The organism is Methyloversatilis sp., assembly GCF_030698125.1.
Classification (GTDB): domain Bacteria; phylum Pseudomonadota; class Gammaproteobacteria; order Burkholderiales; family Rhodocyclaceae; genus Methyloversatilis.
Window position 1 is genome coordinate 57460 of record NZ_JAUYNV010000025.1, and the last position, 230056, is coordinate 287515.

Genomic DNA, 230056 nt, shown 5'->3' on the forward strand with positions numbered 1-230056 from the left:
ACGCCGTGCACCGCGAGCGTCCGTTCTTCAAGGATCTGGTCGATTTCATGATTTCCGGCCCGGTGATGATCCAGGTGCTGGAAGGCGAAGGCGCCATCCTGAAGAACCGCGACCTGATGGGTGCCACTGATCCGAAAAAGGCTGCGCCGGGCACCATCCGCGCCGATTTCGCCGATTCGATCGATGCCAATGCGGTGCATGGCTCGGACGCGCCGGAAACGGCCGCCGTCGAAATCGCCTATTTCTTCCCCGCGCTGAACGTCTACTCGCGCTGAGAGCCGACGCGTGACCCGCACCAACCTGCTGCAGTTCGACGCCGAAGGGTTCGCTGACTTTTTCGCCGGTCTTGGCGAAAAGCCCTTCCGCGCGCGGCAGGTCATGCGCTGGATTCACCGCAATGGCGAGGGGGAGTTCGCTCAGATGAGCGACGTCGCCAAGTCGTTGCGCACGAAACTCGAACAGATCGCTTGCGTGGAGGCACCGGTGCCGGTGCGCGACAGCACCAGCACCGATGGCACCCGCAAGTGGTTGATCGATGTCGGCGCGGGTAATGCGATCGAAACCGTCTTCATTCCGGAAGAGCGTCGCGGCACGCTGTGCATTTCGACCCAGGCCGGCTGTGCGCTGGACTGCGCGTTCTGCTCGACCGGCAAGCAGGGCTTCAACCGCAATCTCGAGGTATCGGAAATCATCGGCCAGCTGTGGCTGGCCAATCGTGCGCTGGGTGCGATACGCGGTGGTGAGAATGATGGCGAACGTGTGATCTCGAACGTCGTGATGATGGGAATGGGCGAACCGCTGGCCAATTTCGATGCCACGGTGAAGGCGCTGCGCCTGATGCTGGATGACAACGCCTACGGCTTGTCGCGTCGTCGGGTGACGGTGTCGACCTCCGGCATCGTGCCGGCCATGGACCGCCTGGGCGAAGCCTGCCCGGTCGCGCTGGCTGTTTCGCTGCATGCGCCGAATGACGCGCTGCGCGACGAACTGGTGCCGATCAACAAGAAGTATCCCTTGCGCGAACTGCTGGCCGCGTGCGTGCGCTACCTCGATCACGCGCCGCGCGATTTCATCACCTTCGAGTACGTAATGCTCGACGGCGTGAATGACAGCGATGCCCATGCGCGCGAGCTGATCGCGATCGCGCGTCAGGTGCCGTGCAAGTACAACCTGATTCCGTTCAACCCGTTTCCTGCGGCACCCTTCGGGCGGTCGTCGAAAGAGCGCATCCGTGCGTTTTCGGACATCCTGATGGCAGAGGGTATCGTCACGACCACACGCAAGACACGCGGCGACGACGTAGACGCCGCTTGCGGGCAACTTGCCGGCCAGGTGCTCGACCGCACCCGACGTACGCAGAAAACCATTCCACTCGTGGAGGTTCCAGCACGGTGACCAGATTTTCAGCAGGTGTTGCAACTGTCCTGTCGCTCGCCGTTTTGCTCGCCGGATGTGCGGGCGGTCAGGGCGGGAATACAGCCGGTCCCACGGGCGGCAATCCGAATACGACGACCACGGTGCAGAGTCGCACCGGTGCGCAGTCGTCGGAGTACAAGCCGATCGAACCCATCGTGACCGGCGCCGCGCGCACCCGTGCAAAGTCGCATACCGAACTCGGCATGGCCTATCTCGAAGCGGGCAATGTGGCGGTGGCGCTTGAAGAAGGGCGCACGGCGCTGCGCGATGACTCGTCCTACGGCCCGGCCTACAACCTGATGGGTCTGGCGCATATGTATCTTGGCGAGAAGCAGCAGGCGCGCGACAACTTCGAACGAGCCTTGCGTCTGGCATCGAGCGATCCGGACATCAACAACAACTACGGCTGGTTCCTGTGCCAGGACGGCGACACCGCACGTGCGATGCAACTGTTCAACGAGGCGGTCAGGAATCCGCTGTACGCCACACCGACCCGTCCGTACACGAATGCGGGGTTGTGCGCGCTGCAGGCGAATGACCTGCAGACGGCGGAGGTGAATTTCCTGCTGGCGATCAATGCTGATCCGGGCAATACGCAGGCGATCTATAACCTGTCGGCGCTGCTGTATCGCAAGGGCAGCTATCTCGAGGCGCGCAAGCAGTTGAGCAATTTCCACGCGCAGCGCGATTCGGTGGCGGAAAGTCTCTGGCTTGCGGTGCGTATCGAACGCAAACTGGGCGACAAGGTGTCAGAGGCCGGTTTTGCCAGCCAGTTGCGCCGCCGGTTTGCCGGTACGCCTGAACACCAGCAACTGATGCAGGGGAACTACGACTGATGTCTGAGCAGGACGAAGTGGTCGATCTGCCGCGCGATGCGCCAACAGGTTCGGTCGGCACCCGACTGAAGCAGGCGCGCGAAGCGCGTGGCATGTCGATCGACAGTGTCGGACGTGCGATCAAGCTGGCACCGCGTCAGGTGGAAGCCATTGAAGCGGATGATTTCGACAGCCTGATGAGCCCCACTTACGTTCGGGGTTTCATCCGGAACTACGCAGCGCTGATCGGTCTGGACGCGCAGACTCTGCTGGGCAGTCTCGACCAGCAGCATGTACGAGCCACGCCGCAGCTGATTGAACAGGCCAATGTCGGCGTCGCCATGCCGGTGCAGTCGGCCCGGCGCAAGTGGCTGTTGCCGCTGCTGGCGATGAGCGTTCCGGTGCTGGCAGGCCTTGCCTTGTATGTATGGTTCGAGTTCTGGCCGGCCGATGTGCCGGTCGCCGGTCAGCCAGACATTTCGCTGCTTGATCCGTCGCCGCTTGACGGCTCGGCATCCCCGGAAGTACCGGGCGGAGTCCAGTTCGATCCGGCCGATGCATCTGCCAGCGACGTATTGCCGTTGCCTGCTGAATTATCGAGTGAAGCGGCCCCCGCCACTGTCGTCCAGGCCATGTCATCGGAGGCAGTTGCCGCGGTGGCCCCTGGACAGCACCGACTCGAATTCACTTTCAGTACGGACTCGTGGGTGGAAATCCGCGACGCCAACGACGCCATCCTGCTTTCGGACCTGAACCGGAGCGGCAGCACGCGGACGGTCAATGCCACCTTCCCGGTCTCTCTGGTCATCGGAAACGCGCGTTCCGTGACCTTGAAGGTCGATGGACAGCCGCATGACCTGGCGCCGTCGATCAAGGTTGATGTCGCGCGACTGAGGCTCGAGTAATGGGTGATCAAGCAATGAGCTCGCTGGTCCGCCGCGCGACGCGTTCAGTCCGGGTAGCGGGCGTCACGATCGGTTCGGTAGCGCCGGTCGTCGTACAGTCGATGACCAATACCGACACCGAAGACCACATTTCCACCGCCATCCAGGTGGCCCAGCTGGCACGCGCCGGTTCGGAGATCGTGCGCATTACGGTGAATACGATGGAGGCCGCGGCCGCCGTACCGCGGGTGCGCGAGCAGCTGTTGAAAATGAATGTGGATGTGCCGCTGGTCGGTGATTTCCACTTCAACGGCCACAAGTTGCTGCGCGAGCATCCGGCCTGCGCCGAGGCGCTTGACAAGCTGCGCATCAATCCGGGCAATGTGGGCAAGGGCAGCAAGCGCGACGAACAATACGCAGCGCTGATCGACATCGCCTGCCGTTACGACAAGCCGGTGCGTATCGGCGTGAACTGGGGCAGCCTCGACCAGACCTTGCTGGCGCGCGTGATGGACGAAAACGCCCGCCGGCCGCAGCCCAAGGACGCCATCGAAGTGATGCGCGAAGCCATGGTCACGTCGGCGCTTGAAAGTGCGGCCCAGGCAGTCGAATGGGGCCTGTCGCCGGATCGCATCATCCTGTCGTGCAAGGTGAGCGGCGTGCAGGACCTGATCGCCATTTACAGCGAGCTGGCAAAGCGCTGCGACTACCCGCTGCATCTTGGTCTGACCGAAGCCGGCATGGGGTCCAAGGGCATCGTCGCGTCGACCGCGGCGATGGCCGTACTTTTGCAACAGGGCATCGGCGACACGATCCGCGTATCGCTGACGCCCGAACCGAACGGCGACCGCACGAAGGAAGTGATCGTGGCGCAGGAAATGCTGCAGACCATGGGTCTGCGCGCCTTCACGCCAATGGTCGCAGCCTGCCCGGGTTGCGGACGCACCACGTCAACCTTCTTCCAGGAACTGGCGTCCGACATCCAGCACTACGTGCGCGACCGGATGCCCGACTGGAAAACGCAGTACGACGGCGTCGAACGGATGACGCTGGCCGTGATGGGCTGCGTCGTCAACGGCCCGGGCGAAAGCAAGCACGCCAACATCGGCATTTCGCTGCCTGGCACAGGCGAAACGCCCGTTGCACCGGTATTCGAGGATGGCGAAAAGACCGTCACGCTGAAGGGCGACAACATCGCCGCCGAGTTCCGCGGCATCGTCGACGCCTACGTCGCCCGTACCTACACCAGGAAGATCGCCGGCACGACCGGCGCCTGAACAAAGAACAATGAGCAAACTGCAAGCCGTTCGCGGCATGAACGACATCCTGCCGGACGAGGCAGAACGCTGGGAAGCCTTCGAAACCATCGTGCGCGACTGGCTGCGCGCCTACGGATACCGGCCGATCCGCATGCCGCTGCTCGAGCACACGCCGTTGTTCAAGCGCGCGATCGGCGAAGTGACCGACATCGTCGAGAAGGAAATGTATTCATTCGAAGACGCGCTCAATGGCGAAAACCTGACGCTGCGCCCGGAAGGTACGGCGTCCTGCGTGCGCGCCGTGACCGAACACAACCTGCTGTACGACAGCCCGCGCAAGCTCTGGTACATGGGCCCGATGTTCCGCCACGAACGGCCACAGAAGGGGCGCTACCGCCAGTTCCATCAAGTCGGCGTGGAAGCGCTCGGCTATGCCGGACCCGATGTCGACGCCGAACTGATCATGATGTGCCAGCGCCTGTGGGACGACCTTGACCTGATGGGTATCCGGCTGGAAATCAATTCGCTCGGCTCACCCGAGGAGCGCCTGCTGCATCGCGCCGAACTCATCGCCTACTTCGAGGCGCACCAGGAACAACTGGACGAGGACGCGAAGCGCCGCCTGCACAGCAATCCGCTGCGCATCCTCGACACCAAGAACCCGGCCATGCAGGCGCTGGTCGAGGCGGCGCCGAAGCTTTCCGACTATCTGGGCAAGGAATCGCTGGCGCATTTCACCGCCATCCAGGACACGCTGCGCGCCGCCAATATCCCGTTCCGCATCAATCCGAGGCTGGTGCGCGGCCTGGATTACTACAACCTCACGGTATTCGAGTGGGTGACCGACCAGCTTGGCGCCCAGGGAACGGTGTGTGCCGGCGGCCGCTACGACGGACTGGTTTCGCAGCTCGGCGGCAAGCCTGCCCCGGCAGCCGGCTTTGCAATGGGCATCGAACGTCTGCTGTCGCTGTGGAATCCGGTACAGGCCGACGCGCTGATCGAACGTCCGGAAGCGTATGTCGTCCACTCGGGAGAAGGCGTCCAGGCGGAGGCATTCGCGCTGTCGGAGCAGCTGCGCGACGCGGGCTTCGCCACGCTGATGCATTGCGGCGGTGGCAGCTTCAAGTCGCAGATGAAGCGCGCGGATGCATCCGGCGCTGCGGTCGCGCTGATACTCGGCGAAGACGAAGTGGCATCGGGCGATGTCACCTTCAAGCCCCTGCGCGGGGGTGACCAGATGCGCATCAGCCGTGACGACGTGGCCGAACATCTGGCCATGCTGCTGCTCGGTGGCGACGACACCGACGACGAAGAACCGTTGTTGCACTGAAAATCAATCTACAACCGGAATAACCGGACAGGAGTCCAGGACATGGCAGCACTCGATCTTGAAGAACAGGAACAGCTTTCGACCATCAAGGCCTGGTGGGCGGCGTGGGGCAACCTGATCACCTGGACGGTGATCGCGGTTTCAGCGTCGCTGATCGGCTATCAGGCGTGGAACTGGTACAGCCGTGACCAGTCGGTGAAGGCCAGTGTCGTGTTCGACGCGCTGCAGGATGCCGCACTTGCCGGTGACCTGAAGAAAACCCGCGAAGCCTCCGGGCAGCTGACCGAAAATTTCGGCGGCAGCGCATACGCGAGTCTGGGCGCGCTGCTGTCGGCCAAGCTGCATGTCGACAACGGTGACACCAAGACCGCCCGCGCACAGCTGGAATGGGTGAAGGCGAATGCGCCGGAAAACATGCTGCGCGACCTCGGCCGCCTGCGTCTGGCGTATGTGCTGATCGAGGAACAGGCGTTTGACGACGCAAACAAACAGCTCGACGGCAAGGTCGATCCCACGCTTGAAGCGCGCTTTCTCGAAGCGCGCGGCGATGTGCTGCTGATGCAGGACAAACGGGACGAAGCCCGCACCGCCTATCAGTCCGCACTGACGAAGATCGACGAAAACGCCAAGGCAGGCGGCGCGCTGTCCGGCGCTGCACCGCAAGGCTATCGCAATGTGGTCGAGATCAAGCTCGATGCGGTCGGTGGCGCCCGGTGACGCGACTGACCGTTTTACTGGTGGCCAGCGCCCTGCTTGCGGGGTGCGGCTCAACGCTCGACAGCCTCGACAGCCTCAATCCGTTCAGCGGCCCGCCCAAGCCCAAGATGCCGGTACTCGAGCCGCTTGAAGCCAGTGTTCCGGTGACCGAACTGTGGCGCTATGACGTCGGTCAGTCCGGCAATTCGGTTTTCGAACCTGCGGTGATCGGCAAAAGTATTTTTGTCGCTGCGCGTGATGGCACGATCGCCCGACTGGACGACGGCAGGCAGGTCTGGAAGATCAACGCCGGCAAGCCCTTGTCGGGTGGCATCGGCGCCAATGAGCGGCAACTGGTCGTGGGCACTGAAAAGGGCGATGTGCTGGTGTTCGACCTTGATGGCAAGCCGCTTTGGGAAGGCCTCGTGAGCTCCGAAGTACTCAGTGCGCCGCTGGTGACCGATGACATGGTGTTCGTGCGCAGCGCCGACAGCCGCGTTCAGGCGTTCACGGCGATCGATGGCACGCGCCAGTGGAATTACCAGCGACCGAATCCGTCGCTTACGCTGCGCACCCACGCCGGTGTGATCAGCACGCCGTCGCTGTTGATTGCAGGGTTCCCGGGCGGCAAGCTCGTTGCCATCAACCGAAGCACAGGTGTAGCGGTGTGGGAATCCAATGTGGCACTGTCGCGCGGCGCGACGGAACTGGAACGCATCGCGGACGTATCCAGCCTGCCGGTCATCGTCGGCCGCGATGTGTGCGCCTCGGCCTTTCAGGGGCGTGTGGCATGCTTCGAACTGAGCACCGGCAAATCGATCTGGACACGCGACATATCGAGTGCCGCCGGCATCGATATCGACGCCCAGAACCTGTACGTCAGTGACGACAATGGCGCCATTCACGCGCTGGATCGCTCGACCGGCGCCAGCGTGTGGAAGCAGGACAAGCTCAAGCGCCGCTATCCAGGACGACCGTTGGCGCTCGAAGGCGCTGTAGCCGTCGCCGATGGCGAGGGGCTGCTGCATCTGCTGAGCACCGAGAATGGCGCCTTCATCGCCCGGGCCAAGGGTGACGGCAGCACGGTCAATGCGTCGCTGCGCCCCTACGGCACCGCTTTCGTGGCGCAGAGCCGCGCCGGCATCGTGCGGGCCCTGTCGGCCCGCTGAGGATCTAGCTTGAAACCCGTACTGGTACTCGTAGGTCGCCCCAACGTCGGTAAATCGACGCTGTTCAACCGGCTGACCAAAACCCGAGACGCCCTCGTCGCCGATTTCCCCGGTCTGACGCGCGACCGTCATTACGGCACCGGCCGCCTCGGCGACCGGCCGTTTCTCGTGGTGGACACCGGTGGTTTCGAGCCGACCGCCCGCGACGGCATCATGGTCGAAATGGCGGCACAGGCTGAACAGGCCATTGCCGAAGCGGATGTACTCATATTCCTCGTCGATGGCCGGGCCGGCCTGACTGCGCACGACCGGGAGATTGCGGCCCGGCTGCGCCGTGTCGGCAAGCCGCTTGTGGTTGCGGTGAACAAGGCGGAAGGCATGCGGCAGGAAATCGTCGCCGCCGAGTTTCACGAGCTCGGCCTGGGTGAGCTGCACGTGATTTCCTCGGCCCACGGCGAAGGTGTGCGCAGCCTGCTGGACCACTGCCTGAGCGGGTTTGCCGACGACGACGAGGTGGAACCGGATGACCGGGTACCGAAGATTGCCGTGGCCGGTCGCCCGAACGTCGGAAAATCGACGTTGATCAATGCGTTGCTGGGGGAAGAGCGTGTCATCGCGTTCGACCAGGCCGGTACGACGCGCGACGCGATCAGCATCCCGTTCGAACGCAACGGCAAGCGCTACACGCTGATCGATACGGCCGGTCTGCGCCGCAAGGGACGGGTATTCGAAACGATCGAGAAGTTTTCGGTCATCAAGACGGTGCAGGCGATCGAACAGGCCAATGTTTGTGTGCTGGTGCTCGATGCAACGCAGGAAGTGTCCGATCAGGACGCCCATATCGGCGGTTTCATCGTCGAAAGTGGCCGTGCGCTGGTGCTTGCCGTCAACAAGTGGGACGCCGTAGACAGCTACCGGCGCGAAATCTTCAAGCGTGAAATTGCACGCAAGCTGGGCTTTCTGGGCTTTGCGCGCCATCTGTACATTTCTGCGCTCGAAGGCCTCGGGGTCAGTGGCCTGTTCGGCGCTGTGGACGCCGCTTACGCAGCTGCGATGACCAAACTTCCCACGCCGAGGCTGACGCGCGCGCTGCAGGCGGCGGTCGAGAAACAGTCGCCCCCGAAGCACGGCCTGTTCCGGCCCAAGATGCGCTATGCCCACCAGGGCGGAATGAATCCGCCGGTCATCGTCATCCACGGCGCCGCACTCGAACATATTGCTGAAAGTTACCGGCGCTATCTCGAACACTATTTTCTGGAAATATTCCGGCTTCAGGGCACGCCGCTGAGGGTCGAATTCCGCACCGCGCACAATCCGTTCGTCGCATCGAAGAAATGATGACGAGATCGGGAATCAAAATGCGCAGCGCGGGGTCTGAAGCTGCGGTGCATCAAAAAATCCAGTAGAGTCCTATTTCAAATAAACAAGAGGTGTCCACATGAGCAACAAAGGGCAAATGCTACAAGACCCCTTCCTCAACACCCTGCGCCGCGAGCACGTGCCGGTCGCGATCTACCTTGTGAATGGCATCAAGCTCCAGGGTCAGATCGAGTCGTTCGACCAGTACGTTGTACTGCTCAAGAACACGGTGACGCAGATGGTCTACAAGCACGCAATTTCGACTGTCGTGCCCGCGCGCCCGGTCAATATCCAGCACGATCAGGGCGACAGCGCTTGACCGGCGAAAACGGTCACCTGCAGGCACTTCGTTCGCATGATTGAGCGGCCGGAGACCGGCGAGCGCGCGGTCATTGTCCAGCTCGATCTCGGCAAAGGCGACTACGAAGACCGGCTGGACGAATTCACGCTGCTCGCACTGAGTGCTGGTGCGGTGCCGGTGGCTCGCGCCGGTGGCAAGCGGCAGGCTCCCGATCCGGCGACCTTTGCCGGCAAGGGCAAGGTGGCCGAGATTCTCGACCTCGCCAATGCCAACGAAGCAGATATCGTCCTGTTCAACCACGAGTTGTCGGCCAGCCAGCAGCGCAATCTCGAGCGCGCGCTTTCGCGACGCGTCATTGATCGCAATGCGCTCATCCTCGACATCTTTGCGCTGCGCGCACGCAGTCATGAGGGCAAGCTGCAGGTCGAACTTGCCCAGCTCGAACACTTGTCGACCCGCCTGGTTCGCGGCTGGACCCATCTGGAGCGGCAGAAGGGCGGCATCGGCTTGCGTGGTCCGGGTGAAACGCAGCTTGAAACCGATCGCCGTCTGCTCGGCCACCGGGTGAAGGCGCTGAAAGAGCGGCTTGAAAAGGTCGAGCGCCAACGCGGCGTGCGCCGAAAGTCGCGCGAGCGGCATTCCACGCCCGTGGTTGCGCTGGTCGGCTATACGAACGCCGGCAAGTCCACGCTGTTCAATGCGCTGACGAAAGCGGGCAGTTACGCCGCCGATCAGTTGTTTGCCACACTGGACACGACTTCGCGTCAGCTCTATCTCGGTGAGTTCGGACAGGTGGTGTTGTCAGACACGGTCGGCTTCATACGCGACCTGCCGCATACGCTGGTTGCCGCTTTTCACGCGACGCTTGAAGAAACGGCCGGCGCCGACCTGTTGCTGCATGTCATCGACTCGTCGGCGCCGGATCGCGATGCGCAGATCGAGGCGGTCGATCGTGTGCTGGCCGAAATTGGCGCCGATGCGGTGCCGCAGATACGGGTGCTCAACAAGGTGGACCTGATGCCCGCGCTGCAGCCGGGAGCCGACCCGGCTGGCTGTGATAACATTTGCAAAGTGCGCGTGAGTGCCCGCACCGGTGCGGGTCTGGCTGATTTGCGGTCAGTCATCGCGGCGCGATTGCAGGCTGAAAAGATTGCCGCCGCGCAGCGTGTGCAACCAAATGACGATCCCCGGGGCCTGAACCTGGAACCGCGGACGAATTCCGCACTCCGAGTGATCAGCTCAGCAGAGAGCGGTGATACGTCTTCCACGGAAGACGACAAACGCTCCCCTCAACTTTCATCCTTACCTGTCCAATCCGAACGTGCTGAATGCGATCTTGATGTCGCTGAATGACCCCCGCTGGGGCAATCAGGGCGGCAATGGCAACAAAGGCGGCAACCAGGGTCCCCCCGATCTGGAGGACCTGTGGCGCGATTTCAACAAGCGCCTGGCCGGGCTTTTCGGCGGCAAGTCGAACAACGGCGGTGGCGAAAGCCGTCCGCCGGTGACGCCGCGTCAGTTTGGCAGTGGCATCGGCGTGGTGCTCGGCCTGATCGTCATCGTCTGGCTGGCGAGCGGGCTTTACATCGTCGACGCAAGCCAGCGCGGCGTCGTGCTGCGTTTCGGCAAACTTGTCGAAACGACCGATCCGGGGCTGCAGTGGCGCTTGCCGTATCCGATCGATTCGCACGAACTGGTCAATCTGACAGGCGTGCGCACGGTCGAGGTTGGTTACCGCGGCGCCGAACGCAACAAGGTGCTCAAGGAAGCACTGATGCTCACCGACGACGAGAACATCATCAACATCCAGTTCGCGGTGCAGTACATCCTGAAGGATCCGGTGGCCTATCTGTTCCAGAACCGCCTGCCCGAGGAATCGGTTGTACATGCAGCGGAAACCGCGATGCGTGAGGTGGTCGGCAAAAGCAAGATGGACTTCGTACTTTACGAAGGACGTGAACAGATCGCCGTAGACGCGCAGCGCATCATGCAGCAGATACTCGACCGTTATCAGACCGGCATCCAGATCAGTCGCCTGACGCTGCAGAACGCCCAGCCGCCCGAGCAGGTGCAGGCCGCCTTTGACGACGCCGTCAAGGCCGGGCAGGATCTGGAGCGGCAGAAGAACGAAGGTCAGGCCTACGCCAATGACGTCATTCCGAAGGCACGCGGTACCGCATCGCGACTGCTCGAAGAGGCCAACGGCTACAAGGAACGGATCATCGCGACTTCGCAGGGTGACGCAAGCCGCTTCAAGCAGATTCTTGCCGAATACGTGAAAGCGCCTGAAGTGACGCGCCAGCGTATGTATATCGATACGGTGCAACAGGTCATGATGAATACGAGCAAGGTACTGCTCGACGCGAAGGGCGGCAATAACCTGCTGTATCTCCCGCTCGACAAGCTGATGCAGCAGGCGGGCGCAGCGGCCGTTGATGTCGCTGCGGGTAGTCGCAGCAACGATTCGCTTCCATCAATGTCCGGTGACGCCGCGGCGGCTGACATGCGATCGCGCGATGCCCTGCGTGCCCGTGAGCGAGGAGAGCGTTGATGCGCGAAAAGCTCCCCCTTTTCTTCGGCGGAATCATCGTCGCCCTGATCGTGCTGTCCAGCTCACTGTTCACGGTCGATCAGCGCCAGTACGCCATCGTGTTCCAGCTCGGTGAAGTGCGCACCGTGATCGAGCAGCCCGGCCTGCATTTCAAATGGCCGCTGGTGCAGAACGTGCGCCTTTTTGATCGCCGCATCCTGACGCTCGACAGCGCCGATCCCGAGCGCTACATCACGTCGGAAAAGAAGAATGTGCTGGTTGATCTGTTCATCAAGTGGCGCATCACCGACGTCAAGCAGTACTACATCTCGGTCGGCGGCAACGAGCGACTGGCTGAAACACGTCTGCTGCAGACGGTGAACGCCGGCCTGCGCGAGGAATTCGGGCGTCGAACGGTCAATGAGGTCGTGTCGGGCGAGCGCGACAGAATCATGGAAGACATGCGCAGCAAGGCCAACGTCGACGCGGTCAAGATCGGCGTGGAAATCGTCGATGTGCGGCTCAAGCGCGTCGATCTGCCGACCGAGGTGTCGGAATCGGTGTATCGACGGATGGAAGCGGAGCGCAAGCGGGTTGCCAACGAGCTGCGCTCACTGGGTTCTGCCGAAGCCGAGAAAATTCGTGCCGACGCCGACCGTCAGCGTGAAATCATCGTTGCCGAAGCGTACCGCGAGTCGCAGAAGATCAAGGGTGACGGTGACGCCCAGGCGGCGGCCATCTACGCTGACGCGTTTGGCTCCAATCCGGAGTTCTATGCGTTCTACCGCAGCATGGATGCCTATCAGAAGAGCTTCCGGAACAAGAGCGACCTGATGGTCATCGAGCCGACGTCCGACTTCTTCCGCTATCTCAACAATAGCGGCAGGCAGTCCGTGAAATAGGCGCCGGAACCCCAGGCGTCCGAGCTGCTGTATAGTCCACCGGTTATTTATTCGCCGTACGGAATGAAAAGTCACCAGCCCGCAATGCGGGCTGTGCTTTTTTCGTGATGGATTCAATTCTTCTCATCGCCTTGGGTTTGATGCTCGTCATTGAAGGCGTTCTGCCTTTCGTGGCGCCGCGCCTTTGGCGTGAAACCTTTCGCAGAGCGACCGAACTGGCCGACGGCCAGCTTCGTTTCGTCGGTCTGACCTCAATGATTATCGGTATTGCGCTGATTGCGCTATTCAAGTGATGCGTCGCTGGTTATTGCCCGAATCGATCGAAGACCTGCTGCCCGACGAGGCACGCCAGGTGGAGAATCTGCGTCGGCGCCTGCTCGATGAGTGCCTGGCCCAGGGCTACGAGCTGGTCGTCCCGCCCCTGGTCGAATACATCGAATCGTTGTTGACCGGCAGCGGTCGCGACATGGACCTGCGCACCTTCAAACTGGTGGATCAGCTGTCGGGCCGGACGATGGGGCTGCGTGCCGACATCACGCCCCAGGTTGCGCGCATCGATTCCCACCTCCTCAATCGCAACGGCGTTGTCCGCCTGTGTTATTGCGGCCCGGTCGTGCATGCACTGCCGTCCGGATTCAATGCGACGCGGGAGCCCATACAGCTCGGTGCTGAGCTCTACGGCCACGCGGGAATCGAAGCCGATGTCGAGGTGGTGAACTTGCTGCTGAGGGCGCTCGATGTTGCGCAGGTTGCGCTGGCACGCATTGATTTCGGCCATGTCGGCATCTTTCGGGCGCTGGCCGACCGCCTGGAGTCGCCTCGGCTGCGCAGCGATGACGGATTGCAGGACTTGTTCGCTGCGCTTCAGGCCAAGGACATGCCCTCGCTTCGACAGCTGCTGGTGGATGAACCCGCCACGCTCAAGGCTGCTTTCCTTGCGCTGCCCGATCTATACGGAAAGGCCGACACGCTCGCGCGGGCACGCGCTGCGCTGCCAGATTGTCCGGAAATCGCGACTGCGCTGGCCGAACTTGAGCGCGTCGGTGCATCGGTCGACACTGATGTGCTGGGTTTCGACCTGGCGGACCTGCGCGGCTATCACTACCACAGTGGAATCACGTTCGCCGCATACTGTGCCGGGCAGGCGCAGGCGATCGCGCTCGGCGGGCGCTACGATGAAGTTGGCAGGAGTTTCGGCCGTGCGCGTCCTGCAACCGGATTCAGCCTGGATTTGCGCCAGCTGGCGCGGCAGGCGCCGCAACTTGAACGGCAGCCCGGCATCCGTGCGCCGCATGGCCATGATGCCGCGCTCATACAGCGAGTTCGCGCACTGCGTGACGCCGGCGAAATCGTGGTGGTCGACCTGCCGGGTCATTCGGCCGATGTCACCGAACTCGCGTGTGACCGCCAACTTGAATTCGTTGAAGGTGAGTGGCAAATCGTGTCGCTCGATAGAAAGGTTTAAAGCATGGCAAAGAATGTAGTGGTCGTCGGCAGTCAGTGGGGTGACGAGGGCAAGGGCAAGGTCGTCGACTGGCTGACCGATTCGGTACAGGGTGTGGTGCGCTTCCAGGGCGGTCACAACGCCGGCCACACACTGGTGATCGGCGGCAAGAAGACCGTGTTGCACCTGATTCCGAGCGGCGTGCTGCGCGAAGGCGTGGCCTGCTACATCGGCAATGGTGTCGTGCTGTCACCGGAGGCACTGTTGTCCGAGATGGACGAACTTGAGGCTGCCGGAGTCGATGTTGCGGCGCGCCTGCGCATTTCGGAGGCCTGTCCGCTGATCCTGCCCTATCACCAGGCGCTCGATCGCGCCCGCGAAACGGCCAAGGGCGAGAACAAGATCGGTACCACCGGTCGCGGTATCGGTCCGGCTTACGAGGACAAGGTGGCGCGCCGTGCGCTGCGCCTGCAGGACCTGCTGCGTCCGACGCGTTTCGCAGCCAAGCTGGCGGAGATACTCGACTATCACAACTTCGTACTGACGCAGTACTTCGGCGCGCCCAAGGTCGACTTTCAGGAAACGCTCGACGGCGCGCTGGCGCTGGCCCCGCGTATCGAAAAGCTGGTGGCTGACGTGCCGCGTGCGTTGTACGAAGCGAACAAGGCGGGCTGCAACCTGCTGTTCGAGGGGGCTCAAGGCACATTGCTCGACATTGACCACGGCACCTATCCCTTTGTCACGTCGAGCAATTGCGTCGCAGGTGCGGCGGCGGCGGGTGCCGGCGTCGGCCCTACCATGCTGCATTACGTGCTCGGCATTACCAAGGCCTACACGACGCGCGTCGGCGGCGGGCCGTTCCCGACCGAACTGTTCGATGACACCGGACGCCATCTGGCCACCAAGGGCAACGAATTCGGCGCCACCACGGGTCGCCCGCGTCGCTGCGGCTGGTTCGATGCCGCCGCGCTGAAGCGTTCGATCCAGATCAACGGCATATCCGGCCTGTGCGTGACCAAGCTTGACGTGCTGGATGGCGTCGAGGAACTGAAGGTGTGTACGGGTTACCGCATCGACGGAGAACTGTCGGACATCCTGCCCGTCGGCGCCGAAGAGCTGTCGCGCTGCGAGCCGGTGTATGAAACCTTGCCGGGCTGGAAGGACACGACCTTCGGCATCAAGGCGCTCGATGAACTGCCGGCGAATGCCCGCAGTTACCTCAAGCGCATCGAGGAGATCTGCGGCGTACCGGTCGATATGATTTCCACCGGGCCTGACCGTACCGAAACCATTCTGCTGCGCCATCCGTTCGAGTGAGTGATGGCGGGGCCGGGGGCCGCATGTCCGTGAAGGCCATGCGGTTCATAATGGGTACAGTGACCGATGCAGTCAGGAACGTCGGCGGGAAGAAAACGGACAGGAAAAGAAAAAAGCCGACATCGCTGTCGGCTTTCGTCCTTGCTTCTTGGTGCCCAGGAGAGGACTCGAACCTCCACACCTTGCGGCACTAGTACCTGAAACTAGCGCGTCTACCAATTTCGCCACCTGGGCAAGAGGCTGCGCATTCTAAAGAAAGCATTTACGTTGTCAAGAGAAACAGAGAAGAAGAATTCACCGAGCAAGATCCGACGCGCCGACCCGTTCTTCGAACGCGAGTCGACCCGTTACGACAACCCGCTGCCGAGCCGCGAGTACATCGTGCAGATGCTCGAAGAAGCCGGCATGCCGATGAGCGCCGACGAGCTTGTGCAGACGCTCGACATCCAGCCGGAGGAGCGCGAACACTTCGTGCGCCGCCTGAGCGCGATGGAGCGCGAGGCGCAACTGATGCGCAACCGGCGCGATGCCTACATCATTCCCGACAAGGCTGATCTCGTGGCAGGTCGGGTCGAAGGACACCCGGACGGGTTCGGCTTCGTCATCACCGGTGACGGCAAGGACAAGAAGGGCGAAAAAGGCGACAAGGGCGACATCTTTCTGAGCGCGCAGGAAATGCGCAGCGTGCTGCATGGCGACCGTGTGCTGGTGCGCGTCACCGGCCTTGATCGCCGTGGCCGCCGTGAGGGCAGGGTGGTTGAGGTCACCGAGCGCGGCAATACGCGTCTGGTCGCCCGCGTCGTCGAAGAGCACGGCGTGCAGTTCTGCATTGCCGAGAACCGCCGCATCCGCCAGCAGATCGTGCTGGCCGCGCCCGAGAAGGGCAAGCGGGCACTGAAGGCCGCCGCTGGCAGCGTGGTCGAAGTCGAACTGATCGAACAGCCGACCCGCTACACGCCGCCGATCGGCCGTGTCGTCGAGGTCCTGGGCAATTTCGGCGATTCCGGCATGGAAATCGAAATCGCGCTGCGCAAGCACGACATGCCGCACGAATTTTCCGCCAAGGCACTGGCTGCGGCAAAACGCCTGCCCGACGAAGTTCGACCGGAAGACATCGGCAAGCGAGAAGATCTGCGCGCGCTGCCGCTGGTCACCATCGACGGTGAAACCGCGCGCGACTTCGACGATGCGGTCTACGCCGAACGGCAGGGCAAGGGCTTCCGCCTGATCGTCGCCATCGCCGACGTGAGTCACTACGTAAAGCCGGATGCTCCACTCGACATCGATGCCTTCGAACGCGGCAACTCGGTGTATTTCCCGCGCCGCGTCATTCCGATGCTGCCGGAAAAACTGTCGAACGGCCTGTGCTCCCTGAACCCCGAGGTCGATCGCCTGTGCATGGTGTGCGACATGGACGTGTCGGCCACCGGCGTCATCCAGCACTACAGCTTTTACGCCGCCGTGATGAATTCCAGGGCACGGCTGACCTACACCGAAGTGGCAGCGGCGATCTACGACAAGGACCCTGCGACGCGCGAACGCCTGAAGCCGTTGCTGCCACGCCTCGAAGCGCTCGATGCGGTGTTCCGCGTGTTCGAGAAGGCGCGTGCCAAGCGCGGCGCGATCGACTTTGAAACCGTCGAAACGCTGATGCTGTTCAACGACGAGGGCAAGATCGACCGCATCGTGCCGTACGCCCGCAATGATGCGCACCGGCTGATCGAGGAATGCATGCTCGCCGCCAATGTGTGCGCATCGCGCTTTCTCGAAGACAGCAAGCAGCCGACGCTGTATCGCGTGCACGAAGGACCGAGCGAGGACCGGTTGCAGAAGCTGCGCGCCTTCCTCGGCGAATTCGGCTTCCAGCTGGGTGGCGGCGACAAGCCGCACGCGAAGGACTACGCCGCACTGCTGACGCAGATCGGCGACCGCCCGGACCGCCAGCTGCTGCAGACCGTGATGCTGCGTTCGCTGCGCCAGGCGGTGTACAGCCCCGACAACGTCGGCCACTTCGGTCTTGCCTACGAGGCCTATACCCACTTCACGTCGCCGATCCGTCGTTATCCCGACCTGCTGGTGCATCGCGCGATCAAGGCAGCGCTCGCGAAGAAGCGTTACGAGCCGGGTGACTGGTCGGACATCGGCCTGCACTGCTCGACCACCGAGCGGCGTGCCGACGAAGCCAGCCGCGACGTCCAGAACTGGCTCAAGTGCTATTTCATGCAGGATCGCGTCGGCGAGGAGTTCGAAGGCAGCGTATCGGCTGTCGTGCCGTTCGGTCTGTTCGTCGCGCTCGACAATGTCTTCATCGAAGGGCTGGTGCACATTTCCGAACTGGGCGCTGACTACTTCCACTACGAAGAGGGCAAGCATCGTCTGGTTGGCGAGCGCAGCGGACGCATGTATCGCCTCGCCGACCGGGTGCGCATTCAGGTGGTGCGGGTCGATCTGGACAACACCCGCATCGAATTCAGGCTGGCGGATGGCGGCGAGGATTTCGGCCGCGTGCCACGCGCATCGCTGACGCCCAAAGCCGTGCCGACCGGCCCTTCGTCGCGCAAGCGGGTCGCTGTTGAAGCGGTCGAGCCCAGTACGCCACCGAAAGCGGTAAAAACGGGGCGGGGTCGGGCAGCCAGAAAGGCGGCCCAGGCGTCTGCTGCCGCCGCATCCCCGTACGCTATTCCGGACAAGCCGTCCGTTGGCAAAAAATCGAAAGCAGCATCGAAGGCAGCGCCTGACGCACCAGCCAAGCCAACCAAGCCAGCCAAAAGCGGCGCGAAAAAGGCTGCGAAGCCCAAGGCTGCAAAGCCGGAGCCCGCGAAGCGCGAAGCTGCAAAATCGCAGGCCACGAAGCCGGCCGCGAAAGCTGCCGGCAAACCCGCGGCCCTGCTGCTGTCGAAGTCGCCCGCCAGATCATCGAAGCCGGCCGCAGCAAACGGCGACGGGACGAAAGAGACCCCGCCTGAGCCGGCCGCACCGAAGCGTGGTGGCCGGAAATGAGTGGCGATACGCGTTACATCTTCGGCTTCCACGCGGTGACGGCAAAAATCCGTCACGCCGCGGACAGTGTGAAGGAGGTGTTCGTCTCCACGGCTCGGACCGATGGCCGCATGCGCGACCTCGTCCGCGCGGCCGAGGCGGCTGGTGTGAAGCTGGTGCAGACCGATCCGGCGCGGCTTGACGGGCTGGCAGGTGGGGCGGCCCGCCATCAGGGTGTGGTGGCGCGCGTGCTGGCGCAGATTCCTTACCGCTCGCTGGATGACGTACTCGATGCGCTGTCCGAACCGCCGCTGCTGCTGGTGCTCGACGGCATCCAGGATCCGCACAATCTCGGCGCCTGCCTGCGAGTCGCCGATGCGGCCGGCGCCCACGCCGTGGTCGCGCCGCGCGACCGTGCGGTCGGCCTGAACGCCACCGCGATCAAGGTGGCCAGCGGTGCGGCAGATACCGTGCCGTATGTGACGGTGACGAACCTCGCGCGCAGCCTGCGCGAAATGAAGGAGCGCGACATCCTGACCATTGGCGCGGCCGGCGAGGCAACGCAGTCGATGTATGCGGTTGACCAGTCGGGCGCGGTGGCCTGGGTGCTCGGCGCGGAGGGCGATGGTCTGCGCCGGCTGACGCGCGAAACCGCCGACGTGCTGGCGATGATCCCGATGCATGGCACGGTCGAAAGCCTGAATGTATCGGTGGCCAGCGGCATCTGCCTGTTCGAGGCCAGACGCCAGCGCAGCGCCCGGTCCGGCTTGTGAGGCCTTGATTTTCCGGGCTATAATGTTTGGCTTACCTTGCCTCACCGGATTCGCATGCCGGGAGGCTTAACCGCCAGGTCTGCCGCAGGGCAGGCGGGCAAAAACCGCAAGGAGATTACATGCGACATTACGAAGTGGTTTTTATCGTCCATCCGGACCAGAGCGAGCAGGTGCCCGCGATGGTCGAGCGCTACCGCACGCTGGTCACCGGCCGCAGCGGCAGCATTCACCGTCTGGAAGACTGGGGTCGCCGCCAGCTGGCCTACCCGATCCAGAAGGTGCACAAGGCTCACTACGTGCTGATGAACATCGAGTGCGACAACGAAACGCTGGCCGAACTCGAGCACGCCTTCAAATTCAACGACGCTGTGTTGCGCCATCTGACGATCAAGATGCGCAAGGCCGTTGTGACGGCCTCGCCGATGATGAAGGAAGAAAAGTCGCGTTCGCTGCTGGCACCGTCCGCTGACTCGGCACCGTCCGCTGACTCGGCACCGGCTGCGGAAGTCGAGCCGGTCGCCGAACAGCCGGCCGCTTGATCGAAGGCGGAACGGATACGGAGCGCAAGGCAAATCCGTCCGGTCAGGCGATCAACAGTTTCACGTTGCACGCCACCCTGATCGAACGTGACGCGCTGAGGCACACACCGGCTGGCGTGCCGATCCTGCGGGGATGTCTCGAACACCACTCGCAGCAGATCGAAAACGGCGTGCCGCGCGAAGTCAGGCTTGAAACAGACTTCGTGCTGCTCGGAGACCAGGCCGGATTGCTCGCCGCCGCACCGCTCGGAACCGCGTTGATCGCACAAGGATTCATGGCTGCCCGCAGCGCACGAAGCAGGCAGGCAGTCATGCACATGAACAGCATCGAATTCGTGACGGAACGCTGACCTGCGAACCGTCGCAAAAATGGAAGGAACCACCATGGCATTCAGACCGAAGACCGCAAAGAAGAAGGACGATCGCGGATCACGCAGCATGTTCAAGCGCCGCAAGTTCTGCCGCTTCAGCGCCGAGAAGATCGAAGAAATCGACTACAAGGACGTCGAAATCCTGAAGGATTTCATCTCCGAGAACGGCAAGATCATGCCGGCCCGACTGACCGGCACCCGTGCCGGCTATCAGCGGCAGCTGTCCACGGCCATCAAGCGCGCCCGCTTCCTTGCGCTGATGCCTTTCACTGACCTGCACCAGTAAGCGAGGAGACGACCATGCAAGTCATCCTGATGGATAAAGTGGCCAAGCTCGGCGATCTGGGCGATGTGGTAAAGGTGCGTGACGGTTACGCCCGCAATTTCCTGATTCCGACCGGGCGCGCCAAGCGCGTCACGCCGGAAAACCTGGCGGTGTTCGAGACGCGGCGCGCCGAACTGGAAAAGGCGGCTGCCGAACGCCTGGCGACAGCGAAGTCCGTCGCCGAAAAGATGGAAGGCGTAACCGTCAAGGTCATGCGCAAGGCCGGTGTCGATGGTCGCCTGTTCGGCTCGGTGTCGACATCCGACATCGCCGAAGCACTCGTCGCCCAGTCCTTCCCGGTCGACAAGTCGATGGTGCGCATGCCCGACGGTCCGCTGAAGACAACCGGCGAAAACCAGTTCGAAATCGCGCTGCACTCGGATGTGCTGGTCAATGTGACGGTGGCAGTGGTCGGCGAAAGCTGATCGTCACGCCCGGCCGGCTGGCCGGATCGCAGCGGGAAAGCCACCTCAGGGTGGCTTTTTTGTTTTGCGATGCGGCTTCCAGATGTCCTTCCAGAATGTCCACAACACTGCCCACAGCTTATCCACAGCTTGTGCCGTTGTGCCGTACGCCCGGCGGGACTAGATTGCCGGATTGACGGCGCAGCTTCCAGGAAATGAAAACAACACAATGAGCATCGTGCGCAACGCAGGCAACCCCGACGCGCAGGCGGCGCAGGCTTCGCAGGACAGACAGATCGCTGCCCTCAAGCTGCCGCCGCATTCGATCGAGGCCGAACAATCGCTGATCGGCGGGCTGCTGCTCGACAACAGTACCTGGGACCGTGTCGGTGATCAGGTCAGCGAATCCGATTTCTACCGCGACGACCATCGTCGCATCTTCCGCCACATCGCGAAGCTGATCGAACAGGGCAAGCCGGCCGACGTCGTCACGGTGTACGAGTCGATCGAAAAGTCGGACGAGGGGCAACAGACCGGAGGATTGGCGTATCTGGGCGAGATCGCCAACAACACGCCGTCGGCAGCGAACATCCGCCGTTACGCGGAAATCGTCCGCGAGCGCGCCATCCTGCGCAAACTGGTCAGCGTGGGCGATGAAATCGCAGCGAGCGCGCTGTCGCCCCGCGGGCGCGACGCCAAAACCTTGCTCGACGAAGCGGAATCGAAGATCTTCGAGATTGCGGAAGCCGGTGCCAGCAGCGGCTCGGGCTTCGTCGCCATCCAGCCCTTGCTGGTCCAGGTGGTGAACCGTATCCAGGAACTGTACGACCGCGATGACCCTTCCGACGTCACCGGTGTTCCGACCGGCTACATCGATCTCGATGCGAAGACGGCAGGCCTGCAACCGGGCGACATGATCATCGTCGCCGGCCGTCCGGCCATGGGCAAAACCTCGTTCGCGCTGAATATCGCCGAGCACATCGCCGTCGACATGGGACTGCCGGTCGCCATCTTCTCGCTCGAAATGCCGGGCACCCAGCTGGCCATGCGTTTCGTGTCATCGGTCGCCAAGATCGATCAGGGCCGTCTGCGCACCGGACGGCTGACCGACGATGACTGGGGCCGGCTGACGATGGCACTGGGCAAGCTGCATGAAGCGCCCATCCACATCGACGAGACGGGCGGCATCAATCCGACCGACCTGCGCGCCCGTGCGCGGCGGCTGTACCGGCAATGCGGCAAGCTCGGCCTGATCGTGGTCGATTACCTGCAGCTGATGTCAGGCACGCGCGATGGCGAAAACCGGACAGCGGAAATTTCCGAAATTTCCCGTTCCATCAAGTCGCTGGCCAAGGAACTGCACGTACCCATCATCGCGCTGTCGCAGCTGAACCGCGCACTGGAACAGCGACCCAACAAGCGGCCGGTCATGAGCGACTTGCGCGAATCCGGCGCGATCGAACAGGACGCGGACATCATCATGTTCATCTACCGGGACGAGGTCTACAACCCGGACACGCAGGACAAGGGGCTGGCCGAAATCATCATCGGCAAGCACCGCAACGGCCCGACCGGAACGGTCACGCTCGGCTTCCAGGGGGAACACACCCGCTTCGTCAACGCGGCGCGGCCGGGTTCCTACTGACGCGCCCATGAGTTCCGGCGTTCGAATTCTACGTTGCCAGTGTGTGCCGGACACCGCATCGGCTGACGCTGCAAGCCTTGAACACAGAGATCGGGCCGGTGGATCTTCCTGCACTGGATACCGGCAGCACGCGCAAGCTGTTCCGCGACTGAATGGCGGCCCTGATCGCGGTTTCAGCCGGCGCCGTGTGCCGCCTGGTCTTGCCGCTTCAGGTGCGCGCTCAGCATATGCAGCTCCGTGCGCATCCGGGCAAACACGTCCGGCGGCAGGCCGGACTGTTCGGCCACCCCGGCATGGACTGGCCGCGCCTGTTCGCGCAGGGCACGTCCGGTATCGGTGAGCCGGATTTCCAGCGCCCGCTCGTCGATCCGGCTGCGCGCCCGCGTGATGTAGCCGGCGCCTTCAAGCCGCTTGAGCAGCGGCGTCAGCGTGGGCGAATCGAGATCCAGACGTTCGGCAAGCGCCTTCAGCGTCAGCGCGTCTTCCTGCCACAACACCAGCATCACCAGATATTGCGGATACGTCAGGCCGAGCGCCTTGAGGCCTGGCGAGTAACAACGGGTGATGGCATGCGTGGCGGCATAGAGCGCGAAACACAGCTGCTGGTCAAGAAGCATCGGATCGATCATGGTTGCGGCTCCTTCATCATTTCACTCACAGCACTTCGGCTGCATGATCGGCAAGGCGCGAGCGCTCGCCACGCTGCAAGGTCACATGACCACTGTGCGGCCAGCCCTTGAAACGGTCAACGACATAGGTCAGGCCCGAGCTGCCTTCGGTCAGATAGGGCGTATCGATCTGCGCAATATTGCCCAGGCAAATCACCTTGGTGCCGGGGCCGGCGCGGGTGATCAGCGTTTTCATCTGCTTGGGCGTCAGGTTCTGCGCCTCGTCGATGATCAGGAACTTGTTCAGGAAGGTGCGCCCGCGCATGAAATTGAGCGACTTGACCTTGATCCTGCTGCGGATCAGGTCGAGCGTGGCGGCGCGGCCCCACTCGCCGGAGGCATTCGGATCGTCGGTCTTGTTCAGCACGTCGAGGTTGTCTTCGAGCGCACCCATCCATGGCGTCATCTTTTCTTCTTCGGTGCCCGGCAGGAAGCCGATGTCTTCGCCGACCGGCACGGTCACGCGCGTCATGATGATTTCGCTGTAGAGCTTGCTTTCCAGTACCTGGGTGAGCCCGGCAGCCAGTGTCAGCAGCGTTTTGCCGGTACCGGCCTGGCCGAGCAGCGTGACGAAATCGATGTCCGGATTCATCAGCAGGTTCAGCGCGAAGTTCTGTTCGCGGTTGCGCGCCAGAATGCCCCAGACCGAATTCTTGTGGTGCCCGTAATCGACCAGCGTTTCCAGCACCGCGGTCTTGCCGCTGCGTTCGCGCACTGCGGCATGGAAGGGCTTGTCCTGCTTCGCACCCGCTTCCCGGTAAACGAATTCATTGATCAGCAGGTCGGGGCACAGCGGGCCCTTGACCCGGTACAGCGTGCGGCCGTTTTCCTTCCATGACTCAAGGTTGCCGCCGTGCTCGTCCCAGAACTTCTCCGGCAACTCGCGCGTGCCGGTGTAGAGCATGTCGGTGTCTTCGAGCACCTTGTCGTTGAAGTAATCCTGCGCATGCAGCCCGAGCGCACGGGCCTTGATGCGCATGTTGATGTCCTTCGACACCAGGATGACCTGCCGCGCCGGGTGGCGTTGAGCCAGATGCATCACGACCGCGATGATCTGGTTGTCTGCCTTGGCGGTGGGCAGACCGGCCGGCAGCACGCCGTCGATCGCTTCGGTCTGCAGCAGCAGGTGGCCGCTCGCCAGGTCGCTCGACGCCGCCGCCAGCGGAATCCCGAGCGCGATACGGTCTTCCGCACCGCTGACGATCTCGTCCAGCAGCCGGCTGGCCTGGCGGGCGTTTCGCGCGACCTCGGTCATGCCCTTCTTGTTGTTGTCCAGCTCTTCCAGCGTCATGATCGGCACGAAGATGTCGTGCTCCTCGAAGCGGAACAGGCTGGTCGGGTCGTGCATCAGCACGTTGGTGTCGAGGATGAAGAGCTTGGTGGCCGGGTCGGATTTGCGTGTGCGCGATGCGGGTGCTGCAGCGGGGCGTCGGGTGGCCATTGGATTTTTTCTGCGTCAGTTGCGCCGGGTTTCAGAGTGTCTTGACGAAGTCGAGCACCTCGTCTGCGTGGCCCGGCACTTTCACACCACGCCACTCGCGCAGGATAAGGTCGCCGGTGCCGATTACGAAAGTGCTGCGCTCAACGCCGCGAAGCTGTTTGCCGTACATGTTCTTCATCTTCATGACGTCGAACAGGGCACAGGCGGTTTCATCCGGGTCGGAAATCAATTCGAACGGGAGCTCAAGCCTGGCCTTGAAATTCTGGTGCGACTTGATGCTGTCGCGCGAAATGCCGATCACGCCGCAGCCGGCTGCAACGAACTGCGGATACAGGTCACGGAAAGCTGCGCTTTCTGTGGTGCAACCGGGTGTGCTGTCTTTCGGATAGAAGTAGATGACCAGCGGCTTGGCGGCAGCGGACAGGTTGAAATCCTGTCCCGAGGTGGAAGCGAGTGTGAAGTCGTCGATCGGGGTGGTGCTCATCTGAGCCGTCTCTCCTTGAGTGGTTTCGGGGTCATGGTGACGGCACTCCCTCCGGCAGGATGAGTGCTGCGGCCACGGCACGACCTTCCGCGACCAGTATGTTGTAGGTGCGCGCAGCGGCCAGCGTGTCCATGACTTCAACGCCGATGCCCGCTTCGATCAGCGGACGCAGCAGGGAAGGGTGCGGGAACTGCTGTTTCGGGCCGGTGCCGAGCAGAAGAATCTGTGCGTCGAGCGTGGTCAGTTGCGCAAAGTCGGCGGCATCGAGCTGGTCGATACTGCCGGCGCCCCAGTCCTCGCGCAGCAGTCCGGGGCCAAGCACCACGGTACGCGTCAGCTTGCGCTCGCCGATCTGCAGATAGCCATCCCCGAATCCGGTGACAAGGTAGGTGGTCGGGCGCGGGTTCTGGTGCAGCTTCACGGTAGTTCGGTCGGGGAATATCCAGTGGTCACTGTGCGCAGCCGGCAACCGGCTTTTGCCCTGCCTTGCGGGCTCGCATACAATCATATCTTTTTTCGTCGGCGGACAATGAAGTCCGCGCGATGGCGGTCATCCCGGTGACTGCCGCAACCTGCCCCATGCCCAGTCATCCAATCATCGCCTCTCCAGATCGCCCCATCGTGCATCCTCCGGTTTCGAAGTCTTCAAAGCTCGCCAACGTCTGTTACGACATCCGCGGCCCCGTGCTCGCCCGGGCCCGCCAGATGGAGGAAGAGGGCCAGCGCGTCATCAAGCTCAATATCGGCAACCTCGCGCCCTTCGGTTTCGAAGCGCCCGAGGAAATCGTGCAGGACGTGATCCGCAACCTGCCCGACGCATCCGGCTACACCGATTCGCGCGGCCTGTTCGCGCCGCGCAAGGCCATCATGCAGTACAGCCAGGAAAAGCGGATTCCGGGCGTTGGCGTGGACGACATCTTCATCGGAAACGGCGCGTCCGAGCTCATCGTGATGGCCATGCAGGGCCTGCTCAACAGCGGCGACGAAGTGTTGGTGCCGGCGCCCGACTACCCGCTGTGGACCGCAGCGGTGACGCTGGCCGGCGGCACGGCGCGCCACTACATCTGCGATGAAGGCGCCGACTGGATGCCCGATCTGGCCGACATCCGCGCCAAGATCACGGCCAATACGCGCGCCATCGTCATCATCAACCCGAACAATCCGACCGGCGCGCTGTACTCCGACGCGCTGCTTCAGGATCTGGTGGAGATCGCGCGCCAGAACAATCTGATCGTGTTTGCCGACGAAATCTACGACAAGACGCTGTACGACGGCGCCACCCACACCTCGATCGCCTCGCTGGCCGACGACCTGCTGTTCGTCACCTTCAACGGCCTTTCGAAGAACTACCGCGCCTGCGGCTACCGCGCCGGCTGGATGGTCGTGTCGGGCGACAAGCGTCATGCGCGCGACTACATCGACGGCCTGAACATGCTGGCGTCGATGCGCCTGTGCTCGAACGTACCGGGGCAGTTCGCGATCCAGACTGCACTCGGCGGCTATCAGACGATCAACGATCTGGTCGCACCGGGCGGGCGGCTGGCGCGGCAGCGCGACACCGCGTGGGAACTGCTGACGCAGATCCCGGGCGTCAGTTGCGTCAAACCGCGCGCTTCGCTCTACCTGTTCCCGCGGCTTGACCCCAAGCTCTACCCGATCGAGGACGATCAGCGCTTCATTCTCGAACTGCTGGAAGAGCAGCGCGTGCTGCTGGTGCAGGGTACCGGCTTCAACTGGCCGCGGCCTGACCACTTCCGCGTCGTCTTCCTGCCGCACGAGGACGATCTGCGCGAAGCCATCGGACGCATCGCCCGCTTCCTCGACGGCTTCCGAAAGCGTCATGGCCGCTGAGGTCACCGTCGTGCGGGTGGCCGGCAAGCGGGCCGTGCTGGAACCTTCGTGGCTGGCACGCGCCGAATCGGTACATCGAGCACTCCGGCCCGATCTGCCGGCGGATTACGCCGGCACCTTGCAGGGCATTTTCGGCGACGGCGGCGAAATGGCGGTCGCCGTCCGCGACGACCAGGTTGTCGGCGTGGCGGTCTTCCGCTGCCACCGCAACACGTCGAGCGGTGTGCACTTCTATATAGATGACCTGGTCACCGCACCGGTCGCTCGCTCGCAGGGGGTCGGCAAGACGCTTCTCGACTGGCTGGCGAACGAGGCGACAGCACGCGGGGCCACGCGACTCAGGCTTGATTCCGGCACCCAGCGCGTCGATGCGCACCGCTTCTACCATCGCGAAGGCATGCACATCGCCTGTTTCCTATTTTCGCGGGATCTGGACACCGTCCCGCAACGACATTCCACACGAGGCAAGGCATGAAACCCATCAATGTAGGTCTGCTCGGCATCGGCACCGTCGGCGGCGGAACCTGGACGGTCCTGACCCGCAACCAGGAAGAAATCACCCGCCGCGCCGGCCGGCCGATCCAGATCACCGCAGTCGCCGATCGCGACACCGCCCGCGCGCAGCAACTGACCGACGGCAAGGTGAAGGTGACCGGCGATGCCTTCGAAGTCGTGCGCGACCCCGACATCGACATCGTGGTCGAACTGATCGGCGGCTACACCATCGCAAAGGAACTGGTGCTCGAAGCGATCGCCCATGGCAAGCACGTGGTGACCGCCAACAAGGCGCTGCTGGCTACGCATGGGCAGGAGATCTTCGCCGCGGCGCAGGCCAAGGGCGTCATGGTGGCGTTCGAGGCGGCGGTGGCCGGCGGCATTCCCATCATCAAGGCGGTGCGCGAAGGGCTCACCGCCAACCGCATCGAGTGGGTGGCCGGCATCATCAACGGAACCACCAACTACATCCTGTCGGAAATGCGCGACAAGGGTCTGACCTTCGCCGACGCGCTGGCCGATGCGCAACGGCTGGGCTATGCCGAAGCCGATCCGACGTTCGACATCGAGGGCGTCGATGCCGCGCACAAGATCACCTTGCTGTCGTCGATCGCGTTCGGCATCCCGGTCCAGTTCGAGCGCGCGCACATCGAAGGCATCACGAAACTGACCGCCGACGACATCCGCTACGCCGAAGAGCTGGGCTATCGCATCAAGCTGCTGGGCATCACCAAGCGCAAGGCCGACGGTTTCGAACTGCGCGTGCACCCGACGCTGATCCCGTCGAAGCGCCTGATCGCCAATGTCGAGGGCGTGATGAATGCGGTGCTGGTGAAAGGCGACGCGGTCGGCGCCACGCTGTATTACGGCCGCGGTGCCGGCGCCGAGCCGACGGCCAGCTCCGTCATTGCCGACCTGGTCGACGTGACCCGCCTGCACACGGCCGACCCGGAACATCGCGTGCCGCATCTGGCATTCCGCGCCGATCAGCTGTCCGACATCCCCATCCTGCCGATCAGCGAAGTCGAAAGCGCCTACTACCTGCGCCTGCGCGTGCAGGACAGGCCGGGGGTGCTGGCCGACATCACGCGCATCCTGGCCGACCAGGAAATCAGCATCGACGCCATGCTGCAGAAAGAGCCGTCGGAAGGCGAACAGCAGGCGAACATCATCATGCTGACACATGTGACGCGCGAGAAAAAGGTCGATGCCGCCATCGCGCGCATCGAAGCACTCGACAGCACGGTGGGCAGCGTGACGCGTCTGCGTCTCGAAGAGCTGAACGGCTGAACCGGCGCAGGCCGGTGTTCAGCCGGCCTGCGCCGGCGCGGCATCCGGTTCGACGTTCGACACTTCGCTTTTTGCGTCGATCAGCGCCATCCGGTGATACAGCGCCGCGACCAGATCGGTGCGGTCCAGCAGCCCGACCAGGCGGTCGGCACCGTTGATCACCGGCACCGCAGTCTGGCGGCCGGCAGCAATCGCCTCGGCAGCCGCGGCCACACTGTCGTGCTGGCGCAACACCAGCACGCCATCGCGCACGTCGCGCATCATCTGTCCGGCGACCTCCGCCTTGTCGGAATGCATCTGCGGCGAACGCGCGAGCAGGTGGCGTACCGCGTCGCCCATCGTGCGATTCCCCTCAGGCGACACTTCGCGCAGGAAGTCTTCAAACGCCAGCAGACCGATCACGCGCCGGCTGCGGTCGACCACCGGCAGGGTGTCGACGCGCAGCGTACGCATCAATTGCCAGGCGTCGGCGAGCGGGGTGGCGAACTCCAGCGCCGGCGCGGCCCTGTCCGAACGCTCGATCAGGTCGCTGCAGCGCATTTGATGGACGCGCATGAAGGCGTGTCTGAGCGTGCGCTCGTACAGGTCGACGAGGTCGTCGTCACGCACGTCGAGGAAACCGTCGATTTCGCCCAGCGCCGCCTCGAGATCGCGGTGCGCGATGACCGGCGGCGCCCGGTGCATCCGCTGCTGCGCGGCGGGTGGCGTACCCTGCGGATAGTGGCGGCCGGGAATCAGGTTATTCACCACCATGACCGCCACCATGATGGCAATCGTGTTCGCGGCGGTCGCCATCAGCGCCGGCTCGATCGCAGCGCCCTGGGCGGCGGCCATCGCCATGGTCAGCGCCATCGCGCCGGCCGGCGGATGGATGCAGCGCGCCCATGCGGTCAGCCAGATCGATGCGGCCAGTGCCACCGCCATCACCCACGGCCCGCCCGGCAGCCAGTAACCGCAGGCGTAACCGAGCGGCGCGGATATCAGCAGACCGCCGATGACCGACCATGGCTGCGCCAGCGGACTGTGCGGCAGCGCGAACAGGATGACGGACGTCGCGCCCAGCGGCGCCAGAACGCGCTTCTCGTCCGCGCCGAGCGGCAGCACATGGAGCACGCCCTCGAACAGCAGCAGGCCGACAAGACCGGCCAGCGTGCTGCGCCACCGTTCGGCGGGCGACAGCGGCGGGGCGTCGGATACCAGATATCGGCGCAGCAGTTCGGACAGGCCGATCATGGCAAGCTTCCAGTCGAAACGCTGCAGTGTAGCCGCACGCCCCAACTTGGTGCATTCATGTCGCCATAACCCGCGGGGTGTCGGCGCGGGAGGGGAGGGCGTGCTGTGCTAGATTAATGCGCCTTGTATTGACGCTGTCGAGCGCGCTGCGCTTGAACGCCTCCCGACCACGACTCCGATGCACGACGCGATGTATTACGTATCCACCCGCGGCCTCGCGCCGCAGAAGCACTTCACCGACATCCTGCTGGGCGGCCTGATGGAGGATGGCGGCCTCGCCATGCCTGTGCAGTACCCGAAATTCACGCCGGTCGAACTCGGTTCGATGCGCGGCATGGATTACCGTCAGCTTGCCTATGCCGTGCTGTCGCGCTTCGCCGACGACCTGCCGTCAGACGACCTGCATGCGCTGATCGACCGCACCTATCGGCCCGAGGTTTACTGCAACACGGTGTCCGGCTCAGACGCGCACGACATCACGCCGCTCTACACGCTGGAGCCCGACCTGCACCTGCTCGAACTGTCGAACGGACCGACGCTGGCGTTCAAGGACATGGCGATGCAGCTGCTCGGCAACCTGTTCGAGTACGCGCTGGCGAAGAGCGGGGCGCATCTGAACATTTTCGGCGCCACCTCCGGCGACACCGGTTCGAGCGCCGAATACGCGATGCGCGGCAAGCGCGGCATCCGCGTGTTCATGCTCAGTCCGCACGGCAAGATGAGCCGCTTCCAGAGCGCCCAGATGTTCAGCCTGCAGGACCCGAACATTTTCAACATTGCGGTGCGCGGCGTGTTCGACGACTGCCAGGACATGGTGAAGGCGGTGTCCAACGACCTCGAATTCAAGATGAAGTACCGCATCGGCACCGTCAATTCGATCAACTGGGCGCGCGTGTCGGCCCAGATCGTCTATTACTTCAAGGGTTACTTCGCCGCGACGACGCGCGATGACCAGCAGGTGAGCTTTACCGTACCGTCGGGCAACTTCGGCAATGTGTGCGCCGGTCACATCGCCCGCATGATGGGCCTGCCGATCCGTCATCTGGTGGTGGCCACCAACGAAAACGATGTGCTCGACGAATTTTTCCGCACCGGCGTCTATCGGCCGCGCGGCAATGCGGAAACGCTGCACACCACCAGCCCGTCGATGGATATTTCCAAGGCGAGCAATTTCGAACGCTTCATCTTCGACCTGACCGGTCGCGACACGGAGCGGGTGAGGGCGCTGTGGAGCGAAGTCGATCGCGGCCGCCCGTTCGATCTGTCGGGTACCGGGCTGTTCGGCAAGGTCGCATCCGAGTACGGCTTCCAGTCCGGCGCCAGCAACCATGCCCATCGTCTGGCCACGATGCGGCTGGCCCATGCGCGCTGGGGGCGCGCCATCGACACCCATACCGCCGACGGCCTCAAGGTGGCGCTGGAGCGACGCGAAGCCGGTGTGCCGATGGTGGTGCTCGAAACCGCACTGCCGGCCAAGTTTTCGGAAACCGTGGTCGAGGCGCTGGGCTGCGAGCCCGTTCGCCCGCACGGCATGGAGCACCTCGAATCGCTGCCGCAGCGTTACGAGGTGATGGGTACCGACGTGGCCGCCATGAAGGCCTTCATAGCCCGCAACGCCGGTTGATCTGCAGGAAGGCGGCCTGGGCGCGCGCTGAATCGGGGATCAAGTCCGGTCCGCACGCTGCCGTATACACTGACATCGAATCACATGCGCACCGCGGTGCGTCACGGAGAACATGTCATGGGTGAGCCGGTGAATTCATCGCTTGAGGCACTGCAGCGGCTGTCAGCGGAACTTGAATCGGGCGACATCGTCTTCCCGACCAGCATTGACGTGTCGCTGCGCATCCGGCAGGCGCTCGAGAACCCCGATATCAATGTCAATGAGGTCTGCCGGCTGGTTGGCGCCGAGCCGGTGCTCAGCGCGAAAGCCCTGCGCCTGGCGAACTCGGTGGCCTACAACCGCAGCGGCAACGAAATCACCGACGTCCGCACCGCGGTGACGCGCGTCGGAACCGAGCCGATCCGCATGCTCACGATGTCGCTCATCGTCCGCCAGATGGTGGACGCGCGCGCCGACGAACGTCTGCGCGTCCTGACGCATGACCTGTGGCGGCACACCATTCACGTTTCGGCACTGAGCTACGTCATCGCACGTCGCCTTTCGCGGCTCAACGCCGACACGGCCATGTTCGCCGGTCTGGTCCATGAGATCGGCCAGTTCTACCTGCTGGCCCGCGCATCGGCCTTTCCTGCGCTGCTGCAGCGCGAAGCCGAACTGGGCGGGCTGATGTTCAGTTTCAGCCAGAGCGTCGGCCGCGCCGTGCTCGAATCGCTCAAGGTACCGGAACAGGTCATCGCTGCCGTCGATGCACCGATGTTCGAGGGCGCGGTCGTGCCGCCCCGATCGCTGGGCGATGTACTGTTCCTCGCCGAAAGCATGGCGGCATTCCCGAATCCGTTCACCACGCTGTCGCCGGAAGAGGATGGTCTGCTTGCCGACGCGGCGACCTCGGACATCGACAATGAAACGCTGGAAGCGGTGGTCGCTGAATCGAAGGAAGAAATCGATTCCATCATCGCCACACTGCAGATATAAGGGCTTGGGGTCTGTTCGCACTTGATTCGTGCGTCACACGTTGCCCTTGGGCAACCCGCAGGGCCTGACGGCCAGGCAGGCGGCGTCGGTGCGCCTCGCCCGGCGACGCGCTGGCCGCACGCATGATGTACGATTCAAATGCGAACAGACCCTAAAGTCTTGGGCCGCGCAGTCGTTAAATGATGTGACGACATATTGAAGCTGAACCAGGGCAAACCCATCGAAAGGTGGCGACGCAAAGTTTCCGGTCTACCGGGTGCCCAGCGCCCCACGACAGCGGGGCCGCCGTGATGCTGTACCAGGCCTCGCGTCCGGTCCTGACTTTGCGCCCCGTTTCAGCCTTTACCGACCGCCGTGCGCGGCCGCAAAGGTGAATCATGAGCGCTGTACCCCTGCCGAAAAAGCCTGCCGTACCGCCTGAACGAGGGCGGGTGATCAGCGACTGCCGGGATTTCACGATCCGGCGCCTGCGTGATTCGCTGCGCGGCATGCTGGAAAAAATCGAAGAAGATCTGGTTGCCCGGGCCGAGGCAGAGCTCGACCGTGACCAGCGCAACCTCTACATGTTCACCTGCGGCAAGGCCCGCCAGCAGTGGGCCGGCATCGAACAAACCTTCATCGACCACCTGACCCGCTATTTCGACGCGCGTGTACGCGGCGAGCCGGTCGAATCATCGCGATCAGCAGTACCGACGTCGCTCGACGAACTCAGCCTGGTGGGCGAAGACGACCTGACGCAGGATCTGGCCGTTCATGAACTGACCCGCAAGCTGAAGGAACACTGCGACGAGGAGCTGTTCGGCGTCGAACAGCGTCTGGGCTCGCTGCTCGGCAAGTCGGATCCGACCGATCAGGACAATCCGCTCGGCACCGAGGGGGTCGCCAAGGCGCTGCGCGCCGCGTGCGAAGAAGTCGATGCCAGCGTGCAGATGCGATTGGTGCTGCTGCAGTCGCTTGAAACGCAGATTTCAAGCGAACTTTCAAAGCTTTACCAGGACCTGAACATACGGTTGCAGCGGCAGAACGTACTGCCGGGCCTGCGTCGCGGCTTCCGCCGCAACGTCGGTGCACGTGCCGGCGTTGCGGGCGCAGCGCAGGGACAGGGCGCCGGCGGCGATCAGACGGGCATGACCAGCGGTTTTGCGTCTTCAGCCGGTGCGCAGGGCGGCTTTCCTGCGATAGGCGGTGCCCGGGACACGGGTTTCTCCGCATCGATGCCCGGCTTCGGCATGTCGTCGGTGAATGGCGGCTTCGCAGAACAGGCTGCGTTCAGCGCTGCTGCCGAGGCAGACGGCGACATCTACGCCATGCTGTCGCAACTGGTCCAGGGGCAGATGGCGGCGCAGGGCATTGCGCTGCCGCCGATCGGCGCTGCCGAAGCGAATCCGGCCGCGCTGGCGTCACCCTTCGTGTTCGAGGCACTCAGCGCGCTGCAGTCCGACCCCGACCTTTCGATGCCGGCCGCTGCGTCCTGCAACCTCGGCATACCGCCCAATCTGCTGCGCAATTTCCGCACCTCCGAGCTGGGCCGCCATCTCGGACAATTCGATGCGATCACGGTCGACATCGTCGCCATGCTGTTCGACCTCATCTTCGACGACGCGGATATCGCCGATCCGATCAAGGCGCTGGTCGGCCGGCTGCAGATTCCGCTGGTCAAGGTGGCCATGCTGGACCGCAGCTTCTTCTCCAGCAAGGCGCATCCGGCGCGCCGACTGCTCGACCTGATTTCCAGTTCGATGATGCGCTGGGGTCGCGACGTCGGACACGAAGACCCGCTGTACATCAAGCTGGCTGAGATCGTCGACCGCATCCTGCGCGATTTCGACCGCGATCTGAGCCTGTTCGAGGCCTGCAGCGACGACCTGCGCGCCTTCGTCACCGAACTGGAAGCCGACGAGACGCAGCGTGCCGAAGCGGCGGCGCTGATCGCCAGCGCGCGCGAGCAGGAACGGCTGCGCCGCGAAGATGCGCGGCGCGCCGCCGACGACGAAATTGATGACCGGCTGCGCAAACCGCTGCCCGGCGTGGTGCAAAGTCTGCTCGATGGCGTATGGCGCCGGCTGCTGCGCAAGCATGTCGACACCGGTCCGGATGCGGCCGTCGATTACCAGCAGGCGCTCGCCACCATCGACGAACTGATCTGGAGTGTGCAGGCCAAGGCCGATGCGGACGAACGCCGCGCGCTCGTGGTCGCGCTGCCCGGTCTGCTGCGCCGCCTCAACCAGGGCTTCGATCTGGCGGGCGCCCATCCGGCCGACAAGCTGATGCTGCTCAACGGCCTGTTCGATCTGCACGCGCAGTGGATCAAGCCCGGTGCGGCGACGGCGGCACCGGCCGTCGAACAGTGGGTGCCGGACGCGTACTCCGCGAATGACGATGTGCCGGCGCCCGAAGTGGTCAGCGAGCATGTCGAACAGGACGGGCTGGAACTCAATGACATTTCGTTGAACCTGCCGTCACCGCTCGACATCCAGGAGCAGGACCGCGTATTCGAACTCAAGCGCGGCGACTGGATCGAGTTCAGGCAGACCGACGGCAATTTCGCGCGCATGCGCCTGAACTGGGTCAGCCCGCAACGCGGCATCTATCTGTTTACGAATCCCGGTTCGACCCGGGCCACCTCGATCGCGCCCGACGCGCTGGCGCTGCAACTGGCCAACGGCGAGGCGCGCGTGGTCAACAACGAGCCGATGTTCGACCGGGCGGTCAGTCAGGCGCTTGGCCAGCAACGCGTGCGCTGAGCCGCCGGTCAGATCGGCAACGTCGAACGCCGGCGGCGCAGGCAGCCATCAAGGACTGGTAAGCTCTCGGCCAGTCTGGACCGACGGAGTGTTCGATGCTTATTGACCGCCACGGATCATCGCTGCTGCTGATCGACATGCAGGAGCGACTGTTGCCCGCAATGGATGACGCCGGGCGTCTGCTCGACAATGTTGTGTGGATGGTGCGCATCGCCCAGCGCCTGTCGGTGCCGGTTTCGATCTGCGAGCAGAATCCGAAAGGTCTGGGCGCGACGGTGCAGGCACTGCGCGACCTCGTGCCGGCGCACGCCATTGTGCCCAAGATGAATTTTTCCTGCGTGACCGATGGCTGCCTGAACACGGCGGCCGAGCTGCAGCGGCCCCAGGTCGTGATCTGCGGCACCGAAGCGCATATCTGCGTACTGCAGAGCGCACTGGACCTGCAGTCCAGCGGCAAGCAGGTGTTTGTTGTCGCCGACTGCGTCGCGTCACGCGACCCGTCCAACCGCCTGGTCGCGCTCGATCGCATGCGTCAGCACGGCGTGATCGTGGTGTCGCGCGAGATGGTGGCGTTCGAATGGCTGGGCGCGGCAGGGTCGGACGAATTCCGCGAAATCAGCCGGACATTCCTGCGCTAGCCGCCACGGTGGCATGGCCGCAGAGCGCCATGCTTTGTTCCAGCTCGTCGCGCAACAGCCGCATGACGTGCGCGACGCCGAGCGCACCGTTGCCGGCCAGCCCCCAGATGCAAGGGCGCCCGATCAGCACTGCTCGTGCACCCGCCACCAGTGCGCGATGTACGTCACTGCCGCTGTCGATGCCGCTGTCCAGCAACACCGGCACACCCGGCCCCACGGCCGACACGATGGCCGGCAGCATCGACAGACTGGCCGGTGCGCCGGCCAGCACGCGCCCGCCGTGGTTGGACACGACAAGCCCGTCGCAGCCCCGTTGCACCGCACGTACCGCGTCGTCCGGATGCAGCACCCCCTTGAGCAGCAAAGGCAGCGACGTCCGGTCGCGCAGCCAGGCCAGGTCGTCCCAGGTCGGTGCCTGCGCCATCCATCCGTCGAACACCTGACTCTGGCCGTTGCCGATGGCGACCGGACGCACCGGTGCATCGAGATTGACCGCGCCCACCTGTGCCGGCAGCGCCAGCGCCGTCGGCTTGACCGGCGCATCGACCGTGAACACCAGCGCGCGGACGCCGGCAGCGATCGCGCGATCGAGCAGGCGGTGCGTCGCCTCGCGGCTGCCTTGCCAGTAAAGCTGGAACCAGGGCGCGCGCTCGGCGGCGCGGACAATGGCGTCGAACGGCTGGCTGGCCAGCGAGCTCATGACCATCTGTCCGTCCTGCGCATTCGCCGCCATCGCGCTCGCCTGTTCGCCGTCCGGGTGATACAGGCGCTGATAGGCGAGCGGGGCGAGCAGCATCGGATGGCCGAGCACCTCGCCGAACAGTTCGATGCGGGTATGGCCGCCGCGCACGTCGGTCAGCGGGCGCGGCGTCAGCGGCGCGGCATCGAACGCTGCGCGGTTGGCGCGCCCGCACGGCGTGTCGCGGCCGTCGTCGAGGTAGTGCCAGAGCTCGGGGTGCAGGCGCGTGCGCGCCAGTTCGCGATAGTCGGCGATGGAACGCGGCGCGGGCAGGGTCACGTTCAGGTGTCGCCCCATCGGCGCAGCAGGTTGTGATACACGCCGGTCAGCCTGACCATGGACGGCGTTTCACCGAGCTGCTGACGCAGCGTCAGCAATTCCATGTCGAGATCGAACAGCAGGCGCCGCTGTTCGGCGTCGCGCACCAGGCTCTGGATGAACATGAAGCAGCCGATGCGCTCGCCGCGCGTCACCGGCTGCACCTGATGCACCGACGATGACGGATAGATGACCAGACTGCCGGCCGGCAGCTTCACTTCATGACGCCCGTAGGTGTCTTCGATCACCAGCTCGCCGCCGTCGTAATCGGCCGGGTCGGACAGGAACAATGTGGCCGACACGTCGGCACGCACATAGCCACTCCCATCGGGCAGCGCGCGCATCGAATTGTCGATGTGCGCGCCGTAGCGGTCGGCGCCGTCGGCGTAGCGGTTGAAGCAGGGCGGCACGATGCGGTGCGGCAGCACCGCCGTGAAAAACAGCGGCGAGCGGTTCAGTGCCGTCAGTACGATGCGCCGCAACTCCGGCAGCAGCGGCGCATCTTCGGCGATCTGCTGGTTGTTCTTGACGGTGACGGCCTGCGTACCGGCGGTGGCTGCGCCGCTCGACCACCCGGCGCGCGCGAGCAGGGCGCGCAAGCGGGCGATTTCATCGTCAGGCAGCAGGTTTTCGATGGTCAGCAACATGAATGGGCAAGGGCGGAACGCGTGAGGGCGGATCCAGTAGGAATGGAACGACGCCCCAGCTTGCAGCCAGCCTGGGACGTCGTGATCTCAGAAAGAGTAGCGAATGCCTGCGAACACCAGCCTGGGCATGCCAACCTGGATGCCGCGGGTACGGTCGACGATATAAGTCTTGTCGCCGAGGTTTTTCGCCGTCAGGAAAACGCTGAAGGCCCGATCGAAGCGGTAGTTGAGGCTGGCATTCCAGATGGTGTAGGACGAGATTTCGCCACGCTGACCGTCAGCCGTAGGATTGGTCACGTTCGCAAAGTCTGAAAACTGGCTGCCGACGTACTGCGCTTCGAGCTCTCCGCGGAAAGGCCCCATTTCATAGCCGGCCGCAGCCGTCAGCGTGTTCCGCGGGGTGTAGGGCTGGCGCAGACCGGACTGGCTGCCTGCGATGACTGCCTGCGTTGCGACGTTTCTGAAAGGCGTGCTTTGCTCGGCGACCGGCAGCCAGGTATAGGCGACGCGTGTGAATGCACCGCCTGCCAACGCGGCCTGACCGGAGAATTCGACACCTTCGAACAACGCCTTTCCCTGGGACAGCGGCGTGTTGCCGCCAGCGATCGAACCCACTGCAATCAGATTGTCGAAATCAGACCTGAAATAGGCAGCCTGCAGCGAAATCTTGTCGGTCGGGCGCACGCGTGCTCCCAATTCGAAGTTGGTCGACTCTTCCGGATCTACCTCGGTCACTGTACCCGTGCCACCAATCAGATCTTCCACGCGCGGGGGGGCAAAGCCCTTGTGTGCGCCGGCGAAAACCGTAACTGCATCGGAGGGGTTCCAGGTGATGCCGATGCCCGGTGTCGTTTTGCTGACCCGCGTATCACCCGTGTCACCTGTCAGGCGGTTCCTGCGTTCAGCATCGATGTCCTCATGGCGAATGATGGGCGTGATGCTGAATTTGCCGATGTCGAAACGGTTCGAGACATAGGCGCTGAACGCTTTGGTTTCGCGCAGATTGTTTTCCGCCACCGTGCCGGTGCGTCCGGTCGGTGACGTTGCATTGATCTGGACCCTGCGCTGTTCTTCGTAATGCACGCGGACGCCGGCCTGGAATTCACCGAACTGATGCTCTACCGTCAGCCTGGGCTCGATGCCCCAGGTGTCGTATTCGCGCAGACGTCCCTGGATGGAGTTGCAGTTGTCCGGATTGACTGCGATACCCGCCAGGCGGCTATCGCGGAAACCTGTCCCACACTGCGCATCGGTGCTGTTGCTCGACTGTCTCCACCAGTCGCGATCGAAATGCGAATAGTACAAATTGGTGGTCAGCACGGCTTTCTCGGTGACGGCAATGGCATGCGTGGCGGAGAACCCATGCCGCCTGATGTCGAACCTGTCGTTCTTGAACGGGTTGTAGCGCGCGCCGAAGCGATCAAATTCAGCCTGGGTCAGACCGCTATAGGTCAACGTCGAGTTCTCGGTGTAATAGTTGCCGCGCAGCGTGAGCACCTGATCGCGGGTGAGGCTGATCATGTACTTGACGCTGAGGTCGTCGAGTTCGTGATCCAGGTTGTCGCGAGCGCCATTGCCCTGCTTGCGCGTGTAGTCAAGCAACAGTCCATGACCACCTATGTTGAACTTCGCATTGGCGTAGTCCCGATTGCCGATGGCGCCCTGGATGTAACCACGCACCTCTTGCGGCGGGGTGGGAGTGATGTAGTTCACCGTGCCGCCCACCGTCTGCGGACCGAACAACAGTGATCCCGGACCTTTCAGCACTTCGATGCGCTCGTAGCGGTCCACCATCGGGTGGTAGTAACTCGCGTTGTCACCGTAAGGCGCATAGGCCAGCGGCACGCCGTCCTCAAGCAAGGTGACCTTGGTAGAACGGGTCGGGTTGAGGCCCCGGATACCGATGTTCGGGCGCAGTCCGAAACCTTCCTCGTCCCTCACGTTTATCCCGGTGACGCGCCGCAGCGCTTCGTTCACCGTGAATACGCGGCTGCCTTCAAGTTCCTTGCTGTCGATGATCTGCCCGGTCCCGGCAAGGTCCGGCAGCCGATTGGCCGCTCCGATCACATCAACGCGAGGCATGAGTATCGTCGGGTTCTCGTTCGCGAAGGCGCAGGACGACAGGGCGGCAACGAGGGAGGCTGCGAGCGGAATCGGGCGGGGCAGATGCATCACGGGTTTGGCTCCATTAGGCAAGTGATGTGGGTCGCTGAACGAACAGCGTCAGGTGCGTAATGTAAACGTGTTGTAAATGGTTCTCAAGTAGATTTAAGGAAGTATTTTCATTTATCCAATGAGTTGAACCGTGTCCTGCACCAGCAGAAAACGCGGATTCAAGGCACGCGACGGGTGGGAACTGCCGGCCGGATGGCGGGCAATCAGGATTCGCTGCGTAGCGGGTGTCAGGGCCGAGGGAGGCCTGTGCGCTGCACCTGTATGGCGCGCAGGCTTACAGGTAGAGCACCGCGGGAAACACGGTCACGGCCAGCACGAACACCAGCCATTCGATGTTGTTGCGGGCCAGAAAACCGGTGAAGTGCAGGATGAGCACAGTGATTGCAACGATGTAATACAGGATGAACCACATCAGCCCGGGTCTCCGCAGGTGTCTGTCGTGTGGGTCGGACGCTCAGCGCTCGACATGACGAAGGGAAAGGTCGATCGCGCGTACGTTCTTGGTCAGCACGCCGATCGAAATGCGGTCCACACCGGTTTCCGCGATGGCACGCACCCGGTCCAGATCCACACCGCCGGATGCTTCGAGTTCGGCCCGGTCGTCATTGATCGCCACTGCCTCGCGCATCTGGTCGATGCTCATGTTGTCCAGCAGCACCATGGTGGCACCGGCGTCCAGTGCCTCACGCAGCTGCGCCAGTGTTTCCACCTCGATCTGGATGAAGGCGTTCGACGGCGCAATGCCGCGCGCCCGTGCAAGCACCGGGCGGATGCCGCCAGCCGCCATGATGTGGTTTTCCTTGATCAGGATGCCGTCATACAGCCCCATGCGGTGGTTCAGCCCGCCGCCGATGCGCACCGCGTACTTCTGCGCCAGTCGCAGGCCGGGCAGGGTCTTGCGCGTATCGACGATGCGCGCCGACGTACCCGAAATGGCATCGACGAAGCGCCGCGTCATCGTGGCGGTGGCCGACAGCAGCTGCACGAAATTCAGTGCAGCACGTTCGGCGGTCAGCAGCGCTCGCGTTTCCGACAGGATTTCGCACAGCTTCTGGTCCGGTGCAACCCATTCGCCTTCCGGTACATGCCAGGCGACGGTGGCTTTCGGATCGAGCGCGCGCAGGCAGGCTTCGAACCAGTCGCGGCCGCACAGCACCGCTTCCTCGCGCGCCGTCACCAGGCCCTGCGCAGCACGCCCGGGCGGAATCAGGCGCGCCGTCAGATCGCCTGTGCCGACATCCTCGGCGAGCGCCTGCGACACATTGCGCTGGATTTCGATGGACAGCTGTTCATTTTCCCGCATGGCAGTGACCGGTGGATCGAAGCGGCGGATTCTAGCATCGCGCCCGTGCGCGCCATGCGGCGGCAGTCACACCGGACACGTTCAGCGTCGGTGCGCCAGCCACGCACTCAGCAAGCCGCTCGCCACGATGATGGCCGCACCGCCGATGGCACTTACGCCCGGCAGGTCACCGAACACCAGCCAGCCCATCAGCGTCGCCCAGACCAGTTGTACATAAATCAGCGGGCTCAGCGTCGACGCCGGCGCGAAGGCCATCGCGCGGATCAGCAGGAAGTGGCCGGCCATGCCGGACACGCCCAGCGAAAGCACGAGCAGGGTGTCCTGCCAGCTCGGGATGTCACTGTGTGCAGCCGCCGGCAGCGCAACGGAGGAGATCCCGGCGCCGATCAGCGCGGTGTAGAACAAGGTGGTCAGCGGTCGCTCGGTCGGCGCCAGCGTGCGCGTCGCCAGCTGGTACAGCGCGTACAGCAGCGAGCCGGCCAGCAGCATCAGCACCGGCCCCAGCGGCAGGTCGCCGTCCGGGCGGGCGATCAGCAGCACGCCGGAAAAGCCGAACAGCGCAAGCAGCCAGTGCGCCCCGGTCACCCGCTCGCCCAGCACCGGACCGGCCAGCAGCGTGACGATGAGCGGCGTGATGAAGAACAGCGACGTGCCTTCGGCCATCGGAATCGTGCGCAGGCCACCCATGATCAGGAAAGACACGCCGGCCAGCAGCGCCGCGCGCACGATCTGCAGCCGCCAGCGCGCAGTGACCACGAGGTCGCGCCCCATGCGCGGGTACAGCACGGCGCCCAGCACGATGGCCGGCACCAGATAGCGCGCCCAGACCAGTACGCCGACCGGATAGCGTTGAGACAGGTATTTGCCCGTCGTATCCAGTACGGCGAAGCAGAACAGGGCCGCCAGCATCAGCATCACGCCGATCAGCGGCTGCGAGCGGTCAGAGCGGGATATGGCTGACTTCCTGCAGATCGGTGCCGGCGATCAGCGCATTGAACGCGGCGCGCGCCGATTCGATCACCTCGCCGGCAGTCAGGCCATTCGGCCCCTTGCCAAGTGCGACCAGCCGGTCGCCTGCCAGACCGTGCAGATGCACACCGCCGATCAGCGCCAGATCGGCCGGCCAGCCCTGCGCCAGCAGACCGGCGATCAGCCCGGTCAGCACATCGCCCATGCCGGCCGACGCCATGCCCGGATTGCCGGTGGTATTGATGAACCAGCGCCCGTCGGCCAGTGCGATCACGCTGCCGCAGCCCTTGAGCACGGTGGCGGCACGATAGCGGCGGGCAATCGCGCAGGCCGAGGCGATGCGGTCTTCCTGCACCTGCGGCGTCGTGCTGCCGAGCAGGCGCGCCGCCTCGGTCGGGTGCGGCGTCAGCAGCGAAGGTGCGCTGCGGTCATGCACCGCCTGCGCAAGATCCGGGTGCTGCGACAGCAGGTTCAGCGCATCGGCATCGAGCACCAGCGTGGCGGTGGTCGCAATCGCCTCGCGCATCAGTTCAAGCGCCGCCGGGCTCTGACCCAGACCCGGGCCGATGGCAACACAGGTCGCCAGGTCGCCGGTCAGGATTTCGCCCGGCGAGCGGATCATCAATTCAGGCTGTTCCGGGTCCAGCGGCAGCGCGGCGTGGTCGAGCATGCCGACATAGACGCGGCCGGCGCCAACCTTCAACGCCGCGCGCCCGGCCAGCAGCGCCGCACCCGCCATGCCGCGCGCACCGCCGATCAGCACGGCATTGCCATTGCTACCCTTGTGGCTGTTGCGCGCCCGTGGCCGCAACAGGTGGTCGAACAACGCCCGGCCGACCTGCCAGCCGGACGGCCGGGCGACCACTGCGCAATCCAGACCCAGATCGTGCAGCGACAGCTCACCGCAGTGGTCCGGCCCGTCCAGCGTCAACAGGCCCGGTTTGAGCGCAATCATCGTCGCCGTATGCGAAGCACGGATGGCGCGGCCGAGCACGCGGCCGGTGTCGGCGTTCAATCCGCTCGGCACGTCGATGGCCAGCACCGGGCAATCCATGTCATTGACCGCGTCGATCCAGGCCGCATGTTCGCCTTCGACCGGCCGGGTCAGGCCGATGCCGTACAGCGCATCGACCACCAGCGAATACTCGCCCTGTGGCAGGCGCGGCAGCGTGACACCGCCGATGGCGCGCCAGGACGCCCAGGCTGAAACGGCGTCGGTGGCTTGCGGATGTTCGTCACCGATATAGGCCACGACCACGTCGAAACCGGTCTGGCGCAGCTGGCGGGCGATCACGAAGCCGTCGCCGCCGTTGTTGCCCGGCCCGCACATGACCAGTACGCGACCGTGCCGACCACCCATGATTTCCATCGCCTTGGCCGCCCCGGTTGCGCCGGCGCGCTCCATCAGGCGCGGCGAGCTGCGCGGTGCGTAGTGTCGCTCGATGCGCCGCAGCGCCTCTGCGCTGTAGAGCGCAGGCAGCGAGGCGGTGTTCAGGGCGTTCGGGCTGGCTGACATTGGGGTTCCGGGAAGCGTGTATCGACGCGCGACAGATCGTGCGAGCGCTGCATTTTAGGCCCTGCCGCGCCGGCGTGCCGAGGCATGCGGCACTTCCAGCACGCGGTCGGCGGCGGCGACGAAGCAACGAACACCGGCGGCAGGCTCCAGCGACATGTGTCCGGTGAAGCTGCCGAACGCCGGCAGCAGCCCGACGTCCGGGCCGAAAACGAAGCAGGGCAGGCGCAGTCGGTCACCGCCCGCCTCGACGCGCAACGCCGGATGGACGTGGCCAGCCAGCACGTAGTGGCCCGGTCGCGCGTCCGGGTGATGGCACAACGCGAAAGGCGCCATCAGCCACGGTTCGTCGACCACGGTCAGCCCCAGTTCGGCCGGCACCCCGGCGTGAACATCATGGTTGCCGCGCACCAGCACCCACTCCACCCCGGGCGCGCGCAGCCCGGCCAGCGTCGCCATCAACGCCGGCTGGCGTGCTTCGCGCGCATGCAGCAGGTCGCCGAGAAACACCACGCGGGCGGCGCCGGTGCGCTCGAGCAGCGCGGCCAGCCGGTCCATCGTATCGTCGCTGGTACCTGAGGGCACAGCCACGCCGCGCGCCCGGAAGGTGAGGCCCTTGCCGAAATGCGCGTCGGCAATCAGCAGGGTGGACTGCGCCGGCCACCACAGCGCACGTTCGGCGAGCAACGTCAGCGATTCGCCGGCAATATCGATCTGCAGCATGGCGTCAGGGTCCGGCCGCTTTTTCCAGCAACGCCACCATGCGCGCCACACGGTCCGACAACTGTTCGCTCGACAGCCGCTCGCGCAGTCGCGCCACCAGCAGCGGAAAGGCAAACGGCGTCATCGACGGCGGGCGCGTGATGCAGTGCCGGGCGGCGCGCATCGAGGCCAGCGTGCCGGCGATGCGTTCGGCATCCAGTTCCTCGCGCTGTGCCTCCTGCCTCGCCTGCTGCAACAGCAGGTTGTCCGGGTCGTGGCGCGAAAAAACGTCGAACAACAAGTCACTGCTGACCTGCAACTGGCGAGCGCTCTTGCCCTGCCCGGGGTAGCCCTGGAAGGTCAGGCCGGCCACCCGGGCGACTTCGCGAAAGCGGCGTCGCGCGAGCTGGGCCGCGTTCAGGCAGTGTTCGATGTCGGCATCCAGCGTGTCGCCCGACAGCAGTCCGTCCGCGATTTCCTGTGACCAGTCGACCGGCGCGGCTGACATCAGCTCGAAGCCGTAGTCGTTGAACGAGAGCGAAAAGGTGATCGGCCGGTTGCGTGAAATGCGGCCGGCCAGCAGCGTGGCCAGCCCCGCATGCACCGGCCGGCCGGCAAACGGGAAGAAGAAGGCGTGATGCCCTTCGCGCGACTGCATGACTTCGATCAGCAGGTCACCCGAGTCCGGCAGCGCCGACCAGCCACGCTGCAGGTCGAGCAGCGGACGCAGCGCCTGCATTTCCGGCTCCGGATAATCACCCCGGGCGGCGAGCGCGATCAGCGTGCGGATTTCATGCGCCAGTTCGTTGGACAGCGGCATGCGCCCGCCATCCCAGCGCGGCACCGTGCCGCGCGCCGCATTGCCGGCGCGTACCAGCGCCTGCATGTCGCGCACCGCCACCAGTTCGAGCACGCGGCCGGCAAACAGGAAACAGTCGCCCGGCTTCAGGCGGCCGATGAAGGGTTCCTCGACCTGGCCGAGTCGGCCGCCCGCCAGCGCCGCAGCACCGGACGCGGGGACGCTCTGACCGCCGTTTTGTCCGGCGCTTTTTCCTCTGCTCTTTCCACCGCTCTTTCCACCGCTCTTTCCACCCCTCGCCCAGCGCACCTCCACCGCCGAATCGGCGGTGATGGTGCCGATCTGCATGCGGTGGCGACGGGCAATGTCGGCGCGCGGCACGCGGTGGCGGCCGTCGGCATCGCGTTCGACCTTGCGGTAATCCGGATAGGCAGCGAGCGAGGCACCGCCGCGGGTGACGAAATCCATCGCCCAGTCCCAGGTGCGGTCATCCAGTGCACGGTAGGCATGGGTGGTGCGGATTTCCGACTTCAGTGCATCGGCATCGAAACCGCCGGCCAGCGCCAGCGTCACCAGGTGCTGCACCAGCACGTCGACCGGCGCCTCCGGGCTGTAGCGCGGTTCGATGCGACCGGCCGCGACCGCGCGGCGCGCGGCGGCCGAATCGATCAGTTCCAGGCCGTGCCCGGGCACGCAGGTCGCGTGCGGCGTGCGCCCCGGCGCGTGACCCGAGCGGCCGGCGCGCTGCATCAGCCGCGCGACACCCTTCGGCGAGCCCAGCTGCAGCACGCGCTCCACCGGCAGGAAGTCCACCCCCAGATCGAGGCTGGAGGTGCACACCACGGCGCGCAGCGTGCCGTTCTTCAGCCCGGCTTCGACCCACTCGCGCACGTCGCGCGACAGCGAGCCGTGATGCAGCGCGATCAGTCCCGCCCAGTCCGGGCGCGCTGCCAGCAACGCCTGGTACCACAGCTCGGCCTGCGACCGCGTGTTTGTGAACAGCAAGGTCGACGGGCTGGCGTCCAGTTCGGTCAACACCGCATCGAGCAGCTTCACGCCCAGATGGCCGGCCCACGGAAAGCGTTCGGTGCGCGCCGGAATCAGGCTGTCGAGCTTCACCGGCCGTACGATTTCGCCGGCCACCCGAGCGCCGCCCGGACCGCACAGCACCTGCATCGCATGGTCCGGATTACCCAATGTGGCCGACAGGCCCCACACCGGCAGCGCAGGATTCCACTGGCGCAGCCGGGCCAGCGCCAGTTGCGCCTGCACACCGCGCTTGTTGGCGATCAGTTCATGCCATTCATCGACCACCACGGCGCACAACCCGCCCAGCTGTTCGCGCGCTGCGTCGTGCGACAGCATGAGCGTGAGGCTTTCAGGCGTGGTGACCAGTGCCTGAGGCAGCGCCTTTGTCTGGCGGGCACGTTCGGCCGAGCCGGTGTCGCCGGTGCGCAGCCCGACGTCCCAGTCCAGACCGAACACGCGCGCCGACTCGCCCAGCGTCAGCGCGGTGTCCGCGGCCAGTGCGCGCATCGGGGTGATCCACAGCACGCGCAGCCCCGGGGCGGGCTGGGCCGCGGCCCGCAGCAGCGCCCCGAGCCACACCGCCAGGGTCTTGCCCGATCCGGTGCCGGCATGCAGCAGTCCGCTGCGGCCCTGCTGCAGATGTGCCCACACCGTGCGCTGGAAATCGAACACGCGCCAGCCGCGTTCGGCGTACAGACCGTCGATGCGCGCCTGCAGCGCGGCGACGTCAGGCAGCGCCCCAGCGGCGCGGCGGGCGCGCCGGGTCGGTCGTGCCGGTACGGGTTCCGCCTGCTCGCGGAGCTTCTTCGCCCGCGCGGCGCGCAGCTGCCGGCCGAGCGAGGACGACGCGACGATGCGCCGGATGTCGGCGCGCGTCGGTTCGTCGGACGCATCGTTGGGCGGAATGCTGGGCAAATCGCCAGGTGAATCGTCGGAGCCGGACATCAGCGGTGCGTGCGCATTGAGGACAGCGCTCAGACTATCGAGCGCCGCGACGGTTCGCCTGCCTATGCGCCCGGACACTCACACCCTCTCCCGCTGAAGCGGGAGAGGGAAAGGCGCATGGCAGGAGCGGTCTGCGTGCGGGTCGTGGTTCATACCCTCTCCCGCCTCAGCGGGAGAGGGTGGCGCGCAGCGCCGGGTGAGGGGGCAGCGGACGCACCAGTTCGCGATGACGGAAGCAATCGACCATATGGTCGTTCACGACGCCAACCGACTGCATCCAGGCATACACGATGGTGCTGCCGACGAAGCGGAAGCCACGCTGGGCAAGCCGCTTCGACAGCTGGTCAGACAGGTCGGTCGTGGAAGGGCAGTCGGCCGGACGACGCCAGTGGTTGATCAGCGGCTGACCGTCCACCTGTTCCCACAGCAAGCCGGCCAGCGTTTCGCCGCGTTCGTGCAGCGCAAGCAGGGCGCGCGCGTTGCCGATGGTGGCGTCGATCTTCAGCCGGTTGCGCACGATGCCGGCGTCGGCCATCAGACGCGCGCGGTCTTCGTCGCCGTAGCGCGCGATGCGTTCGGCGTCGAAGTTTTCGAAGGCGCGCCGATAGCCTTCGCGCTTGCGCAGTATCGTGATCCAGGCCAGACCGGCCTGCGCCCCCTCGAGAATGAGCCGTTCGAACAGCGCCGCCTCATCGCGCACCGGCACGCCCCATTCGGTGTCGTGATAGGCGACGTACAGCGGGTCCTGCCCGCACCAGCTGCAGCGGACGTGCAGCGCGCTCACGACGGACGCAGATCCAGTTCGCCGTTGAACAGCGAACTGTCCTCCGGATCGCGGTTGATGTGGAAGCCCAGGCTCTGCACGAAACGCAGCATGCGTTCGTTGTTGGCGAGAAATACGCCTTCCATGACCTTGAGCCCGCGTTCGCGCGCCGCTTCGATCAGCAGGTTCATCATCGTGCGGGCCAGCCCCTGACGCTGCCAGGCATCGGCGACGACGATGGCGAATTCGCACGATTCGCCGTCCGGATTGACCACATAGCGACAGACGCCGATCTGCTCTTCGCTGTCGCCATCACCGGTGATGGCCACCAGCGCCATTTCGCGGTCATAGTCGATCTGCGTCAGGCGGGCCAGAAGAGGGCCCGGCAACTCCTTGATCGTGCTCATGAATCTGAGATAGCGGGTTTCCGGCGACAGGGCGCGCACGAAGTCGGCTTCGCGGTCGGAATCTTCCGGCCGGATCGGACGGATGATGGTGCGTGCGCCGTTGGGCAGGTTCACCACGTGTTCGAGCCGCGCCGGATACGGATGGATCGCCATGTGCGAGTAGGGCGTCGCGGTCGGCAACACGTCCGCGAGAATGATGCGCGCATCCACCGCCACGCAGCCGCTCTCATCAACCAGCAGCGGGTTGATGTCCATCTCGCGTATCCACGGTAGCTCGCACACCATTTCGGACACGCGGATCAGCACCCGTTCGAGCGCGTCCATGTCGATCGCCGGCATGCCGCGGAACTCGCCCAGCATGGCCGACACGCGGGTACGCTGGATGGCATCGCGCGCCAGTTCGACATTGATCGGCGGCAGCGTGACCGCGCGGTCGCGCAGCACCTCGATGCGGGTGCCGCCGTGGCCGAAGCTGATGACCGGCCCGAACACATCATCGTGCAGTACGCCGACGAACAGCTCGCGTGCATTGGGCTTGGTCACCATGGGTTCGATCGACACGCCGGTCAGCCGGGCATCGGGCTTGCGCCGGCCGACTTCGGCCATCAGTTCCTGCCAGCAGTCGCGCACTGCGCGCAGGTTGTCGACATGCAGCCGCACGCCGCCGACATCGCTCTTGTGCGTGATGTCGGGCGAATCGATCTTCATGGCGACCGGCAGGCCCATTTCTTCGGCGTACACCATGGCTTCGGTTGCGCTGCGCGCGACCACGGTCTGTGCGATCGGAATGCGGAACGCGGCCAGCAGCGCCTTCGATTCCATTTCGGTCAGCACGGTGCGCCGCTCCGACAGCGCCGTCTCGATCACCAGACGCGCCGATTCGACCGACGGCGGGTCGAGGTCCTGCGCCAGCGAGGCGGGTGCGTGGCGCAGCAGCTGCTGGTTCTGGTAGTAGGACGATATATGGTGGAACAGTTCGACCGCCGGCTCGGGCGAGCGGAAGGTCGGCAGGCGCGCCGCCTCGAACAGCGCACGCGCGGCACGCACCTGTTCGCCCCCCATCCAGCAGGTCATCAGCGGCTTTTGCGCGGTGGCAGCGATGGCGATGACGGTTTCCGCCACGGCAGTTGGCTGCGTCATCGCCTGCGGTGTCAGCAACGTCAGTACGCCATCCACGCCCGGATCCGCCAGCACAGCCTTCAGTGCCGCGCCGTATCGCGCGGCATCGGCATCGCCGATCACGTCGATCGGGTTGGCGTGCGACCAGGTCGGGGGCAGTGCACCATTGAGCGCCGCCATCGTTTCAGGCGACAGGGTGGCCAGCTCGATACCCAGATCGGCCGCCCGGTCAGCCGCCATGACGCCCGGCCCGCCACCGTTGGTCACCACGGCGAGGCGTTTGCCTGATGGCTTGAAGCCAGTAAACAGTGCATTCGCAGCCGAAAACATCTGGCCCATGTTCGCAAGGCGCACCACGCCGGCACGGCACAGTGCCGCGTCGAACACATCGTCCGACCCGACCATGGCACCGGTGTGCGACGCCACCGCCCTGGTACCCGCCGGATGACGCCCGACCTTGATCGCCAGCACCGGCTTGACCCGCGCAGCGGCGCGTACCGCACTCATGAAGCGGCGCGCGTCGCGGATGCCTTCGATGTACATGAAGATGCTTTCGGTACGCGGGTCGGCAATCATGTAGTCGAGGATTTCGCCGAAGTCGAGATCGATCGACGCACCCAGCGATACCACAGTCGAAAAACCGACACCGTTCGTCTGTGCCCAGTCGAGCAGGGCAGTGCAGATGGCACCGGACTGCGAAATGAGTCCGATGCTGCCCGGGATGCCTGCGGCGCGAGCAAAGGTGGCATTCAGGCCGATCGCCGGGCGCATCAGGCCGAGGCAATTCGGGCCGATCATGCGCACGCCGCCGCGCTTGGCCGCGATGCGGGTGCGCCGCTCGAGTTCGGCACCCGCCGGACCGCTTTCGGCGAAGCCGGAACTGATGACGATCGCCGACTTGATGCCGGCCCGGCCGCATTCATCGATCAAGCCCGGCACCGTGGCAGCCGGCGTGCAGATCACCGCCAGATCGGGCCGCTTGCGCAGGTCATCGAGGCGCGCGACACAAGGCACACCCTGGACGGAATCGTGTTTGGGATTGATGGCGTGCAACGCGCCGTTGTAGCGCGCGTCGAGCATGTTGCGGATCAGGACCGCGCCGATCGAATCGTGCCGCTCGCTGGCGCCGACGATGGCGACCGACTGCGGTTCGAACATGGACTTCAGATAGTGCTCGTACTGCATGGGGACTCCCGTGGCGCTGCGACGTCGTCAGCGGTGGTGGCGGTGGTTGCCAGCCTTGCTGCTGCCGTACGCGGTGATGCCTGGCACCTTGATCTCAGTATATTGCATCGCAACACAAGTTCCGCCCGTGGAAAACAACAATCTTTGTCAATCAGATATAAACGACAGTTAATTATGGACTTGAGCGGACTTGATAAAGTTAAATCTAGAAAAAAATAAATGTGCAATCGCAATATAAACTCAATGACACCCCGCTCAGCCAGCCGGATCGGGCAAGGTGAAATAGAAGCTCGCCCCTTTGCCGGGGGTGCCTTCGGCCCAGATGCGACCGCCATGGCGGTGCACGATACGCTGCACGGTCGCCAGTCCGATACCGGTGCCACTGTTATCGGCCTGATCGTGCAGCCGGTTGAACGGGCGGAACAACTGCGACACGTGGGCCATGTCGAAGCCGGCGCCGTTGTCACGTACGTGGAACACGACTTCGCGATTGCGCAGCCGGGCGTCGAACTCGATCTCGGCCGGCGCGCACGCGGCGGTGAAGGCCCACGCGTTGCGGAGCAGGTGTTCGAGCATGACGCGCGCGAGCATCGGGTCGACGCGCGCCATCAGGTGCAGGCCGATCGACACACGGGCTTCGCGTTCGGGCGCCTCCGCGTGCAGCTCGCGCGCGATGGTGCGAGCAATGGCCGACAGATCGACCACGACCCGGCTGATTGGCGCCCGGGTCAGGCGACCCAGTTCGATCAGGTCGTCGATCAGGGCGGACAGCTTCTGTGACGCCGCACGGATGCGTCCGAGATGGCTGTGCGCCATCTTGTCGAGCTGGTCGCCATAGTCCTCGATGATGATCTGCGAAAAGCCGTCGATGGCGCGCAGCGGATTGCGCAGGTCGTGCGACACCGAATACGAGAAGGCTTCCAGTTCCCGATTCGACGCTTCGAGTTCAGCGGTGCGCCGCTTCACGCGTCGCTCCAGTTCGGCATTCATGTCGTACAGCGTTGATTCGGCTTGCTTGCGCTGCGTGATGTCCTCGATGCTGCCGGACAGACTTTCCAGGCCGCCGCTGCCGTCGAAGCGCGCACTGATCGCGATTTCGAGCCAGCGCGCCGGCTGGCCGGCGGTGTGGGTGCGGACCTCGACCTGCATCGAATCGCGGCGACCGTCGAGCAGCGGTTCCAGCCTGGCCAGCAGATAGCGCGCTTCGTCCTTCGACAGCCAGCGGAGCACGCGCTGGCCGATGGCCTGCGACACCGGCTGGCCGGTCAGGTCTTCCCAGGCGCGGTTCAGATAGGTGAAACGGCCCCGGGCATCGATGCGGAAAATGACTTCGCGCAGGTGATTCACCATTTCGCGATGCCGCGTCTCCAGCTCGCGCAGCGCGCGTGTCGACTGCACGAAGGCACTTTCGTCGCGCCCGGTGCCGCGGTAGCCGCAGAATTCGCCTTTCGCATCGGTCACCGGCCGGCCGCGCAGGTCGATGTGGCGTACGCTGCTGTCAGAAAGCCGCAGCACCAGATGCAGCTGCATGGGCTGACGCGACTGGATCATGCGATGGCACTCTTCCCAGTCACCGTGCACCGGCGACAGCGCATCAACCTTCCAGAACTGAAGGCCATTCACCGCGACGATGTCCAGTGCATTGCCCAGCACCGGACGGGTCTGGGACACCCGAAGTCTCATTTCGGAATCGGTTTCCCAGTGCCAGTCTGCCGCCAGATCGGCGAAATCCTGCTGGCGCAGGTTCTCGTTGCCCTGGGCGGCCAGTCGCTCGGCCGCAACGCTCAATTGTCGTGTCGCTGCCGCACCGATGCCACAGGCAATCAGGAACACGACGAGACCGATCGGCACCGACACGCTGGCCGCAACGGCGCCGGCCAGAAGGGCCAGAGGCAGCGCGCGCCAGAGAAAGAAGCCGCTCGCTGCCATCGGAGATGCCGGCATATTCGCAGTGCGAAACATTATTTTCCTTGAAGTGCCTCGGATGATAATGCCGCCCCGACCACCCACAACCTTGAATAAAGGCCTGCCGATGCCCTCTCATTCCCACTTTTCCAGTCAGACGCCATCGGAATGGGTCACCCGTTTCGCGGCCCTCTGCGCACCTGGCGCGGAAATCCTTGATTTCGCCAGCGGCGCCGGCCGCCATGCCCGATGGCTCGCAGGTCACGGCTTCAGCGTACTGGCCGCCGATCGTGATGAGTCGGCGCTGGCCGGACTGGCCGGGGTGGGCGGCGTGCGCACGCTGTGCGCCGATCTTGAGCAGGGCGACTGGCCGTGGGTGGCTGCCAGCTTCGATGCGGTGGTGGTCACGCGCTACCTGTTCCGGCCGCGACTGGCGGAGCTGGCCGCGCTGCTGCGACCGGGCGGCGTGCTGATCTACGAAACCTTCATGCTGGGCAACGAGCGTTTCGGCAAGCCGTCGAATCCGGATTTCCTGCTCCGGCCGGACGAACTGTTCGACTGGGCACGCAGCTGGGGGCGCGTTCTGGCATTCGAACAGGGCGAACTCACCGCGCCTGCGCCAGCGATGATTCAGCGCATTTGCGCGGTGCGCGCCGACACGTCGTCGAGATTGCCCTGAGCGGTGTACCGGATGATGCGTGCCGCCAGCGCATCGATGCCTGCTGCGTCGAGCCGGTCTGCCTCGAAAGTGGGCGCATCCGGGTGGCGTGCGAAGTTGTACTGCTGCGAACGCCGATACAGCGGGTCGTAGTGCTGTTCCAGCAGTGCCGCGACCAGGGTGCGCCAGTCGCCGGCGCGCGCCAGAGACGACCAGGCGCCTATCGTGTCGTGTCCGCGCAGATCGGTCAGCCGTTCGAGCTCGGCAATCAGCGCCTCGGCATCGCTCGTGAGGTAGTCATAGTCGCGCAGCAGGAAATCCGTTCGGGCGGCAACCGAAGCATCGATGCGCAGGCAGGGTGCCGCCCGCATGCGTTCGATCAGCTCGTTCGGCAGCGAAACCAGTCCGATGCGCCGGCTTTCCGCTTCGGTGTACACCGGGCGCGTCGGATCGAAGGTCTCCAGCGCCGCATGCAGCTGTGACTCGAACCAGCGTTGCGGCGGTTGTGGCTGGCCCGGCTGTCGGCCCAGCACCGACCCCTTGTGCGCAGCCAGCGCCTCCAGATCCAGCACCTGTTCGCCGCGCGCCGCCAGCCTTTCGAGCACCCGGCTCTTGGCGCTGCCGGTCGGCCCGCTCAGCACGCGCAGATCAAGCCGGGCTGGCGCAGCGGCAAGCCGGTCGAGCACATCGCGCCGGTAGCGCTTGTAGCCGCCTTCAAGCTGGTGCGCGTCCCAGCCGATCTGGCGGAGCACAGTGACGAAGGCGCCGCTGCGCTTGCCGCCCCGCCAGCAGTAGATCAGCGGACGCCAGTCCGGCCCCTTGTCGTGGAAGGTTTCCAGCAGGTGGCGGCCGATGTTCAGGGCAACCAGCGCCGCACCGCGCCGCTTGGCGACGAAGGGCGACACCTGCTTGTAAAGCGTACCGATCTCGGCGCGCTGCACGTCGTCGAGCGCCGGACAGTTGATCGCGCCCGGCACGTGGTCGAGCGCGAATTCAGCCGGCGAACGGGTATCGATGAGGGCGTCGAAGTCGCGCAACTGACTGATCGACGCCATTCCCGCCGGTCGCCGGGCGAGCGAAGCGTCGCTCATTGCTGGGAAATCCTGTGCATGACAGCCTTGTCAGGGAGAACTGAGGCCGGCGATGGTAGCGTGCCGGGCGAAGGACGACAGATCTGCTGCAGCGATACGCCATATATATATGCAGAAGTCCAGCGTATATCGCCCATCCGCACCCCGATCAACGCTGACGCGCGGCCGACGCGCTGTCTGACGCCTTGCCAAGCAGCGGCTTGAGCGGCGTCCAGATATTGTCGACGATGCGCGACTGCACGCTGGCAACTGGATGCACGCCATCCGGCAGGAAGCTTCGCGGATCGGCGGCGAAGCCATCAAGCAGGAAAGGCAGCAACGCCGAGCGGGTGGCCGTCGCGACCTCGCTGAAGGTATCCGCGAACTTTTGCGTGTAGTCGGGGCCGTAGTTCGGCGGCAGCTGCATGCCGGCGATCAGCACCTTGGCACCCGCCGCCTGCGCCTTTCGCGTCATGGATTCGATATTGTCGCGCATGCTTCTGACGGGCAGGCCGCGCAGTCCGTCGTTGGCGCCGAGCGCGAGAATGACGATAGCGGGCTTGTGCGCCGCGAGTGCCGCGTCGATGCGCGACAGACCGTTGGCCGTGGTGTCACCGCTGGTGCTCGCATTGACGACCGAATGGGCGTAACCCGCCTGCGCCAGTTTCTGCCCGAGCAGCACCGGCCAGGCCTCATGCTGGCGCAGACCATAACCGGCCGACAGACTGTCGCCGACGACCAGCAATGTCTGCGCCTGCAACGGCAGCGCAGCGAACATCATGAATACCATAGAGAACAACACTTTTTTCATGCCTACAGACACTCCGGAAACACGCCCGACCGTTCTTGAAGTCAGCGGGCTGGGCAAGCAGGTGAGCAGCGGGAACGCGCCGCTGCAGATTCTTCAGGATATCGCCTTCACGGTTCGTGCCGGCGAAGCTTTGGCCATCGTCGGCGCCAGCGGTTCAGGAAAATCGACCTTGCTCGGTCTTCTGGCCGGGCTCGACCTGCCGTCTGCCGGCTCGGTCAGCATCGCCGGGCAGGACATCTTCGCGCTCGACGAAGACGCCCGGGCGCAGCTGCGCGGCGAAAAGGTCGGCTTCGTGTTCCAGTCCTTCCAGCTTCTGCCGGCGCTGACCGCGCTCGAAAACGTCATGTTGCCGCTGGAACTGGCTGGCGTCGACCGGGTGCGCGAGCGCTCGGTGGCGCTGCTGGAGCGGGTCGGACTGGGTGGACGGATGACGCACTACCCGCGCCAGCTGTCCGGCGGCGAGCAGCAGCGGGTCGCGCTGGCGCGCGCCTTCGCGCCGGAGCCCGGATTGCTGCTGGCCGATGAACCGACCGGCAATCTCGACGCCGCGACCGGCGCGTCGGTCATCGACCTGATGTTCGACATGAATGCCGAACAAGGCACCACACTGATCCTGGTGACGCACGACGAAGCGCTCGCGTCGCGCTGCACACGCCGCATCCGCCTGGCCGCCGGTCGCATGGTTTGACAGATTCAAGATACAAGTCGGCAGGGCCTTGAATCCTGCATCTGCCGTCAAAGATCGAAGCGGCGCATGAAGGTCTGGTCGATGCGGTCCTTCCAGCGCCATACCCAGTCTCCCTGTAGTGACCAGCCCCCGCGTGATGCGATGGCGTGGCGGCGGCCGCAGGCGAGCAGCAGCAGAGCGTGCGTCTGCGGTGTCCAGGGCTGCAGCGTGTCACCCCGCGCGGCGCGCAGCAGGTTGGCGGCCAGAGGCGGCCCGGCGCGCACGGCGAACACGCCGGACTTCGGGCGCGGCGCATCGATCATCGTCGCCACGTCACCGGCGGCGAACACTTCGGGGTGTGACGGCGACTGCAGCGTCGGACCGGTTGCGATGAAGCCCCGCTCGTCGAGTGCGAGACCGCTGCCGCGCAGCCAGGCTGGCGGGGCGGCTCCAGTGGCCCACACGGTGAACTGGCTCGGAATGCTGCGGCCATCTTCAAGCGTGAGCGTGTCGCAGTCGAGTCCGGACACACGCGCATCCGTGATCACCTCGATTTTCTGGCGTTCCAGTTCGGCCATCACGCGCCGCTGCAGGCGCACCGGCAGCCCGTCGAGTATGCAGGGCGCGCGGTCGATCAGGGTGCAGCGCATCAGCGGCTGCCGATGATGCAGCGCCATGATGATTTCGACGCCGGCCGCCCCGGCGCCGACGACCGCAGCCGAGCGAGCGGCGCGCGCGACATGCCAGCTGTCGAGCAACTGCCCGATCGGCTTCACCGGATGACCACAGGTGTCGGCGCCGGGCAGGTCGGGAATGCGCGGCGTTGAACCGGTGTCGATCGACAGCAGGTCGTAGTCGATCACCTCGCCGCTGGCCAGCCGGATCTGCCGCTGCGCAGCATCCAGCGACACCGCGGCATCCAGCCTGAGCGCGCAGCCCGCCCGCGCGGCCAGTGGGGCGAGATCGATGCAGGCCTGCCGGTAGTCGTAATGGCCGGCGATGACGCCGGGCATCATGCCGGAGTACGGCGTCAGCACATCGGGTGTGATCAGGCTGACCATTGCATCGGGCTGTTCGCGCGCAAATGCCTCCAGTACGAAAAGGTGGGCGTGACCGCCACCGAGCAGAACGAGGCGTTTCACGGGGGTGGCTGCAGCGCTGACCGGGCGGTGACTGTCAGGTCGCCGAAATAGCCCAGCGTATGTCCGCCGGTGTTGTCGCTGTCGCTGGCGACCACGACGCCGGTCACGGCCGGCGGGTCTTCGCCGAAAGCTTCGCGGTAGTCCTCGACCAGATTGCGGCTCGCCTCGCGCCAGCTTCCGGTCGGCGAGCCGGCACCGTCGACGGCGATCATGCGCACCCGGTCGGTGTAGGCGCTCCATGCGCGTGAGCCCGGCGCCGCATGCGTGTCCCATACGTAGCACAGCACGGCGGTCGGAATCTGCTCGCCGTAGAAGGTGCGCGCGAAACGGATCTTCGTGCGGCTGCCGAACGACAGCTTCGACAGATCGAGATCGAACAGCACATAGATGCGCAGCGCGTAGTCGTCGCCATCGCGCGTCGCGAAGCGACCGCCAGCCGGCAGCACGTCGGCGCGCCAGCGCCAGTTCAGCCACGGGGTGGCGAGCGGATCGAAACGGCGGGTGTGGATCAGCGCCGACGCGGCATTCGATGCCTCGACACGCAGCACGGTCAGGCCGTCGAGTTCAGCCAGCCGGAAGTCGGCCGGCGCCGCCTTGCCGCCCAGCGTGTAGGCGGTCCATCCGCTGACGTCCGGTCCGGCTGACTGGGTGGAAAAGGCGGGCAGCGACACCACATCCGCCACGGCCGCCGACATTTCACAGGTCATCGCCAGCGCGATGGCGAGCAGCAGCGCGCGCAGGCGGGTCAGCACGGTTCGGGCACCAGCAGGCCTTCGGCCACGGCGCGCCGGTAGTCGTCCGGACGGTCGAGGTCGTATCCGGTCGCAAGCGTCTGCACGTGCAGGCCGAGCCGGCCAGCCACAGCCTGGGTTTGCTGCCACACTCCGGCAGAGCCCCATTCAATGCCTTCGAACAGGGCAGGTTGCCGCACGTGCAGCCCCACCAGCATGTAGCCACCATCCTCTGCCGGAGCGAACACGGCATCGTGGCTGAGCAGCGCCGTGGCCGCAGCACGCAGGTCGGCCGGCTGCAATGACACGGCGTCGGCGCCGGTCAGCACCGCGCCTGCATGACGACGAAGCGCATCGTCGAAGGCATGCGCCATGCGCGCGCCGATGTCGCCGCAGGCCTGGGCATGCAGCGAGCAGCCGTACCGGTCGCGACAACTGTTGAAGAAGTCATGGCTGCAGTCCGGTGCGCACCACAGTTCGACCGGGCCGATGGCCGCATCGACGGCCCTCTGCAGCGCACGTTCGGTCAGCTGTGCGCTGACCCGCGCTGCGCCGTCGGCGCCCAGCAGCGGCATCAGGCGCGTCTTGCTGCGGCCGGCTTCGGGCGCACGCGCGAACACCAGCACGGCCGTTTGGCGCTCACTCATGGTGCGGCCGGTAATCGCGCGCCAGATCGTGCGGGTTGGCGCCGAAGAAAAAGCGCAGGCGCAGGCGCCACATCACCATGATGGTGCGCAGCACGCCGTGACGCTCCCAGCGGCGGCCCGATGTGGTGACGCGCGCATGCAGGCAGGCCGGTCGAGCCTGCAAACGCGCGCGGCTTGAAAAGTCGATGTCTTCCATCAGCGCGATCGGCGCGTAGCCATGCAGTGCGTCGAACAGCGCGCGCGTGCAGAAGATCGCCTGATCGCCGGTGGCGATGCCGGTCACGCGGGAACGCAGGTTCATCATGGCGGCGACGACCGCGAGCAGTGGGTGCCGACTGTCGATGCGCACATCGAAGCGCCCCCACTGCGCACCGGCTGCAATCGCACGATCGATCAAACCGAGCGCGTCGGGCGGGAGCCGCGTGTCGGCGTGCAGGAACAGCAGCACGTCGCCGGTCGCCACCTGCGCACCGGCGTTCATCTGCAGCGCACGGCCTCGCGGGCATCGCACGACGCGGGCACCGCGCGCCTGCGCAATCGCCGCCGTGTCATCCTGGCTGCCGCCGTCGGCGACGATGAATTCGAGTTCGCAGGCGTCAGTCGCACGCACACGCGACAATGCATCACCGATGGTCGCACCTTCATTCAACACCGGCAGCACGATGGACAGACGCTTCATCCGCGCATCCACGCGTGGTAGCGCGCAACCCATGCCAGCAAGGTCTGTGGCGCGTGCGCCTTCTTCCACACGCCGGCAGCAAACTTGTTGGCTTCGTTCATCGTCGGGTAGATATGGATGGTGCCCAGCAGTTTGTTGAGCCCCAGACCGTGCTTCATCGCCAGCACGTATTCGGCGATCAGTTCGCCCGCGTGCTCACCGACGATGGTCACGCCGAGGATGCGGTCGCGCCCGGGTACGGTGAGCACCTTGACGAAGCCGTGCGCCACCTCGTCGGTGATCGCGCGATCCAGGTCATCGAGTTCGTAGATCGTCACTTCATGCGGAATGCTGCGCGCCTTCGCGTCGGTTTCGTTCAGACCGACGCGCGCCACCTCGGGTTCAGTGAACGTGGCCCATGGAATGACCGAATAATCGACCGCAAAGCGTCTGAAGCGGCCGAACAGGGCATTGACCGCGGCGTACCAGGCCTGATGCGCGGCGGTGTGCGTGAACTGGAACGGTCCGGTCACGTCGCCGCACGCGAAAATGTTCGGGTACAGCGTTTCAAGGTAGTCATTGGTGTCGACGGTCTTGTTGGTGCGCAGCGTGATGCCCAGCTCTTCCAGACCGTAGCCGCTGACATTGGGCGTGCGTCCGACGGCGCACAGCAGGGTGTCGAATTCGATGCGCACCTCACCTTCAGGGCCTTCGGCGTACAGCACCTTCGCATCGCCCTCCCGCGCAAAGCGAACCGCCTTGTGGCCGGTCAGCACGCGCACGCCTTCTTCCGCAAAACGTGCTTCGACCAGCGCCGACACATCCGGGTCTTCGCGACCCATCAGGCGCGGCGCCATTTCGACCTGGGTCACGTTGGAGCCGAAGCGCGCGAAGGCCTGCGACAGTTCGCAGCCGATCGGGCCGCCACCGAGCACCAGCAGCCGGCCGGGCAGGGTGCGCAGCGACCACAGCGTGTCCGAGGTGAGCAGATCCATCGCCTCGATGCCGGGTATCGGCGGCACGAAGGGGCGGGCGCCGGCGGCGATGACGATGTTGCGCGTGCTCAGCGTGCGCGTGCTGCCATCGTGCTGCGTCACCTCGACCGTCCACGGCGAAGTGATGCGCGCCCGCGCGTCGAAGCAATCGACACCCAGCGCGGTGTAGCGGTCCACCGAATCATGCGGTTCGATGGCGCGCACCACGCGCGCGACACGCTCCATCACATCGGCGAAATCGAACTGGGCGCTCGCCTCGCGTACGCCGAGCGACTTCGCATGCGCGATCTGCGACAACAGTCGCGCCGAGCGGATCAGCGCCTTCGACGGCACGCAGCCGGTGTTCAGGCAGTCGCCGCCCATGCTGTGCTGCTCGACCAGCGCAACCTTTGCCTTCACCGCGGCGCCGATGTAGGCGGTGACCAGACCGGCGCTGCCGCCGCCGATCACCAGCAGGTTGTAGTCGAAGTGCGCCGGCTTCGGCCAGCGGCGAAACACCGCGCGGCTGCGCACCGCATCGATCACCTTGCGGGCGATCAGCGGAAACACGCCCAGCAGCACGAAGGCGCCGATCAGCCCGGGCGACAGGATGCCGGACAGTGATTCGATGCGGCCGATCTGGGTGCCCGCATTCACGAACACGATGGTGCCGGCCAGCATGCCGAGCTGGCTCACCCAGTAGAAAGTGCGTGCCGGCAGCGCGGTCAGCGCCATCGCCAGATTCACCGCGAAGAACGGAAACGCGGGCACCAGGCGCAGCGTGAACAGATAGAAGGCGCCGTCCTTCTCGACGCCGCGATTGATCGACTGCAATGCTGTGCCGAAGCGCGCCTGCACCCAGTCGCGCAGCAGGAAGCGTGCGATCAGGAAGGCGAGCAGGGCGCCCAGGCTGGACGCGAAGGACACGATGACCAGCGCCTTGACGAAACCGAACAGGGCGCCGCCGGCCAGCGTCATGATCGCCGCACCGGGCAGCGACAGCGCCGTCACGACGACGTAGATCGCGAAGAACACCGCCGCCGAACCCCAGGGCGCGGCATCGACCTGGTCGGTCAGCATGCGCTGCTGCGCCTTGAACCAGGCCAGATCGAAGAAGCGGCCGAGATCGAGAATGAAGAAGGCGGCGACCAGCGCCACGACCACCCCGAGCAGGGCGAGCTTGCGTGCGTTCATGGTGCTGCCTCTTCAGGTGTCCAGCCCGGACCGTGGTCGATGCGGTCGCGGTAGTTCAGCGCGGCCGCCGAGCCGTCGGGCCACTGCGCGGTGAATTCGGCCCGCCAGGCGGCCGGGTCGTAGTCGAGCGCCAGCGCATCGACATGCAGGGCGCCGACGCGCGTGCCGTACAGCACCGGATGCGGCGACGGCGTCAGTGCGATGCGGCTGATGACGCCGCACAGACGGTCGCGGAAATTGGGCATGCCGGCGGCGCCGTTGTTGATCACCGCACGGCCGTCGAATCGCTTCAGCACCGGCAGGCAGGTGTGGCTGCTGGCGAATACATCGCAGCGAGCGCGGGCGAACAGCTCCGCGTAGCGGGCGCCGGACGCCGCCTGCCGCAACGCACGCGCGTCAAAGGTCCAGCCAGCCAGCGAATCGGCGTCGCCATGCACCACGCCGACACGGGCATCGCCGATGCGCACGGCGCGCCAGAAATCGAGGGCCGCCAGTTCGCCGCGCCAGTGCGGGTCGTGGCCGGCAGTGCGCGACAGCTGTGCGTGGATGAGGTTGGAGCGGTCGACCAGCGCCTGCGGCACGTCGTCAGGGTAGCTGCAGCCGCATCCGGCATCGCCCGAGCCATCGGCCAGTTCGGCTTCGACGTTGCCGGCGATCGCATCATGCGCCAGCACACGCCGCTGCACGTCGCCGAAGCGGGCCGGGTCGATGTCGAACCAGTGGAAGTCGCCGTTGAAAAGCAGGCGTGCGTCGCCCCGCTCGCGGGCGAACAGGCGTTCCAGCGCGTCGAGCGCCGGCCGGTTGCCGTACAGCCCGCCGACGACGTACAGCGTGTCCGTCGCCAGATCGGCGCGGGTATCGGCCAGCGCGGCCGCGCCATAGCGGTAGTGCAGCGGGCAACTGCGGCCGGGGTCGGCGAGGCTGTCGTCGGTCGTGCCGTCAACGAGGAGAGGGTTCATCGCATCCGTCCCGCGATCAGCGGCGGCAACAGGTAGCCTGCGGTGCATAGCAGCAGTCCATAAAGATTCACGCCGAGCAGTCTGGCGTACTTGCCGTCGCCGATGGCCCAGCTGTCGGGGATCAATCCCATCGCCAGCAGCACGCCCAGCGCGAGCCCGATCCAGAACGCCAGGTGGAAGGACCACTTCGCGGCGCACGTGCCCGGCTGCGTGAATCCGGCGAGCAGGAAGATCGGCGCCAGACCGATCACCATGGTGCCGCTGATGGTCGTCGCCTTCAGGATGTCGGTGCCGGCAATCATCGGCAGATTGCCGATGATCGCGAACAGCGCCATGGCACCCATGCCGAGGGCAATGGCGCGTTGCGGCTCCGGGCGCCCGGCCAGTTGCGGCAGTTCCTGCGCCACATGCCGGGCCAGCGATGAAAAGGTCGAGTCGAGCGTCGAACCTGCGGCCGCCACCATGACGATGGTCATCAGGAACAGCGCCGCCGGACCCATGCTGCGGGCGAGCGCTGCCGGCACGTTGTCGCCGCCGGCCAGACCTTCGAGCCGGGCGTGCACGCCGACCAGCGAAAAAAGAAGGATGCACACGAAGCCGAGTGCGCCGGCCCAGACGAAGGCGCGCAGCATGCGCCTTTCTTCGGTGATGAAGCCGCGGTCGGTCAGCACCGGGTCGTGGAAGGGGTAGGACAGCACCTGCAGCGCGGCGACCAGCAGCAGGTCGACGCCGGCATTGAGCCGGAAATCGCCGGTGCTCGCGAGCGCCACCGGGCCGTGCGTCGGCAGCACCAGCAGCAGCACGACGGCGAAGAACAGCACGAACAGGCCGGTCTGCAGCACGTCGGTGTAGATCGACGAACGCAGGCCACCCTTCAGGCTGTAGAACAGCGTGGCGGCGGTGAACAGCAGCGCGGCACCGATGAATTCGGTCGAACCGGCCGGTCCGTAGTAGCCGCCGACGACGGCCGTATTGCTCCACACCTCGTTGAACAGTCGCACCAGGATGGCGATCGAAAACGCCAGTGCTGCGAGCCGGCCGTGCCGGCCGGTCAGGAAAGACATCAGGCTGGTGGCGCCGTAGCGTCGGCGCAGTCGCAGGATGGCCCAGCCGGCGAGCGGGATCGACAGCCAGTAGGTCGCGTAGGCCAGACCGCCGACGATGCCGTAGGTCGCGCCAAGATTGGCCGCGTTGGTGATCGACTTGGCGAAGATCCACGATATGAAGATGCTGGCGCCGAGCGCCCAGGTACCGGCCGGACGACCCGCTTCGTCGTGGCCGTCGAAGAAGCCCGCCCGCCCGACGGCGCGCGGCGACAGCGCATACATGCCGACGCCGTACAGCACCAGAAAGCCCCAGAAGGCGACACCGAATACCAACGGATCATTCATGGTCAGCCCTTCAGACCAGCGCGCCGGCGCATGACGAGCCCTGTCCCGCGGTGCAGCCGTAGCAGTGATCCATGACGACGATGGGCGTGCCCGATACGTCGCGGCCGATCAGTTCGGACAAGTGCACGCGCGGCCGGCCGTCGATGCGCAGCGGCAGACCCAGCATCTGGTTGAAGTCGCAGTCATATACGTGGCCTTCCCAGTCGACGCTCAGCAGGTTGCGGCACATCACGCTGTCCAGGTTGTCGTCGCGGTGCGCGGTGCGCAGCGTCTTCATGTAGCTGTTGAACTGCCCCTTCGATACCAGCGTCGAGCCGAAACGCTGGATCGGCATGTTGGTCAGCGTGTACAGGCGGGTGAACACGATGCCGAATCCGCTGCCGAGGTGATCGCGATACGACTGCTCCAGCGCCTGCTGCGGCGGTGGCAACGACGGCCCCTGCGGATTGAACACCAGATTCAGTTCAAGCCCGGAGTCGGGCTGTCCATAGCCGAGCGCGTTGAGCTGCTGCAGCGCGGCGATGCTGCGCGCGAACACGCCATTGCCGCGCTGGCGATCGACGTTGTCTTCGAGATAGCAGGGCAGCGACGCGGTGACCTGCACCCGATGGTCGGCCAGAAACTGCGCCGTGCCTTCGTAGCCGGGTTCGGACAGGATGGTCAGGTTGCAGCGGTCGATCACGGCGACGTCGAGCTTGCGGGCTTCGCTGACCAGCCAGCGGAAGTGCGGATTCATTTCCGGCGCGCCGCCGGTCAGATCGATCAGGCGCACGTCGGACGCGCGGATGAAGTCGAGCACGATCTGCAGTGTCGCCAGACTCATCTGTTCGGTGCGGGCAGGGCCTGCGTTGACATGGCAATGCAGGCAGCTTTGATTGCAGGTGTAACCCAGATTCAGTTGCAGGATTTCGGTGTGGCGACGGGCCAGCGGCGGAAAGTCGGTCGTTCGCAGGAGCGGCAGTGTGGCGTGCATGCGTGATTGAGCCCTGTGGGTGCGATGGAGTGTGCTGGATGGAAGACCGTTGTCGCCGCCGCAACCTTACTGCTTTGCGGAGCACCAAGTATCCTGCGCGTTGCAGACTGTCAAAGACCGGAGGAAACCGAAGATGTTCAAGGCCATATTGCTGGAGCAGGGGGCGGACGGCAAGACGATCGCCCGCCTGAGCGATGTCGAGGACACGGCACTGCCCGAAGCCGATGTGCGCGTTGCTGTGCAGTGGTCCAGCCTGAATTACAAGGATGCGCTGGCGATCACCGGGCGCAGCCCCATCGTGCGCAAGTGGCCGATGGTGCCGGGCATCGATTTCGCGGGCGTGATCGAACACAGCGACCATCCGCGCTGGAAGGTCGGCGACAAGGTCGTGCTGACCGGCTTCGGTGTGGGCGAGGGCCACTGGGGCGGTCTGGCGCAGCGCGCTGCGATCAAGGGTGACTGGCTGGTCGCGCTGCCGACCGGCTTCGACGCGAAGCATGCGATGGCAGTCGGTACCGCCGGCTTCACCGCCATGCTGTGTCTGCTGGCGCTGGAACGTCATGGGCTGAAGCCGGGCGACGGCGAGGTGCTGGTGACCGGCGCCAGCGGCGGCGTGGGTTCGGTCGCCGTGGCACTGCTGGCCAGTCTGGGTTATCGCGTGGTGGCGAGCACCGGCCGGCTCGACGAAACCGGATATCTGAAGTCGCTCGGCGCCGAATCGGTCATCGATCGCGCGACGCTGTCGGCGCCAGGCAAGCCGCTGGCGCGTGAGCGCTGGGCCGGTGTGGTCGACAGTGTCGGCTCGCACACGCTGGCCAACGCCTGCGCGGCGACGCGCGAAAACGGCGCCGTCGCCGCTTGCGGTCTGGCCCAGGGCATGGACTTTCCGGCTACCGTCGCACCGTTCATCCTGCGTGGCGTCACGTTGTACGGCATCAACAGCGTCACCGTGGCGCACGGACCGCGCGAAGAAGCGTGGGCGCGCATCGTGCGCGACATGCCGATGGACAAGCTCGACGCCATGACGCAGGTGGTGCGGCTCGATGAAGTGCTCGATGTCGCACCGCGCTTCCTGGAAGGAAAGGTACGCGGTCGCCTGGTCGTCGATACGGCTGCAGTCTGAGTATGCGGGCCACGCGCCGTGCGGTGGTTTTGACGGTCACTCCGTCCTTCGCTACACTGCGCGGCGATTTTCCGAAATAAGTTCAACCTTCAAAAAAGAGATCATCGATGAGCGCCAGAACCGTTCTCGCTGTCGCAGCCCTCTGTGTCAGCCCGCTTGCCCTCGCCGTCGAAGGCAATGCAGAAGCCGCCAGGGACAAGGTCGCCATGTGCATCGGTTGCCACGGCATTCCGGGTTACCAGACCGTGTTTCCGAAAACCTACAAGGTGCCGCTGATCGGTGGCCAGTACCCCGAATACATCGTCGCCGCGCTGCAGGCCTACAAGAGCGGTGATCGCAAGCACCCGTCGATGAACGGCATTGCCGCCAGCCTGACCGAACAGGACATGGCCGACATCGCGGCGTATTACGCCGCGCAGAAATGAGGAAGGTCGTGATGATCAAGAAAACGATGGTGGTTGCAGCCGCTGCGCTGCTGGGCAGCAGCTTCGCGTTCGCCGGTGACGTGGCGCGCGGCAAGGAAAAATCGGCTGCGTGCGCGGCCTGTCATGGTGCCGACGGCAACAGTCCGGCGCCGGCTTTCCCGCGCATCGGCGGGCAGCACGAGGACTATCTGCTGCAGTCGCTGCTGTCGTACAAGAGCGGTGCGCGCAAGAATGCCATCATGGCCGCCCAGGTCGGTGCGCTGAGCAAGCAGGACATGGCGGATCTGGCGGCCTACTTTGCGTCGCAGGGCGGACCGCTGGTGTCGCGTCGCTGAACATCCGCTTCGACGATGAAAAAAAGCCGGCAGTGCCGGCTTTTTTGTTTCTGGTGCTTCCTTCTGTTGCCGCCTTATGGCCGGCGCCGGATCAGATCGTTCAGATCACCAGACGGCCCCCTGCACAATACCCCGCCTGTTCGATCCGGCTCAGGCTGGGTGACAGATTCAGCCCGGTGTCGGCACGCAGACGTTGCGCCCGCGCGCGTAGCACGTCCATCGACACGCCCGTTCCATGGCCAGTCGACGCGATGCAGATCGCGTTGCCCTCGTTGAGCGAGGGCAGCACCAGCGCGTGCCCATCGTAGGCGTCCATCACCCGCTGTGCGCTGGCGCGAAAACCGCGCGTGCGACCGAACAGGTTCAGACAGACCCGTCCGCCCCGCGACAGCTTCGCCCGACAGGCACGATGGAAGGCTTCGGTATCGAGCGAGTTGGCCCGCGCACGGTGATCGTAGCCATCGACCAGGATCAGGTCCCACTGCTGGTCGCTGGCCGCGACGAATTTCGCTCCGTCATCGATCACGATGCGCAGCCGCCCGTCTTCCGGCGGCAGGCGGAAGTAGCTGGCTGCCGCCGCCGGCATGCGCGGATCGATCTCGACCACGGTCAACGCCGACTGCGCGCAGTAGCGGTGCAGGAATTTGGTGACCGATGCGGCGCCCAGGCCGATGACCAGCACCTGCGCAGGCCAGCTTTCGTCGGCCGCCAGCAGCAGCGGCAGCATCATTTCACGCGTGTATTCCAGTTCAAGCGCGAACGGGCGCGCGACGCGCATCGCGCCCTGTATCCACTCGGAACCGAAGTGCAGATAGCGCACGCCGGCCCCCTCGGACACGTCGATCGAATGACGCGGTACGGCGAGGTTCAATTGCGCTGATCAGGCAGCACGATGTTGACTTCAAGTACTTCGTAGTTGTCCTGCCTTTCGAGCTGGACCTTGATGTCTTCGGGATTGACGCGCACATACTTCGAAATGACCGCCACCAGTTCCTGCTGCAGCGCCGGCAGGAAGTCGGCCGACGAATTCGCGCCACGTTCGCGCGCGATGATGAGTTGCAGCCTTTCCTTCGCGATCGACGCAGTTTTCGGTTTCTGGCCGAAAATCAGTGACAGCAGCGACATGTCACTTCCCTCCGAACAGGCGCTTGAGCAGGCCGGGCTTTTCGTATTCGACGAAGCGCAGCGGGCGCTCTTCGCCCAGGAAGCGGGCCACCACGTCGGCGTAGGCCTGCGCGACATCGCTGCCTTCCATGTGGATGGCCGGCGTCCCCTGGTTCGACGCCTGCAGCACGATTTCAGACTCCGGGATGACACCCAGCACCGGAATGCGCAGGATTTCCTGCACGTCGCCGTAGCTGAGCATTTCGCCGTCGTTGGCACGTTTGGGCGAATAACGGGTGATGACCAGATGCTCCTTCACCGGCTCGCGACCTTCCTTGGCGCGGCGCGATTTCGACTGCAGGATGCCGAGAATGCGGTCCGAGTCGCGCACCGAACTGACTTCCGGATTGGTGACGATGATGGCTTCGTCGGCGAAGGTGAGTGCCATGACCGCGCCGTGTTCGATGCCCGCCGGCGAATCGCACACAATGTAGTCGAAGCCCATGCCCACGAGGTCGTTCAGGATCTTCTCGACGCCGTCTTCGGTCAGCGCATCCTTGTCGCGGGTCTGCGACGCAGGCAGCACGAAGAGGTTGTCGCAGTGCTTGTCCTTGATCAGCGCCTGGGTCAGGTTGGCTTCGCCGTGCAGCACATTCACGAAGTCATACACGACGCGCCGCTCGCAACCCATGATGAGGTCGAGGTTGCGCAGGCCGACGTCGAAGTCGATGACGGCTGTCTTCTTGCCGCTCATGGCAAGGCCGGACGAAAAAGCGGCGCTGGTGGTGGTCTTGCCCACGCCGCCCTTGCCGGATGTGACGACTACGATACGGGTCACTCTTGTTCTCCCTCTGATGTTTCAGGTGGTCGCCAGTGCGGCGACATCAAGTACCTGTTTGTCTTCATGTTCCTGCAGACGCACATGCGCCGGCTTGCGCAGCAGCTCGCTGTGCGCGGTGTGTTCGAAGGTGCGGTAAACGCCGGCGATCGACACCAGTTCGGCTTCGAAGCAGGTGGTGAAGATGCGCGCCTGCACATCGCCCGCCGCACCCGCCAGCGCTCGTCCGCGCAGCGGTGCGTAGATGTGGATGTTGCCGTCGGCAATCACCTCGGCGCCGGCGCTGACCATGGCCAGCACGATCAGGTCGCAGCCGCGGGCATACACGCGCTGGCCGGAACGCAACGGCTTGTCGATGATTTCGGTACGCCGGGCCGGCGCCGGTGGGACGACCGGTTCGGTCGCCTGCGCGACGACGGGTTCGCACTCGATGACCGGTTCGACGACGGCTTCTGCAACCGGTTCGGCGACGGGTTCGGGCGGTGGCGCCCGGTCGGGCTGAGCGTCGCCGGCCACGATCGCAAAACCGAGTGCGCGCGCCGTGTCGGCAGCGACGTCATCGACCCCCTGAACTGCAACGGCAGTCAATGAGTGGCGGGCCAGTGCGTCCCGGATGCCCGCCCAGTCGGGCGCAGCATCGGACGGCAGAGCGCTCGCGTCGATGACTACCGGTTCGCCCGAAAAAAAGCCGGGGGTTGCGCCGAGCCGCGCGTCCAGCGCTGCCGCGACCGATGACGCATCGGCTGCGTGCAGCAGCGCGCGCATGGCTTCGAGCGTGGCGCTTTTGAGTTCTACGGCCGGGGGAGCGGGCTTGCGCGCCATGGGGTGTCCGCGGGAAATGTCGAAAGTCTAGTCAGTGACCGATGCACGGGCAACTGACGCAAGGGGCGTTTGGATACCGCATCAATGCACGGCGGGCGGAGCTTCGCCGAACAGCAGCTGGATGTCGAGCGCGCTGAAGCGGTAGTCGTGGTTGCACATGTCGTCGTGGATATGCACCTCGCCCTGTTCGCGCAGGATGGATTCGACCTCTTCGCGACCGAGCGACAGCACCAGCCGGCGCAACTTTTCTTCGTCGCGCGGGCAGTGATGGCGCGGAATCGCCGGTGCGAACACCCGAATGCCGTCACGCGCTGCCTCTTCGGCAAACAGACGGCCGAGCAGTGCTTCGGGTGCCAGCGTCTTCAGCTCGTCAGGCGTCACGGTTGCAGCGAGGTGGCACAGGCGGTTCCAACCATCCGCATCCTTGCGGTCGGCATCCGGCAGCTTCTGCAGGAACAGGCCGGTCGCGCACTCGGCATCGGCGTGCAGCCACAGCGCCGCCGGCTGCTGTTCGGACAGTGCAAGATAGTGCTCGAACACCGCCGCCACCGTGTCACCTTCCAGCGGCACCAGACTCTGGTAGGGCGTCTCGGCCTCATCCGTCTGCAAGGTCATCACCAGATGTCCCTCACCGAGCAGCGCCGGGACTGGCGCATCGGCCAGGTCTGGTGGCGCACTGGCCATGCCGCGCAGACGAAGCTGCTGGTCGCAATCGACGACCAGCGTCTCGACCGGCCCGCGGCCGCGTACCTGAACCGTCAGGCGGGCCGGCTGCTTGAGCTGTCCGCCGATCAACAGCGTGACCACGGCCACTTCGCCAAGCAGCCGTGTGGCGACGGCGCCATAGCCGCGTCCCTTCTGCATGGCCTGCCAGCCCTGATCGAAACGGACCAGTGCGCCACGGATGTCCAGCGCCTCGAACATGAAGCGCTGGATGAAATCGCGCTCACTCATTGGGCTTGCGCTTGAGGATTTCGCTCCAGTGCGCCGGATCGAAGCCGATAAGCAAGTGTCCGCCATGCTCGATGATGGGCCGGCGGATGGCTGACGGATGTTCGGTCAGCAGGGGCTGCGCGCTTGCATCGTCCAGATCGGCAGTCTGTTCGGGTGGCAGCTTGCGAAAGGTCGTGCCTTTCGTATTGACGATGGCCCGCCAGCCGGCACGTTCGATCCAGCCGGCAAGCCGGTCCGCCGGCACTCCGTCCTTCTTGTAGTCGTGCAGATGGAATTCGAGCTGGTGTTCGTTCAGCCAGGCCATGGCGCGGGACATCGTGTCACAGCGCCGGATACCGAAAACGCGAAGCATGTGCGGAGTACGGAAAGGGAATCGCCGACATTGTAAGTCGTGCCGACAGGCTTCGGCGGTACTGGCGCTGCGCGGCTGCAATGGTTAATATTGGAAAAATCATCCTAAACAATAAATTGGCTCACATCGTTGATCGAAGTTTTCAGTTCGGTCAATACTGCGGGCCCCTTCGGGAGACGTGCATGATCGGTAAAACCCTGGGCGCAATCGCCCTGTCTGCCCTGTTTGGATTTTCGCTGTTCGGTACGATGGACGACGCTTATGCGGCGCGGTCAGTGGCGAGCAGCCAGCAAGTCAAGAAGAAGATACGTCCTGCGGTCAATGTCGCCGCGAAAAAACGCATATCCGTGACGGCGAAGGCGCCTCGCCGCAGTGTGGCAGTCGCGGCCGCAACACCGGTGTTCCGGCCGCCGAAGGCGCCGGCCCAGCGGCATTACGCGGTGGATGGCAGTACGTTCTACGCTGATGGCGTGCGTGTAAGGGCGGCGGGCCTCGAAGCCCTCGAAACCACGACTGCTTCGAGCATCGGCAAACAGAAATTGCAGCAACTGCTCGATTCGGGTCGGGTGAGCATCGAACCGCTGGATATGGACGACGGTGAGGTGACGCTGGCGCGGGTGAAGATCGACGGCAAGGATCTGAGCGAACTGGCCGCGATGCGCTGATCGGTATCCGGTCGCGAGTGCGGCCGGCGCTGAAATCACCCCGCTGTCAGTGCGGGGTTTTTCTTGTCCGAAGGTTTCGCGCTGCTGCTGTCCGGCTTCTTTTCGTCGGATGCGCCATCGCCGCCGGCCTTGTCGGTGTCTTGTAGCGAATCTGCGGATGGCGTCCCGGCGTGGGCAGTTTCACCCACCATGCGGGTACCCCGCGGCGGAAGGGCGGGCAGCACGACGTCGAGCTTGTTTTCCGTCATGTAGTCGTTCATTTCGCGCCAGCCGGCAAATACGGCCGCCTTCGATGCCTTCGGATTGAGCCGGTAGCAGTCCTCCAGCGCGCGGCCGGCGTGGCGGCAGGCGCCGCCAATGGCCTTGCTGTCCAGTTCCTTTTGCATCGCTGCGCGATTGGGGTCCGGAAAGGGGAGCTTGTCGCACGCCACGAGGGTGACGGCGAGCGACACGAGCAGGAGGGATTGGGCGACCTTCACCTTGACGTTTGTCCGGATGGATTGAACACATCCGGTTTACGGCAGTTGCGCCCGACGCTTGAGTCGGCTCACCTGCCAGCTCGCCTTACTTGCCGCCGCGTGAATACTCGGCCAGCAGCGTTTCCTGCGCGCAGTGCCGTGCGGCGCGCGACACGCGCCTGCGATACCGGCCATCCGGCTCCATCTCCCACGACTGGCTGTTGTCGAGCAGGTAGGGGCGCAATCCCTCTTTCATCACGCGCCGCTTCAGTTTCGGATCGAGTATCGGAAACGCCACCTCGATGCGCCGGAAAAAGTTGCGCTCCATCCAGTCGGCACTGGCCAGATAGAGCTTTTCCTCACCGTCGGCGTGGAAGTGATAGATGCGCGAATGTTCGAGGAAGCGGCCGACGATGGAGCGCACCGTGATTTTTTCGGACAGGCCCGGCACACCGGGACGCAAGGCACACACGCCGCGCACGATCAGATCGATGTCGACACCCGCCTGGCTGGCGTTGTACAGCGCCTCGATCGTTTCGTCCTCGACCAGCGAGTTCATCTTGGCGATGATGCGCGCCTTGCGGCCGGCGCGTGCGTTGTCCGCTTCGCGGTTGATCGCTGCGATGACATTGCTGTGCAGCGTGAACGGCGCCTGCCACAGGTGGGTCAGCGTGCCGGCGTGGCCCAGCCCGGTCAGTTGCTTGAACACCTCGTTCACGTCCTCGCCGATCAGTTCATCGGCCGTCATCAGACCAAAATCGGTGTAGAAGCGCGCCGTACTGGGGTGGTAATTGCCCGTTCCCAGATGCACGAAGCGCCGGAAGCTGCGCACACCGTCGATCTCCTCGCGCCGCACCACCATCAGCAGCTTGGCGTGCGTCTTGTAGCCGAACACGCCATACACCACGTGTGCACCGGCATCTTCCAGCCGCGACGCCCAGTTGATGTTGGCTTCCTCGTCGAACCGCGCCATCAGCTCGACCACGACCGTCACTTCCTTGCCCTTGTGCGCGGCGCGCACCAGCGCCTCCATCAGCACCGAATCGATACCGGTGCGGTAGACCGTCATCTTGATGGCGACCACTTCCGGGTCATCCACCGCCTGCTGAACCAGATCGATCACCGGCGTGAAGGCCTCCCACGGGTGATGCAGCAGGATGTCCTGCCGGCGCAGCATCGCGAAGATGTCATAGCGCTTTTCCATGGCGCGCGGCAGCGTCGGCGCGAACGGCGGGTACTTGAGATCCGGCCGGTCCACCCAGTTCGGCACCTGCATCAGGCGCACCAGATTGACGATGCCGGGCGCACGGTACAGATCATCGCGCGTCAGGTTGAACTGCTGCAGCAGGAAGTCGGCCATGTGCTCGGAACAGTTGTCGGCCACTTCCAGCCGCACCGCGTCGCCGTAGTGGCGCTGCGGCAGTTCGCCCTGCAGCGCCAGACGAAGGTTCTTTACCTCTTCCTCGTCGAGGAAGAGGTCGGAATTGCGGGTCACCCGGAACTGGTAGCAGCCGAGCACATTCATGCCTTCGAACAGATCGCCGACATTCATGTGCATCGCTGACGACAGGAATACGAAGCCGTGATCGACGCCGGTCAGTTCCTTCGGCAGCTTGATCACCCGTGGCAACGCGCGCGGCGCCTGCACGATGGCAAAACGGGAACTGCGCCCGAACGCGTCGCGGCCGTCGAGTTCGACTGCGAAGTTCAGGCTCTTGTTGAGCACGCGCGGGAAGGGATGCGAAGGGTCCAGCCCGATCGGGGTCAGCACCGGCATCAGTTCACGCATGAAATAGTCGCGTATCCACTCCCGCTGCTCATCCGTCCACGCGCCTCGGCGCAGGAAAACGATGCCTTCGGTTTCCAGCGCCGGCAGGATGACGTCGTTCAGCAGCGCGTACTGCTCGGCGATCAGCTGATGGCATTCATTCGCGATCAGGCGCAGGGCCTCCTGCGCCGAGCGCCCGTCCGACGTGACGCTGCGCGCCCCGAGCTTGATCTGCTCGCGCAGGCCACCGATCCGCACCTCGAAGAATTCGTCCAGATTGCTCGACACGATGCACAGGAACTTCAGCCGTTCGAGCAGTGGCACACGCTCGTCTGCCGCCTGCGCAAGCACGCGGCGGTTGAAGGCGATGAGCGACAGTTCGCGGTTGATGAAGTGGTCAGGCGCGAAACGTGGCACCAGAAGCGGTAGGTTCATGAGCAAAAGTCCGGATTCGACATCGGTAGGCAACACGCTATTGTGTGACATGAAACATGTTCGATTATTACAGCCGTGTGACGCAAATGCGCGGAAGGCAGGCGTGCCCCCGGCTGCTAAACTCCGGCGCTGATGATTTTTCAGTTACGGATGCATGAGCTACGAACTTCTCGCTGCGGTTGACCTGGGCTCGAACAGCTTCCGTCTCCAGGTTGCCCGCGTTGTCGACGATCAGATCTATCCGCTGGACGGCCTGAAGGAAACCGTCCGGCTGGCGGCGGGACTCGGGCAGGGCAAGTTGCTTGATGGTCCCTCGCAGCTTCGGGCCATCGAGGCGCTGTCGCGATTCAACGAGCGTCTGCGCGGCTTCGCACCTGATCAGGTACGCGCCGTGGCCACCAACACCCTGCGCGTGGCCAAGAACGCACCGCAATTCCTGCCACAGGCCGAAGCAGCGCTGGGTTTCCCGATCGAGGTGATCGCCGGGCGCGAAGAGGCACGGCTGATCTATGTCGGCGTGGCGCATACGCTGCCCAACCCGTCGAGTCAGCAACTGGTGGTCGACATCGGCGGCGGTTCGACCGAATTCATCATTGGCCGCAGCTTCGAGCCGCTGGCGCTGGAATCGATGTACATCGGCTGCGTGGCATTCAGCCTGCGCTACTTTCCGGATGGCCGGATGGACAAGCGCTCGCTGCGCGAAGCCGAACTGGCGGCGCGGCGCGAGCTGGAAACCATCGAATATGGCTACCGCTCGCTCGGTTGGGATGAAGCCGTCGGGTCGAGCGGCACGGCAAGGGCGCTGCTTGACATCATGGAACTGAACGGCTGGTCGCAGGGTGCGCTGACCCGCGACGCCATGGAAAAGCTGCGCGCGCTGCTGCTGCGCGTCGGCGACGTGAACCGGCTCGGCATTGCAGGCTTGCGCCCCGACCGCCTGCCGGTGCTGGCAGGCGGATTCGCCATCATGTCGGCGGTGTTCGATGCGTTCGGGCTGGAACGCATGAGTTTCTCGGAAGGTGCGCTGCGACTGGGCGTGCTGTACGACCTGCTCGGCCGCTATCACCACCAGGACCTGCGCGACGCAACGGTGCTGCAGTTCATGCGGCGCTACCAGGTCGACCAGAAGCAAGCCGAGCGCGTGCGGGGTACGGCACTGCGCCTGTTCCGCGCGCTCAATCCGGCGGCAAACGGCGATCACCCCGATGATCACCCCGACCTGCAGATGCTGAGCTGGGCAGCCTGCCTGCACGAACTGGGGATTTCGGTCGCGCACGCCGGCTACCACAAGCACAGCGCCTACATTGTCGGCAACGCTGACATGCCGGGGTTTTCGCGCATGGACCAATCGCGTCTGGCGCGCATCGTGCTGGCCCATCGGGGCAAGCTGGAAAAGGTAAACTCGGCTTCGGCCGACGCGCGTGACTGGTCTCTGATCCTCTGTCTGCGCCTGGCTGTGCTGCTGCATCGCAGCCGTGAAGACTTCAGCGAACTGCCGCTGAGCATCGAGCGCACCGGCAGTGGCTATCAACTGGGTGCGCGGACGGAATGGCTGTCGGCGTCGCCGCTGACCAATGCCAGCCTGCACGACGAACTGAGGTTGTGGGGCGTGATCGGAATCGACCTGAAGCTGCGCACCGCTCGCCTTGCAGCCGGCGTGACGCGCTGACACCTGCATGAACGCGCCGACCGTATCGTTCGATCGGGAAGGTGCTGCGCAGGTCGCGTCGCTGCAGGGCGACTGGACGTTGCAGGGGCTGGAAGGCCGCATCGATGCGTTGCGCGCCGCGCTCGACACGGGTGAGGCACGGGCGGCCGCTCGCTGGGATCTGACCGGTATCGCACGCATCGACAGCCTTGGCGCCTGTCTGCTGTGGCGCATCTGGGGCGACCGTCTGCCGCCGGCGCTTGACGCCGGCGAGCACACGCTCGCCATGCTGGAGTCGGCCTCGGCGCTTGGCGTACGCAGTCGTGTGGCGCCGCCGACGACGTCCTTCGACTCGCTGGCAGCACTGGGCCGCGCCGGTTTGTCGTTCGCACGGCAGACCGGCGATCTGGTCGCACTGATCGGCCAGTTGCTGCTCGACCTGATGCACATTGCCCGCCGGCCGCAGGACGCGCCGTTGCGCGAAATTTCCGCCAATCTGTACAAGACCGGCGTCAGTGCGCTGCCGATCACCGCGCTGGTCGGCTTCCTGATCGGCGTCGTGCTGTCGTATCTGTCGGCGCTGCAGCTCAAGACCTTCGGTGCCGATGTGTTCATCGTCAATATCCTGGGCATCGGTATCGTGCGCGAACTCGGACCGGTGCTGGTCGCCGTGCTGGTGGCCGGGCGATCAGGCTCGGCGATGACGGCGCAGCTGGGCGTGATGCGGGTGACCGAAGAGATCGATGCGCTGGCGACGATGGGCGTGCAGCGCAGCCTGCGCCTCGTATTGCCCAAGGTGCTGGCACTGGTCACGGCGCTGCCGCTGCTGGTGCTCTGGACATCATCGGCTGCACTGTTCGGCGGCATGGTGGCCGCATCGATACAGCTCGACATGAGCTATGGCTTCTTTCTCGATACGCTGCCACGCGTGGTACCGATCGCCAACCTGTACATCGGGCTGGCGAAAGGCGTTGCATTCGGGTTGGTGATCGCGCTGGTGGCCTGTCATTTCGGACTGTCGGTAAAGCCCAATACCGAAAGCCTGTCGTCGAACACCACCAAATCGGTGGTCAGCGCCATCACCTGCGTCATTCTGGTCGACGCACTGTTCGCCATCGCCACGCGTCACATCGGGCTGCCAGGCGGATGAGCGCGCCGGTCATCGACATTCGCGGGCTGGTGACGCGCTTTGGCACGAATGTCGTGCATCAGGACATCGACCTGTCCGTCGCGGCCGGCGAAGTGGTTGCGCTGGTCGGCGGCTCGGGCAGCGGCAAGACGACCTTGCTGCGTCAGGTGATCGGGCTGCTGCAGCCGGACGCCGGGCAGATCCGCGTGTTCGGCCAGCCGCTGTTCTCCGGCGACGCCCTGGCCGATCGCCGGCTGCGCCAGCGCTTCGGCGTGCTGTTCCAGCAGGGCGCGCTGTTCTCGGCGCTCAATGTGCTCGAAAACATTGCTTTCCCGCTGCGCGAGCTGCGCTGGCTCGATCGCGCCACCATCCGCGACCTGGTGATGATGAAACTGGCCATGGTGGAACTCGAACCCCGGCATGCCTGGCTGATGCCGTCCGAACTGTCGGGCGGCATGATCAAACGGGTGGCGCTGGCACGGGCGCTGTCACTCGAACCCGAACTTCTGCTGCTCGACGAACCTACCGCCGGCCTTGACCCTGACCGCTCGGCCGCTTTCGTCAGCCTGATCCGCACGCTGCGCGGGCAACTCGGCCTGACCGTCGTCCTGGTCACCCATGACATCGATACGCTGACAGCGCTGGCAACACAGGTCGCCGTGCTGGGCGAGCGACGTATACTGGCCTATGGCCCGCTTGATCACGTCATGAACGTCGACCATCCGTTCATCCAGAACTTCTTCGCCTCCGGTCGCGTGCAGCGCACGCCGGACACCACGGTGCGCTGAAAATGGAAAATCGCGCCCACGCCCTTGCCGCCGGGCTGTTCCTTTTGCTCATGGGCGCCTGTGTCGGTCTCGCCACGTGGTATCTGTCGAGCGACAGCGAAATGGGGCGCGAATATGTGCTGGTGACGACCTCGAATGTCAGCGGACTCAGTCCGCAGGCACAGGTTCGCTATCGCGGTATCCGGGTCGGCAAGGTCAAGGAGATTTCAATCAATCCCGACGCACCGCGCGAAATCCATGTGCGCATCGACATTCCGGAGCGTTTTCCGGTCACCGCCGCCACGCGTGCGCGGCTTTCCTATCTCGGCGTGACCGGTCTTGCGCTGATCGATCTCGACGACGACGGTTCCGATCCGGCGCCGCTGCGGGCCGATGGTCAGGCCCCGGCCCGCATACCGCTCGGTGGCTCGCAGTTCGAAGCGCTCGGTTCGCAGGCAACGGACACCATGGCCGTGTTGCGGCAGGTGCTGCTGCGCGTGAATGTACTGTTCGATGACGGCAATATCGAGCGGATTTCCGGCGTGCTGGCCAATCTGCGGTCGGCCACAGCACACGTGGATACGTCGCTGGCCGGGCTTCCCGCAGTGCTCGACCAAGCCCGACAGACCTTCGAGCGTACGCAGGCCGTCATGTCACCGCAGAATGTCGAACGGTTGAGCGGCATTCTGGCCAGTGTCGAACAGACCAGCGGAGAAGGTCGTCGGGCCGCAGAAGACCTGCGCGCCCTGCTGGGTTCAATGAAACAGCTGGCCGATCGCGTCGATGCACTGGCTGCGGTGGCCGGACAACAGGTCACCGACGACACCTTGCCCCGACTGCAGACCCTGATCGACGAGGTGCAGCGCAATGCGCGCCAGCTCAACCGGGTCTTGGGCGAGCTTGAATCATCGCCGCAGACACTTCTGCTGGGGCGAGAAACATCCCGCGCCGGACCGGGTGAACCCGGTTTCGCGCCAGCCACGGAAGGAGCGGGTCGATGAAGGCTGGATCAATGCGGCGGGTCCGGACGGCCGTGCTGTCGCTCATGCTGGCAGGGCTGGCGGGCTGCGGGCCGCTGGTCAGTCGTCCGCCGGCACCGGCACTGCACGATCTGGGCAGTGCACGGGCCACGTTGCAGCGCATCCCGGGGCTGCGCGCCATAGAAGTCCGTTCGCCGAGCTGGCTCGACGGCAGCGCGATGCATTACCGCCTGGCCTATGAAAGTGCAACGCGCCGCGACGTTTATGCGTTCAGCCGCTGGGCTGCTTCGCCACCGGAAATGCTGACCGTCGCGTTGCGCCAGATGCTGCAGACCGACGACGCCGGCACCGGCCCGGGTTGCCGGCTGCGGGTCGACATCGATGAATTCATCCAGCACTACGACCGGGCGGACAGTGCGCGCGCATTGCTGTCGGGTCGCGCAGTATTGACCGACGTGCGTGGTCAGCGTGTGCTGGCCAGCCTGCCATTCGCGATCAGCGAACCGGCAAGCGGCGCCGACGCGGCCGCCGGTGTGGCGGCATCGGCGCGGGCCGTCGATGCGCTGGGTGTCCGGATTGCCGGCTGGATTGAATCATCGACCATGAATGGCGCTCACGATGGCTGCTGAGAAGCCGAAATCGTCGCCCGCGCCGGATGCCGGCCGCGGTCTGTTGCAGGCGGCACTCGATCAGGTGATCGATGCCGTATGGACGGGTGTGCGCTGCGCACGCGCGTCCATCATGCTGGCCGACGGCGAGGGTGAGCACGCGTTGCTCGGGCTTGCGGCGTGGCGCGGCGAACTGGCCGAAGACGCCTTGCAGGTGCGGGTCGGTGTCGGCATGTCGACCTCGGGCAACGTGCTGGCGACCGGTGTTGCGCAGCGTATCGATGACGTCGATGCAACCGCGCCGGATGTCCGGGTGCGGCGCGAGGGCGGTAGTTTCATCTGCCAGCCGCTTCCCCTGGATGGCCGCGTTCTGGGCGTCATCAATGTGCGCCGGCCACGCGGAGAAGCCCCCTTCACCGCGATCGACCAGCAGTTGCTGGCGGCGCTGGCACTTTATGCGGGCAAGGCGATACAGGTCGCGCAGCTGGCTTACCTGCTGAATTCGGGTTTTGCGCAGCGCGCGCTGGAAAGCGGCGGCAATGTGCCGCTGCCGGCCATGGATGCCTTCACGCAAGGCGCGGCACAGCCAGCCCAGATGGCCAAGCTGCTGGCCAAGTCCTTCTATCGGGAAATGAAGTCAGCCGGCTTCGGACCGAACCAGATCGTCGCCGCGGCCGGCGAAATCATCGATCAGCTGTCAGGCAGCCTGCGCAAGCACGGCCAGCGCATCGGCCGCAGCAAGTCGTAAGCAAGCTGCGGCCGGACGATCAGGCGATGGAAGCGGTGTAGCGCGCGGCGTCCATCAGGACGTCGAGCTCGCCGGCGTCATCAGGCTTGATGACGAACATCCAGGCTCCGTACGGGTCCTTGTTGACCTGTTCGGGGGCGTCCGCGACCGGCGGATTGACCGCCGTCACCGTGCCCGATACCGGTGCATGGATATCCGAAGCCGACTTGACCGATTCGATGACGGCCATCGAGTCGCTGCGCGCAACCTGCTGACCGACCTCGGGTAATTGAAGGAAAACCACGTCGCCCAGCGCGTCCTGGGCGTGGTCGGTGATGCCGACCGTCACGCTGCCATCCTGTTCGATCCTGACCCATTCATGCGTGTCGGTGTAGCGGAGAGTGTCCGGGTGATTCATTGCGGTTCCAGGTTGAAATGACCAGCGTGAATTGTAGCTGCGCCGGGCGGGGGACGATGGCCTGATAGAATCCAATGGATATGAACGCTGACCTGCACTGCCATTCCTGCCACTCCGACGGTGTGCTTGCGCCATCGGCCCTGGCTGCCCGCGCAGCGGCGAACGGCGTCGAACTGTGGTCTCTGACCGATCACGACACGCTGAGCGGACTCGAAGAAGCGCGGAATGCTGCGCTCGAGCGCGGTCTGTCCTTCATTGACGGCGTCGAAGTGTCTGTGACCTGGGGCGGCATTACGGTTCATGTCGTGGGGCTGGGCGTCGATCCGACGAACGCGGATCTGGCTGCCGGCCTGACCCGGGTGCGCAGCGGGCGCGATGCGCGCGCCCTGCGCATCGCCGATGAACTTTCATTGCTGGGCGTGGTTGCGCCCTACGAAAACGCCATGCGCCACGCCGGCAACCCCACACTCGTCGGACGCTCGCACTTTGCGCGCGTGCTGGTGGAGCAGGGCTACGCAGGCGATATCCATGCGGTGTTCCGCAACTTTCTGGTTCCCGGCCGACCCGGCTTTGTCGACCACCGGTGGACCACGCTGGCGCAGGCACTGGCCTGGATACATGGCGCCGGCGGCGTCGCAGTGATTGCCCATCCAGGGCGTTACCGCATTTCGGGTGAGCGGATCGAACAGTTGCTCGAAGAATTCCATGCGCTCGGCGGCCGCGGCATCGAAGTGATATCCGGCTCGCACGGCGACGCGGAAGTGCGTACCTTTGCCCGCCTGGCACGCCGGTTCGGCTTCTACGCCTCGCGCGCTTCGGATTTTCACGCGCCTGACGAAAGCGCGGTGGATCTGGGGCGCAGCGCGCCGTTGCCTGACGATCTGAAGCCGATATGGCAGGCACCGGAACTCAACCAGCGCGTGATCTGCATGAACTGAGCTCGCGCAGCGCGTCCTGAAGCGACCTGTGACCCGCGACGTGCCCGAGACAACTGACCCAGACGACCGCCACAGATTTTTCTCCCCGATTTTCCCTTCGATCCCAATTGGCCCAACTTTTCAATCTTCACCCCGACAATCCGCAGCCCAGACTGATACGACAGGCGGCCGACATCCTGCGATCCGGCGGACTGGCAGCCATCCCGACCGACTGCGCCTATTCGCTGGTCGGCCACATGGGCGATGCACAGGTTCTGGAACGCATCCGGCGCATTCGCGGCGTCGACGCGCAGCATCACTTCACGCTGATGTGCCGCGACCTGTCGGAAATCGCCAGCCTTGCGCGCGTCGACAACACACAGTTCCGGCTGTTGAAGAGCGCCACGCCCGGCGCCTACACCTTCATTCTGGAAGCGACGCGCGAACTGCCCCGCCGCATGCTGCATCCGAAGCGCAAGACCATCGGGCTGCGCGTGCCCGACCATCCCGTCGTGTCCAGCCTGCTGGCCGAACTGGGCGAGCCGCTGCTCGGATCGACGCTGCTGCTGCCCGGCGAAGAGCTGCCGCTGACCGATGCAGACGACATCCGCGAGCGCCTGCAGCACGAACTGGATCTGGTGATCGAAGCCGGTTCGTGCGGCACCCGGCCGACCTCGGTGATCGATCTGTCGTCCGGCGAGCCGGTGCTGATACGCGCCGGCGCGGGTGACGTGTCGCGCTTCGGTCTCGAAGAATCGTGAGCGCATCCTTCCGCAGGGAGCGCACATGGATGACATGATCGCGCGACTTGCCGTCATCATCATTCCCGTGGTGCTGGCGATTACCCTGCATGAGGCCGCGCACGGCTATGTCGCGCTGCTCAAGGGGGACCCGACCGCGCATCTGGCGGGTCGCATCACGGCCAACCCGTTCAAGCACATTGATCCGGTCGGTACGATACTGGTGCCGCTGGTCATGTATTTCGGCGCCGCGATGCTCGGTCAGCCCGGGCTGCTGTTCGGCTGGGCCAAGCCGGTACCGGTCAATTTTTCACTTCTGCGCCGTCCCAAGCAGGACATGCTGTGGGTGGCCGCCGCCGGACCGGGCGCCAATCTGGTCATGGCCGTGATCTGGGGGCTGGTCTACAAATTTGCATTGGACGCCTCTCCCCAGTATTTTGGCGAGCCGCTGACGCTGATGGCGGAGGCGGGCATCCTGATCAACCTGCTGCTGATGGTTCTCAACCTGCTGCCGGTTCCACCGCTGGACGGCGGCCGCATCATGGTGAGTCTGCTGCCGCGCGGACCGTCGATGGCCTTCGCGCGGCTTGAGCCCTACGGCCTGTTCCTGCTGCTTGCGCTTTTGCTGACCGGCGTGCTGGGGGATATCCTGCGCCCGCTGCTGACGCTGGCCAGGATGGCCCTGATTGCGCTGCTTTTCTGAACTGGATGAATCCACACCATGTACGCTGAACGTGTTCTTTCCGGCATGCGCCCGACCGGGCGTCTGCACCTCGGCCACTACCACGGGGTGCTGAAGAACTGGGTACGTCTGCAACACGAGTACCCCTGTCTGTTCTTCGTCGCCGACTGGCATGCGCTGACCACCAACTACGAAGACACTCAGGTCATCGAACGCAGCGTGTGGGACATGCTGATCGACTGGCTGGCGGCTGGCGTCGATCCGTCGCAGGCAACGCTGTTCATCCAGTCGAGGGTGCCCGAGCACGCCGAACTGCATCTGCTGCTGTCGATGATGTGCCCGCTTGGCTGGCTGGAACGCGTGCCGACCTACAAGGACCAGCAGGACAAGCTGTCCGACAGGGATCTGGCAACCTACGGCTTTCTCGGCTACCCGCTGCTGCAGTCGGCCGACATCCTGATCTACCGCGCCAATCTGGTGCCGGTGGGTGAGGATCAGGTGCCGCACGTCGAGCTGACGCGCGAAGTCGCGCGCCGCTTCAATCACCTGTACGGACGCGAGCCGGGGTTCGAGGAAAAGGCACGCGAAGCGGTGAAGAAGCTCGGCGGCAAACGCGGCAAGCTTTACGAGGAACTGCGCACGCTGTACCAGCAGGAAGGTCGCGACGAGGCACTGGAACAGGCGCATGCGCTGCTCGACGAGGCACAGAGCCTGAGTCTGGGTGACCGCGAGCGGCTGTACGGCTACCTGGAAGGCGGCGGCAAGATGATTCTGGCCGAGCCCGGCGCGCTGCTGACCGAAGCGGCGCGCATGCCGGGGCTGGATGGACAGAAGATGTCGAAGTCTTACAACAACACGCTGATGCTGCGCGAAGAACCGGATCTGGTCACCAAGAAGATCCGCGGCATGAAAACCGACACGCAGCGCGTGCGACGTACCGATCCGGGTGACCCGGATCGCTGCCCGGTCTGGCAGTTCCACGTCATCTATTCCGACGACAGCACGAAGCAGTGGGTGCAGGAGGGCTGTCGCTCGGCCGGCATCGGCTGCCTCGATTGCAAGCAGCCGGTGATCGATGCCGTGCTGAAGGAACAGGCGCCGATCCATGAACGTGCGCGACAATACGAGGAAGACCCCATGCTGTTGCGCAACATCGTCGCCGACGGCTGCGAGCGCGCGCGCAAGCTGGCGTCGGAAACGATGCGCGACGTGCGCGAAGCCATGGGTCTGAACTACGCCTGATGTCGGGCGACGCGCTCCTGGTTGAAGCTGCTGCGCCGACACCGGTGCGGTTGTATGGCGAGACGCTGGAAAAACTTCCGCTCGACCTGTACATTCCGCCCGACGCGCTCGAAGTGTTCCTGGATGCGTTCCAGGGTCCGCTCGATCTGCTGCTCTACCTGATCCGCAAGGCGAATGTCGACATCCTCGATATTCCGATGGCGCCGCTGACCGCGCAGTATCTGGTCTATGTCGAGGCGATGCGCGAGCACCGCCTTGAACTTGCAGCCGAATATCTGCTGATGGCCGCAATGCTCCTGGAGATCAAATCCCGGATGTTGCTGCCGCGTCTGCCGCGCGAATCGACGGACGAAGGAGAGGATCCGCGTGCCGAACTCGTTCGGCGGCTGATCGAATACGAACAGATGAAAGCAGCTTCGCTCGCGCTCGACGCCATTCCGCGCGCGCAGCGTGAGCATGAATGGGTGGGCGTGCAGGTTGCCGAGCGCATTGCCGAAATCCAGCCTGCGGTAAGCGCCGCGGATCTTCAACTGGCCTGGCTGGCGCTGATGCGGCATGCCGACGTCACCCGTCATCACAAGGTCAGTCGCGAGGCCCTGTCGGTGCGTGAGTTCATGTCCGGCATCCTGCGACGCCTGACGGACGAAGGTTCGCTACGCTTCGACCAGCTGTTCGAAGCCGGCGCGCCGGCAGCGCAGATGGTGGTGAATTTTCTCGCGGTGCTTGAACTGGCCCGCGAGAACCTGATTGAACTGCTTCAGATTGAAGCTTTTGCGCCGATTTATGTCCGACACGCCACACCTGCTGTCGCCGAACCCGTCTGATATCAAGCGGATACTCGAAGCGGCGCTGCTCGCAGCGCAGGACGCACTTTCGATCGCCGAACTCAGACGGATGTTCGATGAGGAACTGGATGCGTCGGTGCTCCGTCGACTGCTCGACGAATTGCGCGACGACTGGTCGGGGCGCGGTGTCGAACTGATACAGGTCGCGTCCGGGTGGCGCTTCCGCACCCGTGCGGATCTGCAGCCTTATCTGGAAAAACTGAAGAACGAAAAGCCGCCGCGCTACTCGCGCGCGGTTCTGGAAACGCTGGCGATCATTGCGTATCGCCAGCCGGTGACGCGCGGCGACATCGAGGACATCCGCGGGGTGTCGGTGTCGCCGGGCATCATCAAGGCACTTGAAGGGCGTGGCTGGATCGACAGCGTCGGTTACCGGGAAGTCCCCGGGCGGCCGGCTTTGTACGCCACCACCCGACGATTCCTCGACGATCTGGGGCTGCGCACGCTTGCCGAGCTGCCACCCCTGGCCGAACTACAGAAGGTGATGAATTTCGATGATGCAAGGTAAGCGCAGACCGGGCGGCCCCCAGGTCAATGGCAACGTGGCCAACTACAGATCGCAGGACAGCCGTCCGAAGAAGCGCGGTCCCATCGTGTTTTCCGAGCCGCAGAAGCTGCACAAGATGCTGGCCGACATGGGCCTGGGATCGCGCCGCGAGCTGGAAGACTGGATCGTGGCCGGTCGCATCAGCGTGAACGCGCTGCCGGCCCATGTCGGTCAGCGCGTCGGGCCGGAAGACAAGGTCCGCGTCAATGGCAAGCTCATCCACATCCATTTCGCACCGCGCGCGCCGCGCGTACTGATCTATCACAAGCCGGAAGGCGAAATCGTGTCGCGCGACGACCCCGAGGGCCGACCGTCGGTATTCGACAAGCTTCCGCGCGTCGGCGGCGGGCGCTGGATCGCGGTCGGACGGCTGGACTTCAATACCTCCGGTCTGCTGGTATTCACGACCAGCGGCGAGCTGGCCAACAAGATGATGCATCCGAGCTACGAGCTCGAACGGGAATATGCCGTGCGCCTGATCGGGGAACTCACGGAAGAACAGGCAACCCGCCTGACCTCCGGCATCGAGCTCGACGACGGCATTGCCAGGTTCAATGCGCTGTCCGACGGTGGCGGCGAAGGATCGAATCACTGGTATCGCGTCACCATTTCGGAAGGGCGCAATCGCGAGGTCCGGCGCATGTTCGAGGCGGTCGGCCTTGCGGTGAGCCGACTGATGCGCGTGCGCTACGGACCGTTCGAACTGCCGCGGCGCCTGCACCGTGGCGAAGCGGAAGAACTGAAGCCGGAAGACGTATCACGCCTGCTGACCGGCGTACCGGCCGCCGGCAAGCCGCGTGCGAAATCTGCGGAGCCCGCTCAGGCGCCGAAACCCGGGCAGGGCAATGGCCGTCGTCGCGGCCCGCGAAAGGCGCGCGAACCCGGCAATGGTGCGCCGTCAGGTCAGGCGCCGGTTCAGCCACAGCGTGCCGAAGGCGAAGCGCCGGCGCGCAAACGCGCACCACGCCGTCGCCGTCGCCCGTCTGCCGCCCCGGCCGGCGAATCCTGATTTTCAAAACATCCTTGTGCGCGGGCAATCTGGCCATTCATATTGAAGTGGATTGTCGCGCTCTGATACACTAACGGACTTGTCGCGCTGGCGGTGTCGGCGTTTGTTTGATGGGCGGTCAGCCCATTTTTTATTTGTGCGTCCGGAATTGTGTTGCAAGGATGAATGTTGCGGAGCTCATCGAGCAGGCAGTAAGCGGGCTCGGATACGAACTGGTCGATGTGGAAACGTCCCCGCGCGGGCGGCTTCTGCGTATTTTCATCGATGCGGAGCAGGGCATCACTGTGGACGATTGCGTGGCGGTGAGCAATCACCTCACCCGGCTTTTCACTGTTGAAAACGTCGATTACGACCGGCTCGAAGTGTCGTCGCCGGGTCTCGACAGACCGCTCAAGAAAGCGGCCGACTTCATCCGTTTCACCGGGCAGGAAGCGCAGCTGCGGTTACGCATCCCGTTGAACAACCAGAGAAGTTTCAGCGGGCGCCTGGCAGGTGTCAGCGACGGCCGACTGACCATGGAAATCAAGGGTGTGGCACACGAGTTCGAGTTGTCGCAGATCGAGCGCGCCCGTCTGGTGCCGGACTTTGAACGCAAGCAGGAGTTGAAACGATGAGTCGCGAGATTCTGTTGCTGGTTGATGCGCTGGCGCGCGAAAAGAATGTCGCCCGCGAAGTGGTATTTGGCGCACTTGAATCTGCACTGGCTTCGGCCACGAAGAAGCGTACCCATGACGACGCCGATGTGCGCGTGACCATCGACCGCGAAACCGGCGAGTACGAGTCGTTTCGGCGCTGGCTGGTGGTGCCTGACAGCGAGCTCGAGAACGAAGAAGCGCAGATCGGCCTGACCGATGCGCAAGACCAGATTTCCGACGTGCAGCTCGACGAATACATCGAGGAAGCCCTCGAGCCGATAGATTTCGGTCGAATTGGTGCGCAGGCCGCCAAGCAGGTCATCCTGCAGCGCATCCGCGATGCCGAGCGCGAGCAGATCCTGAGCGATTTCCTCGAACGCAAGGACCATCTGGTCACCGGCACCATCAAGCGCATCGAGCGCGGTAACGCCATTATCGAATGCGGTCGCCTGGAAGCCCTGCTGCCGCGCGAACACATCATTGCGCGTGAAAACCTGCGCGTCGGCGATCGAGTCAAGGCCATCCTGCTGCGGGTTGACCGTCAGGCGCGCGGGCCGCAGATCATCCTGTCGCGCACCGTGCCGGAATTCATCATGAAGCTGTTCGAGCTCGAAGTGCCCGAGATCGAAGACGGCCTGATCGAAATCAAGGGCGCGGCACGCGACCCCGGTATCCGAGCCAAGATCGCAGTGAAATCCAACGATCCGCGTGTTGATCCGCAGGGTACCTGCATCGGCATGCGCGGTTCGCGCGTGCAGGCGGTGACCAATGAACTGGGCGGCGAGCGGGTGGACATCATCCTGTGGTCGCCCGATCCGGCCCAGTTCGTCATCGGCGCGCTTGCACCGGCCGAAGTCGCGAGTATCGTCGTGGACGAAGACGCCCACAGCATGGATGTCGTCGTGAGCGAAGACAATCTGGCGATCGCCATCGGTCGCAGCGGCCAGAACGTACGTCTGGCATCCGAGCTGACGGGCTGGAAGATCAATCTGATGACCATCGAGCAGTCGGCCGCCAAGTCCGATGCCGAGAACGCTGCCATCCGGCTGTTGTTCATGGCGAAGCTCGATGTGGATGAGGAAGTTGCCGACATCCTGATCGAGGAAGGTTTCTCGACGCTGGAAGAGGTTGCCTACGTGCCGCTGGCCGAAGTGCTCGAAATCGAAGCGTTCGACGAAGACACGGTGAATGAATTGCGCAACCGCGCACGCAACGTGTTGCTGACCGAAGCCATCGTGGACGAGGAGCAGCTGGAGCAGGTCGATGACGATCTGCTCGGGCTGGACGGCATGGACAAGCCACTGGCAGCGCAGCTTGCGCGAGCCAATGTGCGATCGCGTGACGATCTCGCAGATCTGGCGGTCGATGAACTGGTTGAAATCGCCGGCATCGATTCCGCACGTGCGACATCGCTGATTACCACTGCGCGCGCGCACTGGTTTGAATAATCGAGGACAGGTATGGCGTTGATGAGTGTTTCCCAATTTGCGACCGAGCTGAAAATGCCGGCTGCCGCGCTGCTGGAGCAGCTCCGGCACGCGGGTGTCGACAAGCAGAGCGAACGTGATTCGCTGACCGAGCAGGACAAGTCCCGTCTGCTCGACTACTTGCGTCGTCAGCACGGTGACACCGCGGGAAAGACGAAAATCACGCTGACCCGTCGCGAAACAACGGAAATCAAGGCGACCAATTCATCCGGACAGGCGCGAACCGTTCAGGTTGAAGTGCGCAAGAAGCGCGTTCTGGTCAAGCGGGATCCAGCCGAACTTCTGGCTGAAGAGGCCGCACATAAAGCGGTTGCCGAAGCGCCGGTTGTCGAAGAAATCGTTGTGCCCGAACCGGTCGCGGTTCCCGAGCCGGTCGCGATTCCCGAGCCGGTCGAAGCGCCGGTCGTGGTCCCGGTTGCCGAGCCGGAGCCTGAACCTGTCTCGGCAGCGGTTGAAGAAATCGCCGCAGAGCCGGTTCCTGAGGTCGTGCAAAGCGAAGCAGTTGCAGAGGTCGTGCCCGATGCGCCGGTCCTGCGCGCGCCGACGGCCCGCGAACGCGAAGCCAAGCGCCACTCGGAATTGCTGGCGATCCAGGAGCGTGAGCTCAAGGCAAAGAAGGAACGCGAGGTTCAGGTACGTCTTGACATCGAGGCGCGTCAGGTACGTGCCCAGGAAGAGGAAGCCGCCAAGGAGAAGCAGGCCGTCGAAGCCGCAAAGGCGGCAGCTGCAGCACCCAAGGCGACGCCGGGAACCCTGCACAAGCCGGCCAAGGTCGATGACAAGGGTGCCAAAGCCAAACCGGCGCCTGCCGCCAAGGCGAAACCGGGCACCGCGTGGAAGGACGACGCGGCGAAACGCCGCCAGATCAAGACCCGCGGCGACGCCGGTACCGGCGGCTGGCGCGGCGGCCCCAAGGGGCGCAACCATCGCGACCACGACCAGGGCGGCCAGCAGCAGGCACCGGTCGAGGCCGTGGTGCGTGAGGTGCTGGTGCCGGAAACCATTTCTGTCGCCGACCTTGCCCACAAGATGGCAATCAAGGCGACCGAACTGATCAAGGTGCTGATGAAGCTCGGTCAGATGGTCACCATCAATCAGGTGCTTGACCAGGAAACGGCCATGATTCTGGTCGAGGAAATGGGTCACATCGCCAAGCCGGCGAAGCTGGACGACCCGGAAGCCTTCCTCGGCGAATCCACTGAAGAGCACAAGGACGTCGAACTGCTGCCGCGCGCGCCGGTCGTGACGGTCATGGGTCACGTCGATCACGGCAAGACTTCGCTGCTCGACTACATTCGCCGTGCCCGTGTGGCCGCAGGCGAAGCGGGCGGCATCACGCAGCACATCGGCGCCTATCACGTCGATACGCCGCGCGGCATGATCACCTTCCTCGACACGCCGGGTCACGAGGCCTTCACGGCCATGCGTGCCCGCGGTGCCAAGGCAACCGACCTCGTGATTCTGGTGGTCGCTGCGGACGACGGCGTGATGCCGCAGACGCGCGAAGCCATCCACCACGCCAAGGCGGCCAATGTGCCGCTGATCGTGGCGATCAACAAGATCGACAAGCCGGGCGCCAGCCCGGATCGCGTCAAGCAGGAACTGGTGGCCGAAGGCGTCGTGCCGGAAGAATACGGTGGTGATTCGCCGTTCATCTCGGTGTCGGCAAAGGTGGGTACCGGCATCGATGAACTGCTCGAGAACGTGCTGCTGCAGGCCGAAGTGCTTGAACTGACCGCACCGCGCGACGCGCCGGCCCGCGGTCTGGTGATCGAAGCACGCCTCGACAAGGGCAAGGGGCCCGTGGCCTCGGTTCTGGTGCAGCAGGGCACGCTCAAGCGCGGCGACATCATTCTGTGCGGCCAGGTGTTCGGTCGTGTGCGCGCCATGCTGGACGAGGCGGGCAAGTCGATCAACGAAGCCGGCCCGTCCATCCCGGTCGAAATCCAGGGCCTGTCGGACGTACCGGCCGCCGGCGACGAAGCACTGGTGCTGAGCGACGAACGCAAGGCGCGCGAAATCGCGCTGTTCCGTCAGGGCAAGTTCCGCGACGTGAAGCTGGCCAAGCAACAGGCGGCCAAGCTGGAATCGATGTTCGAGCAGATGGGTGAAGGCGAGGTCAAGACGCTTCCGCTCATCATCAAGGCCGACGTGCAGGGTTCGCAGGAAGCGCTGGTGCAGTCGCTCACCAAGCTGTCTACGCCGGAAGTGCGGGTGCAGGTCATCCACGCTGCGGTCGGTGGCATTTCGGAAACCGACGTCAATCTGGCCCAGGCATCGAAGGGTGTCATCATCGGCTTCAACGTGCGTGCCGACGTCGGCGCCCGCAAGCTGGCCGAGAACTTCGGTGTCGACATCCGCTACTACACGATCATCTACGAAGCCGTCGATGAGGTGAAGGCGGCACTGTCCGGCATGCTGTCGCCGGAGAAGCGCGAGAACATCCTGGGCACCGTGGAAATCCGCCAGGTGTTCCGCGGCACCAAGATCGGCACCATCGCCGGCTGCATGGTCACCTCGGGTCTGGTCAAGCGTGGTGCCAGTGCGCGCCTGCTGCGCAACAATGTGGTCGTGTGGACCGGCGAACTCGAATCGCTCAAGCGCTTCAAGGACGACGTGAAGGAAGTGAAGGAAGGCTACGAGTGCGGCCTGTCGCTGCGCGGCTACAACGAAATCGAAGAACTCGACCAGCTCGAAGTGTTCGAGATCGAAGAGATCGCCCGCAAGCTGGCCTGATATCGGCCCGTCCATCAGATGAGTGAACGTTATTCACGCAGCGACCGGGTGTCGGAAGCGATCCGCCGCGAACTTGCGCAGTTGATCGCGACCGAGTTGAAAGACCCGCGCGTCGGCATGATTTCGCTCACCGCGGTTGAAATCACGCCCGACTACGCGCACGCCAAGGTGTTCTACACCACGATGGCGGAGGGTGAGGCACTGCAGCACATCCAGGAGGGTCTGGTGCGCGCATCCGGTTTCCTGCGTCGGGAACTGGGCCGCCGGGTGCGCATCCACACGACGCCGGCGCTGCATTTCGTCCATGACGAGACGCTTGCACGCGCCGATCACCTGTCGCGCCTGATCGACAAGGCACTGCAGTCCGGACCTTCCTCGAGCGGCGAAGACTGAGTTGCAACCCCGTTCGCGCTGGAAAGCGGTTCATGGTGTGCTGCTGCTCGACAAGCCCATCGGCCTGAGCTCAAACGACGCGCTGCAGAAAGCACGCCGCCTCTTTCAGGCCGCGCGTGCCGGTCACACCGGCACGCTCGATCCACTCGCCAGCGGTCTGCTGCCAGTCTGTTTCGGCGATGCAACGCGCTTTGCCGGACTGATGCTGGATGCCGACAAGGAGTATCTCGCGCAGGTCAGGCTTGGCGTGCGCACCAGTACGGGTGACGCAGAGGGCGAAATCCTCGACACCCGTCCGGTCGACGTCAGTCTCGACCGCCTGCTGGAGGCGCTTGCCGCCCACCGTGGCGACATCGAGCAAATCCCGCCGATGCATTCCGCACTCAAGCACCAGGGCAAGGCGCTGTACGAGTACGCGCGTGCCGGCGAAACCATCGAGCGCGCGGTACGCCACGTACGCATCCACGACATCGAACTGCTCGACTGCGCATTGCCCTCATTTTCGATGCGGGTGCGCTGCAGCAAGGGCACCTACATCCGCACGCTGGCCGAAGACATCGGTGAAATGCTCGGCTGCGGTGCGCATCTGAGTGGCTTGCGGCGCACGATTACCGGCCCCTTGTCGCTCGATTCCTCGCATACGCTTGAAACACTTGCGGCGCTCGACGAAGCGCAACGCATGGATCTGCTGCTTCCGCCCGACTGTCTGCTGCAGGATCTGCCGGCCTGCTGGCTCGATGGCGAGTCGGCACGACGACTGATCCAGGGTCAGATCGTGCGGCTCGACGCCTTCCCGGATGGCGCGACCATGGTCGACGGACAGGTGACCCGGGTCTATGACGGCACGGTGTTTCTGGGCCTGGTCATTGCATGCGACGGTCGATTGCAGGTGAAACGCCTTTTGCCTCAGGAAAGTGGCCAAAAGGCTTGAGATTGCGCCATTCTGGCGTATAATTTTGGGTTTTCCAGACGAGAGAGTTTAGATAGATGGCTATCGTTACCGCCGAAAAAGCCCGCATTGTGGCTGACTTCCAGCGCGTGGCCGGCGATACGGGGTCACCCGAAGTCCAGGTTGCCCTGCTGACCGCACGTATCAATGGCCTCACCGGCCATTTCAAGGAACATGTGAAGGACCACCACTCCCGCCGTGGTCTGCTCAAGATGGTAAGTCAGCGTCGCAAGCTGCTTGATTACCTCAAGCGCACCGATGCAGACAGCTATCGTGCGCTGATCGGACGTCTCGGGCTGCGCAAGTAATTGCTTCTGCAGACTACGGTCAAGCCTTCATCGGCCTGACACAACACACCGGCGTGAGTCCATGCGACTCCGCCGGTTTGTTTTTTGGCGGGCGCGCAAGTCCGCCGTGAATCGAAACGAAAGGAATCAACTTGCTTAACGCTACCCGCAAGGAATTCATGTTCGGCAACCAGAAGGTGGTGCTGGAGACCGGTGAGGTCGCCCGCCAGGCTGGTGGTGCCGTCATGGTGAGCATCGACGAAACCGTGGTGCTCGCCACTGTAGTGGCCTCGAAGACGGCCAAGCCGGGCCAGGACTTCTTTCCGCTCACCGTCGATTACGCTGAAAAGTTCTACGCAGCCGGTCGCATTCCGGGTGGCTTCTTCAAGCGTGAAGGTCGTCCGAGCGAAAAGGAAACGCTGACTTCGCGCCTGATCGATCGCCCGATCCGTCCGCTGTTCCCGGAAGGCTTCTACAACGAAGTGCAGGTCATCGTGCAGGTGCTGTCGCTGAATCCGGAAGTCGATTCCGACATTCCCGCACTCATCGGCACGTCGGCCGCGCTGTCGATTTCCGGCATTCCGTTCAGCGGCCCGATCGGCGCTGCCCGGGTGGGTTACGCCAACGGCCAGTACATCCTGAACCCGACTGCCACCGAGCTGAAGACCAGCGAACTGAATCTGGTCGTCGCAGGCACCGAAGCGGCCGTGCTGATGGTGGAATCGGAAGCGATGCAGCTGTCGGAAGAAATCATGCTGGGCGCCGTCGTGTTCGGTCACGAACAGATGCAGGCCGCGATCAACGCGATCAACGAACTGGTCGAAGTTGCCGGCAAGCCCGAATGGGAGTGGCAGGCGCCGGCGCGCGACGAAGCGCTGTGGAACAGCATTGTCGGTCTGGCCGAAGCAAAGCTTCAGGAAGCCTACCGCATCACGCAGAAGCAGACCCGCAGCCAGCGCGTGAACGAGCTGCGCAGCGAAGTCGTGGCGGCACTGACCGCCGACGCGGCCAACGCGCCGGATGTGAACACCATCAAGAATTACTTCTTCGACATCGAAGCCAGCATCGTCCGCAGCCGCATTCTCAACGGCGAGCCGCGCATCGACGGTCGCGATACGCGCACCGTGCGTCCGATCTACATCCGCAACAGCGTGCTGCCGCGCACCCACGGTTCGGCGCTGTTCACCCGCGGCGAAACACAGGCGCTGGTCATCGCCACGCTGGGCACCGGCCGTGACGAACAGATCATCGACGCGCTCGGCGGCGAATATCGCGACCGCTTCATGCTCCACTACAACATGCCGCCGTTCGCCACCGGCGAAGCTGGCCGCTTCGGTACGCCGAAGCGCCGCGAAATCGGTCATGGCCGTCTGGCCAAGCGCGCGCTGCTCGCCGTGCTGCCGCCGGCTGACGAATTCAGCTACTCGATGCGTGTGGTGTCGGAAATCACCGAATCGAACGGTTCGTCGTCGATGGCTTCCGTGTGCGGCGGCTCGCTCGCCCTGATGGACGCCGGCGTGCCGCTGAAGGCACACGTCGCCGGCATCGCCATGGGCCTGATCAAGGACGGCAACCGCTTTGCGGTGCTGACCGACATCCTCGGTGACGAAGATCATCTGGGCGACATGGACTTCAAGGTGGCGGGTACCGACAACGGCATCACCGCACTGCAGATGGACATCAAGATCCAGGGCATCACCGAGGAAATCATGCAGGTCGCGCTGGCGCAGGCGCACGAGGCGCGCAAGCACATCCTGGGCATCATGCAGGAATCGATGAGCGGCGCCCGTGAAGGCGTGTCGACCTACGCACCGCGTCTGCTGACGATGAAGATCAATCCGGAAAAGATCCGCGACGTGATCGGCAAGGGCGGCGCCGTCATCCGTGCGCTGACCGAAGAAACCGGCGCCACGATCGACATCGGCGACGACGGTACGATCACCATCGCATCGGTCAGCGCCGAAGCCGCCGAGAACGCCAAGCGCCGCATCGAGGCGATCACGGCGGAAGTCGAAGTGGGCAAGGTATACGACGGCACAGTGCTGCGTCTGCTCGATTTCGGCGCCATCGTCAGCGTGCTGCCGGGCAAGGACGGTCTGCTGCACATTTCCCAGATCGCCAACGAGCGCATCGCCAACGTCGCCGACCACCTGAAGGAAGGTCAGCAGGTGAAGGTGAAGGTGCTGGAGACCGACGAAAAGGGCCGCATCCGCCTGTCGATGAAGGCACTGCTCGCCGCGCCGGAAGCGATCGACCAGCAAGACTGATGACTGCGGGGCAGGGTGGATTTTTCTTGATCCACCGGCCCTGCAGCCATTGACCGCGCGGCTTTGCGCCGGTAGTATCGCGCGCTCTCGGGGTGTAGCGCAGCCCGGTAGCGCGCTTGCTTTGGGAGCAAGATGTCGGGGGTTCGAATCCCTCCACCCCGACCAGAACATCGGTCCGCAACGCGGTAACTTAGTACCTGCCCGTAGCTCAACTGGATAGAGCAACGGCCTTCTAAGCCGTAGGTTGCGGGTTCGATTCCTGCCGGGCAGGCCAGTTGTATGTTGGCCCGAGAGCTTCAAAACGCTGATCGCTCGATCGGCGTCCCAGTGGTGGCTGTAGCTCAGTTGGTAGAGTCCCGGATTGTGATTCCGGTTGTCGTGGGTTCGAGTCCCATCAGCCACCCCACTCTTCAAGTCCCCCCGCAGGTCATCCCTTGCCATGATCCGGGCTTCGAAGTCCGTGACTTTGGCACGCTGAGTCCTCAAGTCATCAACCCGATTGCCCGTTAACGCTCCTGCAAGCACATGTCGATCGTCAGATCCGATCATGTTTTTCGAGTTATCGAAGGGGGGCGGCCGTGCAGGGGCAATACCGGATTTCGGGATTCACGCTTGTAGAACTGCTTGCAGTGGTCGCGATCATCGGAGCACTTGTCGCAATCGCTCTTCCGAACTACGAAGCCTATGTCGAGCGCAGCAAGCGAACTGCTGCGATGAGCGACATGACAAACATCATGATGGCGATCGATCGTCATGTGATCCGGGCAAACGAATTTCCGTTGTCGCTCGCCGAGGTTGGATTCGGCGACTTGCTGGACCCGTGGGGAAACGCTTACCAGTACCTGCGCATCAGCGGCACGCCACGCCCGAATCGCGGTCAACTGCGCAAGGACAAGAACCTTGTGCCGCTGAACAGCGACTACGACCTCTACAGCATGGGCAAGGATGGGCGAAGCCAGAAACCGCTCACGGCTTCCGCCTCGCGCGATGACATCGTCCGCGCCGGTAATGGCGCGTTTGTCGGCCTTGCCATCGATCACTGAATGTCTGTCCGCCTTCATCTGCGAAGTCGTTTCGGGCGCCGCCTCTTCAGCCGCTTCCTTATTGCAGCCCTGCTGCCGATGGCGGTGTTGGCGACCTTTTCCTACAGCGAAATGCGCGAGCAGCTGGTGGATCAGCTGCAGCACGGTCTGCGCGATGACGGCAAGAGCCTTGGCATGGAGCTCATCAACGAGCTCAGCCTGCGCGTCGGCATACTCAGTGCGGGCGAAGTCGAGGGAGGAGCAAGTGGTTTCGTCTGGGTCAGGGACGAACGTGATCCTCAGGTGCCGGCGCTCGATGCCGACGAAGCCCGGGCGCTTGCTGCACACGGCGCAACCGTCCGCCTTTACGGAACGCACGCCCCCTTGCTCGTCGTCCGTCGGAGCACCGACAACCGCACCCTTTACGGCCGCCTTGACCCGGCAGCCTTGTGGCAGAGACATTCGGTCGATACGCCCTATTGCATCCTCGACAAGCTGCAGCGCCCCATCCTGTGCACGCAGGGGCTGCAGCCCGCGAAGCTCGACCTGTCGTCGACGGATCGGACACTGATCACTGCGTTGTCCAACGGCGTGCCCCACCTGGTGGGGCACTGGAGCGCCCACCTGGAAGGTCTTTACGGGGCGGGCGTTTTTCATGTGTTAACGACTGTCCCTGCGCAATCGCTGACCTTGCCGCTCGCTCACCTCCGCTACGGATTCATCGCCATCTTCGCACTCGCGCTGGGCTTGGTCGTGGCGATGGCGGCGAGCCAGATCGGCCGGCAGACGCAACCGCTTGATGCGCTGACACAGGGTGTCACGCGTCTTGCCCGTGGCGAAATGGACGCCCGTGTCGACGTGCCGGGCGATGACGAATTCGCCCTGCTCGGCGCAACCTTCAATGCGATGTCCGATCGCCTGAAGCGCAAGTTCAACATGCTTCGACTGCTTGCAGAGCTCGATCGCGCGGTACTCGGTTCGGGCGAGCCGGCTCGGGTGACCGAAGCCATTCTTTCGGGCGTGCTTGACGCCATTCCCTGCGACGCCGCAGGCATCGCACTCATCGATGCGAACGGAACGGCCACCTATGCACGTGCGTATTCTGGCGACGGACACCTTTCTCCGCGCCTTGATGTGCCGGCTGATGTCCTGACGCAGATCTGCAGCCTCTGTGTCGAGGAATGGAACGATGTTCGGATCGACGTTGAATCGCTGCTGAGCGGCCAGCCGCAACAGCCGGGCCGGGGTGCGCTGATGTTTCCAGTGCGCAGCCATGGGCGGCTCGACGGTCTGCTCGTGCTCGCCCTGGCGACCGATGGCCGGCAGGACGAGGAGGAAATCATCACCGCGGGACGCAATCTTGCCGATCGGATGTCGGTTGCGGGATCCAGCTTCGCGTGGGAGGAAAAGCTCTACCGTCAGTCACATTACGACGCCTTGACCCGCCTTCCGAATCGCACGCTGCTGCGCGATCGTGTGACGCAGGCGCTCACGCGTGCGGGTCGGGAAAAGACGTCGGTTGCCGCCCTGTGCATCGATTTTGATGACTTCAATTCCATCAACGAAGCACTGGGCCAGACTGCAGGCGATATGTTTCTCATTGAGGCGTCACGCCGCCTTGAATCCCTCATGCGACCGGAAGACACGGTCGCACGTCTTGCCGGGGATGAATTCGTGGTGCTCGTGACAGGTATGGACGACGCGGAACGCATGCTTGTGCTGCATGGCATCGCAGAGCGTATCCACCGGTTGCTGGCGTCGCCGGTACGCCTTGAAGATCGGAATGTCATTTCACAGGCAAGCATAGGCATCTCGCTCTACCCGGACAATTCGGACGACTTCGAATCGTTGATGCGTACGGCCGAAGGCGCGCTTCACGAAGCGAAGAAGTCCAGCCGTGGCGGCTTCAACTTTTACTCGCAGTCGATGAACGCCGCGGTAAGCGAGCGCTTCGAGCTCGCCCAGGCGCTGCGTCGTGCCGTTCAGAACGGAGAACTTCTGCTGCACTACCAGCCAAAGGTGAGCGCGTACGATGGAGCCATCATGGGCGCCGAAGCGCTGATCCGCTGGCAATCACCATCGCGGGGGCTGGTGTCGCCGGGAGCTTTCCTTCCGTTGATCGAGGATATCGGTCTGAATGGCTGGCTGACCGACTTCGTGCTCGACGAGGCATGCGCGCAGATGGCAGCGTGGGACAAGGCGGGTTTGCCGCCGATTCCTGTCTCGATCAACGTATCCCCGGCCGATCTGGGGACTGTGGATTTTTTCGACAAGATTACTGCGGCCCTGCACCGACACTGTCTCGCGTCTGACCGGCTCGAACTGGAAATTCTCGAAACGTCGGAGGTCGGCGCCGGCAGCTGCGTGCGCACGACGCTGCAGCGCCTGCGTGACATGGGCGTGAAGATTGCGCTGGACGACTTCGGTACCGGTTATTCCTCGCTGGTCTATCTGACTGAAATGCCGGCCGACACCCTCAAACTCGATCAAGCATTCATCCGCAACCTCGCTGGTGACATGCGTCAGCAGGCCATCGTTCGGCAGGTCATTTCGCTTGCCCGCTCGCTTGGATTCAGCATCGTCGCCGAGGGGGTGGAACAGGCTGCCCAGCGCGACCTGCTGGTCGACATGCAATGCGATCTGATCCAGGGCTTCCTTTACTCTCGTCCGCTGCCGCCTGATGAATTCGCGGCAAAACTGCTCGGGAAACTGCTCATCGCGGCGTAAGCCTGCGCGCGTTGCACATCAATCAACGCTCGTCCGTGCCACCCAGCGTCTCGATCAGCTGATCGATCAATTTGCCCAGTTCGCCCGTCATCAGCGCGAAGTCGGTATCGAAGCGCTCGGCTTCATCGCCGCTGCCATCTTCCTTTTCGGTCAGCACGTCGAGCGGCGCGATGCGCTTCAAAGTCAGGGTTTCGGTCAGCGTGAAGGACACCCGTTCGGCCCAGGTCATCGCCAGGCGCGTGCATTGCTTGCCGGCTTCGATGTGGCGGCGCAGATCTTCGGCTTCGAGTGCGTGGCGCGTGTAGCGCACCGTGGCCTTGGACTGGGTGCTGGAACGCAGTTCGGTATCCTGATCGACGGTGAAGCCTGCGGGCGCCTCGTCGGCGGCCAGCCACGAGGTCATCGCCGACACCGGTGACAGCGCGGTCTGCAGGGGCCGCGCGCCGAGGTTTTCGAGGCTTTCGTTCAGCAACTGCATCACTTCGTCGCTCTTTGCGCTGGCGGCGGCATCGACGACGATCAGATTGCGCACCGGGTCGATCCACACCCGGGTGTCGCGCGCGATGGCGAATGCGCGCGGCAGCAGTTCGTTGGTCACCGCATCCTTGATTTCGCGCATTTCCCTGCGGCCGGGCTTGTAGCCCTGCTGCTCTTCGATTTCCTGCGCACGCGCCTTGGCGAACTGATTGATGACCGACGCAGGCAGCAGCTTCTTCTCGACCCGCAGCGCAATCATCATCTGACCGGCGACGGCATGCACCAGCGACTCATCGTTGCGCGGCGATACCCAGCCCATGCGTTGCATTTCGATGCTGGTGCCGGGCTGGAAGGCCTGCGCAGCGAGCTTTTCGGCAAGCTGGTCGGGGGTGACGGTGAACGGCGTGGAGAGGCGGTAGATATGGAGGTTCTTGAACCACATGGCGTCGGCAAAAAGGGACGCAGTCTACACGAGCGATCCGCCAAGCCGCGCCTCAACGGACAATCGGCTGCCACGCAACGACGGTATCGACGGCAGGGCGCCATTGCATGCAAACTAGCGCACTTTTCGCGCGGCCCCGTCGGCGCGCGCTGTACCGAATATCTCTGTTCCACCGACCTCAGCCCGCTGCGACATGAACAAACCCAGCAGTTACAACGCCGCCGAAATCCAGGTGCTCGAAGGCATCGCGCCGATCCAGAAGCGGCCGGACATGTACACGCGGACCGAAAGTCCGAACCACATCGTGCAGGAAATGATCGACAACGCCTGCGACGAGGCGCAGGGCGGTTTTGCCGATCGGCTGGGCGTGATCATGCACGCCGACGGCTCGGTGACGGTGGAGGACAACGGGCGCGGCATTCCGGTCGATATCCATCCGACCAAGGGCGTGCCGGCGATCGAAGTCATCTTTACCATTCCGCACTCGGGCGGCAAGTTCGAAGGCAAGGCCTACCGCATCGCGGGCGGCCTGCACGGGGTCGGCGTCACGGTCACCAACGCGCTGTCGAAGCGGCTTGAAGCCACCGTGAAGCGCGCCGGCCGCGAGTACGCGATTGCCTTCGACCACGGTGTATCGCAGGGCCTGACCGAAGTCGGCAGCTGCCCGAAAACGCACAACGGCACGCGGGTGCGCGCCTGGCCCGACCCGCGCTATTTCGCCACGGCGAAGATCAAGCGCACCGACGTCGAACATCTGCTGCGCGCGCGCAGCGCCATGCTGCCCGGCGTGCGCATCGTGTTCCAGGACGAGGAAAGCGGCGACACGCGCGAGTGGCACTACGCGAACGGACTGGAAGACTATCTGCGCGAACAGCTGTTCGAGGCGATCGGCGACACGGCACCCGGCGCACCGCGTCAGGAAGTGTTCGCCGGCGCACGCAGCGCGCTGCCCGGCTACGACGCGGGCGAGGGCGCCGAGTGGGCGATCGGCTTCGTCGAAGGCGCCTCGGTGCGCGAATCCTTCGTCAATCTGATTCCGACGCCAGGTGGCGGCATGCACGAATCCGGCATGCGCCAGGCGCTGTTCGAATCGGTGAAGGACTACGCGACGCACCATGGTCTGATGCCGGCCAAGCTGGCGCTGCAGTCGGAAGACGTGTCGCATCACGCCAGCTATGTGCTGAGCGCGCGCGTGCTGGAACCCCGCTTCCAGGGGCAGACCAAGGACAAGCTGAACAACCGCGAGGCGGTGAAGCTGGTGTATGAATCGATCAAGGATGCGCTCGACCGCTGGCTCAATGATCACGCGGCCGAAGCACAGCGCATTGCCGGGTTGGCCATCCGCAGCGCGCAGTCGCGCGCGCGCGCCGGCAAGGTGGTGGAAAAACGCACCGGCTCCGGCGTCACGCTGCTGCCGGGCAAGCTGACCGACGCCACCGGCACCGTGCCGGAGCAGAACGAAATCTTCCTGGTCGAGGGCGATTCGGCCGGCGGCAGCGCAAAGCAGGCGCGCGACCGCACCTTCCAGGCGGTGCTGCCGCTGCGCGGCAAGGTGCTGAATACCTTCGAGATCGACGCGTCGGAAATCTTCGCCAACAACGAGGTGCACGACATCGCGGTGGCGCTGGGCATCGACGCGCACAAGCCGGACGCACCCGACACCGTGCTCGACGGCCTGCGTTACCACAAGGTGATCATCCTGTCGGACGCCGACGTCGATGGCGCGCACATCCAGACGCTGCAGCTCACGCTGTTCCTGCGCCACTTCCCGCGCCTCATCGCGCGCGGGCATGTGTTCATCGGCCAGCCGCCGCTGTACTGCATCAAGATCGCCCCGACCAGGGCGCGCCCGGCACGCCGGCTGTACGCGCTCGACGAAGCCGAGCGCGACAGCATGCTGGACGGCCTGATCAATGACGGCATCGCCGAAAGCGCGCTGACCGTCAGCCGCTTCAAGGGTCTGGGTGAGATGAATCCGGACGAATTGAAGGAAACCGCAATGAATCCGGAAACGCGCCGGCTGATCCGCATCACGCCGGGCGCCGATGCCGACGTGGTGATGAACACCTTCACCATGCTGATGGGCAAGAAGGAAGCCGAGCGTCGCCGCCGCTGGATGGAACAGGAAGGCGACAGCGTGGTGCCCGATGCGTAATCGGAACCCTGTAGGTTGGGGTGAGCGCAGCGACGCCCAACGTACCCGCCATCCCTTTCACGACGCTGCTGGCATATGGGCATGTTGGGCATCGCTTCGCTCACACCAACCTACGAAAAGCCCGAAAGTCACCGCCGGTCCGGTGTTGAGCGACAGCCGGGTGGCAAGCTGTTTCCGCGCGACGACCACGCTGGCATGTTGGGCATCGCTGCGCTCACACCAACCTACGAAGTGCGTTACCCGTCACTGGAGTTCCTGAATTGAGCGACACCCTGTTCGAACCCGACATCGATGACGTGCCGATCGACGCGCATGCGTCGCAGGCCTATCTGACCTATGCCATGTCGGTCGTCACCTCGCGCGCGCTGCCGGGGCTGGAAGACGGCATGAAGCCGGTGCAGCGGCGCATCCTGTTCGCGATGGATGGCTTCGCGCGGCCCGATGCGGCGCACAAGAAGTCGGCGCGCGTGGTGGGCGACGTGATCGGCAAGTACCACCCGCACGGCGATTCGTCGGTGTACGAGGCCATGGTGCGGCTGGCGCAGCCGTTCACGCTGCGCTATCCGCTGATCGACGGTCAGGGCAATTTTGGTTCGATGGACGGCGACAACGCCGCCGCGATGCGTTACACCGAGTGCCGGCTGACCGCCTTTGCACGGCACGTGCTGCTGTCGGAACTGAACGCGGGCGTCATCGACTTCCAGCCGAATTACGACGGTACGCAGCAGGAACCGGCGCTGCTGCCGGCGCGCCTGCCGGTGGTGCTGGCCAACGGAGCGTCCGGCATTGCGGTCGGCATGGCGTGCGAGATTCCGCCGCACAACCTGCGCGAAATCGGCGAGGCGACCTGCCGGCTGCTGGTCGATCCGCGCATGCCGGACGACGACCTCATCGACTGTTTCCAGGGACCGGACTTTCCGAATGGCGCGACGCTCATTTCGTCGCGCGAGAGCATCGTCGCCGCCTACAAGGAAGGGCGCGGCTCGTTCCGCATGCGCGCCAACTACGAAGTCGAGGCGCTGGCGCGCGGCCAGTGGCAGATCGTCGTCACCGCACTGCCGCCCGGTGTCAGCACCGGCGCCATCCTGACCCGCATCGACGATCTTGCGAACCCCAGGCCCAAGGGCGACAAGAAGAAGATCAGCGACGACCAGGCACGGACGAAAACACTGGCCACCTCGCTGATCGACTCGGTGCGCGACGAATCCGATGCGCGCCACCCGGTGCGCCTGGTGATCGAACCGAAGTCGCGCGCGGTGAGCCAGGAAGACCTGCTGGCCTTCCTGTTCGCCTATACCGACCTCGAATGCAACACCAGCCTGAACCTGACGTTGCTCGACACGCGCCGCCGGCCGGGCCAGATCGGCCTGCCGGCGGTGCTGCGCCAGTGGTGCGACTACCGGCTCGCCGCGGTGTCGCGCCGGCTGACCCAGCGCATCGCCGACATCGACGAGCGCATGCACATTCTCGATGGTCGTCTGGCCATCCTGCTCGACATCGACCGCGCGATCGCCATCATCCGTGCCGCCGACGATCCGAAGGCCGACCTGATGGCCGGTTTCGGCATCACCGAGCGGCAGGCCGAGGACGTGCTGGAAATCCGCCTGCGCCAGCTGGCGAAGCTCGAAGCGATCAAGCTGCAGGCGGAGCGCGACGCGCTCGATGCCGAGCGCACCGGCCTGCTGGGCATCCTGGGCAGTGACACCGCACTGCGCCGCTTCGTGCGCGACGAAGTGAAAGCCGATGTCGAACGCTTCGGCGACGAGCGGCGCACCCGGGTGAATGCCGACGTTCAGGCGACGCGCGCGCGCGAAGTGCCGCAGATCGACGAAGCCGTCACCGTCATCGTGTCGCGCGGCGGTTTCGGCCGCCTGCGTTCCGGTCACGACGTCGATGAGGCGGCACTCACCTGGAAGGCCGGTGACGGTCCGCTGGCGGTGCTGAAGTGCCGCACCGTGTGGCCGGTCATCCTGCTCGACGCCGACGGCCGCAGCTACACGATCAAGCCGACCGACCTGCCCAGCGGCAAGGGCGACGGCGTGCCGGTGTCGTCTCTGGCCGATCTGGCTGGCAAGAAGCTGGTCGCGGTGCTGACCGGCGAGCCCGGCAGTCGCTACCTCGTCGCATCGGACGGCGGCTACGGCTTCGTCTGCACCATCGAAGACATGGTGAGTCGCAATCGCGCCGGCAAGGCCTTCCTGAATACCGACGGCACGCTGGCATTGCCGCCGCTGCGGTTGCAGCCGGACGACGCCTGGGTCGTGGCGCTGTCGGGCGATCGCCTGCTGGTGTTCCCGCTCGACGAAATGAAGACGCTGTCCGGCGGCAAGGGCGTGAAGATCATGACGCTGCCCGATGGCGAATCGCTGGCTATGCTGGATCTGTTCCGCGGCCGGCTCGTGCTGAACGTACCCGGTTCGCGCGGGCGCCCGAAGGCACTCACGCTGGACGAAGCGGCACTGATGGCCTGGCGCGGCGTGCGCGCCACCAAGGGGAAGAAGCTGGGCTGATCACCCTCCCGGCAGGCGCATCAGCGCCTCGCCGGCCCGGATGCGGCGGCCAATGACCGTCAGCGGGTGCAGCGCCATCGACGACGGCGCCAGCACGATGATGGTCGAGCCGTGCTGGAACCAGCCCATTTCCTCACCCTTGTGCAGCGTGGCATCGCAGGCCAGCCGGTGCGGACCGCGATAGCCGGCATGCAGCAGCAGGTCGAGACAGTGCAGTCGCAGGCTGGCCACCAGGATGGCCGCGACCGGCACCAGCAGCACCGGCGTGCCATCGGCCAGCGCGGTGGTGATCGCCGCGCGCTCGTTGCGACAATACAGCTTGTCCACCCGTGCCAGCGCCGGCGGATTGACGTTCCAGGTGTCGCCCGGAAAGTAGGTGACGTGCGACACCCGGCAGTCGTGCGGCGCGTGGAAACGGTGATACATCGATGCCGTGATGCGCACGGTGGCATAGCAGCCGTCGCGAAACCGTGCCGCCAGCGCGGCGTCGCCCAGCAGCTCTTCCAGCGTGTAGTGCAGGCCCTTGGCTTGCAGCAGCGTGTCGCCTTCGATGCGGCCGCAAGCCACGACAATACCGTCGCACGGGCTGACCAGCGTGAGCGGATCGGCATCGACCGGTCGCGCGCCGTCGCGCAACTCGCGCACGAAGCAGTCGTGCAAGCTGGTGAAGCACGTCTTTTTCGCTTCGGACAGATCGACGTCACTGAACAGCCGCCATAGCGCGATCGACATGTCGCGCACCAGGGGCTGTTCGATCCGGCTGAACCAGCCGGCGAAGCGGGTCAGGGCGGCACGCGGCACGCGGTTGGTCAGCGCGAAGTTCAGTGCGTCACGCAGCCGCCGGCGGGCCGGCAGATTGGCGTCATTCATGTTGCCGTAACCTCGCACTGATATTTCCGTGAGGCATGACCGAAGCCCTCCCTTTCTATATCGCCGGCGCCGCTGCGCTGCTGGCGCTGCTGCCGCGCGTCAAGCGCCGGCTCGAACTGTCGCGCGCCAAGCACCGCTCGCTCGCCGGCCACGCCAAAATGTCGCGTCGGGTTGCCAAACTGCTGCCTTTCTACGAATTCGACGTGGCAGACGTGTTCGCGGCAGATGACGCGCCGCCCGCCGTGGTCGAACAGCGCCGTCCCGCCTTCGAACGTCTTGCCGCGCTGTACCGCGAGCGCTATGCAAAGACGCGCGCACTGACGGCAGACGTGCAGCCCATGCTGTCCGACCTGCAATTCACCAGCGCCTACCGCGTGCCGTTCCCGTTCAGCCGCCATGTGCGCGAGCACCTGAAGGCCGGCAATTTCGTCGCGTCGTCGTCCGGCGTCACCGTGACCGACCTCGACGGCAACGTTGCCTACGACCTGACCGGCTCGTACGGCGTCAATGTGTTCGGCTACGACTTCTACAAGGGCTGCATGGCGCGCGGCAACGCGCAGGTCGAAGCCCTCGGACCGGTGCTCGGCAGTTTTCACCCGCTGCTCGCCGACAACGTGAAACGGCTGTGCGCGATCTCCGGGCTCGATGAAGTGTCGTTCCACATGTCCGGTACCGAGGCGGTCATGCAGGCGGTGCGACTGGCGCGCTATCACACGCGGCGCAGCCATCTGGTGCGCTTCTGCGGCGCGTATCACGGCTGGTGGGGCGATGTGCAGCCGGGCGTCGGCAATCCGGTCGCGGCCGAACACACCTACACGCTGAAGGACATGCATGCCGACACGCTGCACGTGCTGCGCACCCGGCGCGACATTGCCTGCGTGCTGGTGAACCCGCTGCAGGCCCTGCACCCGAATGCCGGTGCACCCGGCGACTCGTCGCTGGTCGACGGCGGCCGGCGCGCCCATTTCGATCGCGCCGCCTACGCCGACTGGCTGCGCCAGCTGCGCGAAGTGTGCACGGCGCGCGGCATCGTGCTGATCTTCGACGAGGTGTTCGTCGGCTTCCGGCTGGCGCCCGGCGGTGCGCAGGAATACTTCGGCGTGCGCGCCGACATGGTCACTTACGGCAAGACACTGGGCGGTGGCTACCCTGTCGGCGTGGTGTGTGGCAAGGCGGCGCTGATGCGCCGCTACCGCGATGACCGGCCGGCCGACATCTGCTTCGCGCGCGGCACCTTCAATTCGCATCCGCACGTGATGGCCGCGATGAACGAGTTCCTGCGGGCGCTCGACACGCCCGAAATCGCTGCGCTTTACGACGGCCTCGAGGAACGCTGGAACGCGCGTGCCGAAAAGCTGAACATGCTGCTGGCCGAAGCGGATCTGCCGGTGCGGGTGGTGAACCTGTCGTCGATCTGGACCGTGACCTACAGCGTGCCGTCGCGCTACAACTGGATGCTGCAGTACTACCTGCGCGCCGAAGGCCTGGCGCTGAGCTGGGTCGGCACCGGCCGGCTCATCTTCAGCCTGAACTACGGCGATGCCGAATTCGATGCGGTCTGCGAACGTTTCGTCGCCGCCGCGCGGCGCATGCAGGCCGATGGCTGGTGGTGGGTGCCGGAAGGCGCGAGCAACAAGCAGGTGAAGCGCCGCATATTGCGGGAAATGCTGGCGGAGCGGTTTGCGCGGCGCGGTTGAACGCATGACGTGACATGCAGTGAAGGCGAGGGTTAGACCGACGATCGCGGCGGAAATGGAGCGCGGGAGACTGCGAGCACTGCTCCCTGGCCGCGGAACCGGCTGGCGATACAGCCAGCCGTGCCCCGAAGACAGTGCCTCAGGCTTGCGCCGAATGCTGTGCGTGGCGCGGGTCGATCAGCTCGCCGCGCAGCAGATGCAGCGGGGCGCGGTAGTACAGCTTCACGTCATGGAAGGGATCGGTGAGGATTTTGGTCATCCACACCAGGCCGGTCTGCACGTCGCGGATGAAGAACAGATGCACGGTGCGGAACAGCAGACCACCGACGCCCACCGCCAGCCAGATCAGCGACACGTTGTGCACGAAGCCGCGCGCGTCGGCATGCGGCTCGAGCAGGCCGAACAGCGCCGGATCGACGTACAACACCAGCGGCGACAGCGCCCAGACCAACATCAGCACGATCTTGCGTCGCAGGTTGTAGCCGACCTTGATGTCTTCCTTGAATTCGTGGGTCGCCTGATTGACGTGGTCGTAGCCCTTGGGTTCGAAGAAGAAGTGCCCGGACTGACGCGACACCATGGCGACGCCCCAGCTGAGCAGCGCCGCGGCGGCCGGATCGACGAACAGCATTGCATAGGCCGCAAGAAAACTGAGCGCGCTGATCAGGTGCAGGCTCTGGTTGATGCGGCTGTGGTGGTAGTAGCGGTGGTCATCCCAACGCTGGACGTGCAGGGCCTTCAGAAATTCGTTCATGTAACGCCTCCGTAGTGTGTGAAGCCTACGAAGGAGGCGTTACATGAAGAATGCAGTTCGTCTACATCTTGGTGACAGGCTGCCGACGCTCAGAACGCTTCGTCGTTGCGCAGGTAGCGCCACTTGCCGACCGGCAGGTCGGCGAGCGGAATGCGGCCGATGCGCACGCGCTTGAGCGCGACCACTTCGAGGCCGACCGCGTCGCACATGCGGCGGATCTGCCGCTTCTTGCCTTCGCGCAGCACGAAGCGCATCTGTTCCTCGTTCTGCCAGCTCACCTTGGCCGGCTTGAGCGGCTGGTCATCCAGTTCAAGGCCGTGATTGAGCAGTGCCATGGATTCGGCGGGGAAGGTTTCCGACAGCGGGCCTTCGCCGAAGGATTTCGCCGGACGCACGCGCACCAGGTATTCCTTCTCGATTGTCGAATCCTCGCCGATCAGTACGCGGGCAACGCGTCCGTCCTGGGTCAGCACCAGCAGACCGTGCGAATCGATGTCCAGCCGGCCGGCCGGTGCCAGACCGCGCAGATGGTTGCGATTGAAGGTCTGCCCCGACTTGTCGCCCATCCACTGGTTTTCCGGCACGAACAGCACGCTGGCCGGCTCGTGGCCGTCTTCCGCCTGGCCGCTGACGAAACCGACCGGCTTGTGCATCAGCACGGTGACGCGCAGCGCCTGGTCGGCCCGCGCTTCCTTGTTCACTTCGACCTTCTGGTGCGACAGCACGCGCTGGCCCAGCACGGCGACTTCGCCATCGACCGTCACCCAGCCGCGCACGATCCAGTCGTCCGCTTCCCGACGCGATGCCGCACCGCGGTCGGCCAGCCAGCGCGACACGCGGATGCCGTCCTTCGGATGGTCATCGCCTTCTTCGGCCGGCACGGCCTTCACGCGACCTTTCTTGTCCATGTCGCGCTCTTCCCACGGCTTGGCCGGGCGCAGCGGCGCGGCGGCAGGCTTCGCGCTGCGCGCGCGCTCGCTGCCTTCGGCACGCGGCGGACGGCTGTCGCGCTCGGGGCGCGGCGTCCACGGACGCTTCTGTGCGTCGTCGGCACCGGGCGCACGGGCCGGGCGCTCGCCGCGATCGGTACGTGGCGGACGATCGGCGAAGTTGCCGCGCGGCGCGCGTTCGCCGCCTTCTGGGCGCGGCGGACGGCTGTCGCGCTCGGGACGCGGTGTCCACGGACGCTTCTGTGCGTCGTCGGCACCGGGCGCACGGGCCGGGCGCTCACCGCGATCGGTGCGCGGCGGACGATCGGCGAAATTGCCGCGTGGCGCGCGTTCGCCGCCTTCGGCACGCGGCGGACGGCTGTCGCGCTCGGGGCGCGGCGTCCATGGGCGCTTCGGGGCGTCGTCGGCACCGGGCGCACGGGCCGGGCGCTCACCGCGATCGTTACGCGGCGGGCGATCGGCGAAATTGCCGCGCGGCGCGCGTTCGCCACCTTCGGCACGTGGCGGACGGCTGTCGCGCTCGGGACGCGGCGTCCACGGGCGCTTCTGTGCGTCGGCGGCACCGGGCGCACGGGCCGGGCGCTCGCCACGATCGCTACGTGGCGGACGATCGGAAAAATCCTTGCGGGGTGGCCGATCACCCATGTCACGGCGCGGCGCGGCGTCACGGCCGCGCGGCGTCTTGGCGGGGGGCGCGACCTGGGTGGTATTGCGGCTCAATGTCCGGGACTTGGCGGTGCTGTTGCGCACCGGCTTGCGGGCCGGATCGCGGTCCGAGGCGGTCGGGCTGTCGGATTTGCTCGGCAAACCCAGTTTCGGACGAGTGGTCATCGTGAAGTCAACAATCTGTGGACCGCACAGCATAGCGGGGACTTGAAATGTCGGGGGGAAGTCTCAATCTTCCGCGGTTGTCATTTCTTATCACGGAGTCGCCATGTCGGAAACCGCCACCGCCGCCCAGACCATGAATTTCCAGGCCGAGGTGAAGCAACTGCTTCATCTGATGATCCATTCGCTTTACAGCAACCGCGACATTTTCCTGCGCGAACTGGTCAGCAATGCGTCGGACGCCTGCGACAAGCTGCGTTTCGAAGCGATTGCGGATCCGGCCCTGCTCGAATCCGACTCCGACCTGAAGATCCGCGTCGCCTTCGACAAGGTCGCCCGCACCATCACGATCACCGACAACGGCATCGGCATGTCGCGCGACGAGGCGATTTCCCATCTCGGCACGATCGCCCGCAGCGGCACCAAGGAATTCTTTTCCAGCCTGACCGGCGACCAGAAGAAGGACGCCAACCTGATCGGCCAGTTCGGCGTCGGCTTCTACTCCGCCTTCATCGTCGCCGACACCGTCACGGTCACCACGCGCCGCGCCGGGCTGCCGACCACCGACGGCGTGCGCTGGTCGTGCTCGATGACCGGTGACACGGCGGGCGAATACACCGTCGAACAGATCAAGCGCGAGGCGCGCGGCACCGAAATCGTGCTGCACCTGCGCGAGGACCAGGACGAACTGCTGTCCGGTTTCAAGCTGCGCCACATCATCCGCGAATACTCCGACCACATCCTGCAGCCGGTCGTGATGAAGAAGGAAGAGTGGAAAGAGGGCGAGCAGATCACGACCGACGAGGACGAAACGGTCAATCAGGCCAATGCGCTGTGGACCCGCTCGAAGTCGGACATCACCGACGAGCAGTACCAGGAGTTCTACAAGCACGTCAGCCACGACTTCGAGGCGCCGCTGGCCTGGTCGCACGCGCGTGTCGAAGGGCGGCACGAATACACCCAGCTGCTGTTCATCCCGGCTCGCGCGCCATTCGACATGTGGGACCGCAAGACCAAGCACGGCCTGAAGCTGTACGTGCGCCGCGTGTTCATCATGGACGACGCCGACAAGCTGCTGCCGGGCTATCTGCGCTTCGTGCGCGGCGTGGTCGATTCGGCCGACCTGCCGCTGAACGTGTCGCGCGAAATCCTGCAGGAGGGGCGCGACATCGACACCATCCGCTCCGGCTGCACGAAGAAGATCCTGTCGGTGCTGGAAGACCTGGCCGACAACGAAGACCCGGCGCAGAAGGAGAAATTCACCACCTTCTGGCAGGCCTTCGGCAATGTGTTCAAGGAAGGCGTGGGCGAAGACACGGCCAACCGCGAGCGCGTCGCCAAACTGCTGCGCTTCGCGTCCACGCATCTCGATACCGACGAGCAGTCGGTGTCGCTGGCCGACTACCTGTCGCGCATGAAGGACGGCCAGAGCAAGATCTATTACGTCACCGCCGAGTCGTTCAAGGCGGCAAAGAACAGCCCGCACCTGGAAGTGTTCCGCAAGAAGGGCATCGAAGTGCTGCTGATGCACGAGCACATCGACGAGTGGGTGGTCGGCAACATGACCGAGTTCGAAGGCCGTCCGATGGTGTCGGTCGCCAAGGGCGGACTGGATCTGGGCGCGATGGAAGATGAAGCCGAGAAGCAGGCACGCGAACGCGACGAGGGCGAATTCAAGCCGCTGGTCGAGCGCCTGCAGGCGACGCTTGCCGAACAGGTGAAGGAGGTGCGCATCACGCATCGCCTGACCGATTCGCCAGCCTGCCTGGTGTCGGACGAATTCGAGATCGGCGGCAATCTGGCGCGCATCCTGAAGTCGGCCGGTCGCGATGCGCCGGCGTCCAAGCCGACGCTCGAAATCAACCCGCAGCACCCGGTGGTGCAGCGCTTGCGCAACGAAGACGCGCATTTCGATGACTGGGCCGCGGTGCTGTTCGATCAGGCCCTGCTGGCCGAAGGCGGCGCACTGGAAGATCCGGCCACGTTCGTACGCCGCATGAACCAGCTCATGCTGGCGATGAGCGGCGAACGCGCACCGGGCTGACACGCGATCACGCGACGGCCGGCGATGTGAAAAGGGCGCTTCAGCATGAAGCGCCCTTTTTTCTTCCCGCCGGCGTCGATGGTGGCCGCTTGCTGCGCGCCTGGGGTCAGCCGCCTGCCTGCGCGCGCGCGAAGCGCTCGAATTCACCCGGGGCGAGCGGCGACGCGAACAGATAGCCCTGGTATCGCAGACAACCGTATTCACGGAGGCGGTCCCGTTGCGCGGTCGTCTCCACCCCCTCGGCGATCACCTCGAGGCCAAGTATCTGCCCCATCATGACGACGGCGCGCACGATGGCTTCATCCTCCCCATCGCTGGCAACGTCGCGCACGAACGCCTGGTCGACCTTGAACTGATCGAGCGGCAGGCGCTTGAGGCAAGACAGTGACGAGAAGCCGGTGCCGAAGTCATCCAGCGACAGCGCAACACCCAGCGCCTTGATCTGCTGCATGCGCAGGATGGTGTTTTCGATGTCCTTGATGACCAGACTTTCGGTCAGTTCCAGCATGAGGCGGGCCGGATCGGCGCCGGTCTCCCGGATGATCGACGCCAGATCATCGACAAAGTCATTCTGGTGAAACTGGCGTGCGCCGATATTGACGGCAACGATCACATGACGAGTAGCGTCCGACGCTGACCAATCACGGATCTGCCGACAGGCAGCCTCCAGCATCCAGCGGCCGAGCGGCCGGATCAGATCCGTCGCCTCGGCCAGTGGAATGAAATCGACGGGTGGCACCAGGCCGCGCGTCGGGTGCTGCCAGCGCAGCAGCGCTTCGGCGCCGACCACGCGTTCCGCATCGTCCAGTTGCGGTTGATAGAGGGCTTGCAGCTGTCCGCGGCTGACGGCGAGGCGCAGATCGGCTTCGAGCGCGCTGCGCGCTTCGAGCGCCGTCTGCATCGCGGGGTCGAAAAAGCGCAGCGAATTCCGGCCGGTATTCTTGGCTTCGTACATCGCGAGGTCGGCGTTCTTCAACAGCGCGTCCACCGCGATTTCGTGGTGGCGGAACATCGCGATTCCGATGCTGCTCGTGCAATGAAAGTCGCCGCCGTCCAGCGCGTAGGGTTTCGACAGCGCCTCGCGTATCTTTTCACCGACCAGTCTGGTTTGCGCTGCGGCCTCGTGCGCGTCCGTGCTCAGATTGAGCAGCATTACCACGAATTCGTCTCCGCCCAGCCGCGCAACGGTATCGCCTTCGCGCACATTCTGCTGGATGCGCTGCGCCGCCTGCAGCAACAGCTGGTCGCCCACGTCGTGACCCCGGGTGTCGTTCAGCGCCTTGAAGTGGTCCAGATCGAGAAAAAGCAGGGCGCCGGATGCGTTGCTGCGGGCGCTGCCGGCCATCGCCTGGGCGATGCGGTCGAGCAGCAGGCGGCGGTTCGGCAGGTGAGTGAGCGGATCGAAATAGGCCAGCCTGTGGATTTCGGTTTCGGCTTCGAGGTGACGAGTGATTTCCGAAAAGGCGCCGACATAATGCGTCGTCTGTCCTTCCGGGCTCTTCACCGCGGAAATGGTGAGCCATTCGGCAAACAGTTCGCCATTCTTGTGGCGATTCCACAGCCGGCCCTGCCAGTAGCCGCAGGCTTTGAGCGTGTCCCACATCTGCCGATAGAAATCGCTGCTCTGTCGCCCTGAAGCAAGGATGTTCGGCGTGCGGCCGATGGCCTCGTCTGCGGCGTAACCGGTCAGCTGCGTGAAGGCATTGTTGACCCGGATGATCACGCCGGACGGATCGGTCACCATCATGCCTTCCTGCGACTCGAAGGCGATGGCCGCGATGCGGCGTTCCTCTTCGTTGCGTTTGCGGCGCGCGGTGATGTCGCTGATGGCAACCCGCAATTGAGGCGTCGAGGCGTCGTCGCTGCTGCTGCGCAGACAATCGAGGCAGGCGTCGAAAAAAGTGCCGTCGCTGCGCTGCAAGGTCAGTTCGCAGGTCGTGCTGCCGTCTTGTCTGAAGGCCCGCATGAAGTGCCGATGCCAGAAATCGCGATCTTCGGCGACGATGAAGCGTGCGAAACGCCGCCGCAACAGCTTGCTGCGTTCCTCGCCGAGCAGCGTGGCGCCGGTCAGGTTGATGGCGGCGATCTGGTCATCGCGGGTCAGCGTCATGTAGCCAATCGGGGCGAGTTCGTACAGATCAAGGTATCTGTCGCGCGATTCCTCCAGTGCAATCTGGGTCTGGGCGAGGGCTTCGTTCTGCATTTCGAGCTCGATCTGGTGCACCTGCAATTCGTGCAGCAGTTCGTCTGCAGGGCGTCGGGGCGCCACATACGGCCGTGCGAGCGCGAGCCTGGCTTCGGCGGCCGTGCGCAGATCGGCGCACACTTCGACAGCGAGTTTTACAGGCATCAGCAACCGCCTCATCGGGGTTTCGTGGGCACCAGACGGCTACGGGACTGCTCCGGAGCTACCATTCGGGTCGGGTGAAGTATCGCCCGCGATCAGCCTGGCAACAGTGCCAGAACGCAAAATGGCCCGCGCGCGCCGTACGTTGGCCGCTCATCCATCGCCGGACGGGGTCGCTCCCATCGCCAGCAGGATGAGTGGTGGCTGCCCGCTTTCGCCGACAACCCGACGGGCATTGAGCGTGATCCGGCGATGACCTCTTGCAGGGATGTCGATATCGATCGCCAGGTCCTTCATCATGTGGTCGCGCAGCAGCAGGTTTTCAAGCAATTCGCGCAGCGCGGGCACGTTCCATCGACCTTGGCCCAGTTCGTAGAGCGAACGCCCCAGGGTATCGTCCGCATCGGTACCGAAGCGTTGGTAGAAGGAGCGGCTGGCCGACACCACCCGCATATCCGCGTCGAGCACGACCAGCGGTTCGGGTACGGTATCGACGATGCTCTCGGCCAGCTGACGGGCCTTGTGTTCGGCAGCTTCCGCCTCGATGCGCTTGCTGATGTCGTTGAAGGTCAGCACCACGCCCTCGATCACATTGTCCAGCGTGCGGTAGGGCTGGATCCGGGCAAGATAGATGGCACCCGCACCGGTGCGCACTTCGCGCTCGAACGGCACCAGCGTGTCGAGCACCGTCTGCACAGCGACGTCGAGTTCTTCCGTCAGATCTGATTTGATGTCCGTCAGCGGTCGCCCGACATCGGTCGCGACCAGCCGGTAGATATGTACCGCCTCGCGGGTATAGCGGCGAATCGCGAGCTGCTGGTCGAGAAAGACGGTGCCGACATTGATGTTGTCGAGCAGATTTTTCATGTCGTCCTGCATGCTTGCGAGCTGTTCGATCTTGGCCTGAAGTTCGGTATTGACCGAAATCAGCTCCTCGTTGACCGACTGCAGTTCTTCCTTCGACGTTTCGAGTTCTTCGTTGGTGGACTGCAGTTCCTCGTTGGTGGACTGCAGTTCTTCGTTTGCGGATTTCAGTTCCGCGTTCGACGCCTGCTTCTCCTCGATGGTCGCCTGCAGGTTGTCCCGCGTGTAGGCGAGGTCGCGCTCCAGTTCTCCGATGCGCTGCAGTTCCGGAGATCCTTCGACGCGCAGCTTGCGCCGGCCCTTCGGCAATGCCGGCTCGACGAATTCCTCGAAGCTGATGAGCAGCAGCGCCTGGCCGCTTTCCGGACCCGCCAGCGGGCGCACGCTGAGTTTCGCCTTCTGCGCGTCGCTGCCGTCCGTGCCGATGGAGACCTCCCGGCCCAGCGTTGCCTGACCCTGCGCCACGCCAGCCTGCAGCGCGTTGCGCAGTTCGATCTGCAGTCCTTCGCGTGCCATGTCGACCACGTTCAGCGAGGCCTGTCCCGGCGCCGGCCTCAAATACCGACCGGTTTCACCATGCACGAAAAGGATGTCGCCCTTCGGGTCGGTCAACACCGACGCTGGCGCATACGCCTGCAGCAGCGCGCGTCGCGTGAAATCCGAGAAATTTGCCGACTTGACCGCCACTTTTGTCGTTTCTCCGATATCCCTGCTGCCGGTCGCCACGGTCGATGCCGGGTGACCGTTCAGCATGAGCCGCGTCGGCAGTACCGAATGGACTGCCCGATAGAATTTCCACTTGCGGTTGATGGCCGAAAAAAGCTCCGGGTGTTTACCGGTGCTTTCCGCTGGCGACAGGAACAGGACGCCGCCCGGCTTGAGCGCGTAATGAAAGGAGCCGATCAGCCGATTCTGCAGTTCCGGCTCGAGATAGATCATCAGATTGCGGCAACTGAGCATGTCGAGCCGGGTGAACGGAGGATCCTTGATCGCGTTCTGCGAAGCGAACACGATCATTTCACGAACTTCCTGTTTGACCCGGTAACCGCCGTCCTCCTTGCCGAAGAAGCGGTGCAGCCGTTCAGGCGTGATATCGGCTGCAATGTTCGGCGGATACAGACCGGCGCGAGCGACTGCGATCGCGTCGTCGTCCAGATCCGTGCCATAGAACTGGACCTTCATCTGCTGCTGCGTGTCGTCCATGAATTCACGCAGCACCATGGCGATGGAATACGCCTCTTCGCCGGTCGAGCAGGCAGCCACCCAGATGCGCAACACGTAGTCTTCGGGCTTGCCGGCGAACAGCAGCGGAAAGATGTCCTGCCGGAGAACATCGAAGGCTTCGCGATCACGGAAGAAGCGCGTGACGTTGATCAGCAGTTCCTTGAACAACGCCCGCGCCTCTTCGGGGTGTTCCTTCAGGTAACGCGTGTACAGATCGATGCCGGCGAGATCGTGCTGCGCCATGCGTCGCTCGATGCGGCGGCCTATCGTGCTTTTCTTGTACAGCGAAAAATCGTGGCCGGTGGCGGAGCGAAGCAGGGTCAGCAGGCGATCGATGCCGCCCTTGTGCAATGGCTCGACGTGACCTGTATTCGTTGGGACTCCGGACCCTTCGAGCCGCTTCGGCAGGTCGGCACACAGCAGCGGGGGCATCTTTTCGACCGGCAGCACATGCATCGCATAGCCGGACTGAATGGCGCTCAGGGGCATGCCGTCGTATCTGGCATCGGCCGGCTCCTGCACCAGCGTGATGCCGCCCGCTGCGCGTATGGCGCGCATGCCGAGCGTGCCGTCAGTACCCGTTCCGGAAAGAATGATGCCGACCGCGAGCTCGCCCTGGTCTTCGGCGAGCGAACGGAAAAAGGCATCGATCGGCATGCGCTGCCCGCGCGGCGCAAGCGGCAGCGTCAGGTACAGGGCGCCTTTCGAGATCGTCATGTCGCGGTTGGGTGGAACGATATAAAGCGTATCGGGCACGACGATCACGCCATCCTGTGCCTCGACGACTCGCAGGCTCGTGTAGCGCTGAAGAATTTCCGTGAGCATGCTTGCATGGCCGGGATCGAGATGCGGCACCAGCACGAAGCCCAGGCCGCTGACCGCCGGCACGTTGCGAAAAAAGGTTTCGTAGGCGTCGAGCCCGCCGGCCGAGCCGCCGAGTGCAACGATGGCGAGTGGCGACGCTGCCACGATGGCGGTCGGTCGATCAGGCGCCGATGCGGTCTCGCGCGAACGACGCTGCGCCGCGCTGCTGCCCTGCTTGTCGTTCATTGTTGTCCCGTCACCGCGTTGCAGCGCCTCTGCACGCTGTCAGGGAGGGTAATGTAGCTGCGCCGGGACCGTTTTGTTCGCCTCTCGTCGGTCAGGAGTCCGATCGGCTTCAGCCGTCGTTGCCGACGTCGCGTTGCAACCGGCGCCAGCGGGTGGTTGCCTGTCCGGGCTCAGACGCGGAACACTTGCACCGCCTCCTGCAGGTTCTGCGCGGAACTGGCCAGTTCGGTGCCCTGACGGGCGGTTTCTTCGGCCACATTCGCGTTCTGTTCGGACAGCGAAAACAGCAATTCGGTATTGCGCACGATTTCACCGACTGACGCGTTCTGTGCACCGAGGCTGCTGCTGATGGTCGCCGACTTGCCGGACAGTGCCTGCAGTCGCTGCAGGATGCCGTCGAACTCGCTCACCGCGGCGGCGGTGTTCTGCGTCGCCACCGTCACTTCGTCATTCGAGCCGCGCACCAGGGTGATCGTCTCTTCCGCATCGTCGCGGATGCGCACCACCAGTTCGCTGATGTCGTTCGACGAGGCCTGACTGCGCTGCGCCAGCTTGCGGACTTCGTCGGCCACCACCGCAAAGCCGCGTCCCTGTTCGCCGGCGCGTGCCGCTTCGATGGCCGCATTGAGCGCCAGCAGATTGGTCTGGTCCGACAGTTCCTTGATCAGTTCGTTGATACGGTTGATGGCGCGTGAGTCATCCACCAGCCGTTCGATCACGGTGAGCGAATCGGCCATCTTGCCGGATGCCGCATGCACGCTGTCCAGCGCGCCTTCAAGTGTCCGCTTGCCCGACTGCGATGCCGCACCCGCCGCCTGCGACAGGGCGCTGGCTTCGTGTGCCAGCGACTCCACATCCTGGATCTTGCCGCTCATCTGTGCGATTGCACTGCCCACCGCGCGGATCGAATCGAGCTGACGCGTGACCGTTACGCGTGCATCGCCCGACGCATGCGACAGTTCCACCGCCGATCCGGTAAGCGTGGTCGACAGCGCCTGCAGCCGTTCGACCAGCTGCTTGACCGCCTTGCGCGCCGCATTGTATTCGTAGCCCAGCCAGGCAAAATCGTCCTTGCCGTCGAGATTGATCCGGTGGTCGAGCCGCCCCTCGGCCAGCGCATGCAGGCCGCCGACGATGATTTCCGCCCGCGCGCCGTAGAAGCGGCCCATGAAGTGGCCGGTCAGCGCGCCGCCCGTCAGCAACAGCAATGACACGCCGATCTGCACCGGCCAGTTGCCACCACCCGAAACCATGTTGAAGGCTGCGCAGCAGATCAGCGCCGACGACGCGCCGAACAACGTGAATGCCTTTTTCACGCTCAAATTCTTAAGCATGTCTTTCCCCTGCACGACGACATGGCGAACGACGGCCCGCGCAGCTGTCCCGAACTTCTGATTACGGATGATCCGCAGGTCAGCTTGAGGTCAGCCCTGCCAAATGGCCGTGTCAGCGCGGTGCGGACGAAAAAAATCCGCGGGCGGACAAGCCGCGCGCGGATAAGGGGAATGTCCGGCTGAAAGACTAGTCGCTGCTGCTCATGAAGCCGAACAGCTGCAGCAGGGATGTGAAGAGGTTGAAGATCGACACGAACAGGCCGGTTGTGGCCATGACGTAATTCGTCTCGCCGCCGCGCACGATGCGCTGGGTTTCAAAGGCGATCATGCCGGCCATCAGCAGCACCACCGCCGCAGACACCGTCAGCGACAGCGCCGGTATCTGGAAGAAGATCGCGCCCAGACCGGCCAGGATCGCCACCACCATGCCGATGAACAGGAAGCCACCCATTCCGCTCAGATCGCGCTTGGTGACGCTGGCCCACGTCGACATCGCAAGGAAAACACCGGCCGTGGCGCCGAGCGCCATCGTCACGATCTGGCCGCCGCCCGGCAGCGCGATGACCGACGACAACAGCGGGCCGATGGTGTAGCCCATGAAGCCGGTCAGCGCGAACGTGAGCAGCACGCCGACGCCGCTGTCGCGGAAACGGCTGATGGCGAACAGCAGGCCGAAAAAGCCGGCCAGCGTCAGCAGGATGCCCGGCGCCGGCCACGCCATCGCCGCAGCGGTACCGGCGATCAGCGCGCTGAAGGCCAGATTGATGCCGAGCAGCATGTAGGTATTGCGCAACACCTTGCGCGGCGCATCGGCCAGCGTCGAGCCGACCTCTTCATAAGGCAGCGTCGTGATGTCGGCGCCGCGTTTCGATCGCAGTTCCATATGGATATCTCCTGTAGATTCAGATTGCTTCAAATTCGGGCTGAGGTGCCGCCATCGTGGTCGCCTGACGGGCGCGGCGCATGGTGCGAACCACGCGCTGGCTCGCCCTGGCGAGCGCGGTATCGATCGCCTTGCGCCAGTTGCGTCCGGTCGCGGACACGACGACGGGACGGGCGCCGGTCAGCCTCAGTTCGACCTGTACGTGCTTGTCCTCGCCACCTTTCGGCCCATTCAGATCGGACAGGCTGACCCGCGCCTTCGGGATACGCCAGGCAAGACGCCGCAGCACCACGCGCAGCCGGTTTTCGGCCACGCTGCGCAGGGCACTTGCTTCGGCACTTCGTGATTCGACGATGACTTGCATGACAGTCCTCCTGTGGATGAACGAGTGCTTACCTTACGCGCCGATGGAGTTCCTTTAAACACACCTTTGTAGTACCTTGACTTCGTATTTTTAGAACTCAGGTGTGCCTGTGCTCAATTACCGTCACCTGTATTACTTCTGGGTCGCGACGAAGGAAGGCGGCATCGCGCGCGCAGCCGAGCGTCTCGACATGGCGGTGCAGACCGTCAGCACGCAGATCCACACGCTGGAAGCGGCGCTCGGCCATGCGCTGTTCAAGCCATCGGGCCGCAGTGTCGAACTGACCGCCGCCGGCGTTGCGGCGCTGCGCTACGCAGAGCAGATCTTCCAGCTGGGCGAACAGCTGCCGCTGGCGGTGCGTGAAGCCGCGTCGTCACAGGGCGTGCGTCTGTCGGTCGGCATCTCCGACGGTCTGCCGAAGCCGGTTGCGCGCCATCTGCTGTTGCCTGCGACCGACACCGAAGGTCTGCATCTGCTGTGCAGCGAGGGGGAATTCGACGACCTGCTGGCCGATCTCGCGCTGCACCGGCTGGACGTGGTACTGGCCGACCGCCCGGCGCCGGTCAATCCGAATCTGAAGGTGTACAGCCATGCGCTCGGCGAGGCCGCACTGATGTGGTACGCCGCGCCCGCACTGCGCGCCTTGTCCGATGCGGCGTTTCCAGCCTGTCTCGACCAGATGCCGCTGCTGCTGCCGAGCCGCCACGCAGCGGTGCGTGCCCGCATCGACGACTGGTTCGACCGCAAGAACCTGCGCCCGCGCGTGGCCGGCGAATTCGAGGACAGCGCGTTGCTGGCCACCTTCGGCGAAAGCGGTCTGGGTGCATTTCCGGCGACCGAGTGGTCGCACGACGAACTCACCACCCAGCGCGGCCTGCAGCTGCTCGGTCGCTGCGACGAAGTGGTCGAGCACTTCTATGCCATTTCCGCAGAACGCCGCGTGCAGCATCCGCTGGTGCAGAAGGTGCTCGGCCAGCAAGAATCGGATCGTACCGGTCTGTCGTAGGAGCGGACCCTGTCCGCGATGCGAAAGTTGAGCGCGCGCCGTCGCCGATCGGGAAACGGCAGGCCAACTTCAGCTGGACAAACCGCCATCTACGCCAGGACGAAACGGTTCAGTGCTGCCGTCCGTCCGGCACACTGGCCGGCTGCACGCCGACAATCCACCCCTCCACCGGATCGATCTGCAGTGGCAACCCGTAGCCGGCATCGCGCCGTGTCCAGGCCCAGGCCGCTTCGACCAGGCAGAGCACGCAGTCGAGCAGGTCGCCGGTGCCGTCGGTGGCCATCGCATCGAACAGTGCGACGTCGTCACAACGCAAAGCCACACCGAGCGGATGTGCACCGCGCTGCAAGGCTTCGATGATCAGCATGCGGCTGGCCAGGCGGGCGCGGGTCTGCCCGGCGGCCGATTCACTCTTGTACGAGGTGGACACGATGCTGCGCGCCAGCCAGCCCGGGTAGGCCTCCAGCGCCACGCGCGAACCGTCTCCGCCATGCATGCCCGGCAGATGCACGCCGGCCTCGAGCAGGCGGCGTGCACCTTCATGAAACATCCAGCCGACCGGCGGATTGACGAATTTCATCGGACTGTGCGAACCGGCCGGCCGGTCCGTCACACGGTGGGTATATTTCTGTCCGACCGGTCGCGGCGCACGCTCGGCATCGGCCAAAGCCTTGAATTCATTACGGGAAAGCTGCGACACGGCACGCACCATGCCTGCCCAGTCGGTCGGCCAGCCGTGTTCCAGCACCGATTCGCGCGGCAGACCGAAAGGAAAGTCGAACGCCCCCAGCCACGGGCCGGGCCGCATCAGGAAGGCTTCGAAGGCGCTCCACGCGGGGAGTCGCTCGATCGATTCGAGGATCAGGATACCGTCGTCGGCGAGGTGCCCGCGGGCCACGGTGACCGGTTTTCGCGACGACGGGGAAGAGGTGAAATCGATGCCGTACAGCGTACTCATTGGCCAAGGATACGCCGGACAGGCAGATCACTGACTATCGGGAATCCATTTTCATCTTTCGCAGCACTGCGACGACGACGAGGCCAGCGGCCAGAAGCGGGGCACCGGCTGGCTCGGGCACGTTGCTGGCGATGAATATCGGAGGCAAGCCCGCGCCCCCGGCCAAGGCGAGCCCGCCGCCGGCGACGAGGCTGCCACCCTGGACGCTCACGCCACCACTGTTGATCAGGACCACGCGACCGCCGATCCGGAGTGACGCACCTTCCCGCACGATCAGGTTGGACAGCGTAATCTGGGGCGGGTCAACAAAAGTTGCACCCCCGTCGATCACGGCGCCGATATTGAAAACCTTCCAGTCAACCGGATGAGGGGACGGCGCTTGAGGAGCCGGAGGAAGTGACGAATCACCGCCCGGGCCGCTGATGAAGCGGATATCGTCGCCGGACAGCACCGACACCCGGTCGACGTCGATAGCGGACGCCGTCAGCTCGATCAGCGGCGCCTGGACCTGCAGACGTCGCATCGTCAGCGTGCCACTGGCCTCGATCACCACCTTGAGCGGATCACCGATCACGGCGTCGCTCAGCGACAGATCTCCGCTGCAGCTCAGATGCGTCGAATCTTCCTCGAACACGTTCATGACACCACTGCAGACAAGGCTGCCCGACACGGACGACAGTGCGGGCAGCGGCATCAGGCCCGCGCCGACAAGACCCACGGCAACGAAGAACGTACGCATGGAAATACTCCTTGGGCAATTTTTCCGCATAGGATAAATGCATCATCGCCCGCGGTCGATACGTCGAAAGTGCTACGCAGCGCGCTTCGTTCCGTCATACGCCGATCAGCGCGCGCAGCGCGTCAATCGTATCCGCCTCCGCCGCAGGCTTGTCCAGCCGCCGCCTGAGCATGCGCGGAAAGCGCACGGCGATGCCGGACTTGTGGCGTGGCGATGGCTGTATGCCTTCGAAACCCAGTTCGAACACCAGTTCGGGCGTGACCGAGCAGACCGGGCCGAAGCGTTCGATCGTGTGGCTGCGGATGAAGGCGTCGACCTCTCGCATTTCGGTGTCCGACAGACCGGAATAGGCCTTGGCGAACGGCACCAGGGTGCGCGTTCCATCGGCTGCAACCGACCAGACGGCAAAGGTGTAGTCGCTGTACAGCCCGGCGCGTCGGCCGTGGCCGCGCTGGGCGTAGATCAGCACGGCGTCGATCGTGTGCGGGTCGATCTTCCATTTCCACCACTGGCCGCGCGGGTCGAGCTTGGTGCGGCCGATGCCGTACGGCGCGTCGGCTCGCTTGAGCATCAGGCCCTCGACGCCGCGCTCGCGGGCGCGAACCCGCTCGGCGGCCAGCGCCGGCCAGTCGCCGCGCAGCACAGGCGACAGACGCAGCACCGGCGTTGCCAGCCCGGCCAGAAGAACGTCCAGTCGCGCGCGCCGTGCCGATTGCGGCTGGGCACGCAGGTCCGCGCCGTCGTGCTCGATCAGGTCGTACGCCATGAACACCGCCGGCACGTCGTCGAGCAGGCGGCGCGTGAGCCGCTTGCGGGTGATGCGGGTCTGCAGCTGCGCGAACGGCAGCGGTACGTCGCCACGCCAGGCGAGCACTTCGCCGTCGAGCACGCAGCCGTCGGGCAGCGCAGCCGCCGCTTCCATCAGCTCCGGAAAGCGCTCGCTGATCAGTTCTTCGCCACGCGACCACAGCGCGACCTGGCCATCACGGCGCACGAGCTGGGCGCGGATGCCGTCCCATTTCCACTCAGCGAGCCAGTCGGCGGCATCCCCGAGCGACTCGGCGGGAGCGGTCTGCAGCGGATGGGCGAGGAAAAAGGGGTAGGGCTGCATGCCGGTTTCGTCGTCGCCCGCGGGCGCCACCAGCGCGGCGAAGCGCGCCGCGCCCATGCCGCTGCGCGCCGGGTCGGCCGCCAGATAGCCGATCAGGCGCTGCGCAACGAGTTCGGCCGGCACCTGCGCGAACGCCGCCAGCGCCCGCGTCACCAGCAGGCGCGACACGCCGACGCGCAGCGCGCCGGTAATGAGCTTGTTGAACAGGAAGCGCTCGCCGCTGCCCAGCACTTGCCAGGCTTCGATCAGCTGTCCGGGCTTTTCGTCGGGGGATGAGGCGCGCAGCGCGCCCAGCACGCCGACCCAGTGATGCAGCGGCAGGTCGCTGACGGCTCCCGGAGGGGGCAGGATGAGCGCCAGCGTTTCCGCCAGATCGCCGACCGCCTCGTAGCATTCGTCGAACAGCCAGTCCGGCATGCCGGCCGCGCGGGCGCCGGTCTCGCGCAGCACGCGCGTGCCCACCGCCTGCCGTGGCTTGCCGCCAGCGAGGAAGTAGACCGCCCACGCGGCGTCTTTCGCCGGCACCTGCGCAAAGTAGTCCTGCATCGCCTGCACGCGATGGCGGGTCGAAGTATTGCTGTCGAGTGAGAGGTAGAGGGCGGCGAAACGCTGCATCGGATCATCGTAACCGGGAGACACCGGTTTGATGGCGTGCCGGTGCAGCGGTTCGGCCACTTCGACCCGCAGTGCTGCACCATCCCGCCGCTGCGCGCGCAGTTCGACCGCGAGGCCCTGCGCGCCGCGCTCGCCGACGGGCACAGCGGGATCGTTGGGCATCGCTGCGCTCACCCCAACCTACGGGGCAGCAAGTCAATTGGGATGGGCGCAGCAACAGTTGATCAGTCTACGAAAAACGCCGGCCAGCGGCCGGCGTCTGGCTGCGCGCAGAAAGATCAGGCGCAGCGACGGGCCATGAAACCAAGCAGTCCGAGACCGGCCAGCAACATGGCCCAGGTATCGGCTTCCGGCACCGGTGCGGCGAACGACGTCATGCCGGGGCTGGCGACAGCACCGCTGAGTGAGGCATACGAACCTTCGATGTCGCCGACCGACGACCGCACCCACAGTGTCGCGTTGTTGGCGCCCAGTGCAGCGGCCGTCGTGGCACGGCCGCTGAAGTTCTGGGTGCGCGGGCCACCGGCAGCAGCGTTGTCGCCATAGGTCAGGCGATCGACCAGCGAGCCGGCGCCATCGAACAGGTTCAATTCGTCGGCGCGGCCGATGTTGTTGGTGTAGCCACCCAGCACCTTCACGCTGTCGGCCAGCGTCCAGTCGAGACGGAAAGTCGCTGCATCGATCTCGGTGATGACGACCGATTCGCCTGCGCCAACGAGGCCGAAGGCGCTGAGGTCGAACACGCCGGGCAACCGGCTGTCGTCGTCATAACTCCAGCCGGTGAAATCGACCGCCGAGGTGCCCAGGTTGGTGAATTCGATGAATTCGCCGCTGCCGCCTGCATACATCCATTCGGTGATGCGGACATCGGCCTGGGCCTGCGATGCGAAACCGGCGACGAGCAGTGCTGCGAGAAGCTTGTTCATGGTGTGACCTCCTTGTTGGATTGAGCGGATCAGGACAGACGGCGGCGCGCGGTGGCGCCGATCAGGCCGAGACCGGCCAGCAGCAGCGCCCAGCCTTCGGGTTCGGGAACGGGGGCAGTGGGCGCCAGCACATACAGGCGCGGGGTTTCGCCGACGATGTAGATGACGCCGTTGCCGTCGATGGTGACGCCTTCGGCATCTTCGGCGATGGCGGAGAAGTCGAACTGGCTCAGTACCTCGCCGCTACGCGTGACTTCCATCAGGCGCGGCGTTTCCTGGCTGTAGATGAGCAGGTTGTCCTGGTCAGCGGTGCCGCGCAGCGACGCGACAGTGGTCAGCGTCTGCACGTCGGACAGGTCCAGCGTGCCGAACAGGCGTACGAACGGGTTGGCCGGCGGCACCAGCTCGGTCACGGTGGCGCTGCCTGTCGTGAAATCGAGTGCCGCGTCATATACCGCCTGCGGCGTCTTTTCCTTCACGATGATGAAGCGGCCATTGAGCGGGTCATATGACAGGCCTTCCAGCCCCACATTGCCAACTGTCGGACCGACCGACACGGAAGGCAACGTGTTGCGGCCGATCGCGCCACCGGCCGTGTAGCTGAAGCGATAGACGTCCTGCAGCCGTTCCTCGACGAGAACGAACTGACCGTTGCCGATATAGCTCAACCCTTCGGTGTCGTCGAAGCCGAACAGGTTCATCGAACTGAGCGGCTGACCCTGCTTGTTCACCTCGACGACATAGTCGCCTTCGTCGCCGAGCACGAACAGCGTGTCGGTGTCCCAGTTCCAGGTGACGGCCGACGCTTCGGATGCCTGAACCGACGGCAGGTCATAGGTGGCGACCAGGCGGTAGTCGGCGAGGTCAAGGCGGGTGACGGCCGCCTCAGCGGATCCGGCGGCCATCAAAACCAGTGCAGGGGCGAGGGCGGATGCGCAGCTTCGACGGAACATGGAACGGTACCTGAGCGGATGGGGGAGCCGCGGACGGTGCCGTACGGATTTTGCAAACTGATGACGGCGGATGATCCATGCGGACTATCCGCCATGAAACCTGTCGGCGCAGGAACCGTGCCGACAGGCTGCGCCGAGCGAGTTCAGTCGGGCTTCGCGGCATTTCGGCGGCGCAGGCCCAGGGCCCCTGCCAGAGCCAGCGCGCTGAGTGCGAGTGTGCCCGGCTCCGGCACGGTCTGCGAGTCGACGGACTGCAGGTCGAACCCGACGCTACCGAGCGAGAACGCCGAGCCATCGAACGCGCTGCCGTCGCCGATCAACGTCAGGTCGAGGCTGCTGCTGCCGGCCGGCAGCATGAAGCCAAGCCGCAGATCGATGCTCGCGTCGTAGGTCTGATTGAACAGCAGGCCAGCGCCGGAAGTGACGCTGATCAGCAGGCTCAGCGAACCGAGAGCGTCCCCGGTGGCGTCAAGCTGATGATCGAAATCGACGAAAAGTTCGACTGCGCCGCCTGTCGTGCTGGCCAAGGTACCGAAAAAGCGCGCGGTGGCAGCAGCGTCCGCCTGTTCGCCGGCGCCGTCAGCCGATGTCGTAACGACCAGCATGCCGGTATCGGCGAAGGCAAAGGCCGTCGCAGCGCTGGTCAGACCCAGCGCGTTGGCATCTGAAATTCCCGGCAGCGGGGGCGAAACGTGCTCATTGACGCCGTCGAATGCGTCGCCGGCCGAAGCGAGCGTGCTGGTGCTGAACTCAACCGTCGAAAAGACAACCGGTGCGGCGAGGGCAGCGCTGCTGGTCAGGGCAAGCAGCGAAGCTGCAATCAGGGTTTGCATCGTGATGAACTCCTCGAAAAGGGATCAGGGGTGTGCCGCGCCGGCCACCGCGGCCTGCGCAGAGGTCGGAAGGGTGGTCAGCGCCTCACGGGCGCTGGCGGCGAGGTCGTGCCAGGGTGCGCGCGCCAGCGCCTGCTGCAGGTGTTCGCGCGCCGCGACGGCGTCTCCGGCTTTTCGGGCAATCAGGCCGGCGTGATAGAGCAGGCCGGGGTCGCGTGTGCCGACAGCGAGCACGCGCGCCATCGTCGTATGGGCGTCGGCGAACAGACCGTTGCGATACTGCGCCCAGGCCAGCGTATCCAGCGTGTAGACGTCCTGCCGGCGCTGGGCTTCGCGTTGCGCGAGCAACAAGGCCTTCGCTGGCTGCCCGGAGTGATCGAGCCAGTACAGCACCAGTTCGCGGTTCGCGTTGTCAACCCCTTCCGATTCGGCGAGCGCTGCGCGCTCGAAATCAGAATAGGCCCCTTTTGCCTCGGCGGCGCGACCGACCCGCTGCAGCGCTTCACCCAGCCGAAAACCGTTCTCCGGATGTGGCGAGGCCTTCACGTGGGCCCGCCGCGCCACGAGCGCGTCGTCGTGACGGCCCTGCGCGTGCCGCACTTCCGACAGCTGCGCCAGCGCATAGTGATAAGCAGGAAATTCACGCAGTGCGCCCTCCACGAGCGCCTCGGCTTGGTCGAGCCGGCCGGCGTTGACTTGCAGGTGCGACAGGTGCGTCAACAGCCAGGCACGGTCTTCGGTTTCAGCGCTTGGCGTGCGGTTATAGGCCTGTTCCATCAATTCGATGGCGCCCTCGACGTCGCCAAACAGCTCGCGCAGATAGGCGGCACGGGTCAACCCGACGACATTGCCAGGGCGCAGATCGAGCAGCCATTGAGCATAGCGCTCGGCGTCCGCGTAGCGACCCAGTTCGACGCTGGCATCCGTCAGCATGGCGAGCGTCATCAGATCGTCGGGATTGGCCTTGTGCAGCGCAAGTGCGGCATCGAAGACACGTCTGAATTCGTGTTCGCCCAGCCACACCCAGATGCGCGTGCGCTGCGTGTCACGATTGTCCGCTTCGACCTGCTGTGCGCGGTCGAGCACCGCATGCGCCCGGTCGTAGAAATCGGTATCCGAGGTTTCGCGTGCGCGCCGCGCCAGCGCGAGCGCCAAGCCATTGAGCGCCTCGGCGCGCAACGACTTGGCTGCGGTCAGCGTAGCGATGCGGGCTTCGGCAGCCTTGATGGCGCGTTCGGCCGGTGTGTCGTCGGCGTACGCTGGCGCAAAGGCGCAGGCGCAGCAAAGGGCGAGCGTCGTCAGTACGGTTTTCATGTCTTCCTCGGCTGAATGACGGGGGCAGCGCCGGTCACCTCTGCAGTGCGCGGACATGACCGGCCCCTCGGGCTTTACTCGGGGCAAATACCGCCGACGGCACCACCGCAACCCGGTTCGCCCGGATCGATGTGGCGACGGTCACGCCCGGACGGCGCACTGCCCAGGTAGGGGAAGGTCGTGCGGTAGGCGGTGTCGTTCGAATTGACGCCATCGCCCAGACGACCACCAATGTCGGGGTTGAAGCCGGGAAACGGCGCTGCAAGTACGCCACCGACCACTAGACGCAGCGCCACGTCGGTCACGTCGTCGAACACCCGGCGCCCGTTCGGGAAGCCGGCTGCATCGCCACCAAGCAGCCCGAGCCGGCTGGCCACTTCGGGCGAGGTCGGCGCGACACCGGTATTCAGGCGCAGCAGGTCGGCCACCGGACCCGCCGGCGTGCCGGGGGCGGCGATCGGTGCAGCGTAGGTCACCACGGGCAACAGGTCGCCACGCGGCACGGCGGGAATAGCCACGGCGCCGCCGGTCAGCGCATTGACAACACGCGCCAGCGTCGGATCGAGGAAGAAGTTCGCGAACTGGCCATCGTTCTTCGGTATGTCCATGCTGAAGCGATCCTTGAAGCCGGTGCCTACCAGCAGTTCGTTGATCAGCGGATTGCCCATGCGCTGAACCTGACGGAAGCTGCCGGAGTTGGCAGCAGCAAGCGGTGAGCGACGCACCGTGGTGCCTGGACGCGAGGTGGTCGCCCAGATGCCGATGGTGGCAGCCGGCGAGTTGGCGGCCTCGATCCGGCCGGTGCGCGTGAGCAGGCTGACCGGAATTTCGATCGCCAGCGAATTCACGGCATAGCCTGATACCGTGTCGGCAACGGTGTTCTCCGATGATGCATCTTCAGCCGCGCTGAGCACCGGAAAGCGATGTGTGTTCAGCGTATCGAAGGCGCCGCCCAGATCGATCCAGAAGGCGTCGTCGGTTGTGCCGGCAAACGACTTCACTTCGTTGGCCAGCGTGTAAGTCGCGGCATTGAACAGCGCTTCGTAATTCATCGTACGCGGACCGATGTTGCCAGGTACCGCATACAGCCCGGAGCCGATGACCGTTCGCGTTGTCGGACGGCCCGCACTGTCATAGCGCACCATTGTCAACGTGTAGGTTTGGCGCGTGCCGAGGCCGGCCGAGTCGAAACTGGTGATGCGGTCCGGCACCAGCGCGGTACCCGGCGGCACCGGGGCCGGCGAATTGGCCGGCGCCAGGGCGCCGCCGGCGATGCCGGCGTAGCCCTGGAACAGCGTCGGCAGGCGCTGCTCGGTCGTGAAGCGGAACTGGAAGCCGATGTCCTCCACGGCGTCATGGTCGTTGTCGACCTTTATTTCGTAAAGGATGTCCGGATCGAACGGGAAGTAGTTCGGGCCGTTCGCAGGTTCGAGCAGTGGGTCAACGCCGACGATCATCGTCACTTTCGGTGTGCTGCCCCCGTCATAGCTACGGAAGGCGAACACGTCGGTGATGTCGGCCTTGTGGTCAAGTGCGGTGATCGGCGCTTCGCGATGATTGGCCGCATACGACGCAGTGCTGACGAACAGCGCCGCAACGAGCAGATAGAGCTTCTTGTGCAACATGCCGGATTCTCCTGGGCAGAGCGTGAATGGAAGCCGGTGCTGGCCACTCAGTGGCGCAAGCCGGCGCGGATCGATATTCTTTTGTTGACCTCCTCCGTGCGTGGGACGACTGTCCTCGCGGTAGCGCCCGTCACTCCATACGAACCGACTTGCACACCGGATGCACCGAATGCGTCAATTTTTTCGGGCCCACCCGATGCGGTGTCCAGAGCAGTCGGTTCGTAGGTCTGCGTGATGCAGAAGCCGTGACCGTTGCGGGCAGGCGGTGTCAGCCGGCGTTACACAGACTGGCAGTCTGGGACGGACCGGATAACATTGCTGCCTTCAATCTTTGACTTGTTGTTTTGGAGCCACCGATTTCATCGCACCGATCGATGAACTGACCAATTTCAAGACATCGTCCTGGAGCGCAAGGTCCTTCGCGGAGGTGTCGATGACCCACCTGCCCTGATCGCGACACAACTCGCGTTTGGACCGCCAGAACCCATCCAAAGACCCGCGAAGTGCTCAGCGGCTATCCGTTCGGGGAGGCTCGCCGTCCTCAAGCCTGATGGCAGAACGCGGCCCGCTCTACGTCTGTCCGTTTTCCGCCACGCCCTTATCCGCCTCCTGGCCGAAGGCGGTCGCGAAGGCGCCGGCTTCAAGACCGTGTTCGTTCAGCCAGCGCACCAGCGGCTCGACATGGCCATGGGTGACGATGACGCGCGAAGCACCGGTGGCGCCGATGGCACCCAGCAGCCCCGGCCAGTCGGCATGGTCAGACATCACCAGACCGCGATCGACACCGCGCCGCCGGCGCGCACCGCGCACCTGCATCCAGCCTGACGCGAAACAGTCGGCGTAGTCGCCGAAGCGCTTCATCCACGGGGTGGACTGCGCCGACGGCGGTGCAAGCACCAGAGCACGGCGAAGCGCCGCAACGTCCAGGCCGTCCGACACCATGGCGGTGGCGGGCAGGGCGACGCCGCTGTCGCGGTAGGCGCGGTTCAGCGCCTCGACCGCACCGTGGCACACGAGGGGGCCGATCGCCGGATCGAGGCCGGCCAGGATGCGCTGCGACTTGCCGAACGCGTAGGCGAACACCACGCTGGCGCGTCCGGCGTCGGCGTTGCCGCGCCACCACTGGTTCAGTTCGGCAAACAGCGCGTCCTGTGCCGGCCAGCGGTAGATCGGCAGACCGAAGGTCGATTCCGTGATGAAGGCATGCGCCCGCACCGGGTCGAATGCCGTGCAGGTCGCGTCCGGCTCGAGTTTGTAGTCGCCCGAGGCGACCCAAACCTCGCCAGCGACCTCGACCCTGACCTGTGCCGAACCGAGCACGTGACCGGCCGGGTGCAGCGACACTGCCGCATCCCCTATATATATGCGTTCGCCCCAGGGCAGCGTCTGCAGCGTGATGTCGCCCAGCCGCGCGCGCAGCACCCGCTCGCCCTCGGCGCTGGCCAGATATCGGCGGTGCCCGGTGCGCGCATGGTCGGCGTGGGCATGCGTGATGATGGCGCGATCCACCGGTCGCCAGGGATCGATGAAGAAGTCGCCGGCAGGGCAGTAAAGCCCTTCCGGGCGCAGAATGATGAGGTCGTGGCGCATGGTGGCGATGGTATCGTTCGCTTCATGAGCGCGATGCCCGATCACAAGTTCCTGCGCGAACACAGCCGGCTGCTGGCCGAAAGCTTCGAGCGCCTGACCGGCCAGCGGCTGCCGTCGGATGCGCTCACGCTGTACAACGCGCACTTCGCACTGGTGTCGCACGGCACCCAGCCGGATCCGGTCTTCAATTACGCCAACCTGTTCGCGCAGCGACTGTTCGGCTACGCGTGGGACGAATTCGTCACGCTGCCTTCGCGCCTGTCCGCGCGCGAGCCGGAACGTGACGAGCGCGCCCGTCTGCTCGAAATGGTGACCCAGCAGGGCTACATCAGCGACTACTGCGGCGTGCGGGTGCGCCGCGACGGCACGCTTTTCCGCATCAGCCACGCCACGGTGTGGAAGGTGCTCGATGCCGACGGCCAGTTCTGCGGGCAGGCGGCCATGTTTTCCGAAGTCGAGGAATTGCAGTGAGCCCCGCCGACAGCAGCCTGCATCCGCTGGTCGAGGCACTGGGCGAGCGTCATGCGCGCTGGACGTCGATCCGGCGCGACCTGCATGCCCACCCGGAACTGGCCTACGAGGAAACGCGCACCGCCGCCATCGTGGCGCGCACGCTGCGCGCGTCCGGCATCGAAGTGCATGAGGGCATCGGCCGCACCGGTGTGGTCGGCGTGCTGCGCGCCGGCCCCGGCAAGGCGGCGATCGGCCTGCGCGCCGACATGGATGCGCTGCCGATGACCGAACAGAACACCTTCGCCCATCGTTCGACCCATACCGGACGCATGCACGGCTGCGGTCACGACGGCCATACCGCGATGCTGCTGGCGGCGGCCGAATATCTGGCGGCGACCCGCTGTTTCGACGGCACGGTGAATGTCATCTTCCAGCCGGCCGAGGAGGGCAGGGGCGGCGCGGCGGCGATGATCGCCGACGGCCTGTTCGAGCGCTTTCCGATGCAGTCGGTGTTCGGCCTGCACAACTGGCCCGGCCTGCCGGTCGGGGAAATGGCGGTGCATGACGGGCCGGCCATGGCCAGCAGCGACGAGATCGAAATCGTCATCGAAGGTCGTGGCGCGCACGCCGCGATGCCGCATCTGGGCGCCGACCCGGTGCTGGCCGGCGCGGCCATCGTGCAGGCGCTGCAGTCCATCGTGTCGCGCAATGTGTCGCCGGTCGACTGCGGCGTGGTCAGCATCACGCAGTTCCATGGCGGCGAGGCCTACAACGTCATTCCGCAGTCGGCCACGCTGCGCGGCACGGCGCGCGCGTTTTCGCCCGAGGTGCGCGACCAGCTCGAAGCGGGCATCCGGCGTGTCGCGGAAGGTGTGGCGGCGGCGCACGGGGTGACGGTTGCGGTCAGCTACCGGCGCGGCTATCCGCCGACCGTGAACACCTCGGCCGAGGCGGCCTTCTGTGCGTCCGTGGGGCGTGAGCTGCTTGGCGACGCCAGCGTGCGCACCGACTACCCGCCCAGCATGGGCGCGGAGGATTTTGCCTACATGCTCGAATGCAAGCCCGGTTGCTACATCTGGCTCGGCAACGGCGGCGGACCGGATGCCGGGTCGCGCCCGGGCCACGAAGAAGGCGGCGGCTGCATGCTGCACAACCCGCGCTACGACTTCAACGATGCGGTCATTCCGCTCGGCGTGGCGTACTGGACACGGCTGGTCGAGCGCTTCCTGCAGGCGGAGTGAGGCCGTCCGGGCGCGGCGTCAGCCGTGCGCCGGCGCGCCCAGCAGCACCAGTTCGGCTTCCTCGTGCGGCTCGTACAGCCGCGAGCGGGTCAGGAAGCGGATGCCTTCCGGTGATTCGATCGAAAAGCCGGCGCCCCGCCCGGGCACCGCGTCGATGATCAGATGGGTGTGCTGCCAGTACTCGAACTGGGATTCGCTCATCCAGAACGGCATGCCGCCGATTTCGCCCAGTTGCACATCGGAACTGCCGAGCGTGAATTCGCCCTGCGGATAGCACATCGGCGCGCTGCCGTCGCAGCAGCCACCCGACTGATGGAACATCAGCGGGCCGTGCTTGCGCGCCAGCCGCTCTATCCAGTCCAGCGCCAGCGGTGTGGCGGATACGCGGGTCACCATGATGTTGCCTCGCAAATCATGAAGTTGAATCGAGATAATCGATGCAAATCAATGATTAATTGTATATTTTTATAAATATAACCATTCCGGATGGACGAAGAGGCGAACGATCTGCACCGTCCGCCCCTTCACCGATCCGGCTCACCTTGCCGCGGCGATCCGGACCGAGCTGCCCCCTCGCAGGATCAGAAGAATCCGAGCGCCTTCGTCGAGTAGCTCACCAGCAGGTTCTTAGTCTGCTGGTAGTGGTCCAGCATCATCTTGTGGTTTTCGCGGCCGATGCCCGACTGCTTGTAACCACCGAACGCAGCATGCGCCGGATACAGGTGATAGCAGTTGGTCCATACGCGGCCGGCCTGGATGGCGCGGCCCATGCGGTAGGTGCGATGCACCGAACGCGACCACAGGCCGGCACCCAGACCGTACAGCGTGTCGTTGGCGATGGCCAGCGCGTCGGCTTCGTCCTTGAAGGTGGTCAGCGCCAGCACCGGCCCGAAGATTTCTTCCTGGAACACGCGCATCTTGTTGTGCCCCTTCAGCACGGTCGGCTGGATGTAGTAGCCGCCCGCTTCCGCTTCCTTGCGCACGCTGCCGCCGGTCAGCACTTCCGCGCCTTCCTTGCGACCGATGTCGATGTACGACAGGATCTTTTCGTGCTGGTCGGAACTGGCCTGGGCGCCGATCATGGTGTCGGTGTCCAGCGGGTGACCGCCGCGCACCTTGTTCACGCGGGCAATGGCGCGCTCGATGAACTTGTCAGCAATGTTTTCCTGGACCAGCGCACGGCTCGGGCAGGTGCACACTTCGCCCTGGTTCAGCGAGAACATCGCGAAACCTTCGAGGCACTTGTCGAAGTAGTCGTCGTCGGCGTCCATCACGTCGTCGAAGAACACGTTCGGCGACTTGCCGCCCAGCTCCACGGTCGAGGGGATTATGTTCTGGGAAGCATATTGCATGATCAGTCGGCCGGTCGTAGTTTCGCCGGTGAAGGCGATCTTCGCGATGCGCTTGTTGGTGGCCAGCGGCTTGCCGGCTTCGATGCCGAAGCCGTTGACGATGTTCAGGATGCCCGGCGGCAGCAGGTCCTGGATCAGTTCGATCAGGACGAGCAGGCTGACCGGGGTCTGTTCCGCCGGCTTCATCACGATGCAGTTGCCCGCAGCCAGAGCCGGGGCGATTTTCCACGCAGCCATGAGGATGGGGAAGTTCCACGGAATGATCTGGCCGACAACGCCCAGCGGTTCGTGGAAATGGTAGGCAACGGTGGTTTCGTCGATTTCCGACAGCGCGCCTTCCTGCGCCCTGATGCAGCTGGCGAAATAGCGGAAGTGGTCGATCGCGAGCGGGATGTCGGCCGCCAGGGTTTCTCGCACCGGTTTGCCGTTTTCCCAGGTTTCGGCGACGGCCAGCAACTCGAGGTTGGCTTCGAGGCGGTCGGCGATCCTGAACAGCACGGCGGCGCGTTGCGCCGGCGCAGTGCGTGCCCAGCCTTCGCGCGCCTTGTGGGCGGCGTCCAGCGCCAGTTCGATATCGGCGGCCTGCGAACGGGCAACCTGGCAGAACACCTTGCCGGTGACCGGTGTCGTATTGTCGAAGTACTGGCCTTCAACTGGCGGTACCCACTCGCCGCCGATGAAATTGTCGTAGCGGGCCTTGAAAGTGAGTTTGGAACCGGGTTGACCGGGGTCGGCGTAGCGCATTATCTGTCTCCTCGAATGATCGGTTGCCCTGCGGCCGACGTCGAATGCGCGGCACAAGAACACAGGGTCGGCCTGCACGCTAGTCCGTGCGGGGTAGGTATCCGGTAGGTGGAGGAGGCATATGAACAATACGGCAGGCCGGCTTGCGGATCGCCGGCGGCGCATCGAATCGCTGCGGCGCGGTGAGCGCAGCACCGGCGAACACATCGTCGTGGTGGGCATGGACATTGCCGGCTCGTGGCAACGTTCGCGCGAAGTCGTGTCCGAAACCTGCTCGGCGGCACCGCTCGACGACACCGCGCCGGACTGGACCGGTTCCGCCTACGGCCAGGCGCTGGTCGCCTGCGTCGACGAGCTGGAAACGGTGGCGATCGAAAGCGGCATGGTGGCAGCGGTCAGCGACGCAGATGGCCGCCTGCTGTGGACCGGTTGCAGCCGCAGCATGCGCAACCGCGCCGAGCGCGTGCACTTCGTGCCCGGTGGCCGCTGGGACGAACGTTCGGTCGGCACCAATGCGCTGGCGCTGGCGCTGCGTCATCGGCGACCGGCAAGTGTGTTTTCGGCCGAACATTTCATTCCGGCGGTGCAGGACTGGGTGTGCTATGCCGCCCCGGTGCGCGACACGATCAGCGGCGAGGTGATGGGCGTGGTCGACCTGTCGACCACCTGGAACCGCCACTCGCCGCTGGCGCTGCATGCGGTCGAACATTTCGCCGAGCGGGTGTCGCAGGCCCTGCAAGTGGTCAGCCAGGCGCCGGTACTGCGCCTGCGCATGCTCGGCACACCGCAGGCCTCGATACACGGCAAGGTGCTGCCGCTGTCGCCGCGGCAGATGGAAATCCTCTGCCTGCTGGCACTGCATCCGGAAGGCATGGATCTGGAACGGCTGCACGCGGCCATCTACGGCGACCGCACGGTCGGTGCAGCCACGCTGAAGACCGAAGTGTCGCAACTGCGCGAACGGCTTGGCGGGGCGATCGGCTCACGCCCCTATCGCCTGCTGGTGAACTGGCAGGCCGACTTCATGGATCTGGAACAGGCGCTGAATGCCGGTCGCGTCGAGGCCGCGCTGGCCGGCTATCGCGGCGACTTTCTGCCGCGCACCGAAAGCCCGCTGCTGCGCACCTGGCGCGACTGCCTCGAATCACGGTTGTCGGACGCCATCTTCCGCATCGACGACCCGGACCTGCTGCTGACCCATCTCGGTCAGTCGCCCGAAGCGGTCGACGCGGTGGAGCGGCTGGTCGAACTGTTGCCGGGCGACCACCCGGTGCGTGCGCGGCTGCTGCAGACACGCGACAGCCAGCGCTGACGGGCAGGGCATCAAAGGCCGAACAGCAGTCGTTCGGCCTCCGGCACGTCGTATTCGACGCCCGCATCGTCGAGCGAATAGCCGCTCATGTCCTGCGCCCGTGCCTGCCAGTCGGGCCGGCGCAGCAGGCTGCCCAGCACGTCCAGCGTGCGACGAGAGGCCGGGCCGTCGCGCAACGCCAGAAAGTACATTTCCTCGAACAGCGGCAGGAATTCCAGGCCCAGTCGTCGCGCGAAGGCCTCCAGGCCCAGGCCCGCATCAGCCTCGTCGCTGGCGATCAGTGCCGCCACCGCGGCATGGGTGTGCTCTTCGTCGCCCTCGTTCAGCGCCCGGGTATCGAGCCCCGCCTGACGCGCCAGCTGGTCGAACGCGAGCCGCGTGCCGGCGCCGGGCTGACGATGCACAAAGCGCAGGTCGGCACGCGACAGATCGCTCAGCCCGCGCACGCCCCGGGGATTGCCACGGGCGAGGATCAAACCTTGCGTGCGGCGCGCGAAGCCGAGCAGGCGCAGCCGCGGCAAGCCGTGCTGCGCGAGGTAGAGCGCCCAGATGTCGCGACCCAGTTCGCCGATCGGGCAGTGAAAGCCGGCGATGTCGCAGCGGCGCGCAGCCAGCGCAAGCAGCGCTTCCAGGCTGCCGTGCGTGCTCAAGCTTGCGCTGCCGCCGTCGTGGCGCAGCTGGCGGATCAGGTCGTTCAGCAGCGGATCATGGCTGGCAGCGATGCGCAGTGCGCCCGCGACACCACTGGATGCGTGCCGGGGCAGTGCGCGCATCGGCTGGCTGGCCGTGTGCAGCGCGGCGGCGAGCGACTGCCGGGCATCGCGGTCGACGGCCAGCAACTGGCGGGCAAAGTCGTCCAGCGTCGAGCCACTGGCGCGCGCGGTCGAAATCAGCGTCTGGCCGAAGTACCCCTGCCAGGCGTTGATCAGCCCCCAGGCGTTGCGATACGAAAATCCGCCGTGGCGCGCCGCAGCGGCGATCGAACCGGTCATTTCGATCGCGGCGAGCAGCGACAGCAGCCGGCCGATGCCGGCCGGTGCATCGGGACCGAAATCCCACTCGATCCCGAGCCGCGGTGTGGTTACGGCATTTTCAGACATATAGGAAACCTTGTCGTGTGGCGATAGCTTCCGCGATCTTATGTCGATCTTATGTGTTTCCGAATGCAGATAATGGGTTTTCGCTGGCGACGCCTGACCGACCGACTGACGCGCCTGCAAGCGGGTGCATCGGTATCCGGACCGGCATGAGCACGCTCGGCGAAAGCTTCGTGACCGCAGGCGGGCTGGTGCTCGCCGGCGATCCACAACTGCTGGGCATCGTGGCGCTCAGCCTGCAGGTCAGCCTGACGGCCGTGTTTCTCGCGTCCTGCATCGGCCTGCCGATCGGCGCAGCGGTGGCGGTCGGGCGCTTTCCGGGTCGCAAGCCGCTGACCGTCATCCTGAACGGCCTGATGGGGTTGCCGCCGGTGGTGATCGGGCTGCTGGTCTACCTGCTGCTTTCGCGCGCCGGCCCGCTCGGTTCCTTCGGCCTGCTGTTTACGCCGACCGCGATGGTGATCGCGCAGGTGGTGCTGATCACACCCATCGTCGCCGCGCTGTCGCGCCAGATCGTCGCCGACGCGTGGCGCGACTACGAAGAACAGCTGCGTTCGCTCGGTGCCTCGACGCCACGTGCCGCCTTCACCCTGCTGGTCGATACCCGCTTCTCGCTCAGCACTGCGGTGCTGGCCGGACTCGGCCGGGCGGTGGCGGAGGTCGGTGCGGTGATGATCGTCGGCGGCAACATCGACGGCGTCACCCGCGTCATGACCACCAGCATCGCACTCGAAACCAGCAAGGGCGACCTGCCGCTTGCGCTGGCGCTCGGTTTCATCCTGATTGCCATCGTGCTGCTGCTCAATGCGCTGGCGCACGCAGTGCGCGAATGGGCGGTGCGTCGTTATGGCTGACGCGCTCCTCACGCTCGACGCACTGCGCTACGACGCAGGCGACCGCACGCTCATCCGCGACGTGTCGCTGCGCATCGAAGCAGGGCGGCGCACGCTCATCCTCGGTCCCAACGGCGCCGGCAAAAGCGTGCTGATGCGTCTGATGCACGGGCTCATCGAACCGAGCGCCGGCCGCATCCTGTGGAACGGAGGCAGCGGCCGCCCGGCGCAGGCCATGGTGTTCCAGCGGCCGATCATGCTGCGGCGCAGTGTGCTGGAGAACGTCATCTATGCGCTCGATCTGGCCGGCGTGCCGTCGGCCGCGCGGCGCGCGCGCGCGCTCGACGTGCTCGAGCGTGTCGGCCTGACCGCGCTGGCCGACCGGCCGGCGCGCGTGCTGTCCGGCGGCGAACAGCAGCGCGCCGCACTGGCCAGGGCCTGGGCGCTGCGCCCGCGCGTGCTGTTCCTCGACGAGCCGACTGCCAGTCTCGACCCGGGTGCAGCGGCCGAAGTCGAGCGGCTGATCCGCGTCATCGCCGACGAAGGCTGCAGCATCGTCATGGTCACCCATCACCTCGGTCAGGCGCGTCGCCTGGCCGACGACGTCGTGTTCGTCGACGCCGGACGCATCACCGAACACACGCCGGTCGCTGAATTCTTTGCGTCACCACGCTCGGCCGAAGCCGGGAATTACCTCAGAGGAGAGCTTTCATGGACCTGATCCGCCGTTCCTTCATCGCCTCCGCGGTGGCTGCCGCCATCGCGATGGGCGCCCCGTTCGCCAGCGCAGCCGACCGCTTCATCACCGTGTCGTCGACCACCTCGACCGAACAGTCGGGCCTGTTCAAGCACCTGCTGCCGGCGTTCCAGGCGAAGACCGGCATCGAGGTGCGCGTGGTCGCACTCGGCACCGGTCAGGCGCTGGACATGGCACGTCGCGGCGACGCCGACGTCGTGTTCGTGCATGACAAGGTGGCGGAAGAGAAATTCATCGCCGAAGGATTCGGCGTGAAGCGCCAGGAGGTCACGTACAACGATTTCATCCTGGTCGGACCGAAATCGGACCCGGCCAAGGTCGGTGGCGGCAAGGACATCACCGAAGCACTGAAGACGATACAGGCGGCGCAGGCGCCGTTCGTATCGCGCGGCGACAAGAGTGGCACGCATGCCGCCGAGTTGCGGCTGTGGAAGGCGGCTGGCGTCGACCTCGACGCGGCGAAGGGCGCCTGGTACCGCGACACCGGCTCCGGCATGGGCGCGGCGCTCAACACCGCGGCATCGATGAACGCCTACATCCTGGCCGACCGCGGTACCTGGCTGTCGTTCAAGAACCGCGCCGACCTGACCGTGTCGGTCGAGGGCGACAAGCGCCTGTTCAACCAGTACGGCGTGATTTTGGTCAATCCGGACAAGCACCCGCACGTGAAGAAGGCCGATGGTCAGGCGTTCATCGAGTGGGTGGTGTCGGCCGACGGCCAGGCCGCCATCGCCGACTACAGGATAGACGGCCAGCAGCTGTTCTTCCCGAACGCAGTGAAGTAGGGCGCTGCCGATCTGGGACGGGGGTGTTGGGCATCGCTGCGCTCACCCCAACCTACGATGGGGGCGGGGTGAGGGAGTGGATGTTGGGCATCGCTGCGCTCACCCCAACCTACGACCCCGCCAGCACCTCGCTCCCGCTACCCACCGCAGGTCGGGCTGAGCGAAACACCGGCCCCCGGCACCGACCGTAGGTTGGGGTGAGCGCAGCGATGCCCAACAACGCACTCGGCCCGGTCACCCTCCGACATGGGCGCAGGCCCGCATCCAGCCCAGGCCGGCCTCCGTGTCGCCGGCGGGAATGTATTCGGCGCTGACCCAGCCGGTGTAGCCGATGCGATCGAGCCAGTCGAAGAGGAAGGGGTAATTGATCTCGCCGCTGCCCGGTTCGTGGCGGCCGGGGTTGTCGGCGATCTGCACGTGGCCGATGCGCGCGAGTTCGCGTTGCAGCGTGCGGGCGAGGTCGCCTTCCATGATCTGCATGTGATAGACGTCGTACTGCAGCTTCACATTCGGCTCGCCGACCCGTTCGATCAGCGCCAGCGTTTCGGCCGAATGGTTCAGCAGGAAGCCCGGCATGTCGCGTGTATTGATCGGTTCGACCATCAGTTCGATGCCCTCGCGCGACAGCGCGCGCGCGGCGAAGCGCAGGTTGCGTTCCAGTACTGCCAGCAGTTCCGTACGGTCCGCGCCGTCCGGCGCCAGACCGGCCAGGCAATTGATGCGCCGGCAACCCAGCACGCGCGCGTAATCAAGTGCTTGCCCGACCCCCGCTTCGAATTCATCCACCCGGTCCGGCAGGCATGCAATGCCGCGCTCGCCGGCGGGCCAGTTGCCGGGGGGCAGATTGAACAGGACCTGTTCGAGCTGGTGGGCCTGCAATTCGTCGGCCAGTGCCTCGACTGGCACGCCGTAAGGAAAGTGGCATTCGACACCGGTGAACCCGGCGCGCGCAGCGGCGGCATAGCGCCCGACGAAGGGCTGCTCCGTGAACAACAGTGACAGGTTGGCGCAGAAGCGGGGCATGTGACGTCATTCCAGGCGAAGCCATGATTCTAATTGGCGGCGGACATGCGTTGTCCGGTCGCGCGGAGTATCGTCTGCGGCTTCGCGTTTTTTCGCCCGGCCCCGTTCATGCCCGCACACACCACCCACGGCGACGATCCGCATGCCCTCGCGGAATGCATCGCCACGCATGATTTCTGCTTCCTGCCGGCCGATCACACGAAAAACGGTCTGGCCAGCCTCGAAGCAGGCTGGAACAGCGACTGGGACCGTTTTGCCGCCAGCTGGGGCTCGCTGGAGCGCGATACCTACATGGCGGACGGCGGCCGCTACCGCCGCCGGCGTTACGCGGTGCTGAGCGCGCCGGCCGACAGTCTCGACGCGGTGCTCGAGCCACATCAGCCGCATTACCAGAGCCTCGACTACAACAACCTGAATGGTGGCGTCGCACGCCATTTCGCACCGATCGCACCCGAGGTGATGCAGGGCGCGACCATGCAGACCGCGATCCGGCTCGGCCTGGGCGTGTTCCAGCGCCTGCATCCGGGCGCGCCGGCGCACATCGAAGTGCACCAGTTCCGCATCGAGGCACTGCCCGACGGGGCCGGCAAGCCGACACCGGAAGGCGTGCATCGCGACGGCGTCGATTTCGTTCTGGTGATGATGGTGCGGCGCGAGAACGTCGAAAGCGGCACCACCGAAATCTTCTCGCCCGAAGGCGCTCCGCTGGACAGCTTCACGCTGACCGCGCCGTGCGACGCGGCGCTGGTCAATGATCAGCGTGCGCTCCATGGCGTAACGCCGATCCATCCGCTGGACCCGTTGAAACCGGCCTGGCGCGATGTGCTGGTGGTGACCTACCGGCGCGCGATGCGCTGAACGGCACGAACTTCGCGCAGCCGTCGTGAAGGGCTGCGACCGGTCGCAGCCGGTTGTTCGGGCACGCGTACCGTTGCGGAGCGCAGATGCGGATACTCCGTCGACAATTCTTTTAACTTCTGAAAACAGTAATTTTCAGAACTTAAGGATTCGGGCTGCGAGTGCTTGCAGAAACCTGTTGGCCCGCTCAGCCTTGCTTGCCCGGGGTTTCCGCGCCGTCGTCGAAGACCGCCGGACGACCTGCCTTTGATTGCACCTTCAGATGCAGCGCGGCCTTGGCCATCAGATTGGCTGATACGGGCGCGGTAATGAACAGGAACAAGGTGATGAGCAGTTCGGGCACGCCGAAGCGGCCGCTGGCCCAGCTGTAGATCATCGCGGCGATCAGCACGCCACCAACGCCCAGCGTCGTGGCTTTGGTCGGTGCGTGCAGGCGCATGAAGAAATCGCCGAAGCGCGCCAGACCGATGCCGCCGACCAGCGTGAATAGCGCGCCGATGACGAGCATCAGCGATATCAGGGCGTCGACCAGCGGATGCAGGGTGTCCATATATAGATGCCTTACTCGATCACGTCGCCGCGTGTGAGGTAGCGCGCCAGCGCCACCGTCGACACGAAACCCAGCATGGCGACAATCAACGCCGCCTCGAACAGCAGTTCGGTCTGCTGGCGGATGCCCAGCAGCACGACCAGCGCCACCACATTGATGTAGAGCGTATCGAGCGCCAGCAGGCGGTCGGTCACCTCCGGACCACGGAACAGGCGGAATGCGCACAGCAACATGGCCAGTGCAACGGCGGCGACGGCAATGTCGAGAGCCAGCGGCATCATTCGAAAATCTCCCGCAGCGGTCGTTCGTAACGGTTCTTGATGTCCTGCGCCAGCGCGGCCGGGTCAGTGCAGTCGAGCGCATGCACCAGGATTTCGTGGCGGTCCTCGTCGATCACGCACGACACCGTGCCCGGTGTGGTCGTGATGATGGTCGCCAGCAAGGCAATTCCGTTCGGATGCCGGATGTCCAGCGACACCGGCACCCAGGCGGGCCGCGGTTCGCGCGCCGGATTGAGCACGATTTTCGCGACCGTGATGTTGGACACCACGATGTCCCACAGCACGATGCCGGTGAAGCGCACGACAGTCGCCCACGACGACACCTTCACCTGCGGTCCGAGAAAACCCGCCAGTACGCGTGGCAACACCAGCGCGAGCACCGCGGCGGTAATCAGTTGCGGCACGGCGAACGACTGCTGCAGCAGCAGCCAGCTGGCAGCGATGGTGGCCGACATGAAAGGGTGCGCCAGCCAGCGCTTCGGGTGGGATGTTCCAGTCGCCATCACGGCTCTCCTTCCGTGCCCTGCCCCGCCGGACCGCCTGCCGCCGGTCGCGGGAAAACATAGGGCCGCGTGGTGTCGACGCCCTCGCCGCCCAGCACGCCGAGCGCGTAGGCGCGATGGTCGGTCAGCTGTGCGGCCGCGGCATCGGTGTAGCGCTTGAGCGGATCAGCCAGCACGGTCATGGCAACGCCGCCAACCAGCAGTGCGATCGTGGCGAACACCAGCTTGCTGCTGGCGCCCGCGGCGGTACCGGTGCCCGCCAACTCGGGGCGCGTGCTCCAGAACAGCAGACTGCCGGCGCGCGCCAGCCCGACCAGCGTCAGGAAACCGACCGACAGCACGACGATCCAGATCCACACCTGCGCATCGTGACCGCTGGACGCCTGCAACACCATCAGCTTGCCGATGAAGCCGGGCAGTGGCGGCAGGCCGGCGGCCGACGCGGCGGCCAGCAGCAGCATCAGACCGAGCAGCACCGGTTGCGCCACCGGCGCGCCGGGCTCGAGCCGGCTGTCGGCGTCGCCGCGCTGCGAAGCGACCAGTTCGACCAGCAGGAACAGTGCGGCGATGACCAGCGTGCTGTGTGCCATGTAATACATCGCGGCAGACCAGGCGGCCGTGCTGAACAGTCCGAGCGATGCCAGTATCGTGCCGACCGACGCGATCGTGAGATAGGCGACCAGCCGCGGCAGTGTCTGCGCGGCCAGCGCGCCGAACACGGCCAGCGCGCTGGTACCCAGCGCCAGCGGCAGCAGCCAGGGCTCGGCCACCAGCGCCGAGGCGCCACCCTCGGCGCCGAAAATGACGCCGTGCACGCGCACGATGCTGTAGACGCCGACCTTGGTCATCAGCGCGAACAGTGCCGCCACCGGCGCGCTGGCCGCGGCATAGGTCGCCGGCAGCCACAGGTAGAGCGGCAGCATCGCTGCCTTGACACCGAATACCACCAGCAGGATGAGCGCCGCCGCCTTCAGCACCAGCGCCTCGTCGCCGTTGACCAGCGGCACGCGCTGCGCCAGATCGGCCATGTTCAGCGTGCCGGTGACCGCATAGATCAGTGCCACACCGATCAGGAACAGCGCCGACGCGGCAAGATTGATCGCCACGTAGTGCACGCCGACCCGGAAGCGCTCCTTGCCCTGACCATGCACCAGCAGCACGTAGGAGGCGATCAGCAGCACTTCGAAAAACACGAACAGGTTGAACAGGTCACCGGTGACGAAGGCGCCGCACAGACCCATCAGCTGGAACTGGATCAGCGCGTGGAAATGCCGGCCGTGACTGTCCCAGCCGCCGCTCGCATACAGCAGCACCGGCAGCGCGACCGCCTGCGTGAGCACCAGCATCAGCGCCGACAGCCGGTCGACCACCAGCACGATGCCGAACGGAGCCGGCCAGTCGCCGACGCGATACACGCGCAACTCGCCGCCATTCGCATCGAGCGCAAGCTTGAGCGCCAGCAGCAGGCCGAGCGTGACCGAAGCCAGCGCGATGCGCCGCGCCAGCACCAGGCGTTCGCGACTGTCGCCGATCAGCACCAGCAACATCGCAGTGAAGGCAGGCAGCAGCACGGTGAGCACCGGCAGATGCGGCGAAATCAGGCTGAACATGCTCATGCGCCAGGCTCCTTGCCGTCGACCTGGTCGGTACCCGACTCATGATGGCTGCGCAGTGCCAGTTCGATGACGAAACCGGTCGTCGCGAAACCGATGACGATGGCGGTCAGCACCAGTGCCTGCGGCAGCGGATCGGCCACCACCTCGCCGTTGCCGATGATGGGTTGCGCACCGGTCCACAGCCGGCCCATCGCGAAGATGAACACATTCACCGCATAGCCGATCAGCGTCAGGCCGAGCACGACCGGAAAGCTGCGGCCGCGCAGCATCAGGAACACACCGCAGGCGGTGACCCAGCCGATGCCGCTGGCGACCAGAAATTCCATGCTCACATTCATCCGTGACTCTCCTTGCTGGCGGCGCCCAGCACCGACAGCATCAGCAGCGTTGCACCGACCACGGTGATGTACACCCCGAGGTCGAACACGGCTGCGCTGGCCAGCGGCAGTTCGCCCAGCACCGCAACCGTCGGGTGTCCGTGCGCGCTGGTCAGGAACGGTTTGCCGAACACGAAGGCGCCGACACCGGTCAGCCCGGCGATCGCGAGGCCGCTGCCGATCCAGCGGCTGAAGCGCCGCCCGGCCGCACCATGCAGCACCGATTCGGCACGCGCCTGACCGAGCGCCATGAACTGGAGCACCAGCGCCACCGCGGTGACCAGGCCGGCGATGAAGCCGCCACCCGGCAGGTTGTGGCCGCGCCAGAAAATGTAGGCCGATACGACCAGCGCCAGCGGCAGCACGATGCGTGCCGCCACGCGCAGCATCAGTGGCTGCTGTTCGAAGGTCCATGCACGCCCGGCCGTATCGACGGTCGGCCGCTTCACGCGCAGGCCATCGAGCAGCGCCAGCGCGCCCAGCGCGGCAATGCCGAGCACGGTGATTTCACCGAAGGTGTCGTAGCCGCGGAAATCGACCAGGATGACGTTCACCGCATTGGTGCCGCCGCCGCCGGGCAAGGTGTTGTCGAGGAAGAACCAGGAGATCGACGAATGGTCACGCGTCAGCATCAGCCAGGCCAGCGCCGCCACGCCGCCGCCGGCTGCCAGCGCCAGCGCGGCGTCACGGCCATGGCGCAGCGACGTCGATTCGCGCGGCGAGGTCTGCGGCAGCAACGCAAGCCCCATCAGCAGCAGCACCGTGGACACCACTTCGACCGACAGCTGGGTCAGTGCCAGATCGGGCGCTGACAGCGCGACGAACGTAAGCGCGGTCACGAGGCCGACGACGCCGGTCAGCACGACGGCCTGGAAGCGTGCGTGGTGCGTCCACACCAGTGCTGCACCCGCTGCGAGCAGCAACGCCCACACGACGATGGCCAGTGGCGGTGCGTCGAGCAATGTGCGGCTGCCGGCTTCCGGCAGTCTGTCTGCCGCGCCGAAAGGCGCCACCGCCAGTATCAGCACCAGCAGCACCATCAGCGCCAGCGAGCGCTGTAGAGAGCCGTTTTCGATGCGGCCGGTGAGCCGGGCGGCGAGGGCGAACAGGCTGTCCATCAGGCAGGTGAAGCTGGCTTTGCCTGACCAGCGCTGCGGTGTGTAGCCGGGCAGGCCGAACGATTTCTGCAGCGTGAAATACAGCGCCAGACCGCCCGCCACTGCAATGGCGCTCATCAGCAGCGGCAGATTGAAGCCGTGCCAGATCGCCAGGTGATACTCGGGCGGCGCGGTGCCGAGCAATGCACTGGCTGCGACCTGAACCAGCGGGCCGTAGGTCACGGCCGGCAACACACCGACGACGACGCACAGCACAGCCAGCAGCGCGACCGGCGCCAGCATGCCGATCGGCGGGTCATGTGGGTGCGCGTCCGGCGGCAGATCCTTCGGTGCGCCATTGAAGAAGGTGGCATGCACCAGTCGCACCGAGTAGGCCATCGAAAAGATGCCGGCAAGCGTGGCGATCACCGGCACCGCCACGCCCCACGGCAGCGTCGACTCGACCGCTTCGTGGAAGAACATTTCCTTCGACAGGAAACCGTTGAACAGCGGAATGCCGGCCATCGCCGCGGCGGCCGTCATGGCGAACGTGGCCGTCCAGGGCATCAGCCGGTAAAGGCCGCCGAGACGGCGCAGGTCGCGCGTGCCGGTTTCGTGGTCGATGATGCCGGCGCTCATGAACAGCGCCGCCTTGAAGGTGGCGTGATTCAGCACATGGAACACCGCGGCCACCGCCGACAGCGGCGAGCCCAGCCCGATCAGGAAGGTGATGAAGCCGAGGTGGCTGACCGTCGAGTAGGCGAGCAGCGCCTTCATGTCGTGCTTGAAAATCGCCACCCAGGCGGCGAAGGCGACCGTGGCGAGACCGAAGCTGGCGACCACGCCCTCGAACAGGTCGGTGCCGCCGAGCGCCGGATAGAGCCGCGCCAGCAGGAACACGCCGGCCTTCACCATGGTGGCCGAATGCAGATAGGCCGATACCGGCGTCGGCGCCGCCATCGCTTCCGGCAGCCAGAAATGGAAGGGCACCTGCGCGCTCTTGGTGAAGCAGCCGACCAGAATCAGCCCGAGCAGCAGCGGATACAGCGGGTCGGCCTTGATGAGGTCGCCGCGCGTCAGCAGCTCACTCAGTTCGTAGGTGCCGGCGACCTGACCGAGCAGGATGAAGCCGGCCAGCATGACCAGACCGCCGCCGCCGGTGACCGCCAGCGCCATGCGCGCACCGGCCCTCGCCTCTTCCTTGTGGCCCCAGTAGCCGACCAGCAGGAAGGACGACACGCTGGTCAGTTCCCAGAACACCACCAGCAGCATGATGTTGTCCGACATGACCACACCGAGCATGGCGGCCATGAACAGCATCAGCAGCGTGTAAAACTTGCCGGCCGGGTCCGATGCCGCCAGATAGAAATGCGCGTAGATGACGATCAGCAGGCCGATGCCGGTGATCAGCAGCGCAAACAGCAGGGCCAGGCCGTCGAGCCGCCAGCCGATGGACAGGCCGAGCGATGGCACCCAGTCGGTGTGGGCGATCAGCGTTTGACCGGCCAGTACCTGCGGCGCGAGCGAAAGCAGCAGCGCGAGCGCGGCAACCGTCACGCTCCCGGCCGCCAGGGCGGTCAGCGTGCGGCGGGCGGGCGAGTTGTCCCGGCCGAGGCCGAAACACAGCAACGTGCCTGCCAGAAGGGGCAGCAGCACTATGGTGGCAAGTGGATTCATGGGTGAAGCGGGGTCGGGCTGTGCATCGGACCGGCCGAAGGATAACCTGTTTGCGCCGCATGTCTCGACAGGCGGGAGCGCGACAGGCTTGCGTTTTTCTCCGTCCGGATGATCGCGTTGTTTGCTGACGCGAACCTGACCCGGGCAACCGCCGGATAGTTCCTCAAGCCGGTTACCATCCACCTGCCCTGCCCCTGCGACACTGCCCGCCGAACGCCGCCATGAATACTGAAAGCGCCCTGCCGTTAACGCCGGAACCGCCGGTTCCGATCCGTCCGCTGGACGAAATCACGGTGCCGGTCGCGCTCGACGGTCACGATGGCATCAACCGTGCCGATACCGCGCGCCTGCAGATCACCGCCGGCCACGACGTCGACGCCATCCGCTGCTTCCTGACCGAGTACGAACAGTCGCCCGGCACGCACCGCATCTACCAGCGCGAATGCGAGCGGCTGCTGCTGTGGTCGCTGATCGAATGCGGCAAGCCCTTGTCCAGCCTGAACCGGCAGGACTTCGAAGGCTATCTGCACTTTCTGGCCGACCCCCAGCCGGCGAAGCTGTGGTGCGCACCCAAGGTGCCGCGTGTGAAGCCCGCGTGGCGCCCCTTCGTCGGTCCGCTGTCGGATTCGGCGGTGCTGACGTCGATCGCGGCGATCAATTCGCTGATGGCCTATCTGGTGGACGCCGGCTATCTGTCCGGCAATCCGCTCGGCCTGATCCGGCAGCGCCGGCGCAAGCTGAACATGACGGCGACCGGGCCGGCCGAGGTCATCGCGCAGACCGAGGAAATGCAGAAGATCGAGCGCTTTCTCGACGCCGAAATGTGGCACGCGGTCACCCGCGCCATCGAGGCCCTGCCGCGCGAGACGGCGGGCGAACGCGACGAGTACGAGCGCGCGCGCTTCATCGCCGCCCTGCTCTACATGCTGGCACCGCGCGCCGGAGAGCTGGAATCGCATCGCATGAACAGCTTTCGCGAGGAGCGCGGCCGCTGGTGGTGGCATGTCGTCGGCAAGGGCGGCAAGCAGGCCCGGGTGCCGGTGGCCGACGACATGGTGCATGCGCTGGTGCGCTACCGGAAGCATCTGGGACTCAGCGCGATGCCGAAACGCACCGACCTCACCCCCTTGCTGGTGTCGATCAAGGACCGCAGCCCGATCACCGCACGCCGGCTGAACCAGATCCTGAAGAAGCTGTTCAACGCCGCCGCCGATCTGCTGCCCGAGGTCTCGGAACACAAGCGCGAAAAGCTGCGCGCCGCCTCGGCGCACTGGGGACGCCATACCGGCATCACGGCCAAGCTCGACAGCGGCATGAACGAACGCTTCGTGCAGAAGGACGCCCGTCATACCGACGCGCGCACGACGCAGCGCTACATCCACGAAGAGGAAGAACGCTGGCATGACGAAGCGCAGAAGCAGCAGTTGCCGTGGGCAACCCCGTCCGATGAGGAGGCGCTGAAGAAGCCCTGATACACGGGCGGCGAAAAATTTCTCCGGGTGAAGTAAGCATCGCGATGCCACCCGGGTCTAGTGGCGGGAGAGCGCAATGCGCGGGCCACCGGCCGGCGGGTGTTGTTCTCGCACAGACCCACACGGGCACACGCCCATACAGACGCCCATTACCCAGGAGAACATGATGTCGACAATGAATTTCGGTGCTTCGATTGCCGCCGCTGCCGCTGCGCTCGCCCTGTCCGGTTCGGTTTTTGCCGCGGATGCCCCGGCAGGTTCGAAGGGCATGGCCATCGGTGCCAGCGACAAGGTGCATTGCTACGGCCTGCATGCCTGCAAGGGCAACAGCGACTGCGCCACCGCAGAGCACAGCTGCAAGGGCCAGAATGCCTGCAAGGGCCACGGTTTCAAGGGCGTTCCGGCCAAGGACTGCCTGACGCAGGGCGGCACCATCGGCGATCTGGTCGCCAAGTAAGCACGCCCTTGTCGTTGCTTCCCACCGTTCGCGAACCGATCGCCTACCCGCGAGGATATGGGATCGGGTCGCGAACGGTTTTTTTCCGGCAAGGTCGCCGGTGGACCGGACTGCCCCCATGAATACCTTGACGCGTGAATCGCCCGGATTCGGGCTGGGATTGCGCCCTGCCCACTACGCCTCGCTGCTCGAACAGCGGGCGCCGCTCGACTGGCTGGAAATCATTTCGGAAAACTTCATGGTCGACGGCGGCAAGCCGATGGCGATGCTCGACCGGCTGCGCGCCGACTACCCGATGGCCATGCACGGCGTGGCGCTGTCGATCGGCTCCGACGAACCGCTTGATCGCGACTACCTCGCCCGACTGAAGGCGCTGGCCGATCGCATCGATCCACTGTGGATTTCCGATCACATCTGCTGGACCGGCATCAACGGCCGCAACTCGCATGACCTGCTGCCGCTGCCGTACACCGAAGAATCTGCCCGCCTGCTGGTGCTCAGGATCGGTCAGGTGCAGCACGAGTTGGGGCGCCGGCTGGTGCTCGAGAATGTGTCCAGCTATCTGGGCTACGGCATGTCGGATGCGACCGAATGGGATTTCATCCGCGCGGTGGCCGACGAGGCGGATTGCCTGCTGCTGCTTGACGTCAATAACATCTATGTCAGCAGCGTCAATCACGGCTTCGACGCGCTCGACTTCCTGCACGCGATGCCGTCGAACCGCATCCAGCAGATACATCTGGCCGGTCATTCGACGCATGACGACCATCTGGTCGATACGCACGACCATCCGGTGTGCGAAGAAGTGTGGGCGCTCTATGACATTGCCTGCGGCATGTTCGGCAACGTGGCGACGATGATCGAGCGCGACGACCACATTCCGGAACTGCCCGAACTGCTGCGCGAACTCGACCGCGCCCGCCGCATCGCGATCCGCGCCAAGCACAGCGCACCGTTCGAAAGGGCCGTGGCATGAGCGCGCTCGCAAGCCTGCAGACGCAGTTCATCGATTACCTGCACGACAGGCCGAACGACTTTCTGGATTCGCTGGCCGACGCCGGCGGTCTGGGTAAGGCCGACCGCGCGCACATCTATTTCAATGCTTACCGCGTCCGCCTGCTCGACACGCTGAAGGACAGCTTCGACAAGACCTGGGCATGGCTGGGCGACGATCGCTTCGAATCGACGGCGCTGGCCTGGATAGCCGACCACCCGCCACGCCAGTTCAGCCTGCGGCCCTTCGGCGACCGCTTCGCCGACTGGCTCGGTGCGGTGTGGCCGGACGACCCCGAGGTGTCGGAACTGGCCCGGCTCGACTGGGCGATGCGCCAGGCCTTCGACGGAGCCGACGCCGAACCGGTCACCGGCGAAATTCTCGGCAGTTTCGACGGCGACGACTGGGCGCAGGTGGTGTTCCGCCTGCACCCGACGGCGCAATGGTTGTTTGTCACGCGCAACACGCTGGACCTGTGGCACGCGATGGACCGCAGCGAAGCCCCGCCACCGGTCGAAGTGCTGACGCAACCGGGAAGTCTGCTCGTGTGGCGCAAGGGCTTCCAGCCGCACTTCCGGTCGGTCGGCGACGACGAAGCCGCGATGCTGGAGGCGATGGCATCCGGTATCCCGTTCGCCGCTGCGTGCGAATCGGTCACCGCCGAAGATGCCCGGACGCTGATCGGCGGCTGGCTGGCGCGCTGGCTCGACGACGAGTTGCTCGTCGTCGCAGCGAACAGGCCCTGACCAACTGTCAGATCACGCCCTGCGCCAGCATCGCGTCGGCCACCTTGACGAAGCCGGCGATGTTGGCACCGTCGACATAGCTCAGGCGACCATCCGGCCGCTTGCCGTACTGCAGGCAGGCGGCGTGGATGCCCTGCATGATGTGCAGCAGGCGGGCGTCGACTTCGTCGCGCGTCCACGACATCCGGATCGCGTTCTGGCTCATTTCCAGACCCGAAGTCGCGACACCGCCGGCGTTCGATGCCTTGCCCGGCGCATACAGCACGCCGGCCGCTTCGAATGCCCGCACCGCTTCCAGGGTCGATGGCATGTTCGCACCTTCGGCCACGCACTTCACGCCATTGGCGATCAGCGTGCGGGCATCGCGCTCGTCCAGTTCATTCTGCGTCGCGCACGGCAAGGCCAGTCCGACCGGCACCTGCCAGGGGCGCACACCGGCCTCGAAGCGCGCGCCGATCTGCCTTGCGTAATCGCTGATGCGACCATAGGCGCGGTTCTTCACGTCCATCAGGATGGCCAGTTTCTCCGGCGTGAAGCCGTCCTCGTCGATCACCGTGCCAGCGGAATCCGACGCCGTCACGACGCGCGCGCCGAAGGCCATCGCCTTTTCGATCGCGTACTGCGCGACGTTGCCCGAACCGGACACCGCGACGCGCATGCCGTCCATCGAGTGGCCGGCATGGCACAGCATTTCCTCGGCGAAATACACCGTGCCATAACCGGTCGCCTCGGGCCGTATCAGCGAACCGCCGAAGCTGAGGCCCTTGCCGGTGAACACGCAGTCGGCGCGATTGCTCAGTTTCTTCATCATGCCGGCCATGAAGCCGACCTCGCGGCCACCGACGCCGATATCGCCCGCCGGCACATCGGTGTCGGAACCGATGTGACGGAACAGTTCCGACACGAAGGCCTGGCAGAAACGCATGACTTCGCCCGGGCTGCGGCCTTTCGGATCGAAGTCCGAACCGCCCTTGCCGCCGCCCATCGGCAGCGTGGTCAGCGCGTTCTTGAAGGTCTGCTCGAAAGCCAGGAACTTCAGGATCGACAGATTCACCGACGGATGGAAGCGGATACCACCCTTGTACGGGCCGATGGCCGAGTTGTGCTGGATGCGGTAGCCGCGATTGACCTGCACGTCACCTTTGTCGTCGACCCAGGACACGCGGAACATCAGCACGCGTTCGGGTTCGACCAGACGGTCGAGCAGCGCATGTTCGGCAAGCCGCGGGTGAGCTTCGATGTAGGGCCACAGGCTTTCCATGACCTCCGTTACCGCCTGCAGGTATTCCGGCTGCCCCGGATTGCGGGTGTCGACGTGGGCGATGAATGTTCCGAAATTGCTGTGTTTCACTCGTTTCTCCAGGAAGAGGCAGGACATCCGATGCACCAAGGGCGCGCATTCTGAGGTAAATCACACCATTACGCACCCATTTGGTGCGATACCGCGTGACGCGGGCCGCAGCAGCGTTGCCTCGGCCGGCCGATCTTCTGCACTGCAACAGTGCACGCAACGGCGCGTCCTCCGTGAAACAACTTTCCTGCACACGATCGGTGCAATTCGTCGTCATGAATGCCTTCCGCTGGTGCGCTCTTTGCTTTTTGCACCGCCACGGTGAATCGTGGAGGAATCATGGAAAGTTTCAAGACATCGACCGATGTGTTGTTCGTACTGCTCGGCGCCATCATGGTGCTGGCGATGCACGCCGGTTTTGCCTTTCTCGAAGTCGGCACGGTCAGGCGCAAGAATCAGGTCAATGCCCTGGTCAAGATCCTGGTCGATTTCTGCGTCTCGACCTTGCTGTACTTCTTCGTCGGCTACGGCATCGCCTACGGTGTCAGCTTCTTCGGCAGCGCGACCGCCCTCACCCAGTCGAGCGGCTACGACCTGGTGAAGTTCTTCTTCCTGCTGACCTTTGCGGCAGCCATTCCGGCCATCGTGTCCGGCGGCATCGCCGAGCGCGCACGCTTCTGGCCGCAGGTGGCGGCCACGGCACTGATCGTCGGCCTGCTCTATCCGTTCTTCGAAGGCATGGTCTGGAACGGCAACTTCGGATTCCAGTTGTGGATGGAGGCGCAATTCGGCCATCCGTTCCATGACTTCGCGGGATCCATCGTGGTGCACGCCGTCGGCGGCTGGATCGCGCTCGCCGCGGTGCTGCTGCTCGGCGCCCGGCGCGGACGCTATTCGCGCGACGGCGGCATTTCGGCGCATCCGCCGTCGAGCATTCCTTTCCTCGCACTGGGCGCCTGGATACTGACCGTGGGCTGGTTCGGCTTCAACGTGATGAGCGCCCAGAAGCTCGAAGGCGTGAACGGGCTGGTGGCGGTCAATTCGCTGATGGCCATGGTCGGCGGCACACTGGCTGCGCTGGTCGCCGGCCGCAATGACCCGGGCTTCACGCACAACGGACCGCTGGCCGGACTGGTTGCCGTGTGCGCCGGATCGGACCTGATGCACCCGCTCGGTGCTCTGGCGACCGGCGCGGTCGCCGGCGGGCTGTTCGTGTGGATGTTCACGCTGACCCAGAATCGCTGGAAGATCGACGACGTGCTCGGCGTGTGGCCGCTGCACGGCCTGTGCGGCACCTGGGGCGGCATTGCAGCCGGCATTTTCGGCATGGAAGCACTGGGTGGTCTGGGCAATGTGAGTTTCATGTCGCAACTGGCGGGCAGCGTCGCTGGCGTGCTGATCGCACTGGTCGGCGGCTTCATCATTTACGGCCTGCTGAAGGCTGTCGTCGGTATCCGGCTTGATCCGGAACAGGAGCACGAGGGTGCTGATCTGGCCATTCACCGCATCAGCGCGTCACCGGAACGGGAAACGTCGTGGTGACGCGACGGGCTGTGTAGGCGTGCGGTGACAGCCGGAGGCCGGGGCCGGCGACAGCATGAGCAGGCGGGAGGGCGCACAATCGCGCGGTCTTCCTCGGAGCTTTCCCATGCACAGCACTTCCCGCCCTCCTTTTTTCCTCTCCCGACAGACCATCGGTCTGCTGGCCGGGCTGCTTGCGGCACTGACCACCCTGCCCGCCCAGGCCGATCTGCTGCTCGCCACGCGCCAGACGCAGATCGAACCGGGCCTGCCGCTGACGCTGACCGTGATCTCCACCGCTGGCGAAACGCTGCCCGACGCGTTGAAGGCGCGCGTCATCGTCGGCGTGCGGGCCGCCGACGTCGCATTGCGCGCGAGTGCGCCGGCCGAGGCCGGCCGGCGCGAATATGCGGCGGTATTCCCGACCGATCTCGAAGGCACCGGCCGCATCGAACTGACCAGCGCGGCGTCCAGCGTGCTGCTGGTGCAACTGAAGCCGGCGCCGCTGGCAGCCGGCGCCGTGGCCGTCACGACGCCGGCCGCAGTGAGGGCCGCGAACGCCGATGCCGCCACTGACGAGCCGGCCGGCGTCGTGAACCTCGGCCGCAACCGGCTGGGTCTGTCCACGCACGAGCCGGTCTATTTCGTGGCTGGTTCGCGCGGTGACACGACGGCGCGCTTTCAGCTGTCATTCAAGTTCCGGTTGTTCGACCCGGACGGCTGGGCAACCGAACTTCCGGTCGGCGAACTGCTGACCGGCCTGCACTTCGGCTATACGCAAACGTCGATCTGGGACTGGAGCACCGATTCCAAGCCGTTCCGCGACAGCGTCTACAAGCCCAGCTTCTTCTACGAATTCGGCCCGTACCGGCAGATCGGTTCGCGCCACACCTTCAGCGCCCAGGCCGGTTACGAACATCAGTCCAACGGTCGCGATGCCGACGAGTCCCGCTCGATCGACACCTTGTTCGTGAAGCCGTCGTGGCGCTGGGACCTTGACCACAACACCCATGTCGGCGCCTCGCTGAAGGTATTCGACTACACCGATCGCGACCCGACCAACCGCGACATTTCGCGCTATCGCGGCTATGCGCTGCTCGGCGTCGAGGTGGGCAACGATGACGGCTGGCTGCTCAAGGCAGAAAGCTATCCGGGCAGCCAGGGTTCGCTGCAGGTCGACCTGTCGTACCGGCTCAAGCGCCTGCTGATTGCGGATGCGGGCGCCGGCGGCTTCCTGCACTTCCAGTACTTCAATGGCTATGGCGAAAGCCTGGTCGACTACAACCGCAGCGGCCCGGCCCAGTTCCGGGTCGGTTTTTCGATCGTTCGGTAACGGTATCTTGCCGCGGCAGGCCGCGGCCAATCCCTCCGGCGCACGTCAGGCGTACGGCACGCCATCGCTGCCGCGGAACACCGGCTCGGCCAGCAGGTGCACGGTGAAGCAGCTGCCTTCGCCCGGCGTGCTGCTCACCGTGATGCTGCCGCCATAGCGCTCGACCAGACCGAGTGACACGGACAGACCGAGACCGGTGCCTTCGGCGCGCTTGGTCGTGAAAAACGGGTCGAACACGCGACCCAGATTCTCCGCCGCAATGCCGTGGCCGGTGTCGCGGACCAGGATATCGGCACCGTGCCCCGCTCCGGCGGGTTCGTCCCGGTCGCGGCTGGCCAGTGTCAGCGTGCCGCCACCGGGCATCGCGTGCAGCGCGTTGACCATCAGGTTGACCAGCACCTGCTGCAGTTCGTCGCGGTTGATGCGCACGCGCGTCTTCGCCTGCAGATCGAACACGATGTCGACCGCCGGTGCCGGCACCTGATGCAGCACCAGCGGCAGCGTGTCGCGCAGCAGCGCCGACACGTCCACCTCGTCGATGTAGCCGGCGAATTCACCTGGCCGCGCGTACTGCAGCAGCTTCGTGACGATCAGCCGGATGCGGTTGATCTGTTCGTCGAGCAGACGGATTTCGGTCGCGACGCCGCTTGCAGCGTCGCCCAGCAGGTCGCGCATCAGGTCCAGATTGCCCTGCATGACGGCGATCGGATTGTTGATTTCGTGCGCCACGCCGGCCGTCAGCTGGCCGATTGCCGCCAGTTTTTCCGAGCGGACCAGCTGGCGCTGGGTTGCGCGCAGTTCCGCCGTGCGCTCGACCACCTTGTGGTCAAGTTCTGCGTTGAGCTGTTTCAGTTCCGCCTCGCGCGCCGCCACGGTATCGAGCAGGGTGTCGAGGTGGGCCGCCAGACGGGCCACTTCCTCGCCGCCCGACACGGTACCGGTGCGCGCATCAGCGTCGCCCTGCTCGACCGCACTGATCGTCGCATCCATGCGCTCGATCGGCCTGAAGATGCTGCGCGCGCCGCGCAGCGACAGCACGACCCCGGTCGCCATGATGAGCGCGAACAGTGCGATCAATGCCGCCAGGATGTTCTGCTTCACGTCGCGGAACGGTGCTTCGAGAAAACCGACATACAGCATGCCGACGCGCCGCCCCTCGCCGTCGACCACCGGCTCGTAGCCGGACACATACCAGTCGTTCACGACGAAGGCGCGGTCCAGCCAGCGCTCGCCGTTGTCGAGCACGCGGTGGCGCACCGCCGCCGACACGCGCGTGCCGAGCGCGCGGTCGCCACCGAACATGCGCACATTGGTGGCGATGCGCACGTCGTCGAGAAACAGCGTGGCGGTGCCGCGCGATCCGAGCGGCAGCGCGCCATCGTTGTAGACCAGATCGTTGATCGTATCGACGAAGTCGAGGTTGCGGTTCAGCAGCTGGCCGCCTTCGAGCACCGCGATCTGCCGCCCCTGGGCGTCGACCACCGGACTGGCGACATGAATCATCATGCCGCGCTCTTCTTCGGTGCGCGGGTCAGGGCGGGCGTTTTCGGTCGGAACGATGGCGAGGCGGGCGCGCTCGCGCAGCGGTGGGCCGATCTGTTCGAGCTCGGGCGCGTCGAAGATGGACAGGGCCACCTGCGCCTCACCGGCCAGCGCCGCAGCGACCACCGGCCAGTGCCTGCGCGGCACATCGCCGGGCTGCGTACGATGCGGACCGGCTTCGTCGGTGGAACTGGCAATGACGCGGCCGGCATCGTCGAGCAGATGCAGGTAGTCGAAGCGGCGCGACGTGGCCTGCTGCGCCAGCATGGCGCCCAGCGTCGCATCGTCGCCCAGGGCGCTGCGCAGGCGGCCCGATCCGGCCAGTCCGGCCACCGCCAGCTTCTGCGCTTCGAGCACCCGGTCGAGGTACTGACGGGCGATCGTCAGTTCCGCATTCACCTTGTATACCAGCAACCGGTCGTACGCCGAATTGCCCCAGTACACGACCAGGCCGATCAGCAGCGGCAGCATCAGCAAGGGTGGCGCGAGCACCAGAAGCAGCAGGCGCGCGCGGACCGAACCCCCTCGCAGAAATGAAGACAATCGCATCGGGCGAGGCGCCGTCAGGCCGGCGATGCCTCGAGCACGGTCAGCAGCGCCGAGGTATCGCGCGTCGCGCCGCCCTGCCCCATCAGCGCATTGAGCTGCTGCCATACCGCGGCTGACAGGGGCATCGCGAGGCCGAGCGAGGCCGCCTCGCCGAGCACGATGCCCATGTCCTTGTGGTGCAGGCGGGCCTGTACGCCGGCCGAGAAATCGCGCGCAGCCATCTTTCCACCAAACAGGTCGAGTGCCCTGGATCCCGCCGAGCCGTGCATCACCGCCTCGCGTACCGTGCCGAAATCGACACCGTTCGCGCTGGCCAGCCGCGCCGCCTCGGCTGCCGCTTCGATGAAGGCGCACAGCAGAAGCTGGTTGCACGCCTTGGCGACCTGGCCGGCACCGTTCGGCCCGACATGCACCAGCGTACGGCCGACCGACGACAGCAGCGGCCGCATGCGCTCGAACACCGCCGCATCGCCGCCCGCCATGATGGACAGGCTCGCGTCGATCGCGCCCCGTTCGCCGCCGGACACCGGCGCATCGAGCATGTCGATGCCGCGTCGGGCCAGCGCATCGGCGATGTCGCGCGCGGTGGAGGGCGCAATCGTGCTGTGGTCGATGAACACGCAGCCGGGCGACGCGCCTTCGATCACGCCGTCGGCGCCGAGCGCGACCTGACGCACGTCCGGTCCCGCCGTCACCACGCACAGCACGGCATCGGCGCCGCGCGCGCAGTCCGCGGGCGACGCGGCCGCACGGGCGCCGAGTGCGACCAGCGGCGCCATCGACTCGGCGCGCCGCGCCCACACGGCGACGTCATGTCCGGCGCGCAGCAGATTGGCGGCCATTGCGCGACCCATCGCGCCCAGGCCGATGAAGCCGGCCTTCATCCTTCGATGCCGCCCAGACCTTCCAGCACCTTGAGCACGGCGATCGAATCTTCCTCGCCCAGCCCCTGGCCGACCATGGCATTGAGCATCTGAGCCGCCGCCGCGGAAGCAGGCAGCGCCAGCCCCATCTGGTGCGCCTCGTTCATCACGATGCGCAGATCCTTCTGGTGCATCCACGATTTGAAGCCCGGCTTGAAATTGCGATCCAGCATGCGCTGTCCGTGGTTCTCCAGGATGCGGCTGTAGGCGAAGCCGCCGAGCAGCGCTTCGCGCACGCGTGCCGCGTCGACACCGCTCTTTTCGGCGAAGGCAAAGGCTTCGGCCAGCGCCAGCACGCCGACACCGGTGAGGATCTGATTGCAGGCCTTGGCCACCTGTCCGGCACCGCTGTCGCCGACCCGGGTCACGTTCTTGCCCATCAGCTGGAACAGTGGCAGCACGCGGTCGAAGGCGTCCTGCGGTCCGCCGGCCATGATGGTGAGCGCCGCATTGATGGCACCCACTTCGCCACCCGATACCGGCGCGTCGATCATCGCCACGCCCTTGGCCGCCAGCCGCGCGGCGATCGAACGCGCGGCGTCGGGCGCGATGGTGCTCATGTCGACGAAGATCAGATCGGCGCGTCCGGCTGCGCCCTCGGAAACGCCCTGCGGGCCGAGCGCGACCGCTTCGACGTCAGGTGCGTCGGCGACCATCGAAAACACGATGTCGGCCTCGCGCGCCACATCGGCGATCGACGCGTGCAATGTTGCATCGCTGTCGCGGAACGGCAGCAGCGACTCCGGACGACGTGCCCACAGGTGCAGGCTGTGGCCGGCCGCGGCAAGGTGCCCGGCCATCGGCCGCCCCATCAGTCCCAGTCCGACGAAACCAATCTTCATGCTGTTCTCCTCGATTCGTTTGTGCGCGCCTGTACCGACGCTGCAGGGACTGACGACTATAACGCAGCCGACCGCGGCGCCCGCGCGGGCATAATCCGGCCCATGGACTACACGAAACAGATCAAGGAAATCGGCCGCGGCGCAAAGGGCGCACGCGCGCTGTCGCGCGACGACGCACAGGCGCTGTTCGGCGACATGCTCGACGGTCGCGTGCCGCCGCTGCAACTGGGCGCCATCGTGCTGGCGATGCGCATCAAGAGCGAATCACTGGATGAACTGCTGGGTTTCAAGGCGGCGCTCGACGCGCGCCTGACCCGCGTCGAGGCACCGCCCGGCCCGCGCACCGTGGTGCTGCCAACCTACAATGGCGCGCGCCGCCGCCCCAACCTGATGCCGCTGCTCGCCATGATGCTGGCGCGCGAGGGGGTGCCGGTGCTGATCCACGGCCACTTCGATTTCGAAAGCCGGGCCGATCCGTTTGCGCTGCTGGCCGCGCTCGACCTGCCGCTGGCCGACAGCGCCGCACACGCCGGCGAACTGCTCGCGCACCGGCGCATTGCCTGCATCCAGGTCGCGAAACTCAGTCCGGGGCTGGATGCGCTGCTGTCGTTGCGGCCGCAGCTGGGCGTGCGCAATTCGGCCCATTCGATGACCAAGATGATCGATCCGCTGCCCGGGCGCAGCGTGCGCGTCGTGCCGGTGACGCATCCGGAGTATCTGGACAAGATGACGCAGTTCCTGCGGCTGGATGGCGGCCATTCGATGCTGCTGCGCGGAACCGAAGGCGAGGCCTATGCCAATCCGGCGCGCCGGCCATCGATGATCGGCTTCTTCGATGGCACTGAAAGGCTGTTGTGCGAGGCAGAGGACGGCGCCTCGGCGCTGACCCAGCCGGAAGCCGGCATCGATGCAGCCGCCAATGCGGCGTTGATCGGCGAGCTGCTGGCGGGTCGCCTGCCGCTGCCGGCGCCGCTGCAGGCGCAGTACGACGCTTGCCGGGAACTTGCGGGGTGTTGACGCAAAAGCGGGATCCGCGTTTTCAACGCAGACCCCGGTATCGCTTTGATGGACCCTAGTTGAGCTTGAACTGCCGGCTTGCGCCGACCAGCGATTCCGCCGTTTCACCGAGCCGTGCGGCGGTGGCGCGATCTTCCTCGGCGATCACCGCAGTGTCGTGCGCCAGCCCGGTGACCTGTTCGATGCCCTGCGCGATGCCGGTTGCCGCCCGCGTCTGCTCGCGCATCGAATCCGACATGCCGACGATGATGTTCATCATGGCGCCGATCTCGGAGGACACGGCGGCGATGGAATCGCTGACCGATGCCACCTGATCGACCCCGCGCTGCGCCGTTGCCACCGTATTCGCGACGCTTTCGAGCGCGCGGTCCTTGCTCGTCTGCATCGCGTCGACCGTGCGGGCGATGTCTTCGGTTGCCAGGCGGGTGCGTTCGGCCAGTTTGCGCACCTCGTCCGCGACCACCGCAAAGCCACGTCCCTGCTCGCCGGCCCGGGCGGCTTCAATGGCGGCATTCAGCGCCAGCAGGTTGGTCTGGTCGGCGATTTCCTTGATCAGCGCGACGATGGATTTGACGCTGTCGAACTGCGAGCCGATCAGCTCCATGCTGCTTTCCACCTCGTGTATGGCTTCACCGGTCTGCCGGATGTCGCCGGCCAGCCCCTGCATGACAGCCACCCCGTTGTCGGCCGATTGACCGCTGCGCTGCACACGCGCACTCGCTTCATCCGCTTCGCCGGCAATGTGCTGGATCGACGTGGTCATCTGATGAACCGCGGCAGCCATGCGTTCGCTCGCTTCGCACTGCTCCCCGGTCGAGCGCGTGATGCGTTCCGAATTGACGCGCAGCGTATCCGCCACATTGCGCGCGCTGACCGACTCGGTGACGATCAGACTGACCGTCTGCGCCAGCTTCAGTCGCATCGATTCCATCCTGCCCAGCAGCGGCATGCCCGGGTGCTGCGGCACATCGGACACCAGATCGCCGGCACCGATGCGCTCCGCGATGTCGCCGATCCAGGCAGCCTGCAGGGCGTCGCGCTTCAGGCCGACCGCCATGTAGCACAGCAGCCCCGCCTCGGCCACGACGAACGCTGCATGCACGAACACCATCGACAGATTCGCGCCACCGGCGAACACGAACACGCCGACACCGGCTGCCTGCATGAAATTGAACGCCAGGTGATGCACGGCGATCACGCCGGCGGCCATCACGATCGGGCGCCAGTCACGGTAATAGAGCAGGAAGGCCAGCATGACGAATATGGTGAAGTGCGCTTCGATCAGCCCGCCAGTGAGCTGGATCAGCAGCGCTGCCAGCACCATGAAGGCACTGGCACAGGCAAGGCGGGTCACCAGTGCGCCCGGTGCCAGGCGATGGATCAGCAGCGGCATGATCGCCGCCGGCAAGCCGACCATCAGCGAAACGAGCAGGTCGCCGTACGCCGCACCGACCGCAATGCAGACGATGGACAGCAGTGAGGCGCTGATCAGCATCACGCGATCGGCAGCCGAATGGGCCGATTGGAGAACGTGTTCGTTCATGGCGAAACCTTGTTGGTGACAATCGGGGTGCGCGGGTTCGTACAGAGGTCCGCAGGCTTGTCCAGCATGTGTCCGGCCAAGGCAAAGCCACTGGCTGTCAGCCAGCCGGTCAGCAGAAGCCATGCCAGTCGATCTGCGGAACGGCTGTGCGGGCTGGCGGGACATGAGATCGATCGGTCAGTCATGAACTGCTTAACGGAGAAGGGGGCTGATTTCTTGAAAGGCAAGGGCGTCGCACCACAAGGGTGCATCGGTGCGCGACAGCCGCCACTGCGGTGCGCAACGAATGCGTGCCGAAGGTGAGCGCCGAACCACGTCGAACCGTGTGATGACCACCGGAAATCCTTGATGGACGGGCGTTTCCGCCGGTCCGGCGCTGAATACCGGCAAGCCGCGAACACGATGGCAAAGGATTTGCTTAGTGTCTTTCGGTCACGTTGCACCCATGCGTGGTGGAACCTGACCGACGTTCTGTTCATGTCCCGATCATTCCTGCCGACCCGGTGGCGCACGGCGCACCCGACCGGAGGGATAAAAGGCCAGGCAACCACGACGCAACGACGCGTCCTGCCTCGCCCGATGCGCGACCGCTGAATCGGGCCAACCACTCAGAGCGGTTTTGACCGCCCCTACATCGCGTCGAGCATCGCGTCTCGACAGCATCAATGTCGCATCAGGCGCAGGCGCCCGATGTGACCCGGCAGCAAGCGGCTTCCTCGTCCAGCGGCGGACCGGAACCGGCATATATCCATTCGACCGGCATGTGCCGGTCACGATCATTTGAAACCGACAGCCATCGGCGCCGACGCCGATGCGTGCGTCCGCTCGCGTGCGGGGTCTCGACCCGACCGCCGGGCGACGCCGTTGCCGGATCGTCGGCCGCGCGATTCGCGGTCAGCACTCGCAGGAAGCGGACCATGGAAAAGAAACGTCTTGTGATGGTGGGCAACGGGATGGCGGGCTGTCGCACGCTGGAAGAGCTGATCAAGATTGCACCGGGGATGTACGACATCACCGTGTTCGGCGCCGAGCCGCATCCCAACTACAACCGCATCCTGCTGTCGCCGGTACTGGCTGGCGAAATGACGGTGCAGGACATCATCCTGAATGACTGGGACTGGTACCGCGACAACGGCATCACGCTGCATGCCGGCAAGAAGGTCGTGAAGATCGACCGCAAGGCGCGCAAGGTGGTGGCCGAAGACGGCACCGAAGCCGAATACGACCGCCTGCTGCTGGCGACCGGCTCCAACCCCTTCATCCTGCCGGTGTCGGGCAAGGACCTGCCGGGCGTGATTGCCTATCGCGACATCGCCGACACCGACGCGATGATCGCGGCGGCAGCGAACCACCGGCACGCGGTCGTGATCGGCGCCGGACTGCTCGGTCTGGAGGCGGCCAACGGCCTGGCGCTGCGCGGCATGCACGTCACCGTGGTGCATCTGGGCGCATGGATCATGGAACGCCAGCTCGACCGGCCATCGGCCGACATGCTGCAGGCCTCACTCGAGAAGAAGGGGCTGGCCTTCCTGCTGGAGAAGCAGACCGAGTCGCTGATCGCCGGACCGGATGGCCGTGTATCGGCCGTGCGCTTCAAGAGCGGCGAGACGATTCCCGCCGATCTGGTCGTGATGGCCGCCGGCATCCGCCCGAACACCACGCTGGCGGAATCGGCCGGCATCCACTGCAACCGCGGCATCGTCGCCAACGACACGATGCAGACCTACGACCCGAAGATCTACGCAGTCGGCGAATGCGTCAGCCACCGCGGCATCGCCTACGGCCTGGTCGCACCGCTGTTCGAACAGGCCAAGGTGTGCGCCAACCACCTCGCGCAGTACGGCATCGGCACCTACAAGGGTTCGGTCACCTCGACCAAGCTGAAGGTGACCGGCATCGACGTGTTTTCGGCCGGCAACTTCACCGGCGGCCCGGGCTGCGATGACATCGTGTTGCACGACCCGTCGGGCGGCGTCTACAAGCGGCTGGTGCTGGAAGGCGAACGTCTGGTCGGCGCCTGCCTGTATGGCGACACGGCGGATGGCGCCTGGTACTTCCAGCTGATCAAGGACGGCCAGGACATCCACGCGGTGCGCGACCACCTGATGTTCGGCCAGAACCATCTGGGCGACGTCGGCCACAAGGGTCAGACCCAGGCCGCGTCGATGCCGGACACGGCCGAAGTGTGCGGATGCAACGGCGTGTGCAAGGGCACCATCGTCAAGGCGATCAAGGAAAAGGGTCTGTTTTCGCTGGACGACGTACGCAAGCACACCAAGGCGTCAAGTTCCTGCGGCTCATGCACCGGCCTGGTCGAACAGATCCTCGCCTCGTGCATCGGCGGCGCCTACACACCTGCCAGCTCCACCTCGAAGGCGATGTGCGGCTGCACCGACATGAACCACGGCGACGTGCGCGCCGCGATCCGCGACCGCCATTACATCGACATCCCGACCGTGATGCGCGAACTGCAGTGGAAGACGCCCAACGGCTGTGCGTCCTGCCGTCCGGCACTCAATTACTACGTGCAGTCGAGCTGGCCGCACGAGGCGAAGGACGATCCGCAGAGCCGCTACATCAACGAACGGGCGCACGCCAACATCCAGAAGGACGGTACCTATTCGGTCGTACCGCGCATGTGGGGCGGACTCACCACGCCGAATGAGTTGCGCGCCATCGCCGACGCGGCCGAGAAGTATCAGGTGCCGACGGTGAAGGTGACCGGCGGCCAGCGCATCGACCTGCTGGGCGTGAAGAAGGACGACCTGCCCGCCATGTGGGCCGACCTCGCGCAGGCCGGCATGGTGTCGGGCCACGCCTACGGCAAGAGCCTGCGCACCGTGAAGACCTGCGTCGGCGCCGAGCACTGCCGCTTCGGTACCCAGCTGTCGATGGGTCTGGGCGTCAAGCTCGAAAAGATGCTGTTCGGCATGTACAGCCCGCACAAGGTGAAGCTGGCCGTGTCCGGCTGCCCGCGCAACTGCGCCGAAGCCGGCATCAAGGACGTCGGCGTCATCGGTGTTGAATCCGGCTATGAAATCTATGTCGCCGGCAACGGCGGCATCAAGACCGAAGTCGCGCAGTTCTTCTGCAAGGTGACCAGCGACGACGAGGTGATGGAGTACTCCGGCGCCTTCCTGCAGCTCTATCGCGAAGAAGGCTGGTATCTCGAACGCACCGTGCATTACATCGACCGCGTTGGCCTGGACTACGTGAAGGGCAAGGTGGTCGACGACGCCGAAAACCGCAAGGCGCTGTACGAGCGCCTGCTGTTTGCGCTGCAGGACTACAAGGACCCGTGGCTGGAACGCGCGCAGGCCGACGCGAAGTCCGAACTGGGCCGCGAATTCCGCACCATCGCCATCCGCCAGGCCATGCAGGCTTGATTCAGGGATGAGGGGCCAGAGGCTAAAGGCTGGGGGCTGGCAACAGCACCTCCTCTCGCGCGGCAAAGCCGCGCCTGTTCCCTGGCCCCTCACCCCTAGCCCCCAGCCCCTCCAGATACACATACAGGAACCCTCATGAGCATCGAAACCTCCACCTGGGCGCCGGTCTGCGCGCTCGAAGACATTCCACATCTGGGCTCGCGCGTCGTGCGCAGCGACACCGGCGACATCGCCATCTTCCGCAATGACAGCGAGGTTTTCGCGGTGCACGACAAGTGTCCGCACAAGGGCGGCCCACTGTCGCAGGGCATCGTGCATGGCAACACCGTCACCTGCCCGCTGCACAGCTGGAAGATCCAGCTCGACTCGGGCGACGCCGTTGCACCGGACGTCGGCTGCACACGCAGCTTCGAAGTGAAGGTCGAGAAAGGACAGGTACTGCTGAAAGCCTGACCCACCGCGTACGCCCCGTTGTTCGGGGTGAACGCGGTCCCGTAGGTTGGGGTGAGCGCAGCGATGCCCAACAAGAGCTCGATACGCATCGCAATCGGTGGCATCGGCATGTTGGGCATCGCTGCGCTCACACCAACCTACAAACGATTACCGAAACGCCGCCTGGCGAAGCTCAGCGGCTCACTCATTTCATTCACAGCAATCCCGAAGAAGGTCTGCCCGCAACGACGCGCGCAAGACCGATTCGTCACGGGGAGGTCATCCACCGATGGACAGGAAAGCATTTCTCAAGGCCGGCCACACGCCCACGCTGTTTGCCGCCTTTCTCTACTTCGATCTCGCCTTCATGGTGTGGGTGCTGCTCGGCCCGCTCGGCGTGCAGATCGCCCAGGACCTGCACCTGACGCACGCGCAGAAGGGCTTCATGGTCGCGGTACCGGTACTGGCCGGTGCGCTGCTGCGCATGCTGATGGGCGTGCTGGTTGACCACCTGCAGCCGAAGAAGGCCGGCGCCATCGGCCAGGTCATCGTCATCGCAGCGATGTTCGTCGCCTGGCAGTTCGGCATCCACAGCTATGAACAGGCGCTGTTGCTGGGCTGCTTCCTCGGCTTCGCCGGCGCCGCGTTCGCGGTGGCGCTGCCACTGGCATCGCGCTGGTATCCGCCGGAACACCAGGGCACGGCGCTGGGCATCGCCGGCGCGGGCAATTCCGGCACCGCACTGGCTGCGCTGTTTGCGCCGGGGCTGGCGGCGGCGTTCGGCTGGATCAATGTGTTCGGTCTGGCGCTGATTCCGCTGGTGGCGGTATTCATCTTCTATCTGCTGGTGGCAAAGGATGCGCCGGAATGCCCGCCACCCAAGACGCTGGCCGAATACCTGAAGGTGCTGAAGGACCGCGACGCCTGGTGGTTCATGTTCTTCTACAGCGTCACCTTCGGCGGCTTCGTCGGGCTGGCGTCGTCGCTGACCATCTATTTCAACACCCAGTACGGGCTGGACGCGCAGATGGCGGGTTACTTCACCGCCGCCTGTGTGTTCGCCGGCTCGCTGGTGCGGCCGATCGGCGGCAATCTGGCCGACCGCATCGGCGGCATCCGCACCCTCACCGTCATGTATGTGATCGCTGCCGCCTTCCTGTTCGGCGTGAGCTTCGGCCTGCCGCAGGCCTGGATGGCGGTGGTCGTGTTCGTCGGCGCCATGCTGGCGCTGGGCATGGGCAATGGCGCGGTGTTCCAGCTGGTGCCGCAGCGCTTCCGGCGCGAAATCGGCGTCATGACCGGCCTGGTCGGCATGGCTGGCGGCATCGGCGGCTTCTATCTGGCGTCGTCGCTCGGCTATTCGCGCGAAGCGACCGGCAGCTACCAGACCGGCTTTGTCATTTTCGGGCTGCTGGCCGTGCTGGCGCTGATCGGGCTGACGCGGGTGAAGACGCGCTGGCGTACCACCTGGGGGGCGGCCCATCTCACCAATGCACGCATCTGACGCGGGATTTCCGGTCATGACATTGAAGGTGTCCATCGGTCAGTGTTCGATCGCCGGACCGCGACCGCGCAACGAGGATTTTGCGGGTGCGGTGACGCCCGCCGGCGAGACGCTGGATGCCAGGGGCTTGCTGTTCGCCGTGGCCGATGGCGTCGGCGGCCATGCCAACGGACGGGAGGCGGCCGAGCTCACCGTGCGCGGCCTGCTGAACGACTACTACGCCACACCCGATACCTGGAGCATCACGCAGTCGATCGACCGGGTGCTCGGTGCGCTCAATCGCTGGCTCATCGCGCACGCCGCGCGCACCCGCGAAACCGCCGGCATGGCCACCACGCTGTCCGCACTGGTACTGCGCGGCACGCGCTGGCATCTGGCCCACGTCGGCGATTCACGCATCTATCTGTATCGTGCCGGGGCACTGACGCGCCTGACCGAAGACCATACATGGGCGCATCCGGAGCTGTCGAATGTGCTGCACCGCGCGGTCGGGCTCGATGCCCGCCTTGCCGTCGACCACGCCGATGGCGAACTCGAGATCGGCGACTGCTTCGTACTGCTGAGCGATGGCGTGTGGAACACACTGCACGACGAAGGCATCGCCGGCGAACTGGCACGCCGCAGCGAACCGGAGTCGCTGGCTTCGGCGCTGGTGCTGCAGGCCGAAGCGCGCGGCGCCAATGACAACTGCACCGCGCTGGTGGTGCGCGTCGACGCGCTGGGGCAGGCGGCGCTGCGCGACCGCCTTGCGCAGGCTGCGCAGCTTGAACTGCCGCCGCGACTGCACCCGGGTGATGTCATCGACGGACTGAAGATCGAGGCGGTGCTGCACGAATCGCGCGTAACGCTGCTGTATCGAGTGCGCGACACCGCCAGCGGCGACATCAAGGTGCTCAAGACCTTGCGTGCCGACGCGGCCGACCCGGATGCCATCGCCGCCCTGGTGCATGAGGAATGGCTGGCGCGCCGGGTCGTGTCGCCACTGTTTCCGCAGGTATCGAACCATGCTGCACGAAGCAGCCTGTATTACCTGATGAGCTGGCACGAGGGGGCGACGCTGCGGGCCCGGCTCGATGCGGGACATCATTTCGATATCGAACAGATTGTGCGGCTGGGCTGCATCGTCCTGCGCGCGCTCGGCACATTGCACCGGCTCGGCATCGTGCATCGCGACATCAAGCCGGACAACCTGCACCTGGACGCCCAGGGCGCATTGCGCGTACTCGATCTCGGCGTCGCGGCATCCGATGGCGAGGCTTTCGGCGAAATCAACAACCCCGGCACGCCCAGCTACATGGCACCGGAACTGTTCGCCGGCGCGACTGCCAGCGAGTCGAGCGACCTGTTCGCGCTCGGCGTCACGCTGTACGAACTGCTGACCCGGCGTTATCCGTATGGCGAGGTCGAACCTTTCCAGCGACCGCGCTTCGGCGATCCGCTGCCGCCCACGCGTTTTCGCCCGGAAACGCCGGAATGGCTTGAAGCGGCGCTGCTCAAGGCCGTTGCCCGCGCACCCGAAGCGCGCTTCGAAACCGCCGAGGAGTTCCTGCTCGCGCTGGAGCGTGGCGCACACCGCCCGCTTGCGCTGCCCCGACGCACACCGCTGATCGAACGCGCATCGCTGCGGCTGCTGCGCGTATTGCTGACCGTATCGGCGCTGTTGAATCTGTTGCTGCTATGGGCACTGCTTTCGTAAGGACCGCGCGCAGCGCGCACCAGTGGCATGCATGCACCGTTCACCGCGCCCCGCGACGGAGCGCACGCGTACGGCTTCGCGGCAAAAGCGCTCGCCCAGACGCAAAAACCAGCCTTCAGTAACGTGGCATACGCCTTGCTAAATGTCTGGCGGAGACAACAATGACCGATAAGCAACACGAAACCCGCTCGACCTGCTGCTACTGCGGTGTCGGGTGCGGCGTGATCATCGAACACGACGGCAGCCGTATCAGCGGTGTGCGCGGCGACCCCGAGCATCCGGCGAATTTCGGCCGGCTGTGCACCAAGGGCGCCACGCTGCACCTCAGCGCGCGTCCGGAAACGCGCGCCCTGCATCCGGAACTGCGCCTCGGCCGCGATGCGCCGCGCACACGTGTGGGCTGGGATGCTGCGCTCGACCATGCCGCAGACCGGTTTGCGGCCATCATCGATGCGCACGGCCCGGACGCCGTCGCCTTCTACATTTCCGGCCAGCTGCTGACCGAGGATTACTACGCCTTCAACAAGCTGGCAAAGGGACTGATCGGCACCAACAATGTCGACACCAACTCGCGCCTGTGCATGAGTTCGGCCGTGTCGGCCTACAAGATGACGCTGGGCGCCGACGCCCCGCCCTGCGCCTACGAAGACATCGACCACACCGACTGCCTGCTGATCGCCGGCGGCAATCCGGCCTACGCCCACCCCATCGTCTATCGCCGCATCGAGGACGCTCGGCGCGCCAATCCAGCGCTGAAGGTGATCGTCATCGACCCGCGCCGCACCGACACCGCGTCCGACGCCGACCTGCATCTGCCGCTGCTGCCCGGCACCGATGTCTGGCTGTTCAACGCCATGCTGCACGTGCTGCTGTGGGAAGGTCACGCCGACGACGCCTTCATTCGTGCGCACACCGAAGGCTTCGACGCACTGCGCAGGCACGTCCGCGACGTGACGCCGGCGGTAGCCGCGGAGATATGCGGCCTGCGTGCCGAAGACATCGTCACTGCGGCACAGTGGTTCGGTTCGGCGAAGGCTGCGATGTCGATGTGGTGTCAGGGCCTGAACCAGTCGCATCACGGCACGCACAACGGCACGGCACTGATCGCGCTGCATCTGGCCACCGGCCAGATCGGCCGCCCGGGTGCCGGTCCGTTCTCGCTGACCGGCCAACCCAATGCGATGGGCGGGCGCGAAGTCGGCGGCATGGCCAATCTGCTGTCCGGCCATCGGGACCTCGCCAACCCGGCACACCGGGCCGAAGTCGCCCGTCTGTGGGGCGTCGATGACGTACCGGCGCAACCCGGCCTGACCGCGGTCGAACTGTTCGAGGGCGTGCGCAGCGGCAAGGTGAAGGCGATCTGGATCGCCTGTACCAATCCGGCGCATTCGATGCCCGATCAGGCGCTGATCACCGAAGCGCTGCAGGCGGCTGAATTCGTCGTCGTGCAGGACGCCTGCCGCAGCACCGAAACGGCCGCCTTCGCCGATCTGCTGCTGCCGGCGACCACGTGGGGCGAAAAGGAAGGCACTGTCACCAATTCGGAACGGCGCATCACGCATGTGAAGGCGGCACTGCCGGCACCGGGCGAAGCGCGCGCCGACTGGCGCATCGCCTGCGAGTTCGCACACGCGCTCGCGCCCCGGCTCGGCCGCGACGCGCTGAGCCTGTTCCCCTATGACACCGTTGAACAGCTGTTCAGCGAGCACACCGAAACCACCCGCGGACGCGACCTCGACATCACCGGCCTGAGCTACGCCCTGCTCGACCGGCTCGGTCCGCAGCAGTGGCCCTTTCCCGCCGGTGCCGATACCGGCCGCTCCCGCCTCTACACCGAGCGCAAGTTCGCGACAGCGGACGGCCGCGCACGCTTTGTCGTACCGGTCACCACCACCACTGCGGAAAAGATCGATGCCCGCTTTCCGCTGCACCTGAATACCGGCCGCCTGCGCGACCAGTGGCACTGCATGAGCCGCACCGGCCAGGTGGCGCAGCTGTACAGCCATGTCGACGAGCCGCGCGTCGAGGTGCACGCCGACGATTTGGCACGCCGCGGTCTGGCCGACGGCGACCTCGTGCGCATCCGCAGCCGGCGCGGCAACATCGTGCTGCGCGCGCATGCCAGCGCAGCCCAGCGACCGGGCAGCGCCTTCGTCGCGATGCACTGGGGGCGCAACACCCTGTCGAACAGCGGCGCCAATGCACTGACGGCCGGCCGGACCGACCCGTATTCGAAGCAGCCCGAGCTCAAGCACGCCGCGGTGCAGATCGCGCGCGCCGAGCTGCCGCACCATGCGCTGCTGCTGCGCACCGAAGCCAGCGACGAGGCCGCCGTCAGTGCCGCGCTGCAACGGTCGGAAGCGCTGGCCCCGGTACTGGCGCGCTTTGCCTACGCCGCGCTGTCGCTGGCCGGCCGCGAGCGCCCGGTGCTGGTGCTGCGCATCGCGCACGACACGCCGATTCCGGACGAATGGCTGGCCGACATCGACCGCATCTGCGCACTCGACAACCCGGCCTGCCTGGTCTATCGCGACGCGCGGCGCGACATCACCAAACGCGCACTGATCGAGGACGGGCTGCTGACCGGCATCCGGCTGACCGGCGAAACCGCCGCAGCTGGCTGGCTGCGCGACGTCATGACCGGGCGGCAGCCGACGACCGACCTGCGGCGCTGGCTGTTCGCACCGCTGGTCACGCCGCCGGTGGCCACCGCCACGCGCGGGCGCATCGTGTGCAATTGCCTCGATGTGGCCGAACCCGACATCGTGCGTGCCATCGATGACGGAGCGGATCTGGTGTCGCTGCAGCAGTCACTGCGTTGCGGCACCTCATGCGGCTCCTGTGTACCCGAGTTGAAACGCATGCTCGATGCACGACGGCAGGCGGCATAACAATATTTCGAGGATACGAACATGAGCCTGGAGCGAGCGCCGCGATGTTGAGCCAACAGACCCTGACAGACATGCTGTCCGCGCTCGGCCGTGGCGGCGACGAAGGCCGGGATCTGGCGGAAGAAGAGGCTTACGGCCTGTTCGCCGACATGCTCGACGGCCGCATTCCGGCGCTCGAACTCGGTGCCGTGCTGGCCAGCCTGCGCTGGAAGAACGAATCAGCCGACGAACTGGCCGGCTTTGCGCGCGCGCTCAACGAACGGGTCCCGGTCATCGAGCTACCGCAGCATCGGCCTCGCATGGTGGTCATTCCGAGCTATTCGCGCGCCGGCAGGGCACCCAACCTGATGCCGCTGCTCGCGCTGATGCTGGCGCGACTCGAAGTGCCCGTGCTGGTGCATGGGCTCGTGGGCCATGGTGCGCGGGCGGGCAGCATCGACGTGTTTGAACGGCTCGGCCATGCACCCTGCAGCAGTCTGGCCGATGCGCAGACCACGCTGAATTCCGGGCGCTGCGCCGTGGTGCCGACCGAAATGCTCAGCCCGTCGCTGGACAGCCTGATCCGCTTGCGGGATCGCATGGGCAATCGCAACACGGCGCACGTCGTCGCCAAATTGCTCGATCCGGCACCGCTGCGCAGCCTGCGCGTGATCTGCGTCGCCGACGCCCAGCTGTTGTCGCGACTGCACGACATGTTCCTGCGCACACCGGAACGGGCGCTGCTGATGCGCGCCCCCGATGACGATTCATTTGCCGACCCGATGCGCCGGCCGCGCATCCAGATGTTCGAGCACCACACCGCCCGCACGCTGTTCGAAGCCGAAACCGGCACGCCGCAGCTGGTCAATCCGCTGCCGCAGGCGGAAAACATCGAGGCCACCAGTGACTGCATACGTGAAATGCTGGAAGGTCATCGCGCCATCCCGCAACCGCTGCTCAACCAGGTGGCGGCCTGCCTGTTCGGCAGCGGTTCGGCGCGCGACCTGACGCATGCCAAGGCCACCGTTTCACTCGGGCTGGCGCACGCAACACCGCACTCGGCCCACTGACGTTCGCCCACAGAGGCTCGCGGACGGAGCGCAGTCGACGGCGTCAAGCGCCGTTGGCGGCCATCCAGGCCAGGCAGCGCTGCCAGCCGTCCCTGGCATCGACTTCACGGTAGCTCGGCCGGAAGTCGGCGTGAAAACCGTGCGGCGCCTCCGGATACAGCACGATGTTCGAGCGGCGTGCCGCATCGGCAGGTGACTTCGACAGGGCATCGCGCATGGCGTCGACGTCGCTGTTCGGAATCCCCTGATCCTTGCCGCCGTACAGGCCGAGCACCGGCGCCTTGAGCGCGTCGGCCAGATCGATCGGGTGGTTCGGCGTGAGCTCACCCGGCAGGCCGTCGAGCTTGCCGTACCACGCAACGCCGGCGCGCAATGCAGGCTGGTGCGCGGCATACAGCCAGGTGATGCGGCCGCCCCAGCAGAAACCGGTTGCCGCCAGACGGGCCGCGTCGCCGCCGGCCTGTGCTGCCCAGGCGACACAGCTGTCGAGATCGCTCATCACCTGCGCATCACCGACGCGCGACACGATGCGTTCGAGTATTTCCGGCACGCTGCTGATCTTCGACGGATCACCCTGGCGAAAGTACAGCTCGGGCGCGATCGCGAAGTAACCAGCCCGGGCAAAGCGCCGGCAGACGTCACGGATATGTTCGTGCACGCCGAAGATTTCCTGCACCACCAGCACCACCGGCGGTTTCGGCGTGGCGGCCGGGCGGGCGAAATAGACCGGCAGCTTCTGCGCATCGGCCGTACCGACTTCGGCCATGCCGGTATCCAGACCCGTCGCGGGCGTCGTGATGATCTGCTGCGCCATCACCGGTTGCGCGGCCAGCGCGAAACCGGCCACCGTTGCGGTGCGCAGGAAGTCGCGCCGTTCCGGATCGCCCGGCATGCCGCTTGCAGGTTTTGCTGCGCTCGAATCCACGGCCAATCCTCCTCAGCGATTGATGAAGCCGGGCTCGCGTGCAGGCACCGAGTCCGAGAACTCGTTCAGCTGGCGCGCCAGATCCATCTTGCCGGCGGTCGCCACCTGCGGCACGTAGTTGCGGAACAGTTCGCTGATCGCGGCACGCTCGCCGCCCTGGAACTGGCCGGCAACCGGGTACAGGCGCTCGATCATGTCGATGCCTTCGGACCACTTGTTCTGCGCAGCGCAGGCGATCGACAGTTCGGCGAGGCGACGGGCCAGCGGCAGGTCCGGGGCGCTGCCGGCTCGCTTTTCCTCGATGGTCAGCGATTCGCGCAACAGCTCCTCAGCACCTTCCCAGTTGCCGAGCATGCGCTTCAGTTGTGCATAGTTGTACAGGCGCTGCGACTTGGCATCCGGGGTGATCGCGTTCACATCCGGGTGCATCAGCGCCTTGTAGCAGAGCTCATCGGCCAGACCGATGTTGTTGTCGGCCCACGCAGCCCGGCATTCGCGGAAAAAACGGTCGGACTGGTTGTCCTGCGCGGCCGAACCGGCGCTCGCGCCGAGCAGGCAAAATGTCGCGGCAAGTGCCGTCAGCAGATGTTGTTGGCGGGTCATGGTCAGATCTCCTCGTGATGGGTGGTGCTTTTTATGGCCTCAGGCGAGGCGTCTTCTGTAGATCCACTGCGTGTCCGACGACGCCTTGACGTCGAATGCGTAGCCGTCGACGGCAAAGTCCCGCAGTGCCTCGACGTCATCGATGCGATGGTCGGCGGCGTAGCGTGCCATCAGGCCACGGGCACGCTTGGCGAAAAAGCTGATCACCTTGTAGGTGCCGCCCTTCCAGTCCTGGAACACCGGCTGGATCACTTCCGCCTTGAGCGTCTTGCGCTTCACGGCCTTGAAGTACTCGTCGCTGGCGAGGTTGACCAGTACCGGCCGCGAATCGTTCTCCAGCAGGGCGTTCAGCGCCTGCGTCGGCAGTTCGCCCCAGAACGCGTACAGATCCCTGCCCGACGGATTGACCAGCCGGGTACTCATTTCCAGCCGGTAGGGCAGCATCAGGTCAAGCGGACGCAGCACCCCGTACAGCCCGGACAGGATGCGCACATGCTGCTGCAGCCAGTCGAGCCCGGCACGGTCGAGCGAGCGGGCATCGAGTCCGTCGTACACGTCCCCGTTGAACGCCAGCGCGGCCGGACGCCCGCGCGGGGCGTCGTAGTCCGGCGTCCAGTCGGCGTAGCGTGCGGCATTCAGCGCGGCCAGCGGCTCGGAAATGCTCATCAGCGATGCGAGGGCGGCCGGACTTCTCGACTTCAGGATATCCACCAGCACGGCCGAACGATCGAGAAAGTCGGGCCGCGTCGCGCTGGCAGCGGGCAAGGTTGATTCGTAGTCGAGCGATTTGGCGGGAGACAGGACAATGATCATTTGCGGGGCATGAACAGGATTGATTTCGCGATGGTAGCGTGCGCCATCGAACCCGTGCGCTGCTTGCCTGTCGCAGACCTGGAGAACACAAATCGCGTGCAGCGAGTACCGCCAGACTGCAGAGCGTGCGCAGGAGACCGACTGCGGCGACCCATGAATTCGGTGACGCCCAATGAAAACGGAGGTGCCGCAGTGCGGACACCTCCGTTATTCCTGCCGGGCAAGCATGCACTTCCTGGGTCATGCCGGACAGTTCATCCGGGGCTGCGGATTCTCCGCGGCCCCGGGAAAGGAAACCGGTTACTTCTTGTTGATCGACTTCTTCAGCGCAGCGCCTGCAGTGAACTTCGCAGTCTTGGCAGCAGGAATCTTGATCGTGGCGCCAGTGCGCGGATTACGGCCGGTGCGGGCAGCACGTTTGCCGGTGGCAAAGGTACCGAAACCGACCAGGGTCACTTTTCCACCCTTCTTCAGTTCGGTCGTGACAGATTCGAGAAAACCGTCGAGCAGACGACCTGCTGCGGCTTTGGAAACGTCAGCTTTTTTGGCGAGTGCTTCGATCAGTTCTGCTTTGTTCATCTAAGTCTCCTTCTTCGTTATGCGCAAATGCGCGCGGGAAAACCTGCAGGGATGATAGTGAGGCGCAGCGCGCTCCACAAGCGGCCATTCAGACTTTCTTCATGAATTTACGCGCCCTGTAGCCACTTTTTCGCCGCCAAGCCAGTTCCATGCCCGATTTGGCAGTCACACGCCGATCCGGTTGGACACCCAGGTGCCCGAGGGGCATAATCCGCGACCATGAAATTTCTGTTCGATCTGCTGCCGGTCCTGCTGTTCTTTGCAGCCTACAAATTCGCCAATGCGTCGCCCGAGGCGTCTCACTCGCTGGTCACCCAGGTGCTGGGCGACGGTATCGCCGTCACGCAGGGCCCGATACTGATCGCCACCGCCGTCGCGATCATTGCGACGATCGGGCAGGTGCTGTGGCTGATGGCGCGCGGGCGCAAGGTCGAAATCATGCTGTGGGTCAGCCTGGGCATCATCGTCGTATTCGGCGGCGCGACGCTGCTGTTCCATGACGCGACCTTCATCAAATGGAAACCGACCGTGCTGTACTGGTTGTTCGCGGGTACGCTGGCCGGTGCGGCGCTGTTCCTGAAACGCAATCTGATCCGCAGCCTGATGCAGGCCCAGATCGAACTGCCGGAAGCCGTGTGGACGCGGCTCAATCTGTCATGGATCGCCTTCTTCGCCGTCATGGGCGTGCTGAATCTTTATGTTGCCTTCAGCTTCAGCGAGGAAACCTGGGTCGATTTCAAGCTGTACGGTGGCATGGGTCTCATGTTCCTGTTCGTGCTTGCGCAGGGCGCCATGCTGTCGCGGCACGTCGACGAGAAAAGCTCCTGACTCCGTTCGGCCCTGCATTTCTGCTCCAGGCCCAGCCCCCGATCCTGTCCCCAACATTGCCGAGAACACAGAGGTGACGATGTTTTATGTTCTGATGGGCGAAGACGCCCCGGGCAGCCTGCCGAAGCGGCTTGCCGCGCGGCCTGACCACCTCCATCGGCTGCAGCTCTTGCAGGACGAAGGGCGGCTGCTGGTGGCCGGTCCGATGCCGGCAATCGACGCGGTCGACCCGGGCGAAGCCGGTTTCAGCGGCAGCCTGATCATCGCTGAATTCGATTCGCTCGACGACGCGCGCGACTGGGCCGACGAAGACCCCTACACTGTCCAGGGGGTGTTCGAACGCGTCACGATCAAACCCTTCCGCAAGGTATTTCCGTCGTGAATCAAGCCATGACCATCGAATCCGCCATTCGCGAGCGCCTCGCAGCACTTGAACCGGCGGCGCTCGAACTGGTCGACGAATCGCATCTGCACGCCGGACACGCGGGTGCGCGTACCGGCGGACGGCACTACCGGCTGACCATCGAATCGGCCCGCTTCACGGGGCAGCGGCTGATGGAACGCCACCGCCTCATCTACGCTGCACTGGGCGACCTGATGCAGCACGACATCCACGCCTTGTCGATCACGGCGCGCGCCCCCGGCGACGCGGATCCGGTTTGATCGACGACTTGTCCATTTGCAGTACCTGGCATTCACCCAGAAAGGTAACCCGATGAAACACACGTTCTCGATTCTGTCCCTTGCCGTCATGACTGCCTTCGCCTTGCCGGCGATGGCGCAGCAGAAGGCGAAGGAAAAGCCGGCTGCCGCTTCGGCCGAGGGCGTGCTCGCCACGGTCAATGGCAAGACCATCCCGCAGGGCCGCGCCGACATAATGGTGCGCAATCAGATCGCCCAGGGCCAGCAGGACGGCGAGCAGCTGCGCAGCGCCGTGCGCGAAGAGCTGATCCGCCGCGAAGTGCTGACGCAGGCCGCTGCGACCAAGGGGCTGGACAAGAACGCCGCCCTGATGCACCAGGCGGATCTGGCCCGCCAGGCCGTGCTGATCCAGGCTTACCTGCAGGAATACGTGCGCGCCAACCCGGTCAGCGAAGCGACCGTCAAGGCCGAGTACGACAAGGTGAAGGCCGGTCTGGGCGACAAGGAATACAAGGCGCGCCACATCCTCGTGAAGACCGAGGACAAGGCGAAGGAAATCATCGGCAAGCTGCAGGTCGGCGAAAAGTTCGAAGACCTGGCCAAGGACTCGGAAGATCCGGGCTCGAAGGACCGCGGTGGCGACCTCGGCTGGAGCGCACCGGCGCAATACGTGAAGCCGTTCTCCGAGGCGCTGACCAAGCTCGAAAAGGGCAAGTTCACGCCGCAGCCGATCCGCACTGACTTCGGCTATCACGTGATCAAGCTGGAAGACGTGCGCGACCTGAAGGTACCGCCGTTCGAAGAAGCCAAGGCGCAGATCGCCCAGCGTCTCGAACAGCAGACCATCGCCGCGCACGTGAACGAACTTCGCCAGAAGGCTTCGGTCAAATAAGTTCTGCGTCCGGTCCCGGGTGCGCCTACCTCAACCTGCGTGTCATCGAACCGTTAAAGCGGACGGATGAGATGAAGAAGGAGGACGCGAAATGTCTCGCGATGCACCCGAATCCGGCGTCGAGCCGGGTGACTTGACCGCGCCGGCCGAGCCGTTCTGGCGCGTCTGGTGGCGCTTCATCTGGCCCTTTCTGTACTTCCGTGACTGCACGCGCGGCAGCTGGCTGGAGCGTGTACAAAGTTACCGCCACAACCGTTTGATGCGCCGCCATCTGCCGGGCTTCATCCTGAAGTGGCTGGTGTTCACGGCATTCTTCTTCACCTTCGGTCACTTCTTCGACGATGCAGCCGGGCTGGTCATTCCTGCTGCCTGCTGTTTCGTTACCGGTACGTGGACCGGCGTGGTGTCCGTCGTGCTGTTCATCGCCTGGGGCTGGCTGGAACGTTTTCCGGAACTGTATTGAGTCGAACAGCGGGTATCGCGTGACGCCCGCTGCCCCGCCCCTCAGCGGGCAGCCAGCCGCGCCGCCTGCTCCGCCACCCTCAAGCCGAACAGCCGTGCAGTCTGCAGATCTCCATCGAGCATTTCCTCTACGGACGCGTCGGACGGCGTCGAAGCCATCGCGCCGGCGAAGGACGCCACATAGTTGATGTCGTTGCGCGTGGCCGCCTTGCTGTTGCTCGGCATCAGGCCGGTGCCCACCCACAGCATGCTGTGCTGCATCGCCAGCGTCATCAGATAGTGCAGCGTCGAATGCTTGTCGCCGTTCATCGAGGCGGAATTGGTGAAGCCGGCTGCCAGTTTGTCCTTCCACTTCTGGCCGAACCAGGGCTTCGAGCTCGCGTCGGCGAATTTCTTGAACTGCCACGACACGCTGCCCATGTAGGTCGGACTGCCGAACACGATGGCATCCGCGGCGGCCAGCGTGTCCCATGCTGCGTCGGGCACATTGCCGTCCGCATCGACTGCGATGGCATGGACTTCGGCAGCCTGTGCGGCACCGTCTGCGACGGCCTGCGCCATGCGGCGGGTGTGGCCATAGCCACTGTGATAAACGATCGCTACCTGTGTCATGTCGGACTCCTTCATCAAGATGCGGGGTTGCCAAGGTCGAACAGAAGCGCATGTGCGCCCTGCCCGTGTTCAAAGATCACTTCCGTTTCATCGTCCAGCTTGAGCGCGTCGCCGCCCAGCAGCCGCTGCCCGTTGACGCTCAGCGCGCCATCCACCAGATGCACATAGGCCTTGCGGCCGCGGGCCAGCGGGTGGCTGACCGGCGCGTCGCCGGCTTCGAGCCGCAAGGCGAGCAGGGCCACATCGGAATGGATGCCCAGCGCGCCATCGCGTGCCGGCGGGTGGACCAGCGTCTGCAACCGCCCGCGTTGGGCCGCCGCCGGAAAGTGGGTCTGTGCATAATCCGGCGCGATGCCACGTACTTCCGGCAGCAGCCAGATCTGCAACATGCGCACGGTGTCGTCACGACCGTGGTTCCATTCGCTGTGCAGCACGCCCTGGCCGGCGCTCATGCGCTGCACATCACCGGCGCGCAGCACCCCGGTATGGCCCATCGAATCGCGATGGGTCAGTTCGCCGGCCAGCACGACGGTGACGATTTCCATGTCGCGATGCGGATGGGTGCCGAAGCCGCCTCCGGGCGCGATCGTGTCTTCCATCAGCGCGCGCAGCACGCCGAAACCCATGTGCTCCGGGTCGTGGTAGTCAGCGAACGAAAAGCTGAAATGCGATTGCCCCCAGCCGTGGTCGTCAAAACCGCGTTCTGAAGATTTGCGCAGACTGATCATGGTCCATCCCCTTGATTCGTATGTCGATGATTGAATTGTGCTGATCCGGAACCCTCGCGTGTCCGCATGGCGCTGATATCATCATTCAAAATATTTGATCTCCAGTCACGCGCGCACGCAGGGCTTGCCGCCCGGCCACCTCACCTCCTGAACACCCATGAGCGACCACGACCACCCGCTGAACCCTGAAGCGATCCGCCTGATCGCCACCATCGACGAAGCCGGCAGCTTTGCCGCCGCGGCGCGCGTGCTGGGCAAGGTGCCGTCGGCACTCAGCTACAGCGTGCGTCAGCTGGAAGACGCACTCGACGTGCTGCTGTTCGATCGCGCCAGCCGCAGCGCCGTACTGACGCCGGCCGGCCGAGAACTGCTGTCTGAAGGCCGTCGTCTGCTGATCGAGATGGATGCGGTCGCCAGCCGCGTGAAGCGGGTCGCCAGCGGCTGGGAAGGCCAGCTCGCGATCGCCGCCAACGCACTGTTCTGTCCGCATACGCTGCTCGATCTGGTGGACGCTTTCTACGGCCAGCGCGACACCGCCCGACTGCCGCCACCCACGCGCATCCGGCTGCGCCAGGAGGTGCTGTCCGGCACCTGGGAGGCCCTGCTGACCGGCACGGCCGACCTGGCGATCGGCGTCGATGCCGACGACAGCCGGGTCAGCGGCGTGCAGATCGAACCGCTGGGCGACGTTCCATTCGTGTTCGTCGTGGCACCGCAGCATCCGCTGGCACGCATCGCGTCCGTGCTGACACCGGCAGTCATCCGCATGCATCGCGCCGTCGCAATCGCCGACAGTGCGCTGAAGCTGTCGCCGGTGTCGCGCAACCTGCAGCCGGGACAGGACGTACTCACGGTGCCGACGCTCGACATGAAGATCGACGCACAACTGCGCGGTCTGGGCTGCGGTTTCCTGCCGGAAAGCCGGGTTCGCGCGCACATCGCGGCCGGGCGTCTGGTGGCGAAGGACACCGGCGAGACGAAGGTCGCCCGCTTTTCGATCGCCTGGCGCAGCGGCCCGCGCGGTCGCGCACTCGACTGGTGGCTGCAGCAGCTGGCGAGCCCACGTACCCGCACCGCACTGCTCGAAGGTGTGCCTGCATGAACGACAGCCCGCTTCCGATCATCCTGTTGAGCGGGTTTCTGGGCAGCGGAAAGACCACGCTGCTGAACCGCCTGCTCGCCTCACCGGGCATGTCCGATACGCTGGTCGTCATCAACGAGTATGGCGACGCCTCGCTTGACCATCTGCTGGTGACCCATTCGGCGGAACAACCCGTGGTCGAGTTGCCGGGCGGCTGCGTCTGCTGCAGCCTGCGCGGCGACCTGGCGCAGACGCTGCGCGACGCGCACTGGCGCTTCGCGCGCGCCGGACGCAGACAGTTCGGACGCATCGTCATCGAAACGACCGGTCTCGCCGACCCGGCGCCCATCCTGCGCACGCTGACGCAGGACGCCCGCATCGCCGCGCGCTACCGCCTGCGCTGCACGCTGACCGTTGTCGACGCGCTGCACGCCGCGGGCACGCTGGCGACACAGGATGAAGCCGTACGCCAGATCGCCGCCGCCGACCGCCTGCTGATCAGCAAGTCGGATCTGACGGACGCCGATGCGCTCGGTGCGCTGCGTACCCGGCTCGAACGCATCAATCCTTTCGCGCCACAGACCGACCTTCAGCTCACGCCCGACGGGGCCGAACTGATGACGCTGCTCGACGCGCCACCGCCCCGGTCAGGGCGCTTTCGACCCGTGACGGCGAATGAACCGCACGCCATTCGCGCCGACAGCTTTTCCATCGACCGGCCAATTTCTGTTCCGCAGCTCGACGCCTGGCTCGCCGGCTGGCCGGATATCGCCGGTCCCGGCCTGCTGCGCATGAAGGCACTGTTCGACGTCGAGGGCCGCACCGGGCCGGTGGCGGCACACGGCGTGCAGCACACGCTGCATCCGCCAACGCCGCTGGCTGACTGGCCGGGCGCGGGCCGCGGCTCGACCGTCGTGTTCATTACGCGCGGCATCGACGCCGACGCGCTGCGCAAATATGTGGCGCTGCTCGGATGCGATTGAACCTGCAACCACACACATCGCTCACAATGCAGTCATCCGTTCGCTTGCCTCGTGCGAGCACATTCCCCAAGTCGATTGCCCATGTCCATTGCCGCCCGACGGCTCGATGAAATCGAGTTCGACAACCTGTTCGTGCGCAGTCTGCCCGCCGACCCTTCGGCCGACATGCGCTCGCGCCCGGTCATCGATGCCTCCTACACGCTGACCTCGCCGACGCCGGTCGCGGCACCCGAACTGCTGGCCTGGTCGGACGTGCTGGGTGCCCAGCTCGGGTTGCGCCGACCGGCGCGCGTCGATGCGGCGGTCGAGGCGCTTGCCGGCAACCGCATCCTGCCCGGCATGCAGCCCTACGCGGCGCGCTACGGTGGCCACCAGTTCGGCAACTGGGCCGGCCAGCTCGGCGACGGCCGCGCCATCACGCTGGGCGAAATGATCGATACCGCGGGTCAGCGGCAGGAACTGCAGTTGAAGGGCGCCGGCCCGACACCCTACTCGCGGCGTGCCGATGGACGTGCCGTGCTGCGCTCGTCGGTGCGCGAATTCCTGTGCAGCGAAGCCATGTTCCACCTCGGCATTCCAACCACGCGCGCACTGAGCCTCGTCACGACCGGCGACCGGGTGGTGCGCGACATGTTCTACGACGGGCATCCCGAATACGAGCCGGGCGCCATCGTGTGCCGCGTGGCGCCCAGCTTCGTGCGTTTCGGCCACTTCGAAATCCTCGCGTCGCATGAGGAGCTCGACCTGCAGCGCCGGCTTGCCGACTGGGTGATGACGCACCACTTCCCCGACATCACGTCGCCGGCCGACTGGTTCGCCGAAATCTGCCGCCGCACGGCGGTGCTGATGGTCGACTGGATGCGCGTCGGCTTCGTGCATGGCGTGATGAACACCGACAACATGTCCATCCTCGGCCTGACGATCGACTACGGCCCGTACGGCTGGCTCGAAGGCGTCGACATGATGTGGACGCCGAACACGACCGACGCCCAGGGCCGACGCTACTGTTACGGGCGCCAGCCGCAGATCGGCTACTGGAACCTGACGCGGCTGGCTGCCGCGCTGTCGCCGCTGATCGACGATCAGGCGGCGATCGATGCCGCACTTGAGGGCTACGAGCAGACCTTCTCCGAGGGCTGGACACGCATGCTGGCCGACAAACTCGGCTTGCCGGCGGCCGCTGACGAGGCGGAACAGGACATGCGCAGCGAACTGTTCCAGCTGCTGCAGGCGGAGGAATGCGACTTCACGATCTTTTTCCGCGCGCTGGCAGAGGTACCTGTGGCGACAGCCCTCGCAGGCGATGCGGCGGCACTGGCGCCGCTGATTGAGGCCTTCTACAGCGGTGATGGCCCTTCCGCTGAACACGGTCGCGCGCTGCTTGCGTGGCTGCAGGGCTGGGCGCAGCGCGTGGAGGCCGGCGGCGAAGCGGACGCGGCGCGCATCGCGCGCATGAACGCGACCAACCCGAAGTACATCGTGCGCAACTGGCTGGCGCAGCGCGCCATCGACGATGCCACCGCCGGCGACACCGCGTTGATCGAGCGACTGTTGAAGATGATGCAGCGGCCGTACGACGAACAACCCGAATTCAACGATCTGGCCGGCCGCCGCCCCGAATGGGCGCGCAACAAGCCCGGCTGTTCCGCCCTGTCCTGCAGTTCATGAACCGCCTTCCACCCCGATGAATCCATCCACGCACAGCCTCACCTCACACACCTTCCATGGCCTCGAACCCGGACCGCGCCTGATCGTGCTCGGCGCCGTCCATGGCAACGAAATCGGCGGCACGCGCGGCATCGAGCGCGTGCTCGACGAACTGGCGCGCGGCGACCTCGTCATCGTGCGCGGCACCGTCACCTTTGTACCGATCACCAATCCGCTCGCCTGGACGCTGAAACGGCGCGCCGGCGACCGCAACCTGAACCGCAACCTGCGCCCGGTTGCCGCGCCGCAGGACTATGAGGACCGCATCGCCAACGTGCTGTGCCCGCTGCTCGCCGCGCACGACGTGCTGCTCGACCTGCATTCCTTTCACACCGGGGGCGAGCCGTTCGCCATGCTGGGGCCGCAGGACAATGACGGCACGCTGGAAGCCTTCTCGCACGCCGCCGCCGAAGAGGCGCTCGCGCTGCGGCTCGGCGCGCGCCGTCTGGTCGAGGGCTGGCTCGACACCTACGCGACCGGCGTGCGCAAGCGGCTGGCCCGCACCGCGCCCACCGAACGCGCCCACCTGTTGTCGACCGATCCTGACTACGGCATCGGCACCACCGAATACATGCGCCGCATGGGCGGCTATGCGGTGACGCTGGAATGCGGCCAGCACGACGATCCGGCCGCACCTGAATTCGCCTGGCGCGCCATCCGCAACACGCTGGCCCACCTGAAGCTGGTCGAAGCGCCCGCGCCGGCGGCGCGCGACAGCTTCGAACTGCTGCGCCTGACGGAAGTGATCGACCGGCTGCACCCGGACGATCAGTTCGCGCGCGCCTGGAGCAGCTTCGACCCGGTCAGCGCCGGCGACGCGATCGGCACCCGCCATGACGGTACGCCGGTCATTGCGCCGCAGGACGGCTACATCGTGTTTCCGAACCCGACCTCGACACCGGGCAACGAGTGGTTCTATTTCGCGCAGCGCAGCACGCGGGCGCTGCACCGGAACTGAGCTAGAAGCGCCAGCGCAGGCTGGCGTAGCCATTACGTTCGGGCATCGGGTAGTAGGTTTCCGAAAAGGCGATGGTCGAATACACCTTGTCGAATACATTGTTGATGCCGGCCGCCAGTTGCGCGCCGCCGCCCAGATCGAGGCGCAGCGCAAGATCGAACACCGTATAGGACGGCAGTTCGGCGAAGCTGCGATTGTCGAGGTCGTTGCCGTCGAAGCGCCGACCGGCATGGCGCGCCGCGACGATCCAGCGCAGCGACGGCGTCTGCAGCCACTCCGCACGCGCATTCGCGGTCCAGCGCGGCACCAGCGGAATGTCGGCGTCGGTACCTTTGAAACGCGGCTGCACATAGCCGGCGTTGGCAGCGAACAGCCAGGCGGCCGACGGCTGCCAGCGCGTTTCCAGTTCTACCCCGGTGCGCTGGGTCGGCAGGTCGTAGTTGCGGTTCACGCTCGGCACGCCGGTGCTGTCGAAGTAGATTTCATCCTGATTGCGCAGTCGGAACAGCGTCAGCCCGAGCGACAGCCTGTCATCGGGCTGCAGGCGCACGCCGGCTTCGATCGTGCGGCCGCGCTGCGCGCGCAGATCGGACGACGCCAGCGCCAGTTCGTCGATGTTCGGGTTACGGAAGTGCCGGCTTGCGCTAACAAACGTCGTTAGCGACGGGATCGGATTCCAAGTAACACCGAATTCTGCTGCGTCGTTGCGCCAAGTGTTGGAGTCGCTGCCAGTACGCCGAAAATCACTTACACAGGGACCCGGCATGACGAAAGGTGGAACCGGTATAGGAATAAATACGCATTCCGATATGTAGCGTTCTCTCGTTGTCCGGCTCTTCGTTTCGTCCCTCCGCCATCCGGCATTCATCCGAACTTGCCGGGATAAATGCGTTACACCTTCCACATACCAAGCTTGGCCATTCAGATCGCCAGAGAACCGCTCGGACTGGTTTGCCGCCGCGGTACCGCGGCGCTGGCTCAGGTAATCCGATGACTGCGATGCGACACCCATGCCGAAATTCTGAGGTAACCCGAAGAGAGTGAAGTCAAGGTCATAGCGCAGTTGAGCATCTTCACGCGTTGAATCGATAGCGTTCCGTTGAGTGTCTGCATCGACTCCGATTAGAAAGGGATTTTCGCGCCGTCGGTGATCCAGTTGAAATTCAAACACACCGGCGTCACCGAGATCGACACGCCATAGAAGCCCCATTTTCCGATCGTCGGTTTGTCCGCCATCTGACCGGGGTGACCGACTAGCGCGTCGACGTGCAGACTCTCCGGATAGAAAATCTTCGCGTGACACTTCCCCGGGCAAACCATATTCGTCCAGGTGTCTGGAGAAGCGAACGAGGAGGTCCATGAACGCCAGCGTGCCGCCGGGGCTCCATCTGACTGCGACCGCCGTTCGCGTACGACGCTGTTCATCATGCTGTCTATAGCCGTCACTCGACATGCGCTCAACCTCAACGCTTGCCGAAACAGGGCCATGGCCGCCTGAAGTGCTGAACTGCAAAGCTTGTGTTCCGTAAGCTGCGGTCCGCAGAGACAGCTCCGAGCGAACATCGGTCGAGCTTGGACCATTCGTAAGGACGTGGATGACACCGCCTACCGCACCATCGCCGTATCGCACGGCACCACCACCTCGGAGTACCTCGATCCGCTTGATTTGAGACACGGCTACCGTGGACAAGTCCGCACCGGACAGGTCATCAGCATTGAGACGGACACCGTCAACCATGACAAGCACGTTGTTTGCAGCGCTTTCGCCAAAACCACGCATGCCAATAGTTGCGTTTTTATCGTGACCGAAGTAACTGATCAGATTCAGGTTTGCTTCACGACCGAGTAACTCGGCAACTGACAGAGAGGGAGAACTGTCGATATCTTCCCGCGTGATGACCGACACACTGTGCGGCACCATACGCAACGTATCGGCTGCCGACGGCGCGCTGATGACGACTTCATCGAGCTCGTGCACGCGCGGTGCCGAAGTCTGTGCGAACGCCAGGCCGGGCAACACGGGCAGCAAAAAAAGAAAACGGAGACAGTGCATCAATGCGCATCACCCGCGAACCGTGGAGGGCGCGCGGGTGACTCCTGGGTCGATCAGCCGCGACGGCGGCGCGCGACCGCGCCGACCAACGCCAGTCCGGCCAGCAGCAGCGCTGCCTGTTCCGGTTCCGGCACCGCGGTGACGGTCAGATTGTCGAGTGCGAAATAGGCCGGCGTATTGATGCCGAATTCACCGCTGTCGCTCGAAACCAGCGCGAACTGCAGACTGCTGACCGTGCCGAGCGCCGCGAGATCGACCCAGCGCCAGTCGGTCACCACGTAGTCCTGCGTGTTGTCGGCGAACCGGTAGTCGGCCAGCATGAAGTCGACGCTGCCGGTCGTCGCACCGCCACCGTCCTTGCCGATGATGGTCAGCTTCAGGTAGTCGGGGTCATTGCCGCTGGCGCCGCCGAACTTTTTCGAGAAGAAGTCGCCGGTGAGCAGGGTAAGGCCGGTGAACGTCGTGTTGGTGAAGTACGCACCCTGAACACTGACGGCCGACGCAAAGCTGATGGTCGGCGCGCCGAAGTTGGCGATCGCGTAATGGGCCGATCCGTCGGCGCCGCCGCCGGTGATCGCGCTGTGCTGATTGGTGAAGTTGCCGGTCGTCGTGTCGGTGCGGTTCGAATACACCCAGTCAACGTGGCAGCAGCCGCCACCGAAGTCCGAATAGGTGTGATTGAAGGTGGCGGCTCCGCTGGTGAACGTGGTCGTCACTTGCGGGAAGAAGTGGCTTTCGGACGCCAGCGGCGCGTCTTCGAACGTGGCGACCGAGGGGGTCGCTGCGTGCGCGCCGTGGCTGGCGGCCAGTGCGCCCAGCGCAAAGGCAAGAAATGTCTTGTTCATGTCAGTGATCTTTCGTGGTAAGCGGGGGCGGCATCAGCCGCGACGACGGGCGACCAGACCGAGCAGGCCCAGTGCGGCGCAGTACATGGCCCATTGCGACGGTTCGGGCACGGCCGGCAGTGCCGCGTAGTGGATGACGCCGACCGCGTCGAGGTCGAAGCCGCTGCTGCCGGTCGTCGGGTACGGGTCGTAGATCGGGTGCGGCCCGCCGTATTCGGCCGGGAAGCTGTCGAAGGTCGAACCATTTCCGACCACGTCGATCAGGCGCACGTACTGCACCTTGTTGACATCCAGCCCGGCGACGCCGCTCAGCACCTCGAGATCGAACGGCGTACCGAAGCCGGCGCGGTACTTGCCGGCCAGACCGTCGATATTGGTCGGGTCAATCAGGCCGAAGCCGCCGACCGGGCTGGCAGTGAAGGAGAAGTTCGGAAAACGGAAGAAATCCGTGCCGTTGGACGACACTTCGACGAAAGCCAGTTCGAGGAAGGTGTCCATGAAACCGTTTTCGAACACCGCGAAATCCGCGCCCGCACCGTTCGTGATGTAACCGCCGAAGGTGAGCGTGATGCTGCCGCCGTCGCCGAGCACGACGATGTCGGTCGCGCCGCCCTGGGCAACGCCCAGACCCTTTTCCGGCGTTTTCCACGTCGCATCGACGTTGGGACCGGGCTGATAGTCGCGATAGCCGGTCGCCCACTGGACGAAAGCCGGACTGTCCTTGCTGATCGCGGTCGAGCCGGTCTGACCGGCAGCCGGCGCGAACGGGCCGGCCTGGGCGGAACCGGCAAACGCCAGTCCGATGAGGGATGTGACAAGAATGAAACGCATGCAGACCTCCTTGCAGCGCCGGCAGCACCCGCCGGCGAATTGCGGAAATCCGATGGTCTGAAGCAAACGGGAAGCGACGCACGACCTGCGCGGAAAAGCGACCGGCAAAGGAAATACGCACCTCCGCCGCCCACCGCAGCCATCGGTCAAATGCGTCAGGCCGGTCTCCGGGCTCGCGAGGGAAATGTGCGACCCGCCTTCCCATGCATCATGCACAGTGGCTGACTGGATCGCTACGACTCGCTTACCGTTGCGGGGGCAGCGCCGGGATCGCGACCTGATTGCAGGCACTCACCGGACTTCCCGTTTCACCCGTCGCAGCGAACGCTGGTCAGGGCACCTGAAGCACGCGCAGGGTATCCGTCGGGCTGGCGTGCCGTCAATGATCCAGCTCAATCGCGAGCAAAAAAACCGGGGTACGCAGCCTTGAAGGCTCGACGGCCCCTTGCCTTGCGCTTCCTGTCCGGCTGGCGCGCACGCAGGGCCTGTTCCAGCGCATCTCGCGAAAAGCTCATTGTCGGAAAACTTGACATTTCGACCGCAACGTCGCGGGTTGACTTTTCAAGATGTTGAAAGAACGATGAAAAATAGTCAGGCGTGGGAATTGCATGAGACAGAAAAAATACAAACCATCACAAACGTGAGGAGATCACACATGAAACAGTGGATCGCTGGGGTCGGTATTTTGTGCACCGCCCTTTTGAGTGCGCAAGCACAGGCATTCTCGGTATTTCCCATCGACGTTAACAACTCGCTCAAATGGGGCGACAACGCGAACGGCACACCAGGGGGCGTGATCACCTGGAGTTTCATGTCGGCCGGAACACCGGGAAATACGGATTTTTGCGGCGACGCCTGCCCGGGTTTGAGCGTCGATGCCATCAGTATCGAAAACTTTCCCGGTGGCGGATTCTCATTGCAGACGCTGACCAGTCTGGAGCCATTCATTACGGCGGCATTCGACAAATGGTCGGCGGCGGCAAACATTTCGTTCGTGAAGTTCGACAGCGACAGCGGCGTGGCGATCAACGATCCGTCGGCGGTCGCCGGTGCAACGGGCCACATTCGCATCGGTGCGTTCAATTTCGCCAGCGGGGGCGGCGGCGTAGGCTTTGCACCGCCGCCCAACGGGGGCACCGGTGCGGGTGACATCATTTTTGCCGCGAATTCGTTCTACCAGTTCGCGCCCGGAAATGAAGGTGATGCCTACAGTACTTTTTTTGCGCCCAACGATTTCGAAAGTCTGCTGCTGCATGAAATGGGGCATGCGATCGGACTCGCGCATCCGCCTGTAGATGGAATGTGTCCGGTGATGCAGGTCGATTTCGCCTGCTTCGGCTTCATCAATCGCGAACTCGATGCCGATGACATCGCGGGTGCACAGTTTCTGTACGGTGCGCCCGTACCCGAACCTGAAGTTTGGGCGATGCTGCTGGCGGGCATGGGAATGGTCGGTTTCGCGGCACAGCGGCGTATGCGCTGAGCGCTGTTTGACACGAATGAAAACGGCGGCTCGGAGCCGCCGTTTTCACTTTCATTCAGCGGACGGCCAATCAATACATCGAGAAAACCGGGGCACTCGGCCCCGGTCTTGCTCAGACGCTTGCCTGATCAGGCAGTTACCATCTGCGCCTGACCGCCGCCGTAGGTCGTCAGTCGGGTCGGCGTCCCGCCCTTCTTCAGGCGCACCGCGCAGTACTTGAACTCCGGAATCTTGCCGAACGGGTCCAGCGCCGGATTGGTCAGCATGTTCGCAGCCGCCTCGTAGTAGGCGAACGGGATGAACACGGCACCGACCGGCACGTTGCCATCGACACGCGCGTACAACGCGATCTTGCCGCGGCGCGATTCGACCGTCACCACCTCGCCGGGCCGCAGCTTCAGCTTCGCCATGTCGGCCGGGTTGATCGTGACCGTGGCGATCGGCTCGATGTTGTCGAGCACCGACGCCCGGCGCGTCATCGAACCCGTATGCCAGTGCTCGAGCTGGCGGCCGGTGATCAGCACCATCGGGAAGTCGGCATCCGGCTTTTCGTTGGCGCTGATCAGCTTGGCCGGCACCAGCTTGGCGCGACCGGACTGGGTCGGGAAGCGCTCGATGAATACCACCTCGTCGCCCGGGTCGCCCTCGTTTTCACACGGATAGGTGACCGAGTGCTCGGCTTCCAGACGCTCCCACGTGATGCCGGCGATCGAATGCATCGCCTTGCGCATTTCGTTGAACACGTCCTTCGCGCCGTCGTAGTGCCAGTCCAGCCCCATGCCGTTGGCCATCTGCTGGATGATCCACAGGTCCTGCCGCGCGTCACCCGGCGGATTGATCGCCTGACGACCCAGCTGCACCTGGCGGTCGGTGTTGGTGAAGGTGCCGGTCTTTTCCGGGAAGGCGGACGCCGGCAACACGACGTCGGCGAAGTAGGCGGTTTCGGTCAGGAAGATGTCCTGCACGACCAGGCAGTCGAGCTTGGCCAGCGCATCGCGGGCGTGGTTGACGTCCGGGTCGGACATGGCCGGATTCTCACCCATGACGTAACAACCGTTGAGCTTGCCGGCATGGATGGCGTCCATGATTTCGACCACGGTCAAGCCGGGGTTGGCGTCGAGGCGGCTGCCCCACAGTTCTTCGAACTTGTCGCGGATGGTCTTGTTGCCAACCGCCTGATAGTCCGGGAACACCATGGGAATGAGGCCGGCGTCGGACGCTCCCTGCACGTTGTTCTGGCCGCGCAGCGGATGCAGACCGGTGCCGCGGCGACCGATCTGGCCGGTCATCATGACCATCGAAATCAGGCAGCGCGCATTGTCGGTGCCATGAACATGCTGCGACACGCCCATGCCCCAAAGGATCATCGACGCCTTCGAGGTCGCGAACATGCGCGCCACTTCGCGCAGCGTTTCAGCCGGAATGCCGCAGATCTTGGCCATGCGTTCCGGACTGAAATCGGCGACGTTCTTCTTCAGCGCATCGAAACCCGAAGTGCGGTCGCGCACGAATGCCTCGTCGACCAGACCTTCTTCGATGATGACGTGCATCATCGCGTTCAGCATGGCCACATCGGTGTCCGGCTTGAACTGCAGGAAGTGCGTGGCGTAGCGCTGCAGGTCGTTGCGGCGCGGGTCGCAGACGATGAGGCGCGCACCCTGCTTCACGGCATTCTTGATCCAGGTGGCACCCACCGGGTGATTGACCAGCGGATTGGCGCCGATCAGGAAGATCACGTCGGAGTGCAGCACATCGCGCACCGGGTTGGATACCGCACCCGAACCGACCGCTTCGAGCAGCGCCGCGACCGACGAGGCGTGGCACAGGCGCGTGCAGTGGTCGACGTTGTTGGTGCCGAAGCCGGTACGGATCAGCTTCTGGAACAGGTAGGCCTCTTCGTTCGAGCCCTTGGCCGAACCGAAACCGGCCAGCGCATTCGGCCCCTTGGTGTCGCGGATGGTGCGCAGACGGCTCGTCGCGTACTCGATCGCCTCTTCCCAGCTGGCTTCGCGGAACGCCGACAGCGGATTGGACGGATCGACGACGAAATTCTTGTGCTTCGGGGCATCGGCGCGACGGATCAGCGGCTTCGTGAGTCGCTGCGGGTGACGCGCGTAGTCGAAGCCGAAGCGGCCCTTGACGCACAGGCGCTCTTCGTTGGCCGGACCGTCGCGGCCGCTCACCATCAGTACGCGGTCGTCCTTGACGTGATACGTCAGCTGGCAGCCGACGCCGCAGTACGGGCAGACGGAATCGACGGTCTTGTCCATCTTCACCATGCCGACACCCCCGGCCGGCATCAGCGCGCCGGTCGGGCAGGCCTGCACGCATTCGCCGCAGGCCACGCAGGTGGACGCGCCCATCGGGTCGTCCTGGTCGAACACGATCTTCGACGCCGATCCGCGGAAGGCGTAGCCGATCACGTCATTGCCCTGCTCTTCGCGACAGGCGCGCACGCAGCGGTTGCACTGGATGCAGGCGTCGAGGTTCACGCTCATCGCCGGATGCGACTGGTCGCATGCCGGCTGATCGCGGCCTTCGAAGCGCGACCCGGTCACGCCGAGCTTGTCCGCCCAGTGCGCCAGTTCGGAATCGGGCTTGTAGGTCTGGTCCGGCATGTCCGACAGCAGCAGTTCGACCACCATCTTCTGCGCCTTCACGGCCCGCTCCGACTCGGCCTTCACATTCATGCCGGGCGTCGGTGCGCGGCAGCAGCTCGGCGCGAGCACGCGTTCGCCGTCGATCTCGACCACGCAGGCGCGGCAGTTGCCGTCCGGACGGTAGCCGTCCTTGTAGCAAAGATGGGGGATGTCCACACCCTGGCGGGCTGCCGCCTGCAGGATGGTTTCGCCGGCACGGGCCGTCATCGACTGGCCGTCCAGCGTGAATTCGATCGATTGCGCGATCACCGAAGCATCAATGGGTGCATTCATTTGAGTTGCCGTCCCTTCACTTGATTTCGTCAGGGAAATACTTGATGACGCAGCGCACCGGATTCGGTGCCGCCTGCCCCAGGCCGCAGATCGATGCGTCCACCATGGTCTGCGACAGCTCCTCGACCAGATCGGTGTCCCACACCGGAGCTTCCATCAGCGTGTTCATCTTGGCCGTGCCGACGCGGCAGGGGGTGCACTGGCCGCACGACTCGTGTTCGAAGAAATGCATCATGTTGCGCGCTGCATCCGTTGCGCGGTCCTGGTCGGACAGGATGATGACCGCCGCTGAGCCGATGAAGCAGCCGTAGGGCTGCAGGGTGTCGAAGTCGAGCGGGATGTCGCCCAGACTGGCTGGCAGGATGCCGCCCGACGCGCCGCCCGGCAGATAGCCGTAAAGGGTGTGACCCGGCAGCATGCCGCCGCAGTATTCGTCGATCAGCTCGCGCACCGAAATGCCGGCCGGCGCCAGATGCACGCCCGGCTTCTTCACACGGCCCGACACCGAGAACGAACGCAACCCCTTGCGACCGTTGCGGCCCTGGCCGGCGAACCATTCCGCGCCCTTCTCCACGATGTCGCGAATCCAGAACACGGTTTCCATATTGTGTTCCAGCGTCGGATAACCGAACAGGCCGACCTGGGCGACGTAGGGCGGGCGCAGGCGCGGCATGCCGCGCTTGCCTTCGATGGATTCGATCATCGCCGACTCTTCGCCGCAGATGTAGGCGCCCGCGCCACGGCGCAGGTGGATCGGCGGCAGCGCACAGGGCGGATCGGCCAGCAGCTTCTTCAGTTCCTTCTGCAGGATGTCGCGCACATGCGCGTATTCGTCGCGCAGATAGACGTACACCTCGCCGATGCCGACGCAGTACGCGGCGATCAGCATGCCTTCGAGGAAGCGGTGCGGATCGCGTTCGAGGTACCAGCGATCCTTGAAGGTGCCCGGTTCGCCCTCGTCGATATTGATTGCCATCAGCCGCGGCGCCGCTTCGGCACGCACGATGCGCCACTTGCGGCCGGCCGGAAATCCGGCGCCGCCCAGACCGCGCAGGCCGGAATGTTCCATCGCCTGAATGACCGACTCGACATCCCGACGACCTTCGACCAGATCGCGGAACAGCTGGTAGCCACCGGCTTTGAGGTAAGCCTTGTAGCCGACGTAACGCGGCAGCGGATGGGTCGATTCATTCGCCTTCACGGCGGCCTTCACGTCCGCTTCGGTGGCGCCGCTCAGCGCGTTCTGACCGACCACGACGACCGGTGCCTGTTCGCAGCGGCCGACACAGGGGGCCGGAATGACGCGTACTTTGGTGCCCAGGATGCCCGGCAGCTTTTTCAACAGATCGTCGGCTCCGGCCATCTTGCAGGACAGCGTGTCGCACACGCGCACGGTCAGTTCGGCCGGCGCGCCCTCGCCTTCGCGCAGCACGTCGAAGTGGTGATAGAACGTCGCCACCTCATACACCTCGGCCTGCGACATTTTCAGTTCGGCCGCCAGCGCGGCGAGATGGCGCGCATGCACCGCGCGGTAGGTGTCCTGCAGCAGGTGCAGGCATTCGATCAGCAGATCCGGACGGCGCGGCATGCGACCGAGCAGCGCCTGCACTTCTTCGACGGCAACCGGATCAAGCGCGCGCCCCTTGGGCGTGGGCTTGACCATGCGACGCATCTGCTCAAGCGGTATGGAAAACGGTTCCGACATGTAGGCTCATCCTCATCGATCAATCTTGTTGTGTGGGGCACGGCTGCAGGCCGTATCCTGATCCACGCCTGACTTCACTGCGGGCCGAAGGCACGGGCTTCCCGGTGCAGATAGGCGAAATGCACGTTGCGGCGGTGCCACAGGGCGTAGCCGTACCAATCGCGGAATTCCGCCAGTTCGACCTGATCCAGCGCCTCCTCAAGCGTCGCGCCGCCAACGAACAGCGCATCCACACGCTCGACCAGTTGCTGCAGATAACGGCGCGGCGCGTCGAGAACTTCACGTCCGCCCGGCGCGCCATGCGCCGGCACCACCTGCCGCGCGCCCAGCGCGATCAGCGCATCGAGGGCAGCGACCCAGCCTGTTTCGCTCGCGTTGTACAGATCGGGCAGATAGTGCGTCGCCGCCAGTTCGCCCGCGAACAGCGTGCCGCTTGCCTCGTCCAGCAGCGCGGTTGCGCCGGGCTGGAAGGTGTGTCCGTAGTGCAGCAATGTCAGCCTGCGGGAGACGCCGGTCAGCCGGCCTGAATGTTCGAAGGTCACGCTTGCGGGAGTGGGTTCGGTACCTGACATCATATTTTCGCCCAGTGCCGCCGTCAGGCGCTCGACACAGGTGTGGCAACTGGCCCGGATGAAGCGGTCTGTTTCAATATGTGCTGTAACCGGCACACCCCGTGACACAAACACGCGGTTGCCCAGCACATGGTCGCCGCCACCGTAAAGATTGACCGCCGCGATGACCGGTTTGCCCAGCTCGCGTTCGACGAAGGCGAGCAGGTGCTGCGCAAATCGCTGACTGGTGCCGGTGCCCACCAGGATGAGCCCGCGTGTATCGACCAGCACCCCGATGTGGGTCACGAAACCGGCGTTGTCCGGACTGACTTCGAACGAGGTCGGACGCAGCACATGGACGCCATCTGCCAGCTGCGTCAGGCGCAGTTCAGGCAGCTGCTGCGCGAGCGCGGGCACTGCGCTGAACAGACATCCCGCGAAAATCACGATGACGGCACACAGCCATCGGGAAAGAATCCTGTGCAACCCGGGTGGCAAATCGGCGGTCTGCGTTGATGTGCTAGCCTTTTTGTCGATGTTAGCCAGCGAGCCCCTGCGGTTCATCAAAAACAAATGAGGAGATCCGTTTTGAAATTTCATCGCTTCCACGTGACAGTCGCTGCGCTCGGCGCGCTGCTGATGGGTGGCCCGGCTGCGGCGGCCAACGACTACCCGACCACTTCGCGCGTCGAATTTGCGCTCGAGTGCCTGCAGGCTTATGGCAGCAACCACGAGTACATCTACAAGTGTTCATGCCTCATCGACGAAATCGCGACCAAGCTGACGCATGACGAATACGTCGAGCTGTCGAGTTTCAGTCGCACCCAGTCGATGAGTGGCGAACGCGGCGGCGTGTTCCGCGGCACCGACGAAACAAAGGGCGCGGTCAAGAAGTACCTGGATGTCGTCGCAGCATCCAAGAAACGCTGCTTCATCAAGTAATCAACCGCACGCGACGCAGCAGTGCGGCGCCTGCCGCACTGCTCACGACCCGGGCAGTCCCGGCTTGATCGCCACCGAACTTTCGAAGCGCAGGTCCTTGGAATCGACGACCACCGCCTTCAGTTCGCCCGCCTTCGCCGGCAGCACGTAAAACCTGAAGTTCGGGTTTTCGCTGATCGAGAAATCGACGTCCGCGGTCATGACCGGTTCGCCGCCGAAGGTGACTTCGACGCGGCGCACGAAATGCGGCGGTACGAACAGCCGGGTCATCTGGTCCATTGCCAGCCCGGAGCTGTTCGGGTGGCTGATCATCAATTGCGCAACGCTGGGCTGGCCGACCGCGGCCTCCTCCACCTTGAATTTCATTTTGCCGAGCCGGGCCAGCGCCTCTTCCATGTCCTTGCCGGCAGGCGCGGAACAGCCGCCCGAGGCCTTCACGAAGCGGCGCGCGACATAGACCTTCCCGTCACTCGTTTCCGCGATGGCGCGGACCCAGCTGTAGGCTTCGATGCGCACCCGGGTTTCGATATCAGCCCGTCCGGCCAGCGGCGTGAAGGTGAAGGTGCCACCGATCGGTGACGGATTCTCGTCGATCACCAGATGCACCTTGCTGACGTAGACACCACCCGGCAGCTGTTTCGTGCGCACGGAGACCGGCACCACCGCCGCGTCTTCGGCACGCACCGGCGCGTCGATCTCCAGGACCGAGCCGGTCGTGTCCTCGATCACCGGACGGTCGCCGACCAGCAGCGTGCGCACCTTGCCCCAGATCGGGGTATCCGAACCGTCGTCGGCGGCCTGCGCGACCGGCGCAAGCAGGATCAGACATGCCGCCAGCGCCGCCGGCCATCCGTTGTTGAATTTCATCGTATTCTCCTCGTGGTTATTCTGCAGCAGACCGCTGGCTGACGGTAATGCTGACATGCGCCATCCATCATTCTTCCCATTCGAGTTCGGCAAACGCCGACGTCACGTTGCGCCGGTGGAACAGATCGATCAGAGCCCAGCCTGTTGCCTCACCCGGTCCGACTTCGCCCACCGCCTGCGACAGGGTCTTTCCGGCTTTCAACGCGGCACGGGTTTGATCGACCAGCCCCTGCAGGTAGTTCCCCTGCTTCGCAAATGCTTCGCGCCACGCTTTGCCAGCGTCGCCATGACCCGGCACCACGCGCTGCACGTCCATCGCCGCCAGGACTGCGCCCACCTTGATCCAGCCGAGTATCTTTCCGTCCACCACCGGCAGGTGTTCGACGAACAGCAGATCGCCGGCAAACAGCGTGCCGGTTGCCACGTCCAGCACGGTGAGATCGTTGTCCGTGTGCGCAGTCGGCCAGGCCCGCAGCTTCAGCGTCCGCCCGCCCAGATCGAGTTCGTCCTCGTCCGCCACGGTGCGCGAGGGCGGCACCGGCTGAAGCCCCTTGCCGGCTTCCCCCATCAGGCGTTCGGCTGCCGCCAGATAGTGGCTGCTGCGCGCCGCCAGCGCGGCCGGCAGGCGGGCATGGCCGACGAACACGGGCTTGTCGTCGATGAAGGCCTGATTGCCCAGAATGTGGTCAGGATGTACGTGGGTGTTGATCACGTAACACACCGGCAGGTCGGTCTTGCGGCGGATGCTGGCGCGCAGTGCAGCGCCCACAGCAGGCGAGCCACCGGTGTCGATGACCGCCACGCAGCGGCTGCCGACAATGAAGCCGAGGTTGGATATCGCACCCAGATTGCGCCCGTCCTGCTCGGCAATTTCGCCCTGGAACAGGAAGACGCCGGGCGCCGTCTGCCGGACCTCAAGCGCGTCCAGTGCCTGTGCCCCCGTCGCTGCCATCGTCAGCATCGCACCGACAAAACCGAGGATGCGTGAGACCCGCCGGACAGGGCTTCGTTTGCGCACAACAGCGTGCATCGTTAGCATTCGGTGTTGATCAGCTGCCCAGAATAACAAATCAGGATGCGGTGCCTCACCCCTCCGTTCTACTTGCTGCTTCCCTGTATCGTCCTCAGCGCATGTGCGGTGCAACAGGTGCCGCCCGCACCGCTCGATCCGCAGGCACTGCAGACAGCCTTCCTTGGCCGTTCGCTGACCGATGACGCCACGCGCGCATTGCTTGAGCAGCGCAGCATGAATGTATCGACCTGGCCGCCGGAACGCTGGGCACCCGAGCAGCTTGTGCTGGCAGCGCTGCTGCAGCACCCCGCCGCAGCGCAGGCGCGCGCACGTGCTGCCCTGGCCCGCGCCCAGTTGCAGACCGCCGGCCTCACGCCGCGCACCGTTCTCGCACCGGAGGCCGAACGCACCAACGAACGCGACCCCGGGCAGTCGGCGTGGAGTGTCGGCCTCGCACTGGACCTCGCGCTGACCGGCGAATCGGTGCGTGAAGCCCGCATCGAGCGCGCCCGCCTGCTGGCCGACGCGGCGCTCCTCGACGAGGCCGACGCCGCCTGGGCCGTCCGCAGTGGCGCCCAGCGCGCGCTCATCGAGTTGTGGTCGGCCAATGCCGAGCTGGCGCTGCTCGACCGACTCGTCGTCACCACCCTGGAAGCCCAGGCGGTGATGCAGAAGCGCTACGACCTGGGCGCTGCCGATGCGCTCGAACTGACGCAGACACGCACCGCTGCGGCTCAGGCCGAATCGCGCTACGTGCTGGCCGAACAGCGGCAGATCCGCGCGCGCGCCGACCTGGCGCAGGCGCTCGCCTTGCCGCTGCCTGCCCTCGACGCACTGCGCATCGATTTCACTGCCTTCGACGCGCCGGCCGCGGTGCCACCAATGGATGCGCTTCGGGCGAACGCCACGCTCGACCGCATCGACCTGCGCCGTGCGCTGGCGATGCACGACGCAGCCGAAGCGGCGCTGACGGTGGAACTGCGCGCGCAGTACCCGGAGATCCGCATCAAGCCCGGCCTGCTGTGGGATCAGGGCGCCACGGTGTGGAGCCTGGGCGCCGCATTGCCGCTGTTCGCGGCGCAGCGCCAGGCCGGACCGATCGCCGAAGCGGTCGCACGGCGCGACATGGCCGCGCAGGATTTCCTCGCGCTGCAGTCGCAGGCGCTGGTGGCGCTCGACCACGCGCGCACCCGCGTCAGGGCGGCTGAACTGGACATCGATGGCGCCGACGCCGAGCACGACGAAGCCCGCCTGCAACTGACGCGCACCGAACAACGCTACGCGCGCGGCGACGCCGACCGGCTGGATCGCCTGCTGGCGCGCGTGCGCGTGCTCGAAGCCGACATCCGCCTGCTGTATGCCCGCCAGCGCACCCTCGCGTCGCGCCTGGCTCTCGAAGATGCAGTGCAGCGCCCGCTGTCTGCAATGACGGGCCCCACGGAGACCACACGATGAACCGCATCACTCCCCAGCAACTGCTGTTCGCGATGGGCCTGCTGCTGATCGCACTGGTCTGGGCAGTGGTCTATTACGCCCGCGACGAGTGGAAGCTGTACGGCGAACAACCCGACGACGATATCGAGGTGCCGTCACTGGTCGAACGCAGTCAGGACGGTCTGACCAGCGTGCGCCTGACCACCGCGGCCCAGACGGCGAGCGGCATCGAACTTGGCCAGCCGCTTGCGGTGCGGGCCGGCACCGAACACGAGGCGCAGGCGGCAGTGCTCGACCTGGAGCCACTGTTCGCGCTGCGTGGCCTGCTGCACGAAGCGCGCGCCGACATCGCACGCCTGGCCGCCCAGCTTGCCCGCGCCGAAACCGAGCGTGATCGCGTTCAGGCGCTGTTCAACGATGACCGCAATGTATCGGAGCGCACGCTGCAGACGGCGCGCAGCCAGGTCGAACAGGATCGTGCTGCGCTGGCCGCTGCGCGCGCCCGGGCCGACGGCTTGCATGCGCGGCTGGTTCAGGGCTGGGGCCCGCTGGCGGGATCGGCGACGGGCGAGGCGCCCGATGAACTGGAGCGGCTGGCCGACCGGCGCAATTCGCTGGTTGCCGTCGCGCTGCGCGGTTCCGGTGAGGCGCCGCCGCTGATGCTGCTGCGCCTGCCGGACGGCAACGATGCCATCGAGGCGCGCCGCATCGGTCCTGCACCGCGCAGCCTCGCCCAGGCGGCCGGCGAAACCTGGCTGTACAAGTCCGAGCGCGTATTGCCGGCCGGCACCCGCCTGGCGGCACGCGGCGTCACCGGCGAAACCATGCTGTCGCTGGTGCCCAACAGCGCCGTCGTCTGGTACGCCGGCTTGCCCTGGGTGTATGTGCGCGACGATGACGAACCGGAGGAATTCACCCGCCAGGCGCTGCCCGCCGAATCGCAGCGTCCGGACGGCTGGCTCGCACCGAAGCTGGAGGATGACGCCCGCGTGGTGACGCGCGGCGCGCAGCTGCTGCTGTCCGAAGAGCTGAAGCACACGCTGGCGGACGAGAACGATGACTGATCGGGCACTTTCGCTACCGGGCCGCCGCCGGATGTTGGGGTTCGCTGGCTCACCCCAACCTACGAAAGCACCTCGACACCGCACGTCCTCAGCCCGCCTGCTTCCCGCATCTCCGTGTCACCGCCTTCCCGTAGGTTGGGGTGAGCGCAGCGATGCCCAACACCACGCCGCAGGCCGGGGCGACCGTATCCCGGCACCTTCGGGTGAGTGGCACCCCGTAGGTTGGGGTGAGCGAAGCGATGCCCAACACAGCCCCCCCGCCACCTTGCCCCCCCCAACCCAGGCAGCCTGTCCCATGGGCCGCTCCCGATGATCGAAGCCATCGTCCGCTTTTCCGTGCGCCGGCCAGGCATCGTGCTGGCACTGTCACTGGTGCTCGTCCTGTACGCCATCAGCCGCATGATGGACGCCCGGCTCGACGTGTTTCCCGAGTTCGCACCGGCGCAGGTGGTAATCCAGACCGAGGCCCCCGGTCTGCCGGCCGACCTGGTCGAAACGCGGGTCACGACGCCGATCGAATCGGCCGTATCGGGCACGCGCGGCATCAAGGAATTGCGCTCGCAATCGATTCCCGGCCTGTCCGTCGTCACGGTCATCTTCGAAGAGAAATCCGACCTGTTCCGCAATCGTCAGCTGGTGTCGGAACGGCTTGGCACGCTGGGGTCGCTGTTGCCGGCCGGCGTGACGCCGGTCATCACGCCACTGACCTCGTCGGCCAGCACACTGCTCGGCATCGGCATCACGTCGGCGCAGCGCTCGCAGATGGACATGCGCTATCTGGTCGATTCGGTGGTGCGGCCGCACCTGCTGGCGGTGCCGGGCGTGGCGGACGTGAATGTGTTCGGTGGCGAAGTGAAGCAGTGGCAGATCCAGCTCGACCCGGCGCGGCTGCGCACGCTGGGGGTGACCTTTGCCGACGTCGAACTGGCGGCGCGCGGCGCGGCTTCGGTCGCCGGCGCAGGTTTCGTCGAGAACGACAACCAGCGCCTGCTGATCGCGATCGACGCCACGCCTTCGTCGGCGCGCAGTCTGGAACAGCTGACCGTCACACTCCCTGACGGGCGTTCGCTCGCGCTCGGCGACGTCGGCCGTGTGCGCGAAGCCCCGGGCCCGGCGATCAGCGCGGCGCAGATCAACGGCACGCCCGGCGTGTTCATGATGGTGCAGGGACAGCTCGGCGCCGACACGCTCGGCGTCACGCTGGAACTGGAAAAATCGCTGGCCGAGCTGGCACCGCTGTTCGAACGCGAACAGGTCACGCTGCACCCGGCGCTGTTCCGGCCGGCCAATTTCATCCAGACCGCGCTGGGCAATGTGCGGGCCGACGTGATGATCGGCGCCACGCTGGTGGTGATCGTGCTGTTCGTGTTCCTGTACAACCTGCGCACCGCCTTCATTTCGGCCGTCGCCATTCCGCTGTCGCTGCTGGCGGCGGTACTGGTCATGCTGGAAGCGGGCGCCAGCCTGAACATCATGGTGCTGGGCGGTCTGGCGATCGCGCTCGGCGAGGTGGTGGACGACGCCATCATCGACTGCGAAAACATCTATCGACGGCTGCGCGAGAACCGCCATCTCGGTTCTCCGGTGGCCGCGTGGAAGGTGGTGCTCGATGCGTCGATGGAGGTGCGCAGCTCGGTGGTGTACGCCACCTTCATCGTGGCGCTGGTGTTCGTACCGCTGCTCACCCTGTCAGGCGTCGCCGGCAAGCTGTTCGCGCCGCTCGGTCTGGCCTACATCCTGGCCATCCTCGCATCGCTGGTGGTGGCGCTGACGGTCACGCCCGCGATGAGCTTCCTGATGCTCGGCAATCGCGAACTGCCCGATGAGGATCCGCCGCTGGTACGCTGGCTGCGCCCGCGCTACGAGCGGACGCTGCGCGCCATCGAGCGCCGGCCGCACGGGCTGATCGCCGGCGTCATGCTGGCGCTGGCCGGCGGGCTGGGTGTGCTGCCGCTGTTCGGCGGCGAATTCATTCCGCCGCTGCGCGAAGGTCACTACATCGTGCATCTGTCGACCATTCCGGGCACCGCGCCCGGCGAGGTGCTGCGCGTCGGCCAGCGGGTGACGGAAAAGATCCTGCAGATCGACGGCGTGAAGTCGGTGGCGCAGTGGGTCGGGCGGGCGCAGAACGGGTTCGACCCCTTCGGCCCGCACTACAGCGAGGTCGAGATCGAAATCGGTCCGCTCGACGGTGCGACACAGGAACGCATCCTCGCCGACATCCGGCGCACGGTGACCGGCGATGACGGCGACGCAGATCGTTCGGACGAAGAAGCCGCTGAATCGGTCGGCTTTCCCGGCCTGGCGTTCTCCGTCAACACCTTCCTGACCGAACGCATCGGCGAGACCGAATCGGGTTTTCCGGCGACGCTGGTGGTGCAGGTGTTCGGCACCAATCTCGACCGGCTGGATGCCGACGCCAGCGCCGTTGCGCGAGCGCTGGCGAAGGTGAAGGGCGCGACCGATGTGCAGGTGCTGGCGCCGCCCGGCACGCCGGAAATCATCGTCCGGCCGCGCCTGGACAAGCTCGCAGTGTGGCGACTGACGCCCGAAGACGTGCTGTCGGCGACCAGCACCGCCTTCGCCGGGCGCAAGGTGAGCGAGGTGTATCGCGGCACGCTGGCGACGCCGCTGGTCGTGACGCTGGATCCGGACCACCGCCGCTCGCCGAACGAGATTGGCCGCCTGCCGCTGCGCACCCCGGATGGCCGGTTGGTCGAACTGCGCGACGTGGCCGACATCAGCGTCGAGAACGGTCGCTACAAAATCCTGCACTCGGGTGGCAAGCGGGTGCAGACCATCACCGCAAATCTGGCCAGCGGCCACGATCTGGGCGCGTTCAGCGAGGCCGTCGAGCGTACCTTGCGCGACGACGTGAAACTCAACGCAGGCAGTTACTACACGGTGACCGGTGCTGCCGAAGCACAGGCACAGGCGCGACGTGAGCTGGTCACGCATTCGGCGCTGGCCGCGGCGGCCATTGCCATCCTGTTGATGCTGGCGTTTTCGAGCTCGCGCAATCTGGTGATCACCTTCGTGAACCTGCCGTTTGCGCTGATCGGCGGCGTGCTGGCTGCGCTGGCCGGCGGCGGCTGGCTGTCACTCGGCTCGGTGGTCGGCTTCGTCACGCTGTTCGGCATCACGCTGCGCAACTCGATCATGCTGGTGTCGCACTTCCAGCATCTGGTTGAGCGGGAGGGGCATCCGTGGAACCTCGACACCGCCATCCTGGGCGCCTCGCAGCGTCTGCCGTCCATCCTGATGACCGCGCTGGTGACCGGCCTGGGTCTGATGCCCCTGGTACTGGGCTCGGGCGAACCCGGTCGGGAGATCGAAGGACCGATGGCCGCCATCATCGTCGGCGGCCTGACGACCTCGACGATACTGAATCTGCTGGTACTGCCGACGCTGTTGCTGCACTACGGCCGCTTTGCCAAAGCCCCGCAGGACGCCTGAATTCAGGCGCGCGGAGAGCGACGCGATGCGGCAATCCCGATCAGGCCGAGGCCGGCGAGCATCAGCGTAAAGGCTTCCGGCTCGGGCACGACGCCGGTGACGAATTGAGCGCTCAGAAAGGCGCCCTGGGAAACGGGCTGGTCGGTCCAGGAAAATTCAGCGAACGTCGGTCCGACAGTCACTTTGACATTGCTCAGGATCGTGATCAGCACAACATCCTTCAGCACGATCGACGGGCCGAATTCGAGGCCCGACAGCTTCAGGGTCATTTGTTCCCGCGCTTCTCCGCAACTGCGGATGCCGCAGAAGTCGCGCGGCGACCCCAGGGAGAACCCCGAGTCGGAATAGTCGAACGGCAACATGCCACCGACCAGACTGCCCTCTACGCCAGCGCCGACGACCGCGGAAAAGCTGCCGTAATCAACCGTTTCGGCGCGCAGCGCAGTGGTGACGATATCGCCGTTGAGTCCGGCTGCCGCCGGAAAGGAAAGCACGGCCCCGAGCGCCGCCAGACCAAACAGGGTGGGAAATTTCATGGAGTACCTCGCATCACGATCCGCAACACAGCCGCGGCAAATCAGAGGGAAGGAATATCGATCTGAATGAATGCAAGCAGAGAACGAGCCAATAGCGGGAAAAAATAACAAAGTCGCATCAAATCAGTGACCTCGCAGACGCCTTCCGCACGCCTCCCGGGGCAACGTCACCCGGGCTGGTGCGAATGTAAAAAGCGTCGACACAATCCAGGTGCGCCAGCTATCCCTCACCGGACGGCGATGCATATTCCGTCACACACGACCTTCTGGCCGCTGCGGATCTTGGCTGTCTTGCGGGTTTCGGTCCGCCCGTCCACCTGCACGTCTCCCCGAGCCACCCGCACCTTCCCTTCGCCGCCACTGCTGGCAAGGCCCGCAAGCTTCAAAAGATCGCACAGCGCTACGTATTCGCCGGTCAGCGTGAAATCAACGGTTTGCATGTTCATCCTTCAGTAGGCACGCAGACGCTCGACCGCCTGCGCAATGACGGCTTCAGTCTTGGCGAAGCAGAAGCGGATCAGCCTCGCATCGTGGCCGTCGTGGTGGAAGGCCGACACCGGAATCGCCGCCACACCGGCTTCGCGCATCAGGCGACGCACGAAGGACTGATCCGGTTCGTCGCTGATGGCGCGATACGACGCCAGCTGAAAATAACTGCCGGCGCAGTCCGGCAGTTCGAAGCGCGAGCCGGCCAGACCGGCGCGGAAGGCATCGCGCTTGGCCTGGTAGAAACGGCCCAGTTCAAGGTAGCGCTCGGGCTCGGCCATGTAGTCGGCCAGCCCGAGTTGGCAAGGTGTGTTCACTGCGAACACGTTGAACTGGTGCACGCGGCGGAACTCGGCGCTCAGTGCAGGGGGGGCACAGACGAAACCGACCTTCCAGCCGGTCACGTGAAAGGTCTTGCCGAAACTCGACACCAGCACGGTACGCGCCGCCAGTTCCGGCAGCCGCGCGGCACTGGCGTGTTCGCGGCCGTCGAACACGATGTGCTCGTACACCTCGTCGGAAATCACCACGATGTCGCGGCCGTCGCACAGTCGGGCAAGTGCGCGCTGATCGTCCATCGTCCACGCGGCTCCCGTTGGATTGTGCGGCGTATTGGTGATGATGAGCCGGGTGCGCGGCGTGATGCAGCGCGCCACCGCGTCCCAGTCGGGCAGGAAATGCGGGGCTTCGAGGCGCACGAACACCGGCGTGGCGCCGGCGAGCCGGATGCCCGGCAGGTAGCTGTCGAACGCCGGTTCGAACACGATGACTTCGTCGCCCGGCCCGGCGAAAGCAGTGATCGCCGTATAGACCGCCTGGGTTGCACCGGCGGTGATCGTGATTTCTTCTTCGGCGTCGTAGTCGGCGCCATACACCGCGCGCATCTTCCGGGCCACTGCCTCGCGCAGCGCGGGCTGCCCGGTCATCGGCGAATACTGGTTGCGGCCGGCCCGCATGTGCGCCGCCACCGCGTCGAACAGTGGCGGATCGGCGCTGAAGTCCGGAAACCCCTGGGCGAGGTTGATCGCACCGCAGGCCTGCGCCTCGCGCGAAATGACGGTGAATATGGTCGTGCCGACGTCGGGCAGTTTCGACGTCAGATGGCCGGAGAAGACGTGCATGGCGGGTGACGGTGTCGCGTGTCGCCGGATTATGCTTGAAGCCCCGCCCATCCCGACCCGACATGAACGACACACCCAGCCCGTTGCGCCTCGACGGCGACCGCCTCTTCATCCTCGACCAGACGCTGCTGCCCTTTGCCAAGCAGGAAGTGGCGCTTGAAACCGGTGCGCAGGCGGCCCGCGCCATCGCGACGATGCAGGTTCGCGGCGCACCGCTGATCGGCGCCATCGGTGCTTTCGGCCTGGCGCTGGCGCTGCGCGAAGCGGCCGACGATGCCGCGCTCGAGAGGGCGGTACGCGCACTCGGTGCAACCCGCCCTACCGCGGTCAATCTCGCGTGGGCGCTGCATCGCGTCGGCACGCATGTGCGGCCGCTGCCACCGGCCGCACGCGCCGCTGCGGCGTGGCGCGAGGCGCTCGCGATCTGCGATGAAGACCGCGCCGCAAACCGGCGCATCGGCGAACTGACGCTCCAACTGATGCAGGCGATCACGCCACGGTCCGACCGGATGAACCTGATGACCCACTGCAACGCGGGCTGGCTCGCCACAACAGGCTGGGGCACGGCGCTGGCCGGCATCTATCTCGCACACGCCGCCGGCATCGACCTGCACGTGTGGGTCTCGGAAACCCGGCCGCGCAACCAGGGCCTGCTGACCGCATGGGAACTGGCCGGCGCCGGCGTGCCGCATACGGTCATCGCCGACAACGCCGCCGGCCAGCTGATGCGAGAGGGGGAGGTCGACGCAGTCATCATCGGCGCCGACCGCGTCGCCGCCAACGGCGACGTTGCCAACAAGGTCGGCAGCTATCTGAAGGCGCTGGCGGCGCGCGACAGCGGGCTGCCGTTCTGGGTCGCGGCACCGTGGTCGACGGTGGATGAGGGCTGCGCTGGTGGAGCGTCGATTCCGATCGAGGCACGCGACGGCGAAGAACTGCGCTTGGTGCGCGGCGCCGCCGGCCGCGTCCGCCAGCTCGGCCGGGACAGTCCGGTCGCCAATCCGGCATTCGACATCACGCCAGCGCACCTTGTGACGGCACTCATCACCGAACGCGGCATCGTTGATCCGGCTCAGGGAATGCCTGAGGGAGTGCATTTCGCAAACACATCCGAGCGGAATGATCCACAGAACCTCAAGTGAATTCTAGGAGCGTGAAACCCATGACAACAAAGCTTCTCCGCGATGTTGCATCGCGAAACACCTGATCCATCGTCAATTTTTAATGTAAACCCGCTTGTATTCTGGGCTCCGGTCAGGATAATCCACCGTTAATCCACAATACAGGGGCACACCCTGATGAACGAGGTCAGCGGCAGCGATGTGCTTGAAGCAGCGCGCCGGTTGGAAGTTTGCGGACTTAACCGCGGCTCGGCTGGCAACGTCAGCGCGCGCCGCGGTCCCGCATTCCTGATCACTCCGAGCGGGCTCGAACCTGCCGACTGCACCGCTGACGACATGGTGGAAGTGTTCAGTGACGGCCGCAGCAGCGGCTGCCGCAAACCCTCGTCCGAATGGCGCATCCATCGGGACATCTACGCCGCCCGCCCCGACGCCGACGCCATCGTGCATGCGCACTCGCCATTTGCCACGGCGCTGGCCTGCGTCGGTGAATACATTCCGCCCTTTCACTACATGATCGCCCGCTTCGGCGGCAGCACCGTGCGCTGTGCGCGCTATGGGACCTTCGGCGAGCAGGCCTTGTCCGACGCGGTACTCGACGCCCTGCCCGGCCGCTGCGCATGCCTGATGGCGAACCACGGCATGCTGGTTTTCGGTCGCGACCTGCGCCACGCGGTCGCGCTCGCGGTGGAACTCGAAACGCTGTGCGAACAGTACTGGCGTGCGCTGCAGGTCGGCAGGCCGAAGTTGCTCGACGACGACGAGATGGAGCGGGTGCTTGGCAAGTTCGCGGGGTACGGCCAGTGAGCATGAAGGCAGCGCGGCATGCTCCGGTTCAAGAACGGCGCTTCGCAGCCGTGAACCCTGTCAGCCTCCGGCGTTGCAATCCGGCGGCGATTCGCCCCTGATGCCGAGTCCGTCAATGCCCACCAGCCTCCTTTCACACGGCGCCACGCCACGCAGCGAGAACGCAGAACGCCAGGTCGAGGCGGAACTGGTTGCGCTCGCCTACCGGCTCACACCTTTCACGCTGGTGATGGCCATTGTGCTGGCCGGCCTGATCTGGGGCGTGCTGCACAAGGTCGTCGACATCAATGCACTGACCACCTGGCTGGTCGCCATGGTGCTGATCAATGTCGGTCGCTTCGGGCTCATCATGGCGTGGCGGCATGTCGCGCCGGGCGTCAACGAAACGCTGATCTGGAAGTGGCTTTTCATGCTGGGCGTGTTCGTCGCCGGCTGCGGCTGGGGTGCGCTCGGTGTCGCCCTGATGCCGCCGCCCGGACACCCTTACGAAATGGTGGTGCCGCTGTGTCTGGTGGCCGTGGCGGCCGTCGGGCTGTTTTCGCTCACCGGCATGTGGAAAGCCTATGTGCTGATGGCACTGCCGACCTTGCTGCCGACCGCCTTCTTCTACCTGCTGTCGCCCGAACCGGAACGCGAAGTGCTGGGCGGCTTCATCCTGCTGTTTCTGCTGATTGCCGTCGTCAACGCCAAGCGCTTCCAGAAGAACACGGCCGAATTCATCCGCCTGCGTCTGCATCACGCGCATGTGGCGAAGGAGAATGAAGAAGCCAAGGAAGCGGCCGAGCAGGCCAATCAGGCGAAGAGCCAGTTCCTGGCCAACATGAGTCACGAAATCCGCACGCCGATGAACGGTGTGCTGGGCATGGCGCAACTGCTGCTGCGCAGCGAACTGAATGGCGAACAGCGGCGCTATCTTGAAACGCTGTATCGCTCGGGCGAAAATCTGCTCGACCTGCTGAACGACATTCTCGATCTGTCGAAGATCGAAGCCGGCCGCTTCGATCTGGTACGCAGCGAATTCGATCCGCGTCGCACGCTGCGCGAAGTGACCGAACTGCTCGGCGCACAGGCCCGCGAAAAGGGTCTTGCGCTGGCGCTCGACGTCGATGACGCGGTCCCCGGCCGGGTCGAGGGTGATCCGGGCCGGCTGCGTCAGATCGCGGTCAATCTGATCGGCAACGCCATCAAATTCACCGATCACGGCGGCGTGTTCGTCACGCTGCGTGTTCACTCGATGGACGATGACCTGATGCTGCAGCACCGCCCGACCACCGGTGCGGTGCGCATGGTGATGGCCGTACGCGACACCGGCATCGGCATTACCGAACCGGACCAGGCGCGCATCTTCGATGCCTTTGCGCAGGCCGACAACACAGCATCCCGCCGCTTCGGCGGTACCGGGCTGGGTCTGGCCATCTCGCGGCAGCTGGCAGAAATGCTCGGCGGCGCCGTCACCTTGCGCAGTGCGTCAGGTATCGGCTCGACTTTCACGCTGTCGTTGCCGTGCAAGGTCGTGAGCACCGGCATGGAAGAGGCCCAGCACAGCCTGTCCCTGCCCAACCTGCCCCGCCTGTCCGGCACCGTGCTGCTGGTGGAAGACAGTACGGTCAATGCCGAAGTGGCGTCCAACATGCTCGAAGCCTTCGGCCTGCGCTGGACGCTGGCGCGCGACGGCCGGCAGGCACTGCAGGAGCTCGAGCACGCCCGCTTCGACCTCGTGCTGATGGATTGCCAGATGCCGGGCATGGACGGTTTCGAAGCCTGCGAACGCATCCGCGACCGCGAACGTCTGGTCGGCCTGCCCGCGACACCGCTGATTGCGCTGACCGCAGGTGCCAATGACGGCGACCGCGAAAACTGCATCGCCGCCGGCATGGACGACTATCTCGCCAAGCCTTTCCGCGAAGACGATCTGTACGCGATCGTGCGCAAGTGGCTGCCCGACAACGCGGTATCCGGAACCGGCACGATTTCGGTCGACGCGATCAGCCAGCACGACCGTGCCCGTTTCGCCGCGCTGTACGAAAAGGAATCGCAACGCAATGTGGTGGCGATGCAGGAAGCCCTGCGCGGCCACGACGACCACACGCTGCGCCGTGCCGCGCACACGCTGAAATCGCTCGCGGTACATGCCCAGGCCTTCGACCTGCACGACACGATGCGCAGACTCGAGGCAGCGGCGGTCGAAAAGGACTGGGCACTGGCAACTGCGCTGGTGCCGATCGCCAGTCGCATGCAGCTCGAATCGGTGCGGCGTGTCGCCGAATGCAGCGCCGATGGTGAATCGGGCGGCGGATCGCTGCCCGGTGCGGTGGACATCCTGGTCGTCGATGACGATGAAGCGGAACGCTTCCTGATGCGCCGATCGCTGGAAAACGCCGGCTGCACCGACGTGCGCGAAGCGGAAAGCGGCGAGGAAGCGCTGTTGATGGTCGGCCAGCGGTGCCCGCATGTGGTGCTGCTCGACGGCCTGATGCAGGGCATGGACGGCATTGCCACCTGCCGGGCGCTGCGTGAGCACTATGCCCCGGAGCGCCTGATCATCGTCATGCTGTCGGGCATCGAAGATCCCAACTGGCAGCGCGCCGCGCTTGATGCCGGTGCCAGCTGCTTCGTCGCCAAGTCGGTGTCGCGCGATGCTCTGATGGATGCACTCGCCACCAGGCTGGCCGAACTCGACCGCCCACTGCGCAGTCGTAGGCGTGGCAGGCCTCGCCTCAGCGTCGCCTGACCGACGCGTCGCCGGCTGCGCGCGACGCGACACTCCGGGAGCGCGCCATGAACAAATCACTGATCCCCCTGCTGTTCTTCCTGTGCGGCAGCGCGTCGGCGATCGATGTATCCGAAGTGCCGGCCGACAAGCGCACCACGCTCGATCGCTATCTGACGGCCGCAGAAGCGCACCGGATGGTCAGCGAACGCGCGGCAAATATCCTGTTTCTCGATGTGCGCACCCAGGCCGAGGTGAGCTATGTCGGCGCACCGGCAGGCATGGATGCCAACATTCCTTTCATGCTGGTCGATTTCGACCACTTCGACACCCGGTCGCGCCGCTTCACATTGCACAAGAATCCATCCTTCGTCAGCGCCGTCGAGGAGCGCCTCAAGGCCAAGGGCCTCGACAGGACGGCCGACGTGGTGTTGATCTGTCGTTCCGGTGACCGCACGACGCGCGCCGTCAATGCGCTGGCAGCGGCTGGTTTTACCCGCGTGTGGACGGTAATCGACGGCTTCGAGGGCGATGCCGCGTCGGCGGGTGCGGATCGCGGCAAGCGCACCGTCAACGGCTGGAAGAATGCGGGCCTGCCGTGGACCTATGCGCTGGACAGCTCGCAGGTCTGGCTGCCGACGGGCGCGCGCTGATCAGCGGCCGGGCAGCATGCGCGACAGCAGACCGTCGCGATCGATGAAGTGGTGCTTGATCGCTGCCAGGATGTGCCCGATCACGACCGCCATGAAGAAGTAGTTGAGGAAGCGGTGCACCAGCAGCAGCGCGTCACCCAGAGTCTCGTTCTTGTCCAGCAGATCGGGCAGCGGCAGCACGCCGAACCACACCGTCTGGAACCCCTTGGCCGAACTCATCAGCCAGCCTGACAGCGGCGCTGCGATCATCAGTACATAGAGCAGATGATGTCCGGCGGCAGCAGCCCTGGCCTGCCATGCCGGTGTACTGCTCGGCAGAGCGGGCGGCGTGTGCGTGACGCGCCAGCCCAGACGCAGCAGTACGAACAGGAAAAGCGTGACGCCGGCCCACTTGTGATACGAGTACAGCTTGAGTTTGGTCGGGGACAGCGGCAGTTCGGTCATGTACAGGCCGAGTCCGAACATGCCGAACAGCATCAGGGCGATCAGCCAGTGCAGGGACATCGCGGTGCGGGTGTAGCGCATGGTTTTCCTTTTTGGGGTGGCGTCGCAGACTTTGCCGACCCGGGGTTCGATGGCCGGGCGCCGACCCTGGTCTGTCATTGTCGCAGCCCGGCAGTTCCCGTACGACACCGGCACGCGCACAACCGAACGCCATGCACGCTTCAGAGGCTGATCTGCGTGCCCAGTTCGACCACCCGGTTCGGCGGCAGATGGAAGTAATTTGCCGGCCCCTCTGACTGCCTGAGCATCCAGCCGAACAACGCGCGGCGCCATGCCGACAGGTCACCGACGCCTTCGACGACGGTCGAGCGCGCGACGAAATAGGTCGTATCCATCGCCTCGAGCTCCAGCACCTCGGGCGGCAGCGCCTGCAGCGCTTCGGGAATGTCAGGCTCCTCGCGGAAGCCGTAGCGCACTTCGATCGCCCAGGTGTTGTCGGCCAGCCGTTGCACGGTCATCCGCTGTTCCGCCGCCACCCGTGGCACTTCTTCGATCCGTACGTGAAGGAACAGTACGGACTCGTGCAACACCTTGAAATGCTTGAGGTTATGGAACAGCGCACTGGGAACGGTTTCCGGATCCGAAGTCAGGTAGATCGCGGTACCCGGTACGCGCGGCACCTCGGGAATCGGGCTGGCAAGGAAATCCTCCATCGGGATGTTGATGCGCCGGCGCTCGCGCGCCAGCAGCTCGCTGCCCCGCTTCCAGGTGGTCAGCATGGTGAACAGCGCCGCGCCCAGCAGCATCGGCAGCCAGCCGCCATCGAGGAATTTCGTCAGGTTGGACGCGAAGAACAGCAGTTCGACGACGAAGAACACCCCCAGCACGGCAAGCAGTGCAATCTTCAGGCGCCGCTGCGACATGCTGGTGATGAAGATCATCAGCAGCGTCGTGATGATCATGTCACCCGATACGGCGATGCCGTAGGCCGCCGCCAGATCGCTGGAGGTGTCGAATTCCAGCACCAGCACGACCACGCCGATCAGCATCAGCCAGTTTACGGCCGGAATGTAGATCTGCCCGCGCTCGGTGTCCGAAGTGTGCAGCTGGCGCAAGCGCGGCAGATAGCCCAGTCGCGAGGCCTGTGCGGTGATCGAGAAGGCGCCGGAAATGACCGCCTGCGACGCGATCACGGTCGCCATCGTGGCCAGCAGCACCAACGGCAGGCGCAGCGCCTCGGGTGCCAGATTGAAGAAGGGATTGCTGACCGTTTCGGACGCCCGCAACACCAGTGCGCCCTGACCGAAATAATTGATCAGCAGCGCCGGCGACACGATGAAATACCAGGCCAGCCGCACCGGTCGCTTGCCGAAATGCCCCATGTCGGCGTACAGCGCCTCGCCGCCGGTCAGCGCCAGAAACACGGCACCGAGCAGCAGGAAAGCCTGCGCGGGATTGTCGATCGCGAACACGATGGCGTAGGTCGGATCGAGTGCGCGCAACACGTCGGGTGTCTGCACGATGCTGTTGATTCCAAGCAGCGCAAGCACCGCGAACCACACGATGGTGATCGGTCCGAAAAAGCGGCCGACCAGCGCTGTCCCCTTTCGCTGCACTGAAAACAGCACGATGATGATGACGATGGTGATCGGCTCGATCCAGTGCTCGAGCGTCGGCGCCACGACCGACAGGCCCTCGACCGCAGCCAGTACGGAAATGGCTGGCGTGATGACCGCATCGCCGTAGAACATCGCCGCCGCGAACACGCCGGCGGCGGTCACTGCCGCCACCCGTCGGCGCACCCCTGCGCGGGCGGCCCGCTGCGCCAGCGACGCCAGCGCGAGCGCGCCGCCTTCGCCGTCGTTGTCGAAGCGAAGCACGATGAACACGTACTTGAACGAAATGATCAGCGTGACGGACCAGAACAGCGCCGACAGCGCGGCGAGCACGTTTGCTTCCGAAAGTGGCAGGCCGTGATTGCCGGTAAAGGCTTCCTTGAAGGCGTACAGCGGACTGGTGCCGATGTCGCCGAAAACCACGCCCAGTGCCGCCAGCATCAGCGGTCCGAGCGCCTTCGCGCCGTCTGTTTGTCGAGTCATTTCTGCGTCGTGGAATGACAGGTCGCCGATATTGCGCCGCAACATATGCAAGATCAAGCGGTCCTGTCCGTCCCGCGTCACATTTGCAACAATCCCCCCGACTTCCCATGTCGAACCCACCATCGCCCCGCACACCATGGATGACACCGCCGACCTGCTTTCACTGCGCAACCTGATCCGACAGTTCGTCGCCGAGCGCGACTGGGCGCAGTTCCATACCCCGAAGAATCTCGCGATGGCGATGAGCATCGAAGCCGCCGAAGTGATGGAACACTTCCAGTGGCTGGTCACCGGCCATGAACTGTCTGACGCCAAAAAGCGGGCGGTCGGCCACGAACTGGCCGACACGCTGGTCTATCTTGTCCGGCTGGCGGACACGCTGGACATCGACCTGCCCGCCGCCATCGCCGAAAAGATGCAGATCAACCGGGACAAATACCCTGCCGAGCGGGTGCGCGGCGACGCGCGCAAATACGACGAGTACGAGTGAGGCGGCCGGCTGCCGTTTCCGCGATAATCCCCCCCTTCGTCACGCCCTTCGCCGCCCGGCGTCCTCAAGCTTTTTCTCGGTGCGCGAACCTTGGCGTACCGCAGTGTTCCCAGCTGCCCATGACTACATCGCCCTCCCTCCTGAAAGCCCTGTCACGCCCGCGCCCGGCCAGCCGCATCGATTGGCCGCCGCTGCCCGGTGGTGCCCAGGCGCTCGCGCTCGCGGGACTTGCGAAAGACGCCGGTGCGCCGCTGGTCGTCGTCGCTGCACGGCCTATGGACGCACAGCGTCTGGTCGACGAACTGCGCTGGTTCGCGCCGACGCTGCGCAGCTTCCAGCTGCCGGACTGGGAAACCCTGCCATACGACCAGTTCTCGCCGCACAACGACCTGGTGTCCGAGCGACTGGAAACGCTTTACGCGCTGATGCGCGGCGAACTGGACGTGCTGGTCGTGCCGGCCTCGACCGCGCTGTACCGGCTGGCGCCACGCGAATACCTCGCCGCCCACACCTTCTTCGTCAAGCAGGGCGAAAAGCTCGACGTCGAGCGCCTGCGCCTGCAGCTGACGGTGGCCGGCTACGGCCCGGTGACCCAGGTGGTGGCGCCGGGCGAATACAGCGTGCGCGGCGGTCTGGTCGACCTGTATCCGATGGGCGCCGCCCTGCCCTACCGCATCGACCTGTTCGATGACGAAGTGGAAAGCATCCGCACGTTCGACGTGGACACCCAGCGCACCGTGTTCCCGACCAAGGAAATCCGCCTGCTGCCGGCGCGCGAATTCCCGATGGACGACAAGGCGCGCACCGCCTTCCGCTCGCGCTTCCGCGAAGCGTTCGAGGGTGACCCTTCGAAGTCGGTCATCTACAAGGATGTGTCCAACGGCGTACCGACGGCCGGCATCGAGTACTACATTCCGCTGTTCTTCGAACACACCGACACGCTGTTCGACTATCTGCCGGTCAACGCGCTGGTGGCGCTCGACGCCGAGGTGAATGACGCGATCGGCGACTTCTGGCGCGACACGAAGAGCCGCTTCGACCTGATGAAAGGCGAACGTGCGCGCCCCATCCTGCCGCCGGCCGAGCTGTTTCTGTCGGAAGAACAGTTCCACGTTTCGCTGGCCAATCGCGCCATCGTGCGTCTCGGGCGCGGCGCACCGGACACGTCGGCGGGTGCGTCGCCCTTGCCGGAGCTGGGCATCGAGCGGAAGGCGGCCGACCCGCTGCACCGGCTGCGCGCGCAGGTCGCGGCACAGCGCGTCGTGGTGATCGCCGAATCGGCCGGGCGACGCGAAACGCTGATCGACTACTTCGCCGAATACGGGCTGGCGAGTGCGCCGGTCGATGGCTTCGACGCCGCCATCGCCGCAGACGCCGCCCTGACGGTTGCCATCGGTCCGCTGGTCGAGGGCTTTGCGCTGTCATCACCCGCGATCGCGCTGGTGACCGAAACCGAGCTGTACCCGACGCAGGCGCGTTCGCGCGGCAAGCGCGACGGCCGCAAGGTCACCGCCGAGAACTTCCTGCGCGACCTGACCGAGCTGAAGATCGGCGATCCGGTGGTGCATCTGCAGCACGGCATCGGGCGCTACATCGGCCTGACCCACATGGATCTGGGCGAAGGCGAAACAGAGTTCCTGCATCTGGAATACGCCGACGGCGACAAGCTGTATGTGCCGGTGTCGCAGCTGCACCAGATCAGCCGCTACAGCGGCGCGCCGGGCGACCAGGTGCATCTGCACAAGCTCGGTTCCGGCCAGTGGGACAAGGCGAAGAAGCGCGCCGCCGCCCAGGTGCGCGACACCGCCGCCGAACTGCTGGCGCTGTACGCCCAGCGCTCGGCGCGCAAGGGCCATACCTTCGGTTTCAAGCAACACGACATGGATGCCTTCGCCGAAGGTTTCGGCTTCGAGGAAACGCCGGACCAGATGGGCGCGATCAACGCGGTGGTCGGCGACATGACGTCCGGCCGGCCGATGGACCGCCTGGTGTGCGGCGACGTCGGCTTCGGCAAGACCGAAGTCGCGCTGCGCGCCGCCTTCGTCGCGGTGGCCGACGGCAAGCAGGTGGCCGTGCTGGCACCGACCACGCTGCTGGCCGAACAGCACTACCAGACCTTCAGCGATCGCTTCGCCCAGGTGGCGCACGAATGGCCCGCACGCATCGCCGAAATCTCGCGCTTCAAGAGCGCGAAGGAACAGACGCAGGCGCTGAAGGAAGCCGCCGAAGGCAAGATCGACGTGCTGATCGGCACGCACCGCCTGCTGCAGAAGGACGTGAGCTTCGCCCGCCTGGGCCTCGTCATCATCGACGAGGAACACCGCTTCGGCGTGCGCCAGAAGGAGGCGCTGAAGTCGCTGCGCGCCGAGGTCGACGTGCTGACGCTGACCGCGACGCCGATCCCGCGCACGCTGGCCATGTCGCTCGAAGGCATCCGCGATTTTTCGGTCATTGCCACCGCGCCGCAGAAGCGGCTGGCCATCAAGACCTTCGTCAGCCCGTGGTCGCGCGGCCTGATCCGCGAGGCGGTGCTGCGCGAATTCAAGCGCGGCGGGCAGGTGTATTTCCTGCACAACGAGGTCGACACCATCGAAGAGATGGGTTCAAGACTCGCCGACCTGCTGCCCGAGGCGCGCATCGTCATCGGCCACGGCCAGTTGCCCGAGCGCGAGCTGGAGCGCGTGATGCGCGAATTCACGCAGCGCCGGCACAACCTGCTGCTGTGCACGACCATCATCGAAACCGGCATCGACAACCCGAACGCCAACACCATCATCATCAATCGCGCCGACCGCTTCGGTCTCGCCCAGCTGCATCAGTTGCGCGGCCGGGTCGGCCGCAGCCACCACCAGGCCTACGCCTACCTGCTGACCGACGCGCACGCCAAGCCGACCGAACAGGGTCGCCGCCGGCTGGAAGCCATCACGATGATGGAAGAGCTGGGATCGGGCTTCTATCTCGCGATGCACGACCTGGAAATCCGCGGCGCCGGCGAGGTGCTGGGCGAATCGCAATCCGGCGAAATGCAGGAAATCGGCTTCAACCTCTACACCGACATGCTCAAGAGCGCGGTCAAGTCGCTGCAGAAGGGCGAAGACGCCGACCTCACGCAGCCACTCGACATCGTGTCGGAAATCAACCTGCACACGCCGGCGCTGCTGCCGACCGCCTACTGTCCGGACGTGCACGAGCGCCTGACGCTGTACAAACGCCTGGCCAACTGCGAAACGGTCGACGAGGTGTCGGCGCTGCGCGAAGAACTGGTCGACCGCTTCGGCCAGATGCCCGACCAGACGCGCGCCCTGCTCGAAACGCACCGCCTGCGCATCGCCGCAAAACCGCTCGGCATCACCAAGATCGACGCGCACGACACGCAGATCCTGGTCACCTTCGTACCCAACCCGCCGATCGAGCCGATCCGCATCATCCAGCTCGTGCAGAAGGACCGGAACTTCAAGCTGGCCGGGCAGGACCGGCTGTCGTGGAAGCGATCGAGCGTCGATCTGGACGCCCGCGTGGCGGGCGTGCGCGAGTTGATGAAGAAGCTGACCGGCTGAAGCGATCGTCCAGGCGTGTCGACGGATTCGCCCGATCACACAGCCGCCGCGACCTTGCAGCTTGGGCTGAGCCAACGGCGATGCCCAACGAGCCCCCGTCGATGATGCACCCGCTCAGGCCGAAGGACGGCGTTGGGCATCGCCTGCGGCTCAGCCCAACCTACGGGGCGCTGATTCACCCGACCGCGCGACTGCAACGGACGGTGTTGGGCATCGCCTGCGGCTCACCCCAACCTACGACGCGCTGATTCACCCGACTGCGCGACTGCACCGGACGGCGTTGGGCATCGCCTGCGGCTCAGCCCAACCTACGACGGACTGATTCACTTGATGGACCGGGACGGAGCCGTAGGTTGGGGTGAGCCGCAGGCGATGCCCAACAACAACTGTGTCGATCGCAAGGCGCGCCAACATGCAGATCGCTGGGCAGACACATCGGCCCGGCTCCCGCTCAGGCGCGCAACACGGTGATTCATGGCTGGCGCCTGAACGGAATGTGGCGATCCATGTCGATCCACCGATGCGAAAGAAGCGAAAAGCCGGGCGGGTCGTGCAGGACCTACGGCGCTGCGGTGCGCCGACCGGTGAACAAATTGACGGGCCGAGCGCGTACATTCACGCAGCGGGATCGACGGGAGAACAACCATGCGCATGCTGATACTCGGTGCCGGCGGCATCGGCGGCTATTTCGGGGCGCGACTTCAGCAAGCGGGCGCCGACGTGCGTTTTCTGGTGCGCCCTGCGCGGGCGCGCGTGCTGCACGACCGTGGGCTGCGCGTGTTCAGCCCGCTCGGCGATGTCGAGGTGACACCCGAACTGCTGACGGCCGTGGACGACGGCGATCATTTCGATCTGGTGCTGCTGTCGTGCAAGGCCTACGACCTCGTCTCGGCGATTGATGCCATCACACCTGCAGTCGGACCACACAGCGTCGTCGTGCCGCTGCTCAATGGCATTGCGCACCTTGACCGGCTTGACGCGCGCTTCGGTCGCGTGCGCGTGGCAGGCGGCGTCGCGCATCTGGCGCTCACGGCGGACGAGACGGGTGCCATCCGCCACCTGAATGCAACACAGCGCCTGATCATCGGGGCGCGCACCGAGCCCGCCCCGCCAGCGTTTGACTGGCTCGGCGCGCTGATCACACGCATGTCGCCCGACTACACCGTTTCCCCCGACATCGAACAGGACATGTGGGACAAGCTGGTTTTCATCAGTGTTCTGGCCGGCACCACCTGCCTGATGCGGGCGACCATCGGCGACATTCTCGCTACGCGCGCCGGCCGGGCGCTCATCGAAGGCATGCTGCAAGAAAGCGCGACCATTGCGGCTTCCTGCGGGCATGCACCCTCCGCCAGCCGTCTGGCCGGCTATCGGGCCCAACTGACCGAAACCGGCTCGTCGCTGACGGCATCGATGCTGCGCGACATGCTGCGCGGCGCACCCACTGAAGCGGACCACGTGTTCGGCAATCTGATAGAGCGTGCTGCAGAGTTCGCGCTGCCGACTCCACTGCTCGACCTGGCCATGTCGGCGCTGCAGGCCTACGAAATCTCACGGCGGCGTCTGTCAGCATCGTCCGGCTGATTAAGCTCAGCGGCTTCCCTATCATGTGAGATTCCCGGGTTCCAACCCGCACCCGGTACATCCGATGTCCCCCCCGCTTTCGTCGCAGGCCGCGCCGCTTTTCATCGTGCTCAACGCCGCCTCCGGCAGCAGCGATGCCGCGCAGACCTGCGCCACCATCGCTGCGGTGTTGACCGCCGCCGGTCGTACGCACCACATCCTGATGGTCGAATCGGGACAGACGCTGCCCGAACTGGCGCGCGACGCCGTGGCACGGGCGGGCGCCGAACAAGGCATCGTCGTTGCGGCAGGCGGCGATGGCACGATCAATACCGTTGCCCAGGCGATGCTGGGCAGCGGTCTGACCTTTGGCGTGGTCCCACAGGGCACGTTCAACTACTTCAGCCGCGAACACGGCATTCCGGCCGACACCGAAGCCGCCGTACGACTGCTGCTCGACGGCGAGGTGCGGCCGGTGCAGGTGGGGCGGGTGAATGACCGGGTGTTCCTGGTGAACGCCAGTCTTGGCCTGTATCCGGCGCTGCTGGAAAACCGCGAGGAGTGGAAACGACAGCTTGGCCGCAGCCGCCTCGTCGCTTTCTGGGCCGGCCTGCTGACGCTGCTGCGCGAACATCGCCGACTGACGCTGGACATTGAACACGGCGGCGCGCGGCGCACCATCCGTACGGTGACGCTGTTCGTCGGCAACAACCGTCTGCAGCTGGAACAACTTGGCCTGCCCGAGGCGTCGGACCTCGCCCGCGGCAGGCTGGCCGGCATCACGCTGCGCCCGACCGGCAAGCTGGCCATGCTGTGGCTGCTGGTGCGCGGTGCGCTGGGTCGACTGGGCGACGCAGACCGCGTGGTCAATTTCAGTTTCCGATCGATCAACCTGAGTTCGCGCCGGCGCCGGCACATCAAGGTGGCCACCGACGGCGAAGTTGCCTGGATGAATACGCCGCTGCATTTCGAGGCGCTGCCGGACGCGCTGAATCTCATCGTGCCGCGGGGCCCGACGGCATGAGCGCACTGCTGATGCAGATTTCCGACACCCATTTCGGCGTGGAACGCCCGGCGGTGTGCGACGCCCTGCGCCGGCTGGCGCAGGCGCAGCGGCCCGGCGTGCTGCTGCTGTCGGGCGACATCACGCAGCGCGCGCGCGCCAGCCAGTTTGCCGCTGCGCGCACCTTCGTCGACAGCCTGGGCATTGCGGCGCAGGTCACCCTGCCCGGCAATCACGACATCGCACTGTTCAACGTCTTCGAGCGTCTGCTGGTGCCCTACCGCAGCTACCGGCGCGCCTTCGGCGCTGCGCACGATGCGGTGTTCGATGCCGAAGGCGTGCGCATCGTCAGCGTCGATTCGACGCGCGCCTACCGCCATGTCGATGGCGAACTGTCGGCCGATCAGATCGAAGCGGTCGCGCGCGCGCTCGACGGCGCACCGGCCGACGCACTGCGCATCGTCATGCTGCATCACCCGGTGGCGGTGAGCCGACCCGACGAAAAGCACAACCGCGTGCACGGCCATCGCGAGGCGGTCGTCCGCTGGCGGGCCGCCGGCGCCGATCTCATTCTGGGCGGCCACATCCACCTGCCCTTCGTGCGCCGGCTCGACGGCGACGGCCTGCGCACCGCGTGGGCCGTTCAGGCCGGTACGGCCGTATCTGAGCGCACGCGACAGGAAGCCGGCAACTCGGTCAATCTGATCCGCGCGACCAGGCTGCGTGGCGCGCGTACTGCTGTTGTTGAGCGCTGGGACTACTGCGCGGAAAGCGATTGCTTCGAGCCTGGCGCGCTGAGCGCGCTGGCGCTGGATGCGCACCGCTGAGCCATCGATGAATGCCTTGCTTGCCGACCCGCAGCCGCTGGCCGACTTCATCGCGCAGCATGCGGTGCCGCTCTGCCTGGGTGCGCTCGGTGTTGCCTTCGCACTGGCACTCGCCGGTCAAGCCACCGCCCGCCGCCTGTGGCCAACCGGCAGCCGCACCCCGGCGCAGATCGCGACGACCGGCGCCGTCTGCCTGCTGTGCGCGCTGTTGCTGTTCATCGCGATCGCCTCCGCGGTGTCTGCCGACGGCGATCTGGTGCGCCTCGACCACGCGCTGGCCGATGCCATGGCGGCACATCAGTCCGCCGGCGCGCTGCGTGTGTTCGCCCTCTTTACGCACTTTGGCGACACCATCGTGCTGACCGGGCTGTGCATCGCGGGTGCAGCAGCGCTGCTGGCGGGCAGGGAGCGTCTGCTCGCCGCTGCGCTGGTGGCGGCCATCGGCGGCAATTCGCTGCTGAATCACTCCTTGAAGGCGATGTTCGCGCGCGTGCGTCCATTGCACGAACACGGCCAGACCTGGGAAACCAGCTGGAGCTTCCCGAGCGGTCACAGCTCGGGCACGCTGGTGGCGTACGGCATGGCGGCCTGGATATTGATGCAGTTGATGCCGGCGCGCTGGCATCTGCCGGTGCTGCTGAGCGCCGTCGCCATCGCGCTCGTGACCGCGCTGAGCCGCGTCGTGCTGCACGTGCATTACGCGAGCGATGTGATGGCGGGTTTCGCATCCGGCTCCGCGTGGCTGACGCTGTGCATCACCGTCGCCGCGCTGCTTCGTCGACGCTCGGCCCCCTCATGCAACCAACCGGCCGGCGAAATGCCTGAACGCACAGCGGTCCACAAGGAGCAGCAATCATGATCGATCACTCGCGCCTCGAAGCGGCCTGGTGGGCCAGCTTCATCGGCGACGCACTGGCCATGCCGGTGCACTGGTATTACACGCGCAGCCGCATCGCCGCCGACTATGGCGAGATCGACCACTACATGGCGCCGCACAATCCGCACCCGGACAGCATCCTGTGGCGCAGCACGTACCGGCACACCGACGCGACCGACGACATCCTGCATGACCAGGCCCGCTTCTGGGGCGGGCCGCGCGGCATTCATTACCACCAGTTCCTGCACGCCGGCGAAAACACGCTGAACATCCGGCTCGCCGCACTGCTTGCCGAGTCGCTGGTCGAATGCGGCCAGTACGACCGCGATGATTTTGCGCGCCGCTACCTGGACTTCATGCTGACGCCCGGCACGCATGGCGATACCTACGTCGAGGAATACCACCGCGCCTTCTTCAAGCACTATGCCGAAGGCCGCGAACTGGACCATTGCGGCATCGAGGACATCCACATCGGCGGTCTGGCGACGCTGACACCGCTCATCCTGTTCCACGCGGCCAACCGTCACGCGATGCACGATGCCGTGGCGTCGCACATCGATCTGACGCACAAGGGACCGGTCGCCGCCGAGGCGGCGAAAGTATTCGCGGACCTGATGTATTTCCTGCTGCAGGGCGCGCCGCTCGATGACGCCATCGAGCGCGCGGGCGGCGCTGCGCACACTGCGCTGACGTGGCCGTACCGCTCCTGGGTGCCCACGCGCCCGGACGACGAAGTCGTCGGCGCTCAGTTCAGCCCGGCCTGCTATCTGGAAGATTCACTGCCGGCGACGCTCTTCCTGGCCGTGAAATACGGGTCTGATCTGCGCGCGGGACTGATTTCAAACGCTAAGCTGGGCGGAGACAACTGCCACCGCGGCGTCGTGCTCGGCGCACTGCTCGGCGCCCAGGGCGGCATGGCTCAAGTGCCGCCGGCATGGGTGACCGGACTGCATGAGCACGCGCGTTATCGCGCACTGATCGATGCGATCCTGAAAATTTCGCTCAGCTGAGCACGCAGCCGTTGCGTCCACGTTCCTTGGCGATGTAAAGGCGTTCGTCGGCCGCGCGGAAAAGCGTCGCCAGTGTGTCGTCCGCCTGCATCACGAAAGCGCCGCCGATCGAAAGGGTCACGATACCCCAGTCGGCGTTGTGTTGATGCGACACCGCGATGCCTCGCACCGCGTCGAGCAGGGCGCCTGCAAGTCCGTGGTAAAGCTCGCGCGTAGCCAGCGGCATCACGACCGCGAACTCCTCGCCGCCGTAACGGGCGGCAAACGGGCTGGCGGCTTCGCGTTCGGCGCGATATCGATCGACCACCGATCCGATCGTACCGGCCACCTTGCGCAGGCAATCGTCGCCGGCGAGATGACCGTAATGGTCGTTGTATTTCTTGAAGTGGTCGATGTCGAGCATCAGCAGACCGAAAGAGGTGCTGTCGCGTTTCGCCTCGCTCCAGGCCAGATCCAGCTTCATGTCCATATAGCGCCGGTTATACAGACCGGTCAGGCCGTCGCGGCTGGCCTGTTCGAGCAGCAGCCGGTTCGCCACCGTCAACCGGCTGCGCAGCGCCGCGATGCGCGCCATCGCCTTCATCTTTGCCTGCAGAACGTCTTCCGATACCGATTTGACGATGAAATCATCGCCGCCGGCTTCGATCGCCGTGACAAGGTTCTCCCGTGTATCCGATGCCGTGAGGAACAGGATGGGTGTCCACGCCCAGTCCTGTGTCGTCTCGATCGCGCGGATCCGCGCCGTGGCTTCGAAACCGTTCATCACCGGCATTTCGATGTCCATCAGGATCAGGTCGGGCGCCTGCTCAATGAATAACGCCAGCGCAATCTCGCCGTTCTCTGCCACGGTGACCTCGTGGCCGAAAGACGAAAGCCGCACAGACATCACCGCCACGATGGCGCGGCTGTCCTCAACCAGCAGTATTTTCATGGTGTGCCTGAAGGAATCCCGTAAGAAACATATGGTCTTGATGTCGGCAATCGGTTGATTCGACTTGAACCCTGATTGCGGCAGATCCGGATGATCCGCGACTGCGGCACGACGCAGGTGGGCGCCCCGCCCGCTGAAGCCGCTCCGACAACTTTCCCATAACGCGTCAATTGCTGCCAGCACGAGGATTTCGACTGCAGCATTTCCGACGGCTCCTTCAGCCGCTCCCCGCGCGCTCCGGGCACGAGCTTCAATGCCCGGGGCGGCGGCGGTATCGACGAGCGCGGCACGGTCCGCGCCCCTGGCGAGCGGTTCACCGCGTGTCCTGACAGGCGACGACGCGGCACGACACGACCACCTTCACGGTGTCATCGACCGCTACACCGCTACCCGCACGTTCACGATGCGACGTCCCCGGCTTCGCTCAGCGCACCCAGTTCGCGCAGATAGGCCCACGGATAGATGCCGCGCCGGTGGCCGTCGGAGAACACGAGGTTCAGGCCGGTACCCGCCATTGCGTGCGCCTCGGTCAGCGCGACTTCGCTGCAGTCCTCCGGTGGCGCACCGGCGCGCGCCGCCTTCGTGCAGAAAGCGCAGCGGCAGCGCGCGCGCAGCAGTGCATGGGGGAGCGCGCTGGCGCTGTCGTCATCCCACTCGATGCGCAGCAGCCGCGACGCGCTGAGTAAGGTGACGCTCCGTGGCAGCGCACTCACAGCATCGCTCCCACGCCTTCGGCGCCGACGTGCCAGTCGTGCCCGGCCAGACCGCCCTCCTTCAGCTCACCGCCCATTGCCGCGAGACTTTCTTCGCGAATGAGCGCCTTCAACTGACGGTGCAGCGCGACAAAGGTCGGCGACGAGGTCATTTCAGGTGTGCGCGGTCGCGGCAGCGGCACCGGGATTTCCGCCTTGATGCGACCCGGGCGCGCGGTCATCACATAGATCTTGTCAGACAGGAAGATGGCCTCTTCGATGTCGTGGGTGATGAACAGCACCGACAGCTGCAACTGCTGCCACATATTGGTCAGGATTTCCTGCATCACCACGCGCGTCTGCGAGTCGAGCGCTCCGAAGGGCTCGTCCATCAGCATCACCTGCGGACTGGTGGCCAGCGCGCGCACGATGCCGACGCGCTGCTTCATGCCGCCGGACAATTGCTCCGGGTAGTGATTCTCGAACGACAGCAGGCCCGCCAGCCCGAGCAGCGTGCGCGCTTTTGTTTCGCGCGCGCTGCGGCTGACGCCTTTCATCTTCAGGCCGAATTCGACGTTCTCCCGCACGCGCAGCCATGGAAACAGCGAATACTGCTGGAACACGACGCCGCGGTCCGCCCCCGGGCCGCCGACCGGCGAGCCATCGACCGAAACGATGCCCTGATGCGGCTTCAGGAAACCCGCGACAATGTTGAGCAAGGTCGATTTGCCGCATCCGGACGGCCCGACGATGGATACGAATTCACCCGGCTTCACGTCGAGCGACACCTCGCTCACCGCATCGAGCGGCACACCGTTCTGGGTGAAGCGGACGCAGACATCGCGGATTTCGATGTGACCCTTGCCCGGGACGGAAGTGGCGTTCATCGCGTGTTCTCCTTGCCGACCGATACCTGCCAGGGCATGGCGAGCCGGGCCAGCAGGCGGATGGCACCGCTGCACAGCAGACCCAGTACGCCGATGACCAGCATGCCGATCACGATGTGTGAATACTCGATCAGCGAATACGCTTCCCAGGTGAAGTAGCCGACGCCGTACTGACCTGAAATCATTTCCGCCGCGATCAGCGACACCCAAGCCACCCCCATGCCCACGGACAGTCCGGTGAAGATGTGGGGCATCGCGCCGCGCAGCACCACCTGGGTCATGAGTGCGAACTCGTTGGCCCCCAGGCAGCGCGCCGCCCGCACCAGCACGCTGTCCATCGTCGCCACCCCGTGCATGGTGTTGAGCAGGATGGGAAAGAACGCGCCGAGGAAGGTGATGAACACGATGCTGGTTTCGGTGGTCGGCCACAGCATGATGGACATCGGCACCCAGGCGATGGCCGGTATCGGACGCAGGATTTCCATGGCGGGAAAAAGCAGACCGCGCGCCGCACGGTAGCGTCCGATCAGCAGGCCGAAGCCCACGCCCAGCACCGTGGCCACGACGAAGCCGAACATGATGCGACGCAGGCTGATCGTGATGTTGGTCATGAACTTCGGGTCGCCGAACAGCGCCAGCGCATCGCGATAGACCTCGACCGGACCCGGGATGTGCGTGAAGCGGATGTAGAAATCCCAGCGATAGGCGGTCGCCAGGTACCAGAAACCGATCAGCAGACCGATGGAAACGACGGCCAGCAGCATTGCCGGCCCTTCGCTGCACAACAATCGCCACCATGCCGATGACCTGAGTGTGCCCGCGGGAGCCGCTGTATCGGACCGTTCCGCGCGCCTGACGACGGGCACGACCGGCACCTCACGCAGCGATGTCGCACCATCGTCCTGCTTCGGCGCAAACGACCCCACGTCATCCGCGGGCTGAATCCTGATAGCGGTTCCCATGGCTCACTTCCTTACGGTTGCGACGGCCAGTGCATCGGCATAGAGCCCTGCCTTGCCGCCGTTGGCGGCGGCATGCGCCTCTGCATCCTTCTTCAGCAGGAAGGGCACGATCTGCGTGGCGCCATCCTTGCTGACCAGCGAGTAGAAGGCCTTGTCGGCGAACAGCTTGATCTTGAAGGTCTGATCGAACACGAAGGCCACCCCGACCTTCTTGCCCGATTCCGTTGCCTTGCGGACCGCCGCCAGCGTGCAGTTGGCCGATTTGTAGGCGGTCAGCGCCCCGCCCTCGATCCACACCTCACCCGCCTCGCGCGGCGCCGTGATGGTGCCGCCGCACAAGGGGTCGGTGCCCGAGATTTCATAACTCGAATAGCCGGCCTTCTGCGCCGCGTAGTCGAGCCCGAGTTCCTTGTAGGCCTGCATCACATAGGTTTCATCGACCCACGCGTCGGCGTCGAATTCCTTCACCCGGCCCATGCGGCTCAGCACGCCGTGGTCGTACTTCACCGTTTCGACCCACTTCGGCTTGATGGTGGGATCCAGCGTATGCACGCCGCCCGGGCCAAGAAACATGTAGGCGACTTCCTTCTCGACTCGCGTCCATTCCTCGATTTTCGTTGCCGCTTCAACCGGGTTCTTGCGCACCCAGTCGTTGGCTTCCATCAGCGCCTTGATGTAGGCGACGACGAATTCCGGATACTTTCTGGCGAAATCTTCGCGTACCACCACGCCATGAAAGGTCGGAACCTTGGTTTCGACGCCGTCGAAAATCTTTCGCGCAAAGCCCCGATAGGGCAGCAACTCGGCGAACGGCACGAAGTCGGCATGGCCGTCGATGCGCTTTTCCTGCAGGTTCGACGTGCCGACCTCGGGGCTCTGACTCGCCAGTTCCCAGTAGTCCGACTTCCAGCCGCGGTCTTCCATCGCCTTGAGCAGCATGCCGTGCGCGGCGGAGCCGAACGGCACCGACACCTTCTTGCCCTTCAGGTCGGACAACTGGAAATACGGTGAATCCTTGTGCACCACCATGCCGTTTCCGGCACCGTCGATGTTGTAGGCGATCAATGCGATCAACCGGCTCTTCGTTTCAGGGCCGGCCTGGAAGGTGGCACCGTTCACCAGCAGCGGATAATCACCCATCATGCCGATCTGCAGGGTGTTGGCCACCATGCCGTTGGTCACCGGCGGGCCCGAGGTGAAGTTCTGCCACTCGATCTTGAACTGCAGGTCCTTGTACTTGCCGGTCTTCGGCAGATGCTTTTCGAGCAGACCCATTTCCTTGATGACGATGCCGCCGGTCACGGTATTGGTCGTCGTGTTCTGTGTGCCGATTCCCACCGTGATCACCTCGGCCAGCGCTGCCGGCGCACAGACGGCGATGGACATGCCCAGTGCGAGCATGCGCGATGCGGCAGCCAATCGATCGAAACCTGCATTCAGTGCATTCATGGCGTTCACCTCTCCCAGTCAGTCAAATGAAAAACGACGAAGTGCTGCTGCGGTTGTTGTTGCGGAAGCCTGTCTCCTGCCCAGCCCATCCACCGCTTGTTCATGCGCCCTGAAGGGCGTCGAGGTACTGCCTTTTTTCGCTCACTTCCGCCCAGGCCTCTGCATCGGCGAGTGGTTCATGCGCCTCGGCGATCACCGGCCACTGCGCGGCGAGGCGCGCATTGAGCTCGATGAACACTTCCTGCCCCGCGGGCAGATCGTCCTGCGCGTAGATCGCACTGACCGGGCACTCGCTGACGCACACGCCGCAATCGATGCAGATGTCCGGGTTGATGACCAGGAACTCGGGGCCCTCGTGAAAACACTCCACCGGGCAGATATCCACGCAGTCGGTGTACTTGCAGCGCACGCATGCTTCGGTCACGACATAGGTCATGGCTTTCTCCTTACTTCTGCGCCAGGGTGATGGCGGTGAGCGCAAGCCGCGACAGCTTGCGCACATCGGGATCGGCATCGCCGAGCGCGGCCTCGAGCGCCGGAATCGCACGCGGGTCGGCAATTTCGCCGAGCGCGATGGCGGCTTCCTTGCGCACGTTTCCTATCGTGTGGGTCAGCGCTTCGATCAGCGCCGGCAGCGCTGCGACCGCCTTCAGCAGACCGAGCGCGCGCGCGGCTTTCACGCGCACCTGCCAGTACTCGTCATGCATGGCGCGGATCAGATCGGGAATGGCCAGACCGAGCCGCAACTTGCCCAAGGTCTGCGCCGCCTCGTCGCGCACCATCCATGAGGTGTCGGCAAGACCGCGCGTCAGCGCCGGCAGCACACTCACCTCGCTGGAATAGCCGATGGCACCGATGGCGATGCGCCGCACGTCGGCGTCCGCATCGAGCGCCGCCACCTGGGCCAGCGCACCGATCGCCTCCGGCATGCGCAGGTAGCCGAGCACACCGACCGCCTCGCGCCGCACGCCGGCGTCCGTGTCACTCAATGCCTCCATTGCCGGGGCAAAGGCTTCCGGCACACGCAGCGCCCGGACGGCACGAAGGGCCAGCATGCGCACCTCGGCCGAGTGGCCGCGCAGAAACGGCAGCAGTGGCACGGCGGACGCGCTTTCCTTCAGCTCGGACAGCACGACACCCGCCGCGGCGCGGACATCGGCATCGGCATCGAGCAGCATCGGGGCCAGCGCCGAAACCACCTCGGGCTCTTCGTAGCCTTCGAGCGCACGCACCGCTTCGGTCCGCACCGATGCGTCCGGGTCGGCCAGGCGCGGCAGCAGCAGCGGCACGATGTCGTCCTCGTCGCCGTACGGCAGGTCGATCACGGCAAGGCGCCGCACTTCGGCGTCGGCGCTGCCGAGGCGCTCGGCGACTGAACAGTTCTGGATATCCATCGTCGGGCTCCTCAGCGCAACAGGTAGGGAATCGACACGCTGACTGCACCGGTCGGGCAATCCGTCTCGCACGGCAGGCAGTACCAGCACTCGTCGAATTTCATGAAGGCCTTCTTGGTCAGCATGTCGATGGCGAGCACGTCGAGCGGACAGACATCGACGCAGACGGTGCAGCCCTTCTCGGCGATGCATTTGTCGTTATCGACATTCACCGGAACCTGGGTCTGCGTGGTGGCTATGGTCATGGCGTAACTCCTCTGGATTCGGGCGATGTGATCGGGGTGTCAGGCGGCTTCGGCGTTGTGCGCGACGCGCAGCCGCTGATAGGCGCTGCGCTCTTCCTCGTCGATCGGCACGATGTAGGGCTCGATGGCCTTCTTGCGCATCTGCATGCGGCCTTCCGCGCTCTTGCTCAGCAGCGAATGGCAGAACCAGTTCTCGTCGTCGCGCTCCGGGTGATCGAGGAAATAGTGGTAGAGGCCCCAGCGGCTTTCGGTGCGGAACATCGATGCCCGCGCCGCCATTTCCGCGCAGTCGAGAATGGAATGCGCTTCCATCGCACGCATCAGTTCGTGCGGGTTGGCCGCGAACATCGACTCGGCGTCTTCGCGGATCTCGTCGAAGCGACGCAGTGCGATCTCGTACTTGCGCGTGATCTTCGGCGGCTGCAGGTAGTCATTCACCAGGCGGCGCGTCTTGTACTCGATCTGGTAAGGCGTCAGCCCGTCGGTCCGGCCCAGCGGCGCGAGAATGCGTCGCTCCTCGGCGGCGACGTCTCCTGCATCGACCACGCCCTGGCCGTGGCCGGCGCAGTAGGCGGCGGCGTTCTCGCCGCACAGCCGACCGTAGACGAAGGCCCCCAGCATGTAGTTGTGCGGCACGCTGGCGCAGTCGCCGGCGGCATAC

The 230056-nt window shown here is 65.1% G+C and carries 207 protein-coding genes, 4 tRNA genes and 2 riboswitches (2 of these 213 running past the window's edge); of the genes, 112 read left to right on the top strand and 99 right to left on the bottom strand.

The annotated features are described in order from the left end of the window. The 16 genes from ndk to Q8Q80_RS10080 all read left to right on the top strand — a co-directional run. Positions 1-275: the 3' portion of a nucleoside-diphosphate kinase gene (ndk, locus tag Q8Q80_RS10005; RefSeq protein ID WP_069037375.1), read on the top strand. 151 nt of this gene lie to the left of the window's left edge; only the last 275 of its 426 coding nucleotides appear in the window; its start codon lies beyond the left edge, outside the window; its stop codon occupies positions 273-275. 10 nt (positions 276-285) lie between these two features. Further along, positions 286-1395 carry a 23S rRNA (adenine(2503)-C(2))-methyltransferase RlmN gene (gene rlmN, locus Q8Q80_RS10010; protein WP_305632776.1) on the top strand — a complete coding sequence of 370 codons (1110 nt, stop codon included), beginning with the start codon at positions 286-288 and terminating at the stop codon, positions 1393-1395. 122 nt (positions 1396-1517) lie between these two features. Next, positions 1518-2252, top strand: coding sequence for a type IV pilus biogenesis/stability protein PilW (gene pilW, locus Q8Q80_RS10015; protein ID WP_305632777.1), 735 nt, complete (start codon positions 1518-1520; stop codon positions 2250-2252). After that, the gene (locus Q8Q80_RS10020) at positions 2252-3136 is read left to right on the top strand and encodes a RodZ domain-containing protein (RefSeq protein ID WP_305632778.1); all 885 of its coding nucleotides are present in this window, start codon (positions 2252-2254) and stop codon (positions 3134-3136) included. Before pilW ends, Q8Q80_RS10020 begins: the two co-directional genes overlap by 1 nt. Before the next feature lie 14 nt (positions 3137-3150). Then, the gene (gene ispG / locus Q8Q80_RS10025; RefSeq protein WP_305632779.1) at positions 3151-4392 is read left to right on the top strand and encodes a flavodoxin-dependent (E)-4-hydroxy-3-methylbut-2-enyl-diphosphate synthase; all 1242 of its coding nucleotides are present in this window, start codon (positions 3151-3153) and stop codon (positions 4390-4392) included. Between the two features lie 10 nt (positions 4393-4402). Next, complete coding sequence (gene hisS, locus Q8Q80_RS10030) at positions 4403-5704, top strand: histidine--tRNA ligase (protein ID WP_305632780.1); 1302 nt, start codon at positions 4403-4405, stop codon at positions 5702-5704. A 42-nt stretch (positions 5705-5746) separates the two neighbouring features. Beyond that, a complete protein-coding gene (locus Q8Q80_RS10035; RefSeq protein ID WP_305632781.1) occupies positions 5747-6421 on the top strand; it encodes a tetratricopeptide repeat protein in 675 nt (224 codons plus the stop codon). After that, positions 6418-7569, top strand: coding sequence for an outer membrane protein assembly factor BamB (gene bamB / locus Q8Q80_RS10040; RefSeq protein WP_305632782.1), 1152 nt, complete (start codon positions 6418-6420; stop codon positions 7567-7569). The genes Q8Q80_RS10035 and bamB overlap by 4 nt, the downstream gene beginning before the upstream one ends. Positions 7570-7578: 9 nt before the next feature. Continuing rightward, on the top strand, positions 7579-8907 hold the full coding sequence (gene der / locus Q8Q80_RS10045) for a ribosome biogenesis GTPase Der (RefSeq protein ID WP_305632783.1): 1329 nt from the start codon (positions 7579-7581) through the stop codon (positions 8905-8907). 100 nt (positions 8908-9007) lie between these two features. Continuing rightward, the gene (gene hfq / locus Q8Q80_RS10050) at positions 9008-9247 is read left to right on the top strand and encodes an RNA chaperone Hfq (protein ID WP_069037366.1); all 240 of its coding nucleotides are present in this window, start codon (positions 9008-9010) and stop codon (positions 9245-9247) included. Between the two features lie 36 nt (positions 9248-9283). Then, positions 9284-10582 carry a GTPase HflX gene (gene hflX / locus Q8Q80_RS10055; protein ID WP_305632784.1) on the top strand — a complete coding sequence of 433 codons (1299 nt, stop codon included), beginning with the start codon at positions 9284-9286 and terminating at the stop codon, positions 10580-10582. After that, positions 10569-11780, top strand: coding sequence for an FtsH protease activity modulator HflK (gene hflK / locus Q8Q80_RS10060; protein ID WP_305632785.1), 1212 nt, complete (start codon positions 10569-10571; stop codon positions 11778-11780). Before hflX ends, hflK begins: the two co-directional genes overlap by 14 nt. Continuing rightward, a complete protein-coding gene (gene hflC / locus Q8Q80_RS10065; RefSeq protein WP_305632786.1) occupies positions 11780-12661 on the top strand; it encodes a protease modulator HflC in 882 nt (293 codons plus the stop codon). Before hflK ends, hflC begins: the two co-directional genes overlap by 1 nt. A gap of 107 nt (positions 12662-12768) precedes the next feature. Further along, positions 12769-12954, top strand: a complete 186-nt coding sequence (locus Q8Q80_RS10070; protein ID WP_069037363.1) for a DUF2065 domain-containing protein — start codon at positions 12769-12771, stop codon at positions 12952-12954. Then, positions 12954-14126: an ATP phosphoribosyltransferase regulatory subunit gene (locus Q8Q80_RS10075; RefSeq protein ID WP_305632787.1), complete on the top strand. Its 1173-nt coding sequence runs from the start codon at positions 12954-12956 to the stop codon at positions 14124-14126. Before Q8Q80_RS10070 ends, Q8Q80_RS10075 begins: the two co-directional genes overlap by 1 nt. 3 nt (positions 14127-14129) lie before the next feature. Next, positions 14130-15422 (top strand): adenylosuccinate synthase, encoded by a 1293-nt coding sequence (locus Q8Q80_RS10080; protein ID WP_305632788.1) that lies wholly within the window; start codon positions 14130-14132, stop codon positions 15420-15422. Positions 15423-15571: 149 nt separating this feature from the next. Here Q8Q80_RS10080 and Q8Q80_RS10085 read toward each other — a convergent pair. Further along, positions 15572-15656 (bottom strand) — tRNA-Leu (locus Q8Q80_RS10085). A 33-nt stretch (positions 15657-15689) separates the two neighbouring features. Here Q8Q80_RS10085 and rnr point away from each other — a divergent pair. The 7 genes from rnr to dnaB all read left to right on the top strand — a co-directional run bounded on the left by rnr (position 15690) and on the right by dnaB (position 22458). Beyond that, positions 15690-18422, top strand: coding sequence for a ribonuclease R (gene rnr, locus Q8Q80_RS10090; protein ID WP_305632789.1), 2733 nt, complete (start codon positions 15690-15692; stop codon positions 18420-18422). Further along, positions 18419-19174: a 23S rRNA (guanosine(2251)-2'-O)-methyltransferase RlmB gene (gene rlmB, locus Q8Q80_RS10095; RefSeq protein WP_257078473.1), complete on the top strand. Its 756-nt coding sequence runs from the start codon at positions 18419-18421 to the stop codon at positions 19172-19174. Before rnr ends, rlmB begins: the two co-directional genes overlap by 4 nt. Positions 19175-19293: 119 nt before the next feature. After that, a complete protein-coding gene (rpsF, locus tag Q8Q80_RS10100; protein WP_305632790.1) occupies positions 19294-19713 on the top strand; it encodes a 30S ribosomal protein S6 in 420 nt (139 codons plus the stop codon). Continuing rightward, a complete protein-coding gene (priB, locus tag Q8Q80_RS10105; RefSeq protein WP_305632791.1) occupies positions 19710-20063 on the top strand; it encodes a primosomal replication protein N in 354 nt (117 codons plus the stop codon). Before rpsF ends, priB begins: the two co-directional genes overlap by 4 nt. Before the next feature lie 34 nt (positions 20064-20097). Beyond that, positions 20098-20370 carry a 30S ribosomal protein S18 gene (gene rpsR, locus Q8Q80_RS10110; protein ID WP_305632792.1) on the top strand — a complete coding sequence of 91 codons (273 nt, stop codon included), beginning with the start codon at positions 20098-20100 and terminating at the stop codon, positions 20368-20370. Between the two features lie 14 nt (positions 20371-20384). Next, complete coding sequence (rplI, locus tag Q8Q80_RS10115; RefSeq protein ID WP_305632793.1) at positions 20385-20834, top strand: 50S ribosomal protein L9; 450 nt, start codon at positions 20385-20387, stop codon at positions 20832-20834. 208 nt (positions 20835-21042) lie between these two features. After that, complete coding sequence (gene dnaB / locus Q8Q80_RS10120; protein WP_305632794.1) at positions 21043-22458, top strand: replicative DNA helicase; 1416 nt, start codon at positions 21043-21045, stop codon at positions 22456-22458. A gap of 173 nt (positions 22459-22631) precedes the next feature. Here dnaB and Q8Q80_RS10125 read toward each other — a convergent pair whose 3' ends face one another. From Q8Q80_RS10125 to Q8Q80_RS10140, 4 genes are read right to left on the bottom strand one after another with little or no spacing between them, the layout of a single operon-like run. Next, a complete protein-coding gene (locus tag Q8Q80_RS10125; RefSeq protein WP_305632795.1) occupies positions 22632-23087 on the bottom strand; it encodes a MarR family winged helix-turn-helix transcriptional regulator in 456 nt (151 codons plus the stop codon). Between the two features lie 25 nt (positions 23088-23112). Continuing rightward, positions 23113-24567: a PhoH family protein gene (locus Q8Q80_RS10130; RefSeq protein WP_305632796.1), complete on the bottom strand. Its 1455-nt coding sequence runs from the start codon at positions 24565-24567 to the stop codon at positions 23113-23115. Between the two features lie 31 nt (positions 24568-24598). Continuing rightward, positions 24599-25051, bottom strand: a complete 453-nt coding sequence (locus Q8Q80_RS10135; RefSeq protein WP_305632797.1) for a peroxiredoxin — start codon at positions 25049-25051, stop codon at positions 24599-24601. A gap of 31 nt (positions 25052-25082) precedes the next feature. Beyond that, positions 25083-25472: an Mth938-like domain-containing protein gene (locus Q8Q80_RS10140; protein ID WP_305632798.1), complete on the bottom strand. Its 390-nt coding sequence runs from the start codon at positions 25470-25472 to the stop codon at positions 25083-25085. Positions 25473-25630: 158 nt separating this feature from the next. Between Q8Q80_RS10140 and Q8Q80_RS10145 the strand changes: the two genes are divergently transcribed. The 3 genes from Q8Q80_RS10145 to Q8Q80_RS10155 are packed head-to-tail and all read left to right on the top strand — an operon-like array spanning position 25631 to position 28687. Then, the gene (locus tag Q8Q80_RS10145) at positions 25631-26902 is read left to right on the top strand and encodes a pyridoxal phosphate-dependent aminotransferase (RefSeq protein ID WP_257078482.1); all 1272 of its coding nucleotides are present in this window, start codon (positions 25631-25633) and stop codon (positions 26900-26902) included. Continuing rightward, complete coding sequence (locus Q8Q80_RS10150; protein ID WP_305632799.1) at positions 26892-27377, top strand: GNAT family N-acetyltransferase; 486 nt, start codon at positions 26892-26894, stop codon at positions 27375-27377. The genes Q8Q80_RS10145 and Q8Q80_RS10150 overlap by 11 nt, the downstream gene beginning before the upstream one ends. Next, a complete protein-coding gene (locus Q8Q80_RS10155; protein WP_305632800.1) occupies positions 27374-28687 on the top strand; it encodes a homoserine dehydrogenase in 1314 nt (437 codons plus the stop codon). The genes Q8Q80_RS10150 and Q8Q80_RS10155 overlap by 4 nt, the downstream gene beginning before the upstream one ends. Before the next feature lie 18 nt (positions 28688-28705). Here Q8Q80_RS10155 and Q8Q80_RS10160 read toward each other — a convergent pair whose 3' ends face one another. Further along, positions 28706-29920 (bottom strand): HPP family protein, encoded by a 1215-nt coding sequence (locus tag Q8Q80_RS10160; RefSeq protein WP_305632801.1) that lies wholly within the window; start codon positions 29918-29920, stop codon positions 28706-28708. Between the two features lie 178 nt (positions 29921-30098). Here Q8Q80_RS10160 and thrC point away from each other — a divergent pair, with 178 nt between their 5' ends. From thrC to Q8Q80_RS10180, 4 genes are all read left to right on the top strand, one after another. Next, complete coding sequence (gene thrC, locus Q8Q80_RS10165; protein ID WP_305632802.1) at positions 30099-31544, top strand: threonine synthase; 1446 nt, start codon at positions 30099-30101, stop codon at positions 31542-31544. Between the two features lie 117 nt (positions 31545-31661). Further along, positions 31662-32519 carry an HDOD domain-containing protein gene (locus Q8Q80_RS10170; RefSeq protein WP_305632803.1) on the top strand — a complete coding sequence of 286 codons (858 nt, stop codon included), beginning with the start codon at positions 31662-31664 and terminating at the stop codon, positions 32517-32519. A 200-nt stretch (positions 32520-32719) separates the two neighbouring features. Beyond that, positions 32720-32809, top strand: a riboswitch (cyclic di-GMP riboswitch). A gap of 87 nt (positions 32810-32896) precedes the next feature. Further along, positions 32897-35263 carry a DUF1631 family protein gene (locus Q8Q80_RS10175; protein ID WP_305632804.1) on the top strand — a complete coding sequence of 789 codons (2367 nt, stop codon included), beginning with the start codon at positions 32897-32899 and terminating at the stop codon, positions 35261-35263. Between the two features lie 95 nt (positions 35264-35358). Beyond that, the gene (locus tag Q8Q80_RS10180; RefSeq protein ID WP_305632805.1) at positions 35359-35901 is read left to right on the top strand and encodes a hydrolase; all 543 of its coding nucleotides are present in this window, start codon (positions 35359-35361) and stop codon (positions 35899-35901) included. Here the strand turns inward: Q8Q80_RS10180 and Q8Q80_RS10185 are convergent. The 12 genes from Q8Q80_RS10185 to Q8Q80_RS10240 all read right to left on the bottom strand — a co-directional run bounded on the left by Q8Q80_RS10185 (position 35879) and on the right by Q8Q80_RS10240 (position 52443). Further along, positions 35879-36937, bottom strand: a complete 1059-nt coding sequence (locus tag Q8Q80_RS10185; RefSeq protein WP_305632806.1) for an alpha-hydroxy acid oxidase — start codon at positions 36935-36937, stop codon at positions 35879-35881. The genes Q8Q80_RS10180 and Q8Q80_RS10185 overlap by 23 nt on opposite strands. After that, on the bottom strand, positions 36922-37605 hold the full coding sequence (locus tag Q8Q80_RS10190) for a Fe2+-dependent dioxygenase (RefSeq protein WP_305632807.1): 684 nt from the start codon (positions 37603-37605) through the stop codon (positions 36922-36924). The genes Q8Q80_RS10185 and Q8Q80_RS10190 overlap by 16 nt, the downstream gene beginning before the upstream one ends. A gap of 87 nt (positions 37606-37692) precedes the next feature. Then, a complete protein-coding gene (locus Q8Q80_RS10195; protein ID WP_305633045.1) occupies positions 37693-39777 on the bottom strand; it encodes a TonB-dependent receptor domain-containing protein in 2085 nt (694 codons plus the stop codon). A gap of 277 nt (positions 39778-40054) precedes the next feature. Continuing rightward, entirely contained in the window at positions 40055-40192 is a 138-nt protein-coding gene (locus tag Q8Q80_RS10200; protein ID WP_190295037.1) for a hypothetical protein, read from the bottom strand. 42 nt (positions 40193-40234) lie between these two features. After that, complete coding sequence (gene nadC / locus Q8Q80_RS10205) at positions 40235-41083, bottom strand: carboxylating nicotinate-nucleotide diphosphorylase (RefSeq protein WP_257078496.1); 849 nt, start codon at positions 41081-41083, stop codon at positions 40235-40237. Positions 41084-41164: 81 nt separating this feature from the next. Continuing rightward, positions 41165-41998: a DMT family transporter gene (locus Q8Q80_RS10210; protein WP_305632808.1), complete on the bottom strand. Its 834-nt coding sequence runs from the start codon at positions 41996-41998 to the stop codon at positions 41165-41167. Between the two features lie 25 nt (positions 41999-42023). Beyond that, a complete protein-coding gene (locus Q8Q80_RS10215) occupies positions 42024-43568 on the bottom strand; it encodes an NAD(P)H-hydrate dehydratase (RefSeq protein ID WP_305632809.1) in 1545 nt (514 codons plus the stop codon). Positions 43569-43622: 54 nt separating this feature from the next. Further along, positions 43623-44288: a ligase-associated DNA damage response endonuclease PdeM gene (gene pdeM / locus Q8Q80_RS10220; RefSeq protein ID WP_305632810.1), complete on the bottom strand. Its 666-nt coding sequence runs from the start codon at positions 44286-44288 to the stop codon at positions 43623-43625. A 4-nt stretch (positions 44289-44292) separates the two neighbouring features. Beyond that, on the bottom strand, positions 44293-47040 hold the full coding sequence (locus Q8Q80_RS10225; RefSeq protein ID WP_305632811.1) for a ligase-associated DNA damage response DEXH box helicase: 2748 nt from the start codon (positions 47038-47040) through the stop codon (positions 44293-44295). Positions 47041-47206: 166 nt separating this feature from the next. Continuing rightward, positions 47207-47824, bottom strand: a complete 618-nt coding sequence (locus Q8Q80_RS10230) for a DNA-3-methyladenine glycosylase I (protein WP_305632812.1) — start codon at positions 47822-47824, stop codon at positions 47207-47209. After that, entirely contained in the window at positions 47821-50514 is a 2694-nt protein-coding gene (locus Q8Q80_RS10235; RefSeq protein ID WP_305632813.1) for a GNAT family N-acetyltransferase, read from the bottom strand. The genes Q8Q80_RS10230 and Q8Q80_RS10235 overlap by 4 nt, the downstream gene beginning before the upstream one ends. Positions 50515-50769: 255 nt before the next feature. Then, complete coding sequence (locus Q8Q80_RS10240; RefSeq protein WP_305632814.1) at positions 50770-52443, bottom strand: ATP-binding protein; 1674 nt, start codon at positions 52441-52443, stop codon at positions 50770-50772. Between the two features lie 103 nt (positions 52444-52546). On the opposite strand from Q8Q80_RS10240, the gene Q8Q80_RS10245 reads away from it, so the two are divergent. After that, positions 52547-53098 (top strand): bifunctional 2-polyprenyl-6-hydroxyphenol methylase/3-demethylubiquinol 3-O-methyltransferase UbiG, encoded by a 552-nt coding sequence (locus Q8Q80_RS10245; protein WP_305632815.1) that lies wholly within the window; start codon positions 52547-52549, stop codon positions 53096-53098. On the opposite strand, the gene mnmH is transcribed toward Q8Q80_RS10245, so the two are convergent. Both mnmH and Q8Q80_RS10255 read right to left on the bottom strand, forming a co-directional pair. Then, positions 53050-54168, bottom strand: coding sequence for a tRNA 2-selenouridine(34) synthase MnmH (gene mnmH / locus Q8Q80_RS10250; RefSeq protein ID WP_305632816.1), 1119 nt, complete (start codon positions 54166-54168; stop codon positions 53050-53052). The genes Q8Q80_RS10245 and mnmH overlap by 49 nt on opposite strands. 148 nt (positions 54169-54316) lie before the next feature. Further along, positions 54317-54958: an arylesterase gene (locus tag Q8Q80_RS10255; protein WP_305632817.1), complete on the bottom strand. Its 642-nt coding sequence runs from the start codon at positions 54956-54958 to the stop codon at positions 54317-54319. Between Q8Q80_RS10255 and Q8Q80_RS10260 the strand changes: the two genes are divergently transcribed. After that, on the top strand, positions 54957-55646 hold the full coding sequence (locus tag Q8Q80_RS10260) for an ABC transporter ATP-binding protein (RefSeq protein ID WP_305632818.1): 690 nt from the start codon (positions 54957-54959) through the stop codon (positions 55644-55646). The two genes, Q8Q80_RS10255 and Q8Q80_RS10260, sit on opposite strands and share 2 nt — an antisense overlap. Positions 55647-55693: 47 nt before the next feature. On the opposite strand, the gene Q8Q80_RS10265 is transcribed toward Q8Q80_RS10260, so the two are convergent. Genes Q8Q80_RS10265 through arsS form a run of 8 tightly spaced genes read right to left on the bottom strand, consistent with a single transcriptional unit; the run spans position 55694 to position 64294 of the window. Beyond that, positions 55694-56767 carry an FAD-dependent oxidoreductase gene (locus Q8Q80_RS10265; protein ID WP_305632819.1) on the bottom strand — a complete coding sequence of 358 codons (1074 nt, stop codon included), beginning with the start codon at positions 56765-56767 and terminating at the stop codon, positions 55694-55696. Continuing rightward, positions 56764-57519 carry a DUF3047 domain-containing protein gene (locus Q8Q80_RS10270; RefSeq protein WP_305632820.1) on the bottom strand — a complete coding sequence of 252 codons (756 nt, stop codon included), beginning with the start codon at positions 57517-57519 and terminating at the stop codon, positions 56764-56766. Before Q8Q80_RS10270 ends, Q8Q80_RS10265 begins: the two co-directional genes overlap by 4 nt. Further along, the gene (locus Q8Q80_RS10275; protein ID WP_305632821.1) at positions 57513-58145 is read right to left on the bottom strand and encodes a TIGR04282 family arsenosugar biosynthesis glycosyltransferase; all 633 of its coding nucleotides are present in this window, start codon (positions 58143-58145) and stop codon (positions 57513-57515) included. Before Q8Q80_RS10275 ends, Q8Q80_RS10270 begins: the two co-directional genes overlap by 7 nt. Continuing rightward, positions 58138-58824: a TIGR04283 family arsenosugar biosynthesis glycosyltransferase gene (locus tag Q8Q80_RS10280; protein ID WP_305632822.1), complete on the bottom strand. Its 687-nt coding sequence runs from the start codon at positions 58822-58824 to the stop codon at positions 58138-58140. The genes Q8Q80_RS10275 and Q8Q80_RS10280 overlap by 8 nt, the downstream gene beginning before the upstream one ends. Next, on the bottom strand, positions 58821-60971 hold the full coding sequence (locus Q8Q80_RS10285; RefSeq protein WP_305632823.1) for an FAD-dependent oxidoreductase: 2151 nt from the start codon (positions 60969-60971) through the stop codon (positions 58821-58823). The genes Q8Q80_RS10280 and Q8Q80_RS10285 overlap by 4 nt, the downstream gene beginning before the upstream one ends. Next, positions 60968-61930, bottom strand: coding sequence for a metallophosphoesterase (locus tag Q8Q80_RS10290; protein ID WP_305632824.1), 963 nt, complete (start codon positions 61928-61930; stop codon positions 60968-60970). Before Q8Q80_RS10290 ends, Q8Q80_RS10285 begins: the two co-directional genes overlap by 4 nt. After that, positions 61927-63321, bottom strand: coding sequence for a sodium:solute symporter (locus tag Q8Q80_RS10295; RefSeq protein ID WP_305632825.1), 1395 nt, complete (start codon positions 63319-63321; stop codon positions 61927-61929). The genes Q8Q80_RS10290 and Q8Q80_RS10295 overlap by 4 nt, the downstream gene beginning before the upstream one ends. A gap of 10 nt (positions 63322-63331) precedes the next feature. After that, positions 63332-64294, bottom strand: a complete 963-nt coding sequence (arsS, locus tag Q8Q80_RS10300; RefSeq protein WP_305632826.1) for an arsenosugar biosynthesis radical SAM (seleno)protein ArsS — start codon at positions 64292-64294, stop codon at positions 63332-63334. Positions 64295-64427: 133 nt separating this feature from the next. Here arsS and Q8Q80_RS10305 point away from each other — a divergent pair, with 133 nt between their 5' ends. The 3 genes from Q8Q80_RS10305 (at position 64428) to Q8Q80_RS10315 (ending at position 66177) form a co-directional block, all read left to right on the top strand. Continuing rightward, entirely contained in the window at positions 64428-65417 is a 990-nt protein-coding gene (locus Q8Q80_RS10305) for an MDR family oxidoreductase (protein WP_305632827.1), read from the top strand. A gap of 107 nt (positions 65418-65524) precedes the next feature. After that, on the top strand, positions 65525-65842 hold the full coding sequence (locus Q8Q80_RS10310) for a c-type cytochrome (RefSeq protein WP_305632828.1): 318 nt from the start codon (positions 65525-65527) through the stop codon (positions 65840-65842). A gap of 11 nt (positions 65843-65853) precedes the next feature. Then, positions 65854-66177 (top strand): cytochrome c, encoded by a 324-nt coding sequence (locus Q8Q80_RS10315; RefSeq protein WP_305632829.1) that lies wholly within the window; start codon positions 65854-65856, stop codon positions 66175-66177. 100 nt (positions 66178-66277) lie between these two features. Here the strand turns inward: Q8Q80_RS10315 and Q8Q80_RS10320 are convergent, their stop codons facing one another. From Q8Q80_RS10320 to Q8Q80_RS10345, 6 genes are all read right to left on the bottom strand, one after another. Continuing rightward, on the bottom strand, positions 66278-67048 hold the full coding sequence (locus tag Q8Q80_RS10320; protein ID WP_305632830.1) for a fused MFS/spermidine synthase: 771 nt from the start codon (positions 67046-67048) through the stop codon (positions 66278-66280). Continuing rightward, positions 67045-67302: a cell division topological specificity factor MinE gene (gene minE / locus Q8Q80_RS10325; protein ID WP_304923056.1), complete on the bottom strand. Its 258-nt coding sequence runs from the start codon at positions 67300-67302 to the stop codon at positions 67045-67047. The genes Q8Q80_RS10320 and minE overlap by 4 nt, the downstream gene beginning before the upstream one ends. Before the next feature lies 1 nt (position 67303). Continuing rightward, entirely contained in the window at positions 67304-68119 is an 816-nt protein-coding gene (gene minD / locus Q8Q80_RS10330; RefSeq protein WP_305632832.1) for a septum site-determining protein MinD, read from the bottom strand. A gap of 21 nt (positions 68120-68140) precedes the next feature. After that, positions 68141-68941 (bottom strand): septum site-determining protein MinC, encoded by an 801-nt coding sequence (gene minC / locus Q8Q80_RS10335; RefSeq protein WP_305632833.1) that lies wholly within the window; start codon positions 68939-68941, stop codon positions 68141-68143. 81 nt (positions 68942-69022) lie between these two features. Continuing rightward, on the bottom strand, positions 69023-69895 hold the full coding sequence (locus tag Q8Q80_RS10340; protein ID WP_305632834.1) for an Hsp33 family molecular chaperone HslO: 873 nt from the start codon (positions 69893-69895) through the stop codon (positions 69023-69025). Further along, entirely contained in the window at positions 69888-70247 is a 360-nt protein-coding gene (locus Q8Q80_RS10345; RefSeq protein ID WP_305632835.1) for an arsenate reductase, read from the bottom strand. Before Q8Q80_RS10345 ends, Q8Q80_RS10340 begins: the two co-directional genes overlap by 8 nt. Positions 70248-70327: 80 nt before the next feature. On the opposite strand from Q8Q80_RS10345, the gene Q8Q80_RS10350 reads away from it, so the two are divergent. Continuing rightward, positions 70328-70912, top strand: a complete 585-nt coding sequence (locus Q8Q80_RS10350) for a hypothetical protein (protein WP_305632836.1) — start codon at positions 70328-70330, stop codon at positions 70910-70912. Between the two features lie 35 nt (positions 70913-70947). Here Q8Q80_RS10350 and Q8Q80_RS10355 read toward each other — a convergent pair whose 3' ends face one another. After that, entirely contained in the window at positions 70948-71391 is a 444-nt protein-coding gene (locus Q8Q80_RS10355) for a hypothetical protein (RefSeq protein ID WP_305632837.1), read from the bottom strand. An 85-nt stretch (positions 71392-71476) separates the two neighbouring features. Beyond that, complete coding sequence (gene ppk1 / locus Q8Q80_RS10360; protein ID WP_305632838.1) at positions 71477-73573, bottom strand: polyphosphate kinase 1; 2097 nt, start codon at positions 73571-73573, stop codon at positions 71477-71479. A 154-nt stretch (positions 73574-73727) separates the two neighbouring features. Between ppk1 and ppx the strand changes: the two genes are divergently transcribed. From ppx to Q8Q80_RS10390, 6 genes are read left to right on the top strand one after another with little or no spacing between them, the layout of a single operon-like run. Beyond that, entirely contained in the window at positions 73728-75242 is a 1515-nt protein-coding gene (gene ppx / locus Q8Q80_RS10365; protein WP_305632839.1) for an exopolyphosphatase, read from the top strand. Positions 75243-75249: 7 nt separating this feature from the next. Next, complete coding sequence (locus Q8Q80_RS10370; protein WP_305632840.1) at positions 75250-76371, top strand: ABC transporter permease; 1122 nt, start codon at positions 75250-75252, stop codon at positions 76369-76371. Next, the gene (locus Q8Q80_RS10375) at positions 76368-77138 is read left to right on the top strand and encodes an ABC transporter ATP-binding protein (protein WP_305632841.1); all 771 of its coding nucleotides are present in this window, start codon (positions 76368-76370) and stop codon (positions 77136-77138) included. The genes Q8Q80_RS10370 and Q8Q80_RS10375 overlap by 4 nt, the downstream gene beginning before the upstream one ends. A gap of 2 nt (positions 77139-77140) precedes the next feature. Beyond that, positions 77141-78118 carry an MlaD family protein gene (locus Q8Q80_RS10380; RefSeq protein WP_305632842.1) on the top strand — a complete coding sequence of 326 codons (978 nt, stop codon included), beginning with the start codon at positions 77141-77143 and terminating at the stop codon, positions 78116-78118. After that, the gene (locus Q8Q80_RS10385) at positions 78115-78726 is read left to right on the top strand and encodes an ABC-type transport auxiliary lipoprotein family protein (protein ID WP_305632843.1); all 612 of its coding nucleotides are present in this window, start codon (positions 78115-78117) and stop codon (positions 78724-78726) included. The genes Q8Q80_RS10380 and Q8Q80_RS10385 overlap by 4 nt, the downstream gene beginning before the upstream one ends. After that, positions 78716-79453 (top strand): GAF domain-containing protein, encoded by a 738-nt coding sequence (locus Q8Q80_RS10390; protein WP_305632844.1) that lies wholly within the window; start codon positions 78716-78718, stop codon positions 79451-79453. The genes Q8Q80_RS10385 and Q8Q80_RS10390 overlap by 11 nt, the downstream gene beginning before the upstream one ends. 19 nt (positions 79454-79472) lie before the next feature. Here the strand turns inward: Q8Q80_RS10390 and gcvH are convergent, their stop codons facing one another. Continuing rightward, a complete protein-coding gene (gene gcvH, locus Q8Q80_RS10395) occupies positions 79473-79850 on the bottom strand; it encodes a glycine cleavage system protein GcvH (protein ID WP_305632845.1) in 378 nt (125 codons plus the stop codon). 80 nt (positions 79851-79930) lie between these two features. Between gcvH and Q8Q80_RS10400 the strand changes: the two genes are divergently transcribed. The 19 genes from Q8Q80_RS10400 (at position 79931) to Q8Q80_RS10490 (ending at position 98335) form a co-directional block, all read left to right on the top strand. After that, positions 79931-80788, top strand: a complete 858-nt coding sequence (locus tag Q8Q80_RS10400; RefSeq protein ID WP_305632846.1) for a PHP domain-containing protein — start codon at positions 79931-79933, stop codon at positions 80786-80788. Between the two features lie 107 nt (positions 80789-80895). After that, positions 80896-81528: an L-threonylcarbamoyladenylate synthase gene (locus Q8Q80_RS10405; protein WP_257078534.1), complete on the top strand. Its 633-nt coding sequence runs from the start codon at positions 80896-80898 to the stop codon at positions 81526-81528. A 25-nt stretch (positions 81529-81553) separates the two neighbouring features. Further along, a complete protein-coding gene (locus tag Q8Q80_RS10410; RefSeq protein WP_305632847.1) occupies positions 81554-82210 on the top strand; it encodes a site-2 protease family protein in 657 nt (218 codons plus the stop codon). 18 nt (positions 82211-82228) lie between these two features. Next, entirely contained in the window at positions 82229-83431 is a 1203-nt protein-coding gene (locus Q8Q80_RS10415) for a tryptophan--tRNA ligase (RefSeq protein WP_305632848.1), read from the top strand. Then, the gene (locus Q8Q80_RS10420; protein ID WP_305632849.1) at positions 83431-84255 is read left to right on the top strand and encodes a ScpA family protein; all 825 of its coding nucleotides are present in this window, start codon (positions 83431-83433) and stop codon (positions 84253-84255) included. Before Q8Q80_RS10415 ends, Q8Q80_RS10420 begins: the two co-directional genes overlap by 1 nt. Beyond that, positions 84215-84784 carry an SMC-Scp complex subunit ScpB gene (gene scpB, locus Q8Q80_RS10425; RefSeq protein WP_305613550.1) on the top strand — a complete coding sequence of 190 codons (570 nt, stop codon included), beginning with the start codon at positions 84215-84217 and terminating at the stop codon, positions 84782-84784. Before Q8Q80_RS10420 ends, scpB begins: the two co-directional genes overlap by 41 nt. After that, positions 84771-85832, top strand: a complete 1062-nt coding sequence (gene rluB, locus Q8Q80_RS10430) for a 23S rRNA pseudouridine(2605) synthase RluB (protein ID WP_371132741.1) — start codon at positions 84771-84773, stop codon at positions 85830-85832. The genes scpB and rluB overlap by 14 nt, the downstream gene beginning before the upstream one ends. 161 nt (positions 85833-85993) lie before the next feature. Beyond that, positions 85994-86446 carry a ribosome maturation factor RimP gene (rimP, locus tag Q8Q80_RS10435; RefSeq protein WP_069040300.1) on the top strand — a complete coding sequence of 151 codons (453 nt, stop codon included), beginning with the start codon at positions 85994-85996 and terminating at the stop codon, positions 86444-86446. Next, positions 86443-87915, top strand: a complete 1473-nt coding sequence (gene nusA / locus Q8Q80_RS10440; RefSeq protein ID WP_305632850.1) for a transcription termination factor NusA — start codon at positions 86443-86445, stop codon at positions 87913-87915. The genes rimP and nusA overlap by 4 nt, the downstream gene beginning before the upstream one ends. 12 nt (positions 87916-87927) lie before the next feature. Continuing rightward, complete coding sequence (infB, locus tag Q8Q80_RS10445; protein WP_305632851.1) at positions 87928-90690, top strand: translation initiation factor IF-2; 2763 nt, start codon at positions 87928-87930, stop codon at positions 90688-90690. A gap of 18 nt (positions 90691-90708) precedes the next feature. Beyond that, on the top strand, positions 90709-91083 hold the full coding sequence (gene rbfA / locus Q8Q80_RS10450) for a 30S ribosome-binding factor RbfA (RefSeq protein ID WP_305632852.1): 375 nt from the start codon (positions 90709-90711) through the stop codon (positions 91081-91083). Position 91084: 1 nt separating this feature from the next. Next, positions 91085-92014: a tRNA pseudouridine(55) synthase TruB gene (truB, locus tag Q8Q80_RS10455; RefSeq protein WP_305632853.1), complete on the top strand. Its 930-nt coding sequence runs from the start codon at positions 91085-91087 to the stop codon at positions 92012-92014. A 56-nt stretch (positions 92015-92070) separates the two neighbouring features. Continuing rightward, positions 92071-92340, top strand: coding sequence for a 30S ribosomal protein S15 (gene rpsO, locus Q8Q80_RS10460; RefSeq protein WP_069040295.1), 270 nt, complete (start codon positions 92071-92073; stop codon positions 92338-92340). Positions 92341-92498: 158 nt separating this feature from the next. Next, positions 92499-94586, top strand: coding sequence for a polyribonucleotide nucleotidyltransferase (gene pnp, locus Q8Q80_RS10465; RefSeq protein WP_305633047.1), 2088 nt, complete (start codon positions 92499-92501; stop codon positions 94584-94586). Positions 94587-94674: 88 nt separating this feature from the next. After that, a tRNA-Pro gene (locus Q8Q80_RS10470) sits at positions 94675-94751 on the top strand. A gap of 32 nt (positions 94752-94783) precedes the next feature. Beyond that, positions 94784-94860 (top strand) — tRNA-Arg (locus tag Q8Q80_RS10475). Positions 94861-94916: 56 nt separating this feature from the next. Then, positions 94917-94992 (top strand) — tRNA-His (locus Q8Q80_RS10480). Between the two features lie 172 nt (positions 94993-95164). Further along, positions 95165-95629 (top strand): prepilin-type N-terminal cleavage/methylation domain-containing protein, encoded by a 465-nt coding sequence (locus Q8Q80_RS10485; protein ID WP_305632854.1) that lies wholly within the window; start codon positions 95165-95167, stop codon positions 95627-95629. A gap of 558 nt (positions 95630-96187) precedes the next feature. Beyond that, positions 96188-98335, top strand: a complete 2148-nt coding sequence (locus Q8Q80_RS10490; protein WP_305632855.1) for a bifunctional diguanylate cyclase/phosphodiesterase — start codon at positions 96188-96190, stop codon at positions 98333-98335. Between the two features lie 22 nt (positions 98336-98357). Here Q8Q80_RS10490 and Q8Q80_RS10495 read toward each other — a convergent pair whose 3' ends face one another. Continuing rightward, positions 98358-99254, bottom strand: a complete 897-nt coding sequence (locus tag Q8Q80_RS10495; protein ID WP_305632856.1) for a recombination-associated protein RdgC — start codon at positions 99252-99254, stop codon at positions 98358-98360. 193 nt (positions 99255-99447) lie between these two features. Here Q8Q80_RS10495 and Q8Q80_RS10500 point away from each other — a divergent pair, with 193 nt between their 5' ends. The 3 genes from Q8Q80_RS10500 (at position 99448) to parC (ending at position 103919) form a co-directional block, all read left to right on the top strand. Beyond that, on the top strand, positions 99448-101409 hold the full coding sequence (locus Q8Q80_RS10500; protein WP_305632857.1) for a DNA topoisomerase IV subunit B: 1962 nt from the start codon (positions 99448-99450) through the stop codon (positions 101407-101409). An 81-nt stretch (positions 101410-101490) separates the two neighbouring features. After that, positions 101491-101673, top strand: a complete 183-nt coding sequence (locus Q8Q80_RS10505) for a hypothetical protein (RefSeq protein ID WP_305632858.1) — start codon at positions 101491-101493, stop codon at positions 101671-101673. Continuing rightward, on the top strand, positions 101670-103919 hold the full coding sequence (gene parC, locus Q8Q80_RS10510) for a DNA topoisomerase IV subunit A (RefSeq protein WP_305632859.1): 2250 nt from the start codon (positions 101670-101672) through the stop codon (positions 103917-103919). Before Q8Q80_RS10505 ends, parC begins: the two co-directional genes overlap by 4 nt. On the opposite strand, the gene asd is transcribed toward parC, so the two are convergent. Continuing rightward, on the bottom strand, positions 103920-104789 hold the full coding sequence (gene asd / locus Q8Q80_RS10515) for an archaetidylserine decarboxylase (protein WP_305632860.1): 870 nt from the start codon (positions 104787-104789) through the stop codon (positions 103920-103922). Positions 104790-104824: 35 nt separating this feature from the next. Between asd and Q8Q80_RS10520 the strand changes: the two genes are divergently transcribed. Further along, on the top strand, positions 104825-106486 hold the full coding sequence (locus Q8Q80_RS10520; RefSeq protein WP_305632861.1) for an aminotransferase class III-fold pyridoxal phosphate-dependent enzyme: 1662 nt from the start codon (positions 104825-104827) through the stop codon (positions 106484-106486). A gap of 139 nt (positions 106487-106625) precedes the next feature. On the opposite strand, the gene Q8Q80_RS10525 is transcribed toward Q8Q80_RS10520, so the two are convergent. Both Q8Q80_RS10525 and Q8Q80_RS10530 read right to left on the bottom strand, forming a co-directional pair. After that, positions 106626-107240, bottom strand: coding sequence for a hypothetical protein (locus Q8Q80_RS10525; protein ID WP_305632862.1), 615 nt, complete (start codon positions 107238-107240; stop codon positions 106626-106628). An 89-nt stretch (positions 107241-107329) separates the two neighbouring features. Continuing rightward, a complete protein-coding gene (locus Q8Q80_RS10530; protein ID WP_371132742.1) occupies positions 107330-109021 on the bottom strand; it encodes a pseudouridine synthase in 1692 nt (563 codons plus the stop codon). Positions 109022-109124: 103 nt separating this feature from the next. Between Q8Q80_RS10530 and htpG the strand changes: the two genes are divergently transcribed. Beyond that, on the top strand, positions 109125-111062 hold the full coding sequence (htpG, locus tag Q8Q80_RS10535) for a molecular chaperone HtpG (RefSeq protein WP_305632864.1): 1938 nt from the start codon (positions 109125-109127) through the stop codon (positions 111060-111062). Between the two features lie 106 nt (positions 111063-111168). Here the strand turns inward: htpG and Q8Q80_RS10540 are convergent, their stop codons facing one another. The 5 genes from Q8Q80_RS10540 to Q8Q80_RS10560 all read right to left on the bottom strand — a co-directional run bounded on the left by Q8Q80_RS10540 (position 111169) and on the right by Q8Q80_RS10560 (position 119128). Beyond that, on the bottom strand, positions 111169-113412 hold the full coding sequence (locus Q8Q80_RS10540; protein WP_305632865.1) for a bifunctional diguanylate cyclase/phosphodiesterase: 2244 nt from the start codon (positions 113410-113412) through the stop codon (positions 111169-111171). Positions 113413-113562: 150 nt separating this feature from the next. Then, the gene (locus tag Q8Q80_RS10545; protein WP_305632866.1) at positions 113563-116547 is read right to left on the bottom strand and encodes a chemotaxis protein CheB; all 2985 of its coding nucleotides are present in this window, start codon (positions 116545-116547) and stop codon (positions 113563-113565) included. A gap of 170 nt (positions 116548-116717) precedes the next feature. Further along, positions 116718-117881, bottom strand: a complete 1164-nt coding sequence (locus tag Q8Q80_RS10550) for a methyl-accepting chemotaxis protein (protein ID WP_305632867.1) — start codon at positions 117879-117881, stop codon at positions 116718-116720. Between the two features lie 187 nt (positions 117882-118068). Further along, positions 118069-118764, bottom strand: coding sequence for a Bax inhibitor-1/YccA family protein (locus Q8Q80_RS10555; protein WP_305632868.1), 696 nt, complete (start codon positions 118762-118764; stop codon positions 118069-118071). Between the two features lie 19 nt (positions 118765-118783). Next, a complete protein-coding gene (locus tag Q8Q80_RS10560) occupies positions 118784-119128 on the bottom strand; it encodes an HPF/RaiA family ribosome-associated protein (protein WP_257078559.1) in 345 nt (114 codons plus the stop codon). Positions 119129-119231: 103 nt separating this feature from the next. Between Q8Q80_RS10560 and Q8Q80_RS10565 the strand changes: the two genes are divergently transcribed. After that, positions 119232-120134, top strand: a complete 903-nt coding sequence (locus tag Q8Q80_RS10565; RefSeq protein WP_305632869.1) for a LysR family transcriptional regulator — start codon at positions 119232-119234, stop codon at positions 120132-120134. A 109-nt stretch (positions 120135-120243) separates the two neighbouring features. Here the strand turns inward: Q8Q80_RS10565 and Q8Q80_RS10570 are convergent, their stop codons facing one another. The 9 genes from Q8Q80_RS10570 to Q8Q80_RS10610 all read right to left on the bottom strand — a co-directional run bounded on the left by Q8Q80_RS10570 (position 120244) and on the right by Q8Q80_RS10610 (position 130798). Beyond that, positions 120244-121092 carry a DUF429 domain-containing protein gene (locus Q8Q80_RS10570; RefSeq protein ID WP_305632870.1) on the bottom strand — a complete coding sequence of 283 codons (849 nt, stop codon included), beginning with the start codon at positions 121090-121092 and terminating at the stop codon, positions 120244-120246. Between the two features lie 34 nt (positions 121093-121126). Then, complete coding sequence (locus Q8Q80_RS10575) at positions 121127-121831, bottom strand: hypothetical protein (protein ID WP_305632871.1); 705 nt, start codon at positions 121829-121831, stop codon at positions 121127-121129. A gap of 94 nt (positions 121832-121925) precedes the next feature. After that, positions 121926-123719, bottom strand: coding sequence for an ATP-dependent DNA ligase (locus Q8Q80_RS10580; protein ID WP_371132743.1), 1794 nt, complete (start codon positions 123717-123719; stop codon positions 121926-121928). A gap of 116 nt (positions 123720-123835) precedes the next feature. Beyond that, positions 123836-124483, bottom strand: coding sequence for a lamin tail domain-containing protein (locus Q8Q80_RS10585; RefSeq protein WP_305632872.1), 648 nt, complete (start codon positions 124481-124483; stop codon positions 123836-123838). A gap of 29 nt (positions 124484-124512) precedes the next feature. Then, positions 124513-125388, bottom strand: a complete 876-nt coding sequence (locus tag Q8Q80_RS10590; protein WP_305632873.1) for an SdiA-regulated domain-containing protein — start codon at positions 125386-125388, stop codon at positions 124513-124515. 191 nt (positions 125389-125579) lie between these two features. Further along, positions 125580-126269 (bottom strand): PEP-CTERM sorting domain-containing protein, encoded by a 690-nt coding sequence (locus tag Q8Q80_RS10595; protein WP_305632874.1) that lies wholly within the window; start codon positions 126267-126269, stop codon positions 125580-125582. Between the two features lie 24 nt (positions 126270-126293). Continuing rightward, a complete protein-coding gene (locus Q8Q80_RS10600) occupies positions 126294-127583 on the bottom strand; it encodes a tetratricopeptide repeat protein (RefSeq protein WP_305632875.1) in 1290 nt (429 codons plus the stop codon). A gap of 74 nt (positions 127584-127657) precedes the next feature. Continuing rightward, on the bottom strand, positions 127658-129208 hold the full coding sequence (locus Q8Q80_RS10605) for a DUF4331 domain-containing protein (protein WP_305632876.1): 1551 nt from the start codon (positions 129206-129208) through the stop codon (positions 127658-127660). A gap of 570 nt (positions 129209-129778) precedes the next feature. Then, positions 129779-130798: a ligase-associated DNA damage response exonuclease gene (locus Q8Q80_RS10610; RefSeq protein WP_305632877.1), complete on the bottom strand. Its 1020-nt coding sequence runs from the start codon at positions 130796-130798 to the stop codon at positions 129779-129781. A gap of 24 nt (positions 130799-130822) precedes the next feature. Between Q8Q80_RS10610 and Q8Q80_RS10615 the strand changes: the two genes are divergently transcribed. Together Q8Q80_RS10615 and Q8Q80_RS10620 are read left to right on the top strand one after the other, a co-directional pair. Further along, on the top strand, positions 130823-131269 hold the full coding sequence (locus Q8Q80_RS10615) for an MEKHLA domain-containing protein (RefSeq protein WP_305632878.1): 447 nt from the start codon (positions 130823-130825) through the stop codon (positions 131267-131269). Further along, positions 131266-132492, top strand: a complete 1227-nt coding sequence (locus tag Q8Q80_RS10620; protein ID WP_305632879.1) for a M20 aminoacylase family protein — start codon at positions 131266-131268, stop codon at positions 132490-132492. Before Q8Q80_RS10615 ends, Q8Q80_RS10620 begins: the two co-directional genes overlap by 4 nt. An 18-nt stretch (positions 132493-132510) precedes the next feature. On the opposite strand, the gene Q8Q80_RS10625 is transcribed toward Q8Q80_RS10620, so the two are convergent. Both Q8Q80_RS10625 and Q8Q80_RS10630 read right to left on the bottom strand, forming a co-directional pair. Next, positions 132511-132888 carry a DUF779 domain-containing protein gene (locus Q8Q80_RS10625; protein ID WP_305632880.1) on the bottom strand — a complete coding sequence of 126 codons (378 nt, stop codon included), beginning with the start codon at positions 132886-132888 and terminating at the stop codon, positions 132511-132513. Between the two features lie 185 nt (positions 132889-133073). Next, on the bottom strand, positions 133074-134588 hold the full coding sequence (locus tag Q8Q80_RS10630; protein ID WP_305632881.1) for an aldehyde dehydrogenase family protein: 1515 nt from the start codon (positions 134586-134588) through the stop codon (positions 133074-133076). A 121-nt stretch (positions 134589-134709) separates the two neighbouring features. Here Q8Q80_RS10630 and Q8Q80_RS10635 point away from each other — a divergent pair, with 121 nt between their 5' ends. Next, positions 134710-135900 carry a GAF domain-containing protein gene (locus Q8Q80_RS10635; protein ID WP_305632882.1) on the top strand — a complete coding sequence of 397 codons (1191 nt, stop codon included), beginning with the start codon at positions 134710-134712 and terminating at the stop codon, positions 135898-135900. 11 nt (positions 135901-135911) lie between these two features. Here the strand turns inward: Q8Q80_RS10635 and Q8Q80_RS10640 are convergent, their stop codons facing one another. Further along, positions 135912-137000, bottom strand: a complete 1089-nt coding sequence (locus Q8Q80_RS10640; protein ID WP_305632883.1) for a substrate-binding domain-containing protein — start codon at positions 136998-137000, stop codon at positions 135912-135914. Between the two features lie 146 nt (positions 137001-137146). On the opposite strand from Q8Q80_RS10640, the gene Q8Q80_RS10645 reads away from it, so the two are divergent. The 3 genes from Q8Q80_RS10645 to Q8Q80_RS10655 are packed head-to-tail and all read left to right on the top strand — an operon-like array spanning position 137147 to position 139372. After that, complete coding sequence (locus Q8Q80_RS10645; RefSeq protein ID WP_305632884.1) at positions 137147-137851, top strand: ABC transporter permease; 705 nt, start codon at positions 137147-137149, stop codon at positions 137849-137851. Beyond that, entirely contained in the window at positions 137844-138551 is a 708-nt protein-coding gene (locus Q8Q80_RS10650; protein WP_305632885.1) for an ATP-binding cassette domain-containing protein, read from the top strand. The genes Q8Q80_RS10645 and Q8Q80_RS10650 overlap by 8 nt, the downstream gene beginning before the upstream one ends. Continuing rightward, complete coding sequence (locus Q8Q80_RS10655) at positions 138542-139372, top strand: substrate-binding domain-containing protein (RefSeq protein ID WP_305632886.1); 831 nt, start codon at positions 138542-138544, stop codon at positions 139370-139372. The genes Q8Q80_RS10650 and Q8Q80_RS10655 overlap by 10 nt, the downstream gene beginning before the upstream one ends. Positions 139373-139606: 234 nt before the next feature. Here the strand turns inward: Q8Q80_RS10655 and hyi are convergent, their stop codons facing one another. Then, positions 139607-140395, bottom strand: a complete 789-nt coding sequence (hyi, locus tag Q8Q80_RS10660; RefSeq protein ID WP_305632887.1) for a hydroxypyruvate isomerase — start codon at positions 140393-140395, stop codon at positions 139607-139609. 108 nt (positions 140396-140503) lie between these two features. Between hyi and Q8Q80_RS10665 the strand changes: the two genes are divergently transcribed. Beyond that, positions 140504-141253, top strand: coding sequence for a 2OG-Fe dioxygenase family protein (locus Q8Q80_RS10665; RefSeq protein WP_305632888.1), 750 nt, complete (start codon positions 140504-140506; stop codon positions 141251-141253). 187 nt (positions 141254-141440) lie between these two features. Here Q8Q80_RS10665 and Q8Q80_RS10670 read toward each other — a convergent pair whose 3' ends face one another. Genes Q8Q80_RS10670 through Q8Q80_RS10695 form a run of 6 tightly spaced genes read right to left on the bottom strand, consistent with a single transcriptional unit; the run spans position 141441 to position 147354 of the window. After that, the gene (locus Q8Q80_RS10670; protein WP_305632889.1) at positions 141441-141803 is read right to left on the bottom strand and encodes a Na+/H+ antiporter subunit G; all 363 of its coding nucleotides are present in this window, start codon (positions 141801-141803) and stop codon (positions 141441-141443) included. A gap of 11 nt (positions 141804-141814) precedes the next feature. Continuing rightward, complete coding sequence (locus tag Q8Q80_RS10675) at positions 141815-142084, bottom strand: K+/H+ antiporter subunit F (protein WP_257078582.1); 270 nt, start codon at positions 142082-142084, stop codon at positions 141815-141817. After that, complete coding sequence (locus Q8Q80_RS10680; protein WP_305632890.1) at positions 142081-142587, bottom strand: Na+/H+ antiporter subunit E; 507 nt, start codon at positions 142585-142587, stop codon at positions 142081-142083. Before Q8Q80_RS10680 ends, Q8Q80_RS10675 begins: the two co-directional genes overlap by 4 nt. Next, a complete protein-coding gene (locus Q8Q80_RS10685) occupies positions 142587-144203 on the bottom strand; it encodes a monovalent cation/H+ antiporter subunit D (RefSeq protein WP_305632891.1) in 1617 nt (538 codons plus the stop codon). The genes Q8Q80_RS10680 and Q8Q80_RS10685 overlap by 1 nt, the downstream gene beginning before the upstream one ends. Beyond that, positions 144200-144541 (bottom strand): Na+/H+ antiporter subunit C, encoded by a 342-nt coding sequence (locus Q8Q80_RS10690; protein WP_069040260.1) that lies wholly within the window; start codon positions 144539-144541, stop codon positions 144200-144202. Before Q8Q80_RS10690 ends, Q8Q80_RS10685 begins: the two co-directional genes overlap by 4 nt. Then, complete coding sequence (locus Q8Q80_RS10695) at positions 144538-147354, bottom strand: monovalent cation/H+ antiporter subunit A (protein ID WP_305632892.1); 2817 nt, start codon at positions 147352-147354, stop codon at positions 144538-144540. The genes Q8Q80_RS10690 and Q8Q80_RS10695 overlap by 4 nt, the downstream gene beginning before the upstream one ends. A gap of 221 nt (positions 147355-147575) precedes the next feature. Between Q8Q80_RS10695 and Q8Q80_RS10700 the strand changes: the two genes are divergently transcribed. The 4 genes from Q8Q80_RS10700 (at position 147576) to Q8Q80_RS10715 (ending at position 151023) form a co-directional block, all read left to right on the top strand. Continuing rightward, positions 147576-148826, top strand: a complete 1251-nt coding sequence (locus Q8Q80_RS10700; protein ID WP_305632893.1) for a site-specific integrase — start codon at positions 147576-147578, stop codon at positions 148824-148826. Between the two features lie 166 nt (positions 148827-148992). After that, positions 148993-149283 carry a hypothetical protein gene (locus Q8Q80_RS10705; RefSeq protein ID WP_257078588.1) on the top strand — a complete coding sequence of 97 codons (291 nt, stop codon included), beginning with the start codon at positions 148993-148995 and terminating at the stop codon, positions 149281-149283. Positions 149284-149401: 118 nt separating this feature from the next. Continuing rightward, positions 149402-150259: a DUF692 domain-containing protein gene (locus tag Q8Q80_RS10710; RefSeq protein ID WP_305632894.1), complete on the top strand. Its 858-nt coding sequence runs from the start codon at positions 149402-149404 to the stop codon at positions 150257-150259. Continuing rightward, on the top strand, positions 150256-151023 hold the full coding sequence (locus Q8Q80_RS10715) for a DNA-binding domain-containing protein (protein WP_305632895.1): 768 nt from the start codon (positions 150256-150258) through the stop codon (positions 151021-151023). The genes Q8Q80_RS10710 and Q8Q80_RS10715 overlap by 4 nt, the downstream gene beginning before the upstream one ends. A 7-nt stretch (positions 151024-151030) precedes the next feature. Here Q8Q80_RS10715 and gdhA read toward each other — a convergent pair whose 3' ends face one another. Continuing rightward, complete coding sequence (gdhA, locus tag Q8Q80_RS10720; RefSeq protein ID WP_305632896.1) at positions 151031-152374, bottom strand: NADP-specific glutamate dehydrogenase; 1344 nt, start codon at positions 152372-152374, stop codon at positions 151031-151033. Between the two features lie 279 nt (positions 152375-152653). On the opposite strand from gdhA, the gene Q8Q80_RS10725 reads away from it, so the two are divergent. Together Q8Q80_RS10725 and Q8Q80_RS10730 are read left to right on the top strand one after the other, a co-directional pair. Next, on the top strand, positions 152654-153856 hold the full coding sequence (locus Q8Q80_RS10725; RefSeq protein WP_305632897.1) for an ammonium transporter: 1203 nt from the start codon (positions 152654-152656) through the stop codon (positions 153854-153856). 106 nt (positions 153857-153962) lie between these two features. Then, on the top strand, positions 153963-155168 hold the full coding sequence (locus Q8Q80_RS10730) for a phospholipase A (RefSeq protein WP_305632898.1): 1206 nt from the start codon (positions 153963-153965) through the stop codon (positions 155166-155168). Positions 155169-155213: 45 nt separating this feature from the next. Here the strand turns inward: Q8Q80_RS10730 and Q8Q80_RS10735 are convergent, their stop codons facing one another. The 3 genes from Q8Q80_RS10735 to Q8Q80_RS10745 are packed head-to-tail and all read right to left on the bottom strand — an operon-like array spanning position 155214 to position 159024. Next, positions 155214-157259 (bottom strand): HAMP domain-containing sensor histidine kinase, encoded by a 2046-nt coding sequence (locus Q8Q80_RS10735; RefSeq protein ID WP_305632899.1) that lies wholly within the window; start codon positions 157257-157259, stop codon positions 155214-155216. Between the two features lie 14 nt (positions 157260-157273). Continuing rightward, positions 157274-158143, bottom strand: a complete 870-nt coding sequence (locus Q8Q80_RS10740; RefSeq protein WP_305632900.1) for an NAD(P)-dependent oxidoreductase — start codon at positions 158141-158143, stop codon at positions 157274-157276. Further along, entirely contained in the window at positions 158140-159024 is an 885-nt protein-coding gene (locus tag Q8Q80_RS10745; protein WP_305632901.1) for an NAD(P)-dependent oxidoreductase, read from the bottom strand. Before Q8Q80_RS10745 ends, Q8Q80_RS10740 begins: the two co-directional genes overlap by 4 nt. A gap of 102 nt (positions 159025-159126) precedes the next feature. Between Q8Q80_RS10745 and ybiB (Q8Q80_RS10750) the strand changes: the two genes are divergently transcribed. Beyond that, positions 159127-160041: a DNA-binding protein YbiB gene (ybiB, locus tag Q8Q80_RS10750; RefSeq protein ID WP_305632902.1), complete on the top strand. Its 915-nt coding sequence runs from the start codon at positions 159127-159129 to the stop codon at positions 160039-160041. Between the two features lie 55 nt (positions 160042-160096). Here ybiB (Q8Q80_RS10750) and Q8Q80_RS10755 read toward each other — a convergent pair whose 3' ends face one another. Both Q8Q80_RS10755 and Q8Q80_RS10760 read right to left on the bottom strand, forming a co-directional pair. Further along, positions 160097-161584, bottom strand: coding sequence for a methyl-accepting chemotaxis protein (locus Q8Q80_RS10755; protein ID WP_305632903.1), 1488 nt, complete (start codon positions 161582-161584; stop codon positions 160097-160099). A gap of 673 nt (positions 161585-162257) precedes the next feature. After that, a complete protein-coding gene (locus tag Q8Q80_RS10760; RefSeq protein ID WP_305632904.1) occupies positions 162258-162503 on the bottom strand; it encodes a hypothetical protein in 246 nt (81 codons plus the stop codon). Between Q8Q80_RS10760 and nirB the strand changes: the two genes are divergently transcribed. The 6 genes from nirB to ybiB (Q8Q80_RS10790) all read left to right on the top strand — a co-directional run bounded on the left by nirB (position 162502) and on the right by ybiB (Q8Q80_RS10790) (position 172542). After that, positions 162502-164970, top strand: coding sequence for a nitrite reductase large subunit NirB (gene nirB, locus Q8Q80_RS10765; protein ID WP_305632905.1), 2469 nt, complete (start codon positions 162502-162504; stop codon positions 164968-164970). The two genes, Q8Q80_RS10760 and nirB, sit on opposite strands and share 2 nt — an antisense overlap. 135 nt (positions 164971-165105) lie before the next feature. After that, positions 165106-165423, top strand: coding sequence for a nitrite reductase small subunit NirD (gene nirD, locus Q8Q80_RS10770; RefSeq protein ID WP_305632906.1), 318 nt, complete (start codon positions 165106-165108; stop codon positions 165421-165423). Between the two features lie 268 nt (positions 165424-165691). Then, positions 165692-166906, top strand: a complete 1215-nt coding sequence (locus Q8Q80_RS10775; protein ID WP_305632907.1) for a NarK/NasA family nitrate transporter — start codon at positions 165692-165694, stop codon at positions 166904-166906. A 16-nt stretch (positions 166907-166922) separates the two neighbouring features. Next, positions 166923-168602, top strand: a complete 1680-nt coding sequence (locus Q8Q80_RS10780) for a bifunctional protein-serine/threonine kinase/phosphatase (RefSeq protein WP_305632908.1) — start codon at positions 166923-166925, stop codon at positions 168600-168602. 161 nt (positions 168603-168763) lie between these two features. After that, positions 168764-171493, top strand: a complete 2730-nt coding sequence (locus Q8Q80_RS10785) for a nitrate reductase (protein ID WP_305632909.1) — start codon at positions 168764-168766, stop codon at positions 171491-171493. Between the two features lie 44 nt (positions 171494-171537). After that, positions 171538-172542 (top strand): DNA-binding protein YbiB, encoded by a 1005-nt coding sequence (ybiB, locus tag Q8Q80_RS10790; RefSeq protein ID WP_305632910.1) that lies wholly within the window; start codon positions 171538-171540, stop codon positions 172540-172542. Positions 172543-172585: 43 nt separating this feature from the next. On the opposite strand, the gene Q8Q80_RS10795 is transcribed toward ybiB (Q8Q80_RS10790), so the two are convergent. The 4 genes from Q8Q80_RS10795 to Q8Q80_RS10810 all read right to left on the bottom strand — a co-directional run bounded on the left by Q8Q80_RS10795 (position 172586) and on the right by Q8Q80_RS10810 (position 175462). Further along, positions 172586-173467 (bottom strand): dienelactone hydrolase family protein, encoded by an 882-nt coding sequence (locus tag Q8Q80_RS10795; RefSeq protein ID WP_305632911.1) that lies wholly within the window; start codon positions 173465-173467, stop codon positions 172586-172588. Between the two features lie 12 nt (positions 173468-173479). After that, a complete protein-coding gene (locus Q8Q80_RS10800) occupies positions 173480-174070 on the bottom strand; it encodes a hypothetical protein (protein WP_069040241.1) in 591 nt (196 codons plus the stop codon). A gap of 39 nt (positions 174071-174109) precedes the next feature. Next, positions 174110-174883: a peroxide stress protein YaaA gene (yaaA, locus tag Q8Q80_RS10805; RefSeq protein ID WP_305632912.1), complete on the bottom strand. Its 774-nt coding sequence runs from the start codon at positions 174881-174883 to the stop codon at positions 174110-174112. 300 nt (positions 174884-175183) lie between these two features. After that, the gene (locus Q8Q80_RS10810; RefSeq protein WP_069040239.1) at positions 175184-175462 is read right to left on the bottom strand and encodes an HU family DNA-binding protein; all 279 of its coding nucleotides are present in this window, start codon (positions 175460-175462) and stop codon (positions 175184-175186) included. A gap of 219 nt (positions 175463-175681) precedes the next feature. On the opposite strand from Q8Q80_RS10810, the gene Q8Q80_RS10815 reads away from it, so the two are divergent. From Q8Q80_RS10815 to Q8Q80_RS10835, 5 genes are all read left to right on the top strand, one after another. Then, positions 175682-176290, top strand: a complete 609-nt coding sequence (locus Q8Q80_RS10815; RefSeq protein WP_305632913.1) for a septation protein A — start codon at positions 175682-175684, stop codon at positions 176288-176290. Between the two features lie 79 nt (positions 176291-176369). Continuing rightward, on the top strand, positions 176370-176672 hold the full coding sequence (locus Q8Q80_RS10820) for a YciI family protein (RefSeq protein ID WP_305632914.1): 303 nt from the start codon (positions 176370-176372) through the stop codon (positions 176670-176672). 8 nt (positions 176673-176680) lie between these two features. Continuing rightward, on the top strand, positions 176681-176953 hold the full coding sequence (locus Q8Q80_RS10825; protein WP_371132749.1) for a BolA family protein: 273 nt from the start codon (positions 176681-176683) through the stop codon (positions 176951-176953). Between the two features lie 52 nt (positions 176954-177005). Further along, positions 177006-177824 carry a peptidylprolyl isomerase gene (locus Q8Q80_RS10830; protein ID WP_305632916.1) on the top strand — a complete coding sequence of 273 codons (819 nt, stop codon included), beginning with the start codon at positions 177006-177008 and terminating at the stop codon, positions 177822-177824. A 91-nt stretch (positions 177825-177915) separates the two neighbouring features. Then, positions 177916-178287, top strand: a complete 372-nt coding sequence (locus tag Q8Q80_RS10835) for a hypothetical protein (RefSeq protein WP_305632917.1) — start codon at positions 177916-177918, stop codon at positions 178285-178287. 41 nt (positions 178288-178328) lie between these two features. Here Q8Q80_RS10835 and Q8Q80_RS10840 read toward each other — a convergent pair whose 3' ends face one another. Both Q8Q80_RS10840 and Q8Q80_RS10845 read right to left on the bottom strand, forming a co-directional pair. Further along, positions 178329-178898, bottom strand: coding sequence for a flavodoxin family protein (locus tag Q8Q80_RS10840; protein WP_305632918.1), 570 nt, complete (start codon positions 178896-178898; stop codon positions 178329-178331). 14 nt (positions 178899-178912) lie between these two features. Further along, the gene (locus tag Q8Q80_RS10845) at positions 178913-179626 is read right to left on the bottom strand and encodes a pirin family protein (RefSeq protein WP_305632919.1); all 714 of its coding nucleotides are present in this window, start codon (positions 179624-179626) and stop codon (positions 178913-178915) included. 157 nt (positions 179627-179783) lie between these two features. Between Q8Q80_RS10845 and Q8Q80_RS10850 the strand changes: the two genes are divergently transcribed. The 4 genes from Q8Q80_RS10850 (at position 179784) to Q8Q80_RS10865 (ending at position 184355) form a co-directional block, all read left to right on the top strand. Then, on the top strand, positions 179784-180728 hold the full coding sequence (locus tag Q8Q80_RS10850) for a LysR family transcriptional regulator (RefSeq protein WP_305632920.1): 945 nt from the start codon (positions 179784-179786) through the stop codon (positions 180726-180728). Next, on the top strand, positions 180725-181690 hold the full coding sequence (locus Q8Q80_RS10855; RefSeq protein WP_305632921.1) for a GTP-binding protein: 966 nt from the start codon (positions 180725-180727) through the stop codon (positions 181688-181690). Before Q8Q80_RS10850 ends, Q8Q80_RS10855 begins: the two co-directional genes overlap by 4 nt. Before the next feature lie 81 nt (positions 181691-181771). After that, complete coding sequence (locus tag Q8Q80_RS10860) at positions 181772-183358, top strand: YdiU family protein (protein WP_305632922.1); 1587 nt, start codon at positions 181772-181774, stop codon at positions 183356-183358. 16 nt (positions 183359-183374) lie between these two features. Continuing rightward, positions 183375-184355: a succinylglutamate desuccinylase/aspartoacylase family protein gene (locus tag Q8Q80_RS10865; RefSeq protein WP_305632923.1), complete on the top strand. Its 981-nt coding sequence runs from the start codon at positions 183375-183377 to the stop codon at positions 184353-184355. 1 nt (position 184356) lies between these two features. Here Q8Q80_RS10865 and Q8Q80_RS10870 read toward each other — a convergent pair whose 3' ends face one another. The 3 genes from Q8Q80_RS10870 to Q8Q80_RS10880 form a co-directional block, all read right to left on the bottom strand. After that, positions 184357-186375: a TonB-dependent receptor gene (locus Q8Q80_RS10870; protein ID WP_305632924.1), complete on the bottom strand. Its 2019-nt coding sequence runs from the start codon at positions 186373-186375 to the stop codon at positions 184357-184359. 86 nt (positions 186376-186461) lie between these two features. Then, the gene (locus tag Q8Q80_RS10875) at positions 186462-187253 is read right to left on the bottom strand and encodes a DUF4465 domain-containing protein (RefSeq protein WP_305632925.1); all 792 of its coding nucleotides are present in this window, start codon (positions 187251-187253) and stop codon (positions 186462-186464) included. Positions 187254-187286: 33 nt separating this feature from the next. Then, on the bottom strand, positions 187287-188084 hold the full coding sequence (locus tag Q8Q80_RS10880; RefSeq protein ID WP_305632926.1) for a PEP-CTERM sorting domain-containing protein: 798 nt from the start codon (positions 188082-188084) through the stop codon (positions 187287-187289). Between the two features lie 140 nt (positions 188085-188224). Then, positions 188225-188443, bottom strand: a riboswitch (cobalamin riboswitch). Positions 188444-188739: 296 nt separating this feature from the next. On the opposite strand from Q8Q80_RS10880, the gene Q8Q80_RS10885 reads away from it, so the two are divergent. Beyond that, entirely contained in the window at positions 188740-189567 is an 828-nt protein-coding gene (locus Q8Q80_RS10885) for a matrixin family metalloprotease (protein WP_305632927.1), read from the top strand. Positions 189568-189695: 128 nt separating this feature from the next. On the opposite strand, the gene fdhF is transcribed toward Q8Q80_RS10885, so the two are convergent. The 3 genes from fdhF to Q8Q80_RS10900 form a co-directional block, all read right to left on the bottom strand. After that, a complete protein-coding gene (gene fdhF, locus Q8Q80_RS10890; protein ID WP_305632928.1) occupies positions 189696-192500 on the bottom strand; it encodes a formate dehydrogenase subunit alpha in 2805 nt (934 codons plus the stop codon). Positions 192501-192516: 16 nt separating this feature from the next. Then, positions 192517-194205, bottom strand: a complete 1689-nt coding sequence (locus Q8Q80_RS10895; protein ID WP_305632929.1) for an NADH-ubiquinone oxidoreductase-F iron-sulfur binding region domain-containing protein — start codon at positions 194203-194205, stop codon at positions 192517-192519. A 74-nt stretch (positions 194206-194279) separates the two neighbouring features. Then, entirely contained in the window at positions 194280-195173 is an 894-nt protein-coding gene (locus Q8Q80_RS10900; RefSeq protein ID WP_305632930.1) for an MBL fold metallo-hydrolase, read from the bottom strand. 171 nt (positions 195174-195344) lie between these two features. On the opposite strand from Q8Q80_RS10900, the gene Q8Q80_RS10905 reads away from it, so the two are divergent. Next, positions 195345-195698, top strand: a complete 354-nt coding sequence (locus Q8Q80_RS10905) for a hypothetical protein (protein ID WP_305632931.1) — start codon at positions 195345-195347, stop codon at positions 195696-195698. A gap of 42 nt (positions 195699-195740) precedes the next feature. Here Q8Q80_RS10905 and Q8Q80_RS10910 read toward each other — a convergent pair whose 3' ends face one another. Next, a complete protein-coding gene (locus Q8Q80_RS10910; RefSeq protein WP_305632932.1) occupies positions 195741-196565 on the bottom strand; it encodes a quinoprotein dehydrogenase-associated SoxYZ-like carrier in 825 nt (274 codons plus the stop codon). Between the two features lie 67 nt (positions 196566-196632). Further along, positions 196633-197517 (bottom strand): quinoprotein relay system zinc metallohydrolase 2, encoded by an 885-nt coding sequence (locus tag Q8Q80_RS10915; RefSeq protein WP_305632933.1) that lies wholly within the window; start codon positions 197515-197517, stop codon positions 196633-196635. A 195-nt stretch (positions 197518-197712) separates the two neighbouring features. Between Q8Q80_RS10915 and Q8Q80_RS10920 the strand changes: the two genes are divergently transcribed. The 3 genes from Q8Q80_RS10920 (at position 197713) to Q8Q80_RS10930 (ending at position 203531) form a co-directional block, all read left to right on the top strand. After that, positions 197713-199032 (top strand): TolC family protein, encoded by a 1320-nt coding sequence (locus Q8Q80_RS10920; protein WP_305632934.1) that lies wholly within the window; start codon positions 197713-197715, stop codon positions 199030-199032. After that, on the top strand, positions 199029-200075 hold the full coding sequence (locus tag Q8Q80_RS10925) for a hypothetical protein (protein WP_305632935.1): 1047 nt from the start codon (positions 199029-199031) through the stop codon (positions 200073-200075). The genes Q8Q80_RS10920 and Q8Q80_RS10925 overlap by 4 nt, the downstream gene beginning before the upstream one ends. Positions 200076-200384: 309 nt before the next feature. Further along, positions 200385-203531 (top strand): efflux RND transporter permease subunit, encoded by a 3147-nt coding sequence (locus Q8Q80_RS10930; RefSeq protein WP_305632936.1) that lies wholly within the window; start codon positions 200385-200387, stop codon positions 203529-203531. Positions 203532-203533: 2 nt separating this feature from the next. Here the strand turns inward: Q8Q80_RS10930 and Q8Q80_RS10935 are convergent, their stop codons facing one another. The 3 genes from Q8Q80_RS10935 to Q8Q80_RS10945 all read right to left on the bottom strand — a co-directional run bounded on the left by Q8Q80_RS10935 (position 203534) and on the right by Q8Q80_RS10945 (position 205674). Continuing rightward, the gene (locus Q8Q80_RS10935; protein ID WP_305632937.1) at positions 203534-204067 is read right to left on the bottom strand and encodes a PEP-CTERM sorting domain-containing protein; all 534 of its coding nucleotides are present in this window, start codon (positions 204065-204067) and stop codon (positions 203534-203536) included. Between the two features lie 227 nt (positions 204068-204294). Further along, positions 204295-204507, bottom strand: coding sequence for an RNA-binding S4 domain-containing protein (locus Q8Q80_RS10940; RefSeq protein WP_305632938.1), 213 nt, complete (start codon positions 204505-204507; stop codon positions 204295-204297). A 9-nt stretch (positions 204508-204516) separates the two neighbouring features. After that, the gene (locus Q8Q80_RS10945) at positions 204517-205674 is read right to left on the bottom strand and encodes a methionine aminotransferase (protein WP_305632939.1); all 1158 of its coding nucleotides are present in this window, start codon (positions 205672-205674) and stop codon (positions 204517-204519) included. Between the two features lie 62 nt (positions 205675-205736). Here Q8Q80_RS10945 and mtnA point away from each other — a divergent pair, with 62 nt between their 5' ends. From mtnA to Q8Q80_RS10965, 4 genes are all read left to right on the top strand, one after another. Further along, complete coding sequence (mtnA, locus tag Q8Q80_RS10950) at positions 205737-206816, top strand: S-methyl-5-thioribose-1-phosphate isomerase (protein ID WP_305632940.1); 1080 nt, start codon at positions 205737-205739, stop codon at positions 206814-206816. A 156-nt stretch (positions 206817-206972) separates the two neighbouring features. Then, positions 206973-207602, top strand: coding sequence for a class II aldolase/adducin family protein (locus Q8Q80_RS10955; protein ID WP_305632941.1), 630 nt, complete (start codon positions 206973-206975; stop codon positions 207600-207602). Between the two features lie 115 nt (positions 207603-207717). Beyond that, on the top strand, positions 207718-210333 hold the full coding sequence (locus Q8Q80_RS10960) for a response regulator (protein WP_305632942.1): 2616 nt from the start codon (positions 207718-207720) through the stop codon (positions 210331-210333). A 47-nt stretch (positions 210334-210380) separates the two neighbouring features. Then, positions 210381-210965 (top strand): rhodanese-like domain-containing protein, encoded by a 585-nt coding sequence (locus Q8Q80_RS10965; RefSeq protein WP_305632943.1) that lies wholly within the window; start codon positions 210381-210383, stop codon positions 210963-210965. Here Q8Q80_RS10965 and Q8Q80_RS10970 read toward each other — a convergent pair whose 3' ends face one another. Both Q8Q80_RS10970 and Q8Q80_RS10975 read right to left on the bottom strand, forming a co-directional pair. Beyond that, positions 210966-211490: a cytochrome b gene (locus tag Q8Q80_RS10970; protein WP_305632944.1), complete on the bottom strand. Its 525-nt coding sequence runs from the start codon at positions 211488-211490 to the stop codon at positions 210966-210968. Positions 211491-211630: 140 nt separating this feature from the next. Continuing rightward, positions 211631-213508, bottom strand: coding sequence for a potassium transporter Kup (locus Q8Q80_RS10975; protein ID WP_305632945.1), 1878 nt, complete (start codon positions 213506-213508; stop codon positions 211631-211633). A 136-nt stretch (positions 213509-213644) separates the two neighbouring features. Here Q8Q80_RS10975 and Q8Q80_RS10980 point away from each other — a divergent pair, with 136 nt between their 5' ends. The 7 genes from Q8Q80_RS10980 to Q8Q80_RS11010 all read left to right on the top strand — a co-directional run bounded on the left by Q8Q80_RS10980 (position 213645) and on the right by Q8Q80_RS11010 (position 222835). Continuing rightward, positions 213645-213998 carry a nucleotide pyrophosphohydrolase gene (locus tag Q8Q80_RS10980; RefSeq protein WP_305632946.1) on the top strand — a complete coding sequence of 118 codons (354 nt, stop codon included), beginning with the start codon at positions 213645-213647 and terminating at the stop codon, positions 213996-213998. Positions 213999-214117: 119 nt separating this feature from the next. Beyond that, on the top strand, positions 214118-217555 hold the full coding sequence (mfd, locus tag Q8Q80_RS10985) for a transcription-repair coupling factor (protein ID WP_305632947.1): 3438 nt from the start codon (positions 214118-214120) through the stop codon (positions 217553-217555). Between the two features lie 645 nt (positions 217556-218200). Continuing rightward, positions 218201-219139, top strand: coding sequence for a ketopantoate reductase family protein (locus tag Q8Q80_RS10990; RefSeq protein WP_305632948.1), 939 nt, complete (start codon positions 218201-218203; stop codon positions 219137-219139). 64 nt (positions 219140-219203) lie between these two features. After that, positions 219204-220142, top strand: coding sequence for a diacylglycerol kinase family protein (locus tag Q8Q80_RS10995; protein WP_305632949.1), 939 nt, complete (start codon positions 219204-219206; stop codon positions 220140-220142). Then, entirely contained in the window at positions 220139-220948 is an 810-nt protein-coding gene (locus tag Q8Q80_RS11000; RefSeq protein WP_305632950.1) for a metallophosphoesterase, read from the top strand. The genes Q8Q80_RS10995 and Q8Q80_RS11000 overlap by 4 nt, the downstream gene beginning before the upstream one ends. A 7-nt stretch (positions 220949-220955) precedes the next feature. Next, positions 220956-221807: a phosphatase PAP2 family protein gene (locus Q8Q80_RS11005; protein ID WP_305632951.1), complete on the top strand. Its 852-nt coding sequence runs from the start codon at positions 220956-220958 to the stop codon at positions 221805-221807. Then, positions 221804-222835 (top strand): ADP-ribosylglycohydrolase family protein, encoded by a 1032-nt coding sequence (locus tag Q8Q80_RS11010; RefSeq protein ID WP_305632952.1) that lies wholly within the window; start codon positions 221804-221806, stop codon positions 222833-222835. Before Q8Q80_RS11005 ends, Q8Q80_RS11010 begins: the two co-directional genes overlap by 4 nt. Here the strand turns inward: Q8Q80_RS11010 and Q8Q80_RS11015 are convergent. The 9 genes from Q8Q80_RS11015 to Q8Q80_RS11055 form a co-directional block, all read right to left on the bottom strand. Next, positions 222828-223766, bottom strand: a complete 939-nt coding sequence (locus Q8Q80_RS11015; protein WP_305632953.1) for a diguanylate cyclase — start codon at positions 223764-223766, stop codon at positions 222828-222830. The genes Q8Q80_RS11010 and Q8Q80_RS11015 overlap by 8 nt on opposite strands. Before the next feature lie 398 nt (positions 223767-224164). Further along, positions 224165-224479 carry a DUF971 domain-containing protein gene (locus tag Q8Q80_RS11020; RefSeq protein WP_305632954.1) on the bottom strand — a complete coding sequence of 105 codons (315 nt, stop codon included), beginning with the start codon at positions 224477-224479 and terminating at the stop codon, positions 224165-224167. Further along, complete coding sequence (locus Q8Q80_RS11025; protein WP_305632955.1) at positions 224476-225345, bottom strand: ABC transporter ATP-binding protein; 870 nt, start codon at positions 225343-225345, stop codon at positions 224476-224478. The genes Q8Q80_RS11020 and Q8Q80_RS11025 overlap by 4 nt, the downstream gene beginning before the upstream one ends. Then, a complete protein-coding gene (locus Q8Q80_RS11030; RefSeq protein WP_305632956.1) occupies positions 225342-226109 on the bottom strand; it encodes an ABC transporter permease in 768 nt (255 codons plus the stop codon). The genes Q8Q80_RS11025 and Q8Q80_RS11030 overlap by 4 nt, the downstream gene beginning before the upstream one ends. Before the next feature lie 201 nt (positions 226110-226310). Continuing rightward, positions 226311-227756: an ABC transporter substrate-binding protein gene (locus tag Q8Q80_RS11035; protein ID WP_305632957.1), complete on the bottom strand. Its 1446-nt coding sequence runs from the start codon at positions 227754-227756 to the stop codon at positions 226311-226313. A gap of 100 nt (positions 227757-227856) precedes the next feature. Next, a complete protein-coding gene (fdxA, locus tag Q8Q80_RS11040) occupies positions 227857-228192 on the bottom strand; it encodes a ferredoxin FdxA (protein WP_305632958.1) in 336 nt (111 codons plus the stop codon). Between the two features lie 10 nt (positions 228193-228202). After that, on the bottom strand, positions 228203-229150 hold the full coding sequence (locus Q8Q80_RS11045) for a HEAT repeat domain-containing protein (protein WP_305632959.1): 948 nt from the start codon (positions 229148-229150) through the stop codon (positions 228203-228205). Positions 229151-229161: 11 nt separating this feature from the next. After that, a complete protein-coding gene (locus Q8Q80_RS11050; RefSeq protein WP_069040201.1) occupies positions 229162-229395 on the bottom strand; it encodes a ferredoxin family protein in 234 nt (77 codons plus the stop codon). A gap of 39 nt (positions 229396-229434) precedes the next feature. Further along, positions 229435-230056 carry the 3' portion of a fumarate reductase/succinate dehydrogenase flavoprotein subunit gene (locus Q8Q80_RS11055; protein ID WP_257096972.1) on the bottom strand. It continues 1109 nt past the right edge of the window, so only the last 622 of its 1731 coding nucleotides appear in the window; the start codon falls outside the window, past its right edge; the stop codon is at positions 229435-229437.

Coding starts and splice junctions, on each gene's coding strand:
- Q8Q80_RS10020 (WP_305632778.1), top strand. CDS start 2,252: ATGTCTGAGCAGGACGAAGTGGTCGATCTGCCGCGCGATGCGCCAACA.
- ispG (WP_305632779.1), top strand. CDS start 3,151: ATGAGCTCGCTGGTCCGCCGCGCGACGCGTTCAGTCCGGGTAGCGGGC.
- hisS (WP_305632780.1), top strand. CDS start 4,403: ATGAGCAAACTGCAAGCCGTTCGCGGCATGAACGACATCCTGCCGGAC.
- Q8Q80_RS10035 (WP_305632781.1), top strand. CDS start 5,747: ATGGCAGCACTCGATCTTGAAGAACAGGAACAGCTTTCGACCATCAAG.
- hfq (WP_069037366.1), top strand. CDS start 9,008: ATGAGCAACAAAGGGCAAATGCTACAAGACCCCTTCCTCAACACCCTG.
- hflX (WP_305632784.1), top strand. CDS start 9,284: ATGATTGAGCGGCCGGAGACCGGCGAGCGCGCGGTCATTGTCCAGCTC.
- hflK (WP_305632785.1), top strand. CDS start 10,569: ATGTCGCTGAATGACCCCCGCTGGGGCAATCAGGGCGGCAATGGCAAC.
- hflC (WP_305632786.1), top strand. CDS start 11,780: ATGCGCGAAAAGCTCCCCCTTTTCTTCGGCGGAATCATCGTCGCCCTG.
- Q8Q80_RS10070 (WP_069037363.1), top strand. CDS start 12,769: ATGGATTCAATTCTTCTCATCGCCTTGGGTTTGATGCTCGTCATTGAA.
- Q8Q80_RS10075 (WP_305632787.1), top strand. CDS start 12,954: ATGCGTCGCTGGTTATTGCCCGAATCGATCGAAGACCTGCTGCCCGAC.
- Q8Q80_RS10080 (WP_305632788.1), top strand. CDS start 14,130: ATGGCAAAGAATGTAGTGGTCGTCGGCAGTCAGTGGGGTGACGAGGGC.
- rlmB (WP_257078473.1), top strand. CDS start 18,419: ATGAGTGGCGATACGCGTTACATCTTCGGCTTCCACGCGGTGACGGCA.
- rpsF (WP_305632790.1), top strand. CDS start 19,294: ATGCGACATTACGAAGTGGTTTTTATCGTCCATCCGGACCAGAGCGAG.
- rpsR (WP_305632792.1), top strand. CDS start 20,098: ATGGCATTCAGACCGAAGACCGCAAAGAAGAAGGACGATCGCGGATCA.
- rplI (WP_305632793.1), top strand. CDS start 20,385: ATGCAAGTCATCCTGATGGATAAAGTGGCCAAGCTCGGCGATCTGGGC.
- dnaB (WP_305632794.1), top strand. CDS start 21,043: ATGAGCATCGTGCGCAACGCAGGCAACCCCGACGCGCAGGCGGCGCAG.
- Q8Q80_RS10125 (WP_305632795.1), bottom strand. CDS start 23,087: ATGATCGATCCGATGCTTCTTGACCAGCAGCTGTGTTTCGCGCTCTAT.
- Q8Q80_RS10130 (WP_305632796.1), bottom strand. CDS start 24,567: ATGGCCACCCGACGCCCCGCTGCAGCACCCGCATCGCGCACACGCAAA.
- Q8Q80_RS10135 (WP_305632797.1), bottom strand. CDS start 25,051: ATGAGCACCACCCCGATCGACGACTTCACACTCGCTTCCACCTCGGGA.
- Q8Q80_RS10145 (WP_257078482.1), top strand. CDS start 25,631: ATGCCCAGTCATCCAATCATCGCCTCTCCAGATCGCCCCATCGTGCAT.
- Q8Q80_RS10150 (WP_305632799.1), top strand. CDS start 26,892: ATGGCCGCTGAGGTCACCGTCGTGCGGGTGGCCGGCAAGCGGGCCGTG.
- Q8Q80_RS10155 (WP_305632800.1), top strand. CDS start 27,374: ATGAAACCCATCAATGTAGGTCTGCTCGGCATCGGCACCGTCGGCGGC.
- Q8Q80_RS10160 (WP_305632801.1), bottom strand. CDS start 29,920: ATGATCGGCCTGTCCGAACTGCTGCGCCGATATCTGGTATCCGACGCC.
- thrC (WP_305632802.1), top strand. CDS start 30,099: ATGCACGACGCGATGTATTACGTATCCACCCGCGGCCTCGCGCCGCAG.
- Q8Q80_RS10170 (WP_305632803.1), top strand. CDS start 31,662: ATGGGTGAGCCGGTGAATTCATCGCTTGAGGCACTGCAGCGGCTGTCA.
- Q8Q80_RS10175 (WP_305632804.1), top strand. CDS start 32,897: ATGAGCGCTGTACCCCTGCCGAAAAAGCCTGCCGTACCGCCTGAACGA.
- Q8Q80_RS10180 (WP_305632805.1), top strand. CDS start 35,359: ATGCTTATTGACCGCCACGGATCATCGCTGCTGCTGATCGACATGCAG.
- Q8Q80_RS10185 (WP_305632806.1), bottom strand. CDS start 36,937: ATGGGGCGACACCTGAACGTGACCCTGCCCGCGCCGCGTTCCATCGCC.
- Q8Q80_RS10190 (WP_305632807.1), bottom strand. CDS start 37,605: ATGTTGCTGACCATCGAAAACCTGCTGCCTGACGATGAAATCGCCCGC.
- Q8Q80_RS10195 (WP_305633045.1), bottom strand. CDS start 39,777: ATGCATCTGCCCCGCCCGATTCCGCTCGCAGCCTCCCTCGTTGCCGCC.
- Q8Q80_RS10200 (WP_190295037.1), bottom strand. CDS start 40,192: ATGTGGTTCATCCTGTATTACATCGTTGCAATCACTGTGCTCATCCTG.
- nadC (WP_257078496.1), bottom strand. CDS start 41,083: ATGCGGGAAAATGAACAGCTGTCCATCGAAATCCAGCGCAATGTGTCG.
- Q8Q80_RS10210 (WP_305632808.1), bottom strand. CDS start 41,998: ATGCTGATGCTGGCGGCCCTGTTCTGCTTCGCCGTACTGGATACGACG.
- Q8Q80_RS10215 (WP_305632809.1), bottom strand. CDS start 43,568: ATGTCAGCCAGCCCGAACGCCCTGAACACCGCCTCGCTGCCTGCGCTC.
- pdeM (WP_305632810.1), bottom strand. CDS start 44,288: ATGCTGCAGATCGATATTGCCGGCGAATCGCTGACGTTGCTCGCCGAA.
- Q8Q80_RS10225 (WP_305632811.1), bottom strand. CDS start 47,040: ATGTCCGGCTCCGACGATTCACCTGGCGATTTGCCCAGCATTCCGCCC.
- Q8Q80_RS10235 (WP_305632813.1), bottom strand. CDS start 50,514: ATGCAGTACGAGCACTATCTGAAGTCCATGTTCGAACCGCAGTCGGTC.
- Q8Q80_RS10240 (WP_305632814.1), bottom strand. CDS start 52,443: ATGGCAGCGAGCGGCTTCTTTCTCTGGCGCGCGCTGCCTCTGGCCCTT.
- Q8Q80_RS10245 (WP_305632815.1), top strand. CDS start 52,547: ATGCCCTCTCATTCCCACTTTTCCAGTCAGACGCCATCGGAATGGGTC.
- mnmH (WP_305632816.1), bottom strand. CDS start 54,168: ATGAGCGACGCTTCGCTCGCCCGGCGACCGGCGGGAATGGCGTCGATC.
- Q8Q80_RS10260 (WP_305632818.1), top strand. CDS start 54,957: ATGCCTACAGACACTCCGGAAACACGCCCGACCGTTCTTGAAGTCAGC.
- Q8Q80_RS10255 (WP_305632817.1), bottom strand. CDS start 54,958: ATGAAAAAAGTGTTGTTCTCTATGGTATTCATGATGTTCGCTGCGCTG.
- Q8Q80_RS10275 (WP_305632821.1), bottom strand. CDS start 58,145: ATGAGTGAGCGCCAAACGGCCGTGCTGGTGTTCGCGCGTGCGCCCGAA.
- Q8Q80_RS10280 (WP_305632822.1), bottom strand. CDS start 58,824: ATGAAGCGTCTGTCCATCGTGCTGCCGGTGTTGAATGAAGGTGCGACC.
- Q8Q80_RS10285 (WP_305632823.1), bottom strand. CDS start 60,971: ATGAACGCACGCAAGCTCGCCCTGCTCGGGGTGGTCGTGGCGCTGGTC.
- Q8Q80_RS10290 (WP_305632824.1), bottom strand. CDS start 61,930: ATGAACCCTCTCCTCGTTGACGGCACGACCGACGACAGCCTCGCCGAC.
- Q8Q80_RS10295 (WP_305632825.1), bottom strand. CDS start 63,321: ATGAATGATCCGTTGGTATTCGGTGTCGCCTTCTGGGGCTTTCTGGTG.
- arsS (WP_305632826.1), bottom strand. CDS start 64,294: ATGCACGCCACACTGCCGCTCCTGCGAACGACCGACTTTCCGCCGCTG.
- Q8Q80_RS10305 (WP_305632827.1), top strand. CDS start 64,428: ATGTTCAAGGCCATATTGCTGGAGCAGGGGGCGGACGGCAAGACGATC.
- Q8Q80_RS10310 (WP_305632828.1), top strand. CDS start 65,525: ATGAGCGCCAGAACCGTTCTCGCTGTCGCAGCCCTCTGTGTCAGCCCG.
- Q8Q80_RS10315 (WP_305632829.1), top strand. CDS start 65,854: ATGATCAAGAAAACGATGGTGGTTGCAGCCGCTGCGCTGCTGGGCAGC.
- minE (WP_304923056.1), bottom strand. CDS start 67,302: ATGTCGCTGCTGTCACTGATTTTCGGCCAGAAACCGAAAACTGCGTCG.
- minC (WP_305632833.1), bottom strand. CDS start 68,941: ATGGCGCGCAAGCCCGCTCCCCCGGCCGTAGAACTCAAAAGCGCCACG.
- Q8Q80_RS10340 (WP_305632834.1), bottom strand. CDS start 69,895: ATGAGTGAGCGCGATTTCATCCAGCGCTTCATGTTCGAGGCGCTGGAC.
- Q8Q80_RS10345 (WP_305632835.1), bottom strand. CDS start 70,247: ATGCTTCGCGTTTTCGGTATCCGGCGCTGTGACACGATGTCCCGCGCC.
- Q8Q80_RS10350 (WP_305632836.1), top strand. CDS start 70,328: ATGGTTAATATTGGAAAAATCATCCTAAACAATAAATTGGCTCACATC.
- ppk1 (WP_305632838.1), bottom strand. CDS start 73,573: ATGAACCTACCGCTTCTGGTGCCACGTTTCGCGCCTGACCACTTCATC.
- ppx (WP_305632839.1), top strand. CDS start 73,728: ATGAGCTACGAACTTCTCGCTGCGGTTGACCTGGGCTCGAACAGCTTC.
- Q8Q80_RS10370 (WP_305632840.1), top strand. CDS start 75,250: ATGAACGCGCCGACCGTATCGTTCGATCGGGAAGGTGCTGCGCAGGTC.
- Q8Q80_RS10375 (WP_305632841.1), top strand. CDS start 76,368: ATGAGCGCGCCGGTCATCGACATTCGCGGGCTGGTGACGCGCTTTGGC.
- Q8Q80_RS10380 (WP_305632842.1), top strand. CDS start 77,141: ATGGAAAATCGCGCCCACGCCCTTGCCGCCGGGCTGTTCCTTTTGCTC.
- Q8Q80_RS10385 (WP_305632843.1), top strand. CDS start 78,115: ATGAAGGCTGGATCAATGCGGCGGGTCCGGACGGCCGTGCTGTCGCTC.
- Q8Q80_RS10390 (WP_305632844.1), top strand. CDS start 78,716: ATGGCTGCTGAGAAGCCGAAATCGTCGCCCGCGCCGGATGCCGGCCGC.
- gcvH (WP_305632845.1), bottom strand. CDS start 79,850: ATGAATCACCCGGACACTCTCCGCTACACCGACACGCATGAATGGGTC.
- Q8Q80_RS10400 (WP_305632846.1), top strand. CDS start 79,931: ATGAACGCTGACCTGCACTGCCATTCCTGCCACTCCGACGGTGTGCTT.
- Q8Q80_RS10410 (WP_305632847.1), top strand. CDS start 81,554: ATGGATGACATGATCGCGCGACTTGCCGTCATCATCATTCCCGTGGTG.
- Q8Q80_RS10415 (WP_305632848.1), top strand. CDS start 82,229: ATGTACGCTGAACGTGTTCTTTCCGGCATGCGCCCGACCGGGCGTCTG.
- Q8Q80_RS10420 (WP_305632849.1), top strand. CDS start 83,431: ATGTCGGGCGACGCGCTCCTGGTTGAAGCTGCTGCGCCGACACCGGTG.
- scpB (WP_305613550.1), top strand. CDS start 84,215: ATGTCCGACACGCCACACCTGCTGTCGCCGAACCCGTCTGATATCAAG.
- rluB (WP_371132741.1), top strand. CDS start 84,771: ATGATGCAAGGTAAGCGCAGACCGGGCGGCCCCCAGGTCAATGGCAAC.
- rimP (WP_069040300.1), top strand. CDS start 85,994: ATGAATGTTGCGGAGCTCATCGAGCAGGCAGTAAGCGGGCTCGGATAC.
- nusA (WP_305632850.1), top strand. CDS start 86,443: ATGAGTCGCGAGATTCTGTTGCTGGTTGATGCGCTGGCGCGCGAAAAG.
- infB (WP_305632851.1), top strand. CDS start 87,928: ATGGCGTTGATGAGTGTTTCCCAATTTGCGACCGAGCTGAAAATGCCG.
- rbfA (WP_305632852.1), top strand. CDS start 90,709: ATGAGTGAACGTTATTCACGCAGCGACCGGGTGTCGGAAGCGATCCGC.
- rpsO (WP_069040295.1), top strand. CDS start 92,071: ATGGCTATCGTTACCGCCGAAAAAGCCCGCATTGTGGCTGACTTCCAG.
- pnp (WP_305633047.1), top strand. CDS start 92,499: ATGTTCGGCAACCAGAAGGTGGTGCTGGAGACCGGTGAGGTCGCCCGC.
- Q8Q80_RS10495 (WP_305632856.1), bottom strand. CDS start 99,254: ATGTGGTTCAAGAACCTCCATATCTACCGCCTCTCCACGCCGTTCACC.
- Q8Q80_RS10500 (WP_305632857.1), top strand. CDS start 99,448: ATGAACAAACCCAGCAGTTACAACGCCGCCGAAATCCAGGTGCTCGAA.
- Q8Q80_RS10505 (WP_305632858.1), top strand. CDS start 101,491: ATGTTGGGCATCGCTTCGCTCACACCAACCTACGAAAAGCCCGAAAGT.
- asd (WP_305632860.1), bottom strand. CDS start 104,789: ATGAATGACGCCAATCTGCCGGCCCGCCGGCGGCTGCGTGACGCACTG.
- Q8Q80_RS10520 (WP_305632861.1), top strand. CDS start 104,825: ATGACCGAAGCCCTCCCTTTCTATATCGCCGGCGCCGCTGCGCTGCTG.
- Q8Q80_RS10525 (WP_305632862.1), bottom strand. CDS start 107,240: ATGAACGAATTTCTGAAGGCCCTGCACGTCCAGCGTTGGGATGACCAC.
- Q8Q80_RS10530 (WP_371132742.1), bottom strand. CDS start 109,021: ATGACCACTCGTCCGAAACTGGGTTTGCCGAGCAAATCCGACAGCCCG.
- htpG (WP_305632864.1), top strand. CDS start 109,125: ATGTCGGAAACCGCCACCGCCGCCCAGACCATGAATTTCCAGGCCGAG.
- Q8Q80_RS10540 (WP_305632865.1), bottom strand. CDS start 113,412: ATGCCTGTAAAACTCGCTGTCGAAGTGTGCGCCGATCTGCGCACGGCC.
- Q8Q80_RS10545 (WP_305632866.1), bottom strand. CDS start 116,547: ATGAACGACAAGCAGGGCAGCAGCGCGGCGCAGCGTCGTTCGCGCGAG.
- Q8Q80_RS10550 (WP_305632867.1), bottom strand. CDS start 117,881: ATGCTTAAGAATTTGAGCGTGAAAAAGGCATTCACGTTGTTCGGCGCG.
- Q8Q80_RS10555 (WP_305632868.1), bottom strand. CDS start 118,764: ATGGAACTGCGATCGAAACGCGGCGCCGACATCACGACGCTGCCTTAT.
- Q8Q80_RS10560 (WP_257078559.1), bottom strand. CDS start 119,128: ATGCAAGTCATCGTCGAATCACGAAGTGCCGAAGCAAGTGCCCTGCGC.
- Q8Q80_RS10570 (WP_305632870.1), bottom strand. CDS start 121,092: ATGAGTACGCTGTACGGCATCGATTTCACCTCTTCCCCGTCGTCGCGA.
- Q8Q80_RS10575 (WP_305632871.1), bottom strand. CDS start 121,831: ATGCGTACGTTCTTCGTTGCCGTGGGTCTTGTCGGCGCGGGCCTGATG.
- Q8Q80_RS10580 (WP_371132743.1), bottom strand. CDS start 123,719: ATGCCCAACGATCCCGCTGTGCCCGTCGGCGAGCGCGGCGCGCAGGGC.
- Q8Q80_RS10585 (WP_305632872.1), bottom strand. CDS start 124,483: ATGAACAAGCTTCTCGCAGCACTGCTCGTCGCCGGTTTCGCATCGCAG.
- Q8Q80_RS10590 (WP_305632873.1), bottom strand. CDS start 125,388: ATGGCCGCCGGATCCGCTGAGGCGGCCGTCACCCGCCTTGACCTCGCC.
- Q8Q80_RS10595 (WP_305632874.1), bottom strand. CDS start 126,269: ATGCAAACCCTGATTGCAGCTTCGCTGCTTGCCCTGACCAGCAGCGCT.
- Q8Q80_RS10600 (WP_305632875.1), bottom strand. CDS start 127,583: ATGAAAACCGTACTGACGACGCTCGCCCTTTGCTGCGCCTGCGCCTTT.
- Q8Q80_RS10605 (WP_305632876.1), bottom strand. CDS start 129,208: ATGTTGCACAAGAAGCTCTATCTGCTCGTTGCGGCGCTGTTCGTCAGC.
- Q8Q80_RS10610 (WP_305632877.1), bottom strand. CDS start 130,798: ATGCGCCACGACCTCATCATTCTGCGCCCGGAAGGGCTTTACTGCCCT.
- Q8Q80_RS10615 (WP_305632878.1), top strand. CDS start 130,823: ATGAGCGCGATGCCCGATCACAAGTTCCTGCGCGAACACAGCCGGCTG.
- Q8Q80_RS10625 (WP_305632880.1), bottom strand. CDS start 132,888: ATGGTGACCCGCGTATCCGCCACACCGCTGGCGCTGGACTGGATAGAG.
- Q8Q80_RS10630 (WP_305632881.1), bottom strand. CDS start 134,588: ATGCGCTACGCCGACCCCGGTCAACCCGGTTCCAAACTCACTTTCAAG.
- Q8Q80_RS10635 (WP_305632882.1), top strand. CDS start 134,710: ATGAACAATACGGCAGGCCGGCTTGCGGATCGCCGGCGGCGCATCGAA.
- Q8Q80_RS10640 (WP_305632883.1), bottom strand. CDS start 137,000: ATGTCTGAAAATGCCGTAACCACACCGCGGCTCGGGATCGAGTGGGAT.
- Q8Q80_RS10645 (WP_305632884.1), top strand. CDS start 137,147: ATGAGCACGCTCGGCGAAAGCTTCGTGACCGCAGGCGGGCTGGTGCTC.
- Q8Q80_RS10650 (WP_305632885.1), top strand. CDS start 137,844: ATGGCTGACGCGCTCCTCACGCTCGACGCACTGCGCTACGACGCAGGC.
- Q8Q80_RS10655 (WP_305632886.1), top strand. CDS start 138,542: ATGGACCTGATCCGCCGTTCCTTCATCGCCTCCGCGGTGGCTGCCGCC.
- hyi (WP_305632887.1), bottom strand. CDS start 140,395: ATGCCCCGCTTCTGCGCCAACCTGTCACTGTTGTTCACGGAGCAGCCC.
- Q8Q80_RS10665 (WP_305632888.1), top strand. CDS start 140,504: ATGCCCGCACACACCACCCACGGCGACGATCCGCATGCCCTCGCGGAA.
- Q8Q80_RS10670 (WP_305632889.1), bottom strand. CDS start 141,803: ATGGACACCCTGCATCCGCTGGTCGACGCCCTGATATCGCTGATGCTC.
- Q8Q80_RS10675 (WP_257078582.1), bottom strand. CDS start 142,084: ATGATGCCGCTGGCTCTCGACATTGCCGTCGCCGCCGTTGCACTGGCC.
- Q8Q80_RS10680 (WP_305632890.1), bottom strand. CDS start 142,587: ATGGCGACTGGAACATCCCACCCGAAGCGCTGGCTGGCGCACCCTTTC.
- Q8Q80_RS10685 (WP_305632891.1), bottom strand. CDS start 144,203: ATGAGCATGTTCAGCCTGATTTCGCCGCATCTGCCGGTGCTCACCGTG.
- Q8Q80_RS10690 (WP_069040260.1), bottom strand. CDS start 144,541: ATGAATGTGAGCATGGAATTTCTGGTCGCCAGCGGCATCGGCTGGGTC.
- Q8Q80_RS10695 (WP_305632892.1), bottom strand. CDS start 147,354: ATGAATCCACTTGCCACCATAGTGCTGCTGCCCCTTCTGGCAGGCACG.
- Q8Q80_RS10700 (WP_305632893.1), top strand. CDS start 147,576: ATGAATACTGAAAGCGCCCTGCCGTTAACGCCGGAACCGCCGGTTCCG.
- Q8Q80_RS10705 (WP_257078588.1), top strand. CDS start 148,993: ATGTCGACAATGAATTTCGGTGCTTCGATTGCCGCCGCTGCCGCTGCG.
- Q8Q80_RS10710 (WP_305632894.1), top strand. CDS start 149,402: ATGAATACCTTGACGCGTGAATCGCCCGGATTCGGGCTGGGATTGCGC.
- Q8Q80_RS10715 (WP_305632895.1), top strand. CDS start 150,256: ATGAGCGCGCTCGCAAGCCTGCAGACGCAGTTCATCGATTACCTGCAC.
- Q8Q80_RS10725 (WP_305632897.1), top strand. CDS start 152,654: ATGGAAAGTTTCAAGACATCGACCGATGTGTTGTTCGTACTGCTCGGC.
- Q8Q80_RS10730 (WP_305632898.1), top strand. CDS start 153,963: ATGCACAGCACTTCCCGCCCTCCTTTTTTCCTCTCCCGACAGACCATC.
- Q8Q80_RS10735 (WP_305632899.1), bottom strand. CDS start 157,259: ATGCGATTGTCTTCATTTCTGCGAGGGGGTTCGGTCCGCGCGCGCCTG.
- Q8Q80_RS10740 (WP_305632900.1), bottom strand. CDS start 158,143: ATGAAGGCCGGCTTCATCGGCCTGGGCGCGATGGGTCGCGCAATGGCC.
- Q8Q80_RS10745 (WP_305632901.1), bottom strand. CDS start 159,024: ATGAAGATTGGTTTCGTCGGACTGGGACTGATGGGGCGGCCGATGGCC.
- ybiB (WP_305632902.1), top strand. CDS start 159,127: ATGGACTACACGAAACAGATCAAGGAAATCGGCCGCGGCGCAAAGGGC.
- Q8Q80_RS10755 (WP_305632903.1), bottom strand. CDS start 161,584: ATGAACGAACACGTTCTCCAATCGGCCCATTCGGCTGCCGATCGCGTG.
- nirB (WP_305632905.1), top strand. CDS start 162,502: ATGGAAAAGAAACGTCTTGTGATGGTGGGCAACGGGATGGCGGGCTGT.
- Q8Q80_RS10760 (WP_305632904.1), bottom strand. CDS start 162,503: ATGGTCCGCTTCCTGCGAGTGCTGACCGCGAATCGCGCGGCCGACGAT.
- nirD (WP_305632906.1), top strand. CDS start 165,106: ATGAGCATCGAAACCTCCACCTGGGCGCCGGTCTGCGCGCTCGAAGAC.
- Q8Q80_RS10775 (WP_305632907.1), top strand. CDS start 165,692: ATGGACAGGAAAGCATTTCTCAAGGCCGGCCACACGCCCACGCTGTTT.
- Q8Q80_RS10780 (WP_305632908.1), top strand. CDS start 166,923: ATGACATTGAAGGTGTCCATCGGTCAGTGTTCGATCGCCGGACCGCGA.
- Q8Q80_RS10785 (WP_305632909.1), top strand. CDS start 168,764: ATGACCGATAAGCAACACGAAACCCGCTCGACCTGCTGCTACTGCGGT.
- ybiB (WP_305632910.1), top strand. CDS start 171,538: ATGTTGAGCCAACAGACCCTGACAGACATGCTGTCCGCGCTCGGCCGT.
- Q8Q80_RS10800 (WP_069040241.1), bottom strand. CDS start 174,070: ATGACCCGCCAACAACATCTGCTGACGGCACTTGCCGCGACATTTTGC.
- yaaA (WP_305632912.1), bottom strand. CDS start 174,883: ATGATCATTGTCCTGTCTCCCGCCAAATCGCTCGACTACGAATCAACC.
- Q8Q80_RS10810 (WP_069040239.1), bottom strand. CDS start 175,462: ATGAACAAAGCAGAACTGATCGAAGCACTCGCCAAAAAAGCTGACGTT.
- Q8Q80_RS10815 (WP_305632913.1), top strand. CDS start 175,682: ATGAAATTTCTGTTCGATCTGCTGCCGGTCCTGCTGTTCTTTGCAGCC.
- Q8Q80_RS10820 (WP_305632914.1), top strand. CDS start 176,370: ATGTTTTATGTTCTGATGGGCGAAGACGCCCCGGGCAGCCTGCCGAAG.
- Q8Q80_RS10825 (WP_371132749.1), top strand. CDS start 176,681: ATGACCATCGAATCCGCCATTCGCGAGCGCCTCGCAGCACTTGAACCG.
- Q8Q80_RS10830 (WP_305632916.1), top strand. CDS start 177,006: ATGAAACACACGTTCTCGATTCTGTCCCTTGCCGTCATGACTGCCTTC.
- Q8Q80_RS10835 (WP_305632917.1), top strand. CDS start 177,916: ATGTCTCGCGATGCACCCGAATCCGGCGTCGAGCCGGGTGACTTGACC.
- Q8Q80_RS10840 (WP_305632918.1), bottom strand. CDS start 178,898: ATGACACAGGTAGCGATCGTTTATCACAGTGGCTATGGCCACACCCGC.
- Q8Q80_RS10845 (WP_305632919.1), bottom strand. CDS start 179,626: ATGATCAGTCTGCGCAAATCTTCAGAACGCGGTTTTGACGACCACGGC.
- Q8Q80_RS10850 (WP_305632920.1), top strand. CDS start 179,784: ATGAGCGACCACGACCACCCGCTGAACCCTGAAGCGATCCGCCTGATC.
- Q8Q80_RS10855 (WP_305632921.1), top strand. CDS start 180,725: ATGAACGACAGCCCGCTTCCGATCATCCTGTTGAGCGGGTTTCTGGGC.
- Q8Q80_RS10860 (WP_305632922.1), top strand. CDS start 181,772: ATGTCCATTGCCGCCCGACGGCTCGATGAAATCGAGTTCGACAACCTG.
- Q8Q80_RS10865 (WP_305632923.1), top strand. CDS start 183,375: ATGAATCCATCCACGCACAGCCTCACCTCACACACCTTCCATGGCCTC.
- Q8Q80_RS10875 (WP_305632925.1), bottom strand. CDS start 187,253: ATGAACAAGACATTTCTTGCCTTTGCGCTGGGCGCACTGGCCGCCAGC.
- Q8Q80_RS10880 (WP_305632926.1), bottom strand. CDS start 188,084: ATGCGTTTCATTCTTGTCACATCCCTCATCGGACTGGCGTTTGCCGGT.
- Q8Q80_RS10885 (WP_305632927.1), top strand. CDS start 188,740: ATGAAACAGTGGATCGCTGGGGTCGGTATTTTGTGCACCGCCCTTTTG.
- fdhF (WP_305632928.1), bottom strand. CDS start 192,500: ATGAATGCACCCATTGATGCTTCGGTGATCGCGCAATCGATCGAATTC.
- Q8Q80_RS10895 (WP_305632929.1), bottom strand. CDS start 194,205: ATGTCGGAACCGTTTTCCATACCGCTTGAGCAGATGCGTCGCATGGTC.
- Q8Q80_RS10910 (WP_305632932.1), bottom strand. CDS start 196,565: ATGAAATTCAACAACGGATGGCCGGCGGCGCTGGCGGCATGTCTGATC.
- Q8Q80_RS10915 (WP_305632933.1), bottom strand. CDS start 197,517: ATGGCAGCGACGGGGGCACAGGCACTGGACGCGCTTGAGGTCCGGCAG.
- Q8Q80_RS10925 (WP_305632935.1), top strand. CDS start 199,029: ATGAACCGCATCACTCCCCAGCAACTGCTGTTCGCGATGGGCCTGCTG.
- Q8Q80_RS10930 (WP_305632936.1), top strand. CDS start 200,385: ATGATCGAAGCCATCGTCCGCTTTTCCGTGCGCCGGCCAGGCATCGTG.
- Q8Q80_RS10935 (WP_305632937.1), bottom strand. CDS start 204,067: ATGAAATTTCCCACCCTGTTTGGTCTGGCGGCGCTCGGGGCCGTGCTT.
- Q8Q80_RS10940 (WP_305632938.1), bottom strand. CDS start 204,507: ATGCAAACCGTTGATTTCACGCTGACCGGCGAATACGTAGCGCTGTGC.
- Q8Q80_RS10945 (WP_305632939.1), bottom strand. CDS start 205,674: ATGCACGTCTTCTCCGGCCATCTGACGTCGAAACTGCCCGACGTCGGC.
- mtnA (WP_305632940.1), top strand. CDS start 205,737: ATGAACGACACACCCAGCCCGTTGCGCCTCGACGGCGACCGCCTCTTC.
- Q8Q80_RS10955 (WP_305632941.1), top strand. CDS start 206,973: ATGAACGAGGTCAGCGGCAGCGATGTGCTTGAAGCAGCGCGCCGGTTG.
- Q8Q80_RS10960 (WP_305632942.1), top strand. CDS start 207,718: ATGCCCACCAGCCTCCTTTCACACGGCGCCACGCCACGCAGCGAGAAC.
- Q8Q80_RS10965 (WP_305632943.1), top strand. CDS start 210,381: ATGAACAAATCACTGATCCCCCTGCTGTTCTTCCTGTGCGGCAGCGCG.
- Q8Q80_RS10970 (WP_305632944.1), bottom strand. CDS start 211,490: ATGCGCTACACCCGCACCGCGATGTCCCTGCACTGGCTGATCGCCCTG.
- Q8Q80_RS10975 (WP_305632945.1), bottom strand. CDS start 213,508: ATGACTCGACAAACAGACGGCGCGAAGGCGCTCGGACCGCTGATGCTG.
- Q8Q80_RS10980 (WP_305632946.1), top strand. CDS start 213,645: ATGGATGACACCGCCGACCTGCTTTCACTGCGCAACCTGATCCGACAG.
- mfd (WP_305632947.1), top strand. CDS start 214,118: ATGACTACATCGCCCTCCCTCCTGAAAGCCCTGTCACGCCCGCGCCCG.
- Q8Q80_RS10990 (WP_305632948.1), top strand. CDS start 218,201: ATGCGCATGCTGATACTCGGTGCCGGCGGCATCGGCGGCTATTTCGGG.
- Q8Q80_RS10995 (WP_305632949.1), top strand. CDS start 219,204: ATGTCCCCCCCGCTTTCGTCGCAGGCCGCGCCGCTTTTCATCGTGCTC.
- Q8Q80_RS11000 (WP_305632950.1), top strand. CDS start 220,139: ATGAGCGCACTGCTGATGCAGATTTCCGACACCCATTTCGGCGTGGAA.
- Q8Q80_RS11005 (WP_305632951.1), top strand. CDS start 220,956: ATGAATGCCTTGCTTGCCGACCCGCAGCCGCTGGCCGACTTCATCGCG.
- Q8Q80_RS11010 (WP_305632952.1), top strand. CDS start 221,804: ATGATCGATCACTCGCGCCTCGAAGCGGCCTGGTGGGCCAGCTTCATC.
- Q8Q80_RS11015 (WP_305632953.1), bottom strand. CDS start 223,766: ATGAAAATACTGCTGGTTGAGGACAGCCGCGCCATCGTGGCGGTGATG.
- Q8Q80_RS11025 (WP_305632955.1), bottom strand. CDS start 225,345: ATGAACGCCACTTCCGTCCCGGGCAAGGGTCACATCGAAATCCGCGAT.
- Q8Q80_RS11030 (WP_305632956.1), bottom strand. CDS start 226,109: ATGCTGCTGGCCGTCGTTTCCATCGGTCTGCTGATCGGTTTCTGGTAC.
- Q8Q80_RS11035 (WP_305632957.1), bottom strand. CDS start 227,756: ATGAATGCACTGAATGCAGGTTTCGATCGATTGGCTGCCGCATCGCGC.
- fdxA (WP_305632958.1), bottom strand. CDS start 228,192: ATGACCTATGTCGTGACCGAAGCATGCGTGCGCTGCAAGTACACCGAC.
- Q8Q80_RS11045 (WP_305632959.1), bottom strand. CDS start 229,150: ATGGATATCCAGAACTGTTCAGTCGCCGAGCGCCTCGGCAGCGCCGAC.
- Q8Q80_RS11050 (WP_069040201.1), bottom strand. CDS start 229,395: ATGACCATAGCCACCACGCAGACCCAGGTTCCGGTGAATGTCGATAAC.